The sequence below is a fragment of the Pseudoalteromonas luteoviolacea genome, assembly GCF_001696455.1.
GTDB classification, from domain to species: domain Bacteria; phylum Pseudomonadota; class Gammaproteobacteria; order Enterobacterales; family Alteromonadaceae; genus Pseudoalteromonas; species Pseudoalteromonas luteoviolacea_C.
This window is the reverse complement of sequence record NZ_MAUJ01000009.1, coordinates 1-197,979: the sequence shown is the minus strand read 5'-3', so window position 1 is coordinate 197,979 and position 197,979 is coordinate 1. Positions and strand designations below refer to the sequence as shown.

Genomic DNA, 197,979 nt, shown 5'->3' with positions numbered 1-197,979 from the left:
TTTTTGGTACCAAGTACCTGACTCAATGAATACTGATTGATAATTTCTTATAAAAGAAATAAATCGAATTGACTGTTATAGTCACTCAGTAAAATTGAGATTCTAATTCTTTTGCTCCTGAATCAAGAGCTGTTAGAACTCAATCTGTACGAGTGCCCACACAGATGATTGCTTCATATTTTTAAAGAACAATGTAACTAACCCTTGGTTAGTTACCGCAGCGTTGCTGCGAAGTGGAGCGCCATATTAACCGCTTCACTTTTAAAGTCAACTAGAAAATTTAATTTTTTAATTAATCTTTCAATTTAACTTTAACCTTCACTTTGCTTTGCGCTTTTCGTTGCATCCCGCCGTGTCAGTGGGTGCGCATTATAGGGGGTTCCTGAATTAGTGCAAGCACTTTTTTAAGTAAAGTTAGAAAAACACGTAGTTCGCGCAATTATCAACCTAAACGCACTAAAATAGAATATTTAACGTACAAAAGTCGTGTTTAGACCCTATAGCGATTTATATGATTAGACTCTAAACTAGGCGAATCTTCTCTTAAGAGTTTTAAAACATGTTAAGAACATATAAAGGTATTGCCCCTAAATTATCCGAAGGGGTTTATATTGATGAAAGCGCTGTATTGGTCGGTGACATTAGTATTGGCAAGGATAGTAGTGTTTGGCCTTTGGTCGCAGCTAGAGGTGATGTCAATTACATCAAAATTGGTGAAAGAACTAACGTACAAGACGGCAGCGTCCTACATTTAACACGCAAAAGTGAAACAAACCCAGAAGGTTACCCGCTCATAATTGGGGATGACGTGACGGTTGGGCATAAAGTCATGCTACACGGCTGTCAGTTGGGCAATCGTATATTGGTTGGTATGGGTGCAATTGTTATGGACAATGTCACCGTGGAGGACGATGTCATTATAGGTGGTGGCGCTTTAGTCCCACCTAATAAAACATTAGAGTCTGGCTATTTGTATGTTGGTAGCCCAGTAAAACAAGCACGCCCATTAACCGATAAAGAGCGTACTTTCTTAAAAGTGTCTGCACAAAACTATGTAGAGCTAAAAGAAGAATATCTACAAGAAAGTTAACTCAACTTCACCCGATGCCGAGTAATCCTCATCTTCTATTCGTTGCTCGGCTTGCATTTCGTAATCAAATTGGTGGTTTCTAAAGTGAGTAATAGGCTCATGTTCAGTTTCAGGCACAGTCACCACACAAGGTACTATCATCCCAGACACCATAGCCGTAAACACCAACCGACGGCGTGACCCATCAAAGTGTATATCGTCATTGAACAAAATAGATTGATTCATTTTATTTCGCCTTTTCTAGCAAGGGGTCAACGTTCGGATATTTTCCTCGCCATACCAAATATGCCTCCGCGGCTTGACCGATAAGCATCCCCATCCCATCCATTAAATAGCATGCATTATTATTATTGGCTAGCCACGTTAGAAAACTCGTACGCTCATTGCTATAAAACATGTCGTAGCCCCATACCACTTTAGTAATGAGCTGACTGGATATCTTTGGCGTGTCGCCGGTCACACTTGATGAAGTTGAATTTATCACACCAGTAAATGGTAATTCTGGTATATCGTCAAGCGGTGCAGCCTCCACATCTCCGTATGGCGTAAATAACTCCGCCAGTGCTTGCGCTTTTGTGACCGTACGATTTGCAATCACAATTTTCCTTACACCTGCTTTAAGTAGAGGATAGATACACCCTCTTGCGGCACCACCAGCACCTAATAATAAAACCACAGCATCTTGCAATTGCGCTTGATGCCTTTGTAGATCTGCGACTAAACCTGCGCCGTCGGTATTGTCACCAAGGACCAACCCATTCTCTTGTAACTTTAACGTGTTCACCGCACCGGCCAATTTTGCGCGCTCAGTAAGTGTGTCTGCATAATCAAACGCCACTTCTTTAAAAGGTAGCGTAACGTTTGCCCCTTTACCTCCACCAGCAAAGAAGTCTTTGATACTACTTATAAAGCCATCCTCTGGTGCGAGTATCGCGGTATATTCGATATGCTCATTGAGTTGAGATGCAAATTGCGAATGAATCTCTGGCGATTTAGAATGCTTTATCGGGTTACCAAAAACCGCATATTTGTCCATTTTTAGCCTAACAATAGTGATAGTGAATGAAGCAGTTAATTAAACGCATCTTTCGCAAAGATGCAAGTGAAGATCAGACTACACAACAAAATCATCAAGCACCAACACCGGAGCGCACCCCCTATGAAATACTAGGCGGCGAGCAAGGCACGCTGGCACTGGCCAATCGCTTTTACGATATTATGGAAAGCGACCCGTACGCGAAGCCGCTTTACGATATGCACCCACTGCCGCTTGACAGGATCCGTCATGTATTTTTTGAATTTCTTTCAGGGTGGTTGGGCGGCCCAGATTTATTTGCAGAGAAGTACGGCCACCCTCGCCTGCGTATGAGACATATGCCATTCCCCATCAATCAAGATCTGCGCGACCAATGGATGCATTGCATGGATAAAGCATTAGAAACGGAAGTTGATAACCCACTACTGCGAGAGGGACTAAGAAAATCCTTTGCTCAGCTCGCGACACATATGATTAACCAAGACTAAAGTGCTATTTAAATAAATGCACTAGACAAGCTACATTTGCGCTGAGTCAAATCTCAATCTAGAGTTCGCACGCATAATAGACACTTAATTCAAATTAGGTGCGATGCGTGTGAAGTCTATTCAACATAAAATATATGCCCTACTCGCCATTACCGGTGTGCTGGTATTGATCGCCAGTATTCTGAGTAACAGCAATCAACAAAAATCCCTTGCCGAGAAAACCGTCGAAACCAATATTAGACTGCTTGCAGATAATTATTTCGATTCTATCAACACTATGATGCTCACAGGGACAATGGCAAACCGCCAAATCTTGGGTGATAAGTTACGCAACCACGATAATATAGAAGATGCACATATTATCCGTGGTGAAAAAGTAAATGCCTTATATGGTCAAGGTAATCCGAATGAATCACCACAATCCGACTCCGAACGAGCAGCTCTCAATGGTAAAGAATTGCTGGTGATTGAGCAAAAGGGTGATAAGCGGGTTATGACCTATTTAAAACCTATGGTTGCCAGTGCTGATTATAAAGGTACAAATTGCCTCGGCTGTCACCAAGCGCAAGAAGGTGATGTACTAGGCGCTGTGAAAATTAGTTACTCGCTTGAAGAGATTGACGACACCGTCCATGAAAACACCCTACTAAGCACCGCTATTCTGACAACCATATTTGCCACAGCGTTTTTAATCCTTGGTATTTTGTTCCGTAAGCTGTTTATTGTCAGACTGAAAAACCTCGGTAGAACCATGCGACTGGCGACGACAAACCAAGACCTTAGCTTACGCATAGATGATGAGATAGATGATGAACTAGGTCGATTGGCCACAAACTTCAATAAAATGATGGCGGCGTTTAAAGACAGTATTGCAGAGGTATCACGCTCCTCAAAAGTACTCATCCACTCTGCCGAGCACATTTATACCGCCGCAGAGACGACAGAGACTGCTATACAGTCTCAAAAACAAGGCACTGACTCTGTTGCGGCTGCCATTAATGAACTAGAAAGTTCATCCAGTGAAGTTAAAAACACCACGCACTTTGCCTCAGAAAAGTCAGATAGCAGTAATCATCTTGCCGAGCAAAGTATGTCGATTGCACATACGACTGAACAAAGCATCAATCAGTTAGCACAAGATATTAGAGACGCGTCAAACCAAGTGAGCCAACTGCAAACCCAAACCTTGGCCGTAGGTAAAGTGTTAGAAGTTATTAGTAGTATTGCAGAGCAAACCAACTTATTAGCACTTAATGCCGCAATTGAAGCCGCCCGTGCAGGTGAAGCTGGTAGAGGGTTTGCCGTCGTTGCAGATGAAGTCAGAACACTGGCAACCCGAACACATGACTCTACAGATGAAATCCGCAGAACAATAGATAAATTGCAGCAAGAGGCTGAGCAAACAGTCAATGCGATGAATGCGTCTTGTGCCGAAGCGGACGATCGTGCGCAGCAAGTACAACAAGTTGCGCAGGCGCTAAAAGACATTTCATCGCAAATGCACGAGATCAATGCGCTTAATGTGCAAATTGCCGATGCCACCGAGCAGCAGAACCTAGCGGCTGAGGAAATAAACCAAAGTGTGATTGCGATAAGAGACAACGCTGAGCAATCATTGGTTGATGCTCATGGCAGTAAACAAGTGAGTGAAGAACTACTAGAATTGGCCCGCTCGCTTGACGAGCAAGTGAGAGGTTTTAAGCTAGATTAGGTTGAACGACTAGTCCAACTAAAAAAGGAACCTTTCGGTTCCTTTTTATTTTGTCATTTATGACAAGCTACGCACCAATCACAGATTACTGATATTCAACCAATCTTGTGGCTTTAAAAAGTGCTCATATAAACGTGCTTCGTTAGAGTCAGATTCGGGTTTGAAATCATACTCCCAACGCGCCAATGGTGGCATCGACATTAAAATAGATTCCGTGCGGCCGCCACTTTGCAGACCAAACAAGGTGCCTCTGTCCCAGACAAGATTAAATTCGACGTAGCGACCACGACGGTATAACTGGAACTCACGTTCTTGTTCGGTAAAAGGTTGTGATTTTCTACGTTCAATAATAGGCATGTAAGCGGGTAAGAAACCTTCCCCTACAGCCTGCATAAACGCAAAACTCTTATCGAATCCCCATTCATTCAAATCATCAAAGAATAAACCGCCGACACCGCGCGTCTCATCACGATGTTTGAGGTAGAAGTAATCATCACACCACTTTTTGTAATTTGGGTAAACGGCTTCACCAAAGGGATCGCATAGCTCTTTGGCAACTTTATGCCAATGCTTAACATCTTCCAATTGAGGATAAAATGGTGTTAAGTCAAACCCACCGCCAAACCACCAAATGGGTGCTTCACCTTCTTTTTCAGCAATAAAGAAGCGCACATTGGCATGACTTGTTGGAATGTGTGGGTTTTTAGGGTGGATCACCAATGACACACCACAGGCATGAAAACTACGACCCGCCAATTCAGGACGATGTGCCGTTGCAGACGCAGGCATTGACGCACCATATACATGAGAGTAGTTAACCCCCCCCTGCTCGATAACATCACCGCCTCTTAGTACACGCGTTCGGCCACCACCACCTTCTGCACGCGCCCACTTATCTTCAACAAACTTGCCACTGCCATCAGCTAGCTCTAAGCCTTGGCAAATGTCGTCTTGTAATTTAAGCAAGAATGCTTTGACTGTCTCTAGATTGACCTTACTCACCTGCTTAGCTCCTAAATACTTTACCAGTCATTGCATCGCGAATTTGGCTTGGAGAAGTTCGCCCGCCTAATTCGCCATCTTGATAAAAACCAACGCGTCCATTAAACATCGCTTTGGCTTCGCCAATGGTCATCGCAGGTTCTTCGCCGCTGAAGTTGGCACTGGTAGATACCAAAGGTTTGCCAAACTCCTGACAAAGCTGTTTAACAACAGGGTGATCGGTCACACGAACCGCGATGCTAGTATGCTCACCAGTTAACCACTTTGGGGTTGTCGGTTTAGCAGGCAACACCCAAGTAACAGGGCCAGGCCAAGCAGAGAAAATTTCAGCTCGTTTATCCATGGGAATTTTCGCATCATCAACATAATTCAAACACTGAGCAAAATTATCCGCAATTAAGATTAACCCCTTTTCTATTGGGCGCTCTTTCAAAGCCAATAACTTGTGTACCGCACTCTCACTATCAGGGTCGCAGCCAAGACCAAAAATTGCCTCTGTGGGATAGCAGATCAACTCGCCTTGTTGCAACGCTTCAATCGCCGATTGCGGCTGTTCATTAGGTGTTTCATTGTGACTCATTAGGATCCTCAATCATATGCTGACAAGCTTTTTGCGGACATTGTAGCATAGCTTTTCCGGCGCGCTGTTTTTGCACCATGACTGGCCAATTACACTGTTCACACGGATGCGCAACCGGGTGCTGATTCAAACTGTACTTACATTTTGGATAGGCATCGCAGGCATAAAAAAACTTGCCGTATTTATTTTTACGCTTTTGTAGCTGGCCTTTTTGGCATTTAGGACACGCAGGTAAAGATTCAGTCTCTTCTTCCTCTTCGTGCACTATAAAATGACATTCGGGGTAGCCCGTGCACCCAATAAACATGCCGTAACGACCATTTCTAATCACAAGATGTTTACCACACTTAGGGCAATCAGCATCATCCAGAATTTTTATGTCATGACTGTCATGATGTGCAAATGAGCGCATATAGTCGCAGGTTGGATAGCTGGCGCAGCCAAGAAATGCCCCATTTTTAGAATGCTTGACCACCAGCTCAGACCCGCACTTGGGACAGACTTCATATTCTTTTTCTAATGCATGCTGATTGGCATTAAAAAGTGAGTGGTCAATTTTGCTCATTGAAATAACCTTGGGTTGTGCACGCTTTGCACTATTTTACTCTGTGTATGAGTTTAGTTAAATAGGTACAGTCTCAATTCAGATTATAGAAGCGAGGAATATTTTGACATCACCCTTCACTTTCATAAAATAACCCTAATTTAGGTAAATTTTGCATTTGATAAGGAGATATTAATGCACCGAATCATCACCCTTCTAGGGAGTTTGTTTCTTTCAATACCGATACTAGCGAAACCATACCTTCATCCAGAAAATGTATATTTTTTCGAAAGTGATTCTGGCCAAGAAGTTGCTGTTGTGATTAACCATAACCCAATGACTGAAAAGAAAGATTTTACATTTTTTGCCACACCAAGAGAACAACATGAATCTTTGTACTTGGCATTTGTTGAAGCCATCTTCACGCAAAACCTCTATCGATATACCAGTAACGAACATACAACTAAACGCAAAGAGTTTACTTCTGAATTTGTAAAAAATCTCACTAAAGAGCAAAAAGGCGAAGCCCAATCTCAGATGCAACACATTGCTCATTTACTGCTAAAAAGCAACTCTGATGGTTATCAATATAAAATTATCACCACTCAATCTGGATACGGCTCACTATTGATAGACGCTTGCTCACTGCAAAAAGATAGTTGCAAACAATTAGACTTTGTTATCGAGCAAACGGACGCAATCACTGAAATGAGGTACAAATATGATATATCAGGTGCAGGCTTGTTAAAACCTCATGCGCTTGCCAAAGCAACTCTGTTAGGTGCATATATTGAATCACGCAATTATCAATGTGAATTAGCCCTATCTGGTCAAACCCAAAAGTATGTCGCCAAACTAACTTGCACCTAAACGATTTGGGTTAGGGTTATTGCCTAATGCAATAACCCAGTAGGTTGTTCAAAGATTAAGTCTTCCATTTGTGCGTAGGCATGCTCTTTACCCGGTACATTAAATAACACCATTAAGATCACCCATTTTAGATCATCTAAACAAATGGACGACTTCTCCAGTGCCAACATGCGGTCCACCACCATCTCTCTGGTCGTACTGTCAATCACCCCTATATGCTCAACAAACATTAAAAAGCCACGGCATTCCACATCTAAAACTCGGCTTTCTTCTTCTGTATAAATGCGAATAGCCGAGTCAGGTTTTGCGTTAAGGTATGGGAATTCATCACTGTGTTGTAAATCTGCTAGCTGCTCCAACCAATCAAGCGCTTTATAAATTTCGTCTTGATTAAAACCAGCCCCTACTAGTTCATCGGTCAATTGATTTTGCTCTACGAAGATATCCGCTTCGCTGTGAATATAGTTCTCAAATAAATACATTAGGATATCAAACATGTTTAACCCCTCGCTAATTTGATGTAGCCGTTTAATACACGTTCTACTTTGTCTTCAAGCTCTAAGTCCAATAGTCTGGCAAGTACCTGCTCTACTGGCCACTGGGTCCTCTGCACTAAGGTATCTACGTCTGTCACCTCATAGTCGAGATTGTGCAAAATGGGGCAACTCTCCTTTGGTTCTTCACTTTCTATAATATATAGACTGTTTTCGGGTAAAAAGCTCACCTCTTCGAGAATATCGCTGACATGATCCGTGAGCTTGGCTCCCTGTTTGAGCAAAAAATGGCACCCTTGGGACAAGCTATGACGAATTGACCCAGGAATGGCGAACACTTCTTTGTTTTGCTCAAGTGCATATCGCGCGGTAATCAGCGACCCACTTTTAATTTCCGCTTCTACTAGCAAAACCCCCAGTGACAAACCAGATATAACTCGATTGCGCCTAGGAAAGTGACTGGCATGCGCACGGGTACCCGGTAAAAACTCGCTAATAAGTAACCCTTGCTCCGCAATACGCCAATACAAGTCGCGATGACGCTGCGGATAAATCACATCAACCCCAGTGCCTAATACCGCGATGGTTTCCTTGTTACAGTCCAACGCTCCTGTATGAGCAGCTCCATCAATTCCGCGCGCCATACCGGATGTTACGAGTAAATTTGATTGGCTCAACTGTTTGGCAAAATCGTAGGCGATTTCTAGCCCTGTTCGCGATGCGGCCCGACTGCCGACAACAGCAATTTGAGGGCGATTTAACAGTGCAATATTACCCCTACAGAATAATAGCCAAGGTGGATTGCAAATATGCGTCAGTGCAACTGGGTAGTGCTTATCGAAATAGTGAATAATATGTAGGTTTTGGGCCTCACACACCCTAATGGCTTGGTCGACTCGCTGCCAGTCTACGCCATGCAATTGTTTGGCAATATTCTCTGAGAGGCCAAGTTGAAGTAAGTCTGAAAGGCCCAGTGTAAATAATGAAGGTAAGGAAATTTTTTGTTGAAGGGCCAATAAGGTTGAAACGCCGAGTCCTCGGCATAACTGTAAAGCAAGTGCTTGTCGTATTGATAATGTATCCATGCTCCCTCCTTGAGCATTAAATATAATTAATTCGTGACACTATCTCCCACTCTAATGGGATGAGATGTCTTAGTCACCATGGCATAACTAATATTGTCATACACCTTGAATAGCATGAGTTCACCCACTTTTTCACTGGGCATATGCCACACTGTACTGTCCTCGCTATTGTCCTCACCAAACAATGAACCAATGTCTCCAATGAGCTTATCTAGACTGCTGGAGTCTTCTAAATAGCGAGGGCCGTCTTCATTTTCGATTACAGTAGGTGATTGGCGCAGTATATTTAATACACTCCCTTCTACCAGTTTTTGACTACTGCCTAAATTTAAAACCACAACCGACATCGCGCCAAACTCGGTATGGCGATTGCCGCTGGCGATAATTTTGCCATCGACCGCTTGGCTTGGCTTACTCATTTGAAAAGCGGCTTTGTGATCTTGCCCTTGTGCAATTGGCATCACAAAGTCGCCCGCTTTGATCTCTTGTTTAACGTCATCCACTCTTAACGTGCTAGGCAACCCATCCTGAATATCACCCGCTTTGACAACACGGCCTGTACCCATCAATTTCGTTTCATACGCAAGTGTTGAAAAGCCATCTTGATATGGTTTGCCCTTGCGATAAATACCGTAAGTGCCCCCTTGTAATAAGTCCCCTTTCACATACAACAAGTGACCAGCGATACTCAGCTTAAAGTTTTTATTTGAGCCCAGTACAATCGGGACATCATCTAAATCATCTTTGCTGAGCGCTTGATCAAATATGAGATATGGCTCCAACACAGACAGAGGCAAAGTGGGTATAGCCTCTCCTTTTGCAGTGATAATACGAACTTGTGGGGATAATTTTCTTACCCCTTTATCAATTCTTAGTACTGGGTTGCCATTTTCATCGTAACCTAGCGCTAAAATATCACCTGGGAAAATCAAATGCGGGTTATCTATTTGAGGGTTGTTTTGCCATAACTCAGGCCACTTCCAAGGACTGCGAAGATACAGGCTCGATATGTCCCAGAGCGTATCCCCTTTCTTAACGACATAGCGCTTGGGTGCATCTGCTTTAACCGTGAGTGTGTCAGCAATGACAGGGAATGCGGCAACAGCAGCGATGAATAAGGCGGCAATTTGAGATTTCATGCATGCTTCCTTGAGTTATTTTTAGATATTATCCACCAAAACCTGTTAAAGGGGAACGTGAATGGCTAAAATAAGAGCATACATTACCCCATTTAGAAAGACTGTAAAAGGTATCTATGGCAAAGTTAGAAGTGCTTAAGTTTCCTGACGAGCGATTGCGCACCGTTGCAAAGCCCGTTAAAGAAGTAAATGATGAAATCCGTCAAATTGTCAAAGACATGTTAGAAACCATGTACGACGAAAATGGCGTTGGCCTCGCGGCCACTCAGGTTGATATTCATCAGCGTATTGTCGTTATTGACGTATCAGAAGAACGTAACGAGCCTTACGTCTTAATCAATCCAGAGATCATAGCCTCAGAAGGCGAGATGGTATGTGAAGAAGGTTGCCTATCAGTACCTTATTCATATGCAAAAGTAGACCGAGCTGAAAAAGTAACGGTGAAAGCACTGAATGAAAACGGTGAAGAATATCAATTTGATGCACAAGAGCTGCTGTCTAACTGTGTTCAACACGAACTAGACCACTTAGTTGGTAAGTTATTCATTGATTACTTGTCGCCACTGAAGCGCCAACGCATCAAAAAGAAAATTGAGAAAGAAGCCCGTCTCGCGGCCAAAGCTTAATCAGACATTATTTAATTGGACAGTTTACTAGTGAACAACCCTCTGCGTATTGTATTTGCGGGCACACCAGACTTTGCCGCGCGACACCTCCAAGCATTAATCGACTCTCATCATGAAGTCGTTGCTGTATATAGCACTCCAGACAAACCCGCTGGCCGTGGTAAAAAACTAAAAGCCAGTGAAGTCAAGACTCTGGCGTTGGAACATGATCTACCGGTCGTGCAGCCGGCTTCATTAAAGAATGATGACGCGGTTGATCAATTAGCTGCATTTGATGCTGATGTGATGGTGGTTGTCGCCTATGGGGTGCTATTACCAAAAGCAATTCTAGACACACCAAAGCTTGGCTGTTTAAACGTACATGGGTCCATATTGCCTCGTTGGCGTGGTGCAGCGCCTATCCAACGCTCTATCTGGGCTGGCGACAGTGAAACTGGCGTCACCATCATGCAAATGGACGAAGGGTTAGATACCGGTGATATGCTACACATTGCTACTTGTCCAATTGATAATAAAGAAACCAGTGCAAGCCTCTACGCTAAGTTAGCGGAACTGGGGCCAAGTGCGTTGGTCGACACGCTAGATAAATTAGCTGCGGGTGAAATCTCCCCACAAAAGCAAGACGATGCACTGTCAAATTATGCGAAAAAGCTATCTAAACAAGAAGCCGAGATTGACTGGCAAATGAGTGCAGAACAAATCGAGCGTAATATCCGTGCATTTAACCCTTGGCCAATGTGCTTCACGCAAATGCAATCGCAAACAGTGAAAATTTGGCAAGCAGACGTGTTGGCCCAAGCTGGTGAGCCGGGCACCGTACTGGAAGCGTCCAAACAAGGTATCGTCATCGCCTGTGGCGAAGGTGCGCTACAAATCAAAGAATTACAACCACAGGGCAAAAAACCAATGACTGCGCAAGACTTTTTAAATGGTCGTGCAGACTGGGTAACACCTGGTAATAAGGTGGGCGAATAATGGCAAATGTACGTGCGCTGGCGGCGCAAACATTATTTCAGGTTGTCGATAAAGGAAATTCGCTGACAACCCAGCTTCCTTATGCCAGCCAGCAGTTGCCACATAAAGACCGCGCTTTACTACAGCAGATGTGTTACGGCGTTTTGCGTTATTTACCGAGCCTTGAACACTACTGTCAAAATTTATTGGATCAACCACTTCGCGGCAAGCGTCGAGTATTTCAATTCTTGTTATACGTGGGGATCTATCAATTACAGCATATGCGTGTCCCAGCACACGCTGCAGTCGCGGAAACCGTGAATGCACTGAACCCTTTACGTGCGCCAGGTATGAAAAGCCTCGTCAACGCCGTATTGCGTAACTTTCAGCGCCAGCAAGCCGAGTTAGAAGCAAGTGCCAATGCCATTGTAGTTTGCCAATACAATCACCCGAGCTGGTTTATTAAAAAGCTGCAAGCTGCTTACCCACAAGATTGGCAAGCTATCTTAGAGTCAAATCAGCAGCAGGCCCCTATGTGGCTACGCGTGAATCAGCAGCAAGGCTCCACAGCAGCTTACTCTGCAAAACTGGACAAAGCCGACATCGCACACAGCGTAAATGATGACTTTGAAGATGGCATATTGTTAACTCGCCCAGTCGATGTGAAAGAGTTGCCAGAGTTCGCAACTGGTGCAAGCTCGGTGCAAGATGCCGCTGCACAAATGGCGGCAAGGTTACTCGCCCCACAGGATGGTGACATTATTTTGGATGCATGCGCAGCGCCTGGCGGCAAAACCTGCCATATCCTAGAACTTGCAGATGCTAAAGTGACCGCACTTGATGCCGATGCCAAGCGATTAGAGCGCGTAAACGACAACCTTAATCGCCTCTCTTTAACTGCTGATTGCGTGCATGGGTTGGCGGATCACCCTAATGACTGGTGGCAAGGTGAACAGTTTGATCGTATTTTATTGGATGTACCCTGCTCTGCAACAGGCGTAATTCGTCGCCACCCAGATATTAAGTGGTTGAGAAGAGCCGCTGATATCGATGAGCTGGCAGCATTACAGGCAAAAATTTTAGACAATATCTGGCCCTTGTTAAAATCTGGCGGGACGTTAGTGTACGCCACTTGCTCAGTCCTTCCAGATGAAAACCATGAGCAAATTAAAGCCTTTTTAGCGCGTACCGACAATGCACAGCACATTGCCCTGCACGAGCAAGATAACGCTGAGCAGCCCGGTTTGCAATTATTGCCAGGTACCACGGATGGCTTCTATTACGCCAAGTTGCAAAAACAATAAAAACTGTAAGTTTGAGCTATGAAAATCATTATTTTAGGTGCCGGACAAGTTGGTGGCACACTCGCTGAAAACCTCGTCGGTGAACAAAACGAAATCACCGTCGTTGATATCGATGGAGAGCGCCTTCGCGAATTGCAAGACAAGTACGACTTACAAGGCGTGAATGGGCACAGTGCTCACCCTGAGGTATTAAGGCAAGCCGGTGCTGAAGATGCCGATATGATCATTGCAGTTACCAGCTCAGATGAAGTGAATATGATCGCATGTCAGGTTGCCTATAGTATTTTCAATACGCCGACTAAAATTGCTCGGATCCGCTCCGAGCAATACCTAGATTATCGAGAAAAGCTATTTCATAACGATGATTTACCAGTAGATCACTACATCGCACCAGAGCAGTTGGTCACCAAGTATATTCGCCGCCTAATCGACTACCCCGGCGCCCTGCAAGTATTACAGTTTGCCGATGGCATGCTCTCTTTAGTGGCGGTCAAGGCTTATTATGGTGGCCTACTCGTGGGCTATGCGCTTTCCGCATTGAAAGAGCATATTCCTAATGTCGACACGCGTGTAGCTGCGATTTATCGTCAAGGAAAAGCCATCAAACCGCTTGGTACAACGGTGATAGAAGCCGATGACGAAGTCTTCTTTATCGCCGCAACAAAACACATTCGTGCGGTGATGAACGAGCTACAAAAGCTTGAGCAATCGTATAAAAAGATCATGATTGCTGGGGGCGGTAATATCGGTGCGGGATTGGCCCGTTCGCTTGAGAAGAATCACAGTGTAAAATTGATTGAGCGCAACCACAGCCGCGCATCTCAGTTATCTGAAATGCTAGACAACACCGTGGTATTTTGTGGTGACGCGTCAGATCAAGAGCTACTTTCCGAAGAGCATATTGAACAGGTTGACGTCTTTATTGCAGTCACCAACGATGATGAAGCCAACATTATGGCTGCCATGCTTGCAAAGCGCATGGGCGCACAAAAAACCATGGTGCTCATTCAGCGCAGTGCCTATGTTGACCTAGTGCAAGGTGGGGAAATTGACATTGCCATTTCTCCACAGCAAGCCACGATTTCTGCGTTGCTGACACATGTCAGACGAGGCGATATCGTCAATGTTTACTCTTTGCGAAAAGGTGCAGCTGAAGCGATTGAGGCCGTTGCCCATGGCGACGAGAATACCTCAAAAGTTGTAGGTAGAGCTATCCGAGATATTAAGCTGCCACACGGTACCACCATCGGAGCCATCGTTCGCGATGCAGAGGTACTCATTGCACACGACCACACGGTGATTGAATCCGGTGACCATGTCATTATGTTTTTGATTGATAAGAAACAAATTGGTGTGGTGGAGAAGCTATTCCAAGTAAGCGCCCTCTTCGTTTAATCGCTACCTAAAGAGGCATGTCTGTCTGCCAACATGCCTTATACATCTTCACCTAAGTTTTAATCGTGATTGAGTGCTGAAATGTCAATTAAATAGTCTTTTAAAATCGCTTGGACCTCTTTGTCTTGGCTTTCCAAATGGATCCCCAATGATATGATGTCCTCATGGCTCTCTTTGACACGACACACAGTCCCAGTAAGTACGGCCTTTTGAGACTCTTTTCCTTCGATCAATATTTCACAGGTTAACTCTTTCAGCTCTTCAGGTAGATGCGTTCTTTGTACATCAAACATCAAACCCGCCAGTGAGATATCTTTAATGACCCCCACTTCACTTTTGCCTTCGACACTCAGCACCGCTGGTATCAAAGTTGGGATACGTGTTTGCGCCCGCAATTTATAAGTTTGCACTTCATTCGGATAATAGAGGTAAATTAAGCGTGCAGGATGTGTGGTCACCGCTTTAATGGTCTCTTTAAATGCAATAATTTGCCCATCAGCTTCTTCTGGCAATGCGCGAACGATTACTTCAGTGCCTTCTTTGACATAATCTAATGCTGCACCTAAACGCTTATGGCTAGGTTGATTTAGGATGATAAACTGATTTTCAAGTGCACCGACAAATTCAGTCTTAATGCGTTTACGATTCGCTGGCAACACGATTTCCATATCTACAATACTACCCGCTTGCATTTGTAACACCTGCAGTCGGTTTTCTGCCAACTCACTTTTAGTCATGGTTAAAGCCCTTCACTTACCCTTTCTTAATTTTAGCAGCATGGCAAAATTTTATGACGCCATAATTTAACTACTGTATTTATATCGTAAAGATGGATAAAAACTTTAATATTTTCAGACAAATAAGAAATAGTAATGATATGTAACGTCAATACCATGCTTTGTTATGAGAGAGGGTTGTTAGCCCTGTCCATAGGGCTAAATCGATACTATGCGCTTGATAATTGGCAGGTTAACCGCGCCAGAAGGTAGGAGTAAATAAAACCAATAAAGTGAATATTTCCAATCGACCAAAAACCATCGCCAGCGTGAGAATCCACTTTGCGGTATCACTGATATCACCATAATGGGCAGCTACATCCCCTAAACCTGGGCCTAAGTTGTTTAAACAGGCTGCTGTGGCCGAGAATGCCGTGATGTTATCCAACCCAGTGCCAAGTAAGGCAATCATGATGATCACAAAAACCAAGGCATAGGCAGAAAAGAACCCCCACACCGCTTCTACCACTTTATCTGGCAGGGCCTTTCGACCAAGCTTAATGGAGTATATAGCTCTTGGGTGTACCAAACGGTTTAGCTCTCTGATCCCCTGTAAATACAGTAGGAATACACGCACCACCTTCATGCCCCCCCCCGTGGACCCGGCACAGCCTCCAATGAAACTTGAAAAGATTAAGAGTATTGGTAAAAACAGTGGCCACGCCGAGAAACTATCCGTTGCAAAGCCTGCGGTTGTACTGATTGAAACAGCCTGAAATAGCGCATGATCCAGTGTTTCATCACCGTCACTATATACTTGGTTTGAAGAGAGCACCGCAAAACAGATCACCACCAGCGCCAACTGAATAAACAAAAAGACCTTAAATTCTGGGTCTCTTAAATAAGCCCGCACACTACGACTCGCCACTGCGGCATAGTGAAGTGAAAAGTTAATGGCCGCAATCAATAAAAATACCACACAAATAAAGTTGATCATGGGGCTATCGAAATGACCAATTGAGGCATCATAGGTGGAGAAGCCACCGATGGCGATGGTCGCAAAGGCATGGCAAATCGCATCAAACCACCCCATACCTGCCACTTTATATGCTGCTGTACAAGCTGCTGTGAGCGCAACATAGATGTACCAAAGGTGCTTTGCGGTATCCGCAATGCGCGGTGTCATTTTCGAGTCTTTCACAGGGCCCGGCGTTTCTGCTCGATACAGCTGCATACCACCGACACCAAGCATGGGGAGTACCGCTACGGCTAATACGATGATCCCCATACCACCCAACCATTGCAATTGTTGGCGATAGAATAAGACCGATTTAGGCATGTACTCAATGCCCGTTAACACGGTAGCACCTGTCGTAGTGAGACCTGAGAATGCTTCAAATACAGCATCGGCAAAGGATAAATTTGGTTCATCTAAGAATATAAGGGGCACGGATGCAAACGAGCCCAGTACCAGCCAGAAAAGAACCACAATTAAGAAGCCCTCTCTGGCTTTGAGTTCCCCCCGCTCCTTGCGGTTGGGGTAATAGGCCATAAGACCAATGAGCACACTGAAAATGAAAGCAAGTACAAATGGTACACCCCCACCGTCTTTGTATATCAAAGACACAATTGCCGGTGGCACCATAGTAATGCTGAACAGCGCAACAAGTTGGCCGAGAATTTTTATAATGGTACGAAATTGCATAACGCAGATCGCTTGTTGTTATGATTAGCTTTGATTGTCTAATACCCTCAGGCGTTAGTAAACCACGTTACTCGGTAAATCAATCACTTTTGTATTTTAAATGACACACTACCATGGGTTAAATCGTAAATAGACTGAATAGCCGCATTTGCCTCTCGCGCATCTATTTCTATTTGCCAGCCAATTTTCGCAGCAAAGTTATGTTTTATTTCAAGAACTTGATACTGGCTGGCCAAATGCTGCTCTATCACTCCCTGTAACCCATAGTCAGATTCACCCTGTATGACAGCTGAAGGGACTTTTACCGCCGTGGTGAGCTCCCGCAATGCATTATTCAGTGTGCCACCGTATGCCCGGACCAATCCTCCAGTGCCCAGCTTGATGCCGCCGAAGTAACGCGTCGTGACTGCGGTAATTTCTCCAATCCCTGAGCCCATTAAAACGTTGAGCATAGGCTTGCCCGCAGTGCCATTGGGTTCGCCATCATCAGAAAAGCCTAGGACATGGCTGCCACCCGGTGCGCCGGCGACGTGTGCCCAACAATTATGTCTGGCATCAGGAAACTCTTCGTTGATATTGCGAATAAAGGCTTTCGCCTCCTCTAGGGTTGGCGTATGAGCAATATGCACAATGAAGGTACTTTTCTTAATTTCTTCGTGATAACGGATAGTCTCACATGGGATTTTATATTCTGACATACACTACAATAGTTGTGAAAAAAGGAGCCCCTAGAGACTCCTTTTATAAATTTAGAGGTAATGACATTAATCGCGCAAAGCGAATTAGTCGAGATTAAAATCTCGCGTCATATTTTCAAGGCGGTCTTCGTGAACAATGATGTTATCTTCAATTCGAATCCCCCCATACGGTTTAAACTGTGCTACTTTGTCCCAGTTTACATGCTTGCCGTGATCTGTTTTTGCCAAATCTGCCAGTAATGAATCAATGAAATACAGCCCTGGTTCAATGGTAAATACCTGACCCGCTTCAATCTTTCTCGTACAACGTAAGAATGGATGGCCTTCAGGCGGCGCTTGGTGTGTCCCCTGCTCATCAGCCATAAACCCTCCCATATCATGTACTTGCAATCCGATATGATGGCCAAGACCATGCGGGAAGAAAGTGGCAGAAATACCTTTTTCAACAATTTCATCAGCGCTGAGGTTCACGACCTTAAAGTCCGCTAATATCTGTGCCATTCGATGGTGACAATCAATGTGTAACTCACCATATAACTTACCCGGCTCAAGCGCTTTGCCTAAGGCAATTTGGTGTGTATTCAAAGCGTCGACCATGTCAGCAAATTCACCCTGCTTGGCAAAGTCATACGTACGGGTAATATCTGAGGCGTAGCCATTGAAGTTCGCACCTGCATCAATCAAAAATGATAAATGCTGACTTGGCGCTTGGCGTTCAAAATGTGTGTAATGCAAAATCGCACAGTGCTGGTTCAGCGCAACGATATTGCCATAAGGCGTATCGTTTTCCATGTGTGCAGTTGCATTGAGATAAGCCTGCTGAATAGAAAACTCTGAGCCACCCGCATAGAATTCATCTCTTGCTGCTTTGTGACCCAATACAGCAATGCGGTTAGCCTCGCGCATACAGGTCATTTCATACGCAGTTTTATAAGCGCGATGATAATGCAAAAAGTTCAATACCGGTTCTGGATTCATCTGGCCAAAGCCTAATGCCTGCGCCACTTCGAGATACTCGCCAATATAGGCAAATTTCTCTTTGTCATAGGGCAGTAATTTCTCTACTTGCTCAGGCTGAACCAATAAGGTGATGTCAAAATAGTCAGCCCAAAAATCACTTGGTTCATCAGGCACTTTATGCCAAAAGTCCACAGGACGATAAAATATTAATTTAGGTTTATCTACCCCGTTAACCACTAACCAACAGTGCGGGTTATCAATCACCGGTAACCAAGCTTTAAACTGAGGGTTAACTTTAAACGGATAATACATATCATCCAAAAACTGGCGTTTAGCCTGGCCAGAGTGGATGACTAATCCGTCTAAACCTTCTCGTTCAACGATGGTTTTAGTACGCGCTTGAAGCGTCGTGATATGCTCTGCATACAAGTTGGCTAATTTATCCACGATGTACCCATATTAATTGAATTTTTATTGTTACTGAGTCTAACATAGCACCGTACTAAAAACGATGCCACGCGCCAGACTCCCCACGCTACCACCAAGCCTAGTTTAACGTTTTTGTTTGCCACCAATATTCATATCCAAGATCCCTGCCAACACATTACCTTCGCGGCCAAGTTTAGTATGATAAACCTGACGATAAGCCATGACATTTTTTACATAGTCGCGCGTTTCTCTATATGGAATGAGTTCAATCCATAGTTCAGCAGGCATCGCCTCTGTTGGCACCCAGCGCTTTACTCGATGGTATCCAGCATTATAAGAGGCCGTCGCCAAGATTTCATTGCCGCTTGTTTTGCGCTTAAGGTACTCTAGATAGTCGGTACCCAAACGGATATTCGTTGCCGGTTTCATCAATTGTTGCTTGGAAACCCGCTTTTTTGCCACATACTTTGCAGTACTTGGCAGTAGCTGCATTAACCCATATGCATCAGCCGTCGACCTCGCATCCGGCGCAAAGCTGCTCTCACGTCTTGCAACCGCATAGCTCCATGCTAGATCCACCCGATTGCGCTCACTATAACGTTCAAACAGTGAATCAAATGCCATGGGGAACCTTAAATCAACGTAATTCCATGCCTTGATCTGTGCGAGTGTATAAATGGTACTGTCATACCAATCCAACTCTGCTGCCAATAGCGATGCCGCAAGTTTTTCCTCGGTGCTGGAAGTATTTGTTAAGTAGTTCCACTCTCTTCTTGCTTGTGTATAGCGCTGCAATTCATATAGTGCCTTGGCACGTTTGAAACCCGGAGCCTGTGAAACAGAGTCCAATGTTTCCTGTGCCACATCCAACTCTTTGGCATTCATTGCCGGAGGCAAGTCCAAACGCGCTGCCGCTAAAAAGCCGTAATAGTCTCGTTTCTTAGCGAGTGATTGCCAGAGCTCAGTGGCTTTCGCATTATCACCGCGCTTGAAGTAGCTATAACCCAACCAGTATGTCTGACCGTTACTGAGATTTTGCATACCGGTAAACAGCGCCGCAATGCCCGCCCAGTCTTGCTCTTTGAGCATGTTACTCATGAGCCATTGACGCAGTTTCACATCCTGTTTTTCAACAGGCACTTTGTTCAACCAGAATCTAGCTTGGTCATGTCCTTTGGACGCTAATGCCAAGGCGAATCGATACGCGACACTGTCTTTTTGCGCTTGAGTAAAGGTGAACATTCCCTGCAGCTTATCCCAAGCACGCAACGCTAACTTAGGATCTCGCCAAATTAATCTGCGCACACCATACACTGCAATTTCGCTTTCTTTCAACGTGCGCTTTTTATAGCGATATAACCCAGCTGATGCACTCGGATCTCGGCGCACAGCCACATATAAGTCGGCTAAATACGCTTCATTCCTAGGCAGCAACGTTTTGAGATATTTGACTAGGGAAGTCTGTCCTTCTTGTGCGGCTTTAGTAATGCGCTGCCATATTAACGTTTGTGACCGATAACCCGCTTTTTGCCATGTTGAAAATAACTTGTCACAGGCTTTAGGCTGTGACTTACCCACCACCCACAATGGTTCCACTTGATCTAAAATGGCTTTTTGAGGCGCACCTAGATCCAATTGAAACTGTAGGTAGGTGCACTTCAGCTCTGCATTGTTTGTTGCCTGATAATGCTCGATAAACAGTGCTTTTTTACCGCGACGTTTGAGGTAATTTAGCCAGCTTTTACGCACAGGCCAATCAAGCGGCGTGTGATCGTAAATCGATAAAAATCGAGCAATGTCTGCTTGATATTTTAATTTTGGATGACGCTTGTAAAATGTCATCTCCACATAGGGTTTGAGCGGATGGTCTAACGTGACCAGAGACTGCTTAAACTTGGCATGATTACCAGACCAAGCAACACGCTCAGCTTTGAGAAAATCTTGATGTGCCTTTTGCGCATATGAGTTGGCACTCACGATGGAAAAACAGGCGCAAATACTACTGGCAACAAGACCAGAGAACCATAATTTCATAACGACCTATACTTTACATAAATGCGTTGTATATCAATGCACTGAGTGATAATAAAATAAACACACTAAAATACGAACTCAGGCACTTTCCTTAACTTTTACGCGCGGTGCGCGATGGGTATATGAGTTTCATATACCACTTCATAAAAGTTATGCATGATTAAAGGTTTAAATAAACTGAATGCGCTAACCATAAGACACCTTAGTCCAATCCATGCACTTAGCCACCTTATCATCCCGATTCTTGGTTTTCAGTAAATCTGCGGTAAATTTTTCATTGCAATTTTCATTTAAAGACGCCACACTGGATGAAATGACAACTCATCGTACCAGTGTCACGGAGAACCAGTATGTTAATCAAACGCGAGTCCTTTGTTGTTGAATTTTGCAAAGGCAATATCGCTGAGTTTAAGTTTTGTACGCCAGGCTCGGTCAACAAGCTATCTCAGCAAACTCTACAAGACTGTGCTCAAGCACTAACTGAATTAAGCGCACGTGATGATGTAAAAGGCCTTATTTTCACCAGTGATAAAGACCACTTTATTGTTGGTGCAGATATCTTTGAATTTTTACCTACCTTCAATAGACCAGAACAAGAACTGGTAGGTTGGATCAAAGATGCAACTGACGTCTTTGATGCAATTGAAGACCTACCATTTCCAACACTTTCTGCAATTAATGGCCTCGCGCTTGGCGGTGGGTGTGAGTGGGTACTCGCTACCGATTACCGTATTGCTACGCCTAACGCAAAAATTGGCTTGCCTGAAGTAAAGCTTGGGATCATGCCCGGCTTTGGTGGAACCGTACGACTGCCGCGCATCATTGGGGCTGATAACGCCATGACGTGGATCACCACAGGTAAAGAACACCGTGCACCTGACGCTTTTAAAGTCGGTGCGGTAGATGGGGTTGTAGCAGCTGATAAACTGCGCGACGCAGCAATCAAAACCCTAGAGCAAGCAATTGACGGTAAACTAGATTGGCAAGCGAAAAGACAAATTAAGCTTAGCCCATTAAAAATGAACCGCGTTGAGCAAGGCATGAGCTTTGCGATGGCTGAAGGCATGGTCATGGCCAAAACCAAAGGTCATTATCCAGCACCCGTGATGGCCGTTAAAACCATCAAAGCAGCAGCTAACCATACCCGCGCGGAAGCGATGGCAATTGAAAATGCTAATTTCGCTAAATTAGCAAAAACCGCAGAAGCCGCAGCACAAACTGGGATTTTCTTAGCTGATCAATACATCAAAGGCGTTGCCAAAAAACAGGCCAAACTTAACCAAACAGAGATTAAGCAAGCCGCTGTGCTCGGCGCAGGCATTATGGGTGGTGGTATCGCTTACCAGTCTGCCTACAAGGGCACACCAATTATCATGAAAGATATCAATCAAGCGGCCCTTGATTTAGGTATGAATGAAGCGGCAACTATCTTAGGAAAGAAAGTTAAGCGCGGACATATGGCCACCGACAAAATGGTTGCGACACTGGGTAAAATCAAACCGACTCTTAATGACCGCGATTTAGAAAACTCAGACATAATTGTGGAAGCTGTCGTTGAGAATCCACAGGTGAAAAAGTCAGTGTTAGCTGAGCTAGAAAAACAAATGCCCACAGGCACTGTATTAACATCAAATACGTCTACCATCCGTATCGACGAACTCGCTTCTGCATTGGACAACCCAGCGCATTTCTGTGGCATGCACTTTTTCAACCCTGTGCCGAAAATGCCATTGGTTGAAATTATTCGCGGCGAAAAAACTTCTGATGAGACCGTGGCCGCTGTAGTCGACTATGCGCTGAAATTAGGCAAGTCACCCATTGTTGTAAATGACTGCCCAGGTTTCTTTGTGAACCGTATCCTTTTCCCTTATTTTGCTGGGTTTAGCAAACTCGTGGTTGAAGGGGCTGACTTTACACAAATAGATAAAGTTATGGAAAACGTGTTTGGTTGGCCAATGGGACCTGCGTACCTACTCGATGTTGTTGGTATTGATACTGCAAATCACTGTACTGGCGTGATGGCAGATGGCTTCCCTACTCGTATGGCTCGCCAAGAAAAAGACCCCGTTGCACTGCTTGCAAATGCACAGCGTTTTGGCCAGAAAAATCAAAAAGGTTTCTATCAGTACGCTCCTGATCGTAAGGGCCGCTTGAAAAAGTCAAAAGATGCCGAAGCAGTTGCGCTACTCAGCCAAATCTGTGATGACAATAAGCAGTTCGACAAGCAAACGATTATCGAACGCTGCATGGTGCCAATGATCAACGAAGTATTGCTTTGTCTACAAGAAGGCATTGTTGCCTCTCCACAAGAAGCGGATATGGCGCTTATCTATGGTATTGGATTCCCACCATTTAGAGGCGGTGCATTCCGTTACCTAGATCAAATCGGTTTAAGTGAATTTGTCGCAATGGCAGATAAGTATGCCGACTTAGGTGAAATCTATCAGGTGTCTGAGCAAACACGTGCATGGGCAGCTGAAGGTAAAGTGTTCTATCAAGTGGAGGGCCAGTAACATGGAACAAGCGGTTATTGTAGATTGTATTCGTACTCCGATGGGTCGCTCTAAAGGAGGTGTATTTAAGCATCGTCGTGCAGAGGACTTAAGTGCCCACCTTATGAAAGGGATACTAGAGCGTAACCCTCAAATTGCACCGGAGTCCATTGATGATATTTATTGGGGCTGTGTGCAACAAACATTAGAGCAAGGTTTTAATGTTGCACGTAATGCAGCGCTATTAGCAGGCATTCCTCACTCTGTGCCAGCAGTGACTGTAAACCGTTTGTGTGGTTCATCGATGCAAGCACTGCACGATGCAGCACGCGCAATTATGACCGGCGCTGGTGACACTTACTTAATTGGTGGGGTTGAACATATGGGTCATGTACCAATGACACATGGCGTTGATTTTCACCCAGGGCTGTCTACCTCCGTAGCCCAAGCCGCTGGTGTGATGGGTCTAACGGCAGAGTACCTCGCAAGCTTGCATGGCATAGGTCGTGAACAACAAGATGCGTTTGCAGTTCGCTCCCACCAGCGAGCGCATGCCGCAAGTGTGGAAGGTCGTTTTGCAAAAGAAATACTTCCGACTGAAGGTCATGATGAACACGGTATTCCAGTGCTTGTCGAACAAGATGAAGTAATAAGACCTGAGACGAGCCTTGAAGGTTTAAGTCAGCTACGCCCTGTTTTTAATCCGGCAAGCGGTACGGTTACGGCGGGTACATCATCGGCTCTTTCAGATGGTGCATCAGCAATGTTAGTCATGAGTGAAAGCAAAGCGAAAGAACTCGGCTTGCCAATCCGTGCACGTATTAAATCAATGGCCGTTGCAGGCTGCGATCCGTCAATCATGGGTTATGGGCCTGTTCCTGCCACTCAAAAAGCATTGAAACACGCTGGTATCAGTGTAGAAGACTTGGACGTTGTAGAGCTGAATGAAGCCTTTGCCGCCCAGTCTTTACCTGTCATGAAAGATCTCGGTCTTTTAGACGTTGCCGATGAAAAAGTAAATTTAAATGGTGGTGCCATTGCGCTTGGCCACCCATTAGGGTGCTCGGGCTCACGTATTAGTACGTCTCTTATCCATATAATGGAAGAGAAAAATGCGAAATATGGCCTTGCAACTATGTGTATCGGCTTAGGTCAAGGTATTGCAACCGTATTCGAGCGTGTTGAATAACCCCCATTTGTTGTCATAGCCAAATTCAACTTGGTGACCAAGGCAAAGTTACTTTTTGAGTACTTTGCCTTTTTCGTTTTACGCCCTGTCAAATATATCAGAGCCCCTTTTAATCAATACACTTAGCACGCTAGAATAGCATCTTTACACTTTCTCAAGAGTTGCTTTATGAGCTTTGATAATACTGACCATACTTTGGATGCAATGGGCCTGCGCTGCCCAGAACCTGTTATGATGATCCGCGGCATGGTAAGAAAAATGAACCATGGGGAAACATTGTTAATATTGGCAGATGACCCATCCACAACCAGAGATATTCCGAGCTTTTGCGAGTTTATGGATCACACCTTAGTGGCAAAAGAGATAGACGCCGTACCTTATCGCTATCTACTAAAAAAAGGAAAATAAAAGGGCGTCGCTAATTGGCAGTAACTGGACAGTAATTTGTCAGAACTGTGCTTCGGCCCCTTTCGTATCATTTTATGTGGTTAGTCTCGCTGGACTAGAACGGTTGGATTTGAACTGTCACGATAATCGAGTGTAATGGAATACCAACCTTTTTTATCTGGTGCAAAGCTCAGGTAGTTATAAACCGTATTACAGTCAACAGGGAGCGGCTGACCAAGCTTAAGCTTACCTTGAAAACGATACCCACAGTTATAGCCTTCACTCCATTTTTCATCCGCTATCTTAAATTCATACACCTTTCCTGGATTCATAAAACGAGCACGGACATGATAGCGCCCATCACCTTGAGGCTGAAGCTGATAAATACTTTCTGCATCCCACAAACTAAAATCGCCACGTAAATACATAGGCCTATCGATCTTTTTAGCAAGATACGGGATAGATGTGGGTTGGTGCGGAGTAACTTGAGGAGAGGAACATCCAGTAAGCCCCAACGCCAGCACGATTAATAAAGCTGCACTCTTTTTCATTTCTCTAACCGATCATAAAAATAAAAAAGCCAGCAATATTTGCTGGCTCAAATTAACGCTTACTGATTAGTTTTGTAATACTGAGATATCTGCAGTATTCAAGAATAAGCGACTTAACTGACTTAACAGCGCAAGACGGTTTTGTTTAACCGCTTCATCATCAGCCATAACCATCACATTATCAAAGAAAGTATCTACAACTTCGCGAAGGCTTGCTAGGCGAGTCAAGGCTTGCTGATAGTCACCTTGTTCATATACAGGTGCAAGCTCCTCTGTCAGTGCAGCTACCTGCTCAGCTAGCTGTTTTTCAGCCGCTTCGATAAGTAACTCCGACGATACTGCTGCATCACTTGTGACATTATTTTTAGCCAAAATATTGTTCACTCGTTTATTCGCAGCGGCCAACGCCTCGGCTTCTTCCAACGTGCGGAAATGACTAACTGCTTTAACGCGACGGTCAAAATCTACAGGCTGTGTCGGGCGACGTGCCAATACCGCTTGAATCACATCAACACTTATACCCTCATCTTGATACCAAGCTCGGAAACGACCCAGCATAAATTCGAATACGTCTTGCGCTACATTATCATTCGTTAGCTTGTCACCAAATAATGATTGTGCTTTAGCAACAATGTCTAGGATGTCTAAAGGTAACGCTTTTTCAACCATGATACGCAATGCACCGATCGCAGCACGACGCAGTGCAAACGGGTCTTTATCACCTTTAGGTATTTGGCCAATACCGAAAATACCCACCAGAGTGTCAAACTTGTCAGCAAGTGCAACAGCAAAACTAATTGGATTTGACGGTAAGTCATCGCCGGCAAAACGCGGCATATACTGTTCATTTTGTGCCAGTGCAACCTCTTCGGCTTCACCATCGATACGCGCATAGTGCATACCCATCACGCCCTGAACATCTGTAAATTCCATGACCATTTCAGTCATTAAATCTGTTTTGCTCAATAGGCCTGCACGTTCAGCGAGGGCTTTATCCGCACCTAATTGCTCTGCAATATAGCCAGCAAGTGCAGCGATGCGCTCGGATTTATCTTTTAACGTACCCAATTGCTTTTGGAATAGTACAGAGCCTAAAGACTCTAGGCGACTCTCAAGCGTTTTCTTCTTATCTGTTTCAAAGAAAAACTGTGCATCAGCAAGACGAGGGCGAACGACTTTTTCGTTACCTGAGATTACGACAGTTGGGTCTTTACTCTCAATATTTGATACGAACAAGAATTTATTGATCAGTTCGCCATCATTATTCAACAGCGGGAAATACTTCTGATCATCTTTCATGGTGTAGATAAGTGCTTCCGCTGGTACAGATAAAAATGCTTCATCAAAAGAAGCCGTCAACGTCACTGGCCACTCGACAAGAGACGTTACTTCTTCAAGTAAGTCTTCATCCATTGCCACTTGTGCGCCAAGCTTCGTAGCTTCCGCTTCGATTTGAGCACGGATCTGAGCTTTACGCGCATCATAATCAGCAATGACATAGACGTTCTTTAACGTATCAAAAATTTCATCAGCGTGTGCAAGCGTTGTACGAGCAGGATGGTGGAAACGATGACCTTGCAACTCATTGCTGATTCGTTTACCCAGTACTTCGCCGTTAATGATTTCGCTACCAAGTAGTGCCGCAACTGTGTGAACAGGACGAATAAACTGGGTCTTGTTCGCGCCCCAACGCATTGGCTTAGGGATCGGTAACTTAGCAAGCGCCTTGGCAATAACATCCGCGAGTAATGTACTTGCTTGCTGCCCTTCGACGGTTGCCTTGTGTAGCAACCAAGCGCCCTTTTCTGTTTCAAGTTTATCAGCTTCACTCACATCGATACCGCAACCACGTGCCCAACCTTGAGCGGCTTTCGTCGGATTACCTTCTGCATCAAATGCGGCTTTAATTGCGGGACCACGCTTTTCAACCACTTTATCTTGTTGCTGTGTCTCAAGTGCTGCAACTTGCACACCTAGGCGGCGTGGAGAAGCGTACCATTTAATACCTTGATGCCCGAGTTCTAATGCTTCAAGTTCTGCCGTCATGTTATCAGCAAATGCTTGTGCAAGTTTACGCAACGCTTTTGGTGGTAACTCTTCTGTACCAATTTCTACTAGTAAATTTTCTGTGGTCATGATCAGTCCTTACAAAGCGGGAAACCAAGTGCTTCACGTGCTTCAAAATATGCTTGAGCACATGCTTTAGACAGCGCGCGTACACGAAGAATATAACGCTGACGCTCTGTAACAGAGATTGCATGACGCGCATCCAATAAATTGAATGCATGAGATGCTTTCATAACTTGCTCGTAAGCCGGTAGCGGTAAACCCGCTTCAATTAATTTTTGGCTTTCTTTTTCACATTGGTCAAATTGCGCAAATAGTGCATCGACATCCGCGTGCTCAAAGTTGTAAGTCGACTGCTCAATTTCATTTTGCATGAAGACGTCGCCATAAGTCACACGCCCCATTGGACCATCAGTCCAAACTAGGTCATAGATGCTATCTACACCTTGTATATACATGGCAAGACGCTCTAAACCATAGGTGATTTCACCCGTTACAGGTGAACACTCGATACCACCAACTTGTTGGAAGTAAGTAAATTGCGTAACTTCCATACCGTTTAGCCAGACTTCCCAACCAAGGCCCCAAGCACCTAACGTTGGCGACTCCCAGTTGTCTTCAACAAAGCGAACTTCGTGCGTTAATGTATCAATACCTAATGCTTCTAAAGACCCAAGATAGAGTTCTTGAATGTTGTCTGGAGACGGCTTTAACACCACTTGAAACTGGTAGTAGTGTTGCAGGCGATTTGGGTTTTCACCATAGCGGCCATCCGTAGGACGACGGCAAGGTTGAACATACGCGCTCGACATTGGCTCAGGGCCAATTGACTTCAAGAAGGTCATTGGGTGGAACGTGCCCGCACCAACTTCCATATCCAGTGGTTGCGCAATTACACAGCCTTGCTGTGCCCAATAGTCCTGTAAAGCCAGGATCAACCCTTGGAAGGTTTTGATATCATATTTTTGCATAGTTGGCTTTTATATTTATTTGGTACATGGGACTCAAATCAGAATTTACATCTCGCTGACTTGAGCTTTTATGATTGAAAATTATGCTCAGTATACCGTGTGCAGTACTTAGAATTAAGCACTTCTAAGAAAAAAAGGAGGGTTTCCCCTCCTTTTTTATCATGCGTTACATCTGCTGTAGTTACACGTCGAGATTAACTACTCTCAGTGCATTTTGCTCGATAAAGTCTCTACGAGGCTCAACTTGGTCACCCATTAGAGTCGCAAAAAGCTGGTCAGCTGCAATTGCGTCTTCAATCGTTACACGAAGCATGCGACGTGCATCTGGGTCCATTGTTGTTTCCCATAATTGATCTGGGTTCATCTCACCAAGACCCTTATAACGTTGTGTATACAAGCCACGCTTAGACTCATTAATCAGCCAATCAAGGCCTTCAACAAAACTATTAATCGGTTGCGTCTTTTCACCACGTTGAATGTAGCCACCTTCTTCTACAATGTGTGCAATTTGCTTTCCTGTGTTAGCAATGCGCGCATAGTCTTTAGAAGTGATAAAGTCATAATTCAAGGTATGTGCTTTATCTACACCGTGCTGACGAATATTCACAACAGGATAGAACATGTGGCGCTCATCATCGTAGCTAACAGATGCAGAGAATATTGTCGCATCATCGTCATGCTTCACTAAATCTTCGACAAGTGCATCACACCATGCAGTGACTTTAGATTCATCACTCAAATCAGCTTCAGCTAATTCAGGTTGGTAAACCAATCGATTCATGATTGCAGCTGGGTATTTACGTTGTAGTCGGCCAATAACATCGACTGTTTTTTGGTAATCATGTACTAGATTTTCAAGACGATTACCTTCAATGGCCGCTGCACCTTCGCTTGAATATAAAGATGCACCGTCAAGCGCAAGCGTTGTTAGGTACTCTGTAAGTGCATGGTCATCTTTAATATAACGCTCTTGCTTACCTTTTTTCACTTTATAGAGTGGTGGTTGTGCAATATAAACGTATCCGCGCTCAATGATTTCAGGCATTTGACGGTAGAAGAACGTCAATAACAGTGTTCGGATGTGTGAACCATCCACGTCCGCATCGGTCATGATGATAATGCTGTGATAACGTAATTTTTCTGGGTCGTACTCATCGCGCCCAATACCACAGCCTAACGCCGTAATTAACGTTGCAACCTCTTGTGAAGAAAGCATCTTGTCAAAGCGAGCTTTCTCAACATTCAGGATTTTACCTTTCAGTGGGAGGATTGCTTGGTTCTTACGGTTACGACCCTGTTTAGCAGAACCACCCGCCGAGTCACCCTCCACGATGTATAGTTCAGACAGTGCAGGATCTTTTTCCTGACAATCCGCCAACTTGCCAGGTAAACCAGCTAAGTCCATAACCCCTTTACGGCGAGTCATTTCTCTAGCTTTACGCGCGGCTTCACGTGCGCGAGCAGCATCAACAATTTTGTTTACTACGGTCTTTGCATCTTGTGGGTTTTCTAGCAGGAACTCATTGAGTTTTTCAGCCATCGCTTGCTCAACCGCACCTTTCACTTCACTAGAAACGAGTTTGTCCTTTGTTTGTGAAGAGAACTTTGGATCAGGTACTTTTACACTGACAACGGCTGTTAAGCCTTCACGCGCATCATCACCCGTTGCGCTTGTCTTGTTCTTTTTATTGAACCCTTCTTTTTCCATGTAAGTGTTCAATGTTCTCGTTAATGCAGCACGGAAACCGGCAAGGTGCGTACCACCATCACGCTGAGGAATATTGTTCGTAAAGCAGTATATGTTTTCTTGGAAGCCATCATTCCACTGCATTGAAACTTCAACACTGATACCATCTTCACGCTCAGTGGTGAAGTGGAAAACACTTTGATGCACAGGTGTTTTCTTACGGTTTAAGTACTCAACAAACGCTTGAATACCACCTTCATATTTGAAGTGATCTTGCTTGTTCTCCTCTCGCTCGTCAGTCAGGATAATACTGACGCCAGAGTTTAAGAATGAAAGCTCGCGTAGACGCTTTGCTAAAATGTCATAGTGGAAGTTAATATCAGAGAATGTTTCAGGGCTTGGCCAGAAGCGCAATTCTGTTCCAGTAGTCTCAGCTTCGCCAATCACAGCAAGTGGAGCGTCAGGCACACCCATTGTGTACTTTTGTTGATGCACTTGGCCATCACGGCGGATAGTTAATTGTAGTTTTTCAGAAAGCGCATTAACAACAGACACACCTACACCGTGTAGGCCACCCGAAACTTTATATGAATTATCATCGAATTTACCACCAGCATGCAGTACAGTCATAATTACTTCTGCTGCTGATACCCCTTCTTCAGGGTGGATTGAAGTAGGTATACCTCGACCGTTATCTCTTACTGAAACGGAACCGTCAGTATGAATCGTAACGAAAATATCGTCACAGTATCCAGCTAAGGCTTCATCGATCGAATTATCAACAACTTCGAAGACCATGTGATGTAATCCAGTTCCATCATCAGTGTCGCCGATATACATTCCTGGACGCTTTCTTACTGCGTCCAATCCCTTCAGTACTTTAATACTGGATGAATCATAATTATCAGACATGGTTAATTCCAATTAATTTGTTATTAAACGACCATGTTCCACGTGGAACATCTCAATATTTTTTTCAAGAAGTTCCACAACAGGCGTTAAACTTTCTGAACTGATTGCCGAAACGAACAATTGAGAGTTACAGTTCGCAAGTAGCTTAGCAACACATCCCAAAGTTTCAGAGCTCAGTTCAGATGGTAAATCATCAATTAGCAATATTGATCGTTTATCTGTTTCTTGTTCAATCAAATTATTCTGCGTAATTTTCAGCGCATATAAAAGCAACTTTAATTGTCCTCTGGACATAATCCCTTCGACACTATGACCATGGACTTTAAAGTTAAAATCCGCTTTATGAGGACCTCGACTTGTATAACCAAGTTTTAAGTCTCGCTCTAATTGTGATTGAAGCACTTCACTTAGTTCCCCTTTCCAGCCCGCATCGTAGCGAGTTTCAAGGCCATCAAATACAGAGCTAATCCCCCCTATCTTATCAAAAAAATAGCCTTCAAACCTACTTATATAAGCTTTTCGATAGATATTTATTTGTTCAGCGAGGTCAATGAATTGTTTGTCCCAAAACTTTATCTGCGTCACACAATTAGCTGGCTTAGTTCTAAGTAAAGCATTTCTTTGTTTTAAGACTTTATTAAAGTTTTTCCAAACCTCATAAAATAAATGTTCCACGTGGAACACACCAAGATCTAAGAATTTTCTTCTTTCTTTTGGCCCACCAAAAAAGAGTTCATAGCTTTCAGGCGTAATGACCTGCACGGGGAGTATTTGTGCGAGTTCTGCAATTTTTCGACTGGCTTGCCCCTGAATTCTTAGCTGTGTCTCACCACTTTGACTTTTGCTAATTCCAACTGGTATAGACAAGTTGTGCAGTTGTTTTTTACCATGCACAACACACTTCTCCTGCTCGTTACGAATCATCAACTTGTACTTGTTGGTTCGAAATGAACGGCCATTAGATAAGAAGTAAATAGCCTCCAGCAGGCTTGTCTTGCCACTGCCATTTTGGCCGAGAATGATATTGAGGTCTTTGGAGGGAGAAAAAGAAAGTGCCTCAATGTTTCGAAAATCATTGAGGCTAATATGTGTCAAACTCATATAGAGCGCTACTTAACTTTTTTATAAACGCATTGGCATTACTACATACATTGCATCTTCTTCGCCTGCACCTTCAATAAGCGCACTGCTGTTAGAATCCGCCAATGTAAACTGAACATCTTCAGTTTTTAATGTATTGAGTACGTCCAACAAGTACGAAACATTGAATCCAACTTCCAAGTCTTCTCCTTGGTAATTCACTTCAACTGTTTCTTCTGCTTGCTCTTGCTCTGGGTTGTTCGCACTAATCTTCAGTACGCCGCTGCTCAAGTTTAGACGGACGCCTCTAAACTTTTCATTAGATAAAATTGATACGCGTTGAAAAGCACTTCTTAACCACTCTCGGTTTGCCGTTACAATCTTGTCACCACCACGAGGAAGTACACGTCGATAATCAGGAAAACGTCCATCGACTAGTTTACTGGTAAAAATGACTTCCTGATCAATAATACGGAAATGGTTTGCACCAAATTGTATAGTCAACTCTTCATCATCAGCGGGGAGCAATCTCATAATCTCCAATACCCCTTTTCTTGGGATAATCAGTTGACGCTGAGCACCTAAAGATTGTTCGATTTGCTTTTGCGCAATCGCCAGCCTGTGTCCATCTGTCGCAACCGTTTTGATTTCGTTTCCATCAACTTCAAACGACATGCCATTCAAGTAGTATCGTACATCTTGATTAGCCATAGAAAAATGAGTCGCTTCAAGTAATTTACGAAGCTCCAAGCGCGTCAGTTTGAACTCAACTTCGCCTTGCCACTCTTCCAAATTCGGAAAGTCTTCCGCAGCAAGTGTCGTTAGAGAAAAACGGCTCTTACCACTTGTGAGCAGTACTTGATGCTCTTGTGTAGACAAGTTAATCTCGGAACTATCCGGCAGGCTTTTACAGATATCTAGTAGCTTTTTAGCTGGTAAAGTCAACTTTGCATCGGCAGTATCATTTTGCAAAATGACAGACGCAACTAACTCAATTTCTAAGTCAGTTCCCGTCATCGCTAATACGCCATTTTTTACTTCTAGCAGCACATTAGACAAAATAGGTAGTGTGTGTTTACGCTCAATCGCACCTGACACTTGCATTAACGGCTTTAAAAACTGTTCTCTTACTATCGTTATTTGCATCACTTAACCCTTAAGATGACAATGTTCTGATCAAGTTTTGATAATCTTCTTTTACCTCGTGACTCTCTTCACGAAGTTCTTTTACTTTGCGGCATGCATGCAAGACCGTTGTGTGGTCTCGACCACCAAACGCATCACCAATTTCAGGTAAACTGTGATTCGTTAATTCCTTCGACAAGGCCATAGCAACTTGCCTTGGGCGTGCCACTGAACGGCTACGACGCTTCGACAATAAATCAGACACACGAATACGATAATATTCTGCAACTGTACGCTGGATATTATCGATAGTGACTAACTTGTCTTGCAATGCTAACAAGTCACGTAAAGCTTCTTTAACAAACTCTATCGAAATTGGACGACCGGTAAAATTCGCATTAGCAATAACACGGTTTAACGCCCCTTCAAGCTCACGTACATTAGAACGTAATTTCTTCGCTATAAAGAACGCCACTTCATGGGGTAAATTGATGTTACTTTGCTGCGCCTTTTTCATCAAAATGGCGACTCGCGTTTCCAATTCAGGCGGTTCAATCGCAATCGTGAGGCCCCAGCCAAATCGAGATTTAAGTCTATCTTCAACACCTTCAATTTCTTTCGGGTATCGGTCCGACGTTAAAATGATTTGCTGATTACCTTCAAGTAACGCATTAAACGTGTGGAAAAACTCTTCTTGAGATCGCTCTTTATTCGCAAAGAACTGAATGTCATCGATCATCAAAGCATCTACGCTACGGTAATAACGCTTAAAATCTTCGATAGCATTATTTTGAAGTGCTTTAACCATATCTTGAACAAAGCGCTCAGAATGCATATACACAATTTTTGCATCTGGCTTTTTATCAATGATGCCATTACCCACAGCGTGCAATAAATGCGTCTTACCTAGACCCGTTCCACCATAAATAAACACTGGATTAAAAGCAGAGCCTGGGTTATCAGCGACTTGCGTCGCAGCAGCTTTGGCCAATTGGTTTGATTTACCTTCGACAAAATTATCAAAGGTATAATTTTCTTTGATATTAGACTTCACACTCGATTTCGGAGCCGGTTCAACTTTGGCTTCGCTGACCGGTGATTGTGCTGCACTTCTCGCAGCAACTTGAGGTGATTGCGCAGGCGCTTCTCCTGCATGTGTCTCAGCCGAAACTTGCGGTTGCGCTTGTGCCATAGGCTTACTGCCTACGTCAAAACGTAATTCAGGTGCTTCATCACCACAGATTTCGATCAGTAATTCGTTAATTCGATTTAAGTACTTCTCTCGAACCCAATCTAACACAAAGCGATTTGGTGCATAGATGGTTAAAGTATCTTCGGTACTTTCTGCTTGTAGTGGTCTAACCCACATATTGAACTGCTGCGATGGCAGCTCATCTTGCAAAACATATAAACAACTTTGCCAAACCGACAGATACACATTGCACTCCGAAATAGTTATTATTCCCGTACATCAATAACATTGGCTATCAAATTTTATTTACAAAATAACCAACAGAGTTATTCACAGCTAACTCAAAGATCAACGGAAAAGTTTGTATATTATCAATTATTCACAGGTGGAAGCCGGGTATTATGAAGCGATCTTATCCACAACATCAATATTGACTTTTATAAAAAATAAGATCTCAACAACAAAAAAACGCAAACCTTTGTTTTGGAAGAGTTTTTAATTTCACTTATTTAGTAAGATCTTATCAAAAAAAGTCTAAGATCTCACCTAAAAATTGAGATCAATTTTAGTTTTCCAGAGGATGTCGCCAATTTTCACCCAAGCGTTGTGGAAAACCCTACCAAGATCAACACAGTTGATCCACAGCCTTAGATCTCGATCTCAACCACCTGATCACTCCCCACGATCTTTGTAAATTAGCCTACTCTTTATATAGCTATTCTAAAGTAGTAAAAACACGATTAAGCGCCCTCTTCTATATATAAGCATCGTTTTTTACCCATTTAGACTATTAATTGAGCTTATCGATACAAATATGATTGACTTTCACGCGCGTCGGCTTTAATATCTCGCGCTCGCAATGGCACCTGTGCCAGGATCGCGACCTGCATAGGATGTTTTAACTTTAACCGATCGGATGGATTAGTTATGAAAAGAACTTTTCAACCAAGCGTACTTAAGCGCAAGCGTACTCACGGTTTCCGTGCTCGCATGGCTACTAAAAATGGCCGTAAAGTACTAGCACGTCGTCGTGCTAAAGGCCGTAAAGAACTATCTGCTTAATATAAGTGGAAGGTTTTGGCTTCAGCAGGGAGTTACGTCTGTTAACTCCCTCGCATTACTCCCGAATATTTCAAGAGCCTGCTCGAGCAGCAACCCCTGTATTTACTCTTCTAGCTAAACCAAATGATGTAGGTCATCCTCGTCTTGGTCTTACAGTTGCTAAAAAGCGATGTAAACTTGCTTGCCAACGAAATCGTATCAAACGACTAGCAAGAGAAAGCTTTCGTCTCAATCGTCATAAGTTGGACAACATTGATATTGTCTTAATGGTTAAAACAGGCGTAGACGAACAGAGTAATGAAGAACTGACAAAACAACTCAATAAGCTTTGGCGTAAAGTTAACGAACGTTGTAAACCAGGCGCGCCTAAACCTAAGCCTCATAAAAAACGCCCTACACGTAGCAATAAAGCCAAAAAATAACCCGACATTTGCGTGTCAATGACCGACCAGTCATGGCTATTTTATGCTAATTCATGTAAGGTTAGCTCACCTTTTAATCACTCTATTATCGAGTCTATCTCGCAACTATGAAACACGCCTTGAAGACAAAGAGTGAGAGTAAACGACGAGTGGATTATCCGCTTTTGGCAATACGTAATTTATTGATAGCCCTCATTCGTGGATATCAAAAATTCATCAGTCCCTTGCTTGGACCCCATTGCCGATTCAATCCAACGTGCTCAAGTTATGCAATTCAGGCAATTAATTTACACGGAATTGCAAAAGGGAGTTGGTTAGCGGTTAAACGCATATTAAAATGTCACCCTTTAAGCGCAGGTGGGGATGACCCCGTCCCTGAAAAATCGAATCAAGTTAAACAACACGAGAAATAAGAGCTGTTATGGAATCGCAACGCACGTTTTTATTGATCGGATTGCTGGTTGTTTCACTATTACTATTCAGAGAATGGCAAATAGATGAAACAGAAAGCAAAGCCGAGACCAGTGCAGTCACACAAGTGGCCACTTCACCTTCAAATACCGATCAAGCGGATATTCCAGCTTCTAGTGAAGCGGATGTACCTGTTGCGCAAACTCAAGCAGTCCGTTCTGTCATTACAGTAACGACTGATGTTTTTGCCGTTAAAATAGATACTAAAGGTGGTGATATTGTTGAAGCCAAACTACTTCAACACGCTGAAACGCATGGTAGCGATATACCTTATCTACTACTTGGTGAATTTGATGGGAAGCAATACTTAGCACAAAGTGGTCTGATTGGCTTAAATGGCCCAGACGCGTCAAGTGCAGGCCGCCCTGTCTATCAAACAGAACAAAGCGCCTACACTTTATCAGGTGATGAACTGCGCGTACCACTGACTTTTATCGATAACAAAGGTATTCAATTTACCAAGACATTTGTATTTAAAGCAGGTCAATACGACGTATCTGTAGAATACGATGTGGTAAACGCGACTGATACCCCTGTGCAAGTTCAGCTGTATACGCAGATCAAGCGTACAGCACAAGATAAAGACAGTATGGTTGACCAAACTTACTTAGGTACAGCATACGGTACTCAGGACGAGCCATACGAGAAATATTCTTTTGATGAGATGCGTGAAGCAAACCTTAATAAGAATACACTTGGTGGTTATGTGTCATTTATCCAGCACTACTTTGTAAGTGCGTGGGTACCTAAGCAAGATATCAACAATACTATCTACACGTCGCTTAGAAATAACCAAGGCATCATCGGTGCAAAAGGTGAACCTGTAAACATTCAGGCAAATTCAGAAGCAAAGCTGTCTGCGATTTATTACATGGGTCCAAAAGACACGAATGCGCTAGAAGCACTACATGAAGACCTAGATTTAACCGTAGACTACGGCTGGTTATGGTTTATTTCTCAACCTTTACTTGTATTGCTTAAAATGCTGTACGGTGTATTAGGTAACTGGGGTCTGGCTATCATCGGTATTACGGTTCTTGTTAAGACACTGCTGTACCCACTCACTAAAGCGCAGTACACATCAATGGCAAAAATGCGTGCATTACAGCCAAAGATGCAGCAACTGAAAGAGCGTTATGGAGATGACCGTCAGAAGTTTGGTCAGGCAATGATGGAAATGTACCGCAAAGAGAAAGTAAACCCAATGGGTGGTTGCTTCCCTCTGCTACTTCAGATGCCAATTTTCCTAGCTCTGTTCTATGTATTCTTAGAATCTACAGAATTGCGACACGCTGAGTTCGGCCTGTGGTTAACAGACTTATCTGCGATGGACCCGTACTACGTATTACCAATTTTATTTGGTGCGAGTATGTTCTTGACACAAAAACTACAGCCGATGACTATCACTGATCCAATGCAGCAGAAGATGATGACTTACATGCCAGTGGTGTTCTCTATCTTCTTCATCTGGTTCCCATCTGGTTTGGTTCTTTACTGGTTGGTTTCTAACCTTATCTCTATTGCGCAGATGCTTATTATCTACCGCGGTATGGAGAAAAAAGGCATTAAAGTACGAGACTAAGGTCTTGATACTATATAAAACGCCCGCTTTATTTGCGGGCGTTTTTGTTTTTACAGTAGTTGTACATACAAGTTAAATTCCCGCCTCTAGATACTCATAACTTCGAACCTCTTCAAAGTGAACCCCCGTTTACATCTTGATACGATCGATCGCTCGGTTAAACCAACAAATGTCACTTCTTCAATCCAAGCTCGGCCCTCTTAGCTAGCCATGATTAAAAGAGCCTCAGGAAAAACTTTCTTTTTATAACATGCACTTGATAAATTTTGATGGCGTTTTGATGGAACTTTGATAGGTCTATTTCGCAGTTTAAAGGATGCTCTTAACCACATTCATAACCAAGCAATGAGCTCTGTAATGGAATCCCTTTTGTTAGATACATTCAACACCACCGATATAGGCTGGTGGCAAATACCCACGGTCCTGCTTCTGGGTATTTTAACCAGCTTTACACCTTGCGTTTACCCGATTCTACCTATCACCATTGCGACCTTTTCACAGCAAAAACATACGCGCATAGCCCCCTTGTTATATTGCATAGGGTTTTCACTCGTCTATGCAGCTCTTGGCTTTATCGCCGCGTATAGTGGCAACCTTTTTGGTCAAGTTGCCACTAACCCTTGGGTATTGCTGCTATTTGCCAATGGCCTTTTTTACTTTGCTGCACTAAACAAAGGAATTGTCCCGATGCCATTAATGCCAGTCCGCCAGTTTAAAAAGCCAAGTTCAGTTCCAATGGTAATGGGCATGGCCAGTGCGCTGGTCGCAGCTCCCTGCACGTCACCCGTACTTGGCGGCTTATTGATGTTTGTAGCCACCCATCAGCAACCAATGGTGGGAGCACTGTTGTTATTTAGCTTTGCCTTGGGCATGAGCACATTGCTATTACTTGCAGGTACTAGTGCTCGTTTCCTTACCAAACTCCCAAAATCCGGAAAATGGCTGTCGTACACCAATACCATGACCAGCCTCATACTCATTGCAATGGCGCAATATTTTCTTATTCAGGCTGGTAAAAGCTGGCTTTAATACACTAACTAAGGATATTAAAATGAAAATACCTCTACTTCTTTTGTGCTTACTCAGCATCTCTGCCCATGCCAAGCAATATGCGCCACTACAGGCACAAACACTCGATACACAGCGCATTTCTACACAAGGCAAAGTCACCTATTTAAAGTTTTGGGCAACTTGGTGTGCATACTGTGTAGAGGAAATGCCAGTATTACAACAGAGCCATGAAGATGCCCAAGGCGCGTATCAAGTCGTGTCCGTCAATATTGGCTTTAACCAGTCTCTTGAAGGTGTAAAGCACTACTTAGGCAAGCATCATTACAACTTCCCGACTGTTTTCGACAGTGATGGCACGATTACACGGCAATACAGGGTACTTGGCACACCACAACACATTTTAATTGATGCACAAGGTAGAGAGATCTACCGAAGTGGGTTGTTTACGGATCAACTGGCACAAAAATTAGCACAGTTAAGAGGGCTTAAATAATGTATATACAACTATTAAAAACAGTCGCTTTTATGCTATTCATTGCCGGGAATAAAATCCATGCACAAGTCCAAGAGTATGTTTTTATAAACATTTGGGACGAATATAGCCAAACCACGCACTTGCCAAAAGCACAAGGAGAACGTATTTATGTGCAGCCGGATATCAATATCGATCAGGCTAGCTTAGCGCAATTCAAGCGTGCATACCCAGCGTTTGAAAACCTGATCATCGATATCGACAACCAGCTTATGTTTCAGTATCAGATCAGACAAACACCGAGTCGTGTAATCGTTAAAGATGGTCATGTCTTACTCAAAGAGACGCTATTGAGTACACCTCACGTCACCACCAATGCAGTGACAACTGAGAAAATGACCACCCTTTCAGGTAAGCCTTTGAGTCAAGGCCAAATTCAACAAGACTATCGAGTATTATTTTTTAGTGACAGCTTATGCCCTTTTCAACATATCCCAGACTGCCAACATCGCATTAGACAAAACAACGAGTTAGCAAATCATAAACCTGAGCGCATACTCACCATCATCAAACCCTTTTATGTAGATGAACAAAGTGCCCACAATTATAAAAAGCGCTTTGATATCAATCACCATGTTGTTTTCGATGCACACAATCAGCTATTTACTCAGTTCGAAATAACCGACTTACCTTATTGGGTCGTACAAGATGGAAATGGCAGGGTCATTTACCGCGGAGCTCAAGTGCCGCAAAAGCACTATTTATCACTCTAAGATCCACTTACTCTGGCAATAAACACTATAAGGCGCGTCAAGTAACTCAGCGATGAGCTTGGCGTCCCCTTGTGGCTGTTGTTTAAATTGTTCAAGTTGATCAAGCAGTGATTGGCTATTGTTTAGTTTTCCCAGCATCCCCTGCGCTTTTGCAAATAACAGTTCATCACTGACCATATGCGCGGCAACAGACGCATAAAATAACATTAAGTGCGCTTCTTTATCTTGCTCTAAATCCATTAACTTCAGCGCGTTGTCAGGCTCATTACGCAACAAATAAATATACATTTGCGTATACTTTGCGTAGATCATCGCATCACTCAACCCACCGACTTCATATGCTTCTAATGCCGCATTAGTGAGCATTTGAGATTTATCTGTTTCTCCTTGCTTGAGTGCTATCCACCCTAACAACAAGGTCACATTGGCGCGAGCCATGTCAGACGTCGTCTCTATAGATAGCAAAGACTCAAATAGCTGTTGTGCTGTTTTTAGCGCAGAGTGTCGATCAGTCGTCAAACCTATGTCCATATGCGCCATCGCTTTTAGCAGACCAAGCTGTTCTAGCGCAGGTTTAAATGCCTGTTCAAGCGACACTTGATCCAAGTAATAAAGGGCTTTTTCACCTTGATGAAGCTGAATATAATAAAACCCTAAGTAAGTAAGCACTTGCATTTTAAAGTACTGTTCACCACTTTCATTGGCAATTTCCAATGCCTCCAGTAGGCTCGATTCGCTTTCAGACACCGGCACGAGATAATTTTGCCCATAAGCAAATAAACTTCTGGCGAGCTCAATGCGTTGCTCTGATTGTCGGTAATACTGAATGGCACCTTCTAGCACTTTTTTGCTTTGCGATAAGTTCACAAGGTTTTTTTGTTGTGGTCCAGCAGCTGGTGGATTGGCCAAATAAAACGATCGTTGTGCTTCACTATAAGCGAAAGAGCGACTGCCAATGAGCGCATGTGCTGCGCTCATTGCATGAGTATAATCTTGCCACTGCAAAGTACTCCAAGCAACATCAGCCATTAACTGATAAGTACTCGCCATCAGCTCTATATGCTGACTTTGTTCAGCCATCACCAGTGCATTTTTCGCACTCAATCGTGCTCGTTGAAATTCACCGAGTGCTTTTTGGAACGTCCCCAAATAAAGATGATATCGAGCTTGCAGCGTGTAAGGGGCCGTTTTGAGATCTATGCCATCGAAGTAATGATTGGCAAGTTGTATATTTCCTTGCCCCCAAGCAATACGGGCTAATTCAAGCCGGGATGGTAAGTGCTCAGGCGTTTGGGTTAACGCCGCTTCAAAATAAGATTTTGCCAATCTTGGCCCACGTTCATTTAACGCTTGAATCCCTCGGAAATAATCACTTAATCCATTGATCTCGTTTAATTTAGTAGCCGACAATGCGGTGTTTGTAGTCAGCGTGCCCAACAATTTATCCGCAATCTCAATAAAGTTATTATCAAGCTGCTCAACGAGCACCTGAGTATGCCGCCCAGCCATGCTTGCTTGTAATAAATAGCGCTGCTGCATGGGCTTTATCGATAGAAATAATTGTTGTGGTTGGGCTTTTTCTGGTTTATTCAAATAGTCAGGCGTCTGACTCTTGGGGATCAATTTAAAACTTGTCTTGAGACGCTCACGCAAAGTGCCCTCAAGGGCATATCCCCACCAAGCATTGGCTTGTACGCCTGTATGGTTTTGCATTGGATGAATGAGCAATGGTACTTGCCCTTGTATTTGGGCAGGTGGTATAGATGCTGATTTATAGCTATATACGCCCCCCAATAAGGATATTACAACCAATCCAATGGCGGCTTTGACACCCAACCTTCTTTTGTTACTAGAGTCAGATTTTACTGCACAGATCCACATATAGCCCTGATGCGGCAGCGTTTTGATGTAAATAGGACTTTTTGCATTATCTTGCAGGACTTGGCGCAGTTCAGTGATACTTTGATTTAGTGCGGCCTCACGAAACTCTCCATGTTGCCAAAGCGACTTAAGCAAGTGCTCTCTTTTGATCAATTGATTGGGATGAGTAAGAAAGTACTCCAACAACTGCGACACTTTGGGTCGCATACTGATAGATGTCTGTCCATGATAAAGCGCTAAACGCTCTGGATCGAAGCGAAATTGACCGAATAACAACACGACTTAGACTGTCCTTATCTCTACATCTCGAGTAATTATCTCTATTCATATAGCTCCACTATACCTGAGAAAAGCCAATTGCTGTACAATTAAGCTCATAACACTGTCATTCAGCATGAGACAATATGATTGCACAAGATACCATAGCAGCTCAGGCCACCGCACCAGGTCGTGGTGGCGTGGGGATCATCCGTATTTCGGGTGCCAAAGCGCAACTCGTTGCCGATAAAATTCTCGGTAAGTGTCCCAAAACACGATATGCCGAATATTTACCATTCAACACGCTTGCTGGTGAACAATTAGATCAAGGCATCGCCCTATTCTTCCAAGGTCCAAATTCATTCACTGGTGAAGATGTACTTGAGTTGCAAGGCCATGGTGGCCCAGTTGTGATAGATATGCTGCTCAAAGAAATCAGTCAAATTGATGGCGTCAGACTAGCCAAACCTGGCGAGTTTTCTGAGCGTGCATTTATGAATGACAAGCTCGACCTCACACAAGCTGAAGCCATCGCCGATCTGATTAACGCAACCAGTGAACAAGCGGCTAAAAGCGCCCTCCACTCTTTACAAGGTGATTTCTCTAAACATATTAATGTGCTGGTGGAGCAAGTGATTCACTTACGAATGTATGTGGAAGCTGCCATCGACTTCCCAGATGAAGAAATCGACTTTCTTTCTGACGGTAAGGTGGCTGGTGATTTACAGGCCATCATTAATCAATTAGCAGAAGTCAGACAGCAAGCCAAACAAGGCAGTATCATGCGTGAAGGAATGCGTGTTGTGATCGCAGGGCGACCCAATGCAGGTAAATCTTCATTATTAAATGCCCTTGCTGGTCGTGAAGCAGCTATTGTGACTGACATTGCAGGTACTACACGAGATGTCTTGCGAGAACATATTCATATTGATGGCATGCCACTGCATATTATTGATACAGCAGGTTTGCGAGAAAGTCCGGACAAAGTTGAACAAATCGGTATTGAGCGTGCTTGGGAAGAAATTAGCGGTGCAGATCACGTCTTATTTATGGTCGACGGTACCCAAACGCTCGAGACGGATCCACTAAAAATATGGCCGGAGTTTATGGAAAAACTACCAACAGGCATGGACATTACTGTTATCCGCAATAAAATTGATCTGTGTGATGAGCAACAGGGTTTATGCCAGCAAGGTGATTACCCCGTGCTGAGGCTCAGTGCACAAACCAATACCGGCGTTGAAACATTGCGTGAACATTTGAAGGCTTGTATTGGCTTTACGGGTGCTAACGAAGGTGGTTTCATGGCTCGCCGCAGGCATTTAGATGCCTTAGAGCGCGCTGCTGAGCATTTAGAAATCGGTCAGACTCAGCTCGAAATGCACGTAGCAGGTGAAATTTTGGCCGAAGAGTTACGCTTAACTCAACAATATCTCAATGAAATAACCGGGGAATTTACCTCTGATGATCTGTTAGGCAAAATCTTCAGTTCATTCTGTATTGGAAAATAACCCCCCGTGCCCGATGCAGCTCATCGGGCATAGCCCTTCGTCAATAAACAGTGCATCACTCAATTTATATAACTTGTTTTTATCTCTCCCGTCCACACAGACGCAAGCAAGGCCTTGTCAACGCCACTATCCAATGTAATTAGACACTTTTTAAAACGCCTCACGTCTGTCATTACTCCACTTAGCGCCGACGATGATCATTCGAATCAACATAGTCGACACCTAATGGAAATCGAAGCCGAGAACCGTCAATGCCGCTTGGTTCTAAATATTAAGTACATGTATATATTAAAGTTTTAAATCATACATTAGGTTTAACGATCGAGAGGTTAAACGCTTTCCATCTTGTATATACATGATTTTTGTGCTGATCTGCCTGCACGGATCTTGTCAGCTCTTCTAGTTCAGTAAAATTAAAAGATCGCGCACAAGCCAGAATTAAGTACACAGAAGGCACCCAGTTCAACATATTCGTTATTAAAATCATCCACGATAAAAAGCATCAAACTTATTAAAAAGTGTATATATTTCAAACACAAATATTACTAGTATCGGACTTTAAGCGCAATTTCATACGTAACCTATCGTGATATTTATAAAAAATAGACTGATCCACACCTCATTTAGCCCTTTGCTTAGGTGATCTCTCGCCAAAATTGAGCATAGATTAACTTTTTTTAGAATATTTTTTTATATACACCCGACTTTATAGATCCAAAAAATAATCCCCGTCGCCATTGGATCGATCAAGTTCAGAATAAAACTATCCACATCACACATTGTTTAGGTCACAGCGATCAAAATGAAGTGTTCGACTCGATAATTACAGCCTACTTATCTCAATCTTGTCACCTGCTTATCCACAGTAATTAATTAAAAATCACGGTTGGAATAATTTATTTAAACATTTAAAAACAATAGGATATGAAAAACCATTCACAATATACCAATTATTCACCAATGAAATTTTATCCCAGTGAAAAACTATCTCTTTACTTCTGCCCATGGCGCATTATTATGAGCGGCACAAATCGTGCCTTTTCGAGAAAAAATGAGTAACTTAGAGATCATAATTGGCAGTCAAATGGGATCTGCTGAATACGTTGCAGAGCAACTAGCTGAAGATCTTGAAACAAGATCCGTCACATGCAATCTGCATGAACAGCCAGATCTGTCAGAGTGTAAGGGGGATACTTGGTTAATAGTCACATCGACTTATGGCGCAGGAGATTACCCTGAAAACTTATTGCCCTTTATCTCACAGCTCCAAGAACAGGCAGATATGAGCCATATCAAGTTCGCAGTAGTTGGTATTGGTGATTCAAGTTACGATACTTATAACTATGCTGCAATCAATGGTGCCAAGCTCTTATCAGACAAAGGTGCTCAGGCTTTACTGCCAATACTAAAAATAGATGTACTAGATGAGGCATTGCCAGAAGATACAGCTTTAGCATGGTTACCCGAGCTTAGTGAGATCGTAAGCGCAATTTACTAAAGATCAGTTTCACATAAGTTATCCACAATTTTACTTATTTTTAGTTCCTTATGTGGATAACCTTTGATCTAACTGCTGATCTATACTTACTTATCCATTGGATAAATTTAGCTTCTTTGATGGCTGTGTATAAATAGCTGTTTTGATCAAAGCTTATACGCCGTTAGATCCGATCTAATTCACACTATTTGATCTGACCTAAGTCTCTGGATCAAATTAAGAATATTACCTTATGCACAGATCTAGGCGTTACTAAATATAAGATCAATAAAGATCTTTAAAAAGATCCTTATATATATTTAGTGATCCATTTTACCTATGGGTTAAAATTTAATCGTTTCACTTCTGCGTTTTTCTAGGTAGAATACGCACCCTTTCGAAATTTGCTGGTTGTATTTAAGTAGGATCCCGTAAATGATTTATCATGAACATTTTGACGTAATCGTTGTTGGTGGCGGTCATGCTGGTACTGAAGCTGCACTTGCGGCTGCACGTATGGGTATGAATACCTTATTGTTAACTCACAATATGGACACACTGGGACAAATGTCTTGTAACCCAGCGATCGGCGGGATCGGTAAAGGCCACTTGGTAAAAGAAATTGATGCACTAGGTGGCGCAATGGCACAGGCCATTGATAAAGGCGGGATCCAGTTTAGAACGCTAAACTCTTCAAAAGGTCCAGCTGTCAGAGCAACGAGAGCACAAGCAGATCGTGCGCTGTATAAAGCGGCGATCCAAGACACGTTGCAAAACCAAGAAAACTTGAAGATTTTCCAACAAAGTTGTGATGATCTGATTGTTGAACAAGATCAAGTGAAGGGTGTAGTCACTCAAATGGGCTTGCGCTTTAGCGCCGAGTCTGTGGTACTGACTGTCGGTACTTTCCTTGGTGGTCAGATTCATATTGGCCTAGAAAATTACAAAGGCGGCAGAGCAGGGGATCCACCTTCTATCGCCCTTGCGGCTCGTTTACGTGAATTACCATTTCGCGTTGATAGGCTAAAAACGGGCACACCGCCGCGCATTGATGCACGCACTGTAGATTTTTCTGTGATGCAAGTACAACCAGGTGATACGCCAACACCTGTGTTTTCTTTTATGGGTAAGCAGTCGGATCATCCTCAACAGATCCCTTGTTATATTACCTATACTAACGAGAAAACCCATGATGTGATCCGTGATAACTTGCACCGCTCACCAATGTATGCGGGTGTCATTGAAGGCATCGGTCCAAGATATTGTCCTTCAATTGAAGATAAGATAGTTCGCTTTGCTGATAAAGAAAAACATCAGATCTTTGTTGAGCCAGAAGGGCTGACCTCATATGAATTGTATCCAAATGGTATTTCCACCAGCTTACCATTTGATATTCAGCTTGAAATTGTTCGTTCAATCAAAGGATTTGAAAATGCGCATATTTGTCGTCCGGGTTATGCCATTGAATATGATTTCTTTGACCCACGAGATCTCAAGCAGTCATTGGAGACGAAATTTATTAATGGCTTATTTTTTGCTGGCCAAATTAATGGTACTACCGGTTATGAAGAGGCGGGGGCGCAAGGTTTGATTGCGGGTATGAACGCTGCGCTACAAGTCAAAGGTGAAGCGCCATGGACACCACGCAGAGATGAAGCCTACACGGGCGTACTCATTGATGACCTTGCGACACTGGGCACAAAAGAACCGTATCGTATGTTTACTAGCCGCGCTGAATATAGATTATTATTACGCGAAGACAACGCCGATCTGCGATTGACAGAAAAAGGCCGTGAACTTGGTTTGGTGAATGACGAGCGTTGGGCGGCATTTAATAATAAGCTAGAAGTCATGGAGTTGGAATCTCAGCGCATTCGCTCAACTTGGATCCACAAGGATCACCCAGCACTTGAGCAAGTAAATAGCTTGCTCAAATCACCACTGACTCGAGAAGCGAGTTTAGAAGATTTGATCCGCCGTCCGGAAGTGAGCTACAAAGATCTTACTGCAATTGAAGGATTGGCCAGTGATCAAGATAATTGGCAGGCACTTGAGCAAGTAGAAATACAAACCAAGTATGCCGGTTATATTGCAAGGCAACAGGATGAGATCAATAAACAACTTCGTCATGAAGAAACGGTACTGCCTGCTGAGTTTGACTACAGCCAAGTAAGTGGCTTGTCTAACGAGGTTGTGGCTAAGCTCACAGACGCGCGTCCGCAAACGATAGGACAAGCTTCGCGTATTTCTGGTATCACCCCAGCAGCTATTTCGCTATTATTAGTGTATCTGAAAAAGCAAGGGCTGTTACGCAAGTCGGCGTAACAGCGATGGAAAACTGTGTTATTAGAACAACTCAACGCTCTGTTGGCTGAAACAGACATTACGCTGACCGAAAATCAAAAACAGCAGCTGGTCGATTACGTCGGGCTGCTCGACAAGTGGAATAAAGCTTACAACTTGACTTCTGTGCGTGATCCAAAAGAAATGATGATTAAGCATATTTTGGATTCACTGGTTGTTGCACCACACTTAACCGGTAAACACTACATTGATGTTGGCACAGGCCCCGGTCTGCCTGGCATCGTATTAGCGATTGCACTCCCTGATACTGAATTTGTGTTACTCGATAGCCTTGGAAAAAGAGTACGATTTTTAACCCAAGTAAAACATGCGCTTGGATTAAAAAACGTGACGCCTGTGCAGTCTCGTGTTGAAGAATATCAACCAAGTGTTAAATTAGACGGTGTGTTAAGCCGTGCGTTTGCATCCTTGCAGGATATGGTGCAGTGGTGTACACATTTGATAGATACATCAGGGCGATTTTTAGCACTCAAGGGAATGTACCCACAAGAAGAGCTTGATAATCTGCCTGATGGCATTTCTTTAGAACAGAATATCACCTTGCAAGTTCCTAAACTGGAAGGTGAACGTCATTTAATTATTCTTACAAAAGACTAAGAGTCGAGGACACTGTGGCTAGAGTCATTGCAATTGCAAACCAAAAAGGTGGCGTTGGTAAAACAACCACTGCGGTTAACCTTGCTGCCTCGATGGCAGCAACCAAAAGAAAAGTATTGCTGATCGATCTTGATCCCCAAGGTAATGCCACTATGGGCAGTGGTGTTGATAAGTATTCCGAGGTCGCCACGATTTATGATCTATTGATAGAAGAAACACCTATCAATGAAGTTATCTGCACTGAAACCTCTGGTGAATATCATTTAATTGCCGCCAATGGCGATGTCACTGCAGCTGAAGTTAAGCTAATGGAGTTATTTGCGCGTGAAGTGCGTTTGCGCAATGCGATTGAATCTGTTCAGGATGATTACGAATTTATTTTTATTGATTGCCCCCCTTCACTCAACATGTTGACCGTTAATGCCATGGCCGCCGCAGATTCGGTAATGGTGCCAATGCAATGTGAGTATTACGCACTTGAGGGATTAACGGCACTCATGGACACAATCACACAACTTTCTAAACTGGTAAATCCTTCATTGCAAATTGAGGGGATTCTGCGCACTATGTATGATCCACGTAACCGTTTAGCGAATGATGTATCGGAACAACTGAAACAGCACTTTGGTGAAAAAGTATATCGTACTGTCATTCCTAGAAATGTGCGTTTAGCCGAAGCGCCTAGTTTTGGTGCGCCTGCAATGTATTACGATCGTGCTTCAAGCGGTGCAAAAGCCTATCTTGCATTAGCTGGGGAAATGTTGCGTCGTCAAGAAAAGCAAGCTGCAGCAGTAGCATAAGAGGATAATAAAAACATGTCGGTAAAAAAAAGAGGATTGGGACGAGGGTTGGATGCATTACTCAGCTCTGCCAAGCCACCAGCTGCCGCACCAAAGGAAACTGTAGAAGCGCAATCTAATGAGTCACAGCCTCCTGAGTCTGCGACTGAGCAAGTTGCTGCCTCTGAAAACGAATTGCAGCATTTACCTATTGAATTTTTACAACGCGGAAAATATCAACCGCGCAAAGATATGTCTGAACAGGCATTAGAAGAACTGGCCAATTCAATCAGAGCACAAGGTGTTTTACAACCCATTGTTGTGCGCAAAGTAAATCAAAAGCAATATGAAATCATCGCGGGTGAACGCCGTTGGCGAGCTTCACAGTTGGCTGGTCTTGATGTCGTACCGTGCATTCTTAAAGACGTTGAGGATGATGCTGCTGTTGCCATCGCACTGATTGAGAATATACAGCGTGAAGATTTAAACGCGATGGAAGAGGCCGTCGCGCTGGATAGATTACTCAATGAATTTGAGCTAACGCACCAGCAAGTGGCTGATGCTGTAGGTAAATCGCGTACAACCGTTACTAACTTGTTACGTTTAATCAACCTCAATGATGATGTAAAAATCTTGTTAGAACATGGTGATATAGAAATGGGCCATGCACGGTGCTTATTATCACTACAAGGGGAAGCACAATCCGAAGCTGCACGCACTGCGGTCGCGAAAGGCTTAACGGTACGTGAAACCGAGAAACTTGTCCGTGCAATGCAAGAACCAGCGGTTAAAAAAGAAGCAAAAGAAAAGGACCCAGATGTCAAACTGTTAGAACAACAGCTGGCAGAAAACTTGGGTGCCAAAGTAGAGATCAACTACAATCAAAAAGGCAAAGGAAAGCTGGTTATTTCTTACGCTGATCTTGATGAATTAGACGGCATTCTTGGGCGGATCCATCCAGATTTACAACAACCCTCCTAAAGGTCAAATTTGCGACGAATTGTGTGCCTATTTTATGCGTCAATTCGTCGCGTCAAGTTGCAAATTGAGCAGAAATCAGTATAATTTCGCCAGTTTTTATACCCTGATAAATTTTAGCGTCATTAAGGTTAATATAAAGTGACTCATTCGTTAGCTGGCCCGTATAGACGTGCCGCATTAAAAGGTGTCTTGCTTCAGGGTATCGTAGCGCTGTTTGCTGCAGTAATAGTTTTAGTAGTTTGGGGAGCACAAGCCGGTCTGTCTGCGTTGATGGGCGGTGTTGCAATTGTGCTGCCGAACTTCGTATTTGCTTTGTATGCCTTCAGATATGTAGGCGCAAGTAAAGCAGAGCAAGTATATGACTCGTTAAAACGAGGCAAAGGATTAAAATTTTTGCTAACCATTTGCATATTTGCACTGGTATTTAAACATTTAAGTGTCATGGCGTTGCCATTTTTCTGCTGTTACATACTCGTGATGTTTTCGCAGTGGCTAGCACCGATTTTTTTTAATCATTAACTTTTGGGATAAAACATGGCTGCAGAAGAAGTTACTCTATCAAGCCATATTCAGCACCACTTGACCAATGCCAAGATGTGTTCGACCGATGCCGGTCTTGCCTTCAATAAAGCATGTGCGGATAGTGGATTCTGGACATGGCACGTAGATACCCTCGCATGGTCAATCGGTTTAGGTCTTGTATTTTTATGGATCTTCCGTAGCGCCGCTAAAAAATCCACTACAGGTGTTCCTGGTAAATTTCAGTGCTTCATCGAGATGATTGTTGAGTTCGTTGGTGACAACGTTCGCGATACTTATCACGGTAAAAGCGCTCTAATCGCACCATTAGCCCTAACAATCTTTGTTTGGGTGTTCTTAATGAACTTAATGGACTTAATTCCGGTTGATTTCCTACCTGCTTTCGCTGGTTTCGTTGGTGAAACAGCATTTGGTATGGACTCACACGATGTATACATGAAAATTGTACCGACAACAGACATTAATATGACTGCTGCGCTAGCACTGGGCGTATTCTTTTTGATGATCGGTTACTCAATTAAAATGAAAGGCATCGGCGGTTTTATTGCTGAACTTACGCTTCACCCATTCAGCACTAAGAACAAAATCGGCATGATTTTCTTAATCCCTTGTAACTTGTTACTAGAAACAATCGCATTAGTTGCTAAGCCTTTCTCGCTTGCACTACGTTTGTTCGGTAACCTTTACGCGGGTGAGCTGATCTTCATCTTGATCGGCGCAGTTGGTTTGATGCAGTTACCTCTGCACTTCATTTGGGCTGCTTTCCACATCTTAGTTATCGTTCTTCAAGCATTCGTATTCATGATGCTGACGATCGTATACCTAAGCATGGCTAGCTCAGATAACCACTAAGAATATAATTTTTAAAAAGATTTTTTAACTTTAACTTTAATTTACAAATGAAACTTTGGAGAAAAAAATGGAACTAGTATTAGGTCTTAAGTACATCGCTGTTGCTCTACTTATCGGTTTCGGTGCTATCGGTACTGCTATCGGCTTCGGTAACATGGGTGGTAAATTCCTAGAAGCGTGTGCTCGTCAGCCTGAACTTGCACCTTCACTACAAGTTAAAATGTTCATCCTAGCTGGTCTAATCGATGCGGTAGCAATGATCGGTGTAGGTATCGCGATGGTATTGTTGTTCGTACTTTAATAGCCTTATTTTTTGAACAGCTTACTATTTTAAGGAGGAGCGGTTGTGAACTTAAACGCCACTCTACTAGGTGAATTAATCGCATTTGTGGTCTTCGTATTATTCTGTATGAAGTACGTATGGCCACCACTAAATGGTGCGATTGAAGCTCGCCAGAAAAAAATTGAAGATGGTTTAGCTGCCTCTGATGAAGCTGAAAAAGAGCTTGAGCGCGTTCGTAAAGAAGCCGCGGTAGAGCTAAATGAAGCGAAATCTCAAGCTGCTGAAATCATTGAGCAAGCTAAAAAGCGTGCTGCGCTTATCGTTGACGAAGAGACAACTCGTGGTCAACAAGAGCGTGAGAAGATTATTGCTCAAGGACACTCTGAAATTGATTCAGAGCGTAACCGTGTTAAAGAAGAACTACGTTCTCAAGTAGCTACTTTAGCAGTGGTTGGCGCTGAAAAGATTTTAGAGCGTGAAATTAATCAAGACGCACACAGCGATATCGTTGATAAGCTAGTTGCTGAGCTTTAATTAGGAGGGTATGAGCATGTCTGAATTGACTACTATCGCTCGCCCATACGCTAAAGCGGCTTTTGAACTTGCCGTTGAGAAAGGTGCTGTTGAAGCTTGGAATGAAATGCTGTTCTTCGCTGGTCAAGTGACTAGCGATGAGCAGGTTCAGGCGCTACTGGGTAGCATTGCTACTCAGGCTGAGCAGTCTGAAGTCATCATCAAGCTATGTGCTGAACAACTCAACGAACAAGGTCAAAATCTTATCAAGCTGATGGCCGAAAATGAGCGTTTATCTGCAGTCCCTGCAGTTGCTGAACAATTCGCTGAACTAAAAGCGGATTATGATAAAGAAATCGACGTTGACGTGGTTTCTGCAACTGAACTTGCGCAAGAGCAGCAAGATAAATTGGGCGCTGCGTTAGAAAAACGTTTCGCACGCAAAGTTAAGCTGAATTGTAGCATTGACGAAACCGTAGTAAGTGGTTTGGTTATCAAAGCTGGCGATACCGTAATTGACGGTAGCGTACGCGGTAAATTAGACCGCCTAGCAGTGTCGCTACAATCGTAATTGGGAAAAAGAGCATGCAACTTAATTCCACAGAAATTTCTGCACTGATCAAGCAGCGTATTGAGCAGTTTGAAGTTGTAAGTGAAGCACGTAACGAAGGTACTATCGTATCTGTTACTGACGGTATCATCCGCATCCACGGTCTAGCTGACTGTATGCAAGGTGAGATGATCGAGCTTCCTGGCAACCGTTATGCTATTGCATTGAACCTTGAGCGTGACTCAGTAGGTGCAGTAGTTATGGGTCCTTACGCAGACCTTAAAGAAGGCGTAAAAGTACAATCTACAGGTCGTATCCTTGAAGTTCCAGTAGGCCGTGGTCTACTAGGTCGTGTTGTAAACACACTAGGTGCACCAATCGATGGTAAAGGTGCACTAGACAACGATGGTTTCGAACCAGTTGAAAAAATTGCACCAGGTGTAATCGAGCGTCAATCAGTAGATGAGCCAGTACAAACTGGTTATAAGTCTATCGATGCGATGATCCCAGTTGGTCGTGGTCAGCGTGAGCTAGTGATCGGTGACCGTCAGACTGGTAAAACTGCACTTGCAATCGATGCAATCATCAACCAAAAAGACACAGGCGTTAAGTGTGTGTACGTAGCGGTTGGTCAAAAAGCATCTACTATCGCAAACGTAGTACGTAAATTAGAAGAGCACGGTGCACTTGAAAACACAATCGTTGTTGTTGCATCAGCTTCTGAATCAGCAGCGCTTCAATACCTAGCGCCATTTGCTGGTTGTACTATGGGTGAATACTTCCGTGACCGCGGTGAAGACGCGCTTATCGTATATGATGATCTTTCTAAGCAAGCTGTTGCTTACCGTCAGATCTCACTACTACTTAAGCGTCCACCAGGTCGTGAAGCATACCCAGGTGACGTATTCTACCTTCACTCACGTCTTCTAGAGCGTGCATCACGTGTTAACGCTGATTACGTTGAGAAGTTCACTAACGGTGAAGTGAAAGGTAAAACAGGTTCATTGACGGCATTGCCAATCATTGAAACTCAAGGTGGTGACGTTTCTGCATTCGTACCTACTAACGTTATCTCAATCACCGATGGTCAGATCTTCCTAGAAACTGACTTATTCAACGCAGGTATCCGTCCAGCGGTTAACGCTGGTATCTCGGTATCTCGTGTAGGTGGTGCAGCGCAAACTAAAATCGTTAAGAAACTAGGTGGTGGTATCCGTCTAGCGCTAGCTCAGTACCGTGAACTAGCAGCGTTCTCACAGTTCGCTTCTGACCTTGACGATGCAACGCGTGCACAGCTTGAGCACGGTGAGCGTGTAACAGAGCTAATGAAGCAGAAGCAATACGCACCTATGTCTGTTGCTGAAATGTCTCTGTCTCTATTTGCTGCTGAGAAAGGCTTCCTACAAGACATCGAAATCAACAAAATTGGCGATTTCGAAGAAGGCCTAATCGGTTTCGCAAACAGCACTTACGCAGAGCTGATGACTCAAATCAACGAAACGGGTAACTACAACGCTGAGATTGAAGCGCAACTTAAAGAACTTCTAGAGAAGTTCAAGTCGACGCAAACTTGGTAATTTAGTTATTCATGGTGACTTCGGTCACCACTGATTCGGAGAGAGAGTCATGGCCAGCGGAAAAGAGATAAAAAGCAAGATCGGGAGTATTAAGAATACTCAAAAGATCACCAGCGCGATGGAGATGGTTGCCGCTTCTAAAATGAAGAAGGCGCAAGACCGCGTGGCGTCAAGCCGTCCATACGCTGAGAACTTACGCAAAGTGATCGGTCGTGTTGCTCAAGCAAATCTTGACTTCCATCACCCGTTCTTAGAAGAGCGTGATGTGAAGCGAGTTGGTTATATTGTTATCTCAACTGACCGTGGTCTGTGTGGTGGCTTAAACTCAAACGAGTTTAAGAAAATCACACAAGACGTTAAGGCGTGGAAAGAAAAAGGCGTTGACGCTGAATATGCTACTTTAGGTAGCAAGGCGGCCGGTTTCTTCCATCGTTTTGGCGGTGAATTACTCGCTAAAAAAGCGGGTCTTGGAGATGCACCTTCAATTCAGGACGTCATTGGTCCTGTAAAAGTAATGCTAGATGCATTTGCTGAAGGCAAAATTGACCGCTTGTTCGTTGTGTACAACAAATTCGTAAACACAATGAAGCAAGAGCCAACGATCGAACAGTTATTACCTTTGCCAAAAGCTGAAGAAGAAGTATCAGCCCACGCTTGGGACTACTTATATGAGCCAAACCCAGAAGCGATCTTAGAGACGCTATTGGTTCGTTTCATTGAGTCACAGGTGTACCAAGGTGTAGTAGAAAATGCTGCATCTGAACAGGCTGCCCGTATGGTTGCGATGAAAGCCGCAACTGATAACGCAGGCGACCTAATGGATGAGCTGCAACTTGTTTACAACAAAGCACGTCAGGCTGCAATCACACAAGAAATCAGTGAGATTGTTGGCGGTTCGGCTGCTGTTTAACGCTTCGGCAAAGTTTAACGAGAGGAATAGACATGAGTTTAGGTAAGGTCGTCCAAATTATCGGCGCCGTTGTGGACATCGAGTTTCCACAAGACAACGTGCCAGCCGTATATGACGCACTAAAAGTTACAGAAGGCGACCTAGCTGGTTTGACACTAGAAGTGCAACAGCAGTTAGGTGGCGGTGTGGTACGTGGTATCGCACTTGGTACTACTGACGGTCTACGTCGTGGTATCTCAGTAGAAGGCACAGGTGAGCCAATCAAGGTTCCAGTTGGTACTAAGACCCTAGGTCGTATCATGGACGTACTTGGTCAGCCTATCGATGAAGCAGGTCCAATTGGTGAAGAAGAGCGTATGTCTATTCACCGTGCTGCGCCTTCATACGAAGATCAATCAAGTTCAGTTGAGCTACTAGAAACGGGTATCAAGGTAATCGACCTTGTATGTCCTTTCGCTAAAGGTGGTAAAGTTGGTCTATTCGGTGGTGCCGGTGTAGGTAAAACCGTAAACATGATGGAACTTATCCGTAACATCGCAATCGAGCACAGCGGTTACTCTGTATTCGCAGGTGTTGGTGAGCGTACGCGTGAGGGTAATGACTTCTACCATGAGATGAACGACTCAAACGTACTAGACAAAGTATCTCTAGTATATGGTCAGATGAACGAGCCACCGGGTAACCGTCTACGTGTTGCACTGACTGGTCTTACAATGGCTGAGAAGTTCCGTGACGAAGGTCGTGACGTACTATTCTTCGTAGATAACATCTACCGTTATACACTAGCAGGTACTGAGGTATCAGCACTTCTAGGTCGTATGCCTTCAGCGGTAGGTTACCAGCCAACGCTTGCAGAAGAGATGGGTGTTCTACAGGAGCGTATCGCTTCAACTAAGACAGGTTCAATCACTTCAATCCAAGCGGTATACGTACCTGCGGATGACTTGACTGACCCATCACCAGCTACAACGTTCGCGCACCTTGACGCAACTGTAGTACTTTCACGTGACATCGCGTCTCTAGGTATCTACCCTGCGGTTGATCCACTAGATTCAACTTCACGTCAGCTAGACCCTCAAGTAATCGGTAACGAGCACTATGAGACTGCACGTGGCGTTCAGACTGTACTTCAGCGTTATAAAGAGCTGAAAGACATCATCGCGATCCTAGGTATGGACGAGCTTTCTGACGAAGATAAGCAAGTTGTATCTCGTGCACGTAAGATCCAGCGTTTCCTATCTCAGCCGTTCTTCGTTGCTGAGGTATTCACTGGTGCACCTGGTAAATACGTATCTCTTAAAGACACAATCTCTGGCTTTAAGGGCATCCTAAACGGTGATTACGATGATATGCCTGAGCAGGCATTCTACATGGTTGGCTCAATCGACGAAGCAGTTGATAAAGCTAAAAACATGTAATTAGGAGGTTGTTATGGCAATGACAGTACAACTTGACGTAGTAAGCGCAGAAAAGAGTGTATTCTCTGGCGCTGTTGCCACTATTCAAGTAACAGGTAGTGAAGGTGAATTAGGTATTCACCCTGGCCACGCGCCACTCCTGACTGGCCTAAAACCTGGTATGGTACGTTTGGTTAAAGAAGATGGTACTGAAGAGATCATCTATGTTGCAGGCGGTACGCTTGAAGTTCAACCTAAATCAGTAACTGTTCTTGCGGACGTTGCTATTCGCGGTGAGGAACTTGACGAGCAGGCTGCTGAAGAAGCCAGACGTGAAGCTCAAGCGCAAATCTCTTCTGGCTCTGCGGCTGACCTTGATTACGATCGAGCGGCTGTACAGCTTGAAGAAGCGCTTGCACAGCTACGCGTTATTCGCCAGTTGCGCAAATAACCAACCGCCTATTTGGTTTAAAGCCCACGCTAGGGAAGCTTAGCGTGGGCTTTTTATTTGGTTGAATAAATTGACCTCTGCAATCGTGCAGCAATAAAGCTATGTATCAATATTGTCTTGTTATGGATAACTCGTCACAATTGATAGGCAGGCGAAGAGTCGTGACGTAATGATATACAGCAAGGGTGAATATAAATTTAATTGTATTTAGTTCTTATTGATTAGTTGATTTAATTACATTGGTTAAAAAGTATTGGTGCTAGTTAACGCTTGCGGCTAACACCTAAACCTATTGCTAACTATTCATCGAATCTGATTGAAGAATTGTTCACATTTATGGATATTTAAAATAGTATAGCTAAAGGTCCTATATTTGGGCGTCAGCCATGACGTACTTAACTTAAGTGCATTGTATTAAAGAGTCAGCCCTTCTGAATGTAGGTGAACATATAAGGGCTTTTTGAATTTACATTGCTTTTATTCCTATATCCTCAAATAAGAATATGAATATTGTTGCGTTTTGTAAAAATATAGAAAAAATAAAACTGGAATCATGGACGATATATCCAGACAAGCAATTACTTACAGACAACGATAAGATTGAAAGAGAGCTGGAGCCTCTATTATTTAGAATGCTGTTATATTTCATTGATAACAGCCATCGCATCGTCACGCGTCAAGAGCTGTCAGACGAGGTATGGCAGCAGCCATATGTTGATGATAATGCAATAAATCGTGCCATATCAGAGTTACGAAAAGCGCTAAAATCAGATAAGCAACGCGGCCAGACTTTGAAGACGCATTATCGCACTGGTTACAGCTTCGTATTAGATGTGGAGATCATATATAAAGGGGCACACTCTAAACAAAATACGGATAACGAGCCTGAAAGGTCGGTTCAAGATCGTACGAGTGCACCAATATCAAACTCAACGCATACGCAGCCTCGTTCTAATTCAAAACTCATGTGGGGTGCCATAGGGTTATCTGTGTGCATTTTACTTGGAGTGGCAATCAATTCTTATTTATCTACTCAAGTTGAAAGCGTCCAAGTTAAGCCGGCCAAAGAGAGCCATAATGAGTATGTAACCCAACTCGATAAAGAGATCCTTACATGGAGTAAAGGGTCTGTTGCGTTTCAAGATATGTCTCCACATAGTGCTTTATTAGCATATTCATTTTTAGCTGAAGGCGAGCGTGTTTCTGCATTGTATGTGAAGGACATGAAGTCTCTACAAAACATCAAATTAGTAGAAAAAGAGGGCGCAAACGTCATGCCTACGGGGTGGGCAGAAGACCATTTACGGCTTTATTACCAAGTGAGCAGCATCGGAGAAAATAAAGTGTGTGAACTGTGGTCTGCGACCTTTAAACAAGAAAACTTACTGGAAGCAGAGCATGAAAAGGTATGGGATTGCAGTGCTGAACGCAGAATGAGTGTCACGAGTATGGATGACACACTGTTGTATACCAAGTATGACTATCGTGATAGGCCTTATATTTCGGCAATTTTCAGTAAAAATTTGAATACGGGTACTGAGTTTCAGGTGACGTCGCCGAATATTCGTTTTAGTGGTGACTACTATGTCAAATTATCACATAGCAAAACTGATATTTTATTTTTGCGATCCATTAAAAATGGCACGGCCATTTTCAAAGCCAATGCAGATGGGAGCGACCAAGCGCTTTTAGTGCGCCTTAACTACCGTTTACGTTCCGTAGAGTGGTCGCAGGATGATAATAAGGTGATGTGGTTTGATCAAAACGAAAACAAGCTCATGACCTATGAATTGGCAACGCAAATAATATCGAGCACCTACTACCCACTCGAAAAAGAAATGCATGGCTATATGGTTGTATCACCTGAGCAATTGATTTTTTCGACCAAATTGCTAGACGGCAACATTTATCGGGTTGATGAGAGCAATGAAGCGCCTGTATTAATCCCATTTTCAGTCTCTGATGCGACAGAATCGTTGGTGGCCCCATTTAATCATACCGATGGCGGTATATACCTTGTCCGAGGTGTTAGGAATCAATCTCTATGGAAGATTATTGATGGTGTGCGTACCAAACTGCTAGACCTTCCAACAACTGAAATTGTCGATATCGCTTTATCTCCTGACGACAGTAAAATATTAGTGGCGTACCAGAATAACCTTGAAATCATTACAATGAGTGATTTAACGGTTGCTGAGAATGTTGCGGTTAGTGATACCGTAGCGGATGCTAACTGGGGTCAAAATAATAATATTATTATGACTCTGGTGAAGAAAACGAGTGATGCATGGAGCTATAACCTGACAGAGAAAAAGTTTGCTCGTTTGACGAAAAAGGGCATCCATTCTGCGCGAATGATCGATGATACTTACTTATATTATTTTGATAAGAGTTATCGATTATTCAAGCGAGAGCTATCAACAGGAAAAGAGCAGGAGTTATTGGATTTATCTGACACGACACATTTGAGTTGGTCGATTGCAGGGGACTTTGTCTACTTTAGCTCAGGTAACAGTATAAGTAAGATGGATCTTAATAGCTTAGTGGTAACACGCCTTTTAAATGTGGAGCGCAAAACAGACTCATTCTTTGGTATTTTTACTGGTGCTCAAGAAGGGCAAGTTTACGTATATGCTAAGCGATTGCAAAATAATCACTTATTAAACGTATCCGTTGCTGAATAAATATGTTTTTATTCATTTAGCTAGCGAGTTGTGTGCTGCTTAACGCCTCGAGTGTTGAATCGATGTGTCTCGTTGCTGAGGCAAACATAAGGAATTTGAGAGGGTGCTAGGTCAGCATAGCACTCTTTAAGACACTTAAAACCTTTTCAATAGACATGTCGTCATAGCGGCCATCGCGTGAAACACAACCGCTCTCCTGATCCAGTTATCTCAAAATCAGTGCGATAAAAAACACGGCTTTATTGCACCTCCCCCATACCATTTGACCAATACTCACCGTGAGTGTGCAACCGCGGAACTGCTTTTTGCGACTTCTGTTAAAAGTGACAGTTACTGAGTTTGTCCAGTTTGATTAATATATACCTACTCACTAAGCATTACTCCTGAGGGCGACCTTTAGTGTATTAACAGTGTTATTAACCACATGATTATACGAGCTTAAAAGGTCTTTTACTGTAGATGGGGATAGCATAGTTGCAGTCAATTAAGTATTAAAAGGAATGCTTAAAGGAAACTGAAGACCGCGAATTAATAATAATAATAACGATGGAAATTCAGTCGTGACAAGGAGGTCACATCAGGGAGTGAAGGTACACAGTTGTATAGAGAGTGACAGTACTGAGTTTTGCTAGGAAGAGCAGTTATAGGAAAGGCTAGGCAGGAGCGCATTGAAGGCCTTTCGTTATCTGGCAGGGAAGCGACTCTCAACTGTGGCCATCAAGAAGTATAGAGCGGCACATTGATGTGCAGTATTAGCAAGGACGTGACGCTTGGAAGTTGACACAAGGAAGGTAGAGAGGAGAAAGCCGTGTCGTTTTGGCAAGGATGTAACCTCTTAGTTGTTGGCATAAGGAAATGCAGAGAGCAGCACAAGGCCGTGCAGTTTTAGCAAGGATGTAACCTCTCAGTTGTTGGCATAAGGAAGTGCACAGAGGCGCAGCACAAGGCTGTGCAGTTTTAGCAAGGATGTAACCTCTTAGTTGTTGGCATAAGGAAGTGCACAGAGGCGCAGCACATCGATGTGCAGTTTTCGCAAGGAGGCAACCCTAGGACATTGGCACAAGGAAGTGCAAAGAGGAGTCGCACACTAATGTGCAGTATTAAGGTAACCGTGGTAATTGGATTCGCCATACCGTATTAGGCAAGGATGCCAACCCTTCTTCCCAAGCTTAAGGCGGATCGCTTGAATGCAAAAGTTTAATTTACCCCATCAGAGATGCGCTTCTATTCACCAGTTTCAGCCTCAAACTTGCTTGTAGCCTACGTGACTTATTAACGATATGACCGATTGGTTGTTTATGCTCACCCAATATCAAATCTATCCGTTAAATGCGGCAAAAACCAAATAGTTGAGCATCGGTGAAGTGCCATCATTATCCATCGAACATACTGAGTTTATAAGTGGTATGAAAGTCTAGCTATTAAAGTTGGATTTTTGCGCCACACCACATAAGCACCCGTTCACGGCATATGCTGATTAAGCGCTAAGGTCATTCTTGGTGATTGGTGGAGTAATTACTGAACTGTAAATTTAATAAGGTTGCAGCGATGGTCTGTCGTGTCACTTTCGTTGGTAGGTCACAATGGTCGTTCGGTGGGTTTCACAGCCTCATTAGAGGCTGTGATTGAATAGGTATTTAACAATAGCTTGTTGTCTGTTTGCACTATTGGTTTTTTCAATACAGTTACTTAAGTGAAAGTTGACTGTGCGTTCTGATATCCCCAGTATTTGACTGATCTCCCATGACGTTTTTCCTTCTGAAGCCCATAGGATACAGTCTCGTTCACGCTTGGTGATTTTGATTCTCTCTTTGGATAAGCACTTCTTTAAAGCCAGTAGTAAATGAGGCCCTAAAATGCTCCAGTGCCACTCTTGTTGTTGCGATGAAATATAATCGCTACTGGTTATTAAAATGCTACCCAAAATGCCACTCACGCCACGAATGGGGATGGCCAATGCATGGGGGCAGTCTTTCAAGCTTACAGTGTGAGCCGTATAGTGCTCTCTGCAATGCTCATAAATCGCATCTAATGATGTTTCTTCTTCAATATCTCGACTTTTAGGTCCAATGATATGGTGTTGATACGATGTCGGAGATAAAGGTTTAAAGCCGAGCATATGTATAGAGTTACATTGAGTGATGGTTGCCACTTCATTCAGCCATGCTTCTATTTGAGCTGGTGAATCAATAGTTCCCACTTTATTAATGAGTGGTTTAAAACTCAGTATATCTGAAAATGTACTTGCTAAATTATTATTGGTCATCCTAGTTCCCGAATTTTATGAGCATTGGAGATGTGTATAGTGGCGTTAAAAATGCGTCCTTGCAAATTTTCAAATTCTAAAATATATCGATAAAAAACAATAGTTTAACTTTGTTTATTATGAAATAAATGGTTGGGTAATAGAATCTTTATACCTATGTTAGCGCGTGCTATGGTTTATTAACTATTCCGAACCATTACATTTCGATTATTAGGTTTTGCTGTACGAGCTGACTGAGGGTAAAGAGGGTTAACAGTTGTGTGATAAGTGTACAGGGGGTTGGGTTTTGAAAGGGGAGCGCTATCTTTATTCAATCTGGTACAAATCGTGTGTAAATAGCCACCAGGTTATTGCGGTAGAATAGATGATTTGCACATTGCACTTTGTAAGAAAAGATTAAAGTACTCCCTAACAGAAATAGAGCCCGCAAGTTGTTCGGTAAAGTAATTGAGTGCCAACCTTTCGCAGCTAGGCATCAATCACGTTGTAGCATACTTAAATTTCAGGGAAAGCCGTGTAGATTAGCAGCGATGAATTGGTGGAAACAATGAGCGACTCACTGATTATACCTATTGTGCACATGTATCGTTATGCCGTTATATTCAGAAAGTCTTCATTACTGCTCAGAGATAGCGAGTATCTGGTGGCTAAGCTAGTAACTTAAATAGGCATACTGCCTAAATCGATCCGCGGACCCGAAGGCTGGTGGCAAAAATATTGGTGAAATTGACAGACTGAAGTTGATAGCAGCTCAATGAATTGGCAGGACGTCCAATCCTTGCACTACGGGTAGAATAGTTCATATTAAGGAAAAGTCGTCATAATACGACCATCGAACAAGTTCCTAAGACGTCGCAAAGTCGTTAGGCAACAAGCATGGAGTGGCTTTATGAACCAGGATGATTGCTTTTCCTACAGAGTTAAAAAGTAAGAAAGTAAGCAACCTCCTTTGCACGGTGTGTAATTTTGAAAAAGAAAAAGCGCCCTAATGTACAACCAGCGGACACGAGTGCTAGTTGCTAGAGCGCTTACGAAGTCGATAGACAACAAGTTGTTAGAAGATTAACGACATGGCTCGATTCCCAACCCTTAATACGTAATCATGACAATTCGGGCAGCCAGTGAAACTCTGTGCACGATGCGGAACGATTAAAGGAAAAAAGCGCCCTAATATACAACCAGCGGACACGAGTGCTAGTTGCTAGAGCGCTTGCGAAGTCGATAGACAACAAGTTATTAGAAGATTAACGACATGGCTCGATTCCCAATCCTTAATACGTAATCATGACAATTCGGGTAGCCAGTGAAACTCTGTGCACGATGCGGAACGATTAAAGGAAAAAGCGTCCTAATACAACCAGCGGACACGGGTGCTAGTTGCTAGGACGCTTGCGAAGTCGATAGACAACAAACTTATAGCAACTCAGTGAATTTGAATGATTCGCCAATTCTCAATACACGAACTTTAAAGTCTGGCTTATAAATTTTTGCTGCGTATGCAAGTCTGCGTAATGGTTCATTGACATGCTCAAATCCTAACTGCCAAGTTCCATACCCCCAAGGAACAAACACTTTGCACTGCAAATCTTGTGCTGCTTTCAAAGCGTCCTCAGGTGCTAAATTTAGGCTTCTGTAATGTTTGCCGTAAGCGCCAATTGGCATCATACAAACATCAAAGTCACCGTATTTTTTTTGTATGTCTTTGAATATCTGGCTGTAGCCAGTATCGCCAGAAAAATAGATTGTATGTTCACCGGTATTTATCACCCAACCGCCCCAGAGGCTCTCATTTTTATCAAAAACTCCACGCTGGGAGTTGTGATGTGCTGGGACAAAGTGAATATTGCTCTGTTTGTATTCTACTTCGGTAAACCAATCTAATGCGTATACTTTGTTGAAGTGGCTTGCCAATTCATTTTGCATACCAAGCGGTAAAAATATGTCTGCGTCATCACCCAATTTAGATAACGTTTCATTAGAAAAGTGGTCATAGTGATTATGGGATATTAAAACGCTGTCGACAAAGGTCAGCTCTTTAGGGTCAACAGGCGCAGGCCCTAAACGCTTTAACTCATCAAAAATCACTGTGCCAATCGTGCCAACGATACCATCGAACTCACCAAATACGGGGTCAGTTAGATAACTATTGCCCTGATTATCTTGTATTAGAAAACTCGCGTGCCCTAACCAAGTGATCACATTACGCGAATGGCTGCTTATCGAAGCTGGGTAAAAGTTTTCTTCAAAGTTATAACCATAGCTTTTATCGTACCCCGAGTAAGACAAACTAAATAAGCTATCTTCAATCGGCTTTCTTTCATCGGGCGTTAAAAAATCAATCGTGTCAATTTCATGGTATGGCCCGGATCCATTGAAAGGCGAATCATAGAGGTTCTCGTATGGTTCTACAGAGTCTGCGTGTTTTTTAATAACGGGTGGCGACGTTTGGTTGGAATTACACGCCACCACCAGTATTGCTGAACACAGTCCAATGTATTTTACCGCTCGCATTTTTGTTCCTTAATGTTCTAAATGATATTGGATACGACACACTTTGCGATTGCTTGAAGCCTATTCGCGCTGTTTGTTTTTTCGATGCAATTGGCAAGGTGGAAGTTTACAGTACGCTCTGAAACTCCTAGGATCTGACTAATTTCCCACGAGGTTTTGCCTTCGCAGGCCCACAATAAACAATCGCGCTCTCGCTTCGTGATTGCGACTTGGCGCTGCTTCGATATTTTGATGTGGGCCCTTACTAAATGCGTGGTAATCGGTGACCAATACCAAGATAAATGTTCAACTTCGTCTTGGTTTTCGATATGTAACAGTAATGCCCCGCGCTCATTACGTCCTGCGTGAACAGGCAATAAATATAAACTTCGTGGGTAGAGGCTGCCAAACTGATGCAAAGATAATGGCGAGGAGCTGTTCGTACAGTGCTCCAAAACTTCCTTTCTTGACATTAACTCTTCGATTTCATTTGATAGCTCTCCAAAGATTTTGCTCTCAAGTGATGTCGGAGTGATATGATCAAAGGCTATAAATGCAACAAAACTGGGTTCAGAGCATGCTTGTAGCTCTAATACTAGGTTGCGAAAATCAGTTTCTGTTTTTACTTTATCTATTTTATTAACGATATTACTGAAAGCCATTTGGGTATAATTATCTGTCGTAATTGCATAGTTCATAGCTGCAGCTCCACTTATGGAATTAGTCCTGTTAAATGTCAGATGGGCTTGTCACAGAAGTATCTGAGCTATCGCCTGATACCGGTGAAGTCGTTGTTTTTTTCAATTCAAAGTAAGATGTAGCGCCACCGTGAATTGCTTTCGTCATTGCTGCGGGTAGGCGTTTATTGTCTTGGCTTAAGTTTTTAATGTTCTTTTTAGTAATAGATAGCTTCATTGTCGTGTCCTTGGGTCTTTTTATTATTGTTGTTATTCGTTTTTAATTATTCGTGCTTATTAATTCTGTTCTGATGGATTTGTCACAGACGTATCTGAACTGCCCGCCTGCGTACCTAAAGAAGTTCCACCGTTAATGAGCTTTGTCATATTTGCTGGTAGGCGTTTAGTGTCTTGGCTTAAGTTTTTAATGTTCTTTTTAGTAATTGTTAGTTTCATGGTCGTGTCCTTGGGTCTTTTTATTATTGTTGTTATTCGTTTTTAATTATTCGTGCTTATTAATTCTGTTCTGATGGATTTGTCACAGACGTATCCGAACTACCTGCCTGTGTACCTAAAGAAGTTCCGCCGTTAATGAGCTTTGTCATATTTACTGGTAGGCGATTAGCGTCTTGGCTTAGGTTTTTAATGTTCTTTTTAGTAATTGTTAGTTTCATGGTCGTGTCCTCAGTGCTGTTTGTTGTTATTTGCTATTAATGCGTATGCTTAATGATTATTGCCTGATGGAACTGTCACAGACGTGTCCGAGCTACCCGCTGTGTACCTTGTATAGAACCGCCATTGATAAGCTTTGTCATATTTGCAGGTAGGCGGTTATTGTCTTGACTAAGGTTTTTAATATTCTTTTTAGTAATTGTTAGTTTCATGGTCGTGTCCTTTTTACTTAATGGTTTTTATATAGAGCTTGTAAATTAATTTGTTATTTATCTTTAGCTGCCTGAACTTGTTTTTGTTGTGCTCTGCAACTGAATCCTAAAGTAACAAGAATTCCGCGGAAGTTAATTACTAGAAGGTTATGATTTGTACATAAGAATTGGTTTTAAGTTATTGTTTTATAAGCTTTGTTATATTTTTAAAGATCTAAATTAGAACTTTTTATAGCTTTTTCTCACTTTCTAGAGCGCTAAATACAGGTTTCTGTCCAAGTGAAAAAACTAAGTGAAACGGGTTAAGTTTTGGGGGAGCCTAAATGTGGGTATCACTACTGAGGGGAAAATCGCACCGGTTAAGTCAGAAAAATGCTTTCACGTTAAGTTGGGCACCTTAAATAGAACGAACATTAAAATTAAATTTGTTTGATTATTGACCGAATATTCTATCGTCAGACTAGGGACTCGTCAGATGAGCATTAATAGCGGTATTTTGACTATCAATTGAGATAAATATAGTTAAAATATCAGCAATCATTGCCGGACCATTTTACAAACTGCAAATTATGTTTGGCTGTACACATGGAGTGGCAGTCTTAAAGTGGATGAAGTGGAAAGGGGATAGTAAGTTAAAAAAGGACTCATCACTGATGACACTCAATACAGTTATTTTAGCTGCGGGCAAAGGTACTCGCATGCGATCGAACTTACCTAAAGTTCTTCACCCTATTGCTGGTAAACCTATGGTTCAGCACGTTATCGATAATGCAGTTGCTTTGGGAGCAAAAGCAACTAACTTAGTGTTTGGTCATGGCGGAGAGCTATTAAAAGAACACCTTGCACACAATGAGGTTAACTGGGTACTACAAGCAGAACAGCTTGGAACTGGGCATGCAGTTGCTGTGGCCAAAGAAAATATTGCTGATGACGATACTGTATTGGTGTTGTATGGAGATGTGCCACTTACTAAGCAATCAACATTAGAAAGGCTGCTTGCTTCGACACCTGAGAAAGGCTTATCTGTACTCACTGTGACATTAGATAACCCAATGGGTTACGGTCGTATGCTGCGAGAAAATGGCAAATTGATTGGCATTATTGAGCAAAAAGATGCATCTCCAGAGCAGTTAGAAATTAAAGAAATAAACACGGGCATTATGGCTGCAAACGGTGGCTTACTGAAAAAGTGGCTAGGGCAACTATCTAATAATAATGCGCAGGGTGAATATTACCTTACAGATATTGTGGCGATGGCGCATGCTGAAGGCGTAGAGATTAACTCTGCTCAACCAGATGAAGCGATGGAAGTTGAAGGGGCTAATAACCGCGTTCAGCTTGCAGCGCTAGAGCGCGCGTATCAGGCTCGTCAAGCAAATGAATTGATGCTCAATGGTGCCAGCCTTGCTGATCCGGCGCGTATCGACGTTCGAGGTGAAGTGATAACGGGCCAAGATGTTGAAATAGATGTTAATGTTATCTTTGAAGGTAAAGTTGAGATCGGTGACAATGTGCGCATTGGGCCTAATTGCGTATTGAAAGATTGTCAAATCGGCGATGGCGCGGTGATTAAAGCCAATTCAGTCATTGAAGAAGCGCAAGTTAAAGCACTTTGTACCGTCGGGCCGTTTGCACGATTACGCCCAGGTGCTGTGCTGGAAGAGAATGCCCATGTTGGCAACTTTGTTGAGATGAAGAAGTCTCGTTTAGGATCTGGTTCAAAAGCCAATCACTTTACCTATTTAGGCGATACGTTAGTTGGTGAAAAAGTAAATATCGGAGCTGGTACAATTACGTGTAATTATGATGGCGTGAATAAATCACAAACCGTAATTGGCGATGGCGCTTTTATTGGCTCAAATTCGTCACTTGTTGCGCCTGTTAATGTCGGAGCGCAAGCAACTGTGGCGGCTGGTTCGGTAATTACCAGTGAGGTCGAAGAGAAACAGTTGGCAGTGGCTAGAGGCAAACAGCGAAATGTCTCCGGTTGGAAACGACCGACTAAAAAAGCGTAATTGATTTTATAAAAAGGGAATTTAATTCCCTTTTTTTGTATCTCATTTCTTTCTGGATTCCAAAGTGATACATTATGGAGGGGTTAATTAAAATTTAACAATAAAAACAATTAATTCAGGTGTACAAGTTATTATGGAAAATCTCTTTCGCAAAGAAGTACTAGAGAATAAGCGACACCGATTAGAAGGAGCTGTGAGTTTAGTTCAACCACCGGTGTTTAAAACACTGACCTTTCTGATCTTATTCGTGGTGATCATTAGCATTATTTTTCTTGCAATAGGAAGTTATGCGAGGAAAGAGCGCGTGTCTGGGGTGTTAGAACCAAATACGGGTATCCTCAATATGGTCGCTTCGCAAGAAGGTGTCATTGCACAAGTGCTGGTAGAAGAAGGGCAATTTGTAGAAGCAGAGCAACCCATACTCCGAATTGCGTCAGCCAAGCACAGTACGCAAGCGCTTGAATTGAATCAGGCGTTGGTAAACCAATATACTTTTCAACTTCAGAATATTGAACGTCTGATAGTGCAACAAGAGCAACAATACCAGCTCGACTTAAACGAAGTTACGCAGCAAAAAATCAGTTCAGAAAAGCGCCTCGATGAATTAAGTAGCCAGCAATCTACGTTTACTCAACGCCTCGAATTAAATAAGCAAATGGTTAACCAAATCAGTACATTAAAAGGTACTGGTTATATCTCAGAACTTGAGCTTCAAAGGCAAAAAGATACATTGTTATCGCTACAGCAACAATCATCCAATATGCGCGCAGAAAAGCTCAGCCTAGAGTCCCAAATTGAGCAATTTGAGACACAGCTCGAAAAATTACCACTGGCCCATGATGAGCGGATCAATCAGCTTAAATCTGAGCGTGCACAACTCAAAATACAACTAACTTCAATTGAACAACAAAGGCTGGGTGAACTAAGAGCACCGAGAGCTGGGGTTGTGACGGGTCTACTCGCGAAAGTGGGAAAAAATGTCTCTTCAGGTCAAAAATTATTAAGTGTGATCCCCGAAAATAGCCAGATGCAGGCCGTTATCTATGTGCCGACCTCCGCGTTTGGGTTTATAGAACAAGGGCAGCAGGCAAAATTACGCTATCACGCTTTTCCATACGAGAAGTTTGGTATATATGGTGGTGAGATTAAACAAATCAGTACCAGCCTGATTTTGCCCGAGGAAGCGATTATTCCCGGTATTATTAGTGAACCAGCTTATCGCGTCATTGTGTCATTGTCTGAACAGGAGATTCAGGCGTACGGCAAATCAACACCTCTGAGAGCGGGCATGATGTTAGATGCAGACATTATCATCGAAGAGCGCTCGCTATTAAGATGGTTGTTTGATCCGGTATTTAGTATTAAAGGACAGCTGTAAGCTGCAATAACGATAATTAAAGGCTTAATATGCACGAGGAAGACAGCTCACCGGTACAAAAGTTACAGTTTTGGTCAAGGAACTCACTGCCTATTATATTGCAGTCAGAGGCGGCTGAGTGTGGGCTAGCAAGCTTAGCGATGGTCGCAGCGTACCACGGCTATCACAGTGACTTGACGACATTGAGACAAAAGTTCAGCATCTCTATTGAAGGTGCAACGCTACTTGATATTATGCATTTTGCAGAGCAATTGGAGCTCAGCTCTCGACCCTTAAGAATTGAACTTGAAGATTTAGATGCACTGCAAACGCCTTGTATCCTGCATTGGGATATGAACCATTTCGTGGTGCTCAAAAAGGCCAATGAAAAGCGTATTGTCATTCATGACCCCGCTTCTGGCGAAAAAACGTTTACGTTAGAAGAGGCATCAAAACACTTTACTGGTGTGGCATTAGAGCTCACGCCCACAAAGAGTTTTGAGAAAAAAGAGAAAAAACCGAGCTTGAAGTTCGCTGATTTTTGGAGTCGCATTACCGGCTTAAAGCGCTCTTTGCTCTTGATTTTCTTACTTTCTATTTTACTGCAAGTATTTACGCTTGCGGCACCTTACTATATTCAACTCGTCATTGATGATGTCGTCCTCACCGGGGACACAAACCTATTGACTGTATTGGCTACAGGCTTCTTTTTGGTATTAGTGTTTGAGATTGCGACTAATGCACTGCGAGGATTCACGTTGCTGCATTTTGGTAATCAGATGAATATTCAATTGGGGGCGAATTTATTCCACCACCTAGTGCGTTTACCTATTTCCTATTTTGAGAAACGCCATATGGGCGACGTCGTGTCAAGATTTGGCTCATTACAACAGGTAAAACAAATCTTAACTACGGGGGTAATAGAAGCCATCATCGATGGTTTAATGGCAATTATTACGCTCGCGATGATTTTCTTTTATAGCCCAACATTGTCGCTGGTGGTACTGACTGCTGTTATTGCCTATGCCTTGGTGCGGGTAGCGATGTACAAGCCGTTTAGAAGCATCAGTGAACAAGAGATCATGGCGCGTGCTGAAGAGAATTCCAACTTCATGGAAACGGTGCGTGGTATTCAAACTATCAAGCTGTTTGGCTCTGAAGTGAAACGCGAAGGGCAATGGCAAAATCGATATGCAAATGCGATTAACCAAAGTATCCGGCTGGGCAATTTTCAAATTGGGTATGACGCCATTAACCGAGCGTTATTCGGCATCGAAAACATTCTCGTTGTTTACTTGGCCGCCCATTTAGTACTTGAAGGTGGCTTTAGTACCGGCATGTTATTCGCGTTTATGTCTTATAAGCGCCAATTTATGGACAAAACAGCAAACTTAATTGAAAAACTCATTGAGTTTAAAATGGTCGGTTTGCACTTTGATCGTATTGCGGATATTGCGCTCACGGACAAAGAGATCCTCCAGCCTGAAAAGCTTAAAAAGCATACCGTAGAAGGTAAAATTGAGCTGAAAAACATTTGCTTCGCATACTCTGATGCGACACCGAATGTACTACATAACTTAAGTCTTGAAATCAATGAAGGAGAGTCGGTTGCGATTACTGGCCCTTCAGGCTGTGGTAAGTCGACATTATTAAAAATCATGTTGGGACTGAATGAAGCCAAAAGTGGTGAAGTGCTCATTGATGGTGTCCCTATTGAACAAATCGGCGCAAGGCAGTATCGACAGCAAATTTCGGCGGTGATGCAAGACGATGAATTGTTGTCAGGATCTGTTGCAGACAACATTGCTTTTTTTGATACTCCAATTGATATGGAAAGAGTCGTTTATTGTGCGCAAATGGCTGCGATACATGACGATATTAGTCAAATGCCGATGGGGTATGACAGTTTAATTGGCGATATGGGGTCATCTCTGTCTGGTGGTCAAAAGCAGCGCATTATTTTGGCAAGGGCGCTTTATAAGCAGCCTAAAATCTTATTTATGGATGAGGCCACAAGTCATTTGGATACAAGCTTAGAGTCAGATATCAACGAGGCGGTAAGTCGGCTTGAAATGACTCGAGTAATTATTGCGCACCGTAAAGAGACGATTGCCTCAGCGGATCGCGAAATTCGCCTGCAAAAAGTGAGGTTAGAAGAGCTCGAGCCGGAGAATGAATAATTAAACGTCCCCCCTTTGTGGGGACACCACTTTGTATTGCCTTATCCTTGATTGCCCGCAGCGTATTGGCGAAATGAAAATAAGGCGCTAGTTAACCTAACTTGGTAAACACCTGAGTCAATATTAACGGTTGAGCTACATATTTATTTAAGTTAGTTTCTATTGATAAAACAAAAAGAATAAAGCTTTATATCTAAGGAAGATCATGGCAGAGCTACTATCTATCACAGAAAAACAACGTCAGGAAGTAACGGAAATCATCGCGCTGTTAGCCAGTCGCGTGAGTGATAATCTTAAACTAGGGCAAGTACAACAAAATGGTCTGCTAAGTGGTGTTGCGGGCCAACTACTTTTCTTATTCAACACTTATCAATTCGATCAAAACTTGGTGGATGAAGCCGTTTTCAGCGACCTACTTGAATTGTTACAAGATCAGTTAACCGATCAGAGCTTTGAATTGAGTAATGGCCTAGCAGGTCAAGCATGGGTACTTGAGTATTTCAATCAAGCCGATGAAGAAGATTACGATCCGCAGTTACTCGATGATGTCGATGAATTGTTTACTCAGGCATTGGATCATGACCCATGGCCGGGTGAAATTGAAATGGTACTTGGGTTGTGTGGCTACGCGCCATATGCCGCTCGACGTGCCAAGTTTTCTAAGCAACACAAATTGTATAATACGATTGTGACCGGTCTTGAAAGTACCGCGACCTATTTTGAGAATGGCCATATCGCTTGGTCGCAGCCTGCGCAATCTGTGTATCGGTTTGATACTGATGACAGAGAAAAGCCAGAGTTTAACCTAGGTTTGGCACATGGCGTTCCAGGCATGATTGCTGCGTTGCTGCCCGCCCACACGATTCCTTCACTCAATACGCGTGTTACTAAACTATTGTCTGGGGCATGCGACTGGTTGATAGCACACCAAAACGCCAGTGGTAAGGAAAACACGCGTCGCTCTTGCTATGGCTCGTGCGCGGGTTCCGATGAGCACTCGAGATTGGGCTGGTGCTATGGTGACTTGACGATTGCCATGATATTGGCACGAGCAGGCAAGGCGTTAGATCGCCCAAGTTATGTTGATCATGCGTTAGAAGTGGCACTTCATGCTTGCAAACGAGATGCTGAGGATGGCTTTATAAACGATGCCGGTGTATGTCATGGATTCGTCGGTTTGGCACTTATTTTTAAACTACTCGACGACTTGATGCCGCATCCAGAGCTCAAAGCAAGAAGCGTTTATTGGGTTGAGTACAGTCTTGACAAGTTCCGTCAAGAAGGGATCCAAGCTCTCTATTCTTACAATGGTATTGATAAAAAACATGTAGAGGACTTTGGTTTCTTGATGGGATATTCCGGTATTGGTTGCGCATTGATTAGCTTATTGAATAACGATTCAAGCTGGACCGAATGCCTACTGATGTCTTAAGGAGAAGTAGATGTCTACAAAACAACTAAAAAATGACAACTTTTTTGTAATTCGTACGCCTAGGCTCGCGCTTGAACAGTTAGCGGAATTCGGAGAAGAAGGCGCGGATACCAACTTATTATTAAGTGCATGGCTTGCGACGCCAGGTGTAGAAGAAGCTATCTACTTAGCGAGTCCGTCACTGTTGGAGCGCATTGAACAGTGGCGCACTAAACCTGAGTCTAAACAGGGTAAAAAAGTGGCCCATGCACTGATTAAGTATATGGTGCGTATGTGCTCGAGACCGACCCCTTTTGGGTTATTTTCAGGTATCCACAAGGGGACGATTGAATCAAATACAGTGTTATCCCCAGCCGATCATTGCAACGATAGCCGAAAAACGCGCTTGGATATGTTTTATTTATCGGCTTTAAAAGAGCATTTTATAAAGCATGCTTCGCGCTCCGATAACTTAACTTATAAGCCTAACTCGTCACACTATTTTGTTGCACAGCAGTGTCGCTATATCGAAACTTACCTCTCTGATGACACGATGCAATACCGATTGAGCGCGGTGGAAAGCGATGAATACTTTAGATTCGCTTTGGCGTTGGCTAAGCCCGGACTAAGCTTTAATGAACTCGTGTCGCACTTTATGGCGAAATACCCAGAGGCCGAGCAAGAAGAAGTTGAGAACTATATTCAAGACCTTATCGACGAAGGGGTATTGTTAGCAGACATTCCACTGCCTCTTACGGGGGATTCTCCCGACCATGCATTGCTTAAGTCGATTGAAGCAATTAAAGAGTTTGATGCTGCTGATAAATTAGCGACAGCACTTGCGCAAATCGATAGGTTAGATGAAACCTCCAGCGGTGAAATCGCGCCTTACAAACAATTGCTATCTCACTTAGAAAGTTTGCCAGTGAAAGCGCAGGAAAATAAACTTTTCCAAAGTGATATCTATCGTGCATTTGCGCAATGCAGTATTTCTGAAATGGAAATTAAACGCGTAAAAAAGCAGCTGGAGTTAATTGCGGGCCTAACGGTGACTGAGCCTTCAAGTGGGTTAAGCCAGTTTATGAACCAGTTTAACAGTCGCTTTGAAGGGCAGTTTGTACCTCTTGATGTGATTTTGGATGATGAATCAGGCATTGGGATCTCAACCGAAACTGGGTATGAAGCGCCACTCGTTGCTGGTCTCAATTTGGCGCGTGGTGGGGCTAACAAGGCGACTGTTCCTGAAGTCAGCATGATTGAGAGCTTAGTTGAACGCGCACTAAGCTTACCTGAAAACCGTGGTAAAGAATGTGTGGTGCTCAAGAGCAAAGAGCTGAAATCTAAAGTAAACAATCAAGATGCAGTGAAGAATTTCCCATACTCTTTTGGCACCATGCTAAGCCTGTTTGAAGATGATAGAGGTCATCCTGTTTACAAGTTTAATGGTTGTTATGGCCCTTCTTCTGCTAATTTATTAGGTCGTTTTTGTCACCTCGATGTGGGCCTTAAAGAGGCTGTGATGCAGCATTTGGCACAAGAGCAAGCACATAGTGACAACGTGATCTTTGCCGAAGTGGTTCATATGCCGGAAGGGCGACCGGGTAATGTCATTGCACGCCCGCATTTACGACAGTATGAAATTGTCTTTATGGCAGATAGCTCGTTAGATGAAGATTACCAGATCCCGCTCAGCGATCTGCACGTTTGGGTCGAAGGGCAAAAAGTGAAGCTCTGGAGCAAACGTCTTAATAAACAAGTTATCCCGCGTTTATCGAGCGCACATAATTATTCAGCTCGAAGCTTAAGTGCCTATAAATTCTTATGTATGCTACAACATCAAGAAGGTCGTGCCCCTCACTTTAGAATGCCATCTAGCACTGACCGCGCAGCCTTTGTCCCACGCGTGATGCTAGATAACCTCATTCTAAGTGAGAAGGTTTGGCGTATTGAACGCACAGAGCTTGAGGCCATCAGTAAAAAAGGCCAGTTCAATCGTGAGAAATTAGATGCACTTATGGCCAAATATGCCTTGGATGCACAAATCAGTTTTGCCATATCAGATAATGTATTACAACTTGATTTAAGAAACCCTGATATGTTCGCCATCTTGCTGGCAGAGACGAAAGGACATACGAACGTTGAGCTCAAAGAAGTGCTCTCTAATAGCTATCGTTCGCGGGTTGTTGACAATCAGGGGATGCATTATAGCAACGAAGTCATCGTGCCATTCATCAATGAGCATGCCAATGTACATGCACATTTCTCTGATGATCCATACGCGAATATAACCGCGGCGCCGATTAAACGTCGCTTTAGTGCTGGCTCAGAGTGGTTGAGCCTTAAAATATACTCTGGCAACTCGCTCGTAGAACAGCTGCTGACAGAAGAGCTGCTGCCACTTATTGAGCAGCACTCACAGTTGTATGACAAATGGTTCTTCATTCGTTATAGCGATCCGGATTGGCATATTCGACTGCGTTTTCATGGCGATCCAAGTTTGCTGTGTGGTCAGCTTCTACCGCGATTAAATGCATTGCTAGACCCTAAAATAGAATCGGGTGAACTACATAAAGTAGAACTGATGACCTATGAACGGGAAGTGGAACGCTATGGTGGTCCAGAGTCCATGGGCTTGGTGGAATCCTTGTTCATGTATGACAGTCGCCTAATTGCCCAAGCGTGTGGACTCATTGATGAGTTTGGTGAAGATATACGCTGGCGTGTTGCGTTGGCCTGTACACATAGGTTATTGAATTTATTTGAATACTCTGAAGCGGCGCGCTTTACTTTGATTAGCCAACTTCGAGACGGGTTTGGTCGAGAGTTTAACGAAACCAGTACGTTACGTAAGCAATTGGGTAATCGCTATCGTGATTATCAAGCGCAGATGGACGATGACTTTATTAAGTTGGTGCCTGAACAAGCCGCGCAGTGCGATGAAACTCAAAGTGCGATTTTAGCTGTTTTAGAGCAGTGGCAGACGAGCGTTGCCCCGGTAATTGAGCAGCTCAATCAAAAAATCGCCGCAGGGCAGCTCAATTGTACTCGAAACTCATTATTGGGCTCGTTATTGCACATGCACAACAACCGCATGTTTAAAGCGTATGGGCGAGAGCAAGAGTTGGTGATCCATGACTTGTTGCGCCGTAAGTATTTCTCTGCGGACAAGAAGGCATAGATTTACAAGATATTGTGAAAAGCGCTGTTTTGGCGCTTTTTTTATGCCTACTACAGGCCAAAGCGACCAGCTGTGGCTATATATATTAAACAGGATCACATCATAAGGTAAAAGTATGGGACGTTTAGCAGGGTTGATCGGCGGCTTTTTGCTGTGTTTGCAAAGTGCTTGGGCGGCGAATATAGCCGATGAGTTAAAGGTGTTTGAGCCATATCTGGGTACTTGGCAGGCCAGTTTCTCTATGGGAGAAGGGCAAGTCAATGACGTGAGCCGTTGGGAGCGCGCCTTAAATGGCACGGCAATCAGAACGCTACATTCGATCAATGATGGCGCATATGGCGGTGAGTCTCTGTTATTTTGGGATAACAAAAAGCAGAGCATTGTGTTTTATTATTTTACCACTGCGGGGTTTTATACTTCGGGCAGAATAGAGGTAAAAAGTAAGCATGAATTTGTCGCTTACGAGTCGGTGGAAGGGAATCAGGACGGGATTACAGAGGTGAAGTCGACCAGTCGCTTCAAAAATGGTGCGTTTACGGTTTCAACGCAGTACTTGAAAAATGGCCAATGGACTAAACCTGAGCAGCGAATTTACCGCCCCAGCACCAAATCGGTGAAGTTTAAGTAATGGCAACGAGGCGGTTATTTTTCGGTATTGGCTTAGATGAACAGGCCACCAGCACAATCCAGCAGTGGTTGAGTCGGTCGGTAGCGCATCATCAACCACCGACTTTGGCCCGTAATTGGCACATCACATTGGCATTTTTAGCGCAGGTGGACACACCCACAACGGATGCATTGATTGAGTTCGCTGAGCAGTTAAAAGGTGCACCGTTTGAGCTTCAATTTTCACAATCAGGGTACTGGGCACACAATGGTATTTTCTATCTGCCACCCGCACCCAGTGACGCTCTGGGGAGCTTAGCGGCCCCGCTACGCGCGCTGTCTGAGCAATGGCAGCTCTATACGAATCCGTACCCGTACTCACCGCATATCACGTTGTTTCGCAACCATAAGCCGACCCCTCAAGTGCGAGCGCCAATGACGCCGTTTACGCTGACCGTAACAAAGTTTCATTTGTACCATTCGCATTCGTCACAAGATGGCTTGCACTATACACCGATAGCTTCATTTGGCCTTAGCGCTTGACGCGTTGGCTAAGCTGAGAAAGTAAAAAGTGAGCAAGCCGGCGTATGATACCGACAGAACCACTTTGGTGAAATAATTTGGCCGTGGCTTTGTTGCGCGCTTCACTCACATGCTTGCGATGGCACTCCTGCGCGGCGGCAGACCAATTTTCTGCTCGTATCGCACTGAGTAACTTTGGCCATGCTTGACTCAGGTTGGTGGTTCCCAAGTTATAGGCCATATCAAGCAGTGCAAGTTGCACCTTGCTGGGCATTTTTTTAAAGGGGATATAGCCATTTTGCGCACAAAATAAGGTGTTCAACTCATGCTCAAATTCACTCAGTTTTTTCTCTAGTAGCTTTATGCATTCTTCGTGAGGCAAATACAGCTGACAATGTGGTTCATACCAACTTGCCCGCCGTCCTTCAGGGAGCTTTGAAATGGTAGCAAATTCTTTGGCTTTGAGTTCTCTACTTGCTGTTCTTTTCGTTGACTTCTCTCTTAAAGTCATTTTCGCCAGTGTTTGCGGATCGGTAATGAGAAAGCCGGCACCAAGCGTCACATTACCGCGTGTATCTAAGTAGAGATGTGCGATTACGCCTTCGTATAAGCAGATATGTTTAGCTGCTAAGTGTCGGTCTAGCTTTTTAGATTGGAACAATTTGCGACCTTTTTGACGTCTGATGCTTTATTAACTGTGTAGCATTGCTTGAGTAACGAGCAATAGCAAGTATTTACTTCGATATCAGGCACCATCTCACTGATTTTCTCCCACAGGTTGCTATTAAAATTGCTGCGCGTCATCGAAAATAGCACTAAATCGCTGCCATCAGCGAGCAGTGCATTGTTGGGGTTACTGGTCACATACCAACCAAATTGCTTCATATAGTTAATGTCGTCGTTATCGGCCTGCACTTCTGCCAACGCCGTTTTGTATGCATCTAGGCTACAGCAGTCATTTAACAGTGCTTTCAGGTTGTCGTAAGCTGTGCCTTGATATTCAAATTGCATGGCCTTTATCAGCGCTGGCCCGGTGCCTGAGTTGGTTACTTTTACCGTCATGCGCGCGCGATCTGCTTCAAGGTCATAATCACTGTAGCTAACCTGCAACCATGGCCATGTTTCAGCGTAAAGTTGTCGTTCGGCCGCGGTGACTTGCTCTTGTGCCGCTTTTGCCTGCATGTAAGTGGCATAAAAGGAGGCTGCTGAAATTAAAATGGCACACAGGGCTAAAATACTGTTCATTTTTGAGCGAGAGAGTCGCAACTTGATTTGACTCGATTTGGTGCTTTTACCTTGCTCGGTTGGCTGTTCCTTCGACATGTTGGACTCCTTTTAGGGCGCTGCTAAGAAGATGGTCAGACGCTTGCCTATTTGTAAGGTGGCATTAGACAACTGATTCCACTGTTTGAGTTTATTGACCGAGACATTAAACTGCCGCGCAATGCGCCATAGACTATCGCCCGATTTTACGGTGTAGGTGTATTGCTGATCCGCAAGAATTGGCAGGATCAATGTGTCTCCAATGCGAATTCTGTCTGTGCGCAATTGGTTAAATGACTTTAATTGCGACACACTGAGTCCATAGTTTTCAGCGATCACACTTAAGCTATCTCCGCGTCGTACGGTATAGGATTGCCACTGATTATCAGGCATCGTTGGTAGGGTTTGAGCGTATTGCTGCCAATCTCCAGCTTTGCTTGTTGGGATAATAAGTCGATTTGGGCCGCCTAACAGTGCGGGAAAGCGCGCATAACCGGTATTGAGTTGTGCCAGCATTGACCACTCAGGGCTGTTGTCTAGGATTGTGGCGTTAGGCAGCGTGATGATGGATAGGGCTGGTGCATTTGTAATCGCAGGAAAGTTCATCAGCTGCTGTTTTAGCAGCTGGGTGGCAGCGAGCAACTTAGGGACGTAGTGTCTGGTTTGTCGCGGCAGTTGCAGTGCAAAAAAATCGGTTGATTTACCGGCCTTGCGGTTTTTGTCTATGGCTCTTAAAACACGGCCCTCACCAGTATTATACGCGGCGATTGCATGGTACCAATTACCATCAAATCGGCGATGTAAATAAGTGAGAAAGTCGAGTGCGGCATGAGTTGAGTCGATGAGATCTTGGCGGCCATCGTACCAAGGGTTTATTTTGAGGCCATAGTGTTTGGCAATAAGTGGTGTGAGTTGCCAAAGCCCCGAGGCATGCTTATGCGAATACGCTTGCATATCGAAATCAGTTTCAATGAGTGGCATAAGCGCTAACTCAATGGGGAGGTTTCGCTTCTCTATCTCAGTCACGATATAGTAAAGCAGTGGTTCGGCCCGCTCACTGATGGTGTGCATATAATTTGGATGCTGCAAATACCACTCTATGCGCTTTTTCACTCTCGGGTGTTCTGATGGCGCAAAGCGAATTTGCTGGCGGATACGCTGCCATACATCTTCCGCGTCTTCAGGTGAGGTTGGCGCAATGTGTTGGCTTTGTGCATTCTGTGGTGATGCGATGTCTTGGCTGCTCTGAGTCGTTTCATACACGGAGATTTCCGAGGGGATATCATGAACGTCTTCTAATGTAGAAGTTGACTGGCAGGCCGTGAGCGTCAGAACTGTGGAGATGAGCATTAAACGTTTGAGCATAATTCAGCACTCTTTTTATTGTTTTTGTACCGCTATTCTATAAGTTTATGAAATAAATAGACAAGTTAAAAAAACTGGTACAAAGGAAGGGAATTTCATAGTGGTTGTTTGTTTTTTGAACTAAAATTGGGTTTGTTGCGTTTAAGTAAAGTAGTTCCATTCAGTAAGGGGTATTTTTATGGACCGCACAGAATTGAGAGAGCAATTTGAGCACAGCTACATGGATCCCGTCATTTTGAGCTACGCAGACTCTAACCACTATCTTGCTGGTGGTTTAGATGTGCTGGGTAATTATCATTTAATCACCGATAAACAGGGTAAAATTGTCACGTACAACTCACTGCGTGAAGCAGAAGTTGAATTGGTCGAGCTTGGAGCCAAAGAAGCCACTTTTGATATGGAAACCGCCTACGATGAAATGGTGGGCAGTGTCAGTGATGGACATTGCCGATTTAAGTTACCACTGGTTCATTAGTCAACCGACTCAATAGCGTTGCAAGTGTGGGGCGTTAACGCCCCGTACTACAAGCTGCCAGTGAACGATAGCGTGAAAACTGGCTCAACGCGTTCATCAAACCGTGTTTCACCATCATACTTTTCTCCGCGCATAGCATCAAAATACGTTTGGCTATAGGTATATCTGGCTGTATTTAGCGCACTAACGGAGAGTTTAATACGCAATGAGTTAGACACTGCATATTCGCCGAAAGCGTTGATTTCAGTATGGTCATGTTCGATAAACACTTCATCTTGATAGTAGTAAGTGGCTGACTCGGGTAGGTTGATGTCTATACCCCAGCTATAATCAGGCATATCGCGCCTAAATTCTAAATTGGCACTGTGTGGCGTTAACCCCGTGGTCGCTCGGGTGCCAGTCAGTGGGTCTAGATAGCGTGCAGTGGCATAATCATAGTCGAGTGAGAGTTGACTTCCAGATAGCCATTGTTCGGTGTTTAAAGTCGCAGACAGTTTGGCACCTAATAATGTTGCGCTGCCCGCATTACCTAGGCCCGCTTTGCCATTGGGGAGCGTAATTATTTCGTGAATGTCTTTTTGCCACTGATGGAATAGTTTTAGGTTAATGAATAGCGCATCCGTAGGGCGCGCGTTAAATTGTGCAGCCAGTTCACTGAATTGATTTGGCTGTAATTGACTATTTCCAGATTGACTGCGGTCAAACCCAGCGTCTTGGCTGGCTACAAAATGATTAAACTCGAGCTGATCAACTTGATGTTGTGCCGTCAATGCAAAGTCCCAATCTTGTTTGCTTTCATAACTAAGACGGATAAGCGGCTTTAAAAAGTTAAGGTCACTACGATGGGTATATGTCGTTGTGCTTTTTAGTTTCGTGTGCTCGGTATTAAGACGGGTATACAGTTGCCATTGTGGGTTCAATATGTAGGTAAATGCAGCAAATGGCTGGTATCTCGTTTCAGACACATGACTGACTATTTGATTATCGCTGTTATGCGTCATGGCATCCAGTTGATTATGGCTGATTTCAATGCCTACTTCGGGTTTCCAAGTGCTATGTGGTGCGTTAAAGCTAAACTGCAGCACCTGTTCTTGGTGCGCCTTATATTGTTTAAATGCATCATTCGGCTCGCCAGAATCTCGGGCGAGCGCGTGGTTATTAGTCGTTTTCTTGTTATGCAGTGCAACCAGTTGCAATTGCTTGCCTTTAGCAAACTGTTTTAACCAGTCGGTGCTCAGCTCATACTCTTGGGTATCAATTGATTCGTTATACAGCCAAGTTTGATTAAGTGCGTGATCCGCAATGCCATACTGTCTGTAAAAATCCGTTTGCCAATCTTCTTGCAATGTCTTGGCGGCAACCGTGAAGCGGCTATGTGTGTGTTGACGCGTACTACGCCAAGACAGTAAACGGCTGTTCAGCTTTTCGAAAAAGTCTTCGTGACCCACCTCTGTGGTGATGTGCTGTGCAGATTGCGACGCAATGACGGACTTTGATTGATGCCTATCATCCTGATAATGTGCATTGATCTGATGTTGCCACGTCTCCATCGGTACAGTCATCTGCACGGCCAGTTCACTGGGTCGATATGGCTGATAGGCAGAGGTCAATTTACTGCGTGCTTGCCAATGGGTTGTGATGGCACTGGCATGGGTAAGCACATTGACCACCTGATTGTACTGACTGGCCCCACTAAAGGGGTGTCCGGCACTATAAAAGTGCAGCGCGGTAATTTGTGCTTCAGGTAGTTGACTCAGAATTTGGCTTAACGACTCAGATTTAGATGCCGGTACGGCCCCATTGATTAATACATTACCTCCCGCAGCGGTTAAGCCACGACTAGCCGTGTTTTGCGATAAGGCAAACCCTGGGATCTGTTCAATTTTATCTAGAGCATTTTGGCCATATAGTTGATCTAGTGCTTGGCCATCATAATGAGTGACTGCAAATTGTGGTGCACCCGTTGCATCTTGAGCCTTGGCACAAGTTGGGACTGCCCAAATGAAAAGCAGCGCGCCCAATATTGATAAGCGATTATTTAGAGACTTTTCCATGGTCGTTTAAATCTTCCTATTACATAAATTTCCGTGCTTATTTGATAAAAACAAACCACTTAAATCAAAGTATTAGGGGTTATTGGTCGCTCTTTGGGACGAGTGGACGGGTAGGGTGTACTCGCCCCTATATACTGAGGGACGAGTGGATGGTTACCTAAGCGGCATTTTTAAGGCGCGCTTTAACCTTCGGCTTAAATGCTTTACTCAATGCGACAGATTGACCGTTTTTCAAAAGCACTAGGCCACTGCCAGAGGGTTTGATTTGGATGCGTTCAATAAAGTCCAAATTAACCAAGTGTGAGCGATGAGTGCGAATAAATTGAGAGTCCGGCAATTGTTGCTCAACTTGTTTGAGTGTGGTGCGTTTTAAAAATTGCTGCTTTTGGGTATGAAACTCGACATAGTTACTGGCAGAGTTTACATGGGTGATATCGCTATAGCAAAGTTGTGACTTTTTAGCCCCCTGTTCGACCTCGATGCTGCTATCGGTGGTATGTTCAGCACGTAAATATGTGTGCCAAATAAAGCTGATCACAAACAATACCAAAGGGTGTGAAGGGGCAAAGTACAATAAGGTGTATGCGATACTGTCGTTAAAGACAAATAAATCAAAAATGCTTTGGTAGGTCATAGAAATGCACAGCATGAGCGCCAAAATACCGATAAATCTTTTTTGTGTTAGCTGCTGTTTGGCGTGATAGTGATCTAATAGGCGAAAAATAACTGGCGTGATCAGATACCAGATCCCCCATTCTTGCAGTGCCCATGCTGGATGATTATTGATTTGCTGAGCGGGCGGCATTGCAAAATCATAGAGTATATAGGTGCCGGTCAAAAATAAAATCAGTGCACTCCATCCCCCAACGGAAATGAGCCATGCCTTCTTTACTTGCTCTGTCATCGTATAACCCCAAATCAGAAACACACATATAGTTTACCCAATTACAGATACTTTCCCAGACTATTGCGACGATATTGTGTACTTTTATTGCTAACCAAAGATACAGCGAAAACATGCGCCTTGTGCTTTATGCAAATACAGGAGCTCACCGCCATGTTGCAGCATAATTTGTCTCGATAGACTGAGGCCGATGCCAGAACCTTGTTGTTTGGTAGTATAAAAAGGCACGAACATCATGTCTTGGGCATGTTGGGTGATCCCTGGGCCATTATCTATAATATCCACACAGAGTTTGTCATGATCATTTTTGACGATTCTCAAGATGATCTTGGGGGTGGGTTGGTCGCTTATTTTCAGTGCCTCTACGGCATTTTGACAGAGGTTTATTAAAACTTGCTCTATCTGGTTAGTGTCAAGCACACACAGTGCATTATCGGGCGCTTCAATCACAAAGGCCACATCGGTATGCTGCATACAAAAGAGCTGTTTAATGTTTTCTAGTAGTTCGCCAAGGTCAACCATGGCAAGTTTCGGTACTGGTAAACCACTCAACTTTCTAAACTCTTGAATAAACTCACTTAGGTGAGCACTTCTTGATGCCAAAGTGGACAGGGCTAAATTGAGATCTTGCTTGTCCTCCTCATCGTCGAAACTCAATGAGTCAGGCAGCAATGCAATGCAGGTTTGTGCCATTGAAGAGAGTGGCGTGATTGAGTTAGCCACTTCATGAGTGAGTACTTTTGTGAGCTGCTTGTAAGCATGCTGCTCTTTGGCATTAAGCTCCTCTTTAATAGATTGCAGGGTAATAACTTTATACAATTTTGTTTGGATCCACAGTGTACTTACCTGTATATACAAGGTGTCGTGAAGTTCATTGTTTTGCCAAGAGAAGGTTTGGCGATTGTTTTTACGTGTCTCCATAATAAAGTTAACAATGTGAGGGTGGCTACTCGCGAGGGCATCAATATGCTCGATTTTCAGGCCTAGCTGCTTTGTGACCGCTGTACTTTGCTCGATGATTTGGCCATGCTCGTCACAGATAAGCATAGCGAGATCCATATGGCTGAATACCGCATTGATAAACTGTACTTGTTGTTCGGCGGCTAACTGTGCTGTTTGCATTTGGGCTTGTGCGCTGCGAAAACCTTGGCGCAACGGATGATCAACTGGCAAGCCTAAAGTGTGATCGCCATTCGCAAGGGCACGAAACAACTCCACAGGTACACGTTTTTCCTTGCGAAACATATGATGCACCCAAACGATTAGCAACACGGTTGATATGACAGTGACCATTGTTGTGGCACTGAGTCCGAAGGTGGTCAGAGTCAGGTGTAGTAACATACCCATAGCAACCAAACCACAGGCTGCGATAAGCACTTTGAATTGACTTTTCATCATCACAATCCGTACTTTTCTAAACGGCGATACATAGCGCCTCGAGTTAAGCCCAGTGCTTTAGCTGCTTGACTGACATTGCCCTGATGGTGTTTTAACGCAGCGCGAATTGCCCTTTGTTCAAGCTCGTCTAAATCAAACGTATCGTATTCTTGCAAACTCGTCGGTTGGGTAGATGCTGAAACATGAGGGGCAACAAGCACATGGTGGATCGCTAACTCACTGCCTTCAGACAAGATAACCGCGCGTTCAATGGTGTGAGCAAGCTCACGCACATTTCCAGGCCATGCATACTCACATAATGTGCTTAACGCACTGCGCGGGAGTGTCAGTTCGCGACGATACTTTTGTTGGTAAATATGCATATAGTGATCGACCAACAAAGGAATGTCCTCTTTTCGTTCTCTCAGAGGGGGGAGGCTTATTTCTATGGTATTAATTCGATACAGTAAATCCTGACGAAATTGACCGTCCATGACCGATTGCGGTAAAGCTTCGTTGGTTGCACAAACTAAACGAATGTCGACGTCGATGGGGTGATTGCCCCCAACCGGCGTGATTTGCCGATTTTGTATTGCAGCCAATAATTTAACTTGTTGATCAAGCGGCATGTTACCCACTTCATCCAAAAATAAGGTGCCGCCATGGGCCAACTCAAAACGACCAACCCTATCCGCTTTTGCATCGGTAAACGCGCCTTTTTTATGGCCAAATAGCTCACTTTCAAACAAATTACCCGATACGGCGCCCATATCTAAGCTGATAAATGGCATATGTGCTCGGGTACTTTGTTGGTGTACTGCGTGAGCCGTTAACTCTTTGCCCGTACCACTTTCTCCTGTGATGAGAATGTTAGCGTCGGTTTTCGCTGCTTTATTCAAGGTATCAAACACGCGTAACATGGCGTCACTTTGCCCTAAAAACGCACTTTGGGGTTGGCTAAGCGCCTGACTCAGCCCTTGAGTCTGTCGCGAAAGTTGATTGATCGCTTGTTTGTCTTGCGCGTGGGCGAGCGCTGTCGCAATGACGGTTAACAGTTGCTCGTTTTGCCACGGCTTGGCTACAAAGTCCGTTGCGCCATTTTTGATGGCTTCAACAGCCAACTGCACATCACTGTATGCGGTCATCAAAACCACGGCAATACTGGGTACTTGCTCATGGAATTTTTTGAGCCAGTAAAAACCTTCCTGCCCGCTAATCGCATCTCGATTAAAGTTCATATCGAGTAAAATGACATCGACTTTATGCGTGTTAAGTAACCCTTCTACATCAAATGGGTTGTCAGTGGTGAGGATTTTTTTGTGATATTGCTTTAGTAGCAGTTTGGCGGCGAGCAACACATCGGTATTGTCATCCACGATCAGTATGGTTCCCTGCTTTTCCATGCCGGCGGCTCATTGTAGTTATTTTTGACCTCAGCAGCTTACCGCAAAATCACAGAGAGTGTCCAATTATGGACAGGTGAGTGTACTGTAAACGGACACTTATTGATTCTATGTTTCTACTGTCTAATTTAAGCTTATGTATTTTATAACTTTTTTATTTGGCATCAAAATTGATAGATCATTAGATATCTAGGCTAAAGGAGCTGATGTTATGGATAAAAAAATTGCTAATAAACATTACCGCCGTTACACCAAGCCGGCACTTTTTAGCTGTTTCGCTTTGTTGGTTGGTTTTGGCGCGTATAGTCTAAGCCAGTCGGCAGAGCAGGGACAAATGCAAACCGTTAATAAGGCGGGGGTGACTGTCAGCTCTGTGATCAGTGGTGAGTTTAAAAACGCGTTGAATATTCGCGGACAAGTCGTGCCAAAAACAACCATATTGCTAGACACAGTGTCTGGCGGCCGTGTAGAGGGGAAATTAGTGGAGCAAGGCGTTTACGTTGAGCAAGGGCAGCCTTTGGTGCGACTCTCAAACACAAATTTGCAGCTGGATGTAATGAGTCGTGAAGCTCAAGTGACTGAGCAACTTAACTTTTTACGTAACACGCAAATGACCATGACCACCAACACGCTAAACCTTAAGCGCGATTTGCTAGACATCGAATTACAGATAAGTCATTTAGAACGCCGGCTCAGACAATCTGAGGCGTTGCTTCAAAAGGGCTTAACGAGCCAAGATGAAGTGGACGAAATCCGTCAAGATCTGCAGTACAACCGCGACATTCATAAACTCACGCGAGAGCGTCAAAAGCAAGAGACCAGCATTCGTGAAGTGCAACTGGCTCAACTTGAAGACAGTGCCAAGATGCTGCAGAACAATCTGCAATTTGCCCGTAAAAATCTTGAGAGTTTACAAGTGACAGCACCTGTATCTGGCTATCTCAGTGAACTAGATGTGCAAGTGGGTGAGTCAAAACAAGCGGGTGCGCGTTTAGGACAAATAGATATTCCGGGAGAGTACAAACTGGCAGTGAGCTTAGACGAGTTCTATTTAACACAAGTATCGTTAGGTATGTCAGTAGAAATATCTCATGGCAGCAACATGTTGCAAGCACAAGTCAGCAAGATTGATAGCCGAGTGACCAATGCGCAGTTTCAAATTGAAGCCGAGTTGCCGTCTGGTATTCAAGACATCAAACGTGGACAAGGTTTAGATGCCCAATTGATGTTTAGCGATGAGCAAGCACAGGCGACACTGCTGCCGCGCGGAGCATTCTTTACCACCAGTGGCGGCCATTGGGTCTTTGTAGTCAACCGTGACGGCAGTCAGGCTGTGCGTCGAGACGTGCGCTTGGGTAAGAAAAATCAACATTACTATGAGGTGATTTCTGGTCTTGCACCTGGGGAGCAAGTGATCACCTCAAACTACGGCAATTTTGATAAAGCCCAAGTATTAAATTTAACAAACTAAAAACGATAAGCACCTATAAAACATTAAGGAACAATCATGATTAAGCTTTCTAATTTAAATCGCGTGTTTAGAACACATGATATCGAAACAACTGCATTGAATGGCATTGATCTTACGGTTGAGCAAGGGGAGTTTGTAGCCATAATGGGACCTTCTGGCTGTGGTAAGTCCACATTACTTTCTATTTTAGGGTTGTTGGATGCGCCCTCTAGCGGCAGTTACAATTTTGATGGGACTGAAGTTGCGGCGTTCTCTGAGCAACAGATGGCAAATTTACGCAAAGCGTCGATTGGTTTTGTCTTTCAAAGCTTTAACTTAATTGATGAATTAACCGTATTTGAAAATGTCGCGCTGCCATTGCAGTATCAAAATGTCTCAAAATCTGAGCGCACTCAGCGTGTCGAAGAAATTTTAAAACGTGTGGCAATCGACCATCGCGCCAGCCATTTGCCGCAGCAACTTTCGGGCGGTCAACAGCAGCGGGTCGCGGTAGCACGTGCACTGGTGATCAACCCGAAACTGATCTTAGCGGATGAGCCAACGGGTAACCTTGACTCTAAAAACTCTCAAGAAGTGATGGCCATGCTACGGGAGCTCAATCGCGAAGGCACCACGGTGATTATGGTGACGCATTCTGAATCCGAAGGAGCATATGCTGACCGAGTAATACGTCTGCTGGATGGCACAATCATTGTAGATAAAGCGAGCCAGGTAAATCATGCAGCGAGTGTTGCTTAACACGAGAGGCTAGCAAGGAGCCTTAGGAGTTATTATGTTTTCAAATTATCTTACAACGTCTTTACGTGCTTTCTCCAATCATAAACAGCATTTTGCGCTAAATATTTTGGGCCTGAGCATTGGCTTGGCGGCCGCCATTATGGTGACTTTGTTTGCGGTATATGAGCTGTCATTTGATCGCACTCAGCCACATGCGCAGCAGGTCTATCGTGTACATACCGACTACCGCAGTTGGGGTTTACAACTCGTTGGGACCGCTGGCAGTGATGCCCCCGAAATGATGAAAGAACATTCACAAGTAGAGGACGTTTTACTCCTTGCGAATGCCGACGGCTTAGAGTTTTACAATGCGGCATTGGCACTGACGGTGAAGGTTGCTGATAGGCAGGTGCAGTTACCAAGTTTTTATGCTGTCAGTGGTAATTTGCTCGACTTTGTCAATCTCAATGTGTTGTCTGGGTCGCTACAGGATGCCATTTCATTACCTGATCAACTGGCGCTCAGTCAAAGCACGGCGATCAGCTTATTTGGCCATACCAATGTCGTTGGGGAGCAACTAAACCATGACTCGGGCAGTTACACTGTTGCTGCGGTATTTGAAGACTTACCTGACAATACGCACTTTTATTTTCATACTTTAACAGCGGTTCCTAAGCATGCGGACCCAGATGTGCATGGTTACATTTATATGCGTTTAGCGTCCAATGCAAATTCAACGGCGGTTGAAGCGGAGCTCAACCGCACGTTTAATGAGAGACAGCAAGGGCGCAGAAAAACCCTAACTTTGCATATGGTGCCGCTACTGGATGTGTATTTTAATAGCAATGGCCCATTTGAAATGAAGCAAGGTGGCTCTGAGCAAGTGATGTGGGTAAGCGTCGCATTAGCTGTCATCTTACTACTCGTGGCAAGCACTAACTTTATTAACTTGAATATAGCAGCCGCAGCCAGACGTGCAAAAGAGGTCGGAGTGAGAAAAGCACTGGGTGCCAGTCGGTTGCAGCTAATACAGCAATTTTTAACTGAAGCCCTACTGGTGGTCAGTATTTCAGGTCTAATCGCACTGGCTTTAGTCGAAATAACATTGCCTTGGGTGAATCAAATGCTGGGCAGAAACCTAAGTTTAGACTTTTCGGCTTGGTTTTTAGTCTCTGTGGTTGGGGTGATAATGTTAGTGGGCGTACTGTCTGGGTTATACCCCGCGCTGTTTATTTCTTCATTTAGCGCAAAACGTGTTCTTAGTGGAGATTTGCAACGAGGTCAAACCGCTATTTGGGTGCGAAAGCTCACCTTGTATTTGCAAAGTGTCTTATCGATTGCTCTGATCATCGCAGCGGTGACTATCTACAAACAAATGGCACTGGTGAATGATTTAGAGGTTGGGTATGGCAAAACAGACAGGCTACTGGTGAAGTCACTGCCATCCGAATTACTTTTCAAAGCGGATAATAACCGACTATTTGACAGTATGCGTGCACTCCCAGGTGTATCGCAGGTGACGATCAGCAATACGAACTTAACGGTCGATATGAATGGGGAATTATTCTTAACGTGGCCCAATGGTGAGCAAATTGAAGGCACGCAGCCTACGGTATCAACGGGGTACCATGCGGTGGATACATTGGGACTGACCCTGCTGGCAGGGCGTGATTTTGTGCCTCAGTATGGTTCTGACTGGGCACACACGGATGACCAAGATGTCAGGCGTTATGCCATTTTAATCACCGAGAGCTTGATGAAATTGGCCGGCTATGATGATCCAAACGACATCATTGGCAAACAAGCCTCCGCGCACCGAGGACGAACTCAAGTGACCATTGTCGGGGTGGTTGCAGATGTAAAATTGGGGTCAGCGAAACAGCAAAAACTGCCACTTTCCTTTCGCTTGGGCGTAAATAGCTTGCCATCAGCGGATATTGTTGTGAAATTGGATAAGAGTGCATCGACTGAGCTGGTATCGAGACAAATTCAGGCGATGGTCGTTGAGCAATTGAAATTACATGAAGTGTCTATTACCCGTATTGAGGATGAATACCAGCGAGCGCATATTAGTGAGCACCGTGTTCAACAATTGGTTTTGTTTTTCAGCTCATTGGCGGTGTTTTTAACTTGCCTAGGGGTGTTAGGTTTGGCTTCATTCTCTGCGCTGCGCAGGCAAAAGGAAGTCGCGGTTCGTAAAGTGCTGGGCGCTTCTCGATATAGCATAGTGAATCTGTTAGCAAGGGAATATTTGGTGTTAATCGCAGCTGCGGTATTGTTGGCATTCCCGGCGAGTTACTGGTTTCTAGATGGTTGGTTGAGCAACTTTAACGAGCGTATTTCACAAGCGCTTTGGGTTTATTTATTCAGTGCCGTGTTTGTCGCGTTGAGCACGTGGTTAACTGTGGCAGTACTGGCATTTCGTGCAGCCAGTGTGCGCCCATCGCTTATCTTACGCTATGAATAAAACCAAAAAGGGTCAGCTTGTGCTGGCCCTTCAACATTGTGATTAATTGCCCTGCAAAAAATGAAGTGGGCATTTTGATGGCGAAAACTACCTGAGGTGACAGTTTTCGTTTTGCTAACACCCCAATCGTTGGGACCAAATAATACCCTCGTTAATCCTCCTGAATATCCATTTTTACTCGCACATACGCTATTCGGGTAACCCAATATGTTGGGTTTAAGGGGAGAATCGTGGTCAGAGTCAGCTTTTTAAACAATGCGCTTGAATAAACAGCAAAGTTTCGACTACAATGCACATAAATTTCGAAACGAAACTTATGTGAACCTTAGATGACAAAACGAAACACGCAACAGCGCCGACATACCATAGTCTCACGGGTAAATAGTGAAGGTGAGGTCAGTGTCGAGGCATTAGCTGCCGAGTTCGAAACATCAGAAGTTACGATTCGAAAGGATTTAACCGCGCTTGAAAAAAGCGGCTTGTTACTGCGCCGATATGGTGGCGCGGTGGCACTACCAAAAGAAATTGTTGCGACCAACGGCGATAAGCAAGATCCCCTGAGGAAAGTGTCTATAGCCAAAGCGGCTGCCGCACTGATCCGTGATCATAATCGCATTATTATCGACAGCGGCAGAACAACAGCTGCCATGATCCCTGAACTGGCAGATAAACGTGGTCTGGTCGTTATGACCAATGCCATCAACATCGCCAACCGACTACTGTCGTTGGAAAACGAACCCACCTTATTGATGACCGGTGGCACTTGGGACCCCCATTCTGAGTCGTTCCAAGGCCAAGTTGCCGAACAGGTGCTACGCTCTTATGACTTCGATCAGCTATTTATTGGCGCCGATGGCATTGACGTGGCACGCGGCACAACGACGTTTAACGAATTAATTGGTTTGAGTAAGGTGATGTCAGAGTCAGCCAGAGAGGTCATCGTGCTGGTGGAGTCTGAAAAAATTGGTCGCAAAATACCGAATTTAGAGCTGCCTTGGCAGCAAGTCACGACCTTGATCACCGACAACACCTTGGCGTCAGACATGCGTCAAGCGATCGAGGCCCATGGCGTAAACGTGATCTGTGCAGAGATCACACAAGATTAAACACACAAACGTGCAAAAAATGGAGAGATTATGTGTGGAATCGTAGGAGCTGTGGCAGAGCGCCCAGTTAACCGAATTTTAATTGAAGGTTTAAAACGTTTAGAGTACCGCGGCTATGATTCAGCGGGTGTGGCGTTGAGTGATGCGGGCACGTTGAATACAGTTAAAGCGGTGGGTAAAGTGGTTAACCTTGAAAGCGCACTGGATAGCGCGAATGTGAAAGGCACAACCGGTATTGCGCACACACGATGGGCAACACATGGTGGTGTAACCGAAGCGAACGCTCACCCACATTTATCAAATGAGCAAATCGCACTTGTGCACAATGGCATCATTGAAAACCATGAAGCATTGCGTGTTGCACTTCGTGACGATGGCTACACTTTCTTATCGGATACAGATACAGAAGTAATGGTGCACCTAATTCACCAGCTACGCCAGCAGCACAAAACATTGCTAGAAGCTGTTCAAGCTGCGACTAAACAGTTAGAAGGTGCATACGGTACTGTTGTTTTCGATAAAGACAACGACAACGAAATCATCGTGGCACGTTCAGGTAGCCCACTGGTTATCGGCTTAGGCCTTGGTGAAAACTTTATCGCTTCTGATCAGCTGGCATTGTTGCCTGTGACACGCAGCTTTATCTTCCTAGAAGAGGGCGATGTTGCGCGTATTACACGTGATACGGTTGAAATCTTTGACGTTGAAGGTAACCCAGTTGAGCGTGAAGTCGTTGAATCAAACATCACGCAAGATGCTTCTGGTAAAGGTGAATACCGCCATTACATGCTAAAAGAAATTTACGAACAACCTCTGGCTGTACGTAATACCCTTGAAGGTCGTCTTGAAAATGACAAAGTAGCGATTGACGCGTTTGGTGACAGCGCCAATCAAATCTTTAAAGATGTGAAGCATGTACAAATCATCGCATGTGGTACGTCATACCATTCGGGTATGGTTGCACGTTATTGGCTTGAGCAATTTGCAGGCGTGAGTTGTAACGTCGAAATTGCGTCAGAATTCCGCTATCGTGAGTCGTTTGTTCACGAAAATAGCCTATTGGTCACGATTTCACAGTCAGGTGAGACCGCTGATACGTTGGCAGCGCTACGCTTGGCAAAAGAACAAGGCTATATGGCTTCAATGACCATCTGTAACGTACCTGGCTCGTCGTTAGTACGTGAATCAGACTTGGCATTTATGACCAAAGCTGGTGCAGAAATCGGTGTTGCTTCAACAAAGGCATTTACTACGCAACTGGTTGGTTTATTGATGCTAACGGCTTCTATCGCACAAGAAAAAGGCCGCGATCAGAGCGTTATTGTTAATGCAATTAAGACGCTTCCAAACAAGCTAGAAGAAGCACTGAGCATGGCTGACGGCATTGAAGCACTGGCTGAAGAGTTTGCTGATAAGCACCATTCACTATTCCTAGGTCGTGGTTCTCAATACCCGATCGCGATGGAAGGTGCATTGAAGCTTAAAGAGATCTCGTATATTCACGCAGAAGCGTATGCGGCGGGTGAGTTAAAGCACGGCCCACTGGCACTGATCGACGCTGATATGCCTATTATTGTTGTTGCACCAAACAACGAACTACTTGAAAAGCTTAAGTCGAACGTTGAAGAAGTGCGTGCACGAGGCGGTATCATCTATGTATTCGCGGATAAAGACTCTGCATTCTCATCAGATGACACAATGCGTGTAATGAACGTAAACCACGTAGAAGACATCATTGCGCCTGTTGTATATACAATCCCACTACAGCTGTTGTCATACTACGTTGCCGTAATTAAAGGCACCGACGTTGACCAACCTCGTAACCTAGCTAAGTCGGTAACGGTTGAGTAATTGGGTTGATTTGAAAAAGGCGCGCAAGCGCCTTTTTTGTTGGTGACATCAGATAATGGCATTTAATAGTCTAAAACAGGGCCTTTATGACTGACTGGTCGTGATAGCCTAATAGGCTCAGCTTGCTGTGAGAAAGTGGTGTAGCGGGTATTGCTTGAATATACAGTCGCGGTCGTACCTGAGCTGGCTGAATTACTTCGCCTTTTCAACATTCGAATAGGCTATTTTAGAAATGACTTCAGGAGTCACTTCGTCTAAATCCCCCAGTTTATCTAGAATTTCACAGACTTCGCGTGAAGATTGATTCAGCGCGTCAATGACCTCCTCTCCTAAATCATTTTTCAGGTTTGGTGAATGATTGATAATTAAGAAATTGCTTTGTAAATTCCTCACCAAATGATTAACGCCAGAAATGGTTTCGCGATATACCGAGATTTTCTCTAGCTCTTTTTCTAACGCAGCATGTTTGATGAGCTCGTTAAAGTACTTAATGGTGAGTAAAGCGCAGGACCAAATGGCGAGGAGTGCAATGCCACGGTTAAACAGCACCTTCCAGAGTTCTCCACCACTGGGGGAGCTGAAAAAAGCGATCACAGTGAATAATGAACAGAGCAGGGCCAAAATTAACGTGAATCTTATGTTTTTGGCCCACAAAGAGATCAGAATTGGAATGATATGAGGTACCCCGCCCGCAACACCCAACGGAATATGTGAGTCGACAGCAAAAACAATGCACATGGCCAAAACAGAGAGCAGCATCACGAGGTTGCTATTAGCATGTTGAGTAGTCATTTTTGACATCTTTCCTTATAGGTTTTTTGCCATAGACGGTGCGTCAGCACACCCCGTAATGAAAAATTTGAACGACCATGGCGACTCGAGTGGTGTTATTAGACATGTTAGCTTAATTCTAGAAGAGTGGCGGATAATTGGCGTAACAGGAAAGGGGTAACGATGCAGTGTATTAATACCAAAAATATAACGGGCAGTGATATGAGCCAGTATGCACTGGCTCATCAATTGGTGAGCAATTAGACGAAGACACCACGCTTAGATGCGCGACTCGACGACGTTAAAATATGCTAGCTACCAAAGAAAAGGCCCATTGATAGTCTTAACTATGTGAACAATTAATATGCAATATTTCATATTTTAGAAGTTAAAAAATGACTATAAAGCATTAAGTAAGCTGTCTATTTTTCACCTTTAAGATCAGCATAGTTAGCAACAGACCACATGTTAAGGCAATTATTGCATAGCCATATATCTCGTAGGTGTCGTAGATAAACGTCAGTGAGTGCCAGCCCAATGCATTTCTTAGCGAATTTTCAATTAAAGCCAATATATTCACAACCCCTGCGGCTATAAATAGCCAATGAAACAAGCCATCAAAGTCTGTGAGTATGATTTTACTAGAGCTTGAGAACAAACGAGATATCTGAATTCGAAAAACAAAAAGTAACACCGCAAAAATGTTTATTAAGAGCTGTAGACCAAAGACGATCGTACCAATAATTAGGTAGTTATCGTCATGTTGCCCTAAATCTATTACCCCAGTTGCAAACAGGCTATATTCAGCCACTGCTATAAAAGCGAGCATAAGCGATATATGGCATATGTTTGGCTCTTTGTTTATTGCGCCAAATAAAAAACAGAAAGTTAAGACTGACAGGTAAAATTGAAATATATAAACAGGGTTATCTATTTGAATGTAGAAGGCGACAAGTGCAATTACTGTAATAAGTATCGAATGTACTATTTTCATATAGTTAATGACTTATGTTGCAAGCTTTAGTCAGTATGTAATTTCAAGCTTGGTTTTCAGGTGATGAAAAGGTTTCGCTTGAAGCAATACCATCTAAAGTTTACGGGTTTTGTTTTGGTAGCGTTGTGTTTTCAGGCATGCAGATTTTAGCTGAGTGCGGTCTATTTGGTTTCCACATCGAACCGCCAGTTATCCATTTAAGTTGTACCTTATCCAGAGATCTCATCATTATTCCTTATCTTTAATATCTTCTTGGTTAGTCAATTTGTTCGATATATTGCTAATCTGTATCATCAGAGGGTTAATGTCAATTTTACAATAAGCCAGCCATTTGAAAAAATGACTGATCCTTGGCTCGCCTACCCCAAGCTCATAATTACTCACAGTTTCTCTGGTGATATTTAGCTTATCGGCCATTTGTTTTTGAGTTAAACCTGCTTTTTTCCTCATGGCTTTGAGGTCGTCACCGCTTATCACATTTGATTTCCTTATTGTGCAAATATCAAAGTTTTTACCTACTAACACCTAAGTTGATCTAAATGACCTCTATCCAGTGCTGTATTGAGAGGTTAATCAAGCTTTGATTAGTTTGCTAAAAATGCTGATGGCAAGAAAATTTCTGATAAATAATCCTTTTTATAAAATTCGAAGATTTTTCCGCATTAAGCGCCTTATATTATTAACAATGTATTTTCATAAGTAAATATGGAAATGAGTAAACGCAGTTGATAGAGCGCATTGGCGAGGGAAGCGATGAAAAACAATGTAGTGAGAAGAAAGATAAAAGTGAATAGCCTGATGACGGAAGTGCAGCATAACTTACGTCGACTAAGAAAAAGAAACAAGCTGACACAAAGCCAGTTGGGTGCAAAACTCAATGTAGATCAGGCCACTATCAGTAATTTCGAAACTGGTAAAACGGTGATGACCGTGGCCCAACTCTATGAGATGTATTTAATTTTTGGCGATGATTTTGACTGCCCATTTATTCATTATACCGGTCAGGAAAATAATATGAATACGCGAGTATAATATTTTTGGATAATCGAATATGTCACCATGGCATAAATAACCCATTGCGTTGTGGGGGCGTTCTTCAGTCTTAAATAGCAGCCGAGCTTATACTTTAAATCGTTGGTATAACTTGGCAAGCGCAAGGCGCTGGGGTCGACATTACGGCGCAATTAATGCGTCACTCCCCACATAAGCGCGACGACGATTGTCATTAAAATTAATATCATATTCACTTGTTTTTCGCGTGAGCGATTTGCAGGCTCGCCTTCTTTACTGGGTTTGGCAAATAAGTAATTGCAGATAAATGCGAACAAAATGAGCAGAGCGACCTGTAGCCAGCCAAATGACAGTGTCATACCAGAAATAACTAAGCTTACCGCCATGCTGATGGCTGCAAAGTACTTGGCTTTTTTGGGTACTATGCGCCGTGTTTGCCAGTTGCTAAGGGTTTTACCAAACTTTGGGTGCGTGAGTAGCCAGTTTTCAAGTTTGTCGGATGATTGAGAAAAGCACCACAGTGCGATAATCAAAAAGACCGTGGTTGGCATCACCGGCAAGATGGCCCCAATAAAGGCCAAACCAAGCGAAAAAAAGCCACCCAGTAGGTAGCTATATTTTACAGCAGTACGCTTTAAATTATGCGGCATGGGGGCTCGGAGCTTGCGTGTAGCTCAGCTCAACTAGCTGATTGGCAAATTTAAAGGCCGCTTGTGCGCCCGCTAACATGGCTTGCTCTTGTTGTTCGTTGAGCGGCGCGTCTTCAATGCCTTGCATAAACTGACGCCAGTGATAACCTCTGCCGATATCTGACCCCGCTAAAAAGCGTGCGCCAAATTCGCCATTTAGCCCCAGTGTTTCAGCTTCTTTGGCGAGCACGGCCGCACCAAGCTTAGAGCCTTCGATAACGTATAACCAGCCTAGACTTTCGTATTGAGATGCGGTGATGGCTTCGAGACTTTGAATCGGCTCAGGGTGCGATAGTTCAAGGTCTTGAAAGTCTAAAGTGAGTTGTTGAGTACGCTCTCTGGCTGCTAAGTCCGGGATCAGTTCAGCTAACTTCACATCTTGATACAGAGACTCGACATGTTTCATAAGGTGGTATTGGTAACGCAAAAACTGACCATAGTTTGCTTTACTCTCAAATGGCGATTGCGCCATGATTTTTTTATCAAGTTGATCGTGCACACTGGATGTTGAGGTTCTCAGTTTGCTCATTCTTGGGTAGTTGGCGGCTCTTAAATTACTCATCTGTTTTGAAACTCGTTGGCTTTTATAAATAAGAACGAACGAGTTTTAAAAACCCTCAAAGTATTCTTGAAATAAATCTCTAATATGGCCAATGACAAGGTATTTATTTCTTAATAAAGAAGGCAATAGGAACCGCCATCGTAATGGGGTTACCCGCTATGCTGTCTGGTGGGGGAGGCAATGGTTGAGCACGTTTAACCAAAGCGACCGCTTCTTTATCGAGTGCCGTGATACCGCTGGCCTTGTATAAGCTCACACTGAGCACTTCGCCTTGGCGATTAATACTAAATTTAACCCAAGGTGCGCCTTGTTGTGCACGTATTTTGGCGCTGCGCGGATAACGTTTTTTGCGCTCTAAATGAGCTTGAACTCGCCCTTTCCACACCATTTGAGCTTGAATATGGCTGTTACTATGGGCCCCCTTGTGCGCCGTTGAGGTATTCTGTGTCGCTTTTTGCGGGGCACTGTCTGGTTGACTTGCTTGGCTGCTTGTTTGACTCTCTGACAGGCGTTTTTTTGTGGTCACTTTGGTCGGTTTGACTTCCTCGGGCTGACTTTTAACTTCTGCAGGTTTGGGAGTCTCTTTTTTAGATTCTTTTGGTTTGGGCTTCTCGCTAGGTTTGGCAACCTTCACTTTGGATTGGGTGTTCTTTATTGGTTTAATCGCCGTTTTAGGCTGTGCCTCTGGTGGTGTTTTTGGCGCAACTTGCTGCGACTGGGCAGCCGTTGATGCCTGCTGTTCAGGACCGACAGGTTGCTTGCTTGGTTCATATTTTGAGGCGGCAACAATACTGACTTCAAATGCGTTAGGGCTGGAAGCTGGCGGTGGCGTCAGAGATTGCGGTGCTTGCCACATCAGCACCGCTGCAATTGCGATATGCAGCGCGAATGCGGCGAGGACCGCAAGCACCCATTTTCTACGAGCGTGCTTGCGTGTGGTGTGGTTTGGACCTGCGAGAAGGCTCATTGGGCGGTGTCTACCTGCTCAGTGCCGACGAGGGCTACTTTGCTATATCCTGCGGTTGCCAACTGATTCATCAGCTCGATAAAGTCGCCATAAGGCACTGCTTTGTCGGCTCGGATCATGATGGTTTTGCTTTTTTCAATACCTTGGTTTTGCAAGGTATTTATCAGCTGTGATTGCGCCACCTCGATATCATCCCCCAGTGTTAAAGAGCGATCTTTTTGCAAAGTGAGGTATATCGGTTTGTCTTCTTGCGGTTTTGCCTCCTCAGCAATCGCGGGCAGATTGACAGGCACATTGACCGTTGCAAGCGGTGCGGCAACCATAAAAATAATCAACAATACCAGCATGACATCGATAAAGGGGGTGACATTGATTTCATGTTGCTCACTGGGAACCGACGGGTTTTTATTTGTGCTTGAAAAGGCCATTAGCTTGCTGCCTTTAAGTTTGTTTTGTCTTTTGTTGATCCTAGCGTCAGTTTGCTAGAGAGCGCTCTTGCATGGGGGTGATCGCGGTCCAAATCACGGCTAATAAGCACCATAAGCGCAGTCACAATATCGGCGGTTTGAGCTGTGTAGCTGGCAATCGAGCGTGAAAAGTGGTTGTAGATCACCACCGCTGGAATAGCCGCAACTAACCCTATGGCGGTGGCGAGCAGTGCTTCGGCAATACCGGGCGCAACAACGGCCAAGTTGGTTGTTTGCGTTTTGGCGATGCCAATAAAGCTATTCATGATCCCCCACACGGTGCCGAATAGGCCAACAAAGGGGGCGACCGAACCAATGGTTGCGAGTACGCCAGTGCCGTGGTTCATATTTGCACTCAGGGTGGCTTGAACACGCTCTAATCGAGCAACAATACGCTCTTTGAGACCCTCGTCTGAAACCGCACCGGCAGCTGACAGTTCTAGCTCGTGTTTGGTCGCGTGTACCAGCAGCATGACCTCGTGTTCTGTGCCAGCAGTGGCCTGATCTGCATCACTGAAACTTTGGCTATTTACAAGGTGAGTAAGCAGTTGATGGGCGCTTTTTTTGGCCTTGGAAATTTGAATGGTTTTGTATAGCCAAATCCCCCATGTGGCAACGGATGCCAACAACAATCCTATCATTACGCTTTTAACAATAATATCCGCTGCTAGATACATCCCCCAAGGAGACAGATCATGGCCAGAAAAAGCGCTTTCAGTCTCACCTGCAAGTGCTGGAGTCGCTGCGAGTAGACTCACTAATAAAAAACACAGAGAGGGACGAAGAGGCATGGGTAACTCCTAAAGAAAGGTGGTATTGATTTTTAAATAGTAAAATCAATATTTTAAATTTTTTGTGCTGGTTTTACTGACGCTGGGCAGTAGATAATTTTACAGCTTCTACCCTTATAGACGGGTGAGATCCATAAACCCGTAAAAGAAAATGAAAATATTTTTAAAGGAATAAATTATTGGAATTTACGCTTTAAATGAGATTGAATATCATTTACACTTTTGCGATTTCCAGCATACAGTACGGGTAGAACACTTTTGTCTAGTAACACCTCAAACAGTTTAAATAGCTTATACCAAGCGCACTACGAGTGGTTGGTAAAGTGGATCGCGCGCCGTACTCAAAACTGGGGAGACGCACAAGATTTAGCGCAAGATACCTTCGTCAAACTATTGGGCCGACCTGATAAGACCGAAGGGATTAAAAGTACCAAAGCATGGCTTGCCAAAATTGCTGACAACCTCGTCATTGACCAAGCGCGTCGTCAAATCTTAGAAAGAAACTATTTAGCCATGTTGGCGAATATGCCAGAAGCGATGGCCCCGTCAGCTGAACAAAAGTGGGAAACACTGGAACTGCTGGATCAAATCGATAAACTGTTAAATGGTCTAAAACCAAAAGAAAAGCTCGCTTTTTTAATGGTTCGACTAGAGGGCTTAGCATACAAAGAAGTGGCGAAGCAGCTTGGCGTCAGTTTGTCTTCTGCCGAAAAATATGTCGCCAAGGCGATGATGACTTGTTACATGAACACCTATGGTTTGGATGAGTAAGTCGCGATGAGTTCAAGTCAACGTACCTCCGTCGCGATACCCGAAGAGGTGGTACGCCAAGCAATCGCGTGGCGTATCAAGCTGGAATCTCGCGGCCAAGATGGCGCAACTTTACAAGCTTGTGAGCGCTGGCGTTTGGCTCAGCCAGAGAATGAGCTGGCTTGGCAAAGACTCTGTAATTTAGACTCGACGTTTAACAAGGTTGCCCAAGCCGCCCCAACACTTGCCAAACAAACCATCATGGAAACCGACACTGAGTTAGAGAGTCTGTCTCGCCGACAAGCTTTAAAAAATATGGGTGGATCCCTGTGTGGCATACTGGCAGTAAGCTGGTTATCGTACGAGCAAGGTTGGCTCGACCCTGTCTATGCCGATCATGTTACGGATGGTAGTAAAGCGTTGGTCAAGCTTGCTGATAGCAGTCAGCTGTGGCTCAATCAGCACTCTAGTGTGCAAGTTGAATTTACCGATACCAAGCGTGCAATCAAGGCTGCGAGGGGCGAAATACACCTGACAGCGGCGTCTGACCATCGACCTTTTGAAGTGACCGTGAGTCAAGGTGTACTTAAAACCCAGCAAGCGACGTTCAATCTCAGAGAAGAAGATGATTACTCACTGTTGCAAGTGGATGACGGTGAAGTATGGATGTATGCTAATAGCGGCTATTCACGTCAAATCAGCGCCGGTGAGGTGGTAAAGCTTGCTGATTTGGCAGCAAACAGTATGAATGCTGAGCGGTTTGATTACAGTGCTTGGGTCGATGGCGTGTTTTCAGTCAGAGATATTCCACTTAAAACCTTGTTATTAGAGTTATCTCGTTACCGGACGGGGTTACTTCGCAGCGAACCTACGCTTGAAAATCATTTGATCTCCGGTGTATTTCAACTCAATGACCACGACCTTATTTTAAAAACACTCGCACGTACCGTGGGCGCTGAACTTCAATATCGCACGCGTTATTGGGTGCAACTTAAAGCAAAATCAATCGCTTAATTCCAAATCTCCGGTATTTCTAAATCCTCAAAATACTTAAATGATAATAAATTTCATTTTTCTTTACGGGTTTTGAGGGTTGGTTCGGCTTTATAAGTGAGAAACAAAAAACTGGAACCAAAACTCAATGCATAATCGCACTAATTTACCTTTTGTCCCAACTGTATTAGCGGTGGCTTTAAATTGTATTTGTTTACCTGCCTACGCCAGCGACGCTGTGATGGCACCAAACGCAATCGAGTTTCAGCTGCCAGCGGGTAAGTTAGGCGATGTGCTCAATGTGTACTCTCGTCAGGCGCGTGTGACGCTATCTTTTGAAGAGCACCTTGTAGAAGGGGTGACGGTACCAGCGATATCAGGCGTATTTGACAGCCAAACGATGTTGCTGACGCTATTGAGCAACACCAATTTGCAGGCGATCCCTGTGGGTGCAGGCGCGTGGATCATTCAAGCCAGTTCCAGTAAAGGTGTGATGACACTCGATACCATTCAGGTGCAAACACACAGCGACAGTGCGAAAGCCAAAACCTATCAAAGTTCATCGTCAGTGAATGTGGTAACGCGCGAAAATATCGAGCGATTTAGAGGTACCAGTGTCGGTGATATTTTTCAGGGTGTGGCAGGTGTGCTAGTGAGTGAAAATCGAAACTCCGGCGGGCTGGACATCAATATTCGCGGCATGCAGGGGCAGGGGCGAGTGCCTGTTGTGGTTGATGGCAGCCGTCAGGAGACCACGGTTTATCGTGGTTACGCCGGCGTGTCTAGTCGCAGCTATATCGACCCAGATCTGATTGGCTCTATGCAAATAAATAAAGGGCCAACCATGTCGGCAGCGGGCACCGGCGCGACAGGCGGTCTAGTGACGGTAAAAACGTTGCGTGCGGATGACATTGTCAAAGAGGGTGAACTCAGTGGTTTTAGAGCGCGCGTAAGTGGTATTGGCAATAGCAGTGCACAGCCACAGCCCGGCACTTATGCTGGCTACTATTTACCGCATAAAGTGTATATTTCAGACTGCCGATTTGAAAACAGTGTTAACTGTCCAGAAAACCGCAAAATGCCAGAGCGCTTCGCGCCTGTTGAAGGCATGGACAGACCCAGTCTGTTTGATTTTTCGAGCTATGCGGGCAGCTTTGCTGGCGCACAGCGCTTCGATTGGGGCGATTTGGTGATAGCCTATGCGAAGCGTAAACAGGGCAACTATTATGCGGGCACAAATGGCCCAGCGCCGACGCTGACATACAGCGAACCTAAACAGGCTGCTTGGTATAAGGAGACAACGGTCGAAAGAGATGGGGTGTCGCGATTTCGCGCAGGAGAGCGCATTCCCAATACCAATTTTGAGAGCACCTCATGGTTGGTGAGTTCAACCGTATTGATGCCCGCAGATCAGAGTTTAGAGCTGAGCTATATTCGCTACAACAGCGAGTATGGTGAGATGATGCCATCACAAGTGAAATCGTTTGGCCAATCGAGACAGTGGCTAAACAGTGAGGTGCTCAATCAAACCTTTACCATGGCTTATGGGTGGCAACCTGTAGAGCTCGACAATATAGATTTGGAAGCCAACCTGTGGCATACCGACTCAGTGACAGATCTGAATACGCCGGGCGTCGGTTCAGTTGACCTAGAAAGCAATACGGCGAGAACCGATGATTATCAGCGCTTGGGTGCTGATGTCTCTAACACTATGCTGTTTTATCCAATGGGTGAATTGAAATGGCAATACGGTATTGCCGCCCAGTGGGAAGAGGTGGACACCAATACGCCGGCTTCAGAGGGGTTTTACGCAGGCTCAAGAAGCGGCAATAAAGATGAGTTCAGTGCGTTTTCCAACCTGACTTGGCAACCATGGCAGGATTGGACCTTTGAAGCGGGGTTGCGTTACATCCGTTTTTCTTCAAAAGATAACAACCCTTTACCACTGGCAAAAGACAATGCGGCATGTATCTCAGATGGTGCTGACGGCTGCTTACCGGTTTACTACCGTAATAAGCACTCCGGTGGTGCGCCCATGGTGTCTGCGACGTGGGCCTTTGCCAAACATACTCAAGTGTACTTGCGTTATGCTGAGGCGCTCAGAATGCCTAGCTTGTTTGAAAATACCTCTGGGTTTTCTGTCAGCCCAGCGCTTGATATTCCGCTTAAGGCTGAGCGCGCTTTAAATAGAGAAATCGGGATTAATTACTTTAATGAAAACACACTCGATGCGGGTCATGTTTTTGGCGCAAAATTGGCGCTATTTAGCAACCATGTGGATGACTACTTAACGCGAACACAGCGCAATGCCTTTGAAGACAAGCGCAGTGCGTTAGATGAATTTCGTCTGAGGAATATCGACAGCGTTGACTTAAATGGCGTGGAAATCAATCTGAGCTATGAAACGCCAGATTGGCTATTTGAATTCAGTGGTACCCATTACGGCAAAATAGAGGTGTGTAACAAGGGGAGCTTTGTACGATACCACTGCACCGACTGGGGCATACCAAACAGTTACTTCAACAATATGGTGCCCCCTAAGTGGCACGCGAGTGTGCACTTTGGCTACAAGCTGCTAGAGCAAAAACTTGAGCTTGGTCTGCGCGGTACGTTAATGGGTAAACGAAACCCTATTCCAAAATACAACGATGACTTTGGCTTTCTTGAGCCTGTGGAATGGCACAGTTACCGCCTAATTGATTTTTACACTCGATACAAATTTAACGACATGGTGTCAGTGGACTTAACCATAGACAACATCACAGATCGTTACTACTTAGATGCCCTGAGTTTAGGTTTAGTGCCTGCTCCTGGCAGAACCGCAAAACTCAGCTTAACGCTCGCGTTTTAGACCAATCCAACCCTGAACAACGGAGAATCGCATGAATCGTGCTCTCAGTATTTTGGCTGCATTAGGGGTGTCAGTCACACTAACTGCCTGTGGTGGCAGTTCTGATAACAATACAACAACCCCAACGACTACGCCTACAGCACCAACGACGCCTTCAACAGGCACGGGCACAACGACCGAAAAGCCAGTGGCAGCAATTAACGTTACCTCGAGCGAAGGCAGTTCATTCTCTGTTGAGCAAGGGGATGTCACCGTCACACTCAGTGGCGCAGAAAGTAAAGGCAGCGCCGACAGTACATTAACGTACGACTGGGAAATCACGACGTTACCGCCATTTAGTAAAGCGGTTTTAAATAGCGAGGACGGTGTGGATACGCAATTTACCGCGGACCTGCCTGGCGACTATGTAGTTCGCCTGACAGTTAAAGACGGTGAAAAAGAGAGTGAAGCCTCAACCATACAGTTTACCGCAACGAGTACTAAACCTGTTGCAGTGACAAAAACCAGCTATGAAGAACCTCTTGGCACTACGACGGTCGATTTAGATGCCAGTAACAGTATCTTGCCGACCGGTGCTGAAGGCGAATTAACCTACAGCTGGACCCTTGTAGAAAAGCCACAAGACAGTGCTGCAAAGCTCAATGATAGCGATCAAGAACTCGCGAAGCTGGACGTTGATGTTGTTGGTGAATACAAGATGCAGCTAGTTGTGAGCTTAGGTGACAATGCCGCTGATCCAGTAGATGTGGTTGTAAAAATATATACCGCAAATGTTGCTCCTGTGGCTAAAGTTGAAGACTTAACCATCACGCTAGGTCAACAAGCTGTGTTAGATGCTGGCGAAAGCTTCGACCCTGAAGGTGAAGCACTGCAATATCGTTGGCAGTGGGCGTACAGCCCAGTTGAACCTGATAATGTGCCATTGCCAACGTTGGAAGGTAACAAAACAAGTACACTGAAATTCACACCTGTGGCGGCGGGCGAATATGCCTTGACCATGTTTGTTTTTGATGGCGACAAAAAAAGCGACACGGCTGAAATTAAAGTAACCGTTGAGAAAGATCCTGAAGCGACGAGCAATGCAGCACCCATTGGTAAATTGCACGCAACGGGTTACTACCCATCGTACAGTATTGGCGAGCAAGAAGTAGGTTTAAGAGCTGAGTTTAACTTTATCGGTTATGACCCAGAAGCCGATGACATTTCAATTGTGGATGCCGAGCTTATCCAAAAACCAGAAGGCAGTACGGTTGAGCTGGTTGATATTGGCTCATGGAAACCGCTTGGTAAAAAGATCCAAAAGTTGGATGTAGAAGGGACTTATGTTGTCCGCATGACGGTGACTGACGGCGTCAATCAAGTCACCAAAGAAGCGTCAATGGAAGCTAAAATTGGTAACGTAAATGGTCAGCCTTCAACCCGTGGGGTCGATGCCCAATCGAAATCAGTGATTGTCGGTAACGACCTAGTATTTGATGCATCGAGTAAAGATCCAAACAATGACCCAATGACATTCCATTGGGAGTTAGTAGATAAGCCAGATGGCAGTAATGCGGTGATTGAGGCGGTAATTGAGCCAGAAAGCCAAGAATACCGCCGCGCTAGAGTCAAAACGGATGTGCCGGGGTCTTACACCGCGCGTTTGATTGTTGAAGACGATCGTGGCCTGATGGCGAAGTCATATTCTCAAGACACAGGGTTTGCGAAAGTGTCGAACACCGTGCCTGAGATCCGCTCTGTAGTGTGGGCAAGAAGTTGGGGCAGATTGAGCCAAGGCGAAAACTATTATCAAATCTTGCCTTGTATGTCGTTGCTACATCGCCCAGTGATTGTGGATGCTGATGGCGACGAAGTACATTGGCACCAAGAGCTAGTGAGCACACCGGCAAGTGGTGGTACGTTTACCAGCTACCCAGACAAAGCGGATTGCCCAGATAGCCGAGGCCAAGTATTTAGCAAGCCGGGCACTTACGTATTCCGTTACTACGCGACTGACTTGATCAATGACGCTGAGAACTACGATTTTGTGGTTAATGTCGACTCTATGGAAGATGCCAAAGGGGTGAGATTGCGCAGTTTAAATGCGGATGGCGAGAGCCTATGGCACCCATTACCGTACGAGAACAAACCGCCTTTCGCCAGCGACTTTTACTCTAGCTCTAAACCTTACTTAGAAGAAGGCGCTACACAGTGGTCCATGACGGCAGTAGACGGTGATTACACCATCGAGAATGTCAAAGTAAGCCACATTAATGGTGGGTTAGACGATTTAACACCGCGCTTTGAAGGGTTGAGTGAAGGCTTAGTGATTGCCAAAGGTGATGCATTAAACTTCCAGACCATCTACCCGAAAGTACCGTGTATCCGTACGGATGACAAAGCGGAAGGTTTCCATTTCTCGTTTAACATTAAAGAGATCCCAGAAGTGACCTTCGTACTGGAAAACTGGCGTGCTGCGAATGATGGCATTCTGAGTGAATGGCGTGAATGTGAGGCAGGCGAGCTAAAATAAGTTTAATTCCTGATACATAAAAATTTGTATTTGCAAAGCCCTACAAGCTCTTTAGCTTGCAGGGCTTTTTTAATGTTTGGCGGTACTGCCGTCACTTAATACCGCTTGTATAGCCGCTAGCATAGGTGGTGCTATTTGCTCGCTATAACCTGCTTGTGCATAGGTGATTTTGCCTTGTTTATCGATCACCATGGTATAGGGGAGGCCGGGCTTGTTGAGTGTGTTGTATAAGGCATGTTTTTTATCAAACACAAACTCCAGTTGCAGGCCTTTTTTCTCAAATTGTTTCACAAGTTTTTTGTATGTGCGTCTTGTTTGTCTGAGCGTGCCCTCTTCTCGGGTATTAACGACGATAATACGGATCTTATCTGTGCCCAGCTTACGTTGTAGTCCCTCTAGTAACGGCAATATTTTTTTGCAATACGGGCACCAAGAAGCCCAAAAAGTAACGACCGTTGGGGTATCAAGGCTACGAACAACCGGCGTCCCTTGTTTGTTTAGGCCAATGATTTGTTCGCTGCCAAAGTGTGTTATTGCGGCTTGTGTGGAGGCAGTGAAACACAGTGCCCACAGTAGCAAAAGGAATTTATTTAACATGTACTTTTATCCTGTTTATGCGCCGTGACAAAGAAGGGTGCGCCCTATTAATGAATAAACGTAATTTATTTGAAGAGATAACAGCCGTGACAGCTTCTAGCTCTAAAGGTTAAGCGCATACGCCTAAATTAAGTTGTATATACAAGAGCGCTGAAAGAGGGTTTTGACCTTCAGCCATGGAGGTTGCTCGTCATTTTTGAACATTGTATCTCCCCGAATCCTTAAACATATCACGCTAATTTTAATACTTTGCGATCAAAACCACGCTCAGCGCTAAGCATTTTGTGCGCAACCGTGTATATCCTTATTGGGAACTAAAAAGTAAACAACATGTAAAGGAAACAAAATGAAATCGATTTATCTAAGCGCCATCTCTTTGGCTGTTGGGCTAGGATGTAGTCAGGCATACGGGCAAAGTTGTGATGGAGTAAATGCCTACCCAAATTGGCCACAACTGGATTGGCAGGGTAAACCCAGTCATGCCAATACGGGTGACAAAATGCAGCATGATAATAAGCTCTATCAGGCGAATTGGTGGACCAAATCTGAGCCTGGCAGCAATGCTGCATGGCAATACCTAGGGCGGTGCAGTGATGGCACGCAAGTATCCCCGATTGAAAAATATGGCCGTTTAAAGGTGTGTGGTACAGGGCTGTGTAGTGAACACAACGCGCGTATTCAGCTGCGAGGCATGAGCAGCCATGGATTGCAGTGGTATGGGCTTGGTAAGTGTATGACGGATGTGAGCTTAGATGTTTTAGCGTATGACTGGCAGGCTGATATTGTGCGCTTGAGCTTGTATGTACAAGAAGGCGGTTACGAAAATGATCCAGCAGGATTTACTGCGCAAATGAATACCTTAATTGATAAAGCCAGTCAGCGTGGGCTTTATGTTCTGGTGGATTGGCATCAACTCAATCCGGGCGATCCGAATTTTAATTTGGACTTAGCAAAACAGTTTTTCACCGACATTGTCACCAGCAATAAACATCGCAAAAATGTGATTTATGATATTGCCAACGAGCCAAATAAAGTCGAGTGGTCTCAGATCCGCCACTATGCAGAGCAGGTGATTCCGGTCATCAGAAATATTCAGCCCGATGCATTGATTTTATTGGGGACACACGGTTGGTCTACATTTGGTGCGTCTTCGGGGGGCAGTGTTCAAGATGTACTCAATGACCCTGTGAAATTCGATAATATCATGTATACCTTCCATTTTTACGCGGCATCACACAAAGACTACTATCGTACCGTGCTCGACCAAGCGTCAGATGTTTTACCTGTGTTTGTCAGTGAGTGGGGCACGCAAAACTATGATGGCGATGGCCCCAATGATTTTGTCAGTGCGCAGCAATACATTGATTTGATGGCACGAAAGAAAATCAGTTGGACAAACTGGAATTACTCGGATGATTTTCGCAGTGGTGCCGTATTCAAGCGGGGTGCTTGTACAAATCAAAACTTTACTGACAGCCAGCTTAAAGAAGCGGGGGCTTGGGTAAAAGCACGGATCGGCGAAGGTCGATAAATAAAGTGGCTATAATTGGGCATATTTGCAAGGTGATGAAGACATCATAAATATGCCTTGTATCGTATCGCTGTAATGAAAGTCATTTTACACGAGCACTGCACAAAATATTGTCTACATTTTTAGAGTAAAAACCCAAATTAAGGCGATATTTTCCCTTAATTAGGTATAGGAAAAAAGTTTTAGTTATTTATTTTAGTGTTTTCATTTATTTAACTAGAAAATAATAATTTTTTCTGTAAGAGTGTGAGCTGTAAATTATTTACAGTCGTATAAGTTGTGTTGAATAAAATATAGTGGTGCAGTGATGTTACAAGCAATTGCTCGATACGTATCTAGTCATATGACTACCGTTGTGTTACTACCGTGCTTACTGCTAGGAGCGGTGATTTTTTATGATGTATCTGTGTCGGCGAAGCGGATGAATGACGCTTATGATGCAGAATATAATGCGTTTTTAAGTCATGCCGTGCTGAGCGTGATCCATGAAACGCAAAAGGAGCGCGGGGCATCCGCGGGCTTTATAGGTTCAAAGGGAGCAAAGTTTAGAGACAACTTGCGCCAACAGCGCAATCAAACAGATAGGCTTTTAGCGTCTTTAAAAGAAAAACAAAAACACTGGGATTTGATGTCCGAAATGGCCAAAGAACTCGATGAGTTTGAGCGTAAGTTCAGCCGCCTAGCCACGGTGCGTGGGCAAGTTGACAACCTGTCTATCCCCCTTTCTGAAGCGCTAAAGTACTACACCGATATTAACCTCAAAGCGCTGCATATCGTGATCACCGCATCGCGATTAAGTAACGACCACACCACCGCCTCAGAGTTGGTGGCCATTTATAACTTTTCTAGTGCAAAAGAATCTGCGGGCATAGAGCGGGCGGTCTTGTCGAACGTACTTAGCCGAGACAGCTTCACACCTGCGCTTAAAGAAAAATACGTGGCCTTGATAACCAAGCAAGAGGTCTATCTTGATGAGGCACTGGAGGCATCGCCGTTGGTCATGAAACGGATGTTCGAACAGGCATTAGATAACCCATCAATGCGTGAAGTTGAGCGATTTCGCCGAGGTGTAGCCGATAAAAACGCTGAGTTTGGACTCGATGCGGAGGCGTGGTTCAGGGCGGCAACGGATCGCATCAACATACTAAAAGAAGCAGAAGAAAAAGCGCTCAACTTGGTGGATGAAACAGCGATTAAAATTCAGCAGCAGGCGGTACTTGTATTGGTCATTGAGCTGATAATATTGGTGATCGGGCTGGTGGTGACCGCTGCATTATTCTTTGCGATTCGACTGCGTCGTCGTCAATCGAGCATGATTGCTGAGGGCATTGATATCGCGCGCTTACATAAAAACTTGGGCCATGAGATAGATGTGATCTCCAAAGATGATTTAGGTAGTTCAGCCCTGAACATTAATAATTTAACGAAGCAATTTGAAGATGACTTGGTGGAGTTTGCCAGGGTATCAGCGCAGATTGCAGGCTCATCTCAAGAAACGGCAGCGGCTATCCAACAGAGCCAAGAAAACTTGATAAGTCAGCAGACGGGCATACAGACGATAGCTTCGGCATCTGAGCAAATGAGCGCCAATATTCAGGTGATTGCAAACTCCATGAATGAAAATGCCGCAGCGGCTAAAACCGTCACGCAGGAGTCTTTGCAAGGGCAGCAAGTGGTTGCGGATGCGGTGCAGGTTATTCAGCAGGCGTCCGATGACATGGCGCGCTCTGCAACCACTGTCGATGCGCTGAACGAGCGCGTGGGCAGCATTTCGTCTATGGTGGAGATGATCAAGAGTATCGCAGAGCAAACTAACTTATTGGCATTGAATGCCGCGATTGAGGCTGCTCGAGCGGGTGAGCAGGGCAGAGGTTTTGCGGTGGTTGCTGATGAGGTGCGCAGTTTGGCCAGCCGGACCCAAAAATCTACAGAAGAAATTTCCGCATTGGTTTCAGAGCTGCAAACGAGTTCATCTGAAGCATCGAGTGTGATCACCCAAGGCAAAGAGAATGCGTTGGAAGCGGCACAGCGGGCTGAGGCCATTAAGCAAGCACTCGAGCAAATCGTAGAGCAGGCGCAGCAAGTAGAACTCGTGACAGAATCCGTTTCAAGCAATACTCAGCAGCAAAGCAATGCCATTGACGAAGTGAGCCAGAATATCACCGCGATTTTCCAAAAGGCGACAGAAAATGTCACCGGTGCGGAACAGATCAGCGTGGCAGCGACTGACATTGCAAGTGCGGCCAAAGTCATGGACAAACTGATTGCGCAGTATTCGGTGAGTCAATCGGCGCGTTAACAAAAGATAGGGGGGAAATCCCCTATCCCAACACGAAAGTGATGATCGCATCGTGGGTTTTGCACGTAACAGGTTAAAAAAGTAAGTAGACATTCGTATGCAGCATGCCATCACGCCTAAAAAATTACTGAATAGCAAATGGACATCGGTCACCCCTATACACAAAGAAAAGCACTTTATTGTCACCAGTGTGGAGTTTGATGAGGAGGGGCGTGTCACCGAGTGCATTATCGAGGCTGTGATGACTCACCGCGAGCAAGATATAAATTGGCGCGACCTTAAAGACCCCACAGCGTGGAAAATGGGCTGGAAGTAATCAGCCGACTACGATGCTTTGTGTGCGACAAATTCACCTTTTCCCACTGGTATTAGGGCCGTGGTGTAGTGTGGGCTTTGGCTAAGGTAGTGCATAAAGTCCTTAAGCTCTTGAGGGTGAGATGTTGCATTGTCACAAACAATGATGCCTCCAGGCACAAGTAATTGTTCAATATTGGCGATTATATCCATATAAATGGCGCGATCTGCATCGAAAAATACTAAGTCATAGCGGGTCTCTAATTGTTTTAATGTCGTTGATATATCGCCAAGCACACTGTGGATTTGTACATCGAGGTTCGCTTTTTCGAAGTTACTACGGGCTTGTTGGTGCTTGTGCTCATGCCCTTCGATGGTGGTAATGTGGCCATTAAAGGGTAGTGCGCTGGCCATCCACAGTGTAGAGTAACCATTCGATGTGCCCAGCTCTAGAATACGCCGCGTATTACTGGCTTTGATTAAAAAAGCCAAAAACTCGCCGGTATCATGGGTGATATTGAGGTATTTAGACTGTTTATTTGACGCTTTGGCATCATTTTCTTCTCCAAGTTTAGCAAGCTCTGATAATAACTGTGTTAAGTGGTTATTTAGCATAGTGTCACTCCTTGTGAGTTAAACAATTAGGGCGCTGTTTTTAACGATCACATACGCGCCGAGCAACGTCAGCGCTGAGTAAAAAATTCGTTGAAACAAGGCCACGGAAATGCGCTTTCGCAACTTTGCCCCCAGATACATAAATATTGTTGCTGGTAATAGCGCGACAACCGATAAGGCGCTGGTGGTCGGCGTCAAAATCCCTTGCCAGATCAAGCCAATACTGAGTCCGAGCGATGAACATGTGAATAAAATTCCCATAGCTTGAATGAGTTTTTCTTTGGGTAGCCCAATGGCCTGTAAATAAAATACACCGGGCACGGCTGAAGACCCTGTTAAACCGGTGAACACACCATTGCACACACCGAGTAGCATCCCAGCACGCGGTTGCCAAGATACACGAATATGTGGCTTAAACTTTAGAATGCCTAGGCTGCCATAGCAGATCAACAAAACGCCCAAAAGGAGTGACATATATGCCTGCTCAATGAATTGCGTCAGCAGGCAGCCCAGTGCGACTGAAACGGTCGCAAAAAAGAAGAAGAGCCGCTGTGTTTGCCACAAAGTACGCCAGTACTGGCCACTGATTGCTTGCACGATATTGGTGATAAAGGCGGGTAGCGCGACCAGCGCCATTGCCGGATGGATCCCAATGATGGCTGTCAGCAGGCCCAGTACAATGGGGGGAAGGCCGAGCCCCACCACCCCTTTTACCAACCCAGCAAACCCAAACACCCCGACAATAATGGCGATGGTTAAGTTGGTATACTCCATTAAGCGCTCTCTAGTGTATTTTCAGGAAAGCGTGCCTCGACGCCCTGTGTTGCAAACAGCTTTAAGGCAGTAAGTACATCATTAAGCTCTTCTTCATCGAGAACCTCGGGTTTATTTGCCGCGAACTGCTCGACCAAGGCGAGAATATCTTGCTTGCGGTTCTCGATATAAACATCGGTTTGTTGATAATCAAAATGGGTTGCACCTTCTAGTAGCGCATCCATTTTTTTGTTGTTTTTGACAAACTCGATATCGAATTCGCCCAGTTGCATGAGGACGTAGCGACTCGGCATGCCCGGCTCCATCGCGTTGGCGAAGCGATGTTTTAGCTTGGAGGGGATCTGAAACACTTCGCCAAGTGGTACATGGTATATTTGATGTTTATCTGGCAGTTCAATGTTTATGGCACCTTTAGCGCAATAAATCATGTCGGATACAGATTGGTGAAAATGGTAGGGAACAGCTCTATGATCTAAATTAAATAAGCTGACGCGAATGCCATTTTCATAGTAAAACTCTTTCATTTCCATTGTTTGCTCCTTGTCGTGCGGTTAGGCATGGACCTTATCTTGATCTGTGCGCGAATGTTGTGACGTCGTATGTTGGTAAATATGATTGACCCAGTCATGGGCGACACTTTGCGCGGCCTCTACAAAAGCAGCTGCAAAGTTACGCTCGTTTTGCCAATAGCGAGTAAGTACACCAAAGGACGATAAGTAGGGCGATACCTCCACTTGCTGAGTATTTGGATTAATCCGCATAGCACAGTAGGACTCATGCCCCTGTAACTGAATTCCACCTGTTTGGTAATTTTGTTCAGTGTGCGGGCGCAACTCTCCTCGTGCAATGAGTGATTTGACTAAGTTGTCTGGGTGGTGCGCGAGTTTAAAGCTCTGTCCGGCTGCCAATATAAGGCCATCTGCACGACGTTGCTTTTGGGGCTGCCCATACGTAACCACTATGTCTGTTTTAGTCACTTTTATCGCATCCTTGAGCTCATAACCAAGCTGACAGCTAGACAATATGCCAGCTTCAAACAGCGCGATCAATTTTTGGGCATTGAGCAGCGGGATGGGCACCGCTGTGCGGATAAAGTGGGTGTCGAGTTCGCTGTCATATCGCTGCTTTTCATCTGCGTTTAAATAGCGATAAAACTTCATGCGCCTTACTCGTAACAACACGGTGTGGATCAGTGCGTTATCTCTAGGTAAAGAGGCATCGTACTTGAGCTTTTCCAGTGCTGAGTCAAAAGGAGGGTGAGCGACGTCATGCCAACCAATCGCCCCATTTGAAGCACCTTTGAGCTCTTTATCAATGAGTAGCAAGATGTCATCTAACGTGAGGCGCTTTCCCTGTTTTTGCTCTAGATCGAAGAATGTCTCCTCTGTCAGGTATTTAAACTGGTGTTCAATGCGTTTATCACGTACCGCAGGGAAAAAGCCGCAGCGACTTAGTGCGCAGAGTTTTAGCTTAGCTGTGTATTCATCGGCGACAAATGCGGTGACATCACCCTGCGCATTATGACTAAATTGCCCTGACTCCACTAACGATAAAATGGCGTCAATTCCGCTTGGTCCCATACCTTTAATGCAAATGTGTTGTGCTGTTTTTTCGTCTCGCTGCTGCTGTTTCGTTAGCCAAGCATTTAGTCTTGAATACGGATAGGGTGAGGTAAGTACACGGTCATCATATTGGCTCTGTTTTATACTATTCCAATGGCCCGTTGCCAGTAAGACCTTGTCGAACACGAGCGAGGTCGTATTCAAGCTGGCGGCTGGGCGAAATTGGAGTGCAAATCCCGCCGCTGTTGATTGGCCATCGAGCACTTGGCAGTCATTGAAGTGACGCAGTCTTATGCCATTTTCTTGAGCGACACGACAGTACTGCGTGAAACGGGCATTGAGGTATCGTCCAAACAGCGCACGTGGGTAAAAGGCATCTTGGTCGGGTTGCCAAAGTGTAAGGTCTTCTAGGTCTGGGTGAGTCACTTGAATGAGATCAGGTACTTGCTTGGCCAACTCCATCCGTTGCTCACATAGCCAGTCATAAAAGTCATTATCAAATAGCGCCATCATGTAAGTTTGATTATTACACAAATGCGTGGGGAGTAGCTCTTCATTGCAATAGGGGTGGCCGGGTCCATTGCTTTTACGTTGCTCAATAGTGACCAGTTCAATATGACGACAATCTAGTTTAGACGCGATGAGCTGTTTCACTAGGTGTACTAACGCCGCAGTCCCCGAAAAGCCAGTCCCCACGATGCAAAACTTAATTATGTTTTTACTTAGCATGGTTTTATTTCCTTATCTGGCCCAGCAAAGCCGGGCCATACAGACTATAAGCTCTCGAGCGCCTGCCTGATACGGCTGGCTGCTTCTTCAAGAGTTGCCTTAGTTCGGCCGCAGTTCATACGAATAAAATGTCGTAGTTGCTCACACCCCTCAGCGAAGTGCATACCCCCGATAGAGGCCACTTTGGCTTTTTCTAAGATAAAGGCTTGTGCGGTGTCAAACCCCGCTGCTGTCATTTTGTCTCCATAGCTTGATAAGTCGACAAAAATGAAAAAGCCCCCTTGTGGTACTGGCGCAACGACACCCTCAATGGCATTGAGCAGATCCGTATAGTTTTGCAAGTTTGCTCTAGAATCGATGGCACGTTGGTGAGCGACTTCATCCATGTAAGCTTGCATTGCTTCATTCGTTGCCACCTGTGCATAGGTGGCGGCAAATGAATTAAGATTCACCTGTACGCGGGCCATCATAGACACCAAATGAGCGGGTGCGCAGATATAGCCGGCTCTATCGCCGTGCATGCCATATGTTTTGCCTGGGCCTGTGACAATCGTCGTACAGTCTCTTAGTGCATATTGGGTGTGATCTTTGTCGGTAAATGTGTAGGCAGAAATGGTATCTGGACCGTCTAAGATATGTGACTCATAAGGACAATCAAACAATACTTGAATTGCAGGCAGGTCGCGCTTGGCACGCTCAATATTATGTTTGGCGATCACATCGGCCAATTTACACTGTTCTTTGTATGAGTAAATTTTGCCAGAGGGATTAACGCAATCGCCTAGGATTATCATTTTAGTTTGATCGGTAATGGCAGCTTCTAATTGTGCAGGTTGTAGACCTTGCTGATAAAAATCATCGACCAATACAGGGACCATCGTTGCGTCATGCAGCGCGAGCATATCCGCATAGTGCGGCCAGTTCGGCAAAGGAACAATGACTTCATCTTGTGGGTTGAGTAGGGTATGAAACGCAACCGTAATGGCACCTTTAATACCGCCCGGTGTGACCATGACTTCATCAGTAGGTGAATATCGCAAGCCGCGCAAGCGAAATACTCGCTCACTGATGGACTCGCGCAAAAATGCAAACCCGGTTACTGGCGCAAATTCGTGAATTGCACGGGCATCATTTTTTATGAAGTTGATGACCGCATCGTCAATGCGTTTATCAGCCATATCGTCTAGCGTGCCAATGCTAAGGTCGATCACTTGCTGCTCGGAGTTGGCGTTAATACTGGCTATTTTGGCTTTCGTCCCATGGGTGATTGAATCTCTAAGCGCAAGCGAAGTTTGAGAAAATACTGAGTTATGCATACACCTCTCCTTGCTCTTGGGCTTCTAATTGCAACGTTTTTTCATACATCGCTTCCCACATCTCTTCTTGCACTTTGAGCATTTCATTGGCACCAAACATAATTTCGTTAAGGTCGCTCTGTGATTGACAATTGTTGATCACACATTGACGGGCATCTTCGGCATGGCGCTCTTCTACGCCATTGTCTACATGTGCATTAAAATAGATTTCAACCTTGTTTAAGTATTGCTCTTTGTCGAGGTGTTCACGGGTTAAACGAAATCCTTCTCTAAAGGCTGTAAGCATGTGATCTGCATGGGTTTCAAGGGCCATGGCAACGCCTAGCATTCGCTGGTAACTATTTGAAATAAGGGATGTTACACGCTCTCGATAAGCCAGTGTTTCAGGTAAAATATAGCGACTGTTTTTAGCATCTATGACTTTTAAGGGATGTAAATCAAACTCCATACCACCAAATAAATTTAAAGCATTTTCCATAAATACTTCGTGGCAGTGGGCTTTATTACCCATGCCTGTTTCTTCGCCAAGAATATAAGAGAATAAGATTAATGTATCCATGTCATTCACTTCAGCGGCTCTTGCACAAACATGCGCAATTCCTTTTACCGTTAACTCAGTGCGATAAAAGAAGTTTGCCCGAAATAATGCATAACTTTCAGGGCTCCATTTATTTTCTGCTAAGTGTAAAAAGTATTTGTTTTTAAATATTTTATGATTTTCTAATGCAGTTAAAAACACATCAAGTTCAGCTTTTTGACTTATGTTATTTGCAGACATACGTAATTCCTTTTTGGTTATTCAAGTTTTTAAAATGGACAGCTGTTAATGCAAAAGGATTGCTGTTTTATGAGTATTTGATCGATAATTAAGATCAAAGTATTAGACCTATGTCTATGTCAAAACAAAATTCCAGATGTGGGTACGGTTATGTTATTGAGGTTGATTGTGATTCTTATTTGGTTTGTGAGGTAAATTAAATGACAGTTTTTTATTTATTTATACTAAATATTATATCTAGTTGTTTAATATAATTTTGATGTGGTCTTGTGGTAATTATTAATGACGGATTATTGACCTATTTTTAAAGGTAACTAACTGTTACTAATGTAGAGGAGGAATAAGCTGTGATTTTTTATAATAAAAAGAAATATAAGTTACAAAAAGGTGAAATGGCTTTGTCTCTTTTTAGTTGCAAGTGGTCTAGCCATCATGTAGTAAATTAGAATTTTTATTTTTTCAATTTAGCCTGATGGCAAATACAGAGTGTCTATTAACAGTGAAAGCAAGTCCATTGAGCGTAAAGCCAATATGCTGCATGACTGAATTATGATGCTTGTGCTTTAGTCTGATGCTGCCTTGTATTGGCTAGGGGTGAGATCTGTGTGCTTTTTAAAGGCTGTATAGAATGCAGATTTGGAGTTAAAGCCCACGGTCATCGCGACATCAAGAATGGTTTTATCAGTGGTTTGTAAATATTCCTTTGCCTTAGTCACGCGATGCTTGTTGACGTAGTCAAAAAAACGCACGCCGAGTGTTTCGTTTAATGTTTGCGATATATAGTTGGGTGACGTGTGAATATGTGCCGCCAGCTTTGGTAATGACAGAGCGGCATCAAGGTAGAGGTGTTCCTCCTTCATGGCCTGTTCTATCTTTGCTGCGATCTTGGCCGCTTGTGTTGTGCTCAGTGCACTGCGTTGGTATTTCTGTTCACCTACATTGGGTATGTCGATGACGGATGTGAGCTCAAGCGGGTTTGGTTCGACACTGGGCGTTGAGTCATAAAGTTCTGCGAACCCCGGCTTTTGTCTGAGCCCCCAAAGAGCAAGACTATAGATCACGATAAACACCATCACTGCATAAAGTCGTGCATCATAATGTATGGGACTAAAAAGGTTGTCGAGCACCACATTCAATGCGGTAAACATCCATACCCCGCCTACGATAAACAATAACCAGTTTAACCAACGCAGCTCCTTTTGTTCGGTTGAGGCAAACACATCTTGGAGCTGCGCGCGATACACTTTCAGTCTGACAATGATTTTGTAGGCATACCAAGCTGATTGAAGCACCCAGCCTAAAACACTCAAGAATGTAAATATCAGTAAGCCATAGATGAGATTGCGGACATGGCTCGGTGCTTGCTCAACAATGCTGAATTCTTCTGTGAGCAATATGGCATGTAAATATGGTGAGGGTAAACACAGCGTAATTAAAGCGATTAGCCCCCCAAAAGCGGCGGGTAAAAAATGCTTGGTGTCTCTTCGTGTCAGTTGCCAAAGGGTGTGACTGGTTAGCCCTTTGGTGTAGAGCCATAAACAAGGCGCAATTAACGGCAGAGCGGGTAATGAAACAACTAGATTGAACACTTGAAACTGGGGCAGGAGCTGTTGAACAGAAGGCATGGCAATGACGACGCCTATTGCCGCTAAACACAACGCCAGTGGCCAATAAACTTGTCTGCGCTGCGCGCGTAAAATCAGTTGATGGGTGCTAAAGAAGATGATGCACAGCGTCGCGATGTTGAGAGAAAAGAGAATTGGCTGCTCACTCATCTCGGGTTCCTTAGTTTGGGTGATATTAATAAAATAAGCATATTTTACAGTGCTTTATTATTTTTAAAGCCTTTTTGAAAAGTGCTGTTTCGTGAGAAATAAGTCCTCGCCAATAAGGCTGGACGAGTGTTTTCCCTCGTTGCGACATAGTGTTTGCAGGTTTTGGCAAACTTAAATAGAGAGCAACCAATGACAACACAAATTCAGCATACTAAACAGGTTATTAAATTCAACTGGCCCGTGGTGAGTGGGTTATTACTGATGACCGCAATTCCCGGCATTCCAGCTATTTTTATCTTTGTTTTGGTCTTATTGGGCAGTGATGCGGTGACTGGTGTATCGGATATGATCAATGGACAGTATTTTGCGACTCCCGCTGCGATATTGACACATGCCTTGGCTGGCGCATTATTTTTCTTAACGATGCCGTGGCAGTTTTCACCCCGTATAAGAGTACGTCGACCTAGGTTACATAAAGTGGGCGGTCGGTTGGCCGTTACATCGGGCTGTGTCATGGCTATTTCAGGCGTGTGGATGCACTTAATGCTTACACCAGATGAATTGGGAGGGCGGTTTTTTTCATTGCTAATAATGAGTGTCGCCATTTGTAGCGCTTTTTGTGTTGCCATTGTACATGTGACAAAAGGGCGTATTGCGCAACATAAAAAGTGGATGATGCGGGCTGTGGCATTTGCTTTAGCAGCAATCACGCCTCTGTTTACGGGCGCATTGTTGCAGCTTATGTTTGGTGCATGGGAGGGGGTTTATGACACCTTACTGGCTTTTCATCATAATTATGATCGACTCATCGCCATGGCGATAAACCTCGCAGTTGTGGAAGTCATCATTTGGCAACAGAGCCCGTCATACCCAAAATCCTTAGCGATGTCTAAATAGTTTTTTGAAAGTTGTGCAAAATTGGTGTCTATTATCAAAATTAAATTGAAACTGATTTGCTTGAACCAGCCCTTATCATAAAAAGCGTTGCTGATTATCTTAATAAGTACTACGCCTAATAACGATGGTAAATGCAAAGGGGCAAACATGAAAAAGACAATTTTAATCACAGGTTCTACCGATGGGATAGGATTGGCGACAGCAAAGACAATGCTATCAAGGGGGCATTGTGTACTGCTTCATGGTCGCAGCCAAAACAAACTCGAGTCGGTATACGGTGAATTGTCCGCGCAGTTTGGTCAAGATATGGTGTATCGCTATCGTGCAGATCTGTCCATTGCGCAGGAGTTGAGATCGCTGGTTGCTGCGGTGCGCCGAGATCACGATAGTTTGGATGTCCTGATCAATAACGCGGGTGTTTTTAACATCGCACAAACGGTGTCCGCAGATAATTTAGATGTTCGCTTTATGGTCAATACGATTGCGCCGTTTATTCTAACGGAGCAATTGCTTGAATTACTTAACCAGCAAAGCCGGATTGTTAACCTTTCTTCTGCAGCGCAGGCACCGTTCAGTGCTGAGGAAATAACAAAACCCAGTGCCTTATCCAATGGTGCCGTGTACGCAAAAAGCAAATTGGCGCTGACGATGTGGTCAGCTGTGCTTGGAGAAAAATACAAAGCCAGTGGCCCGATGATCGTGGCGGTCAATCCAAAGTCATTTTTGGGAAGCAAAATGGTGCAGGAAGCTTATGGTATGCAGGGAAGTAGCGTGCAGCAAGGTGCAGATATTTTAGTCGAGGCTGCCCTTGCCGACTCTTTTGCACAAGCGGGAGGTTTATATTTCGATAATGACATTGGCCAATTTAGTGCGCCACATAATGCCGCGTCGGACCCTGTATTAGCGAATGAACTCATGACGACATTGGCATCGTTATCGGCACAATTAAACTAATACGGCTACTCCCAATAAGGCACATCACCAATGTAAGCTTTGAGGTAATCAATAAAAACCCGCACTTTGGGTGCCAATAACCGTGAATTGGGATAAACGGCCCAGAGTGCAGTATCGTTGACCAAAGGAGTGTCTTTGAGTACCTGAACAAGCTTGCCCTCTTGCAGTGCTTGGTAGGCACACCACATGGAACAAAGGGTTATGCCCATCCCCCGAATACAGGCATCTCTTATTGCTTCGCCATTATCGATGTGTAACCCACTGTGAGGTTTAAATTTTATGTTACCCTGAGGGTTCGCAAATACCCAGTGATCAATCCCCGTTAGATTGATAGTGGGGTGTGAGTGTAGTGCTTGTGGTGAGCTTGGCATGCCATGTTCGGCGACATATTCAGGTGAAGCACAGAGAATGCGAGTGTCACCTGCGAGTTTGCTGGCGACCAACGTCGAATCGCTGAGCGCAGCATTACGTATGGCGATATCGAACCCGCCCTCGACCATGTCTACGATGGTATCGCTCAGACGTAAATCAATCTTCAATTCGGGGTAGAGCTGCGTAAATTCAGCCAATGCAGGCACAATATGCATTCTTCCAAAAGAGGCTGGCGCTGTGATCCGCAAGGTTCCTTGTGGAGTGTGGCTACCAGCACCAATGGCTGCTTTGGCACTTTCAATACTCTCTAGTACAGACTCAGCATGCGGTAAAAATGCGAGCCCCTCTTCAGTCAAAGAGACTTTGCGGGTTGTACGATACAATAGTTTAGTGCCCAATGTTTCTTCAAGCTTATTGATATGTGCGCTGGCGACAGCTGCAGATAGCCCAAGCTCTTTTCCTGCAAGACTAATGTTGTGCATAGCGGCAATTCGGGTAAATAGCTTTAAGTGTGCGACGTTCATTATCAATAAAATATTAAAACTGATTGTAATTATCTCGATATTATCAAAATTATAGTTAATAAATATACTAAATCCATTCATTCAATGAGGATTTAATCATGAAAGCAATGACAATCAATTCATTCGGTAGTAGCGACGTTTTTGTCGAGACTGAAGTCGCAAAGCCTGAGGTAAGCGCAGGCCATGTGCTGATAAAGATAATGGCGAGTAGTGTCAACACCGTCGACACGATGATCCGCGAAATGGGCCCCGCTTTGCCGCTCGCGCCAGCATTACCTGCGATTTTGGGAATGGATTTTGCCGGTGTTGTTGAATCTGTAGGTGAAGGGGTTGAGGGCTTTCAAGTCGGAGATGAAGTCTATGGTTGTGCAGGCGGTCTGGCCGACCTTCAAGGCACACTTGCACAGTACATGGTTGCAGATGCTAACTTAATTGCCCACAAACCCAAACGATTAAGTATGGCGCAAGCCGCTGCACTGCCCCTAGTTGGGATCACCGCCTACGAGGGTCTACAGCGTGCAGGTATTGCACGTGGTCAAAAGGTGTTAGTGCATGGAGGCGCAGGGGGCGTGGGGCATGTAGCCTTGCAATTAGCGAAACATTTTGGCGGTGAGGTGTATGCTACGGGGAGCAAAGACGCACAGCTTACGTTGATCGAGCAGCTGGGTGCTACGCCTATTAATTATCAAACTGAATCGGTTGCTGACTATGTTGCGACGCATACCGAAGGTGCCGGCTTCGATTTGGTGTATGACTCGGTGGGCGGAGGCAACTTACTCAACTCCTTCGAAGCCGCAGCATTAAACGGTCAGGTGGCAACGACCGTATCATTGGCGGAGATTGATCTGTCTGTCGCGCATTTTAAAGGTTTATCCTTGCACGTGGTATTTATGCTTATCCCTATGTTGCATAACGTCAAACGGGCCGAGCATCAGCACATTCTTGCCGCCATGGCTGACATTGTCGATGCTGGAAATTTAACCCCGGTTTTGGACAGCAGCACGTTCTCATTTGCTGAAATAGGGCTGGCGCATGACAGACTGGCCAGTGGCCAAGCGATGGGTAAAGTCGTTGTCAGTAATCAGTGGTAAACAGCATAAGTCAATTAGAGAAGCACCGACAATATTGCAAAGATTAAAATAGGTGCGCTTTTTGGGCACTGCCGCTATTATAAATTTATGATTCTAAGTTTATGAGTTGTCAGTGTCTTTTTACTTGCTATCGCTATTACTGATTTTTGCGTTATTTGGGGTCGCTTCCACTTATTTGCTGCGCTTTATGTATTGCTATTGGATCAAAAAAAGATTGGTCTTAAAATATTTGGGTCTGGCGGGAGTGTGCGTGGTATGTGTTGTGCCACTGGTTGCACTAAACTATTTTCTCGCTGGATAAAGATAGACAGTAGCAAGCTACTGTCTCATGATCTATTTTAACACGATGGATTGGCAGGTACTGCTAATGCATAAGGCTTGTATCGGTAAGACGGGCTCACACATATCACTGGCAATCGCGCCTCTATTTTTCGCTTTTTCAGCGGCTGTCACGGCCTGTGCTGCACGTTCTACCTGCGTTTCATCTACATTACGGGACGAGTACACCAAATATTTGCTCGGCGCCGCATGTTAGCCGCTCGCCGACGGCGATAACCTTACACTGAAAGCTGGCATCACAGCCTTTGTCTGCAATAAGTTGGTCGAGTGACCCATCATCAGGCTCAACCTGTTGCTGCGTTTCTGTGTAAGTGGCCTCACACCCAGCTAAAAGCATAAGTGATATGCCAACAATGGTACCGGCCTTTCGCTTCATCGATAGTCCCTAGTTGGTGATTTATTTGTGCCTTCTAGTTTAACACAAGTATTTTCAATACATTGCGTTGCCGGTTGACGTAAATGTTCGCAAATACTGATCATGCCTGTTTTGGCGTTATATTGTGACTCTGCGTGGGTTAACTGTTTGGCCAGTTCATAAACCTTTTTGTGGTCGGCGGTTTTGGTTGAAAACACTAAGTAACTAGACGGTCCACCACATGCTCGACTGCCGACCGGAATGGCCTGACATTGGCTGTTGCTATCGCAGCTTTTGTCTTTGGTAATGAACTTTAAATAGGCGAACTGATTTTTAAGGGACGCTTCATCAATGGCATCTTGGTCATATTTAGCGATAGGCTCGGCTTTGGTAGCCATTGAGGCTGGAAGGGGTTTGCTGAGCCCTGCATCATGTCGCGTGGCTGACTTAGTCTGCAAAGTGGCAGGTGCCATGGGTTTTTTAACGTCTTTGGTTTGCTGTTGTGATTTTTCCGGTTGCGTTTGCTCTGAGCCAGCTTCCGTACTTGAACATCCTGATATTATTACTAGGCTCGCTAGTGTTAGCTTAAGTGCGTTCATAATCTATCCTGTTTTTTTATTCACAGTGTGCCGCGCTTTTTGTTTAGATACAAGTACAAGCGCGTGAGGGTAAGTGAACTGACCCTGGGTAAAATCTACACAATTAATACTGAATTGTTAAGTTGGCCACTGCTCACCTTTATTGCAGCTGAATAGCCTCAAGTGAGCAGTTTAATTGTGTCGTTGCAGTTCACACCCTCTATAAGATTAGAGCGCTTTTAACTTACAGGCCACCCTCGGTGAGCTTTTGCGGGTCAAGCAGTGTTTTTAGTTCGTCCTCGCTTAAATCGGTGTGCTCTGCTGCAACTTCAATAATAGGACGTCCTTCTTTGTATGCTAATTTGGCAATGGCGGCCGCTTTTTCATAGCCGATCACCGGATTTAAGGCCGTAACCAAAATGGGATTACGCGACAATGCCTGCTGAATGCTCTGCTCATTCACTTTGAATGTTGCGATTGCTTTGTCGGCCACTAAACGAGACATGTTTGCCAGTAATTCGATGCTTTGCAAAATATTGAAAGCAATAACGGGCAGCATCACGTTTAGTTCGAAGTTACCTGACTGTCCGCCAACAGTAATGGTTGCGTCATTACCAATGACTTGTGCACTTACCATCGCTGCGGCTTCAGGGATCACTGGATTGACTTTACCCGGCATGATAGATGAACCAGGCTGTAGCGCTTGTAGTTCAATTTCAGATAACCCCGCTAATGGGCCCGAATTCATCCAACGCAAGTCATTGGCGATTTTCATATTCGCGACTGCCAATGTCTTTAATTGGCCAGATAGCGCGACAATGGCATCCTGTGAGCCAATGTTATAGAAAAAGTTCTGGCTCGGGCTGAAGCGAATGCCGACATTACTGCTGAGGTATGTGTTGAACGTTGCCGCAAATTGTTTATCGGCATTGACGCCAGTGCCGACAGCCGTACCGCCTTGACCTAACTGATACACTTTATCAAGCGCCGCTAAAATACCTTCATAGGCAGAATCGATCTGCTGCTGCCAGCTGCTCAGTGTTTGAGCGAATGTGACTGGCATGGCATCCATTAAGTGAGTACGACCAGTTTTAACATGATGTCCGACTTCTTTACTCTTTCTCTCGATTGTTTGCGACAAGTGCTTCAATGCTGGTAGAAGCTCATAAACGGCTGACGTAGCACTACTTACGTGAATGGCAGTAGGAATTACGTCATTAGAGCTTTGGCCCATATTAACGTCATCATTCGGGTGGATAGTTAGGCCGCTTTGCTGACTTGCAAGCGTGGCGATCACTTCATTGGCATTCATATTCGAGCTGGTGCCAGACCCTGTTTGGAAAACGTCCACTGGGAATTGATCAAGATGTGCCCCATCAATCAGTGCCTGACACGCCGTGGTGATGGCCTTCGCCTTTTCTCTGTCCAAGTGACCAAGTTCTGCGTTGGCTTCTGCGGCGGCTTGCTTGATATAGGCAAGCGCGCGAATGAAACTCACTGGCATGGTGAGTCCACTGACTGGAAAGTTATTCACGGCGCGTTGCGTCTGTGCTTGGTATAGTGCGGTTTCAGGTACTTCTAAAGTGCCCATGCTATCAGATGCGGTACGGTAAGTGGTCATACTGACTCCTAATTAAAAGGATTAAATTCGTGACTTATGATCCGGGCTTCTCGCTCTAGGCGGTAAAAGGGTGCCATGGAACGATGTTGCTTTTTATAAAATCGTTTCAATGCGAGAAGGGGTTTGTGAAGTTGTTCAAAGCATTGCTGTCTATAGCTTTGGTTGACCAAAGGATCGGCAATGTGGTTGAGCAATTCGAAAAAGACACGTCGTAAATAGAGTTCTTGTAGTAATACGCAGGGTTTTCGCTCGTACCATTTGGCTAAGTTAAAACCATCCTCAATAAATTGTGCCACATGAATAGGGGCATCAAGATGAGGTCTTTGGCACTGTGTATCTAAGCGAGGCTGAAACTGACAAAGGACTTGAGGTGTAACCATAGCGCATTATATTTTAGTGTAACGATAATTATTATCATTACACTAAAATAGGAGATTAGCAACCCTTGCGCTTGGGATTGTATTGGCGCTGTGGCTACCTAGTTGTAGCCGAGAATAAACTGTTCGGTGGTTTGCTCTTTCTCTTGTTCTTTACTACTTAGCAAGTCAGCGACTTCTTGCTGGTATTTTGGTTCTGATTCTGGGGTGTTAGGCTCAGGGATGTGGCCTAAACTTAAGTTGGGCATATGTGTGACTTTAGAATACTTCATTTTGGTATCTCCAATTAGGGTATTTGAACGGGCTATGCTTAAGTACTTATAGCCAATACACACTTTTTTGCATACCATATACCAAAAATTTTTTCTCTTTATTAATCAGCGCGGTAATCAAAATTTACTGATTAAAGTTTGCAATATTCAAAGAAAGTTGCATCAATTAGGCGCGTAATTGATCAATTTAGGTGCAAAATGACAAAACCTTTCTCTCAAGCATGTGAAAACAATAAAGATCCTATATTGCAAAAGTTAGCGCCATTTCTTGCTGATGTGGCGCAAGTGTTGGAAATTGGTTCTGGTACGGGACAACATGCGGTGCACTTTGCCAACGCAATGCCAAACTTAAAATGGCAGACGTCGGATTTGCGCCATAATCATGATGGGATCATAAGTTGGTGTGAAGAAGCCAATCTTACGAACCTGACATTGCCTGTAGAACTAGATCTGAATGTAGATAGCTGGCCCGTCACTGATATCCCCGCGATCTATACTGCCAACACATTACATATCGTATCTATGACGCTAGTGGAGCAATTTTTTAAAGGGGTTACGGCGCATCTGGCAGCCGCGGGTAAATTAGCGATTTACGGACCTTTTAATTATCAAGGAAACTTTACATCGCCAAGTAATGCTGAGTTTGATGCTTTTCTAAAAATGCGCGATCCGCAAAGTGGTATAAGAGATTTTGAATGGATCTGTGAGTTGGCTGAACAAGCAGGGTTGGCATTGGTACAGGATCACGCAATGCCAGCCAATAATCGTTTATTGCTCTTTAAACGGTAACAGTGACTGGCACTGTTGATAATAGTGTGAAAGCTGATTGCGCTCCGTGGTGATAAATTCAGCGATTGCTTGCTCAAACAGTGGGTGCGTTAAGGTATGAAATGAGTGGGTGTAAACAGGCTCGAAACCACGGAGCAATTTGTGTTCACCCTGCGCACCGGCATCAAATCGTTGTAATCTTTGCGTAATGGCCCGCTCTATTCCTTGGTAGTAGCACAGCTCAAAGTGTAAGTGTTCACTCTCTTCTAACGCGCCCCAATAGCGCCCGTACAACGTACTGTTATCTTGCAAATATAAACTGGCTGCAATAAATGCACTGTTTTCTTCACCGTTGTCGCCTCGGTATGCGCAGCATAGCGTGGTATTTTCTGGCAAATAAGCAAAGAGTAGAGTGAAAAATTGCTGGGTTAGGTAACCGTTATGCCCCGAGCGTTTGCGGTAGGTACGGCAATAGCAAAGGTAAAATTGATAAATTACGTCAGGCGTTATTTGTTCTTTGTTAAGCCACCGGACTTGAATATCCGACTTGCGGATCTGTGCACGCTCTTTTTTTATCATTTTGCGCTTTCGCGCTTTCATGGTATTTAAAAATGCGTCGAAGCTGTCGTAATCCTGATTGTGCCAATGAAACTGAACGCCGAGGCGTTCTATCAGGCGGCTATTGGGCCAGCTTTGCTCAAGCAGTTCAAAGTTGATATGGATGCCAGACCAGCTATTCGCCTGTGCAGCTTCTTGGAGTACATCTAGAATATACTGATGCAGCGCGTTTGAGTGAGATTGGCTGAGTAACCTAGCGCCCACAACAGGGGTAAAGGGGACCGCACATATCCATTTCGGGTAATAGTCGAGGTTGTGGCGTTCGTAAGCTTCTGCCCAAGCCCAGTCAAATACATATTCACCATAGGAGTGGCTTTTGATATAGCCCGGCAAGATGGCGATAGGCTGCTGTTGATGTTTGTAGTAAACCACTAAATGGTGAGGCTGCCAACCTGTGTGACCCCCTACGGAATGACTGTGTTCTAAAGCACTGAGCCACTCATAACTCGTAAACAGTGTGTCGCCCGCTAATTGTTGCCATTCGGGTTTTGGCACTTTAGATACGGCATCAACAAACCGATGTTCAAATGCTTGATTATTTAACATGGGTATCCAAAAAAGCGAACAATTGGGCCATCATACCAGTGTAATCAGGGTTAAAAGTGACACGCGCGAGTGGTTTATAAGTCGCTTTGTTCTGTGCGTGATGCTCACCAAAGGTGATGTTTTTAGCGGCTTTACATGCGCTGTAGGCATCGTCATCTTCAAAGTAGCTGCCGCAGTGGCGATAATGTCCTTGTTTGCCGTAATAAGGGTGTTCGGGTGGTAACAGTAAGCCCACATGGGACATATCTACGACCTCCGCTAATTGGCTGACTTGCGTCACAGCGATGCTGTCACTCACCGCTACCTGATTGTTAGCGTAGAGTCTGAGCGCTATCTCGGCGCGGTGTTTTTCAGCCCAACGACCGAGTAACTTCAGCGTGGCTTGACTATCGATGGTGGCGTCGACATCACTCAAAATGGTCAGTATAGGTAAATCCGAGGGAACCTCAGTATTCATCATTTTGATCATAACATTATGCACTAGCGCAGCCGCAGCCAACGGAAAAGATTCATATTTGGCAAAATCTAAGTCTGCGTCTTTATCTAGCCAGTCCATAAACGGCACCCAATCGACCCACTGTGCGAGCCAACTTTTTTTATTATGAGACTCGGTTGCAGGGGCAACCAATACGATAGCACCGAGGTTTTCAGGCCGTGACTTCGCAACTTCGATGGTGGTGAGTGCCGCGCCTGTTGAAAAGCCCATGATGGCAAATTGCTTAAAGTCAGCTGCTGTGCGTCTGATGGCATACTCGACATGTTGCTGCCAATCTCGATTGCTGACGTGGCGCAGATCGTCAGCCGCTGTTCCATGTCCAGGCAAGAGCAATGTTCTTACGCTGAAGCCTTGTCTATACAAGTCATTTGCCACAGCACTGAATATGTAGGGTGAGTCGGTGAGGCCGTGAATGAGCAATATGGCTTTGTCGTTATTGGCCTGTTTGAGTTGATAAGGTGCAATGTGATCGACCACTTTAGCTGATTGGGTAAGTGCTAGATGCGGCAGTGGGCAAGGTAATTGCGCGCGTTTATTGCGGGCCTCAATCAAGGATCTGGTTTGTACAATATACTGCTCAAAGGTCAAGCTATCGTTCACCGTGATGGCTGCACTTCCAGCGTCCTTGGCGACACGAAACTCACCTGATTGCTTGCCGTCGATAAACCGTTGGTGATTAGTTGGCAATGTCGTGCAATCCTGCGCAACGACATTTGTGGCAGCAAATAGAGAGATTAATCCGATGAATTTTTTGAGCATAATTTTGCGTAGTGATCTAAACATGTACCTAGCTTATCGCGATCAAGGGGTTTTGCAAGGTGACTATTAAAGCCGATTGCAATCGCATAGGCTTTATCCTCTGGCATCACATCGGCGGTCAGCGCCACGATAGGTAAGGTGCTTTGGTCATAAGTTTGGCGTAATGTTGAAGTCGCTTGATAACCGTCAAGCACTGGCATTTGGCAATCCATTAAGACCAGATCAAAGGCTCCCTTTTGTAGTTGAGCGATAGCTTGTTGGCCGTTCGTCACCAATTGATAGGTGACACCAAATGATTCCAGCATAGATTTGATCACAATTTGATTCACCGGATTATCTTCAGCGACTAAAATGTTGAGCTTGCTGATCAGCGCCAAATCATATTGCTGTGTTTGCTCATTTGAGGCATCACCAAATGGACAGCGCAGACTAAAGCAAAACTGACTGCCGACATTGGGTGTACTTTCAACGGTGAGATTACCCGACATTAAATCGCTTAGCTCTTTGCATATTGCCAGCCCCAGCCCAGTTCCGCCATAGCGTCGAGAGGTTGAGCTGTCCGCTTGGGAGAAGGGGGCAAAAATATCTTGTAACTGAGTCGCTGCAATGCCTATTCCGGTATCTGCCACTGTAAACTGGACACGGTAATCTGCCGCACTTTCGGATATTTCACAGTGCAAAGAGACCTGCCCTGATTCCGTGAATTTAACGGCGTTACTGCATAGGTTGATAAGAATTTGCTCAACTCTTAATTCGTCTCCTTTTAACCACAGTGCATGTTCTACATTGGTATGCAGTTTCCAGCTTAGGCCTTTTTCAGATGCACTGGCGGCAAAAAGACTGTCCAATCTCTTGAGTAACGCTTGCAGATTAAAGCTGTGATGCTCAATTTGCAGCTTATTTGACTCAATCTTGGTGATGTCGAGAATATCATTGACCAGCCCGAGCAGTGTTTTGGCTGCCATATTGATGTTGCTGACATAGCCTTGAAGTACACTCAGAGACTCCGTGGTGCGAGTCAGTGATGCAAACCCGATGACAGCATTGAGTGGTGTGCGGATCTCATGACTCATATTTGCAAGAAAGCGGCTTTTTGCTTGGTTTGCTTGTTGTGCATCTTGTAAAGCAAGGTTTAGTGACTCCGTGCGCTGCGCAACCAAGTGATTGAGCGCATTATTCTGATAATTGTAAAGCAAAACGATAAAGGTGATCAGCGCACAAATACTGAGCTGTAGGGTCAATAGCCAGACAGTTTGCTGATGGTTTAGTTCACTGATATAGCTGTCTTTTATTGCTAAAGTGAGTCGCCAAGTTTGCCCTGCAAAGTGAATTTGGGTGGAGTAGTGTGTATTGGCATTATAAGGCCGCTCTGTGGCGTCGTGATTGCTGTAAAAAGGGGTATCACGATTACCGTCATAAAACGCCAAGTCGTAGTGATTGGCGTGTGTTGTTTTTAATACCGAATTTAACAGCACGTCAGTTTGTACTACACCAATTGCATACCCTGTAATATCAGCATGGCTACCTTGTTGCTGGATACTTTGCTCAAAAACAGGTGAGAACAACACATATGCAGATTTTGCGGGTGTGGTTTGAATGAGTTTTACAATATTGGTGGCACGGGGTTGTAAAATAATCTCCGGGTCTTCAAGAGCTAACTTGCGGTTAGCGCGTGAATAAATATTAAACCCCAAAGAAGTGAAGTTTTCAGCCTGAGGTGACACATATTTCACGACGACCAAAGGGTCGTTGGGAGATAGCGGTGTTCCTTGAATCTTGACCTCATTACGGTACAACTGATTGAGTTCGGCTTGCAGTTGCGGTGCGTGTGATTGGGGTGATCTTTGCCCCCAAGAAAGCGCAAATAAGAATGAGTAGCGCTGTCTTTGTTGCTCTGCGATTTGATTAAATTGAGTAAGGTCAAACTCGGGCAAAGACTGTAGTTTGGCTGCCATCCCCTGCACGGCCAGCATGCTGAGGTTAACATGGCGCAGCACCAAATTTTCGATGATATTGATTTCGCGCTGAGCTTCACGCTGAGCGGCATTTAAATTGCCGAGGTTGTATAAGTATGTTGTCGCCGTTACAGACATAAATAAAATAGCACATGTCGCAAGCATAATTCTTTTATGCTGATATGGCCGTTTGGCAAAGACACTGATGTTAAGCAGCATCAGTAAAAGCGGTGTAAAGATTAGAATGCCGAGGCTATCTCCCAGCCACCACGCGATAACATTTTGCCAGTGTTGTGAAAAAGCATACTGTGGGTTAAAGAGGCTGAGTGACAGCATGCCAATATTGGCCGAAACAAGATTGACGCCTATACCAATCAGCAACACGTAATAGGCAATGTATTTTCTAGAGCGCATGAGGAGTGGATCACCGAGCCATAAGCGCATTAAATACCCGCCAATTAAGCCCTGTAACACCGCACCGATTGCCACAATCACAACTTGTAAAATGTCACTGTAGTGATGCAGCGGTGACTGAAAACCAAAATAAGTGGTCCAATTGAATAGTACAGATGCACAGAATATCGCTGGCGCAAATCGCCACCCCCATAAAAAGCATCCGACTAAAGCGATGCCTGCGGGCAGCCAGATCGGCAATACTTGATTTTGAAAAGCAAACAGCGTGAAGAGCTTACCAAATCCAAAGTAGCCCAGGGTGAGGAGTACGTATGCGGCTATATTATAGATTGGTGAGCGAAACTGAACTTGCATGAATTAATTGCCCTTGTGGGTCATAGCGGCACTCCACGTTTATTGAAGGTCTGCTTTAAAACGATGGTTGATTCTACCGCGGCAATATACTCTAAATTAGCAAGGCTATGCTTTACAAAGTGTTCGTAACTTGGCAAATCAGCCGCAATGATTTCAAGTAAATAATCATGGCTACCAGAGACAACGGAGCAACTTCGCACTTCTTTTAATGCATCCACATGCTGTTCAAAGCTTTCGGCTGCCTGCACTGAATTTTTGGTTAGGCGAATAAACGCATACACTAAAACTGAATAGCCAACCGCCTGCGGTGAGATATCTGCATGATACCCCAAAATAACCCCATCTTGTTGGAGTTTTTTGACACGCCTTAAGCAGGGAGTATCTGACAGGCTGGCTTGTTCTGCCAGTGCAGCGTTGCTCAATCGCGCATTATTTTGTAATGCGTTTAGTAAAATACGATCTTTGTTATCGATATCAGGCATATTAGTTAGATCTGCTAAATTTTGTATTAAAAAATAAGTTATTCACTCATTTAGTTTAACGATTACCAGATAATTGGCAAATATCCCTCCGCTATTTTTGTTAGCCTGTCAATGATGTAATTTTTAGGATTTTGACAATGACGCAACTAACAAAAGATTTTGATATCTGGATAAGAAATGATTTTGTCGAACTCAATGATAAGCTTGAAGCGGTTTACCGTGCTCAATCTGATCGCGCTAATGTAGAAGGCGTGGGTGAAGAACTTAAAAAGCAACTTTTAAAGCAAGGCGAACAGCATATAGAAGCACTCCTAGCTGAAGGGAACACCGACGAAGGCTTTGACAACGCATTTGATTTACTGGGGAATGTGGGCTTGTATATGGCCGCCTGTCGTCGTCACGAAATAACGGAACCGAGTCGAGAGCGCTACTCTCCACTGAAGGCCGCATCGGCGTTAGCCATGCATATTGGGTCTTCCATTGGGGTTACTCCGAGGTTTGCAACCGCTCATTTGACTACACACAACACCGCAATCAATGGGGTTTATAAGCGTTTTACCAGTGATCCTGCTGAACAACTATTTGTCGACTACAATACGCGAGGCATTTTAGCCTATAAACGTGCAGCGGAAGCATTACTTAAAATTCAACCGCTAGGTATTTCTCATCCAATGACCCCCGTGCTGTTTGAAGAAGTGAAGCGTGCATTACTTGATGTTATCGCGTCAAATCAAACCCTGTTCAAGGAGCTGGATACGGAGTCTTTCTTTTATGTTGTGCGGCCTTATTACAAGCCGTACCGAGTTGGCAAGGAAGTTTATCGCGGGGCGAATGCGGGCGATTTTGCAGGCATTAATGTCATCGATCTGATGCTCGGTTTATGTCGTGCCAATGACGTAGATTATGCCCAGATCTTGGTCGAAAAATTGTTGTATATGATGCCTGAAGATCAGGCGACATTGCGTGAATGTATGCGTTTACCGAATTTAATGGATGCATTTTTAGAAGCGCAAACGTGTCGTGATCAAGCATGGTATCAGCAGGCATTAAAAGCATTTTTGCAAGCGTGTAAACTTCATGGTGACACCGCAATTCAACATCATAACCAGTTGGTGGAAAAATATATTTGTCACCCCGCAAAATACATGGAGCGTAGTCATTTAGACAAAGTGACAGCGAGTGGGCCGCCGTTGGAAGTGTTACTAAAGCAATTGGAAACGTTAAGAGATAAGCGTGCGGCAGCGAAACGGAGTGACTTGGAGACGCGTTTTTCAGATATTCAGCAGCTCAGAAGTACACTCAAAGAAGGAAGTCTCAATGCAAGCTAATGACTTTTACTTGCCTTCGCAAGATTATTTACTAAGCCACTCTGTGGGGCGCATGCTAAAAAGTGCACAAGATGATTTTAACAATCAGTTTATGGCGCCATGGCAGCAGCTTAATCAAGAACCCTGGCAGCAGTGGCTTGAGGGCATTGAGCGATTCAGGCTAGCGCTTGCGAAGTTACTCGGTGGCAGAGCCGGTGAGTTTTGCCCACAAACTAATTTGTCGAGTGGGTTAACCAAGTGGTTAATGAGCGTACCAGACTTTCAACAAAGAAAAGTAAAGGTGCTGTTGAGCGAGCATGACTTTCCAAGTATGGGGTTTGTACTACAGCAGGCACTACAAGATGCTGAACTGACTTTCATACCCGACTCAGAAGACATGAGCTGTTTAGATACTTGGCAGCAGCACTTGAGCGCTGAATATGATTTAGTGTTTGTCAGTCATGTGTACTCTAATACTGGTCAGCAAGCGCCTGTAAGCGAAGTCATCTCCTGTGCTAAGCAGCACAGTGCCCGTGTCGTGGTCGATATTGCGCAATCTGCGGGTATCTTGCCGATTGATTTACATGCGTGGCAGGCAGATTGCGTGGTGGGCTCCAGTGTTAAATGGTTGTGTGGTGGCCCAGGCGCTGGCTATTTGTGGGTTAACCCACAGAGAGTGTCTGAGTGTAAGCCAAAAGATGTGGGGTGGTTCTCTCATCAAAACCCATTTGAATTTGATATCCATCACTTCGCGCCACATGATACGGTGTTGCGCTTTTGGGGCGGCACACCATCGGTTGCCCCTTATATTTTGGCAGGACATAGTATCGACGCATTTGCCCAAATGGGAAGTGAAAAAGTACGGGCGCATAACTTAGGCTTGCTAGAGAACATTTGGCAGGCATTATCGCCTTGGTGCATGTCGCCACAAGAGTCATCAAGATGTTCAGGGACTGCCATTATCCATCCGGGCAAGCAGCTAGAAGCCTGTGCTCAAGCTTTGAAAGCGCAAGGGGTGGCCATTGATGTCAGAAAATACGGCATACGTGTGTCGCCACACATTTACAATAATCATGAGCAAGTGACGCGTTTTGTTGACACTGTGCAGCGTTTCGTCGATTAGCGGACTATTTAGCCAAACCCAATGCGCGCTTCGTTTTGGCCTTGACGGAACGCCAATGTGTGACGGGAATGCTAGGGGCTTGATTTTCCAGCTTCTCAAAATCTATATCTTGAAAGTCTATTTCACCTTGATGGGCTAAAATAATGGTATTGGGCTTAAGGTTTTTCACTAATGCTAATGAGCTTCGATATCGATTAGGGTAGAAAACGGGATAAGGGGGAATGAAAACCCCCCGTACTTTAACGAATAAATCGGCGACATAAATACAACTACGTGCTTGATGGTAAAGGGACAAATCTCGGTCAGTGTGGCCTGGGGTATGTCTTGCTTGCCAGTCCTCGAAGCCAGGTAGCAGCTCAGCATCCTCAAGGTAGTGATCTGCGCTTAACTTTCTCGAATACCAAATATTCTTCTTCGTTTTGTTTTTTCTGCCAGCAACCCACAGCGCTAAAATCATATCTGACCAATGCATCAATATGCCATCTAAGCCACTGTACCAATGTCCTGCAACTTTGGCTGCGGCGATTTTTGCGCCTGTTTTCGAGCGCAGAAGGTGAGCGCCGCCAGCATGATCCGGGTGCATATGGGTGACAACGACTAACTTCAAGTCAGTAATTGGTCTTGAAAGCGTATGCGTAATGTAATCGCACACCATATCCACATCCGCTCGACAGCATCCATCCAGAAGTAGAAGTTTGTCGGCGTATTCGACTAAATAAATTTGTTGGATGTAACCTTCAATAAAATGGATCTGCATACTTACACAAGCCAAAGTGATTTCATCTTATTATTGTTAACACATCTGACCAGTTGATTGAAAGAGAAAAGTACAGTAAAAAAAGATTGGTGTATGAAAGGGAATAAATAGGATGACAAAATTTAGGCATAAAAAAACCGTCCAATGGACGGTTTCTTCACAAAGAACTGGCGGAGGGGGAGGGATTCGAACCCTCGATAGGGCTACAAACCCTATACTCCCTTAGCAGGGGAGCGCCTTCAGCCACTCGGCCACCTCTCCGACGCAAAACTTTTAAAAATGGCGGAGAGATAGGGATTTGAACCCTAGATACGCTATTAACGTATGCCGGTTTTCAAGACCGGTGCTTTCAACCACTCAGCCATCTCTCCATGGGCAAAGATAATACTTATCGAATTGGGTGCTGTAAATAGTTTTTTAATCGTTTGCTGAAAAAACACACAAAAAACCGAAGTTATTGAATTTTTTGCCCGAAATTTGTACTTTGAAGGAGTATTTACGGGAAATTTTTAGGGTGAGCAGCGCTTTGACGCGAAAAATGTGGCATCAATAGATAATGCCACATAGAGGAATTAACAGATTTACTTATGCATGACCACATAATTTAGCTGCAAAGATCGGCCAATTTTACTCAACCACTGCATCCACTGAACGCGTGGCGCTTGGATAGTGTTTAAAGTTGGGTTTGTTGTGGTTTGCGTGTTGCTGCACGCAGCAGCTGTATTAAGCATATCTGTGTCTCCTACGATGACTATTGATTGGTTACATGGTTATTTTGCATTCACTTTGGACAAATTTAAAACGATAAAAATTGCGGTTGTCGCATTAGAAAAACTAATGAATATTTCTTTTTTTTTATGATGTAATTTTAAGGTTTGAATAACTATTCATTTAATTTTTTCAGTTTATTGAGGTTTTATAGGGTTTTAATATTATATGTGAATAGTTATTCAGATAATTTTATTTTGGGAGTTATGTTGTTTGTTAGTGATTTATAGGCCGCAGCAGGGGAAGACGTTTTCAGCACACTCAAACTGGTTAAAGGCACAGGCAAAAGTCCATGCAATACAGCTGTATTGGTATGAGACATGTGGTCATTTTGAAACGGATCTTGAACGGATAAAAGGCCTTATTCCTAATTACACTCAGATAATCGTACTGGGAGGAGATGGCACCCTTAATTTGGCTGCAAATGCCATTGGGGGAACTCAAGTTGTATTATCTTTGTTGCCTTGTGGCACTGGCAATGATTTTAGTCGCCAGTTTGGCTATTCCATGCAGCAGTGGCGAAATACGATATTTGCAGGCAAAGTGCGCAGTGTTGACGTTGGTCTGATTGGAAACCGTTACTTTATTAACATGGCAGGTGTCGGTTTCAATGCGGAAGTCGTATCAGCTATGGGTGGCAAGAAGCCTTTTGGCAAGCTGAGCTATACTATCGCAGGCATTATGAAGCTGGCTTCATACCGAGGCACACCAATCGAATTCGAATATGGGCAGCGAGCCACCATGATGTGTCTGTTTAGCAATGGACGTCATTTTGCCGCGGGCTTAACACCAGCCCCAGATGCGCAACTCGACGATGGGGTGTTACAAGTGATCACTATCCCAGCTGTTGTTTGGTATAAACGACTATGGTGTTTTGCGCTGATGTTGTTTGGGCAGCATACTCGATTGCCTTGGGTGAGTGTCAGGCGGTGCCAACAACTTGAAATTAAAACGTCTGGTTTAGCAATTGAAGCGGATGGAGATTTGATTGCAACAACACCTGCTCTGATCAAATGCAAAGCGGCGCTGTTGCAATTTAAAGTGCTTAATTAATATTGGCTGCGTGTGGTACTGGGCGTCGCATGAATTTGGCAATGACTTTTTTTGGCATCAATACCAATAAGTTGCCAAAGCAAATCAACCCAAAGCCAACAAATGTATTTAGCTGCCAAGTAAAGCCTTCAAACCAGGTACTCAGTAATACAGCAACGACAGGGAACAGAACAATAATGTAACTTGCGCGTTCGGGGCCAATATTTTTGAGTAATGAAAAGTAACAAGCAAAGGCGATCACGGTGCCAAAAATTGCAAGGTAAAATAAAGACACCCAATAACTCGTATCTGCTTGAATTAAAAAGGACTGTGGGCTGAATAGGACGTACAGACCAAGTAATATGCTGCTGTATAGCATGCCCCACGCGTTGCCTTCTAACACACCGATTGCACGGTTGGAGTTACGAATACTAACCATGTTACCCAAAGAGGCGATGAAGGTGCCTGACAACGCCAATACGAGTCCAACAAAGGTCGCAGAAGAAAAACTGGCAGCGCTGAGGTCTTGCCAAAATAAAGCGATAATGCCTGTGACACCTAATAGCGCGCCAAAATAGGTTTTCAGTGCGATAGGCTTTGCAAAAAATAGCCGAGTATTCAGTATGTTTAAAACCAGCATAAATGAAAATGCAATGGAGGCCATAGCCGAAGTGAGACTGCCCTGTGCCCAATATAACAGTAAGTAGTTAAGACCAAAGTTACCCATGGCTAACAAGATAAAAAAGCCATGATCTACCAGTGTAAATTGCAGCATTGGCAGCTTACGCCACAGTACAAAACCCCACATACAAAGTGCTGAAATCGCAAAACGGTAAAAGAGTGAGACAACCTCATTAACTTGGCCAAGTTGAAATTCGATTGCCAGCCATGTAGAGCCCCAGATCAGAACTGTAATGATATATAACAGCCAATTTTTCATTGTCGTTCCCTTTGATATAACTTGATTATTGCATCGAGTTGCAGTTTACTCCGTTACTCTGTGTATAATAGATACAGAAAAAAGGTTTTTTGACCTATACAGATGGCGAGCGGGAGAAATCGATGCATCATGGCCAATTCCTTTACCAACAGGTAATTGATGTGATCAATGAGATGATTACGAATGAGTTACTGAGTCCAGGTACTAAGTTGCCGTCATTGCGTAAGTTGGCGCAACAATTGTCGGTGAGCATTCCGACGGTAAAGCAGGCCTATTATCAGCTGGAAGCGCAAGGGCGCATATACTCGAAGGAAAAATCAGGATATTTTCTGAGCGATTGTGAGAAAAGTGCGCTGCCCAAGCGCTGCAAATTGCCTGTCAAACCAACAGAGGTTAATAAGCAATCTTTGATTGAACAGGTTTATGAGGGAATACATTCGCCTCACAGTGCACCTTTTGGTATCGCTAACCCTGTCTCTGTTATGAGCAATGAACACGTGCTGGCAAAAATGATGCGACAGGCATTAAAGCAAGCGGGTAGCCAAATTTTAGAATATGGTGCGATGGATGGCTTAGAGCGGTTAAAGCGTCAAATTGCACAACGATATTTACAGATGGGCCTTGCCATTTCCATGGATGATATTGTGATCACCAACGGTGCACAAGAGGCGTTGGCCATAGCATTGCAGTGCGTTACCAAACCTGGTGAAGTCGTTGCGATTGAATCACCTTGCTATTTCGGCATCATCGAACTTATCGAAAATTTAGGTCTGCGTGCCCTCGAGATCCCGGTTTGTCCAGACGATGGTCTGTGGTTAGAAGATCTAGAAAAGGCCCTCAACGAGCATGATGTAAGTGCTTGTATATGCTCAACAAGTATCAATAATCCACTTGGGAGTGTTATGCCTGAGAGCAGGCGAAAAGCACTGTTAGAGATACTGGTGTCTAAAAACGTGACACTGATTGAAGATGACGTTTATGGCGACCTGCACTTTTCTAAATATCGCGGAAAACCGGCGCAATATTATGCTGCTGCTGGGCAGGTGATCACGTGTGACTCCTTTTCGAAAACGGCTGCACCCAGCTACCGTGTCGGGTGGATGGTCGCGCCGGGCTTTGTGGCGCGCGCTCGACGTATCAAGCGCGCTTTGAGTTGCTCTTCTTCTTTGATTAATCAGTGGGTGTTGGCCGACTATTTGGCATCAGGAGATTATGAGCGCCACTTACGAAAATTAAGACTGCGCTTGATGGACAATAAACAGAAAATGCTCAGCTGTATTCGTCAATTTTTCCCATCGGATGTACGTGTTAGCGATCCGGGTGGCGGTTGTGTGGTTTGGCTTGAATTGGGCACTGGTTTTGACGGTGGAAAATTATTCTCTCTTGCTATGGCGCAGGGGGTGAGTGTAACGCCAGGGCAGTTATTTAGTGCCTCTGAGCGCTTTCAAAATTGCATTCGAATGAGTTATGGATTGCCTTGGGATGAACACGTGGAAGCGCATTTGAAAAAGCTCGGTCAGCTCATTGCGCAAATGAAAAGTGGTGAGTAATAACGACGAGCTCACCACTGATTTGGTTGGAAATCTTGCTATTGTGCTGTAACGCGCATGAGGCTATAGCTGGATAACGCCGGGATAGCATGAGATAAAGCAGTTTCTTGTTCAGCAATGTGTGCAAAGTTATCGCACATTGATTCTGCTTGCTGTTCTAAATGCTCAGCTTGGGCTGAGACTTTTTCTTCTATTTGCTTACCCATGTTTTCCATACGCTGTTCAAAAGCTTGCATGTTGCCATTCGAGTTGTTCATTTCAGAACCAATCGTGACAAGCAAAGAGCCAATGGACTCAAACATCGCGCTTTTTACGGCTTTTTCAATACGTTCCTCAAACTGATTTTCAAAGTTTTCACTGAAGTCATTAAACGCTTGCTCCCCCATCACAAAACTGCCTTGTTGATAAAATGTAGCGTGGACTTCTTGATTGATTTCTTCAAGCATTGAAGAGAGTTTCTCTAATCCATTTAAATCAAATGCAATTGCCACTTCATTGAGCGCTACCTCGGCTAAGTCGACGGCATCCGTTGCCATCTCAGCGACTTTTGGCAATTCGACTCGCAGCGTATCCGCATAATGCGTGAGTGCGCGCTGCTGCTGTTCAGAAACATCGACTTGTTGGCCATTGATAAAGGTTTGACCGTCAGCATCAATGGTAAGCCTTTGTGAATTGGCTGTGGTAATCGCCACTTCCGTAGGTGTAATCGCGACATTATTTTGAAATTCAATCTGACAATTGTCGCTAGAGAATGAAATATGATTGTCGTTATGTGCCAGTACAGGGGCAGAGGATAAAATGGCAGTCAATAGTAGTGCTTGTTTCATTGTGGAGTCCTTATGCATTGATGATAGATAAGGAAATTCAATTTCGATGCCAATCTTATTATTTTATTAAAATCAGTGGCTTAATGTTTTTTAATGCATTTTGTATGGATATGTAGTTTATAAATTGCCCACTAGTTGGTGGAGTTGGCTAATAATTAGCTTAATTAGTTTTTTAAATCGTTACGATAAAAATCATTCACTGTAAAAGTGGCCTATTTAAGACTAAATAACCTTATGTGTGATAGTGCGCCGATGAGATGGAATTTGCACTGAGTGTGCCATTGTGTGCATAGAGTCAATTGAGTTATCAGCTTTGAATAAGCTGGCATAGGTTAGTTGAATAGGAGTCAATCATGGGTAAAACATATTCCTATGATCCTTTGGACGAAGAATACCAAGATGAGTTTGGTGGCTTAAACGATAAAGATACCAACAGGCAGCGGCAGGAGGTGCGTAAAAAACTGGATGATTATCTAGAGCAAAAACGCTTGAGGCGGAACTTGGGTGAAGATGACTTTGACTACTTTGATGAGTAATGGTTGTTAAAACATGACAAAGAGAGAAAAAGGAATAGACTTTTTACTCTCTTGTTTACGTATACACGCATCTGCTGATGCGGCATCTTTGTGTTTTCACTAGTCTTTGAATGACTTGTGGCAGTCTTTGCAGCCTTTAGCCCAATTTCTGAATGCTTTGGCTATTACTTTCTTGTCGCCTGACTTAGATGCTTGTGCTAATGCATCTGCGTATTTGGCAAAGTCGGCTGCTTTTTTATCAAATGTTGTTTTATCACTCCAAACGGCAGGTAATGCGCTGGTATCACCTTGGTTTGAGCCCGGGATAAATGCCTCCCAAGGCATTTTTGAAAGCTGAGCTGCGTTATGAGCGCGCTCTTCAAACCGTTTTGCATCAAAAGGGATTTTGCCTTTCAACATGTCACCCATATCACCAATTTGGTAACGAATTAATTGAAAGCTGGCTTTGCGGTACTCAATTGCATCTTCGCTGTTTTCAAACATTGAACTGGCAGCTTGGCTATTGAAGCTGAGCCCTACTAATAGACCCAATAATGTTAATGAACTTTTCATATGTGCCCCTAAATAAATAATTCCACATCTTTTTAAGGGTTTCTCTCTCAATTAGCAAGGAGAATGAGGTTAATAGATGGTAAGCAATTGCTGTATAAAATTTGATTTGTTGCTAAAACACTTCCTGATGGTGAGGTTTGTTTACAGGAAATTTATTTCGCATTCATTTACTTTCTTTTACATTGCATTTTATTCATAAAAAACAGGTGTTTATATATTTATGAAAAGTTAAATTGCAATATTTGTAACTTAATTGTATTTCTATTATTGCAATTAACCATGTAGTCACATTATATTGATGATTGATTCTACTCTCTAAATATAAATAAACACCAAATTAAACAACAAGTCCTAGGGGAAACTATGGCCAAGTATTCATTTAAAGCGACAGCGGTAGCTATGGCTGTCTCAGGTGCTCTTACAGCAGCGTCAGTAAGTGCTGCATCACTAGAGACCAATACAACTCGTTTAGCTAATACAGTAGTAGCAGAAGTAGACCAAGCTGCTCTTAAAGAAAACCGTGCAGAAGCATTTCTAGTTGTTCTTAAGCAAGACACTGCTGCAGACCTAATGGTACGCGGTAACTACTCATCTAGCGACGCGCGCGCAACATATGCTTCTATCGAAGCTGCACAACAAGACGTAACTGAGCAACTAGTTGAACAAATTGCAGATGTTAAGGTTGTTGGTTCAACTAAAATCTTAGCGTCAACACTAATCGTTGAAGCATCTGAAGAAGCACTAGCGCAAATCAAGAAAAACAAAAATGTAGAGCGTGTTCTTCCTCTTCGTGATTATGAGTTGCACGTAGCTGATGCAAACGAGTACATCAAAGCAGCGCCAGTTAACTTGGCAGGTTACACTGGTAAAGGTCAAAAAGTAGCGGTACTTGATACTGGTATTGATTACACACACAAAGTGTTCGGCGGTGCAGGCACTAAAGAGGCGTACGAAGAAGCGCAGTCTGATCCAAGAGCGGTAACTTGGCCACAGGGTCAAGTAGTTGGTGGTTACGACCACATGCGTGATGATCCAGATCCAATTGAAAGCGATCCTAACTTCCCTGATCCAACTAGCCCAGATGACGGTGCTTCTTCGCACGGTACTTCTGTATCTCACTCTGTAACCGGTATTGCTCCAGATGTTGAACTATATGTTTACTCTGTGTGTGGCGGTGGTTGTCCGTTTGCAGCACAGCTAGGTGCACTTGAAGATGCAATGGATCCAAATGGAGACGGCGATATCAGCGATCGTGTTGACGTAATCAACATGTCACTAGGTGGTGAATTCGGTTCTACTGAAACGTCTGCTATCGATGGTACTCAATACCTTATTCATAAACTAGTTAAGCTAGGTACAAACGTTGTTATCTCTGCAGGTAACGATGGTAACCACCCATTCCGTATCGGTGGTCCAAGTACGACACCTAACGCATTATCTGTAGGCGCAATGGGTCACCCAACTATCAATGACTTATTCGCTGTTGGTACAGTAGATGGTAACCGTGTTGAAGTGGGTACAGCTGGCTTTGGTCCACAAGACCCGTTCTCATTCTCTAACGAAGACACAGAGCTTGTATACCCAGATGCAAACCAAGATGGGTGTGCTGCATTTGGTGACGACGTTGACTTTACTGGTAAAGCAGTGCTAATCGACCGTGGTGCATGTGCATTCGTAACTAAAGCATTAAACGCGCAAGCGAAAGGTGCTAAGTACGTTATCATCGCAAACAACGTTGCTGGTGGTGCACCAGGTCTTGGTGGTACAAGTGATGAAGTAACTATCCCAACTATTTCTGTAACTCAGGATACAGGTACAGCAATTAAAGCAGTATTAGCTACATCGCAACAGCCTACATTTAACTTTGGTGTAGAATCACACTTAGCAATCGATACTGTTGCTGACTTCTCTTCACGTGGTCCTTCAATGGACGGCCTACTTAAGCCAGAAATCACAGCTCCTGGTGTAAATATTCAGGTTGCTGCGACGGGTACTCAAGACCAATTAGCAGGCGCTACAGGTACTTCATTCTCTGGTCCGATTACAGCAGGTGCGGTAGCACTAGTACGTGAAGCACGTCCTGAGCTATCTGCTGAAGAAGTTAAAGCTGTACTAATGAATACAGCAAACCTAAATGTCATCATGGAGCCTGCAACGCTAAATGCTAACGCAGAGCTAGCACCTATCAGTTTAATTGGTGCTGGTCTTGTTGACGTTGAAAAAGCAGTTGCTTCAGAAGCGGTTGCATGGGTTGAGCAAGAAAGATTTGACACAAATCAAGGTGCATTGTCATTTGGCTTTGATGTAGTTGAAGAAACAACGTCATACACTAAAACTGTAACCTTGAAAAACTTCTCATCAGAAGCGAAGACTTACGCGCTATCTAAAGTTGCACGTTTCGCAAACGATGACGCTACTGGTGCACTTAGCTGGGACTTCCCTGCTGAAGTTTCGGTACCAGCAGGTCAAGCGGTTGAGTTTGATGTAACAATTACTATCGACCCAAGCAAGCTACCTGAGTGGGATCTTCCTAACCCACAATCTGCAAATGACCTAGCAGCACGTGCAAGTGCACTAACTGTTTCTGAGTTTGATGGTGCGCTAGTATTCAATGATGCGTCAACGGACAGCGACCACGATTTACACTTAGTTTACCACGTGCTACCTAAAGCAAGCGAAGCGGTAACATTGAGCTACGACGATGCTGACCGTCTAATGGTAACTAACACTGGTTTCACTGAGATCAATGTCACTACGGACCAACTAGTTGCTTCTAATGACTCTGACTCAGGTGACAAGCCATTTGCGATTCAGGGCGTTACTTTCAACGTATTTGCAAATGATAACTGTAGCTCAGGCGCATTCTTTACAGGCTCAATCGTACTTGATGATGAGCTACTAATGCACCGTCAAGCTGGTTACCAGATGAACCTAGACATCAACAACGATGGTGTTTATGACTATGCTCTAGCGAACTACAACGATGTAGGCCGCAGTGCAGCAGTTATCGGCCGTGCACGTACAGTAAGTGGTCAGATTGTAGATGGTGCTCCTCAATGGGCATTCTTAACAGGTATGCTTCACGAAGGTGGTAGTAACACAATCACATTCACTGGTTGTTCAAACTTAATCGGTCTAGATACAACCAACCTAGGTCAAGAGATGCGTATTGAAGCATCTGTAGGTTACGATAACTATCAACTAGGTATCTCTACAGTGACTGATACATTAGCGGGTACGACTACATTTGCAACGTCTAACGCGCAGCTAGAAGACAAAGATGGCAACGCTATTACTACTCTAGCACCAGGTGCGGTTGCATATGTAAACTCTGCGTCTGCATTTGCTCTAGCAAGTAACGATGGTGTTGTAGAAGCTATCACAGCACAAGATCTAGCTGGCCCAACAGAGCCTGCGACAGTTGCTCCTAAAATTGTAGAAGCGATGTTTGACGTTGCTGAAAACACAGCTACAGGTACTGTATTTGGACAAATCGAGTTGGTTGAACAAGACCACACTGTTGCGGTTTCTGAATTCTTCGTACGTTCAAGCACACATGCTGGTATTTCAGTTTCTAAGTCTGGTGAGCTAGTAGTTGCTGATGGCGCATTACTAGATTACGAAGAAGCGTACATGGCAACACTATCAGTTGTTGCGATTGACGTGAAAGGTAACATCTCAAGCGAAGCTGAAATTTCAGTTAACATCACAAACGAAGTTGATACTGATGATGAGAAGCGTCCAGCAGTTGCTGAAGGCCAAGAGTTTGACGTAAAAGAAAACGTTGCAGCTGGTACAGAAGTTGGCATGCTTGAGTTCATGGACCAAGACAACAACGTTGCTTCATTCAAAGTTGATGGTTCTAGCGCATTTGCAATCGATGCTGAAGGTAAAATCACTGTTGCTGGTGAAGTTGACTTTGACCTAGGCGCGAAGCAAGAAGTAATGGTAACTGCGGTTGATGCGGATGGCCTTGAGTCAGAAGCGGTAACAGTTGTATTCAACGTTGAAGAAGATCAGCTTGAAGGCAAGCCAATGATTGATGAAGGTCAAAGCTTCAACATCGAAGAAAATAGCCCAGTAGGCACTGTAATTGGCACTATCGCATTCTCAGACTTCGATAACGACGTAACTGAGTTTGTAATCACTGGTACAACACTTGTGTCTGTCAATGCAGAAGGTCAACTTGCTGTTGCAGGTAACCTAGACTTCGAATTCGATCGTCAGTTCAGCTTCGACATCATGGCGAAAGACGCAAAAGGCAAGTACTCAGATAAAGTACGTGTTGAAATGCGCGTAATTGATGTTGCAGAAGACGATGGTGATGACGATTCAGGTTCACTAGCTTGGTTGACTCTACTAGCTGCACCATTTGCTGCACTACGTCGTCGCAAGCAAAAGTAATCTGCTAACCATTAGCAATCATAAATAGAAAACACCGGCATTAGCCGGTGTTTTTTTATGTTTAAATTTTGACGACGAGTAAATAGGTTTCAATTGAGCGTAAGACTCCCGCTGCTGGATGGGCGGTTTCGAACGGCGTCAAGCTTCAAGTTGTGCTTACTCTTACTGGTGGATGATAAAAGTTAGCCAATATCTTTAAAGATCATTCCGCGTCTCATACTCCTTGTGGCGAGCATGACTTCAGCAAGCAAAGAGATAAAAGCACCGATCAGTAATAACATTGCGGCAATAAAACAACTCGATACAGTGATACCCAACGGCCAGGTATAGAGGTGAGAGACGAATAACAAAACGACGACTGCACAGACCATGAGTGCACTTAATACACTCATGCTGAACGCGATATGGATACAGCGAGAGCGCTTCAACAGTGCACGCATTTCTTGAGTTAGCGTAAAGTGTAATGTTTCATCGGGGTTGGCGTTGAGCTTTCGGTCTAAGAGTCTTGCCCTGTCAGTGATCCGAGCTAATCGGTTAGAGAGCACCCCTAAAAAAGCCGCGATACCGGTAAGCAAAAAAACGGGGGCGACGGCCGTTTGAATGACCTTCGCCATCGTAAGTATATTGACGACATCTGAAGTTAGTTCCACGTTACTTGCTCGATAATATTTTCACTTTCTCCAATTAAAGTTTTAACCACACGGTTGTTTTCATCAAGTAGGATCAGTCGTGGGATGCCTTTATTGGCATATTGATTGTATATTTGCCTATCTTCATCTGCGATGAGCGGTACCGTAACACGATAGTTTTTTGCAAACTCGATAAGCGCATCGGGTTTTTCTTCTCTTCCGATAGCCAGTATGGTGAGGGTATCGTCATGGATTAACTCGGACGCATTTAATTCATTGAAGGTTCGCTTGGAGTCTGAACACCATGTTGCAAAAAGTATGATGAGTTTGTTGCCTGGTTTTTGAGATAAGTCAATTGAGCGACCAGAGACATCTTGAAAGTGAGTATGTTTAAAGGTCTCTCCATGACTGATATAGGTTTCATAGGTAGGGTTAGGCGTAGTGGATTCCGTCGTACCACATGCTGCAATAGATAGACAAAACGCCCCAATTGTTGCTGTGTTTATACATCTTTTTATCATTGTTACTGTCCTTATGTTAGGCTGGCCCTATTTAGGCGTATTTTCTGGCACAAGGCAAGCCTTGTCATGTGTTGTGGCTAGCGGACTTATCTTTATTTATGGTCTATTTGAGTATCTTTTTTAGTGCATTCATCTCTGCAACGTTATTACCAGCCTCATCTGAACTCTTGTTGTCAGGAATGGTGGCAAAGCAAATGGGCGCAATAGCCCCATTATGGCTCTTTGCAACACTGGGTAATGTACTCGGTAGCTGTGTGAATTATTATTTAGGCACACGCGTCGAAGTATTAAGTCATTATCGTTGGTTTCCGGTGTCGGAAAGGAGTTTGGCAAAGGCGCAAGTGCATTACCAAAAATATGGTCCATTGAGTTTACTATTCGCGTGGCTGCCCATCATAGGTGATCCGCTTACCTTGGTTGCGGGTGTCTTTAAAGTCCGTTTCAGTCTGTTTTTGCTGTTGGTTTCAGTGGGTAAAGGGTTGCGATATGCGCTCGTTATCGCTTTGGCAGTGGGCGTGTTTTAAGGCACGGCGTCTCATATTGCTAACGCCGTGCGGGGTAATTACTGGTTAAGTGCCTTTGTCCACTCTAATGTAAGAGACACAGAGTCCGCGAAACGCAGCGCATGGGGTTTATCTACACGGACCCGAGCAAAGGTGACGTCAGGGTGCTGGTGACACTGCTCTAAAATATCCGCGACCAATTTTTCTAGTAGTAAGAAGTGCCCATCCTCAACGAGTTTAATCACAGCTTTGGTAATTGTTTTGTAATTGAGTGCATGCTCCACTTCATCCTGTTGCAAGCATTCGGTATCAGCCGGGTAGTGGATCTCAATGTTGATAACCACATCTTGTTTTTTTTCACGTTCCTCTTCGTTAAAACCAATAAATGTTCTTAACCTGAGATTCGTAATGTTAATAATCGCGTTATGCATCATGGCATATCCTTGCAATTTAGCTGTGTTTTACAAGTTGTAAAAACTCATTTCTTGTCTTCGCATCTTCTCTGAAGTTGCCGAGCATCACTGAAGTGCGCATTTGCGAATTTTGCTTTTCAACACCTCGCATCATCATGCACATATGTTTTGCCTCGACAATGACACCGACACCTCTAGCGCCAGTGACTTCTTCGACCGCTTTCGCTATTTGGTGTGTCAACTGCTCTTGGATTTGGAATCGACGAGCATACATATCTACAATACGCGCAAACTTTGACAAGCCTAACACCTTACCATTTGGAATGTAAGCGATATGGCAGCGGCCAACAAAAGGCAGTAGGTGATGTTCGCACATTGAATACAGTTCAATATCTTGGATCAATACCATGTCATCTGCATCAGATGTAAACACGGCATTATTGGTAATTTCCGATAGAGTTTGCCTGTATCCTTGAGTGAGATATTCCATGGCTTTGGCAGCGCGTTTAGGTGTATCTAATAAACCTTCTCTATCGCAGTCTTCACCAACCGCGTTAATGATCTGTTTGTAACTGTTTTTTAATTCATCATGCATAATATGACTCGCAATTCTTTGATAGAGCAATTCGCAGCGGCGTGAGGCGCTGATATGCTCCAATATTTACTTTAAGTGTCTGCCGCCGTCGACGGCAAGTGTTCTACCTGTTATATAGCTGCTGTTTAACAAAAGCTCTATAGCTGAAATCACTTCCTGACATCCAGGCTCTATCCCCATCAATGATTTTTTGAGGGTTTTTTCTCTGTATGCAGCGTCATCGTGGTCGTTAAATATGATTAACGACGGCGCAATTGAGTTGACCTTGATCTGAGGGGCATATTTGGCAGCAAAAGAGCGGCTTAAATTATCGAGCGCGGCTTTACTGGCTGCATAGGCAATATGCTTTGGACTACCTTTTTCAGCGACATAGTCCGTGATATGAACAATGTCTGCACACTCATTGGATGCCTTTAACAAGGGAGCGAGTGCCATGTTCAGTAGGTAAGGTGTCTTAGCATGGATCTGCATCATGTTGTCAAATAGAGCGTGATGGTCAGGATTCAGTTTTTCGCAGTCCCAGCTAGAGGCGTTATGGATAATAGCTCTCAGCTGCGGGGAGTGCGCTTTTATTTGTGATACGAGATTGTCGATGGCTTGAGGGTTGTCAAAATCGACTTGAATACACTTCACACCTTGCGCTTCTAAGTTTGAAACTACGTCGTGCTTGGTCCGATACGTTATGATGACTGGGATGTCTTGGTCGATAAAATATTTTGTAATAGCAAGGCCGATGCGCTGTGCACCACCCGTGATTAAAATCGGGGCTTTCATGGTGTTTCCTTTGTGTAGTGGCACTGTTATTGTGGCCCTCACCCGCTTAGTGGTAAATCCAGCAGACGTGCTTTTCCAATCTCTCGTCTTCAATTGGCAGTTAAATACGAGTTAGAAAGACTTTGTGATCACTAAACTAGCATGAGTTTTCTGTGGCTGTACACAATTAGTGTTATTAAAGTGTTAATAACGATGTTAAGGTGAGCGCCCTTTGAACAATGCGTCGCAAAGTTCAAAGGCGATGGAGACGTTACTCTGCGTCATAAATGGTTGGGATAGGCTGACGCTTGTGCTGTGTGCGCTGATAAATTTCAATTAACTTACTTTCTACAGCCTCAGACACCGGCTTGCCCTCTAAAAAGTCGTCGATGTTGTCATAACTTAATCCCAGAGCATCTTCATCAGTTAACCCTGGTCTATCGCACTCTAGGTCGGCTGTCGGCACTTTATTAACCAGCTGTCCCGGTGCACCTAAATATGCAGCCACAGCTCTTACTTGGCGCTTAGACAAGCCAAATAAAGGCGCTAGATCGCAAGCGCCATCACCAAACTTGGTATAAAACCCTGTGATATTTTCAGCGCTATGGTCAGTACCCACAACCAGACCTTGGTTTAGTCCTGCAATTTCATATTGGGCAACCATACGTTGGCGAGCTTTCACATTCCCTTTGATAAAATCAACCTGAGCTTGCTGTGGTAATGGCAGCTTAGCATCTTTCATGGCCAGTAAGGCTTGCTCATGTAAAGCATCCGCCGCTGGCTTAATATTTACCGTAAGTCTTTGGCTTGGTTTAATAAAGTCCATTGCAAGTTGGGCTTCATCTTCATCTGCTTGCACGCCGTAAGGCAAACGCATCGCAATAAATTGATAGGTTTTCTCACTTTGTTGTTGATTTAATTCATCAACAGCAAGTTGGCAAAGGCGTCCACATGTCGATGAATCAACGCCACCACTAATACCGAGTACCAAACTGGTACAATGGGATAACAGTAAACGCTGTTTAATAAACTGCACGCGTCGTGTCACTTGTTCGGCAACATCAATCGTGGGTTGAACTTTCATTTCGGCAATAATTGCTTCGCGCATTGGAAATCCTCTGGCCTAATTTTATTTTATGTATTGCAGTTTAAATGATCCTAAAGTCTCGGAGCAATGGCGTTTTTCTAGATATATCGGTCAAAGCCCAAGATGTTGCTTAATTATGTTTAACTCAGCTTTTAACTGGTTAATTTCATCTAGCAAGGCAGTGAGTTCTTTTGGCTCATCTAATGGTTCTTGAGCATTTTGTTGCACTTCAGCATCACCAAACAAATGCTGATAACGGCTCTCACGTTTGCCGGGCTCTCTGGGTAATTTGACGACCAGCTCTTGTGCTTGTAACTCAGAAAGGGCTTGTTCGACTTCGGCAACATTACTAAACTCAGCGAGGCGACCACTACGCGTTCTCAATTCTCCGGGCGTTTGTGGACCACGCAAGAGCATTAAACAGACAATTGCGCGCTGCTGTTCATTCAATTGTAAGCTACTGAATTCGGTATTACAGAAGCGATGTGTATACTTTGACACTCGGCCTGAAAGGGCTTCGTCACACATCACTAGCCGACGACTTTTTAGTTGCTCAAGCCCATCAAGCACGTCAGCTTCGCTCAAGGACAAAACAGGTTCACGATTTGACTTTTGATTGCAGGCGTTGGTCAATGCATTAACCGATAAAGGGTATTGATCTGGGGTGGTTGTTTCTTTTTCTAGTAGGCACCCAATTAGCCTTTGTTCAATATGACTGAGTTTCATAGATTTCCTTTTTAATGCTTTATACAACTTGAAACACATATTTAGTGCGCAATGACTGAGCCAAAGAATGCCCTGAAAAGCGCAAAATGCATCCCCAAAATTAAACTTACTCTATGCTATTTATAGACATTTTCCTAGCGGTACTCGTCCATTCTCGCAGTGCTTTGGTCAATAGTTCAAAATTAATTGGCTTACTTAAATAGGCATCCATTCCGGCTTCGAGGCATTTTTCTTCATCTCCTTCCATGGCGTTCGCTGTTAGAGCAATGATCACTGAGTCTTGATGCAGTTCACCGCATACCCCTTTGCGAATTTCTCGTGTCGCGGTGTAACCGTCCATTTCGGGCATTTGGCAATCCATTAAAATCACATCATACACCGTCTCTGATGCTTCTAAACATGCCAATGCAAGTCGACCATTTGCAGCGCAGTCAACGTTTGCACCGAGTTTATTTAAGAAGCTTAACGCAACGGTTTGATTAATTTTATTGTCCTCAACCAATAGCACTCTACAGCCCAGTTTGACGTCTGCTTGGGCATGCAATTGAGTTGAGTCATTTTGTAGTAAAGCCAAGGCATTTGCAGGGGTGAGCGGTGCCAAAAGGGTATTGCTACTATTGAATTGCGGGTGGGCAGACAGTTCATCCAATGTATGGCATAAAATGGCATATTTAAGATTGTTTTTCTTGATCAAGTTCAGTAGCGCTTGCGAGTCCAGTTCTGAACTTTGTGTCAATATCGAAGCGGTAATGATAAAAGCTGGCTGAATATTATGTTGCGACTCGATAAAGTCGAGGGCCTCGGGCACTTGCACAAAGTGTTCTGTTGGGATCCGCCATGCATTCAGCATATGGCGTGCACTCAACTCGGTTTGCGGGTGCTGATCTATGATTATGAGGCAATTGCTGGCACTGTCGATGGCTTCAATGGGTTTGGCATTTTGCAGTTCGATGTAAAAAGTAAAGGTACTACCGACATCCAGTTTACTGTAAGCATGCAGCGCACCTCCCAGTAATTCACAAAGTTGCTTGGCGATGGTCAGGCCCAACCCGGTTCCACCAAACTTACGCGTGGTTGATAGGTCGGCTTGCGTAAATGACTCAAAGATTTTATCGAGTTGTGCTTTACTGATACCGATGCCAGTGTCTTCAACACTGCACCACAAACGTGTGCTTGAGTTGGTTTGTTCGGTATAACAAGTCAGCGTGATCTTACCGTTTTCAGTAAATTTAATGGCGTTACTGATTAAGTTATTCAGTACTTGTTTTAGGCGATGGGGATCCGTTTTTGCAAACTGACACTGCATGTTACGACTATCTAAAAACAGCTCGGTGTGCTGCTCAATCGCTTTGGGTGCAAATGCCGCGAAACAATCACTGATAATTTGTACGAGGTCAACTTCGACCAAGTCGACGGTCATTTTTCCTGCTTCAATTTTCGAAAAGTCTAAAATATCGTTGATGATGGTGAGCAATGACTCCGCGGAGCTTTGCGCAAGTCCAAGGTGGCGCTTTTGGCCATCATTTAAGTTTGAACTGGCTAGCACATCGAGCATGCCTAAAATTCCATTCATAGGTGTGCGAATTTCATGGCTCATGCTGGCAAGAAATGTGGCTTTTACTTTTGCAGATTGTTCAGCAAGCTCTTTATCCATGATCGCCTTATTTTGCGCCTGCTGCTGTTGTTGACTGCTATACAGGCTCGCGATCATGGCCGCAATGGCTTTGAGAAATCGTCGATCACTTTGTGTCCATTGAGGATAAGAGGCATTAAACTCCGCACTCAATACGCCAAAAATATTGTCCTTGAATAGAATGGGCATAAACACAATGGCATCAATTTCAAATGGCGATAGGTATTGCTCTGCAATTGATCGGGTGACTGCGTGGCTGGTTGCGGCCCATGCCTCAACGGGACTTTTCTCTAATAGGGCATTAAATAAAGCCGATTGCGAGGCTTTTCGCCAAGGTGGAAAGTGTTGTAGCCGATCCTTTTTGGTGTTACTAAAACACACTGGGTACAAATGTGTTTGTTCATGATTAAACAGCCATATGCTGGCTCTGTTGGCATTTACCCCTTGGCAGACAATATCTATACAGAGTTCTTGAGCGCGATCTAAGTGGTTGTTTAGGATTGCTTCATGTGTACTCAGTTGTGCCAGTAATTCATTGTTCTTGGCAACTTTTTCATGTTCAACTTCCATGGTTTTACGGTCATGAATGTTTTGGATTGAACCAAAAACTTCCAACGTTTTAGCGCCCACTCTTTTGGTTTGAGCTTTTATTAATACCCAGCAAGGAGGTTTACCTTTAGGGACTATTAAAAACTCTCCTTCAAACGGCATGCCTTTTTTGATTGTTTTGCCCATTTCGTCTTGAAACTTTTTCCGTTGTGCGCCTTCTTTAAAAAACTCAGTGCTTCCCATCCAAGAGGGTTGATAGTGTTGGGGCACATTGAAAATTTGCTGAGTGACGGTAGACCAGCTAATTTTGTGATTGTCTAAATCGACAGACCAAGCCCCGACCTGTGCAAGTGATCCCATACTGGTGAGTGAGTTGGCCTGATCTTCAAGTTGCCGTAAGAGACGTGTAAAAAACACAAACGCGATGACAAAAAATATCACGATGATGACCAAAGCTAAACGAAATGGCCAAAGAGCAGAGTCTTCGCCTGACCAGCCAAAGCGTGGTGCAGCGTACAGTATCCATGAGCCTGAAGGAACGTTGATATTAAAGGCCAGAGGGTTTAGGCGGTGGATATCACTTGACCCATAAAAGTAGGCACCTTGCTCGCCGAGAGCGTGTTGCCCCTGAATGGCGATTTCATAATTGTCTTCAAGTTCATCGATACGGGCGCTGGCATACAGCTTACCCATGTCAATGACCACAGATAATAATCCCCAAAATGTTTTTTCTGGCGTAAATACTGGCACTCGTGCAATCAGGGCTTCACCACCTTGCATGAGCTCTAAAGGCCCTGCCAAGACAATCTTGCCGCTTTCTTTGGCTTGCAGGGCTTCTTTACGTTGTGTTGGGTGGGTGAGGTAATTAAGCCCGAGTGCGCGCTCATTGCCTTTGAGCGGGTATACAAATTGGATGATCATATCTGGCGCTGCACCTAAGTTGCGCAGGACGTCTTCGGAGTCAAACAACGGCGCCGCGATACGCTCAAACTCTTGTTGTGTCAGTGAGTTGTTATTACCCAAGGCAATCGCTAAGCCTCTGACTAACTGTATGTTGGCTGCTAGCTTTCCCTCTATCCGTGTTCTATACACATTCACATGCTCATAAGTACTATTTTTTTGTACTTCAATCATATGCTTGTGATTAACACGATCGATATACCATCCTGTGGCCACAATGATAGCGAGCAATAGGATTACGCTGAGTTTTGAGAGAAATGCTTTCCTTTGCGGTACAACCGTCTCTGTTTGCATGTCTTTTCAATAGATTCCATGAATATATTAACTATAGTTGCCTGAGCTTGAAGTCGCCAAATCCACAGAAACTTTAAGTTGCATTCAATTTGGTGCAACCTAGATGCTTTATGATGTCAGCGCAATGTGATTGCGTTATCTTTTTGCTTGCTTTCAGACAACTTGCTATACATACGAGGGCAAAGTTTTTAGCGTCGGTATGAGGCATGTTGATTTGCGTCTCTAAATGTAAGGAAAGTCTATGTTGAAATGGTTTAAAATTTTGTTCTCTATTGGCATTCTCGCAGGGTTGGCAATGACTGCAGCGGTGTATGGCGTATTGTCACTGAGCTTACCCGCCTTAGATGGCCGAGGGTATAGCGGGACATTGGATGCGCCATCGCAATTGAGTCGTGATCAATTGGGGCATGCGATCATCCGCGCGCAGAGTCGTACTGATGCAGCGTATGTTATGGGGTATGCACATGGTCAAGACCGCTACTTTCAAATGGATTTATTACGTCGAAATGCCGCAGGCGAGCTGAGCGAATTGTTTGGTGAAGCTGCATTGTCACTAGATAAAGCAATGCGATTTCACCAGTTTCGTCAGCGCAGTGAGAAAATCATTGCGGCGATGAATGAACAGGAGCGTCAGTTATTAGAAAGTTATGCCGATGGCGTCAATGAAGGGCGCGCGCAATCTGGTATGCCAAGTTTCGAATACCTTTTACTTGGGGCCGATGCTAGGCCATGGCAACCCGCGGACTCCTTACTTGTAATTTTCAGCATGTATTTGGATTTGCAAGCAGCGACATACAAAAGAGATAAGACGCTCATTCACATTGCAGAGCTCTTTGGTCAAGACATGGTTGATTTTATTCTACAACCGAGTACTTATCAGGCTGCCTTGGATGGCAGTAAAATAACCGCTGCTGAGGTTAATATTCCTGACTTAGCATTTGACAGAAAAGAGGTTGCGTACCGACAAATTGCACCTTCTTTGCTTTATGGGAGCAACAATTGGGCAGTTATGGGGAGCCTGACCTCGACTGGGGCTGCAATGGTGTCTGATGATATGCATTTGGGGCTAGATGTCCCGTCCATTTGGTATCGTGTGCAGCTCAATTATGACACCAAGTCGGGTGAAGATGTGCAAGTGACTGGTGTGAGTTTACCGGGTGTGCCAGCGGTCGTGGTGGGCAGCAATGATCATATTGCATGGGGTTTTACAAATGGGTACTTGGATACAGCGGATTGGGTTGAGCTGACACACAGTGACCCAATCAGCAAAGTGCCTCAAACTATCCTTTTGCCAAATGCGCAGTCACATAACTATGAATTGATGATGAGCCAATTCGGGCCAGTTAAGTCATTAAATGGCAAGCAATATGCGCTTCAGTGGGTAGCACATCAGCCTTATGCGGTGAATCTGAACTTATTACAATTTGAGACCGCAAAATCAGTTGATCAGGCACTAAGCATCGCGAGCAATGTTGGTATTCCTGTACAAAATTTAATGGTTGTTGATGGTCAAGGTAATGCAGCTTGGCAACCTACAGGAGCATTGCCCTCAAGGGTGTTTCCTAATGACCTTGCTGTAGCTCCTGCGCGCGCTGAAGCTGAACTTTGGCGCGTAAATGAACAAAACCGTCCGCGGGTTGTTAACCCTGAAAATGGCAAATTATGGACTGCCAATTCTCGAGTAATGTCGGCGATGGATCATCGCCGTTTTGGCGATGGCGGTTATGCATTGGGTGCACGAGCACAGCAGATCAGAGATCGCTTATTTGCGCAGCAGCAATTTGCAGAGGCCGACTTTAATGCACTGCAATTAGACAATGAAGCCCGGTTCCTCATGCCTTGGCACGCACTATTGACTGCGACACTGGAGCGTGCGCAAGCACAAGACCATGCACAAGCTCTGAGCCATTTAAAGGCCTGGCAAGGGTGTGCGTGCAGTGATTCGATAGGGTATACGCTAGTTAAGTATTTTCGCGCCTCTGTCATTGATCTTGTTTTTGCTCAGCTTGAGCATCGCCTTCAAAAGGAAAAAGAAACGCTTAGCCACTTAACCCGATATTTAGAACCGGCTTTGTGGCAATTAATCGAAAAGCAACCTGAGAGTTGGCGCAGTGGCTATGACTCTTGGCAGGCACTGTTAGAAGACGCCCATAATCAAAGCAAGCAAAACCTGACACAAAAACATGGCAGCAATATGATTGATTGGCAGTGGGGTAAAGTAAATGCGTTGACGGTTCAACATCCCTTTAGCAAGCAAATGCCAGTACTGAGTCGCTTTTTAGATATGCCAACAGCACCAGGATTTGGTGATTCTTATATGCCAGCGGTACAAAAGCGCAGTTTTGGTGCGTCGCAGCGATTTATTGCTCAGCCAGGTCACTTGCATAAAGCGGTCATGACAGTGGCTGGTGGACAAAGTGGTCACCCTCTTTCACCATACTATAGAAGCGGGTTTACGGCTTACGCACAAGGGCAATTAACGCCGTTATTACCTGGTGGGGTTGTTCACACAATTGAGCTTTTACCGGCCAGCCATGGGCAGCCGTAATGAAACAGTGATGCACTAGTCTAAGCTGGATGTGTGGCTGGGAGTTGTCGCCGTTGTGCAGTTACGACCCCTGGCCTTACTTGCATAGAGTGCGTCGTCAGCAAGTTGCACTGCGACGCTAAAAGGGAGTGCGGGATGCCACTGCGCGACGCCAAAGCTCATGGTGACTTTGAGGGTATCCCCGTAAAATTCATGCATCGCAATATCGCGGCGAATGTTCTCCGCCCGAGCTTGGGCTTGTTCAAGATCGCAGTTAACCAACACAAGCAAAAATTCTTCGCCACCCCAGCGCACTGCGATGTCTGAATTGAGCACATATTTAGACAGTCTCAATGCAACGTCTATCAATACTTCATCTCCGGCATCATGACCAAACTTATCATTCACTGCTTTGAAATGGTCAATATCCGCCATGATCACACACATTTGTCTGGAAGTTGCTAAGCAATCTTCTTGCGCGTTATTGATCAGCTCCTTGGCGTATCGACGATTGAACAAATTTGTAAGGGGGTCTTTTGCAGCCAGAGTAGCTAATTGATAGCGGTGAGAGAAAGTGATTTCACGAATATGGCCAATAGTGTAAATAGAAGGCAGTCCACATATTAAAACATTGATAAAGTGAATATACGGTGCCCATTGGCTGAATATAAATGTATTCGGTACGTTGTCGAACAATTCAAATAAAGTGGCAAAAGTAATAACCAGGCCCAATGCCAACATAGAAGCGAACTTTAATTTGAGGCGATAATCGAGAAGAATAAGGCTTGCAATCGTCCAAAGGTAATATTGGAATCCGTATGCCATACCTAAGGTGGCGCAAACTAAGACTGAGTGTAAAGTGACTTCAAGGCAGAATAGGCGCAGTGCTATATGGCTTCTTTGCTGATGCAAGAAATAGATACCGAGCGCCCAAAGCGACACACTGCCGATGTTTACGAGTGCTAAAAAGGACACGTCGCAATACCAAAAAAAGAAAACTAAGAAGCTATGTAGCGCACAGCAGTAATAGGCGAGCTGCTTAAAGAGTCTATTTTTAACCTGCTCAACCGCATCGGGTTTACTGAAGTAATGCTGACTGGTTGGCACACAGATCCTAACGATATTGACGAGTTACTGTTCAGTATAGGTGAAGGATCCGACAGTGAAAAATATCACTCAGAAAATGGAGGCATATTTTCGTCGTCAACTCATCATGACCAAGGTGGCTGCGATAGCAATGAGAATGAGACCCAGTGTATCGCGTTTCTTTGGTGGTGCTTTTAGCCACAGTGCGGCGATCAAAATCGTAAAGAAGACTTCTATTTGGCCCAGCGTTTTGACATAAGCTACATGTTGCAAACTCATTGCACTGAACCAGCCAATGGAGCCAATACAACTTGTCACACTCACCAGTACCGTTAATGACAGCTTCTGTTTAAGTACTTGCCAAGAGTGTGCTTCTTTAAACGTAATGTAAAGGCTCAGCAGCAGAGTTTGACAACTTAATACCCAAAGGAGTACCCAGCCCGCACTATGGGGAAATGGCAATGCACTTGCTAAGCTGGCTTCTCTTACCCACAATGATGTCAGCGCGAAGCAAGTGCCGCAGGCAAGCCCCAATACAGCGGTCCTGATATTGAAGTTTTGAAGGCTAAAGCCACTCAGAATGAGCACTGCCGCAGCACCAATCAAGACACCTACCCAACCTAAAAAAGTCAAAGTAGAGCCAAAGAAAATCATCCCTAATATAGCCGCGACGATGGCCTCGCTTTTGGCTAAGCCAGCGCCGATGGCAAAACTTTTTTGCTTAAATAAGACGACCATCAAGGCTGTTGCGACGATTTGCATCACACTTGCGGCAACAACATAGCCAATAAAATGGTTATTTATTTCAAGCTGTGGGGCTGGTTGAATTAGGTAAAGTAAGAATAGGTAGAGCCCTGCCAAAGGAAGTGCAAAGATAAATCGCGCTAATGTGACGGCGGCGACACTAGCATGCTTACTTAGTTTACTTTGCAATGCGTTGCGCCATGCCTGACTAAACGCGGCGAGGCAAGTAAAGAATATCCATCCCATGGTTGGCTCTAAATTTGGAAATTTTTTACTAAACTACTATTGTTGTTGATAGTTTTCGAATGAAAAATTGTGATGTTGAGAATTTTTCTTGGCTATATTGAGTTGTGCGACAATCTGTCGCAGTGTGGTTTTATCGTTATGTGCTTATACTTGAGATGATGTTACTCGTAAAGCCACAGGGTGTTTTAAAGTGGCTTTACTTATTTCTCCCCCCTCAGACTCATAATTTTCCGTTTTAAAACACGCCCTAAAAGTGATAAACGCCGTTACATCTAAAATAAGGAAATCGCTATGGATTTGATAATTAGCTGTGCTTTAGTAAGTATGCTGTTGCCGTACTTAGCAAAAATCCCCGTGATCGTTGAAATGAACAAGCTAGGGGGGTACAACAATAAGCAACCAAGAGCTCAGCGTCGGCTATCTGGAAAGGGCGCGCGTGCAGTGGCTGCACACTACAACTGCTTTGAGTCTTTGGCCGTTTTCGCTGTGGCACTAGCTGTCGTGTTTGGTACTAATTCAATCACAAGTACCATTCAGTGGTTGGCGCTGACACACATTATTGCACGTGTTTTGTACTGCGTTTTTTATTGGTTTGACCTTGACATATTACGCTCCACAACTTGGTTGTTAGGCGTCGCGTGTCCGGTAGCGATGGTTGTGCTCAGTTTTTGAGGGAGCTAAAGTTAATTGTTCTAATTTGATTTGGCGAACGTCGCCTTCAGCAAGCACGTGAGGGTCAAGTGTGAGGTTAGCGATACGAATGCGGTTGAGATCGATAACACGTCGACCACAGTATTTTGCCATTTTTCTTATTTGGCGATTGAGCCCTTGTTTTAAAATTATGGAAAAGGTGGCCGAATCAAGTTGTCGTACTGCGCAAGGCAACGTGATTTGGCCATCAATGGGTACGCCTTGTGCCATTTGATGACAAAATTGCGCGTCTATGTCTCTATCAACCGTAACGATATATTCTTTTTCTTGGTGGTGATCGGGGTGTATCAGCTTATTGCATAGCTCACCGTCATTGGTGAGTAAGAGTAATCCACGGCTGTCTTTATCAAGCCGCCCGATTGGATACACTCTAGGCCCATTTGGCAGATGGTGGATTAAACTATGCGGGTCTTGCGCATTGAGTTTGCAATCTATCCCCACCGGCTTATGGTAAAGATACAGTTGCTTTTCTGCCAGTCCAGAAACGCGTTTACCTGATACGAAGACTGCGTCTTGATCGTTGACATGGTCTATATGATTGGCTGGTCGGCCATTGACTTGCACTTGCCCTTGTTCAATAAGCCTTGACGCCTGACGTCTAGAGCATACACCACAATGGCTTAAATACTTTGCTAGGCGCATAGGTGGTGTATGGTGTGGTTCAGACATAAACGACTCACTTCGGTAAAACAAACGGTGAGTATATCAAATTCAGAAGGTGATTTATGGGTTTCTATGGATAGAGGTTAATCCGCCTATGGTTCATAACCGTATATCCATAATTTGGAGCATGACAATGAAGATCACACTGGCAGCGCTGCATGACATGCAACCGGTCACCAAATTCGTAGCAAACTCATTAGATGTTGCTTTGTATCAGTTGATAGCGTGTGTGGGAGAAGCTGAATATATTGTTGTTGACAAAGAAGGGGATGCCATTCGCGCGCGCAACCCGTTAGCACTGCAAAAATTAGTGCGCCATATTGCCTACCATCAAATGACCATTCGCCATCAAAGTGCCTACGATGAAATGATTGGTCAGCCTATGCGTAAAGGCAGTAACCAACTCGAAGTCCCGTTTGGGGATAATAAATTGTATTAAGTTATGCGCACTCACTTTAAACTTTTTACCATTGATTGAACTTATCAAGTTAGTGGCCGTCAATGAGACATACTTTATTACGGCTAGAATTGTTGTAACCTCAATTGATAGTCATGTGCAATGTGTAGGGAAAAAGAGTGAACAAAGTCATTTTTACACTGGCAATAGGGGGCAATCCTATGTATCAAGCTGCTATTCACAGTTTTCGTCACTATGCTGAAAAAGTAGGGGCTGATTTGGTTGTGGCTGATGCATTAACTTTTAAAGTTGATATTCAATCCCCCAAATTTGGCGCAAACCCAGCATGGGCTGAAAAACTGCGTATCGGACAGCTGCTAGATGAATATGACCGTGTTTTATATCTAGATGCCGATATTTTGGTGCATCCGGATACTGAGGATATTTTTCAAAAATATGATGACCTAGATACCGTTTACATGCTCAATGAGGGAGAAGTTTGCGCGCGTCATCATGAGAAATCGTTAATAGAAAATGTGCTGGGTGAAATTGATTGGCCAACTTTTAACAATAAACCGGTTTATTACAATGTTGGTGTGATTTTAGCCTCTAGAGGATGTCGCTTATTTGATTTTGCGACCCTATCTCGACTACAAGCAGTATGCAATGAAATCCGTTTTTATGAGCAAACCTTGTTCAATTATGAACTATTTCGCAATCATCTACGGCATCAGTCAATCAGCTCTGACTTCAATCGCATGGACATGTTCGGTAAAGACGATTATTGCCACAAAGGCTTTATTCACTACGCAGGAAAAGGGTATGCAAAGAACAATAGACGAAGAGATATACAATTTTTAAAAGACTTTGCTCATTTGTATCAAGACATAATCAACGAGCAAGAGATTAGTCGGTTGAAGCAGATTGCTTGGCAGCAGTTTTTAAATAAAGTGTATCAAAAGTACCCTTTACCCAATGCGCTGATCCGATTCTTGAGTACGCTCTTTGTACCAAGATAGCAGAGCCTGTAAAAAAATTACGAAACTTTTTGACTTAAATTTACACTTTATTAAAACAATCATAGATATTAAAGTTACACTTAAACTAACTTAGGTTAATTTGGTGTTACTTGTTGTGGAGATCAATAAATTACAGCTGGATTTAAATCAGTGTACTGATCTCGTGCGAGTAGGTGAGCAGCATGAGCGTGGTCACCTGATCCCCGCACGTGCTATCGCAAAAACAAAAACGTTACTGTCTTTGGGAGCGGATGAAAATTGGGCTTTTGACAAAGCGTTCCAACAGCTTAATCCCGACTGCAAAGTGGTTGGCGTAGACTATCAGTTGAGCTTGTCTTCAATTGTGAGTAGTGCACTGAGTAGTGGGGCTAAGTCCCTGCAAAGCGCCTTGTTTGGGCGATTAAAACAAAGTAAGTCTCATGTAAAAGAACTACTTAACCGCGTTTTACTGTATACCTTTTACAGTAGTGGCAACCGACTATTGCGTCGCCGAGTGAGTGATCATACTAATGAAGTGGATATTAGTTTAGAAACACTTATTGCTGTGTACGGGACTATTGAAGACAACGCCACTATGCTGAATATCAGCATGTCGTGTGATGAATATCACATGGTTGAGGACATTATTAAGTTAGAGAGCATGTTGAGTGTTGTAACCATTGAATTGTCACCAATACCAGACTGCATGTCTAAGGTTACTCAATTTATAGAGCGTATGTCTGAGCATTTTGAAGTTGTGCATATCTCCGGCGGCGAGATAGATGAAGTGAGTCATTCACCTCTTGAGTTGACTTTTATGAATAAAAGACTCTCAACCTAGTAGTCGCCACCTCAAGCACTGACCAAATTTATTGTCTAGGTTTGAGAATTAACTGTGCATTTTGCTGGTCAATTTCAAACTTAAAATGGCGCAAAAAATTCATGCCAAGTAACCCAGGCCCTTGCGTAGATGAGGTCATAACACCGAATTCGAAAGGTGTTTGCTGTTTAGATCCAATTTGGATCCCAGTACTTTGATAAAATGGAATTTCAACGACTCCATTTGCCGTGCTGACCCTTCGCGCGGTTAGAAAATTAACATCATAGGCAAGCAAGTCAAACTGCGTCGAAGTTAAGGCGGTAATACTGGCGCCTGTGTCTATCATTAAATCAATCTGCTGTCCGGCAATTCTAGCTTGTAGGATATAGTGCTCGCCGTGTCGAACGAGGGGGATTGTTTCAACTTGTTGATGTTTGCTGTTGAGCTCTGCAAGCAGGGGCGCTATCAGCTGATGTTGCTGCTGTTGTTTACTCAACTGGGTCAGTAATAACTCAGCTTCTAAATTATTCTCTAAAGCCAAGAAAGCCTTGGCAATGTGCGCAATTAACACCAAGTTGTCAGGCTGTTCACTTAACCAAATTTGGCCCTTTTCAATTAACTCATGCCAATTACTTTGCTCGAGTAGCTCGTTTAATTCCAAACTAATGAGTTCTGTGATGACCTCTTTGAGGTATGCATGCTCTGGATACTGTTGAAAAAGGCGGATATAGCGATAAATGGCCTCAACTCGCTCTCCTTGGGCGACAAAAATTTCTGCCTCAAATTGCAAGGCGACAAAATCGTTAGGTACGATGGAGAGGTAGTTTTGCACAAACAAAAGGTATTCAGCGAGTGCCGTGGAAGTTGCACTGTTTAGCGCGTTTTTTAGCTTATTGATCCAGTTATGCACCGTACTGGTTGATTGAGTGTGGGAAGTTGATGTCCGCCATTGACTCAGCGCGCCCAACAGGTCGCCATTTGCAAAACGCTGCTCTGCAGGATGATTTTTAGCTGGTGCAAAGGAGGCTTGATAGGGTGGTTTTTCACTTGTTTTAGCTGTGTCATTGGTCTTGGTATGTGTGACCAACACTGTTTCGAACTCATCATTAAACACACTCTTTAAAAACGAGTTAGGTCGTTGCCAATCTAAGTATATATTTAATGATAGGGAGCAAAGTAGGATTAAACTGAATATGGTTTTCATCGTTACAGGCTCCCTGATTATATATTTTATTGTGCAAGGTGAGGCGTTAATACTTGCTTGATGGCGTCAGCAAAATCGCGGGTAAATTGAATATTAAGTGCAGCTAACCGAGTATCTTTTAGGGCACAATTATAGGGCCTCATAGCGCTCTGTGTTGGTTCTGGGATAGAAACGAGGTCCTCAGGATCCCGGCCGACAGCATGTGCAATATGTTTGGCCATGTCATACTTGGTCATGGATTGATTGTCTGAGATATGGAAAATCCCGCTAATACTTGACTCTGGCTGTTGTAATAGTGCGTGCAAAGTGAGCGCGATATCTTCCACATGGGTTGGAAATCGAATTGCCCAATCATCGTGTTTACTGTTTGATTGCGCTAGGATCTGTTGCGCAATAACTGTGACCGCAGACTCTGCGAGATACTCTACTTCACCATACAGCACGGGCACGCGGATAATGGTGTGTCGTGCGCTATTGCTGAGAATCGCTTGCTCTGCTTGGGCTTTACTTTGTCCATAAAAATTGACAGGTGAGTGGCTTGAATTTTCAAGGTAAGGTGCCGATTTACCATCAAAAACATAGTCAGTACTGATAAATACAAAGTGAATTTTACGCGCTTTACATTGATTGGCGAGAAACTCTGCTGCTTTCACATTTAACGCAATCGTTGCCTGATGGTCGTTTTCACAGATATCTGGTTTTCTCTCTGCTGCGGCATGGATCAACACGTCGGGTTGGTGTTTGTCTAAAAAATTGACAATGGCCGTTTCTTGGTTCAAATCAAGTTGTTCAATAGGCGCTTTTGCTCTGCTGAAACCTGTGCCAATGACCGTATGTGATTGTGCGAGCACTTGCATGAGTGTGCGGCCTAACAAACCTGTCGCACCAGTGACAATTATCTTTTTCATAAACAGAGCTTAACCTCATCGTCTTTTGTTTCATCTTAACCTTGGAAGGCTGGGCATAAAAAGTAATATCGACAGTTTACTTAGTGAATTTTACACACCTTCGTTATTCAGATTGTAGAGTGTGCAAGTAAAAGGAACAAATAATATTAACGTTTCAAGACAGGTATGCGGTGGATGTTCGATGAGCAGTTCAGCCATAAATTAATCGTAAAAAAACAACGATGATGTTGGTTATTTTAAGCGGGCATAGCCCGCGAGTGATATGGCGCAATGAGTGGCTGCTAACTTACATTACTTTAAACAGGCGAGTTGGTGAATATCTTGGATCTCAATGTCTGCTAACCCTTTGTATGCATAGGTCGTTTGCTGATTGTCGAGCCATACGCTGTGGCAACCGGCTAAATTCGCACCTCGCACATCCGTGTCTAAACTATCTCCTATATGTAATATCTCTGATGGACTGACTTTGAGGTCTTGGCATGCACGCTCAAACAAGGCCGCGTCAGGTTTGGCTGCGCCATCAGGCCCCGCGAGGTAAACCCGCTCAAACACGCCTGCAAGATTGAACTTATCAACTTCTACATTGCCATTGGTTATTGCAATAAGCGTATACTTTTTTTTCAGTGCCAGTAGTAAAGATAGGACTGACTGCGCCACAGTAATGTTGCTGCGTGCATCGGCAAACGCTTGATAGGCATTCACTGAATGTCTTGCAATTTCTTTATTTTCAAGCCCTAACTGCGACATCCCATATTCAAGTGCTACTTTCCTCCAATTTGTGACATCATCTTTTAAATGTGGCTGAGTTTCACCAATATGCCGTCTGCACTTAAGCCAGTAGTCGCCTTGTTGATCAGCCCACTCGGGAACTGACTGCAAGTAACTTTGCATCGCTTGTATGGCATTTAGAATAATAGGGTGGTTATTGTAAAGTGTATCATCTAAATCAAAGCTTAAAACCTTGACAGGAGAAATGGCTTTATTAAATCGCATAGTACTCGTTGTGCTCTGTGCTGTGTCATTCTATTGTACGCGAAAACTAGGGTTACGGAGCAAAATGAAGTTGCCTATTGGGTATTATTTCTTTTGTCTCGCACGTGGGTGGGCTTGGTCGTAGACCTTAGCCAAATGTTGAAAGTCTACGTGAGTATACACTTGTGTCGCTGATAAACTGCTGTGGCCGAGCATTTCTTGAATAGCCCGTAAATCGCCACTGGACTCTAGCAAATGACTGGCAAATGAATGACGCAATTTGTGTGGATGCACGTTCGCTGAGATACCTTGCTTAATGCCCCATTCTTTCATACGTGCGCGAACATGTCGCACAGAAATACGCGTTTTACGTTTACTCACGAACAAAGCAAGCTCTTCCTCATGGGCAAAAAGTGGGCGTAGTTTAAGCCATGCATCAATGGCTTCGAGGGCTTTTTTACCAACGGGAATAACGCGTTCTTTACTGCCTTTACCGAGTACGCGTATTTCGCCTTCTCTAATGTCATGTATGTTGGTGTTGACCAGCTCACTGATGCGCAGCCCACTGGAATACATGAGTTCCATCATCGCTTTGTCTCGTACAGCAAGTGCATCGTCCGCCTCTATTTCAAGTAGTTGCAGCATCTGATCAACATCGAGGTTTTTAGGCAAGGGCTTTTGAAATTTGGGCCCTTTTTGACCTGCTGCTGGATTATGTACCTGTGGGTTATCGGCATGCTTGGTCTTTAAAAATTTGTACAGGCTGCGAATACAACTGAGCTTCAGATTTATACTTCTGGGGTTGTATTGTTTGCTACGTAAGTGCATTGAAAAACGACGTATTTGCTCACTACTTACGGAGAACCAGTCGTCACACTGTTCAGCAAAAAAGCAGGCGGCAATTTGGAGTTGGGTTTGGTATTGGCGGACCGTATGCGGAGAGTATTGCCTTTCAAATTGCAAATAAGCCATGAACTCAGTTATGGGTTGCTGCCACTGTTTTTCCAAAGTGTTGACAGCCTCCTCGTTCATGCGAGCTCTTTTAAGCGCAGTTGCAATGATGACACTAATTCGTTGACAAATAAGTTGCCATTGTCAGGCGAGAAGTGATCTGCACAATCGCTCGCAAAAGCCAAAATAGCAGTTGGGTTGTCACTGGGGCCGAGTAGGTAAAGCGCAACAGAGCGACAATCGAAGCCACTAAATAACAGTTTTTGTTCTTGCTTATCTAGCCGACCAAGGTAGCGGGGCAGTTTAGTTAGACGTCTATTTACTAGGCCTTCTAAAGTTGTGTCATATTGTATGAGCTGACATACATTTATTTTTGGAGACTGGGTCAGAGTATCTGCCAAAATGTCAGCGAGTTCTTGAAAGCTCTGGCAGTACCATAGTGCACGTTGGCAGTCATTAAAGAGTTTAAATATGAGTTCGTTCTCTCTGGCTGCGTCCATCATGCGTTCAATTTGCGCCTGTAACTTGGTATTTTCTTCACGCAGTCGTCGTTGCTGCATAAGTGCTAAGTTTGGTGCGCCATGCTGTTGTATGTGCAAATTGAGGTCGAGTAGTAAGTATGGATGTTCGAGTAGAAAGTCAGGATTTTTTTGCAAAAAAGCCATGACTTCTGTCTCAGTGATCAATGTATCTGTCTTACTCATATTGCGACTTGTCCATCAAAAACATGCTCGGCAGGGCCGGTCATTTTTACTGGTTTATTACCCCCACTCCAGCGGACTTGTAAAGTCCCACCTGGCAGGTCAACACGCACGGTATCGGCCAATTTCCCTTGTTTAATACCCACGGCAACGGCACCGCATGCACCACTGCCACAGGCTAAGGTCTCGTTAACCCCGCGCTCCCATACTCTGAGCTTGATATGTTCACGGTTGATGATCTGCATAAAACCGACATTTGCCCGTTTTGGGAAACGCTCATGAGTTTCTAATAACGGCCCTAGCGTGTCGACGTCGGCATGCTCAATATCTTCAACTTCAATCACGCAATGTGGGTTACCCATTGAAACTGCGCCACAAAAAACTGTGTGCTCACCGGCTCTCAAAATATAGGTCAATTCACTTTGTTGCGCTTTAAATGGAATGTCTTGTGGTGCAAATTGTGGTATCCCCATATTGACGGTGACTTGACCGTCTTTTTCCGTGTAAAGTGTTATGTCCCCACCTTTGGTAGAGACACTGACTTTGTGCTTGTTGGTGAGGCCTTTCATACGTACGAAACGGGCAAAACAGCGAGCGCCATTACCACATTGCTCAACTTCAGTGCCATCGCTATTAAAAATACGGTAATGAAAATCCAAGTCAGGAGAATAAGGGGGTTCAACCAGCAATAACTGATCAAACCCAATACCAAAGTGTCGGTCGGCCAGTTTTCGGATTTGGTCACGAGATAGAAAAACGTTTTGAGTGACATTATCAATCACGACAAAGTCGTTTCCTAAGCCATGCATCTTTGAAAAATTTACAAACATATTACCTTACTATTGAGTCACTGAGTGCGAAAAAATACGCAATTATTATTCTGAAAGTAACGCTTCACCTTGCCATAGAGACTCTAGAGATTCTCGTGCTCTTACTAAGTGCGCGGTATCTCCGTCAACCATTATCTCTGCGACTCTCGGTCTTGAATTATAGTTTGAACTCATGGTAAAGCCATATGCACCAGCACTCCGTTGTGCGAGTAAATCACCAGGTTGAATCGCAAGCACTCTGTCTTTACCAATAAAATCACCTGTTTCACAAACAGGCCCTACTACGTCATAAGTGTGCTGCGGCGTGTCATCTGTTCTAGGGCTGACAGCGATGATTTCTTGCCATGCCTGATACAAAGAAGGGCGCAGCATATCATTCATACCGGCATCCACAATGGCGAAATGTTTACCCGTGGTTGGCTTTAGATACTCTACTTTGGTGACTAGCAGACCTGCATTGGCGGCAATGGCACGGCCAGGTTCAAAAATTAATTCAAGCTCTGAATAGGCTCCGAGGCGTTCAATGACTTGGGCTGCATAGGCACTGGGGTGAGGTGGTTTTTCACTATCATAAGGAACACCTAAACCGCCTCCAATATCAAGGTGCTGCAATTCGATGCCGGCACTTTTTAGGGTGTCAACTAGGGTTAATACTTTATCCAATGCAGCCAAAAAAGGCTCTACTTCGGTTAGCTGTGAACCAATATGGAAATCTACCCCCACCACTTTAATACCCGGTAAAGCACAGGCGAGCTGATAGACGTCAAACGCTTGCTTGATGTCGATACCAAATTTGTTCTCTTTAAGCCCAGTAGAAATATAAGGGTGAGTTTTGGCATCAATATCAGGGTTGACGCGAATAGACACAGGGGCCAGAGTCTGCGTTTGTGAGGCGATGTCGGAGATGCGCTGCAACTCTGCTTTAGACTCGACATTAAAACATTTGATTTGTTTTTCTAATGCAAAAGCGATTTCTTCACTGGTTTTTGCAACACCCGAAAACACCACTTTGCTCGGGTCTCCGCCAGCTTTTAATACTCTGGCAAGTTCACCTTGTGAAACAATATCAAAGCCCGCCCCCAATTTGGCCAGTACATTCAATACGGCCAGATTACTATTGGCTTTGACGGCATAACACACTAAGTGAGGGTGTGTGGCTGCAGCATCAGTAAAAGCACGATAGTGGCGCTCAAGCGTTTTACGTGAATAAACATAGCAAGGTGTACCGTATTCGGCAGCAATGTCTTTAACAGCGACGTGCTCGGCAAAAAGTTCATTGTCTTGATACTGAAAAAAGTCCATTTATCACTCCTTTTCGTCAGTTTTTGCTTTATCCTGTACCTCGGGCTGAGGTTGAGAAGTGCGATTTTTATCTGCATCTTCAGGTAAATACAGTGGACCACGTTGCCCGCAAGCTGATAACGTTAAGCTGCTAGTTAGTACTAGAGCCAGTAAGCTAATTTGAGTGTATGTCGCTTTCATTAGATTAATGATGTCAGTGCCTTTATAATCGCAGAGTAACAGAATTCGCGAAAAAAGCAGCTTTTGCGGTCGAAATTTATTCCCTAATTGAGGGAAGGTTAGATCATACATTGCCGTAATTAAGGAGTTAGCCATGACAGATCAAGAATATCATCAATTAGCTGAAGCGCTGATGCTGACTATTGAGGAGCAAATTGATGATTGTGACGCAGATTTAGATTATGAATCGGCCTCTGGTATTCTCGAGATAATCTTTGCTGATAAGTCAAAGATCATCATCAACAAGCAAGCGCCTTTGCATCAAGTTTGGGTAGCAACAAAATTTAATGGGCATCACTTTGAGCTACGTGATGATAAATGGATAGATAACCGCTCGGGTGCTGAGTTTTGGCAGTTCATGTCTGATGCTGCGACTCGTCAAGCGGGCCAAACAATAGAGTGGCAACACGACTGATGTTAGAATTTGTAGAATATGCTGCAAAGCAGCAACATAAGGCAACGGTAATTTGGTTACATGGACTCGGTGACTCGGGCAATGGCTTTTTGCCAATCGCCCCTGAACTTGCACTACCAGATGAATTAGGTGTTCGATTTGTTTTTCCTCATGCCCCAATTCAACCTGTTACCGTTAACGGTGGCATGGAAATGCGTGCATGGTACGACATAAAGAGTATGGACCTAGAAAATCGTGCAGATGAAAGTGGCGTCAGAGAGTCTGCAGATTTAGTGTCAAACTTGATTGAAAAAGAAATTGCAGCAGGTATTCCAGCAGATAAAATTATTCTTGCAGGCTTTTCTCAAGGTGGCGTAATTAGCCTACATCTGGCGCCTCGTTTACCCTTTCAAGTTGCAGGCGTAATGGCTTTATCGACCTACATGTGTGCGCCACAAAAGTTGGCTGATGAAGCGCAGCAAAGTGCGCTTAATATATTTATGGCACATGGTAGTCACGACCCTGTTGTACCAATTCAGGCAGGTAAAACGGCACATGAGGCACTTGTTAATCAAGGGTATGATGTAAGTTGGCAAGATTATCCTATGGAGCACCAAGTATGCTTGGAAGAGCTCAAGGCGATTAGAGCGTGGTTAATCTCGCGCTTGTCATAGTGAAATTAGGACGGACGAATGACTCAACGTATAGTGATCAAAACTAAAGTGACTGATGCTCAGTCGCAGCCAAAACAGGCCCAATCAGTGAGCTATCAATATCATTGGCGGCGAATTTTTACTGTTTTAGTCATGATGAGCTTTGGCGTTATGGCGTTGTCTTATGGTGTTTTTAAATCCGTATATGCAGACGATTTGAGTGCGGTAGTACCCAGTGAATCCGCGACGGCATCGCGACAAGCGATTGAGACTGTCACTGAGCACACACAGATACCTGAGTCACCAAAACCTGAATCAAACGAGTCAGCCATTCAACCGACAGAAGTGGTGAGTGCAGATCCGCAATTAGCTGCGCTCAATGCGCAGACTGCCGAGTCAGAAGCCATTGAACAGACCACTCAGCTCACTGCGCCCGTTATAAGTGAGCAAATGGATGCGCACGCTGTCGAGTTAGCAGACACCGAGCAGTCACAAGTTGTACAACCTCAGATAAAAGAAGACACTGCGATTACGCGATTTGCGGAAGACGCGCAAATTGCGAGTGTGGCACTAAATGCCAAAGTGGATACCAGTCATATCAGCCGCGCAGTATTAACTTCGGGCATTGAAAATCGCGAACCCGTTAATGTGCTAAAGCACCTTGTAGAGCGAAATCGGTTTGAAGAAAAACTCTATTTCTTTACCGAGATCAAAGGGCTTCAGGGTGAAGTGGTGCAACATTTATGGTTTCACCAAGAGCAACTAATGGCAGAGATCACATTGGCCATTAGTGCTCCAAGGTTTCGTACTTACTCGAGTAAAAATATTATGCCAAGCCAAACTGGTCAGTGGCGAGTTGAAGTGATCACTCAGAATGGTCAGTTATTGGCACAAAAATCATTTCGAATTTTAGCAAAGGCTCCATAAGGAGCTGACAAGGCAAAACATGACAGATACAAACAATATTGTTCGCATCGCTACGCGTAAAAGTGCGCTGGCGCTTTGGCAGGCTGAATATGTAAAAGCGCAATTAGAGCATTATCATTCAGGCCTTGTTGTAGAATTAGTGCCCATGTCGACCAAAGGCGACAAGATTTTAGACACACCTTTGGCAAAAATCGGTGGCAAGGGGCTGTTTGTCAAAGAGCTTGAACAGGCCATGCTTGAAGGTCGAGCTGACATCGCTGTGCATTCAATGAAAGACGTGCCAGTGGACTTTCCTGAAGGTCTGACATTGCACACAATATGTGAGCGAGAAGATCCACGCGATGCGTTTGTTTCTAATCAATATCAGCATATTGATGAGTTGCCAGAGGGCGCTGTTGTCGGTACTTCAAGCTTACGCAGACAGTGTCAAATTCGCGAGATGAGGCCAGACCTAAAAATTAAAGACTTACGCGGTAATGTAAATACTCGACTGGCCAAGCTAGATGCTGGAGAGTTTGACGCCATCATATTGGCAGCGGCAGGTCTAATTCGATTGGAAATGGCCGAGCGTATTGCGAGCTTTGTTTCTGTTGAGCAGTCTTTACCCGCAAACGGACAAGGTGCGGTGGGCATCGAGTGTCGCAGTGATGATGCACGGATACAAAGCTTACTTGCGCCACTGGAGCATGCGCCCACACGTGCAAGAGTATTGGCAGAGCGAGCAATGAATCGTCGCCTTGAAGGGGGCTGTCAGGTGCCAATTGGCGCGTACGCCGAGCTACAAGATGATAAAATCTACCTTAGAGGGTTAGTCGGTGCGGTAGATGGCACCACGATTTTACGCGCTGAAAAAACTGGCGCGTTACAACAAGCTGAGGCGTTAGGCGTTGAATTGGCTGAATCTCTGCTCGCACAAGGTGCCGATAAGATTTTAGCCGAGGTGTATAGAGACGCTTAATGTGAAATTCGCCATAACTCGGCCGCAAGGAAAAGGGGAAACACTTGCCACTGAGCTGGCAGAAAAGGGCATTCTAGCACTGTGTACGCCCGTGCTAACGCTCAAGCGTGTTGACGTTTCACAGGCCCAACTGATAGAGATCTGTGAAGCGGAAATACTCATTTTTATCTCACAAGATGCAGTGCTGAACTTCGCTGCGCAGCTAGAACAGTTCGCAATGTCGCTGCCTGCCAGTAATCAATTACTCGCAGTTGGGCAACAAACTGCGGATGCCATCCAACATCACTTCGCTCGCTGTGCCACTGTGCCCAAACAACAAGACTCAGAAGGTCTCGTCGCTTTACCCGAGTTACAGCATGTGGACCAGACAAGGGTGGCACTGATTAAAGGGCGAGGCGGCAGAGCTCACATTGCGAAAACACTTAAATCCAGACAAGCATTACTAAGTAGTTGTAGCGTGTATGAACGACTTCCTGTTAAGGAGGTGTCAGATGACTGGTTAGACCACTGGATGGAAGCGCAAATTGACGGTATAGTGGTAACCAGTAATGCCGCCGTTGATGCGATATTTAATTGCCATCAGCCAGCGCTTTTACGTTGGTTAGAGACACGATATTTTGTCGTGGTGAGTGAGCGCACTGCGCAACATTTAAAAATACAGTTTAAAATAACCGATAAGCAGATCGCCTTAAGTGCGGGGGCTGATAACCAGTCTCTCTTAATGGCCATCTGTAAATTAACTTCCCAACAGGGCAGCGCAATGACGGAAAAAAACCAAGAAGCAACAACGTCTGTATCAAATCAGAATATGGAAGTAGCACCAGACAATGTATCGCACAGTCCTAAAACAAAGCTGAGTAAGACTGCGGTTGTTGCACTGTTGGTCGCGCTATCCGGCATAGGCGCTACAGCCGGGTTATTTCTCTATGACAAACAACAAGAGGCGCAGCAATTTTCAGCGCTGGCAGAGCTTCAGCAACAAAACCAGCAGCTGCAAGTTAAACTTAATACTGCGCTGAGCGCGCTTAATCAGCTTCAATCTAAGTGGCCAGAGCAAGAGCAGGCTCTTGCCCATCAGTTTGCTGAGCAACAATCACAAGTGACTGCTCGTTTGCAACAAGCACTCTTAAAAGCGCGTCAACAAGTGGGTGGGGCGCTCAGCTCTGAGCTACGCTCACTCGCCCGCTATGCAGAATTCAAGGCCGTGAGTGAACGAGATTATTTAGGCTCAGTTTTGGTCCTTAAACGCTTGCAACAAGCGTTATCACAAGAAAGCGGCACAGATGCATTATTGCTCGCAATTAGTTCTGATATTGCCAAGTTGCAAGCCCAACCACAGCCAAATACTGAGGCAGTATATATGGAGTTGGCTGGCTTACTGGCACAAATTGATAGTCTGCCATTGAAAACAATTGAAAAGCCAAAAGAAGCGGTGCAACAAAGCGCGGAGCTCAGTACTGACGTGAATGATTGGCGTGCTAACTTATCTCGCAGCTGGCAAAAAATTCGTGCTGATTTTTTGACTATTAGGCAGCATGACAAGCCGGTAATCGACCCTCTATTAGATGCACAAGAACAACAGCTCATTCGCAGCCAATTACGCAGCTACCTACAGCAAGCACAAAGTGCCTTTTTGGATGGCCAGAGTAGTGTTTACTACGCCGCAATTGAAGGTGCTGAAGACACACTCGACCGTTATTTCAAATTACAAAGTGCAGCGAGTGCCAGTTTGGCAGAGTCGCTGAACCAATTAAAACGCAGTGAACTCGGAACACATCGCGATGTGCAATTAGCAACCCCTGCAGCATTGAAGGAGTGGTTGCAATGATCCGATTAATAGGTGTGCTCTTACTGTTTTTTGCGGTGCTTGCAAGCTCTCATTTATTGATTGATGAAAAGGGCTATGTGCTGGTTTCATTTAATCAATATACCGTTGAAAGTACCTTGGTCTCTTTGTTATTTATGTTGATGGTCGGCATGTTCGCCCTGTGGCTAATTGCAAAAATTACTAAAGCGTTATGGCGGGCACTTGGGGGCTTATCAAAGCGCCGCCTAAGAAAACGTCAGCAACGAGAAGAAGATGCGTTTGAGCAAAGTGTTTGGGCGCTTATAAATAATCAACCTGACAGTCTTGGTTACACATTGCAATTATCTGAGTTTCCTGAAAAGTGGCGCGACCAGCAATTAGCCATACAAGCTAAGGCGGCACTGCACGCTGGTAAGAAAGTCGTTGCGCGTGAATACTTGCAACAGCTCTCTGAAACAGCTCAAAGTAAGGTCAGTGAACTTTGGCTTGCCGCTGAACAAGACAATCGGGCACTGAGCACCCTAGCGCCCCAAGCGCAAATGAAAAAAGCAACACCGACAGAGTTAAATGCATACATCAGTGCACTGCTACAAGCAAAAGACTGGGATACATTACACTCGACGATTGAACAGCGATATAAGCAGTTACATTGGTCTGATGTGCAGTGGTCGCAGTTTTTCTCATCTTATTTTGAGGCGATTTTGCAGCACAGTGACAAAGATATTCACGCATTGTACAGCGCATTGCCAAGAGCATTACGAGCGCAGAGTCAAACAGCTTATATACGCACTTGTGTGCGCTTTGGTCAACTTGACGTGGTCCGAAAAGAGCTCCTCAAAATGCTTAAAAAATCTCAGTTTTTGGCACTTGCAGAGACCTTGCAGTTTGCAGGGGGGGGCGATATTGAATTGCGAAAAGCCATTCAGGCGCAGCTGAAAAAACATCCCGAGCAAACCGAGTTGTTATTTTGTTTGGCGTGTATGGCCAACGGTGAAGGCGAACATGGTTTGGCGGCGCAGATATTCGATTCACTCTCAAACTCACCTTGGCAATCGCTTTGGCAACATCAAGCTGAGGTTGCATTTGCCAAAACCGGTCAGTTTGAAAAGGCATATCTGCTGCTCAGCAGTACTGATCAATAGAACTAAGTGACCAGTGCTTATGCGCTGGTCCATTACTTCCTCCCACTTTTTCAATTTGGCTCGCTTCATCCTTTTTCTCGCACCTTAACCACTTGCATTTTACTCAATAGTGGTCTGTTTAGTTGAACTTTGCGGATAATTGTCCTTGTATCTAAACTTAAGCTGCGTATGATCTGAAAAATTTTATCTGCAAACCGAGTGCCTTATGATCAATACCAAACTACCTTTACTTGATTTACACCGTCACTTAGACGGGAACGTGCGTGCTGAGACGATATTAGAACTCGGTCAGAAATTTAACATGCCACTACCTGCAAACGATGTGGAAGGTCTAATCCCGCATGTGCAGGTGATTGACAATGCGCCGAACTTAATGGCGTTTTTAGCAAAGTTGGACTGGGGTGTTAAGGTGCTAGGTGACTATGATGCTTGTCATCGCATTGCAGTAGAAAATGTCGAAGATGCCATTGCACAAAAAATGGATTATACCGAGCTGCGTTTTAGTCCTTACTACATGGCGAAAACACACAACCTTCATCCACAAGGCGTGGTAGAAGCCGTGGTAGACGGTGTAAAAAACGCAACGCAAGGGCGTGATATTAAGGTCAACTTGATTGGTATTATGTCGCGTACTTTTGGTGTAGAAAAGTGCCAACATGAACTGGATGCGCTATTGGCGTTCAAAGAAAGTTTAGTAGCAATTGATCTTGCTGGTGATGAGCTGGGCTTTCCCGGTGAGCTATTTATTGAGCACTTTAAGCAGGTGAGAGATGCGTATTTAGGCGCGACTATTCACGCAGGAGAAGCTGAAGGGGCGAGCAGTATCTGGCAAGCGATCAAAGAGCTTGGCGCTACCCGTATTGGTCATGGGGTGAAAGCCATTGAAGATCCTGCTTTGATGGACTTTTTAAGAGATAATCGTATCGGGATTGAGTCTTGTTTAACCAGTAATTTGCAAACGAGTACAGTTGCAAGTATTGAATCTCACCCACTCAAACAGTTCTTAGATCACGGCATTTTAGCGACCATCAATACGGACGATCCCGCGGTGCAGGGCGTTGAGTTAGACAACGAGTTTGCCAAAGCGGCGCCGCTTGCTGGCTTAAGTGAGGCTGATATTCAAAAAGCACAAAAAAATGCAGTTGAAATTGCGTTCTTAAGTGATGTCGACAAGCAAGCTCTACTACAAAAATACACGTGATGCTCGTTGAGCTGCTCAGTGTTTTGAGCAGCTTAAATAATTATCTCTCAATGCATTGATCACATGACTACGTGTGACAATGCCAATCACTTTATCAGCATGAATAACTGGGTATATTTTAGGTTTGTCCTGTTGCATTTGAGTGGCTAGGTCAATCACGGTTGTATGCTTTCTTACCGACAGTGGCTCAGCGGTCATCAGTTCAGATACTTGAGTGGCACCATCACAAAAGTAGCTGCTTTGCAGTAACGGAGCGAGCAACTGCTGTTCAGAAATAAAACCTACCAAAGCTCCGTGTTTGTCTTGTACGGGGGCACCAAACAAATCGTATTTTTGCAGCTGCTCTATGGCTTCTGTAATTTCAGTTTCTGGCGTGATAACTGGGAACTGGAAAGACATGATGTCTTCAATAAATTGGTTTGTCATGGTGTGTCTCCTATCTTGTGTTAGGAGTAGTATGGGCAAAACCGGTATATTTTTAAAATTGATTATTTATATTATTTCGATTGATTTTTTAGATTGAGCGCGCAATTTAAATATTACGCGCTCTGTGTGCATTACTTGATGAATGCAAAGGCATCTGCGTACATGAAGTCGCGATTGGCACCATGATTGATAAAATCATCGCGGACGATGCCAATCATGTTAAAGCGGCCAGCCATATAAACGCTGTATGGTTCTAAAGAAATGATGTCTTTCATTACAGCCTGATGCACAAAGCCTGTGTGACCTTGCCAAGTGTCAGTTGCGTTTTCGACAACTGGGATAAACTGGAAGTTCTTTTTGCTTGCTGCCCATGCTTCCATCTCTGCTTTGGCATACAGCGCAGACTCTTCTTTTACGCCCCAGTAAAACAATACTGGTTGATCGTAATTAATTTCTGCAAGATGGTCAGCCATAGATTTTACGTATGAAAACCCAGTACCACCGGCTAACAACACGATGGGTCTCGCTTGCTCGGGGCGCACTTGTGACACACCCAGTCCGACTTCTAAGTCTACGTCAGCGCCATCTATGTGGGCTGTTTTCAGGTGTTCTAATGCTTGCATAGCGTAAGAATCAGCACCTGATGCACCAATATGTAGCTCAAGCTCTTGTTTATTCGATGGGCTGCTCGCAATCGAAAATGCACGCTTGTCTTTTTCACCAAGTACCAGCTGTAAATAGTGGCCAGCGGAAAATTCTGCGTCTTGCTGTGGCTTCAACAGCACCTTGTAAACAAATTCTGTGAGAGGAGAAATAGCCTCTACACGCGCTTTTAATATCTGCATTTCAAACCTTTTTATTAAGCACCTTGGCGAAAGTATGCGCACTGTAACATATTTAATCGCGATATTGTTATATCGCGTTGCTTGGAAATTACCTGAAAGTAAAACAAACTTTGCTAAAAGTGCACAATACTAAAATGTTATTGCTTATCCATAATGCCTAAGCTGTCCCACATATCATCGACTTTGCGTTTCACATCTTCGTCCATCACGATGGGTACGCCCCATTCTCTGTCCGTTTCGCCAGGCCACTTGTTGGTCGCGTCCATGCCCATTTTAGAGCCAAGCCCAGAGACTGGTGACGCAAAATCAAGATAATCAATTGGCGTGCTTTCTATCATAGTGGTGTCTCTTGCCGGATCCATTCGGGTCGTAATGGCCCAGATTACGTCATTCCAGTCACGCGCATTTACATCATCATCACAGACGATGACGAATTTAGTGTACATAAACTGGCGTAGGAAAGACCAAACGCCCATCATTACGCGTTTAGCATGGCCAGGATATTGTTTTTTCATCGTGACGACTGCCATACGATAGGAGCACCCCTCAGGAGGAAGGTAAAAATCGACGATTTCAGGGAACTGCTTTTGTAAAATTGGCACAAAGACTTCGTTAAGTGCCACACCCAGAATCGCTGGCTCATCTGGCGGGCGGCCAGTGTAGGTACTGTGATAAATCGGGTTTTCACGATGTGTGATATGCGTCACTGTCATGACCGGAAAATCATCGACTTCGTTGTAGTAGCCGGTGTGATCTCCATAAGGTCCCTCTGGTGCTGTCTCCCCTTGTTCGATATATCCCTCAAGCACAATTTCTGCACTGGCGGGTACTTGTAGGTCGTTTGAAATGGACTTGACCACTTCGGTTTTGCTACCGCGCAACAGCCCCGCAAAAGCATACTCGCTGAGGGTGTCTGGCACCGGTGTTACTGCGCCTAAAATCGTGGCTGGATCGGCACCTAATGCCACCGATACTGGATAGGGTTTACCCGGGTGTTCTTTACACCACTCTTGATAGTCCAATGCACCGCCGCGATGAGATAACCAGCGCATGATGATTTTATTTTTGCCCAGTAACTGTTGACGGTAAATACCTAAGTTCTGACGTTTTTTATGTGGCCCTTTGGTGACCGTGAGACCCCATGTGATGAGCGGTGCAGCATCACCAGGCCAACAGTGCTGAATAGGCAACTTAGTCAAATCTACATCGTCACCACTTAATACAACTTGCTGACAAGGCGCTTTTTTTAGCTCCTTGGCGGGCATGTTGAGTACTTGCTTAAAAACCGGAATTTGGCCTATGGCTTCTTTAATTCCTTTTGGCGGCTCTGGCTCTTTAAGAAACGCCAATAGCTTGCCAACTTCACGAAGCTCGCTGACATCAGTCTGGCCCATGCCCATTGCGACGCGTTTTGGCGTGCCAAATAAATTTGCAAGGACGGGAATATCAAACCCTTCTGGGTTTTCAAATAAAATGGCAGGGCCACCGGCACGTAAGGTGCGGTCTGCAATTTCAGTCATTTCTAATTTGGTTGAAATGGGTTGACTGACACGGACAAGTTCACCTTGCTTTTCAAGCAACTCGATGAACTCTCTTAAGTCTTTATATTTCATTTTAGCCTATTACGCAGTGAGTAAGCCTATCTGTGGCAGCAAGTATATCAACTCCCTACCCGCTGAACATACTCTAAGCGAGGAATATTGGAATTAATCGATTTAGTTGGTTGCGACAGAGCAGCCTGTGATTAACAAAGTGTTGGTGTCTTTATACGCTGGTGTCGCACTTCTAGATTTGTTACCGATTGGCTTTTTGCCTTTGATTGTGAGTCTTATGTTTCCTTGATTTGGCCTTTGGGCTATAGTCAGAGTGAGTCGACGGGTATCTATTGGAGGCGACTTGAAGACAATAACAACAATAGTTTACCTAGCATTATGCTTATTAGTGGCGACTTTTACTCCGAAATCTTTGGCGCAAAGTTTGCCTACCGAGGTATTTGATAACCACAGTGCAGTTATGTTGCTGATTGAACCAGACAGCGGCAGGATTGTGCGTGCCAACCAGTCTGCGGCGGACTTTTATGGGTATAGTAAAGGGCAGTTAGAAAACCTGTACATTCAAGAGATTAATCAATTTACACCGCAGCAAGTTGAGAAGGAGCGGCTGTCAGCCTTAAATGAAGGGCGCAATTACTTCATTTTCCAACACCGATTGGCAAACGGCGAAAATCGCACCGTGTCAGTTTACTCTTCGCCTTTTATGGATGAAAGTGGCGAGGCCTTACTTTTCTCAGTGATCCAAGATGTCAGTGCACGGCGCAAGTTAGAGCATGCGCTGTGGCACTATCAAAGTAACTTAGAGCAACAAGTCGCGTTACAAACGAAAGAAATAAAACACGCCAGTACAGTGCAAGTCTTTTTACTCAGCAGTGTGATCGCCATTCTTATTGGCACGACGGTGATCCTCGGTTGGGGGTTTTTGCGTTTGCGCAAAACCAAACGCCGCTTGGAGTATCAAAGAGCGCGTTTAAATGCGATTTTTGATGCCATTGGCGAGTACCTCATTTTTACAGATCCAGACGAAAAAGTGATGTCTGCTAACCGTGCAGCATATCAAGATCTGGGAGAGTTAGATGGCAAGTTGATCTTTGACGCATTGGACGATTGCACATGCGTAGAAGCAACACAATTTGAGCCAAAAGAATGTAAGTTGGATACGAATTTCGGCACCTTAGATGTGGAAATAAGTAAAACGGATGTGTTGGACAATAATGGTGATTTATATGGCCATATTTACCTTCTACAAAATATTACTCAGCGTTTGATAGATGAGCAAGAGCAACGGCTCGCCAGTACAGTATTCTCGACAACGAGCGAAGGTGTTTTAGTGTCTGACAAGCACAATCGTATTCAGATGGTCAATAAGGCTTTTACTGAAATAACGGGGTTTAGTGGGCCCGAGGTGATGGGGAAAACGCCCGCCATATTTAATTCGGGCCGTCACGACACGGCATATTTTACCCAGCTTTATGACGCTTTAAGTTCACGTGGCCATTGGGAAGGTGAAATTTGGAACAAGCGAAAGAATGGCGAAGTTTACCCAAGCTGGCTGCAAGTTTCTGCGGTGTTTGATCAGCATGGCGAGATTGATATGTATGTGGCACTGTTCAATGATATTACCTCGCGAAAACGCAATGAACAACTGATGTGGCAACAGGCGAACTTTGATAACTTGACCGGCTTGGCCAATCGTCATCATTATCACGCTAAATTTGATATTGCTTTGACGCAGGCAGAGCGCAAACAATCTCGTGTAGCAGTGTGCTTTATCGATTTAGACCGCTTCAAAGCGGTGAATGATACGCTAGGACATCATATTGGTGATTTGTTGCTCATTGAAGCTGCCAATCGGATCAGAGAGTGCACCCGAAATTCAGATACCGTGGCGCGCTTGGGTGGGGACGAATTTGCCTTGCTATTACCTGAAATGGAAATGATTGGTGATATGGAAAAAGTTGCTGAAAAGATCCTCAGAGCGCTGAGTGAACCTTTTCACTTAGAAGGTCACGAAGCATACGTTTCAGGCAGTATGGGCATCACATTTTATCCAGATGATGGTGAAGATAGAAAGGTGTTACTGCGAAATGCCGACAGTGCCATGTACAAAGCCAAAGAGAACGGTCGCAATTGCTTTCAATTCTTCACGGCAGCTATGCATGAGCATGCCAAGGCCCGTAGCCAGTTGGAAGGGGCACTGCATCGTGCGCTAGCTAACCAAGAACTCCGTGTGGTATATCAGCCAATTGTAGGGCGAGGCAATAAACTGGGATGTGAGGCACTTCTGCGTTGGCACAACGAAGCGCTTGGTGAAGTATCTCCGGCTGACTTTATCCCTATTAGTGAAGAATTAGGGCTCATTTTAGCGATGGGAGAGTGGGTGCTTTATCAGGCATGTGCGCAAGCTCGATCGTGGCTTACTAAAACGGATAGACCCTTCTTTGTGTCTGTCAACGTATCTAGCACACAATTTAAACGCCAAGATATCGTAAGTCTGGTAGATAAGGTCCTAAAAGATACAGGCCTACCAGCGACTTGCTTAACGCTCGAAATTACTGAGACGGTGCTGGCTGATAATTCAGATGGGATAGAGTTGCAGTTGGAGCAATTGCGACAAATGGGAGTAGGGCTTGCTATTGATGACTTTGGTACGGGCTATTCGTCGCTGGGTTATCTAAAGCGGTTTCCTTTGTCTAAGCTCAAGATTGACAGAGCGTTTATTAAAGACTTGCCTGATGATGAAGAAGATAAGACGCTTATCAGCGCCATCGTGTCTATGGCCAGTAAATTAAAGCTCACAGTGATCGCAGAGGGCGTAGAAACCCCAGCTCAGTTAGAGCTATTAAAGCAGCTAGGGTGTGATTACACCCAAGGTTATTTGCATGCTAAGCCAAGTGATGCAGATGACTTTGAGCGGTTCCTCGTGCAACATGCTCAGTCACATGCTCATTCGCAAACTTGATGCATATGGCAAAGGGACACCAGCGCGTCGTTTGCTTTTAGATTGCCCTGTGCTTTTGCTTTGATAAGTAATTCAAATGCACGGGGTAAGTCTTGCTCTCCACCTTCTGCTGCGATCAACATGGTGGCAAGGTTGTACATTCCCCATTGGTCTTGGTTGCTTACCGCTGCTTCAAAAGACTCGCGTGCAGCTGCTAGATCTCCTTGCTGATATAAACTAATTCCTTGGCTATTTTGCGCAGAAAATTGTGCTCTTTGATGCTTAGGAAAATGAGGTAAAGCCCGCTGCTTAACGATACCACCTAACACATAGATGTCATTGGGTCGGTATGCTGCGTAGATCCCGCCGCTTTGATACAAGTCTAAAATTTCGTCACGTGTTAAACGCCATGGCTCTGTTTTGAAGTAATTGTCTAGCATCAAGTTGTCGAGTTGAATAGCGCGTTTGGCATCGCGTTTTCTCGCGTAGGTATAACGACCCTGCTTTAAAGTAACTTGGTCTTCGTCTACGGCGATCACTTGTACCACTCTAAACTGTGGTTGATACACGCGATCACTTTGGAGCCTGCCAAAATCAACCATGATGACATCGTCAACTTTAGGCGCATTTAACCACATTGACTGCTGTGACTGTGTTTGCTGATGTTGCACAATCCAATAAGCACAGAAGCCAACAAGCAAAAAGGCAATGATGATAGCCTTGTAGCGACTGACGGATGTGGTGATCACGTCATGGGTGCGGAATAGGGTGCTTTTTATCATTGCCATCTCCGTGGTGAGTTACACCTTCATAATGCGTGTCAAAACAAAGATAACATGGCTTTGCTTTGACACAAATAGACCTATTTGCCTGCCATGGCAGTCTTTGCATTGGCAGCCATTAGGGCAAATACCGCATAGGCGGCTGTATTTTGTTTTAGTTTATCTGGATCAACTTTATCCAGCGTATCATCGGCGGTGTGATGATAGTCAAAGTAGTCGGTGCCAACTTGATGCAAATCGAAAATTGGTGCCGAAGTCATTTGCTTGAATGGGATCAGATCAGGTCCGCCACGCGCCGCATTTTTTCGAATATATTTAATGCCCAGTGGTTTTAACTGTTTCGCGATGTCGCGTACGACAGGGAGAGAGGCGGCGTTCACATTGGACTCGAAAGCATAGACAACATCCGCGCCAAAGTCTGACTCAGCGGCAGCGACAATATTGCTCAAGCGATCTTGATAGTGCTTAAAGTATGCTTTTGCGCCCCATAGTCCCAACTCTTCAGCCGCAAACAGTACAACACGAATGCTGCGTTCAGGTCGAGTATGATCTGCGATATGCTTGGCGGCGGCCATGGTCAGTGCGACGCCTGCACCATCGTCTAGGGCACCAGTGCCTAAATCCCAAGAATCAAGGTGACTACCAAGAAGTACATACTGCTCTGGATATTTGGAGCCTGTAATTTCGCCGATGACATTATAACTTGTCCCTTCGCCTAAATCTTCCGTTTGAATGTTTAGTTCAACTTTGACAGGTTTGCCAAGTGCGATAAGGCGTGCCAGTTGATCAGCATCAGGGTTTGCAACAGCCGTTGTTGGAATCTTACTGACGCCTTCGGTGTAATGACTGCCCCCAGTATGGGCGAATCTATGATGACTGGTACTGACTGAGCGCATCATGTAGGCAATCGCGCCTTTTTTAGCGGCCTCTACAGCGCCTTTATTTCGGGCTTTTACTGCCGGACCATAGCCATTGCCGTCAATATCTCTATTCATTCGATAATTGATAAATGCAATTTTTCCTTTCAAGCTCCCAGCTGGTGCAGCAACTAGCTCATCAAACGTTTCGAATAAGACGACTTCACCCGATAACCCTTGCTTAGGTGTGCTGATGCTATTGCCCAAAGCCGTTAGATGTAGAGGCTGTTTGCTCGGTGTTAAGATGAATCCAGACTCATGATAACGTCGCCACTCTGGGAATTTGGAAGGTTCCAACCAAACTTTATCAAAACCGAGCTGCTGAAACTTTTGTTTAGCCCAAGCGACGGCCATTTTGTCGTTTTCTGTGCCAGGTAAACGAGGGCCTACTTCAGTGGTCAGTGACTCAACAAGTTGCCAACTTAAGTCACTGCTACGCGCGTGATCGCGTACTTTAGCAACCGTTTCTAATTCAGCCTGAGTAAATTCTTGAGCTACTGTGGTATAGCTCGTACAGAGTGCAAATAGCGGTAATATGCTGGTTTTGATCAAAGTACGAAATGCAAGTTTCATAATTTTCCTTAGTCGGTAGTAATGTGGCTATTTTGACACCGAAATTCTTACATTAAAACGTTAATAGGATGAAATGCATACAAGCGCGCCGTTATGAGTTGTTATAAAAAGATGAAGTTGAATGAGTATATGACTTAAAGTGAGTACTTTTGACGCGATTGCATGGTATACCAAGGGTAACCTTCTTTGATAAAATCAATGTAATTTGATTTGTCAGGAATACCATGTGAACCCGCTTTTTACTCAATTATCATTGCGCGCAGAGTTACTATCCGCTCTTAAGAAAGCTGGATTCAGCCAAATGACGCCGATTCAAGCAGAAAGTTTACCAGAGCTACTTACGGGCAAGGATGTGGTTGCACAGGCAAAAACAGGATCTGGTAAAACACTGGCATTTAGCTTAGCAATGCTACAGCAGCTCGATGCCTCTAATCAGCAGATCCAAGGCCTTATCTTGGCGCCGACTCGAGAGTTAGCCAATCAGGTTGCTGAAGAGGTCAGGAAGCTGGCAAAAGAACTCGGCAATATAAAAGTATTGACTATTTGCGGGGGTGAACCGATTGGTCCGCAAATCAGCTCGCTGGAACATGGCGCGCACATTGTGGTTGGGACGCCTGGTCGAGTTGAAGAGCATTTGTTCAAGGGGACCTTAGACTTAACGCAAGTAAGCCACTTTATACTGGATGAAGCGGATCAAATGCTGGATATGGGCTTCATTGACGCAATTGAAAGCATCGCAGTGTATCTTCCAGAAGCGCGTCAAACTATGATGTTTAGCGCGACTTACCCCAAAGACATTGAACAAGTGTCGCAGCGTTTTATGCAGACACCGACACTGGTTAAAGGTGAAACCGAAACGCTGAATCGACAAATCAAGCAACAGTTTTTCCCATTGAAAAACAATAAACTCAGATTTAATACGTTAAGGCTACTGTTGCTGCAACACAAGCCAGAAAGTTGCATTGTATTTTGCAACACCAAAGTCGAAACTAAAAAGCTTTTCACTGAGCTACAACAAACAGGCTTACAAGTGGTTGTGCTGCATGGTGATTTAGCACAAGTCGAGCGCCAGAGAATGTTACTCCGATTTGCAAATAAGAGTGCTTCTGTATTGGTGGCAACGGATGTTGCGGCCCGAGGTTTGGATATTGAAGACATCGATATGGTGGTCAATTACCATATGGCGCTTGATCCGCAAACGCATGTCCATAGAGTCGGACGTACAGGCCGTGGCGGGAAAAAAGGTTTTGCCTGCTCGCTGTATGGTGAAAACGAAACCTTTAAAGTGAAGCAACTGAGTGAGCTTTATGAGCGAGAGTTTAATCCATCGCCTACGCCACCGCTGAGTCTACTTGATAAGCCTGTGTATAAGCCTCGTATGGTGACTGTCATGATCGATGCGGGCAAAAAGCAAAAAGTGCGAGCGGGTGATATTGTCGGATGCTTAACAGGTGAAAACGGTATCGGTTCAGCACATATCGGCACCATCACCGTACAAGACAATCAAGCGTATATCGCCATCTATAGAGATGCAGTGAAACCTGCAATCCGTAAGTTACATGCCGATAAAGTCAAAGGTAAACGCATTAAAGCTAAGCGATTGGTATAGATAAATCTTTTTGACTAAAGTGCCATTTTTAGCTGTTCGTACTCGAGTTTAATTTGGTTAAACTCGAGGTTATTCCCGCCTCTATCTGGGTGACAAGACAAAGCGAGTCTTCGCCACTTTTTTTGCAAGGTAGGTAAGTCATACGCACTGGGCAGTTGCCATTTCTTTATGAGCGCTTCTCGAGATTGCATACAACCAGCCCCTTTGTCACAGCTTAAATAGCGTTGCCAAAATCCATTTAACAGCGCTTCAATCTCTTCTTTACTGGTATCATAGTTGTTCCAATCTAAATAATAGCTTTTGAGCGGATCTGTGTGTGAGGGGAGGTTTTGGTTGTCCGCATTGATGGTGTCTTGGTCTGGTTGCATACGTTCAATATAAATGTCTAACGCTGAGATATGAACCAAATGATGCGAGTCGAATAGCTCATTTTGTAATTGATATAGTCCATTCATTATTAAAAAATTTATTTTAAACAGATCTTTATGACTATCTTTATCTAGTTCAGGAAGCGCTTTTTGGACTTTCAGTTGCTCTGCCAGTTCATGTACTTTCAAATGCGGACTCGCCGAGATGATGTCAAAAATAATATTGAGAATCGGGTTGATCATTGTTCGGCCTGTAAACATAGTGTATCTTCATGACCTTAAAGATTGTCGATTAATTATTACGCTATTGCAAATCGGGATGGCATGGATGGCTTTAATACATAAGTGCTTAATAGTGATTTTTACTTTGGGACTGAGCTATTTCGGCTCTGCGTCTGAACAGGAAAGTGAAGTAAAATCGCTCGAGCAACAAATACAAAATATTGCGCAACTGGAGAGCTGGCAAGAGCAACAGATGGCAGGTGAGCAATTATTAAACCATCCTCAGCTCACATTGGCACAAAGAATCACGCTTTTTGAGGCCTTGGGAAAATTGGCTTTTCAGCGCGGAGAACTGCGTCAAGGGGTCCACTTTTTTAAGCGCATGGAAGTGATATTAAATGAACAGCAAGACCCAATACGACAGTTCACCGCAGTAAAAATGCAGGGCATCGGTTGGTATCATCTGGGAGAGTTTGCCGCTTCTGAAAAAGATTATGCGCGCGCGCTCGAGCTCGCAAAAGCCCATCAGCCTCTAATTCAAGTGGCTCATATTCAAAATAATTTAGGTTTGGCATTTGTTAAAATGCATGACTTGATGAGTGCCTTATCTCATTACTTAGATGCCTATGAAATTTACAAGCAACATGGAAGTGAGCAAGATCAAGCGGATATTATTCTCAATATCGCTGGTGTGTATATTCGTCTATTAAGATATCAAAAAGCTGAAGAACTGTTGCAAAAAGCCATCACACTTTTTGAAAAGCTGGGTGACAGCTATGGTATCGCCTTATCACAGGCAAATTTAGGGGTATTGTATACGCAAACTTCACGTTTTGAGCTGGCCCGCACGTATTTACAGAAAGCCATTGATTATTATGAAGCGGTCAATGATGTTAAGCACCTATCTTACGAGTACAGTAATTTAGCTAAAGTAAGTATTGCTATAGGCAATATGCCACTTGCTGAAACACAGGTTAACTTTGCTATTTATTATGCCGAAAAGGCGGAAAATGACTCTAATATGTCCGAAGCTTTGTATGTACAGGCCCAAGTTTTTTTGGTTAAAGGGCAGATAGCTGAAGCGAAAGAAGCGGCGCAACGAAGCTTAGAAATGAATCAAGTGTTAGGCGCTGAATTACGTGAGAAAAGAGCGCTCTCGATCATTGCTCTGGCTGAGTCCGCCCAGGGAGACACGGCTCAAGCGTTACAAACACTCACTGATTACGATCACGCCATTTTTCAATTGTTGAACCAAGCATTGCTAGAGAAAGCCGAAAAGTATCAAAAGCGCTTTGAGGAAAGCGAGTTAAGCCAAGAGCTGGCTCAACTCAAGCAAGCACAACAATTACAAGAGCTAAAAACGAAGCAACAACAGCAATTAATGTGGATGAGTGGCTTGGTGGTTGGCTTTGCCTTATTGGCATTAGTGGCTTGGTATCGTCGTACGATTGAACGTAAAGCGAAATTAGATTTGAGTCACGAAGTGGCACAGCGTACTGCTGAATTACAAAAAACGGCCGATCAGTTACGCAGTGCGAATCAAGTAAAAAGCCAGTTTCTTGCCAATATAAGCCATGAAATACGCACTCCATTAACGGCTATTTTGGGCTACAGCGAAAATATGCTCCTTGAGCACAAAGATAATGAACAGCTCAAAGCCTCCCTCACCGTATTGATGCGACAAGGGAGACATTTAAAAGAGCTGATCAGTGATGTATTGGATCTGAGTAAAATCGAGGCTGAACAACTTGAATTAGAGCTCACTGAGTTTAAAGTTGAGTCGCTATTGTCTGATATCACCGATATGTTTCATCATCCCTGTTTGGAAAAGTCCTTAGAACTCATCGTGGATCATCGATTGGATACGCCCTACCGAGTCTGTTTGGACTACGTCAGAGTCAAGCAAGTTTTAATTAACTTGTTAAGCAATGCCATTAAATTTACTCACCATGGACATGTTGAGCTATTAGCTGAATCTCAAGAAGGTGGGATACTGTTCAGTGTAAGTGATACGGGAATAGGGATGTCGGCAGGGCAACTTGAAAAGATTTTTGAGCACTTTCAACAAGGTGATAACAGCATAACACGCCGATTTGGCGGCTCTGGGTTGGGACTGAGCTTATCACAGCAGCTTGCTGCAATGATGGGAGGCACAATAAAGGTAACCAGCGAATTGCATGTTGGCAGTCGCTTTGCTTTTTGGGTGCCATGCTCGCGGCTTAACAAACAAGCTGAACAGGAGAGCTGTCAGCAAGTAGAGGCGCTTAGAGTGCATCAGTTTTCGGGGCTGGTGTTACTTGCAGAAGATCATGACGACAATCGAGTTTTATTTGAACGTGTTCTATCCAATCTCGGTGTACGGGTGGAGTCAGCACCCGATGGCAAACAGGCCGTAGAAAAATGTCTAAGCAGTTACCCAGACTTGGTATTGATGGATATTCAAATGCCGGAAATGGATGGCCTCGAAGCCTTACGCCTATTGCGACAAGCTGGTTATGAAGGGCCAATATTCGCGTTAACCGCGAATGTGATGGAGCACGAAATCAAGTATTATTTGGATAGTGGCTTTGACGGGCATCTAAGTAAACCTCTGGAACAAGATAAATTAGTCTCAGTATTGAATACGACTTTGAACAACGCAAACAGTGAACAGTTAGAGGCTGAAATCAGTCTAGATATGACGGATTTGAAACAGAGCTTTGCATCAACGCTTGAGCAAGAGCGTTATAAGCTTATCGACTTATGGCAAGAGGAAGATTATGCTGGATTACAGTATCACTGTCATAAGCTGGCTGGTGCAGCAGCTGTGTTCGGTTTTTCGCCAATTGCAGACATTGCAAAGCAATTTGAGGCAGCCTTAAAGCAACAAAACACCTCCCAGTACCAAGACCTGTTTTTGATCTTGTGCGATGAACTTAAAGTGCAAGCTTACTCAGAACAACTCGATATCTCCTGAATCACTCGGATCATCGAGCGGCAGGTGCTCAGTTTGTTTACCAATTGGTTCTTCGGTATGCGTGCGGCTTTTGTCAACGCGAGGGTCTAAATCTGGTTCTGGTGTTTCTGTTTTGAAAATACTCAATTTCTCATGAATGCTGTTAGAGAGGTTTATCAGATCGGTACTGGATACAGCTTGGATCTTGGAACTTGAAAGTGCATCTGAATTCAACTCAACCATTGATTCAATGCTCGATTGAGCTTCATCAGAGACCACTTTTTGTTGCTTTACTTGACTATGAATGCTGTGTGACATGGCGTTGATGTCGAGCATGGCATGTTCGATTTGATCGACCTCTTTGGTGGACTCTTCGGACAGCTGAACTGTTCTGTCGGTTTCCTCTAAAGCAAGCAGCATTAACGAGTGAGCGCTGTCAGTACCCGCTTGGATTTTACTGACCATGGCACGTACTTCTTGAGTTGACTTGCTAGTGCGTGCGGCGAGGCTACGTACTTCATCGGCAACGACAGCGAATCCGCGCCCTTGCTCTCCTGCCCGTGCGGCTTCAATGGCCGCATTTAAGGCGAGTAAGTTAGTCTGTTCTGCTATTGAGTTAATCACATCTATCACGGCACTAATTGCATCGCTATCGGCTTTCAATGCCTCAATTTGTTTACTCGTTTGCCGAATATGTTCAGCAAGGCTAATTAAGCTTTCTTGACTTTTATCGGTATCAACGCGTGTTTTTTTAACTGCTTCGGTGGCCTCTTCAACAGAGCAATAAATTTTATCTAAGTTGTCATCTAATTCCCTTGAAACAACGAGCATACGATTGATGGAGCTAGCAAGGTCTTCACCATGCGCATGTTGAATGGTGGCCTTTTGAGTCATAGATGCATAGGTATCCCTAAGGTCATCTGCCATTGGTGCGAGTCGAGCTGAGCAGGTATACACTTCGCAAATAATGTGTTCTATGGTCGCTATCCCAGCATTGAGCGCAAGGCAGGCTTTAGGAAGTTGTTTGTCTTGTTCATTAAATCGATAGGTGAGATCAATATTGGTATCGGCGAGCAAAGCGCTGACTAGGCTATCTAAATAATTGCCTTTGTTGCTGTATTTTGAGATCACTGTGTAAACTAAGAAGGCACTCAAAACAATCAAGCCGCATAACGTGAGTGTTGCGGGTAATGAAAACTTAAAATATAAAGCGCAAAGTACTGTAATGGTTAGATTAGCGCACGTGGTACTGATCACTCCGACGTTTAAACGCATATACCTGAGTCTCCCTTCTATGGTCTTAAAAACTGGAAACTTTTTTCCAATTAGACTAATAGGTATAGACTAGTTCAAAGTGAATTCCAAGCTTTTACAGGGCAAAAAAAAACCTGCATCAGCAGGTTTTTTTTGATTATTTACGCTTCATTGAGTCGAAGAATTCATCGTTTGTTTTACTCATAGAGAGTTTATCGATTAAGAATTCCATCGCGTCTATTTCACTCATTTCATGTACAATCTTGCGTAAGATCCACATTTTTTGTAGCTCGTCCGACTTAGTTAGTAACTCTTCGCGACGAGTACCTGAGCGGTTGAAGTCAATTGCTGGGAATACACGCTTTTCCGCAATCTTGCGGTTTAAGTGTAATTCCATGTTACCTGTACCTTTGAACTCTTCGTAGATAACTTCATCCATCTTAGAGCCAGTATCGATAAGCGCAGTAGCAATAATTGTTAAGCTACCACCTTCTTCAACGTTACGAGCGGCACCAAAGAATCGCTTAGGTTTATGTAGTGCATTGGCATCGACACCACCTGTGAGTACTTTACCCGATGAAGGAATAACAGTGTTGTAAGCACGCGCTAGACGAGTGATTGAGTCCAACAAGATGACGACATCTTTTTTGTGCTCAACTAAGCGCTTAGCTTTTTCAATCACCATCTCAGCAACTTGAACGTGACGGCTTGCTGGTTCATCGAATGTTGATGCTACAACTTCACCTTGCACTAGGCGTTGCATCTCTGTTACTTCTTCAGGACGTTCGTCAATCAGCAGTACCATCAGCGTAGCGTCAGGGTTATTGTAAGAAATCGATTGTGCAATATTCTGAAGCAACATCGTTTTACCCGCTTTTGGCGGCGCAACGATAAGTGCACGTTGACCTTTACCAATTGGTGAAGCAAGGTCTAAAACTCGCGCTGTAATATCTTCAGTACTGCCGTTACCACGCTGCATTACTAAACGTTCGTTAGCATGGATAGGCGTTAAGTTTTCGAACAAGATTTTAGTTCGAGAGTTTTCTGGCTTATCAAAGTTAACTTCGTTAACTTTTAATAGAGCAAAATAGCGTTCGCCATCTTTTGGTGGACGGATAAGACCGCTAATTGAATCACCAGTACGCAAGCTAAAGCGTCTGATTTGACTCGGCGATACATAGATGTCATCCGGCCCTGCTAAGTATGAAGCTTCGGAAGAGCGTAAAAAGCCAAAGCCGTCTTGGAGAATTTCTAAAACACCGCCGCCATAGATGTTTTCGCCGCTTTTTGCATGGGCTTTCAAGATAGCGAAAATGATATCTTGTTTTCTAAGACGGGCTACGTTTTCGAGTCCCATTGACTCGGCAAGTTTTACAAGCTCATTTATTGACTTGTCTTTAAGTTCGCGTAAATGCATATTGGTGGGTTCTTTAATTAACGTTGTTTTCTCGTCGCACGAGGGATTGAGTTGAAATTCGATAAAAAGGTTTGTGGCTCTATAAGTTAGCAGCTAGCCATCGAGTCGTCCAGTCTTTATACAAAAAATTAATCCATTAATCTTTAAATTTCGCAGGCAAGCAAAAGTGAAAGCCCAAATTACAGAGTATTTTGGGCTTTTTGTTTTTAAACGTTGTCGTTTAGAAACTCAACAAGCTGAGTTTTAGAAAGTGCGCCCACTTTAGTTGCAGCAACCGCACCGTCTTTGAATAGAAGTAGTGTTGGAATACCGCGGATACCAAATTTGCCAGGAGTACCTGAGTTTTGGTCGATATTTAGTTTGGCGATAGTTACTTTACCTTCAAACTCACCAGCTACCTCATCAAGAATTGGCGCGATCATTTTACAAGGACCACACCACTCAGCCCAAAAGTCAACAAGAACAGGTTTGTCTGAGTTAAGTACGTCAGCTTCAAAGCTGTCGTCAGTTAATTGGATAATTTTGTCGCTCATTACGTTCTCCGTTAGAAATTAGGCGAATTATTTAGTGCGTATTTAAACACTCTTGTTTCTTATTGCAAGTTTAAACGTTATGCTTTATTGCTATGACTAAGACACATTTGACCAATACCAAATTTTCAGACTTTGCTTTAGCACCGGAAGTGGTCGCCGGTTTGACAGCGAATGGCTTCGAGTATTGTACGCCAATTCAAGCAAAGTGTATGCCTTACGTATGTGAAGGCAGGGACATTGCGGGTCAGGCGCAAACAGGAACCGGTAAAACACTGGCATTCCTTACCGCGACTTGTCATCGTTTAATGCAAAATCAACCTGAACAGCAAGCATCTGTACAACCCAGAGCCATTATCATGGCGCCGACTAGAGAGTTGGCAATACAGATCCACAAAGATGCAAAAGTTATCGCACCACACTGTAATTTAAAGTTAGGTTTAGTATATGGTGGCGAAGAATATGAAAAACAACGGGCACAACTAGAAAAAGGCGTCGATATTTTAATTGGTACCACAGGTAGACTGATCGACTTCTACAAACAAGGCGCGTTTAACCTCAATAGTATTGAAGTTGTGGTACTAGATGAAGCTGATCGTATGTTTGATTTAGGCTTTATCAAAGATATTCGTTATCTGTTTAATCGCATGCCTGGAACGCAAGAACGATTAAATTTACTATTTTCTGCGACATTATCTTACCGGGTGCAGGAGCTGGCCTTTGAGCATATGCACAATCCGATTCATGTTCAGATTGAGCCTGATGTTAAAACTGGTAAGCGTATTCAAGAAGAACTATTTCACCCCTCTCAAGAGGACAAATTACCTTTACTTTTAACTCTAATCGAGGAAGATTGGCCAGATAAGGCAATTGTCTTTGCAAACACAAAGCACAGTTGTGAAAATGTTTACGAGTGGTTGAAAGCTGACGGTCATCGTGTTGGTTTACTTACAGGTGATGTAAACCAGAAAAAACGCCTGTCTATTTTGACTAAGTTTACTAAAGGGGAATTAGATCTACTTGTCGCGACTGATGTGGCCGCGCGAGGATTACATATCCCGGAAGTAAGCCACGTATTTAACTTTGACTTACCTGATGATAGAGAAGATTACGTGCATCGTATCGGCCGAACAGGTCGAGCTGGTGCTTCGGGGCATGCGATTAGTTTTGCATGTGAGCAATATGCGTATAATTTGCATGAGATCGAGGAATATATAGATCATTCCATTCCTGTATCTCACTATGACAAAAGCGCATTATTAGATGACCTCAAGCCGCCAGTAAAACAACATCGCAGAAATTATCAATCTGGTCAGAGAAAGCGTGGCAATACTCGCAGACAAGGCAGTTATCAAAAATCAACGCCTAAACATAATTAGGTGTAGTAAGGGTAAGTAGAGGTTACGAGCGTGGGATATAACTCACCACAGAATAATGTATATGCCGTAATAGACTTGGGGTCAAACAGCTTCCATATGCTTATTGCAAAGCATATGGCGGGCGGCGTCCATACGATTGGCAGAGTAAAACGTAAAGTTAGGTTGGCCGCCGGACTTGATGAGCAAAATGTGCTTTCTCAAGAAGCAATGGAAAGAGGTTGGGAGTGCTTGTCACTTTTTGCGGAGCGGCTGCAGGATATTCCACCACAAAATATAAAGATTGTTGCGACAGCGACATTACGTCTAGCTAAAAATGCGGAACAATTTAAGTTACGAGCTGAGAAAATTCTCAATCACAAAATTGAGATCATTAGTGGTGAGTTGGAAGCGTGCACCATTTATAAAGGGGTTGCTCATACGTCGTCATGCCATGGTAAGCAGTTGGTTGTCGATATTGGGGGGGCGAGTACCGAAGTTGTAATCGGTCGAGGCTTTGACGCTCATATATATTATAGCCTTAATATGGGCTGCGTTACTTACCTTGAAAGGTATTTCAAAGACGGCCTGTTGAGTGATGAAAACTTCACCCATGCGATAGCGGCAGCAAAAGCCGTGATTGCACCCCATGTCGCTGAGTTCCAGCAAGTAGGGTGGGAGTTAGCGATAGGAGCGTCAGGCACTGTTCAAGCAATACAAGAAATCTTTGCGGCTCTTGGGCTTGATGAATATCTGGTTTTACCAAAGTTAACAGCAATTAAATCAATGGCGATTGACTGCGAGACAATATCTAAACTTGATCTGCCCGGATTAAGTGAAGAGCGTCGACTCGTTTTCGTGTCTGGCCTAGCAATTCTGATAGCTTTGTTCGAGTCGTTGGAAATAGAACGGATGGGCTTAGCAGGTGGCGCACTACGCGAAGGGGTGCTCTATGGCATGATAGACGATTTGAGCGTTTCTGATATTCGCAAGCGTACGCTGAATTGTTTTATGGCTCGATACCATGTTGATGGTCTTCAAGCCCAGCGCGTCTTTGAGATTAGCAATAGCTTTCTAAATCAACTCAAAGGGTACTGGTCAATTGATACTCAGTTTGGTTCTGATGCGTTGCGCGCGGCAACGGTCGTCCATGAACTCGGCTTATTAATTGATTATAAGGAATACCATAAACATAGCGCTTATATTCTTAACAATAGTGTTATGCCCGGTTATACCAGAGCTCAAAAACAGCTGATTGCGGCAATGGTTAGTAATCACCGATTAGATATCGATGTTGAGAGTTTTTCTCAACTTGGCTCTAATCAAAGATTGGCAGAGGTATTAATTAGGCTATTACGCATTGGCGTTATTTTATCAATGCGCCGACAAGATGATGTATTGCCTGAACTCTTTCTTACGGCCAGTGAACCAGAGACATTAACTTTGACAGTGCCCAAAACTTGGTTGGAGACACACCCATTAATGCAAACTGAGCTTGAACAAGAAGCAAAGTATCAAGAAAAGTGTGGCTGGTTATTGGAAATCGAGTGTGATTAAGGGCTAAATAGCTTGTTTATTAGGCGAAAATCAGTGTTTTGTCTGTAATTTGAGCGTTTGTGAGCGTTTTTTTATTTTTAATGAAAAAAACGCTTGCGCCAATCTCAAATCTCCCTATAATGCGCACCCACTGACACGGCGGGATGCAACGAAAAGCGCAGAGCAAAGTGAAGGTTAAAGTTAAATTGAAAGATTAATTAAAAAATTAAATTTTCTAGTTGACTTTAAAAGTGAAGCGGTTAATATGGCGCTCCACTTCGCAGCAACGCTGCGGTAACTAACCAAGGGTTAGTTACATTGTTCTTTAAAAATATGAAGCAATCATCTGTGTGGGCACTCGTACAGATTGAGTTCTAACAGCTCTTGATTCAGGAGCAAAAGAATTAGAGTCTCAATTTCTTATGAGTGACTATATAGTCAATTTATACAGAATTCATTGAGCACGAAACTTCGGTTTCAAAAACTTTTAATTGAAGAGTTTGATCATGGCTCAGATTGAACGCTGGCGGCAGGCCTAACACATGC

177 protein-coding genes and 2 tRNA genes are annotated in these 197,979 nt (G+C 44.2%); 83 read left to right on the top strand and 96 right to left on the bottom strand.

Annotation, left to right across the window (positions count from 1 at the left end; genetic code table 11):
* The first annotated feature begins 559 nt into the window (after positions 1–559).
* Positions 560–1,090: a gamma carbonic anhydrase family protein gene (locus A7985_RS21365; protein ID WP_065792474.1), complete on the top strand. Its 531-nt coding sequence runs from the start codon at positions 560–562 to the stop codon at positions 1,088–1,090.
* Here the strand turns inward: A7985_RS21365 and A7985_RS21360 are convergent.
* Together A7985_RS21360 and aroE are read right to left on the bottom strand one after the other, a co-directional pair.
* Positions 1,076–1,315, bottom strand: a complete 240-nt coding sequence (locus A7985_RS21360) for a DUF1488 domain-containing protein (protein ID WP_065792473.1) — start codon at positions 1,313–1,315, stop codon at positions 1,076–1,078. The two genes, A7985_RS21365 and A7985_RS21360, sit on opposite strands and share 15 nt — an antisense overlap.
* A gap of 1 nt (position 1,316) precedes the next feature.
* Complete coding sequence (gene aroE / locus A7985_RS21355) at positions 1,317–2,126, bottom strand: shikimate dehydrogenase (RefSeq protein ID WP_065792472.1); 810 nt, start codon at positions 2,124–2,126, stop codon at positions 1,317–1,319.
* A gap of 26 nt (positions 2,127–2,152) precedes the next feature.
* Between aroE and A7985_RS21350 the strand changes: the two genes are divergently transcribed.
* Both A7985_RS21350 and A7985_RS21345 read left to right on the top strand, forming a co-directional pair.
* Positions 2,153–2,614 (top strand): group II truncated hemoglobin, encoded by a 462-nt coding sequence (locus tag A7985_RS21350; RefSeq protein ID WP_063383046.1) that lies wholly within the window; start codon positions 2,153–2,155, stop codon positions 2,612–2,614.
* Between the two features lie 103 nt (positions 2,615–2,717).
* Positions 2,718–4,325 (top strand): methyl-accepting chemotaxis protein, encoded by a 1,608-nt coding sequence (locus tag A7985_RS21345; RefSeq protein ID WP_065792471.1) that lies wholly within the window; start codon positions 2,718–2,720, stop codon positions 4,323–4,325.
* 78 nt (positions 4,326–4,403) lie between these two features.
* On the opposite strand, the gene hemF is transcribed toward A7985_RS21345, so the two are convergent.
* The 3 genes from hemF to A7985_RS21330 are packed head-to-tail and all read right to left on the bottom strand — an operon-like array spanning position 4,404 to position 6,472.
* Positions 4,404–5,327: an oxygen-dependent coproporphyrinogen oxidase gene (hemF, locus tag A7985_RS21340; protein WP_065792470.1), complete on the bottom strand. Its 924-nt coding sequence runs from the start codon at positions 5,325–5,327 to the stop codon at positions 4,404–4,406.
* A 4-nt stretch (positions 5,328–5,331) separates the two neighbouring features.
* Positions 5,332–5,907: an L-threonylcarbamoyladenylate synthase gene (locus A7985_RS21335; RefSeq protein WP_065792469.1), complete on the bottom strand. Its 576-nt coding sequence runs from the start codon at positions 5,905–5,907 to the stop codon at positions 5,332–5,334.
* Positions 5,894–6,472, bottom strand: coding sequence for a DNA topoisomerase family protein (locus A7985_RS21330; RefSeq protein ID WP_065792468.1), 579 nt, complete (start codon positions 6,470–6,472; stop codon positions 5,894–5,896). Before A7985_RS21330 ends, A7985_RS21335 begins: the two co-directional genes overlap by 14 nt.
* A gap of 174 nt (positions 6,473–6,646) precedes the next feature.
* Here A7985_RS21330 and A7985_RS21325 point away from each other — a divergent pair, with 174 nt between their 5' ends.
* Positions 6,647–7,321: a hypothetical protein gene (locus tag A7985_RS21325; RefSeq protein WP_065792467.1), complete on the top strand. Its 675-nt coding sequence runs from the start codon at positions 6,647–6,649 to the stop codon at positions 7,319–7,321.
* A gap of 23 nt (positions 7,322–7,344) precedes the next feature.
* Here A7985_RS21325 and A7985_RS21320 read toward each other — a convergent pair whose 3' ends face one another.
* The 3 genes from A7985_RS21320 to A7985_RS21310 are packed head-to-tail and all read right to left on the bottom strand — an operon-like array spanning position 7,345 to position 10,039.
* Positions 7,345–7,818 carry a DUF494 family protein gene (locus A7985_RS21320; protein WP_065792466.1) on the bottom strand — a complete coding sequence of 158 codons (474 nt, stop codon included), beginning with the start codon at positions 7,816–7,818 and terminating at the stop codon, positions 7,345–7,347.
* 2 nt (positions 7,819–7,820) lie between these two features.
* Positions 7,821–8,900, bottom strand: coding sequence for a DNA-processing protein DprA (gene dprA, locus A7985_RS21315; RefSeq protein WP_065792465.1), 1,080 nt, complete (start codon positions 8,898–8,900; stop codon positions 7,821–7,823).
* 26 nt (positions 8,901–8,926) lie between these two features.
* Complete coding sequence (locus tag A7985_RS21310) at positions 8,927–10,039, bottom strand: LysM peptidoglycan-binding domain-containing protein (RefSeq protein WP_065792464.1); 1,113 nt, start codon at positions 10,037–10,039, stop codon at positions 8,927–8,929.
* A gap of 116 nt (positions 10,040–10,155) precedes the next feature.
* Here A7985_RS21310 and def point away from each other — a divergent pair, with 116 nt between their 5' ends.
* From def to trkA, 4 genes are read left to right on the top strand one after another with little or no spacing between them, the layout of a single operon-like run.
* Positions 10,156–10,665, top strand: a complete 510-nt coding sequence (def, locus tag A7985_RS21305) for a peptide deformylase (RefSeq protein WP_065792463.1) — start codon at positions 10,156–10,158, stop codon at positions 10,663–10,665.
* A 30-nt stretch (positions 10,666–10,695) separates the two neighbouring features.
* Positions 10,696–11,640 carry a methionyl-tRNA formyltransferase gene (fmt, locus tag A7985_RS21300; RefSeq protein WP_065792462.1) on the top strand — a complete coding sequence of 315 codons (945 nt, stop codon included), beginning with the start codon at positions 10,696–10,698 and terminating at the stop codon, positions 11,638–11,640.
* The gene (gene rsmB / locus A7985_RS21295; protein ID WP_065792461.1) at positions 11,640–12,923 is read left to right on the top strand and encodes a 16S rRNA (cytosine(967)-C(5))-methyltransferase RsmB; all 1,284 of its coding nucleotides are present in this window, start codon (positions 11,640–11,642) and stop codon (positions 12,921–12,923) included. The genes fmt and rsmB overlap by 1 nt, the downstream gene beginning before the upstream one ends.
* 18 nt (positions 12,924–12,941) lie before the next feature.
* The gene (gene trkA / locus A7985_RS21290) at positions 12,942–14,318 is read left to right on the top strand and encodes a Trk system potassium transporter TrkA (RefSeq protein ID WP_063371999.1); all 1,377 of its coding nucleotides are present in this window, start codon (positions 12,942–12,944) and stop codon (positions 14,316–14,318) included.
* A 59-nt stretch (positions 14,319–14,377) separates the two neighbouring features.
* On the opposite strand, the gene A7985_RS21285 is transcribed toward trkA, so the two are convergent.
* The 5 genes from A7985_RS21285 to A7985_RS21265 form a co-directional block, all read right to left on the bottom strand.
* Positions 14,378–15,055, bottom strand: a complete 678-nt coding sequence (locus tag A7985_RS21285; RefSeq protein WP_063372000.1) for a flagellar brake domain-containing protein — start codon at positions 15,053–15,055, stop codon at positions 14,378–14,380.
* 232 nt (positions 15,056–15,287) lie between these two features.
* Positions 15,288–16,739, bottom strand: a complete 1,452-nt coding sequence (locus tag A7985_RS21280; RefSeq protein WP_065792460.1) for a TrkH family potassium uptake protein — start codon at positions 16,737–16,739, stop codon at positions 15,288–15,290.
* A gap of 83 nt (positions 16,740–16,822) precedes the next feature.
* Positions 16,823–17,437, bottom strand: coding sequence for a YigZ family protein (locus A7985_RS21275; protein WP_065792459.1), 615 nt, complete (start codon positions 17,435–17,437; stop codon positions 16,823–16,825).
* An 84-nt stretch (positions 17,438–17,521) separates the two neighbouring features.
* Entirely contained in the window at positions 17,522–18,844 is a 1,323-nt protein-coding gene (gene pepQ, locus A7985_RS21270) for a Xaa-Pro dipeptidase (RefSeq protein WP_065792458.1), read from the bottom strand.
* A 105-nt stretch (positions 18,845–18,949) separates the two neighbouring features.
* On the bottom strand, positions 18,950–20,860 hold the full coding sequence (locus A7985_RS21265; RefSeq protein ID WP_065792457.1) for a transglycosylase SLT domain-containing protein: 1,911 nt from the start codon (positions 20,858–20,860) through the stop codon (positions 18,950–18,952).
* A 350-nt stretch (positions 20,861–21,210) separates the two neighbouring features.
* Between A7985_RS21265 and fadB the strand changes: the two genes are divergently transcribed.
* The 3 genes from fadB (at position 21,211) to tusA (ending at position 24,949) form a co-directional block, all read left to right on the top strand.
* Complete coding sequence (fadB, locus tag A7985_RS21260; RefSeq protein ID WP_065792456.1) at positions 21,211–23,373, top strand: fatty acid oxidation complex subunit alpha FadB; 2,163 nt, start codon at positions 21,211–21,213, stop codon at positions 23,371–23,373.
* 1 nt (position 23,374) lies between these two features.
* A complete protein-coding gene (fadA, locus tag A7985_RS21255; RefSeq protein WP_065792455.1) occupies positions 23,375–24,541 on the top strand; it encodes an acetyl-CoA C-acyltransferase FadA in 1,167 nt (388 codons plus the stop codon).
* 168 nt (positions 24,542–24,709) lie between these two features.
* Positions 24,710–24,949: a sulfurtransferase TusA gene (gene tusA / locus A7985_RS21250; RefSeq protein WP_065792454.1), complete on the top strand. Its 240-nt coding sequence runs from the start codon at positions 24,710–24,712 to the stop codon at positions 24,947–24,949.
* Between the two features lie 80 nt (positions 24,950–25,029).
* Here tusA and A7985_RS21245 read toward each other — a convergent pair whose 3' ends face one another.
* The 7 genes from A7985_RS21245 to dnaA all read right to left on the bottom strand — a co-directional run bounded on the left by A7985_RS21245 (position 25,030) and on the right by dnaA (position 34,759).
* The gene (locus A7985_RS21245) at positions 25,030–25,479 is read right to left on the bottom strand and encodes a hypothetical protein (RefSeq protein WP_065792453.1); all 450 of its coding nucleotides are present in this window, start codon (positions 25,477–25,479) and stop codon (positions 25,030–25,032) included.
* Between the two features lie 66 nt (positions 25,480–25,545).
* Entirely contained in the window at positions 25,546–27,615 is a 2,070-nt protein-coding gene (glyS, locus tag A7985_RS21240; RefSeq protein WP_065792452.1) for a glycine--tRNA ligase subunit beta, read from the bottom strand.
* Positions 27,616–27,617: 2 nt separating this feature from the next.
* The gene (glyQ, locus tag A7985_RS21235; RefSeq protein ID WP_063372010.1) at positions 27,618–28,517 is read right to left on the bottom strand and encodes a glycine--tRNA ligase subunit alpha; all 900 of its coding nucleotides are present in this window, start codon (positions 28,515–28,517) and stop codon (positions 27,618–27,620) included.
* 181 nt (positions 28,518–28,698) lie between these two features.
* Positions 28,699–31,116 (bottom strand): DNA topoisomerase (ATP-hydrolyzing) subunit B, encoded by a 2,418-nt coding sequence (gyrB, locus tag A7985_RS21230; RefSeq protein ID WP_065792451.1) that lies wholly within the window; start codon positions 31,114–31,116, stop codon positions 28,699–28,701.
* 12 nt (positions 31,117–31,128) lie between these two features.
* Complete coding sequence (gene recF, locus A7985_RS21225) at positions 31,129–32,217, bottom strand: DNA replication/repair protein RecF (protein ID WP_065792450.1); 1,089 nt, start codon at positions 32,215–32,217, stop codon at positions 31,129–31,131.
* A gap of 21 nt (positions 32,218–32,238) precedes the next feature.
* On the bottom strand, positions 32,239–33,342 hold the full coding sequence (dnaN, locus tag A7985_RS21220; protein ID WP_065792449.1) for a DNA polymerase III subunit beta: 1,104 nt from the start codon (positions 33,340–33,342) through the stop codon (positions 32,239–32,241).
* A gap of 10 nt (positions 33,343–33,352) precedes the next feature.
* Positions 33,353–34,759, bottom strand: coding sequence for a chromosomal replication initiator protein DnaA (gene dnaA, locus A7985_RS21215; RefSeq protein WP_065792448.1), 1,407 nt, complete (start codon positions 34,757–34,759; stop codon positions 33,353–33,355).
* A gap of 681 nt (positions 34,760–35,440) precedes the next feature.
* Between dnaA and rpmH the strand changes: the two genes are divergently transcribed.
* The 7 genes from rpmH (at position 35,441) to A7985_RS21185 (ending at position 40,306) form a co-directional block, all read left to right on the top strand.
* Positions 35,441–35,575: a 50S ribosomal protein L34 gene (rpmH, locus tag A7985_RS21210; RefSeq protein ID WP_005492430.1), complete on the top strand. Its 135-nt coding sequence runs from the start codon at positions 35,441–35,443 to the stop codon at positions 35,573–35,575.
* A 5-nt stretch (positions 35,576–35,580) separates the two neighbouring features.
* Positions 35,581–35,997 carry a ribonuclease P protein component gene (rnpA, locus tag A7985_RS21205; RefSeq protein ID WP_063378504.1) on the top strand — a complete coding sequence of 139 codons (417 nt, stop codon included), beginning with the start codon at positions 35,581–35,583 and terminating at the stop codon, positions 35,995–35,997.
* Between the two features lie 107 nt (positions 35,998–36,104).
* Positions 36,105–36,410: a membrane protein insertion efficiency factor YidD gene (gene yidD, locus A7985_RS25870; RefSeq protein WP_081310666.1), complete on the top strand. Its 306-nt coding sequence runs from the start codon at positions 36,105–36,107 to the stop codon at positions 36,408–36,410.
* A gap of 8 nt (positions 36,411–36,418) precedes the next feature.
* On the top strand, positions 36,419–38,050 hold the full coding sequence (gene yidC, locus A7985_RS21200; RefSeq protein WP_065792447.1) for a membrane protein insertase YidC: 1,632 nt from the start codon (positions 36,419–36,421) through the stop codon (positions 38,048–38,050).
* A 357-nt stretch (positions 38,051–38,407) separates the two neighbouring features.
* On the top strand, positions 38,408–39,079 hold the full coding sequence (locus A7985_RS21195) for a cytochrome c biogenesis protein CcdA (RefSeq protein WP_256096822.1): 672 nt from the start codon (positions 38,408–38,410) through the stop codon (positions 39,077–39,079).
* A 22-nt stretch (positions 39,080–39,101) separates the two neighbouring features.
* Complete coding sequence (locus A7985_RS21190) at positions 39,102–39,554, top strand: TlpA family protein disulfide reductase (RefSeq protein ID WP_065792445.1); 453 nt, start codon at positions 39,102–39,104, stop codon at positions 39,552–39,554.
* Positions 39,554–40,306 carry a TlpA family protein disulfide reductase gene (locus A7985_RS21185; protein WP_256096821.1) on the top strand — a complete coding sequence of 251 codons (753 nt, stop codon included), beginning with the start codon at positions 39,554–39,556 and terminating at the stop codon, positions 40,304–40,306. The genes A7985_RS21190 and A7985_RS21185 overlap by 1 nt, the downstream gene beginning before the upstream one ends.
* Here the strand turns inward: A7985_RS21185 and A7985_RS21180 are convergent.
* On the bottom strand, positions 40,298–42,466 hold the full coding sequence (locus tag A7985_RS21180) for a winged helix-turn-helix domain-containing protein (protein WP_065792444.1): 2,169 nt from the start codon (positions 42,464–42,466) through the stop codon (positions 40,298–40,300). The two genes, A7985_RS21185 and A7985_RS21180, sit on opposite strands and share 9 nt — an antisense overlap.
* Positions 42,467–42,591: 125 nt before the next feature.
* Here A7985_RS21180 and mnmE point away from each other — a divergent pair, with 125 nt between their 5' ends.
* The 16 genes from mnmE to A7985_RS21100 all read left to right on the top strand — a co-directional run bounded on the left by mnmE (position 42,592) and on the right by A7985_RS21100 (position 59,911).
* Positions 42,592–43,956: a tRNA uridine-5-carboxymethylaminomethyl(34) synthesis GTPase MnmE gene (gene mnmE, locus A7985_RS21175; RefSeq protein ID WP_065792443.1), complete on the top strand. Its 1,365-nt coding sequence runs from the start codon at positions 42,592–42,594 to the stop codon at positions 43,954–43,956.
* A 1,051-nt stretch (positions 43,957–45,007) separates the two neighbouring features.
* Entirely contained in the window at positions 45,008–45,454 is a 447-nt protein-coding gene (locus tag A7985_RS21170) for a flavodoxin domain-containing protein (protein ID WP_065792442.1), read from the top strand.
* Positions 45,455–45,868: 414 nt separating this feature from the next.
* A complete protein-coding gene (gene mnmG, locus A7985_RS21165; RefSeq protein WP_065792441.1) occupies positions 45,869–47,758 on the top strand; it encodes a tRNA uridine-5-carboxymethylaminomethyl(34) synthesis enzyme MnmG in 1,890 nt (629 codons plus the stop codon).
* A 15-nt stretch (positions 47,759–47,773) separates the two neighbouring features.
* On the top strand, positions 47,774–48,394 hold the full coding sequence (rsmG, locus tag A7985_RS21160) for a 16S rRNA (guanine(527)-N(7))-methyltransferase RsmG (protein WP_065792440.1): 621 nt from the start codon (positions 47,774–47,776) through the stop codon (positions 48,392–48,394).
* A gap of 14 nt (positions 48,395–48,408) precedes the next feature.
* Positions 48,409–49,194, top strand: a complete 786-nt coding sequence (locus A7985_RS21155; RefSeq protein WP_065792439.1) for a ParA family protein — start codon at positions 48,409–48,411, stop codon at positions 49,192–49,194.
* A gap of 15 nt (positions 49,195–49,209) precedes the next feature.
* Complete coding sequence (locus A7985_RS21150; protein WP_065792438.1) at positions 49,210–50,154, top strand: ParB/RepB/Spo0J family partition protein; 945 nt, start codon at positions 49,210–49,212, stop codon at positions 50,152–50,154.
* 138 nt (positions 50,155–50,292) lie between these two features.
* A complete protein-coding gene (locus A7985_RS21145) occupies positions 50,293–50,673 on the top strand; it encodes an ATP synthase subunit I (protein WP_065792437.1) in 381 nt (126 codons plus the stop codon).
* A gap of 15 nt (positions 50,674–50,688) precedes the next feature.
* Positions 50,689–51,546, top strand: coding sequence for a F0F1 ATP synthase subunit A (gene atpB / locus A7985_RS21140; protein ID WP_063356018.1), 858 nt, complete (start codon positions 50,689–50,691; stop codon positions 51,544–51,546).
* Between the two features lie 67 nt (positions 51,547–51,613).
* On the top strand, positions 51,614–51,847 hold the full coding sequence (atpE, locus tag A7985_RS21135; RefSeq protein WP_004335261.1) for a F0F1 ATP synthase subunit C: 234 nt from the start codon (positions 51,614–51,616) through the stop codon (positions 51,845–51,847).
* Positions 51,848–51,892: 45 nt separating this feature from the next.
* On the top strand, positions 51,893–52,363 hold the full coding sequence (gene atpF, locus A7985_RS21130; RefSeq protein ID WP_063356017.1) for a F0F1 ATP synthase subunit B: 471 nt from the start codon (positions 51,893–51,895) through the stop codon (positions 52,361–52,363).
* 16 nt (positions 52,364–52,379) lie between these two features.
* Positions 52,380–52,913, top strand: a complete 534-nt coding sequence (atpH, locus tag A7985_RS21125) for a F0F1 ATP synthase subunit delta (protein ID WP_063356016.1) — start codon at positions 52,380–52,382, stop codon at positions 52,911–52,913.
* Positions 52,914–52,927: 14 nt separating this feature from the next.
* Positions 52,928–54,469 carry a F0F1 ATP synthase subunit alpha gene (atpA, locus tag A7985_RS21120; protein WP_063369164.1) on the top strand — a complete coding sequence of 514 codons (1,542 nt, stop codon included), beginning with the start codon at positions 52,928–52,930 and terminating at the stop codon, positions 54,467–54,469.
* A gap of 49 nt (positions 54,470–54,518) precedes the next feature.
* Positions 54,519–55,379 carry a F0F1 ATP synthase subunit gamma gene (atpG, locus tag A7985_RS21115; protein ID WP_063356014.1) on the top strand — a complete coding sequence of 287 codons (861 nt, stop codon included), beginning with the start codon at positions 54,519–54,521 and terminating at the stop codon, positions 55,377–55,379.
* A 32-nt stretch (positions 55,380–55,411) separates the two neighbouring features.
* Entirely contained in the window at positions 55,412–56,797 is a 1,386-nt protein-coding gene (atpD, locus tag A7985_RS21110; protein WP_023400934.1) for a F0F1 ATP synthase subunit beta, read from the top strand.
* Between the two features lie 13 nt (positions 56,798–56,810).
* Complete coding sequence (locus tag A7985_RS21105; protein WP_065792436.1) at positions 56,811–57,227, top strand: F0F1 ATP synthase subunit epsilon; 417 nt, start codon at positions 56,811–56,813, stop codon at positions 57,225–57,227.
* Positions 57,228–57,730: 503 nt separating this feature from the next.
* Positions 57,731–59,911, top strand: coding sequence for a winged helix-turn-helix domain-containing protein (locus tag A7985_RS21100; protein ID WP_065792435.1), 2,181 nt, complete (start codon positions 57,731–57,733; stop codon positions 59,909–59,911).
* A gap of 1,612 nt (positions 59,912–61,523) precedes the next feature.
* Here A7985_RS21100 and A7985_RS27090 read toward each other — a convergent pair.
* From A7985_RS27090 to A7985_RS26990, 7 genes are all read right to left on the bottom strand, one after another.
* Positions 61,524–62,177 (bottom strand): helix-turn-helix transcriptional regulator, encoded by a 654-nt coding sequence (locus A7985_RS27090; RefSeq protein WP_065792434.1) that lies wholly within the window; start codon positions 62,175–62,177, stop codon positions 61,524–61,526.
* A 1,413-nt stretch (positions 62,178–63,590) separates the two neighbouring features.
* On the bottom strand, positions 63,591–64,688 hold the full coding sequence (locus tag A7985_RS21090) for an MBL fold metallo-hydrolase (protein ID WP_065792433.1): 1,098 nt from the start codon (positions 64,686–64,688) through the stop codon (positions 63,591–63,593).
* A gap of 17 nt (positions 64,689–64,705) precedes the next feature.
* On the bottom strand, positions 64,706–65,365 hold the full coding sequence (locus tag A7985_RS27085) for a helix-turn-helix transcriptional regulator (protein WP_065792432.1): 660 nt from the start codon (positions 65,363–65,365) through the stop codon (positions 64,706–64,708).
* Between the two features lie 31 nt (positions 65,366–65,396).
* Complete coding sequence (locus A7985_RS21080) at positions 65,397–65,582, bottom strand: hypothetical protein (RefSeq protein ID WP_065792431.1); 186 nt, start codon at positions 65,580–65,582, stop codon at positions 65,397–65,399.
* Positions 65,583–65,641: 59 nt separating this feature from the next.
* Positions 65,642–65,800, bottom strand: a complete 159-nt coding sequence (locus tag A7985_RS26610) for a hypothetical protein (protein ID WP_176716787.1) — start codon at positions 65,798–65,800, stop codon at positions 65,642–65,644.
* A 59-nt stretch (positions 65,801–65,859) separates the two neighbouring features.
* Positions 65,860–66,018, bottom strand: a complete 159-nt coding sequence (locus tag A7985_RS26605) for a hypothetical protein (RefSeq protein ID WP_176716786.1) — start codon at positions 66,016–66,018, stop codon at positions 65,860–65,862.
* Positions 66,019–66,093: 75 nt separating this feature from the next.
* Positions 66,094–66,228 carry a hypothetical protein gene (locus tag A7985_RS26990; RefSeq protein WP_256096820.1) on the bottom strand — a complete coding sequence of 45 codons (135 nt, stop codon included), beginning with the start codon at positions 66,226–66,228 and terminating at the stop codon, positions 66,094–66,096.
* Between the two features lie 653 nt (positions 66,229–66,881).
* Between A7985_RS26990 and glmU the strand changes: the two genes are divergently transcribed.
* From glmU to thpR, 7 genes are all read left to right on the top strand, one after another.
* The gene (glmU, locus tag A7985_RS21075; protein ID WP_065792485.1) at positions 66,882–68,243 is read left to right on the top strand and encodes a bifunctional UDP-N-acetylglucosamine diphosphorylase/glucosamine-1-phosphate N-acetyltransferase GlmU; all 1,362 of its coding nucleotides are present in this window, start codon (positions 66,882–66,884) and stop codon (positions 68,241–68,243) included.
* Positions 68,244–68,376: 133 nt separating this feature from the next.
* The gene (locus A7985_RS21070) at positions 68,377–69,621 is read left to right on the top strand and encodes an HlyD family secretion protein (RefSeq protein ID WP_065792430.1); all 1,245 of its coding nucleotides are present in this window, start codon (positions 68,377–68,379) and stop codon (positions 69,619–69,621) included.
* A gap of 29 nt (positions 69,622–69,650) precedes the next feature.
* A complete protein-coding gene (locus A7985_RS21065) occupies positions 69,651–71,780 on the top strand; it encodes a peptidase domain-containing ABC transporter (RefSeq protein ID WP_065792429.1) in 2,130 nt (709 codons plus the stop codon).
* 205 nt (positions 71,781–71,985) lie between these two features.
* Positions 71,986–73,212, top strand: a complete 1,227-nt coding sequence (locus A7985_RS21060) for a lanthionine synthetase C family protein (protein ID WP_065792428.1) — start codon at positions 71,986–71,988, stop codon at positions 73,210–73,212.
* Between the two features lie 10 nt (positions 73,213–73,222).
* A complete protein-coding gene (locus A7985_RS21055) occupies positions 73,223–76,369 on the top strand; it encodes a lantibiotic dehydratase (RefSeq protein WP_065792427.1) in 3,147 nt (1,048 codons plus the stop codon).
* Positions 76,370–76,484: 115 nt separating this feature from the next.
* Positions 76,485–76,997, top strand: a complete 513-nt coding sequence (locus A7985_RS21050; RefSeq protein WP_065792426.1) for a hypothetical protein — start codon at positions 76,485–76,487, stop codon at positions 76,995–76,997.
* Positions 76,997–77,518, top strand: a complete 522-nt coding sequence (thpR, locus tag A7985_RS21045; RefSeq protein WP_065792425.1) for an RNA 2',3'-cyclic phosphodiesterase — start codon at positions 76,997–76,999, stop codon at positions 77,516–77,518. The genes A7985_RS21050 and thpR overlap by 1 nt, the downstream gene beginning before the upstream one ends.
* Here the strand turns inward: thpR and A7985_RS21040 are convergent.
* From A7985_RS21040 to A7985_RS21030, 3 genes are read right to left on the bottom strand one after another with little or no spacing between them, the layout of a single operon-like run.
* Positions 77,508–78,158 (bottom strand): glycoside hydrolase family protein, encoded by a 651-nt coding sequence (locus A7985_RS21040; RefSeq protein ID WP_065792424.1) that lies wholly within the window; start codon positions 78,156–78,158, stop codon positions 77,508–77,510. The genes thpR and A7985_RS21040 overlap by 11 nt on opposite strands.
* Entirely contained in the window at positions 78,137–78,820 is a 684-nt protein-coding gene (locus A7985_RS21035) for a hypothetical protein (RefSeq protein WP_065792423.1), read from the bottom strand. Before A7985_RS21035 ends, A7985_RS21040 begins: the two co-directional genes overlap by 22 nt.
* Before the next feature lie 12 nt (positions 78,821–78,832).
* Entirely contained in the window at positions 78,833–80,125 is a 1,293-nt protein-coding gene (locus A7985_RS21030) for a LysM peptidoglycan-binding domain-containing protein (protein ID WP_065792422.1), read from the bottom strand.
* 178 nt (positions 80,126–80,303) lie between these two features.
* Between A7985_RS21030 and A7985_RS21025 the strand changes: the two genes are divergently transcribed.
* Entirely contained in the window at positions 80,304–80,600 is a 297-nt protein-coding gene (locus A7985_RS21025; RefSeq protein WP_065792421.1) for a DUF6482 family protein, read from the top strand.
* A 47-nt stretch (positions 80,601–80,647) separates the two neighbouring features.
* Here the strand turns inward: A7985_RS21025 and A7985_RS21020 are convergent, their stop codons facing one another.
* From A7985_RS21020 to A7985_RS21005, 4 genes are all read right to left on the bottom strand, one after another.
* Positions 80,648–82,654 carry a hypothetical protein gene (locus A7985_RS21020; protein ID WP_065792420.1) on the bottom strand — a complete coding sequence of 669 codons (2,007 nt, stop codon included), beginning with the start codon at positions 82,652–82,654 and terminating at the stop codon, positions 80,648–80,650.
* A gap of 157 nt (positions 82,655–82,811) precedes the next feature.
* Complete coding sequence (locus tag A7985_RS21015; RefSeq protein ID WP_065792419.1) at positions 82,812–83,558, bottom strand: LytR/AlgR family response regulator transcription factor; 747 nt, start codon at positions 83,556–83,558, stop codon at positions 82,812–82,814.
* Between the two features lie 90 nt (positions 83,559–83,648).
* Positions 83,649–84,956, bottom strand: coding sequence for a sensor histidine kinase (locus A7985_RS21010; protein ID WP_141685409.1), 1,308 nt, complete (start codon positions 84,954–84,956; stop codon positions 83,649–83,651).
* Positions 84,956–86,338, bottom strand: a complete 1,383-nt coding sequence (locus A7985_RS21005) for a sigma-54-dependent transcriptional regulator (RefSeq protein ID WP_065792417.1) — start codon at positions 86,336–86,338, stop codon at positions 84,956–84,958. Before A7985_RS21005 ends, A7985_RS21010 begins: the two co-directional genes overlap by 1 nt.
* Positions 86,339–86,549: 211 nt before the next feature.
* On the opposite strand from A7985_RS21005, the gene A7985_RS21000 reads away from it, so the two are divergent.
* The 5 genes from A7985_RS21000 (at position 86,550) to glmS (ending at position 93,950) form a co-directional block, all read left to right on the top strand.
* Positions 86,550–87,809, top strand: a complete 1,260-nt coding sequence (locus A7985_RS21000) for an efflux RND transporter periplasmic adaptor subunit (RefSeq protein WP_065792416.1) — start codon at positions 86,550–86,552, stop codon at positions 87,807–87,809.
* A 36-nt stretch (positions 87,810–87,845) separates the two neighbouring features.
* Positions 87,846–88,547, top strand: a complete 702-nt coding sequence (locus A7985_RS20995) for an ABC transporter ATP-binding protein (protein WP_065792415.1) — start codon at positions 87,846–87,848, stop codon at positions 88,545–88,547.
* 34 nt (positions 88,548–88,581) lie between these two features.
* Positions 88,582–90,993 carry an ABC transporter permease gene (locus A7985_RS20990; protein ID WP_065792414.1) on the top strand — a complete coding sequence of 804 codons (2,412 nt, stop codon included), beginning with the start codon at positions 88,582–88,584 and terminating at the stop codon, positions 90,991–90,993.
* A gap of 329 nt (positions 90,994–91,322) precedes the next feature.
* On the top strand, positions 91,323–92,099 hold the full coding sequence (locus A7985_RS20985; RefSeq protein WP_065792413.1) for a DeoR/GlpR family DNA-binding transcription regulator: 777 nt from the start codon (positions 91,323–91,325) through the stop codon (positions 92,097–92,099).
* 30 nt (positions 92,100–92,129) lie between these two features.
* Positions 92,130–93,950 (top strand): glutamine--fructose-6-phosphate transaminase (isomerizing), encoded by a 1,821-nt coding sequence (gene glmS / locus A7985_RS20980; protein WP_065792412.1) that lies wholly within the window; start codon positions 92,130–92,132, stop codon positions 93,948–93,950.
* A gap of 192 nt (positions 93,951–94,142) precedes the next feature.
* Here the strand turns inward: glmS and A7985_RS20975 are convergent, their stop codons facing one another.
* The 3 genes from A7985_RS20975 to A7985_RS20965 form a co-directional block, all read right to left on the bottom strand.
* A complete protein-coding gene (locus tag A7985_RS20975; protein ID WP_065792411.1) occupies positions 94,143–94,742 on the bottom strand; it encodes a hypothetical protein in 600 nt (199 codons plus the stop codon).
* 388 nt (positions 94,743–95,130) lie between these two features.
* A complete protein-coding gene (locus tag A7985_RS20970) occupies positions 95,131–95,715 on the bottom strand; it encodes a hypothetical protein (protein ID WP_141685408.1) in 585 nt (194 codons plus the stop codon).
* A 228-nt stretch (positions 95,716–95,943) separates the two neighbouring features.
* Positions 95,944–96,192, bottom strand: coding sequence for a helix-turn-helix domain-containing protein (locus A7985_RS20965; protein WP_063355901.1), 249 nt, complete (start codon positions 96,190–96,192; stop codon positions 95,944–95,946).
* Positions 96,193–96,468: 276 nt separating this feature from the next.
* Here A7985_RS20965 and A7985_RS20960 point away from each other — a divergent pair, with 276 nt between their 5' ends.
* Complete coding sequence (locus A7985_RS20960; protein ID WP_065792409.1) at positions 96,469–96,747, top strand: helix-turn-helix domain-containing protein; 279 nt, start codon at positions 96,469–96,471, stop codon at positions 96,745–96,747.
* A gap of 152 nt (positions 96,748–96,899) precedes the next feature.
* Here the strand turns inward: A7985_RS20960 and A7985_RS20955 are convergent, their stop codons facing one another.
* The 5 genes from A7985_RS20955 to exbB all read right to left on the bottom strand — a co-directional run bounded on the left by A7985_RS20955 (position 96,900) and on the right by exbB (position 100,202).
* Positions 96,900–97,376 carry a YbaN family protein gene (locus tag A7985_RS20955; RefSeq protein WP_065792408.1) on the bottom strand — a complete coding sequence of 159 codons (477 nt, stop codon included), beginning with the start codon at positions 97,374–97,376 and terminating at the stop codon, positions 96,900–96,902.
* On the bottom strand, positions 97,366–97,977 hold the full coding sequence (locus A7985_RS20950; protein WP_065792407.1) for a biliverdin-producing heme oxygenase: 612 nt from the start codon (positions 97,975–97,977) through the stop codon (positions 97,366–97,368). The genes A7985_RS20955 and A7985_RS20950 overlap by 11 nt, the downstream gene beginning before the upstream one ends.
* Positions 97,978–98,080: 103 nt before the next feature.
* The gene (locus A7985_RS20945) at positions 98,081–98,944 is read right to left on the bottom strand and encodes an energy transducer TonB (protein ID WP_065792406.1); all 864 of its coding nucleotides are present in this window, start codon (positions 98,942–98,944) and stop codon (positions 98,081–98,083) included.
* Positions 98,941–99,372 carry a TonB system transport protein ExbD gene (gene exbD / locus A7985_RS20940; protein ID WP_065792405.1) on the bottom strand — a complete coding sequence of 144 codons (432 nt, stop codon included), beginning with the start codon at positions 99,370–99,372 and terminating at the stop codon, positions 98,941–98,943. The genes A7985_RS20945 and exbD overlap by 4 nt, the downstream gene beginning before the upstream one ends.
* Entirely contained in the window at positions 99,372–100,202 is an 831-nt protein-coding gene (gene exbB / locus A7985_RS20935) for a tonB-system energizer ExbB (RefSeq protein WP_065792404.1), read from the bottom strand. Before exbB ends, exbD begins: the two co-directional genes overlap by 1 nt.
* A gap of 258 nt (positions 100,203–100,460) precedes the next feature.
* Here exbB and A7985_RS20930 point away from each other — a divergent pair, with 258 nt between their 5' ends.
* The 4 genes from A7985_RS20930 to A7985_RS20915 all read left to right on the top strand — a co-directional run bounded on the left by A7985_RS20930 (position 100,461) and on the right by A7985_RS20915 (position 107,308).
* A complete protein-coding gene (locus tag A7985_RS20930; RefSeq protein WP_063372068.1) occupies positions 100,461–100,973 on the top strand; it encodes a sigma-70 family RNA polymerase sigma factor in 513 nt (170 codons plus the stop codon).
* 6 nt (positions 100,974–100,979) lie between these two features.
* Entirely contained in the window at positions 100,980–101,966 is a 987-nt protein-coding gene (locus tag A7985_RS20925) for a FecR domain-containing protein (protein WP_065792403.1), read from the top strand.
* Positions 101,967–102,093: 127 nt separating this feature from the next.
* Positions 102,094–104,796, top strand: a complete 2,703-nt coding sequence (locus A7985_RS20920; protein ID WP_081310665.1) for a TonB-dependent receptor domain-containing protein — start codon at positions 102,094–102,096, stop codon at positions 104,794–104,796.
* Positions 104,797–104,827: 31 nt separating this feature from the next.
* Positions 104,828–107,308, top strand: coding sequence for a PKD domain-containing protein (locus tag A7985_RS20915; protein WP_065792402.1), 2,481 nt, complete (start codon positions 104,828–104,830; stop codon positions 107,306–107,308).
* 69 nt (positions 107,309–107,377) lie between these two features.
* Here the strand turns inward: A7985_RS20915 and A7985_RS20910 are convergent, their stop codons facing one another.
* On the bottom strand, positions 107,378–107,905 hold the full coding sequence (locus A7985_RS20910) for a TlpA disulfide reductase family protein (protein ID WP_065792401.1): 528 nt from the start codon (positions 107,903–107,905) through the stop codon (positions 107,378–107,380).
* A 346-nt stretch (positions 107,906–108,251) separates the two neighbouring features.
* Here A7985_RS20910 and A7985_RS20905 point away from each other — a divergent pair, with 346 nt between their 5' ends.
* From A7985_RS20905 to A7985_RS20895, 3 genes are all read left to right on the top strand, one after another.
* Complete coding sequence (locus tag A7985_RS20905) at positions 108,252–109,436, top strand: cellulase family glycosylhydrolase (RefSeq protein ID WP_065792400.1); 1,185 nt, start codon at positions 108,252–108,254, stop codon at positions 109,434–109,436.
* 307 nt (positions 109,437–109,743) lie between these two features.
* Complete coding sequence (locus A7985_RS20900) at positions 109,744–111,735, top strand: methyl-accepting chemotaxis protein (RefSeq protein WP_065792399.1); 1,992 nt, start codon at positions 109,744–109,746, stop codon at positions 111,733–111,735.
* A 97-nt stretch (positions 111,736–111,832) separates the two neighbouring features.
* Complete coding sequence (locus tag A7985_RS20895; protein WP_063372074.1) at positions 111,833–112,051, top strand: TIGR02450 family Trp-rich protein; 219 nt, start codon at positions 111,833–111,835, stop codon at positions 112,049–112,051.
* Between the two features lie 8 nt (positions 112,052–112,059).
* On the opposite strand, the gene A7985_RS20890 is transcribed toward A7985_RS20895, so the two are convergent.
* From A7985_RS20890 to A7985_RS20860, 7 genes are all read right to left on the bottom strand, one after another.
* Entirely contained in the window at positions 112,060–112,644 is a 585-nt protein-coding gene (locus A7985_RS20890; protein ID WP_063382968.1) for an O-methyltransferase, read from the bottom strand.
* 18 nt (positions 112,645–112,662) lie between these two features.
* Positions 112,663–113,418 carry a sulfite exporter TauE/SafE family protein gene (locus tag A7985_RS20885; RefSeq protein WP_065792398.1) on the bottom strand — a complete coding sequence of 252 codons (756 nt, stop codon included), beginning with the start codon at positions 113,416–113,418 and terminating at the stop codon, positions 112,663–112,665.
* Entirely contained in the window at positions 113,418–113,948 is a 531-nt protein-coding gene (locus tag A7985_RS20880) for a cupin domain-containing protein (protein ID WP_065792397.1), read from the bottom strand. The genes A7985_RS20885 and A7985_RS20880 overlap by 1 nt, the downstream gene beginning before the upstream one ends.
* 21 nt (positions 113,949–113,969) lie before the next feature.
* Positions 113,970–115,709: an FAD/NAD(P)-binding protein gene (locus A7985_RS20875; protein ID WP_065792396.1), complete on the bottom strand. Its 1,740-nt coding sequence runs from the start codon at positions 115,707–115,709 to the stop codon at positions 113,970–113,972.
* Positions 115,710–115,753: 44 nt separating this feature from the next.
* Entirely contained in the window at positions 115,754–117,025 is a 1,272-nt protein-coding gene (locus A7985_RS20870) for a pyridoxal phosphate-dependent aminotransferase (RefSeq protein WP_065792395.1), read from the bottom strand.
* Complete coding sequence (locus A7985_RS20865) at positions 117,018–117,803, bottom strand: iron-containing redox enzyme family protein (protein ID WP_065792394.1); 786 nt, start codon at positions 117,801–117,803, stop codon at positions 117,018–117,020. The genes A7985_RS20870 and A7985_RS20865 overlap by 8 nt, the downstream gene beginning before the upstream one ends.
* 563 nt (positions 117,804–118,366) lie before the next feature.
* The gene (locus A7985_RS20860) at positions 118,367–119,578 is read right to left on the bottom strand and encodes a helix-turn-helix transcriptional regulator (RefSeq protein ID WP_065792393.1); all 1,212 of its coding nucleotides are present in this window, start codon (positions 119,576–119,578) and stop codon (positions 118,367–118,369) included.
* A 189-nt stretch (positions 119,579–119,767) separates the two neighbouring features.
* Between A7985_RS20860 and A7985_RS20855 the strand changes: the two genes are divergently transcribed.
* Both A7985_RS20855 and A7985_RS20850 read left to right on the top strand, forming a co-directional pair.
* Entirely contained in the window at positions 119,768–120,475 is a 708-nt protein-coding gene (locus A7985_RS20855) for a DUF2306 domain-containing protein (RefSeq protein WP_065792392.1), read from the top strand.
* Between the two features lie 147 nt (positions 120,476–120,622).
* Positions 120,623–121,429, top strand: a complete 807-nt coding sequence (locus tag A7985_RS20850; protein WP_065792391.1) for an SDR family NAD(P)-dependent oxidoreductase — start codon at positions 120,623–120,625, stop codon at positions 121,427–121,429.
* 5 nt (positions 121,430–121,434) lie between these two features.
* Here A7985_RS20850 and A7985_RS20845 read toward each other — a convergent pair whose 3' ends face one another.
* On the bottom strand, positions 121,435–122,325 hold the full coding sequence (locus A7985_RS20845; protein WP_065792483.1) for a LysR family transcriptional regulator: 891 nt from the start codon (positions 122,323–122,325) through the stop codon (positions 121,435–121,437).
* Between the two features lie 98 nt (positions 122,326–122,423).
* On the opposite strand from A7985_RS20845, the gene A7985_RS20840 reads away from it, so the two are divergent.
* Positions 122,424–123,416, top strand: coding sequence for a zinc-dependent alcohol dehydrogenase family protein (locus A7985_RS20840; RefSeq protein WP_065792390.1), 993 nt, complete (start codon positions 122,424–122,426; stop codon positions 123,414–123,416).
* A 333-nt stretch (positions 123,417–123,749) separates the two neighbouring features.
* Here A7985_RS20840 and A7985_RS26600 read toward each other — a convergent pair whose 3' ends face one another.
* The 5 genes from A7985_RS26600 to A7985_RS26595 all read right to left on the bottom strand — a co-directional run bounded on the left by A7985_RS26600 (position 123,750) and on the right by A7985_RS26595 (position 126,958).
* Positions 123,750–123,923, bottom strand: coding sequence for a hypothetical protein (locus A7985_RS26600; protein ID WP_176716785.1), 174 nt, complete (start codon positions 123,921–123,923; stop codon positions 123,750–123,752).
* Complete coding sequence (locus A7985_RS26280) at positions 123,907–124,131, bottom strand: hypothetical protein (RefSeq protein WP_141685407.1); 225 nt, start codon at positions 124,129–124,131, stop codon at positions 123,907–123,909. The genes A7985_RS26600 and A7985_RS26280 overlap by 17 nt, the downstream gene beginning before the upstream one ends.
* A complete protein-coding gene (locus A7985_RS20830; protein ID WP_081310663.1) occupies positions 124,128–124,709 on the bottom strand; it encodes a hypothetical protein in 582 nt (193 codons plus the stop codon). The genes A7985_RS26280 and A7985_RS20830 overlap by 4 nt, the downstream gene beginning before the upstream one ends.
* Before the next feature lie 223 nt (positions 124,710–124,932).
* Complete coding sequence (locus tag A7985_RS20825; protein ID WP_065792389.1) at positions 124,933–126,309, bottom strand: class II fumarate hydratase; 1,377 nt, start codon at positions 126,307–126,309, stop codon at positions 124,933–124,935.
* 478 nt (positions 126,310–126,787) lie between these two features.
* A complete protein-coding gene (locus A7985_RS26595) occupies positions 126,788–126,958 on the bottom strand; it encodes a hypothetical protein (protein WP_176716784.1) in 171 nt (56 codons plus the stop codon).
* Positions 126,959–127,156: 198 nt separating this feature from the next.
* Here A7985_RS26595 and A7985_RS20810 point away from each other — a divergent pair, with 198 nt between their 5' ends.
* Positions 127,157–127,747 carry a DUF938 domain-containing protein gene (locus A7985_RS20810; protein ID WP_065792387.1) on the top strand — a complete coding sequence of 197 codons (591 nt, stop codon included), beginning with the start codon at positions 127,157–127,159 and terminating at the stop codon, positions 127,745–127,747.
* Here A7985_RS20810 and A7985_RS20805 read toward each other — a convergent pair.
* The 4 genes from A7985_RS20805 to A7985_RS20790 are packed head-to-tail and all read right to left on the bottom strand — an operon-like array spanning position 127,727 to position 133,350.
* Entirely contained in the window at positions 127,727–128,890 is a 1,164-nt protein-coding gene (locus A7985_RS20805; protein ID WP_065792386.1) for a GNAT family N-acetyltransferase, read from the bottom strand. The two genes, A7985_RS20810 and A7985_RS20805, sit on opposite strands and share 21 nt — an antisense overlap.
* Positions 128,880–130,145 carry an alpha/beta hydrolase gene (locus A7985_RS20800; RefSeq protein ID WP_065792385.1) on the bottom strand — a complete coding sequence of 422 codons (1,266 nt, stop codon included), beginning with the start codon at positions 130,143–130,145 and terminating at the stop codon, positions 128,880–128,882. Before A7985_RS20800 ends, A7985_RS20805 begins: the two co-directional genes overlap by 11 nt.
* On the bottom strand, positions 130,121–132,868 hold the full coding sequence (locus A7985_RS20795; RefSeq protein ID WP_065792384.1) for an ATP-binding protein: 2,748 nt from the start codon (positions 132,866–132,868) through the stop codon (positions 130,121–130,123). Before A7985_RS20795 ends, A7985_RS20800 begins: the two co-directional genes overlap by 25 nt.
* 20 nt (positions 132,869–132,888) lie before the next feature.
* Positions 132,889–133,350: an Lrp/AsnC family transcriptional regulator gene (locus A7985_RS20790; RefSeq protein WP_065792383.1), complete on the bottom strand. Its 462-nt coding sequence runs from the start codon at positions 133,348–133,350 to the stop codon at positions 132,889–132,891.
* 137 nt (positions 133,351–133,487) lie between these two features.
* On the opposite strand from A7985_RS20790, the gene A7985_RS20785 reads away from it, so the two are divergent.
* The gene (locus A7985_RS20785; protein WP_065792382.1) at positions 133,488–134,678 is read left to right on the top strand and encodes a PrnB family protein; all 1,191 of its coding nucleotides are present in this window, start codon (positions 133,488–133,490) and stop codon (positions 134,676–134,678) included.
* Positions 134,668–135,780: an aminotransferase class V-fold PLP-dependent enzyme gene (locus A7985_RS20780; RefSeq protein ID WP_065792381.1), complete on the top strand. Its 1,113-nt coding sequence runs from the start codon at positions 134,668–134,670 to the stop codon at positions 135,778–135,780. The genes A7985_RS20785 and A7985_RS20780 overlap by 11 nt, the downstream gene beginning before the upstream one ends.
* Positions 135,781–135,784: 4 nt before the next feature.
* On the opposite strand, the gene A7985_RS20775 is transcribed toward A7985_RS20780, so the two are convergent.
* The 4 genes from A7985_RS20775 to A7985_RS26590 all read right to left on the bottom strand — a co-directional run bounded on the left by A7985_RS20775 (position 135,785) and on the right by A7985_RS26590 (position 137,268).
* Positions 135,785–136,537 carry an MBL fold metallo-hydrolase gene (locus A7985_RS20775; protein ID WP_065792380.1) on the bottom strand — a complete coding sequence of 251 codons (753 nt, stop codon included), beginning with the start codon at positions 136,535–136,537 and terminating at the stop codon, positions 135,785–135,787.
* Positions 136,538–136,705: 168 nt separating this feature from the next.
* A tRNA-Ser gene (locus A7985_RS20770) sits at positions 136,706–136,798 on the bottom strand.
* 19 nt (positions 136,799–136,817) lie between these two features.
* Positions 136,818–136,908: transfer RNA gene (locus A7985_RS20765), tRNA-Ser, on the bottom strand.
* A 210-nt stretch (positions 136,909–137,118) separates the two neighbouring features.
* Complete coding sequence (locus tag A7985_RS26590; protein ID WP_176716783.1) at positions 137,119–137,268, bottom strand: hypothetical protein; 150 nt, start codon at positions 137,266–137,268, stop codon at positions 137,119–137,121.
* A gap of 256 nt (positions 137,269–137,524) precedes the next feature.
* Between A7985_RS26590 and A7985_RS20760 the strand changes: the two genes are divergently transcribed.
* Entirely contained in the window at positions 137,525–138,358 is an 834-nt protein-coding gene (locus A7985_RS20760) for a diacylglycerol/lipid kinase family protein (protein WP_256096824.1), read from the top strand.
* Here A7985_RS20760 and A7985_RS20755 read toward each other — a convergent pair.
* A complete protein-coding gene (locus A7985_RS20755; protein WP_065792378.1) occupies positions 138,351–139,277 on the bottom strand; it encodes a DMT family transporter in 927 nt (308 codons plus the stop codon). The two genes, A7985_RS20760 and A7985_RS20755, sit on opposite strands and share 8 nt — an antisense overlap.
* Before the next feature lie 122 nt (positions 139,278–139,399).
* On the opposite strand from A7985_RS20755, the gene A7985_RS20750 reads away from it, so the two are divergent.
* Positions 139,400–140,827 carry an aminotransferase-like domain-containing protein gene (locus A7985_RS20750; protein ID WP_065792377.1) on the top strand — a complete coding sequence of 476 codons (1,428 nt, stop codon included), beginning with the start codon at positions 139,400–139,402 and terminating at the stop codon, positions 140,825–140,827.
* A gap of 38 nt (positions 140,828–140,865) precedes the next feature.
* On the opposite strand, the gene A7985_RS20745 is transcribed toward A7985_RS20750, so the two are convergent.
* Positions 140,866–141,654 carry a DUF2884 family protein gene (locus A7985_RS20745; RefSeq protein ID WP_065792376.1) on the bottom strand — a complete coding sequence of 263 codons (789 nt, stop codon included), beginning with the start codon at positions 141,652–141,654 and terminating at the stop codon, positions 140,866–140,868.
* A 353-nt stretch (positions 141,655–142,007) separates the two neighbouring features.
* Between A7985_RS20745 and A7985_RS20740 the strand changes: the two genes are divergently transcribed.
* Positions 142,008–142,190 carry a PA3496 family putative envelope integrity protein gene (locus A7985_RS20740; protein WP_065792375.1) on the top strand — a complete coding sequence of 61 codons (183 nt, stop codon included), beginning with the start codon at positions 142,008–142,010 and terminating at the stop codon, positions 142,188–142,190.
* A gap of 99 nt (positions 142,191–142,289) precedes the next feature.
* On the opposite strand, the gene A7985_RS20735 is transcribed toward A7985_RS20740, so the two are convergent.
* Positions 142,290–142,742 (bottom strand): c-type cytochrome, encoded by a 453-nt coding sequence (locus A7985_RS20735; protein WP_065792374.1) that lies wholly within the window; start codon positions 142,740–142,742, stop codon positions 142,290–142,292.
* Between the two features lie 363 nt (positions 142,743–143,105).
* Between A7985_RS20735 and A7985_RS20730 the strand changes: the two genes are divergently transcribed.
* Positions 143,106–147,146, top strand: coding sequence for a S8 family serine peptidase (locus A7985_RS20730; RefSeq protein WP_065792373.1), 4,041 nt, complete (start codon positions 143,106–143,108; stop codon positions 147,144–147,146).
* A gap of 182 nt (positions 147,147–147,328) precedes the next feature.
* Here A7985_RS20730 and A7985_RS20725 read toward each other — a convergent pair whose 3' ends face one another.
* Positions 147,329–147,760, bottom strand: coding sequence for a DUF2721 domain-containing protein (locus tag A7985_RS20725; protein WP_065792480.1), 432 nt, complete (start codon positions 147,758–147,760; stop codon positions 147,329–147,331).
* Between the two features lie 26 nt (positions 147,761–147,786).
* On the bottom strand, positions 147,787–148,296 hold the full coding sequence (locus A7985_RS20720; protein WP_065792372.1) for a TlpA family protein disulfide reductase: 510 nt from the start codon (positions 148,294–148,296) through the stop codon (positions 147,787–147,789).
* Positions 148,297–148,394: 98 nt separating this feature from the next.
* On the opposite strand from A7985_RS20720, the gene A7985_RS20715 reads away from it, so the two are divergent.
* Positions 148,395–148,820, top strand: a complete 426-nt coding sequence (locus tag A7985_RS20715) for a YqaA family protein (RefSeq protein ID WP_065792479.1) — start codon at positions 148,395–148,397, stop codon at positions 148,818–148,820.
* 38 nt (positions 148,821–148,858) lie between these two features.
* Here the strand turns inward: A7985_RS20715 and folX are convergent, their stop codons facing one another.
* From folX to A7985_RS20685, 6 genes are all read right to left on the bottom strand, one after another.
* Positions 148,859–149,230 carry a dihydroneopterin triphosphate 2'-epimerase gene (folX, locus tag A7985_RS20710; RefSeq protein ID WP_065792478.1) on the bottom strand — a complete coding sequence of 124 codons (372 nt, stop codon included), beginning with the start codon at positions 149,228–149,230 and terminating at the stop codon, positions 148,859–148,861.
* Positions 149,231–149,249: 19 nt separating this feature from the next.
* Entirely contained in the window at positions 149,250–149,807 is a 558-nt protein-coding gene (gene folE / locus A7985_RS20705) for a GTP cyclohydrolase I FolE (RefSeq protein WP_065792371.1), read from the bottom strand.
* Between the two features lie 66 nt (positions 149,808–149,873).
* Positions 149,874–150,581, bottom strand: coding sequence for a dihydromonapterin reductase (folM, locus tag A7985_RS20700; RefSeq protein ID WP_065792370.1), 708 nt, complete (start codon positions 150,579–150,581; stop codon positions 149,874–149,876).
* 250 nt (positions 150,582–150,831) lie between these two features.
* A complete protein-coding gene (gene nadE / locus A7985_RS20695; RefSeq protein WP_065792369.1) occupies positions 150,832–151,668 on the bottom strand; it encodes an ammonia-dependent NAD(+) synthetase in 837 nt (278 codons plus the stop codon).
* Between the two features lie 90 nt (positions 151,669–151,758).
* Complete coding sequence (locus tag A7985_RS20690; protein ID WP_065792368.1) at positions 151,759–152,373, bottom strand: YceH family protein; 615 nt, start codon at positions 152,371–152,373, stop codon at positions 151,759–151,761.
* Between the two features lie 106 nt (positions 152,374–152,479).
* Positions 152,480–155,809 carry an ATP-binding protein gene (locus A7985_RS20685; RefSeq protein ID WP_065792367.1) on the bottom strand — a complete coding sequence of 1,110 codons (3,330 nt, stop codon included), beginning with the start codon at positions 155,807–155,809 and terminating at the stop codon, positions 152,480–152,482.
* Positions 155,810–156,050: 241 nt separating this feature from the next.
* Here A7985_RS20685 and A7985_RS20680 point away from each other — a divergent pair, with 241 nt between their 5' ends.
* A complete protein-coding gene (locus A7985_RS20680) occupies positions 156,051–158,357 on the top strand; it encodes a penicillin acylase family protein (RefSeq protein WP_065792366.1) in 2,307 nt (768 codons plus the stop codon).
* A gap of 15 nt (positions 158,358–158,372) precedes the next feature.
* Here the strand turns inward: A7985_RS20680 and A7985_RS20675 are convergent, their stop codons facing one another.
* Together A7985_RS20675 and A7985_RS20670 are read right to left on the bottom strand one after the other, a co-directional pair.
* Positions 158,373–159,443: a GGDEF domain-containing protein gene (locus A7985_RS20675; protein ID WP_065792365.1), complete on the bottom strand. Its 1,071-nt coding sequence runs from the start codon at positions 159,441–159,443 to the stop codon at positions 158,373–158,375.
* A gap of 96 nt (positions 159,444–159,539) precedes the next feature.
* Positions 159,540–160,412 (bottom strand): DMT family transporter, encoded by an 873-nt coding sequence (locus A7985_RS20670; RefSeq protein ID WP_065792364.1) that lies wholly within the window; start codon positions 160,410–160,412, stop codon positions 159,540–159,542.
* A gap of 291 nt (positions 160,413–160,703) precedes the next feature.
* On the opposite strand from A7985_RS20670, the gene A7985_RS20665 reads away from it, so the two are divergent.
* A complete protein-coding gene (locus tag A7985_RS20665; RefSeq protein ID WP_065792363.1) occupies positions 160,704–161,084 on the top strand; it encodes an MAPEG family protein in 381 nt (126 codons plus the stop codon).
* Here A7985_RS20665 and A7985_RS20660 read toward each other — a convergent pair.
* Positions 161,040–161,792 (bottom strand): pseudouridine synthase, encoded by a 753-nt coding sequence (locus A7985_RS20660; protein WP_256096817.1) that lies wholly within the window; start codon positions 161,790–161,792, stop codon positions 161,040–161,042. The genes A7985_RS20665 and A7985_RS20660 overlap by 45 nt on opposite strands.
* A 127-nt stretch (positions 161,793–161,919) precedes the next feature.
* Between A7985_RS20660 and A7985_RS20655 the strand changes: the two genes are divergently transcribed.
* The 3 genes from A7985_RS20655 to A7985_RS20645 all read left to right on the top strand — a co-directional run bounded on the left by A7985_RS20655 (position 161,920) and on the right by A7985_RS20645 (position 164,022).
* Entirely contained in the window at positions 161,920–162,225 is a 306-nt protein-coding gene (locus A7985_RS20655) for a DUF6482 family protein (protein ID WP_065792362.1), read from the top strand.
* 137 nt (positions 162,226–162,362) lie between these two features.
* Positions 162,363–163,202: a glycosyltransferase gene (locus A7985_RS20650; RefSeq protein ID WP_065792361.1), complete on the top strand. Its 840-nt coding sequence runs from the start codon at positions 162,363–162,365 to the stop codon at positions 163,200–163,202.
* A gap of 103 nt (positions 163,203–163,305) precedes the next feature.
* On the top strand, positions 163,306–164,022 hold the full coding sequence (locus A7985_RS20645) for a hypothetical protein (protein WP_065792360.1): 717 nt from the start codon (positions 163,306–163,308) through the stop codon (positions 164,020–164,022).
* A gap of 28 nt (positions 164,023–164,050) precedes the next feature.
* On the opposite strand, the gene A7985_RS20640 is transcribed toward A7985_RS20645, so the two are convergent.
* The 8 genes from A7985_RS20640 to lptM all read right to left on the bottom strand — a co-directional run bounded on the left by A7985_RS20640 (position 164,051) and on the right by lptM (position 171,184).
* Complete coding sequence (locus A7985_RS20640; protein ID WP_065792359.1) at positions 164,051–165,205, bottom strand: retropepsin-like aspartic protease; 1,155 nt, start codon at positions 165,203–165,205, stop codon at positions 164,051–164,053.
* Between the two features lie 26 nt (positions 165,206–165,231).
* A complete protein-coding gene (locus tag A7985_RS20635; protein WP_065792358.1) occupies positions 165,232–166,113 on the bottom strand; it encodes a dTDP-4-dehydrorhamnose reductase family protein in 882 nt (293 codons plus the stop codon).
* Between the two features lie 291 nt (positions 166,114–166,404).
* Entirely contained in the window at positions 166,405–167,106 is a 702-nt protein-coding gene (locus A7985_RS20630; RefSeq protein WP_065792357.1) for an HAD-IA family hydrolase, read from the bottom strand.
* Between the two features lie 84 nt (positions 167,107–167,190).
* On the bottom strand, positions 167,191–168,117 hold the full coding sequence (gene xerC, locus A7985_RS20625; RefSeq protein WP_065792356.1) for a tyrosine recombinase XerC: 927 nt from the start codon (positions 168,115–168,117) through the stop codon (positions 167,191–167,193).
* A complete protein-coding gene (locus tag A7985_RS20620; RefSeq protein WP_065792355.1) occupies positions 168,114–168,740 on the bottom strand; it encodes a DUF484 family protein in 627 nt (208 codons plus the stop codon). Before A7985_RS20620 ends, xerC begins: the two co-directional genes overlap by 4 nt.
* Positions 168,737–169,567, bottom strand: coding sequence for a diaminopimelate epimerase (gene dapF, locus A7985_RS20615; RefSeq protein WP_065792354.1), 831 nt, complete (start codon positions 169,565–169,567; stop codon positions 168,737–168,739). The genes A7985_RS20620 and dapF overlap by 4 nt, the downstream gene beginning before the upstream one ends.
* Positions 169,568–169,612: 45 nt before the next feature.
* Complete coding sequence (lysA, locus tag A7985_RS20610) at positions 169,613–170,869, bottom strand: diaminopimelate decarboxylase (protein WP_065792353.1); 1,257 nt, start codon at positions 170,867–170,869, stop codon at positions 169,613–169,615.
* A 3-nt stretch (positions 170,870–170,872) separates the two neighbouring features.
* Positions 170,873–171,184 (bottom strand): LPS translocon maturation chaperone LptM, encoded by a 312-nt coding sequence (gene lptM, locus A7985_RS26985; RefSeq protein ID WP_065792352.1) that lies wholly within the window; start codon positions 171,182–171,184, stop codon positions 170,873–170,875.
* Between lptM and cyaY the strand changes: the two genes are divergently transcribed.
* The 7 genes from cyaY (at position 171,183) to add (ending at position 178,170) form a co-directional block, all read left to right on the top strand.
* Complete coding sequence (gene cyaY / locus A7985_RS20600) at positions 171,183–171,503, top strand: iron donor protein CyaY (protein ID WP_065792351.1); 321 nt, start codon at positions 171,183–171,185, stop codon at positions 171,501–171,503. The genes lptM and cyaY overlap by 2 nt on opposite strands.
* A complete protein-coding gene (locus A7985_RS20595; protein ID WP_065792350.1) occupies positions 171,503–172,156 on the top strand; it encodes an alpha/beta hydrolase in 654 nt (217 codons plus the stop codon). Before cyaY ends, A7985_RS20595 begins: the two co-directional genes overlap by 1 nt.
* 18 nt (positions 172,157–172,174) lie before the next feature.
* The gene (locus A7985_RS20590) at positions 172,175–173,062 is read left to right on the top strand and encodes a DUF2914 domain-containing protein (protein WP_065792349.1); all 888 of its coding nucleotides are present in this window, start codon (positions 172,175–172,177) and stop codon (positions 173,060–173,062) included.
* A gap of 19 nt (positions 173,063–173,081) precedes the next feature.
* Positions 173,082–174,020: a hydroxymethylbilane synthase gene (hemC, locus tag A7985_RS20585; RefSeq protein ID WP_065792348.1), complete on the top strand. Its 939-nt coding sequence runs from the start codon at positions 173,082–173,084 to the stop codon at positions 174,018–174,020.
* A gap of 1 nt (position 174,021) precedes the next feature.
* Positions 174,022–175,848, top strand: a complete 1,827-nt coding sequence (locus tag A7985_RS20580; RefSeq protein ID WP_065792347.1) for a uroporphyrinogen-III C-methyltransferase — start codon at positions 174,022–174,024, stop codon at positions 175,846–175,848.
* On the top strand, positions 175,845–176,969 hold the full coding sequence (locus A7985_RS20575; RefSeq protein ID WP_065792346.1) for a heme biosynthesis protein HemY: 1,125 nt from the start codon (positions 175,845–175,847) through the stop codon (positions 176,967–176,969). The genes A7985_RS20580 and A7985_RS20575 overlap by 4 nt, the downstream gene beginning before the upstream one ends.
* A 205-nt stretch (positions 176,970–177,174) precedes the next feature.
* Entirely contained in the window at positions 177,175–178,170 is a 996-nt protein-coding gene (gene add / locus A7985_RS20570; RefSeq protein ID WP_065792345.1) for an adenosine deaminase, read from the top strand.
* Positions 178,171–178,185: 15 nt separating this feature from the next.
* Here the strand turns inward: add and A7985_RS20565 are convergent, their stop codons facing one another.
* From A7985_RS20565 to ubiD, 3 genes are all read right to left on the bottom strand, one after another.
* Positions 178,186–178,596, bottom strand: coding sequence for a CBS domain-containing protein (locus A7985_RS20565; RefSeq protein ID WP_065792344.1), 411 nt, complete (start codon positions 178,594–178,596; stop codon positions 178,186–178,188).
* Between the two features lie 131 nt (positions 178,597–178,727).
* Positions 178,728–179,441 carry an NAD(P)H-flavin reductase gene (gene fre / locus A7985_RS20560; RefSeq protein WP_065792343.1) on the bottom strand — a complete coding sequence of 238 codons (714 nt, stop codon included), beginning with the start codon at positions 179,439–179,441 and terminating at the stop codon, positions 178,728–178,730.
* Between the two features lie 137 nt (positions 179,442–179,578).
* The gene (gene ubiD, locus A7985_RS20555; RefSeq protein ID WP_065792342.1) at positions 179,579–181,054 is read right to left on the bottom strand and encodes a 4-hydroxy-3-polyprenylbenzoate decarboxylase; all 1,476 of its coding nucleotides are present in this window, start codon (positions 181,052–181,054) and stop codon (positions 179,579–179,581) included.
* Positions 181,055–181,337: 283 nt separating this feature from the next.
* Here ubiD and A7985_RS20550 point away from each other — a divergent pair, with 283 nt between their 5' ends.
* Positions 181,338–183,956, top strand: a complete 2,619-nt coding sequence (locus tag A7985_RS20550; RefSeq protein ID WP_081310659.1) for a GGDEF and EAL domain-containing protein — start codon at positions 181,338–181,340, stop codon at positions 183,954–183,956.
* Here the strand turns inward: A7985_RS20550 and A7985_RS20545 are convergent.
* Positions 183,941–184,717 (bottom strand): sel1 repeat family protein, encoded by a 777-nt coding sequence (locus A7985_RS20545; RefSeq protein WP_065792341.1) that lies wholly within the window; start codon positions 184,715–184,717, stop codon positions 183,941–183,943. The two genes, A7985_RS20550 and A7985_RS20545, sit on opposite strands and share 16 nt — an antisense overlap.
* Positions 184,718–184,797: 80 nt before the next feature.
* On the bottom strand, positions 184,798–186,207 hold the full coding sequence (locus tag A7985_RS20540; RefSeq protein WP_065792340.1) for a M20/M25/M40 family metallo-hydrolase: 1,410 nt from the start codon (positions 186,205–186,207) through the stop codon (positions 184,798–184,800).
* Positions 186,208–186,433: 226 nt separating this feature from the next.
* On the opposite strand from A7985_RS20540, the gene dbpA reads away from it, so the two are divergent.
* Entirely contained in the window at positions 186,434–187,816 is a 1,383-nt protein-coding gene (gene dbpA / locus A7985_RS20535; RefSeq protein ID WP_065792339.1) for an ATP-dependent RNA helicase DbpA, read from the top strand.
* Between the two features lie 14 nt (positions 187,817–187,830).
* On the opposite strand, the gene A7985_RS20530 is transcribed toward dbpA, so the two are convergent.
* A complete protein-coding gene (locus A7985_RS20530; RefSeq protein WP_081310658.1) occupies positions 187,831–188,445 on the bottom strand; it encodes a DNA-J related domain-containing protein in 615 nt (204 codons plus the stop codon).
* Between the two features lie 67 nt (positions 188,446–188,512).
* On the opposite strand from A7985_RS20530, the gene A7985_RS20525 reads away from it, so the two are divergent.
* Positions 188,513–191,362: a tetratricopeptide repeat-containing hybrid sensor histidine kinase/response regulator gene (locus A7985_RS20525; protein WP_065792338.1), complete on the top strand. Its 2,850-nt coding sequence runs from the start codon at positions 188,513–188,515 to the stop codon at positions 191,360–191,362.
* On the opposite strand, the gene A7985_RS20520 is transcribed toward A7985_RS20525, so the two are convergent.
* The 3 genes from A7985_RS20520 to trxA form a co-directional block, all read right to left on the bottom strand.
* Positions 191,339–192,616: a methyl-accepting chemotaxis protein gene (locus A7985_RS20520; protein ID WP_065792337.1), complete on the bottom strand. Its 1,278-nt coding sequence runs from the start codon at positions 192,614–192,616 to the stop codon at positions 191,339–191,341. The two genes, A7985_RS20525 and A7985_RS20520, sit on opposite strands and share 24 nt — an antisense overlap.
* Positions 192,617–192,752: 136 nt before the next feature.
* Entirely contained in the window at positions 192,753–194,012 is a 1,260-nt protein-coding gene (rho, locus tag A7985_RS20515) for a transcription termination factor Rho (protein ID WP_065792336.1), read from the bottom strand.
* 206 nt (positions 194,013–194,218) lie between these two features.
* Entirely contained in the window at positions 194,219–194,545 is a 327-nt protein-coding gene (gene trxA / locus A7985_RS20510; RefSeq protein WP_063372138.1) for a thioredoxin TrxA, read from the bottom strand.
* A 92-nt stretch (positions 194,546–194,637) separates the two neighbouring features.
* Here trxA and rhlB point away from each other — a divergent pair, with 92 nt between their 5' ends.
* Positions 194,638–195,921, top strand: coding sequence for an ATP-dependent RNA helicase RhlB (gene rhlB, locus A7985_RS20505; RefSeq protein WP_065792335.1), 1,284 nt, complete (start codon positions 194,638–194,640; stop codon positions 195,919–195,921).
* 30 nt (positions 195,922–195,951) lie between these two features.
* On the top strand, positions 195,952–197,454 hold the full coding sequence (gppA, locus tag A7985_RS20500) for a guanosine-5'-triphosphate,3'-diphosphate diphosphatase (protein ID WP_065792334.1): 1,503 nt from the start codon (positions 195,952–195,954) through the stop codon (positions 197,452–197,454).
* Positions 197,455–197,979 lie beyond the last annotated feature (525 nt).

Coding starts and splice junctions, on each gene's coding strand:
- A7985_RS20640 (WP_065792359.1), bottom strand. CDS start 165,205: ATGAAAACCATATTCAGTTTAATCCTACTTTGCTCCCTATCATTAAAT.
- A7985_RS20840 (WP_065792390.1), top strand. CDS start 122,424: ATGAAAGCAATGACAATCAATTCATTCGGTAGTAGCGACGTTTTTGTC.
- A7985_RS21065 (WP_065792429.1), top strand. CDS start 69,651: ATGCACGAGGAAGACAGCTCACCGGTACAAAAGTTACAGTTTTGGTCA.
- A7985_RS26610 (WP_176716787.1), bottom strand. CDS start 65,800: ATGAAACTAACAATTACTAAAAAGAACATTAAAAACTTAAGCCAAGAC.
- A7985_RS26990 (WP_256096820.1), bottom strand. CDS start 66,228: ATGAAACTAACAATTACTAAAAAGAATATTAAAAACCTTAGTCAAGAC.
- A7985_RS20715 (WP_065792479.1), top strand. CDS start 148,395: ATGGTCTATTTGAGTATCTTTTTTAGTGCATTCATCTCTGCAACGTTA.
- A7985_RS20590 (WP_065792349.1), top strand. CDS start 172,175: ATGACTCAACGTATAGTGATCAAAACTAAAGTGACTGATGCTCAGTCG.
- A7985_RS21245 (WP_065792453.1), bottom strand. CDS start 25,479: ATGAAAAAGAGTGCAGCTTTATTAATCGTGCTGGCGTTGGGGCTTACT.
- A7985_RS20520 (WP_065792337.1), bottom strand. CDS start 192,616: ATGCGTTTAAACGTCGGAGTGATCAGTACCACGTGCGCTAATCTAACC.
- A7985_RS20890 (WP_063382968.1), bottom strand. CDS start 112,644: ATGCTAAATAACCACTTAACACAGTTATTATCAGAGCTTGCTAAACTT.
- A7985_RS21100 (WP_065792435.1), top strand. CDS start 57,731: ATGAATATTGTTGCGTTTTGTAAAAATATAGAAAAAATAAAACTGGAA.
- A7985_RS21020 (WP_065792420.1), bottom strand. CDS start 82,654: ATGGAAAAGTCTCTAAATAATCGCTTATCAATATTGGGCGCGCTGCTT.
- A7985_RS21030 (WP_065792422.1), bottom strand. CDS start 80,125: ATGCTCAAACGTTTAATGCTCATCTCCACAGTTCTGACGCTCACGGCC.
- A7985_RS20950 (WP_065792407.1), bottom strand. CDS start 97,977: ATGAGTAATTTAAGAGCCGCCAACTACCCAAGAATGAGCAAACTGAGA.
- A7985_RS20720 (WP_065792372.1), bottom strand. CDS start 148,296: ATGATAAAAAGATGTATAAACACAGCAACAATTGGGGCGTTTTGTCTA.
- lysA (WP_065792353.1), bottom strand. CDS start 170,869: ATGGACTTTTTTCAGTATCAAGACAATGAACTTTTTGCCGAGCACGTC.
- trxA (WP_063372138.1), bottom strand. CDS start 194,545: ATGAGCGACAAAATTATCCAATTAACTGACGACAGCTTTGAAGCTGAC.
- recF (WP_065792450.1), bottom strand. CDS start 32,217: ATGAGTTTGACACATATTAGCCTCAATGATTTTCGAAACATTGAGGCA.
- xerC (WP_065792356.1), bottom strand. CDS start 168,117: ATGAACGAGGAGGCTGTCAACACTTTGGAAAAACAGTGGCAGCAACCC.
- A7985_RS21335 (WP_065792469.1), bottom strand. CDS start 5,907: ATGAGTCACAATGAAACACCTAATGAACAGCCGCAATCGGCGATTGAA.
- folE (WP_065792371.1), bottom strand. CDS start 149,807: ATGCATGATGAATTAAAAAACAGTTACAAACAGATCATTAACGCGGTT.
- A7985_RS20925 (WP_065792403.1), top strand. CDS start 100,980: ATGAGTTCAAGTCAACGTACCTCCGTCGCGATACCCGAAGAGGTGGTA.
- hemC (WP_065792348.1), top strand. CDS start 173,082: ATGACAGATACAAACAATATTGTTCGCATCGCTACGCGTAAAAGTGCG.
- A7985_RS26595 (WP_176716784.1), bottom strand. CDS start 126,958: ATGAAGTATTCTAAAGTCACACATATGCCCAACTTAAGTTTAGGCCAC.
- A7985_RS20755 (WP_065792378.1), bottom strand. CDS start 139,277: ATGAAAAATTGGCTGTTATATATCATTACAGTTCTGATCTGGGGCTCT.
- cyaY (WP_065792351.1), top strand. CDS start 171,183: ATGACAGATCAAGAATATCATCAATTAGCTGAAGCGCTGATGCTGACT.
- A7985_RS20855 (WP_065792392.1), top strand. CDS start 119,768: ATGACAACACAAATTCAGCATACTAAACAGGTTATTAAATTCAACTGG.
- A7985_RS20915 (WP_065792402.1), top strand. CDS start 104,828: ATGAATCGTGCTCTCAGTATTTTGGCTGCATTAGGGGTGTCAGTCACA.
- glmU (WP_065792485.1), top strand. CDS start 66,882: ATGACACTCAATACAGTTATTTTAGCTGCGGGCAAAGGTACTCGCATG.
- atpD (WP_023400934.1), top strand. CDS start 55,412: ATGAGTTTAGGTAAGGTCGTCCAAATTATCGGCGCCGTTGTGGACATC.
- A7985_RS21310 (WP_065792464.1), bottom strand. CDS start 10,039: ATGAAATCTCAAATTGCCGCCTTATTCATCGCTGCTGTTGCCGCATTC.
- A7985_RS20960 (WP_065792409.1), top strand. CDS start 96,469: ATGAAAAACAATGTAGTGAGAAGAAAGATAAAAGTGAATAGCCTGATG.
- A7985_RS21105 (WP_065792436.1), top strand. CDS start 56,811: ATGGCAATGACAGTACAACTTGACGTAGTAAGCGCAGAAAAGAGTGTA.
- A7985_RS26280 (WP_141685407.1), bottom strand. CDS start 124,131: ATGAAGCGAAAGGCCGGTACCATTGTTGGCATATCACTTATGCTTTTA.
- A7985_RS21330 (WP_065792468.1), bottom strand. CDS start 6,472: ATGAGCAAAATTGACCACTCACTTTTTAATGCCAATCAGCATGCATTA.
- A7985_RS21350 (WP_063383046.1), top strand. CDS start 2,153: ATGAAGCAGTTAATTAAACGCATCTTTCGCAAAGATGCAAGTGAAGAT.
- folM (WP_065792370.1), bottom strand. CDS start 150,581: ATGAAAGCCCCGATTTTAATCACGGGTGGTGCACAGCGCATCGGCCTT.
- A7985_RS20810 (WP_065792387.1), top strand. CDS start 127,157: ATGACAAAACCTTTCTCTCAAGCATGTGAAAACAATAAAGATCCTATA.
- A7985_RS20970 (WP_141685408.1), bottom strand. CDS start 95,715: ATGAAAATAGTACATTCGATACTTATTACAGTAATTGCACTTGTCGCC.
- A7985_RS20595 (WP_065792350.1), top strand. CDS start 171,503: ATGTTAGAATTTGTAGAATATGCTGCAAAGCAGCAACATAAGGCAACG.
- A7985_RS20630 (WP_065792357.1), bottom strand. CDS start 167,106: ATGCGATTTAATAAAGCCATTTCTCCTGTCAAGGTTTTAAGCTTTGAT.
- A7985_RS21060 (WP_065792428.1), top strand. CDS start 71,986: ATGGCAGAGCTACTATCTATCACAGAAAAACAACGTCAGGAAGTAACG.
- aroE (WP_065792472.1), bottom strand. CDS start 2,126: ATGGACAAATATGCGGTTTTTGGTAACCCGATAAAGCATTCTAAATCG.
- A7985_RS20895 (WP_063372074.1), top strand. CDS start 111,833: ATGCAGCATGCCATCACGCCTAAAAAATTACTGAATAGCAAATGGACA.
- dprA (WP_065792465.1), bottom strand. CDS start 8,900: ATGGATACATTATCAATACGACAAGCACTTGCTTTACAGTTATGCCGA.
- atpH (WP_063356016.1), top strand. CDS start 52,380: ATGTCTGAATTGACTACTATCGCTCGCCCATACGCTAAAGCGGCTTTT.
- atpA (WP_063369164.1), top strand. CDS start 52,928: ATGCAACTTAATTCCACAGAAATTTCTGCACTGATCAAGCAGCGTATT.
- A7985_RS20805 (WP_065792386.1), bottom strand. CDS start 128,890: ATGTTAAATAATCAAGCATTTGAACATCGGTTTGTTGATGCCGTATCT.
- A7985_RS20955 (WP_065792408.1), bottom strand. CDS start 97,376: ATGCCGCATAATTTAAAGCGTACTGCTGTAAAATATAGCTACCTACTG.
- A7985_RS21325 (WP_065792467.1), top strand. CDS start 6,647: ATGCACCGAATCATCACCCTTCTAGGGAGTTTGTTTCTTTCAATACCG.
- yidD (WP_081310666.1), top strand. CDS start 36,105: ATGAAACACGCCTTGAAGACAAAGAGTGAGAGTAAACGACGAGTGGAT.
- A7985_RS20850 (WP_065792391.1), top strand. CDS start 120,623: ATGAAAAAGACAATTTTAATCACAGGTTCTACCGATGGGATAGGATTG.
- A7985_RS21050 (WP_065792426.1), top strand. CDS start 76,485: ATGGGACGTTTAGCAGGGTTGATCGGCGGCTTTTTGCTGTGTTTGCAA.
- A7985_RS21000 (WP_065792416.1), top strand. CDS start 86,550: ATGGATAAAAAAATTGCTAATAAACATTACCGCCGTTACACCAAGCCG.
- add (WP_065792345.1), top strand. CDS start 177,175: ATGATCAATACCAAACTACCTTTACTTGATTTACACCGTCACTTAGAC.
- A7985_RS20975 (WP_065792411.1), bottom strand. CDS start 94,742: ATGACTACTCAACATGCTAATAGCAACCTCGTGATGCTGCTCTCTGTT.
- A7985_RS20920 (WP_081310665.1), top strand. CDS start 102,094: ATGCATAATCGCACTAATTTACCTTTTGTCCCAACTGTATTAGCGGTG.
- def (WP_065792463.1), top strand. CDS start 10,156: ATGGCAAAGTTAGAAGTGCTTAAGTTTCCTGACGAGCGATTGCGCACC.
- tusA (WP_065792454.1), top strand. CDS start 24,710: ATGAGCTTTGATAATACTGACCATACTTTGGATGCAATGGGCCTGCGC.
- rpmH (WP_005492430.1), top strand. CDS start 35,441: ATGAAAAGAACTTTTCAACCAAGCGTACTTAAGCGCAAGCGTACTCAC.
- A7985_RS20995 (WP_065792415.1), top strand. CDS start 87,846: ATGATTAAGCTTTCTAATTTAAATCGCGTGTTTAGAACACATGATATC.
- A7985_RS21285 (WP_063372000.1), bottom strand. CDS start 15,055: ATGACTAAAAGTGAGTTGGCAGAAAACCGACTGCAGGTGTTACAAATG.
- atpB (WP_063356018.1), top strand. CDS start 50,689: ATGGCTGCAGAAGAAGTTACTCTATCAAGCCATATTCAGCACCACTTG.
- A7985_RS21010 (WP_141685409.1), bottom strand. CDS start 84,956: ATGATGAAAAGTCAATTCAAAGTGCTTATCGCAGCCTGTGGTTTGGTT.
- A7985_RS21365 (WP_065792474.1), top strand. CDS start 560: ATGTTAAGAACATATAAAGGTATTGCCCCTAAATTATCCGAAGGGGTT.
- folX (WP_065792478.1), bottom strand. CDS start 149,230: ATGCATAACGCGATTATTAACATTACGAATCTCAGGTTAAGAACATTT.
- thpR (WP_065792425.1), top strand. CDS start 76,997: ATGGCAACGAGGCGGTTATTTTTCGGTATTGGCTTAGATGAACAGGCC.
- A7985_RS20655 (WP_065792362.1), top strand. CDS start 161,920: ATGAAGATCACACTGGCAGCGCTGCATGACATGCAACCGGTCACCAAA.
- atpE (WP_004335261.1), top strand. CDS start 51,614: ATGGAACTAGTATTAGGTCTTAAGTACATCGCTGTTGCTCTACTTATC.
- A7985_RS20885 (WP_065792398.1), bottom strand. CDS start 113,418: ATGGAGTATACCAACTTAACCATCGCCATTATTGTCGGGGTGTTTGGG.
- A7985_RS20860 (WP_065792393.1), bottom strand. CDS start 119,578: ATGAGTGAGCAGCCAATTCTCTTTTCTCTCAACATCGCGACGCTGTGC.
- A7985_RS20665 (WP_065792363.1), top strand. CDS start 160,704: ATGGATTTGATAATTAGCTGTGCTTTAGTAAGTATGCTGTTGCCGTAC.
- A7985_RS20985 (WP_065792413.1), top strand. CDS start 91,323: ATGACAAAACGAAACACGCAACAGCGCCGACATACCATAGTCTCACGG.
- A7985_RS21015 (WP_065792419.1), bottom strand. CDS start 83,558: ATGACAGAGCAAGTAAAGAAGGCATGGCTCATTTCCGTTGGGGGATGG.
- A7985_RS20790 (WP_065792383.1), bottom strand. CDS start 133,350: ATGCCTGATATCGATAACAAAGATCGTATTTTACTAAACGCATTACAA.
- A7985_RS20660 (WP_256096817.1), bottom strand. CDS start 161,792: ATGTCTGAACCACACCATACACCACCTATGCGCCTAGCAAAGTATTTA.
- A7985_RS20910 (WP_065792401.1), bottom strand. CDS start 107,905: ATGTTAAATAAATTCCTTTTGCTACTGTGGGCACTGTGTTTCACTGCC.
- ubiD (WP_065792342.1), bottom strand. CDS start 181,054: ATGAAATATAAAGACTTAAGAGAGTTCATCGAGTTGCTTGAAAAGCAA.
- A7985_RS20525 (WP_065792338.1), top strand. CDS start 188,513: ATGGCTTTAATACATAAGTGCTTAATAGTGATTTTTACTTTGGGACTG.
- A7985_RS20880 (WP_065792397.1), bottom strand. CDS start 113,948: ATGGAAATGAAAGAGTTTTACTATGAAAATGGCATTCGCGTCAGCTTA.
- A7985_RS20945 (WP_065792406.1), bottom strand. CDS start 98,944: ATGAGCCTTCTCGCAGGTCCAAACCACACCACACGCAAGCACGCTCGT.
- yidC (WP_065792447.1), top strand. CDS start 36,419: ATGGAATCGCAACGCACGTTTTTATTGATCGGATTGCTGGTTGTTTCA.
- exbD (WP_065792405.1), bottom strand. CDS start 99,372: ATGGCCTTTTCAAGCACAAATAAAAACCCGTCGGTTCCCAGTGAGCAA.
- dapF (WP_065792354.1), bottom strand. CDS start 169,567: ATGTTTGTAAATTTTTCAAAGATGCATGGCTTAGGAAACGACTTTGTC.
- A7985_RS20735 (WP_065792374.1), bottom strand. CDS start 142,742: ATGAAAAGTTCATTAACATTATTGGGTCTATTAGTAGGGCTCAGCTTC.
- exbB (WP_065792404.1), bottom strand. CDS start 100,202: ATGCCTCTTCGTCCCTCTCTGTGTTTTTTATTAGTGAGTCTACTCGCA.
- fadA (WP_065792455.1), top strand. CDS start 23,375: ATGGAACAAGCGGTTATTGTAGATTGTATTCGTACTCCGATGGGTCGC.
- A7985_RS20800 (WP_065792385.1), bottom strand. CDS start 130,145: ATGCTCAAAAAATTCATCGGATTAATCTCTCTATTTGCTGCCACAAAT.
- atpG (WP_063356014.1), top strand. CDS start 54,519: ATGGCCAGCGGAAAAGAGATAAAAAGCAAGATCGGGAGTATTAAGAAT.
- A7985_RS20875 (WP_065792396.1), bottom strand. CDS start 115,709: ATGCTAAGTAAAAACATAATTAAGTTTTGCATCGTGGGGACTGGCTTT.
- A7985_RS21185 (WP_256096821.1), top strand. CDS start 39,554: ATGTATATACAACTATTAAAAACAGTCGCTTTTATGCTATTCATTGCC.
- A7985_RS21280 (WP_065792460.1), bottom strand. CDS start 16,739: ATGCAATTTCGTACCATTATAAAAATTCTCGGCCAACTTGTTGCGCTG.
- A7985_RS20670 (WP_065792364.1), bottom strand. CDS start 160,412: ATGGGATGGATATTCTTTACTTGCCTCGCCGCGTTTAGTCAGGCATGG.
- A7985_RS20825 (WP_065792389.1), bottom strand. CDS start 126,309: ATGACCACTTACCGTACCGCATCTGATAGCATGGGCACTTTAGAAGTA.
- A7985_RS20795 (WP_065792384.1), bottom strand. CDS start 132,868: ATGCAAGTTCAGTTTCGCTCACCAATCTATAATATAGCCGCATACGTA.
- A7985_RS26590 (WP_176716783.1), bottom strand. CDS start 137,268: ATGCTTAATACAGCTGCTGCGTGCAGCAACACGCAAACCACAACAAAC.
- trkA (WP_063371999.1), top strand. CDS start 12,942: ATGAAAATCATTATTTTAGGTGCCGGACAAGTTGGTGGCACACTCGCT.
- A7985_RS20545 (WP_065792341.1), bottom strand. CDS start 184,717: ATGATAAAAAGCACCCTATTCCGCACCCATGACGTGATCACCACATCC.
- A7985_RS20750 (WP_065792377.1), top strand. CDS start 139,400: ATGCATCATGGCCAATTCCTTTACCAACAGGTAATTGATGTGATCAAT.
- A7985_RS20565 (WP_065792344.1), bottom strand. CDS start 178,596: ATGACAAACCAATTTATTGAAGACATCATGTCTTTCCAGTTCCCAGTT.
- mnmG (WP_065792441.1), top strand. CDS start 45,869: ATGATTTATCATGAACATTTTGACGTAATCGTTGTTGGTGGCGGTCAT.
- glyQ (WP_063372010.1), bottom strand. CDS start 28,517: ATGCAAAAATATGATATCAAAACCTTCCAAGGGTTGATCCTGGCTTTA.
- A7985_RS21080 (WP_065792431.1), bottom strand. CDS start 65,582: ATGAAGCTATCTATTACTAAAAAGAACATTAAAAACTTAAGCCAAGAC.
- A7985_RS20865 (WP_065792394.1), bottom strand. CDS start 117,803: ATGTCTGCAAATAACATAAGTCAAAAAGCTGAACTTGATGTGTTTTTA.
- A7985_RS27090 (WP_065792434.1), bottom strand. CDS start 62,177: ATGACCAATAATAATTTAGCAAGTACATTTTCAGATATACTGAGTTTT.
- glyS (WP_065792452.1), bottom strand. CDS start 27,615: ATGACCACAGAAAATTTACTAGTAGAAATTGGTACAGAAGAGTTACCA.
- A7985_RS20775 (WP_065792380.1), bottom strand. CDS start 136,537: ATGCAGATCCATTTTATTGAAGGTTACATCCAACAAATTTATTTAGTC.
- A7985_RS21275 (WP_065792459.1), bottom strand. CDS start 17,437: ATGTCAGAATATAAAATCCCATGTGAGACTATCCGTTATCACGAAGAA.
- A7985_RS20575 (WP_065792346.1), top strand. CDS start 175,845: ATGATCCGATTAATAGGTGTGCTCTTACTGTTTTTTGCGGTGCTTGCA.
- A7985_RS20905 (WP_065792400.1), top strand. CDS start 108,252: ATGAAATCGATTTATCTAAGCGCCATCTCTTTGGCTGTTGGGCTAGGA.
- A7985_RS20845 (WP_065792483.1), bottom strand. CDS start 122,325: ATGAACGTCGCACACTTAAAGCTATTTACCCGAATTGCCGCTATGCAC.
- A7985_RS21090 (WP_065792433.1), bottom strand. CDS start 64,688: ATGCGAGCGGTAAAATACATTGGACTGTGTTCAGCAATACTGGTGGTG.
- A7985_RS21190 (WP_065792445.1), top strand. CDS start 39,102: ATGAAAATACCTCTACTTCTTTTGTGCTTACTCAGCATCTCTGCCCAT.
- rsmB (WP_065792461.1), top strand. CDS start 11,640: ATGGCAAATGTACGTGCGCTGGCGGCGCAAACATTATTTCAGGTTGTC.
- A7985_RS21035 (WP_065792423.1), bottom strand. CDS start 78,820: ATGTCGAAGGAACAGCCAACCGAGCAAGGTAAAAGCACCAAATCGAGT.
- A7985_RS21320 (WP_065792466.1), bottom strand. CDS start 7,818: ATGTTTGATATCCTAATGTATTTATTTGAGAACTATATTCACAGCGAA.
- A7985_RS20680 (WP_065792366.1), top strand. CDS start 156,051: ATGTTGAAATGGTTTAAAATTTTGTTCTCTATTGGCATTCTCGCAGGG.
- A7985_RS21265 (WP_065792457.1), bottom strand. CDS start 20,860: ATGAAATTATGGTTCTCTGGTCTTGTTGCCAGTAGTATTTGCGCCTGT.
- A7985_RS21055 (WP_065792427.1), top strand. CDS start 73,223: ATGTCTACAAAACAACTAAAAAATGACAACTTTTTTGTAATTCGTACG.
- rho (WP_065792336.1), bottom strand. CDS start 194,012: ATGCATTTACGCGAACTTAAAGACAAGTCAATAAATGAGCTTGTAAAA.
- A7985_RS20690 (WP_065792368.1), bottom strand. CDS start 152,373: ATGAAACTCAGTCATATTGAACAAAGGCTAATTGGGTGCCTACTAGAA.
- A7985_RS21195 (WP_256096822.1), top strand. CDS start 38,408: ATGGAATCCCTTTTGTTAGATACATTCAACACCACCGATATAGGCTGG.
- A7985_RS20740 (WP_065792375.1), top strand. CDS start 142,008: ATGGGTAAAACATATTCCTATGATCCTTTGGACGAAGAATACCAAGAT.
- A7985_RS21345 (WP_065792471.1), top strand. CDS start 2,718: ATGCGTGTGAAGTCTATTCAACATAAAATATATGCCCTACTCGCCATT.
- A7985_RS21150 (WP_065792438.1), top strand. CDS start 49,210: ATGTCGGTAAAAAAAAGAGGATTGGGACGAGGGTTGGATGCATTACTC.
- lptM (WP_065792352.1), bottom strand. CDS start 171,184: ATGGCTAACTCCTTAATTACGGCAATGTATGATCTAACCTTCCCTCAA.
- mnmE (WP_065792443.1), top strand. CDS start 42,592: ATGATTGCACAAGATACCATAGCAGCTCAGGCCACCGCACCAGGTCGT.
- A7985_RS21170 (WP_065792442.1), top strand. CDS start 45,008: ATGAGTAACTTAGAGATCATAATTGGCAGTCAAATGGGATCTGCTGAA.
- A7985_RS20730 (WP_065792373.1), top strand. CDS start 143,106: ATGGCCAAGTATTCATTTAAAGCGACAGCGGTAGCTATGGCTGTCTCA.
- A7985_RS20620 (WP_065792355.1), bottom strand. CDS start 168,740: ATGAGTAAGACAGATACATTGATCACTGAGACAGAAGTCATGGCTTTT.
- A7985_RS21070 (WP_065792430.1), top strand. CDS start 68,377: ATGGAAAATCTCTTTCGCAAAGAAGTACTAGAGAATAAGCGACACCGA.
- A7985_RS20900 (WP_065792399.1), top strand. CDS start 109,744: ATGTTACAAGCAATTGCTCGATACGTATCTAGTCATATGACTACCGTT.
- fre (WP_065792343.1), bottom strand. CDS start 179,441: ATGCAGATATTAAAAGCGCGTGTAGAGGCTATTTCTCCTCTCACAGAA.
- fadB (WP_065792456.1), top strand. CDS start 21,211: ATGTTAATCAAACGCGAGTCCTTTGTTGTTGAATTTTGCAAAGGCAAT.
- A7985_RS21025 (WP_065792421.1), top strand. CDS start 80,304: ATGGACCGCACAGAATTGAGAGAGCAATTTGAGCACAGCTACATGGAT.
- A7985_RS20990 (WP_065792414.1), top strand. CDS start 88,582: ATGTTTTCAAATTATCTTACAACGTCTTTACGTGCTTTCTCCAATCAT.
- A7985_RS20745 (WP_065792376.1), bottom strand. CDS start 141,654: ATGAAACAAGCACTACTATTGACTGCCATTTTATCCTCTGCCCCTGTA.
- A7985_RS21360 (WP_065792473.1), bottom strand. CDS start 1,315: ATGAATCAATCTATTTTGTTCAATGACGATATACACTTTGATGGGTCA.
- A7985_RS20785 (WP_065792382.1), top strand. CDS start 133,488: ATGACGCAACTAACAAAAGATTTTGATATCTGGATAAGAAATGATTTT.
- A7985_RS27085 (WP_065792432.1), bottom strand. CDS start 65,365: ATGAACTATGCAATTACGACAGATAATTATACCCAAATGGCTTTCAGT.
- A7985_RS20685 (WP_065792367.1), bottom strand. CDS start 155,809: ATGCAAACAGAGACGGTTGTACCGCAAAGGAAAGCATTTCTCTCAAAA.
- A7985_RS26605 (WP_176716786.1), bottom strand. CDS start 66,018: ATGAAACTAACAATTACTAAAAAGAACATTAAAAACCTAAGCCAAGAC.
- glmS (WP_065792412.1), top strand. CDS start 92,130: ATGTGTGGAATCGTAGGAGCTGTGGCAGAGCGCCCAGTTAACCGAATT.
- A7985_RS20870 (WP_065792395.1), bottom strand. CDS start 117,025: ATGCATAACTCAGTATTTTCTCAAACTTCGCTTGCGCTTAGAGATTCA.
- A7985_RS20830 (WP_081310663.1), bottom strand. CDS start 124,709: ATGAACGCACTTAAGCTAACACTAGCGAGCCTAGTAATAATATCAGGA.
- A7985_RS20540 (WP_065792340.1), bottom strand. CDS start 186,207: ATGAAACTTGCATTTCGTACTTTGATCAAAACCAGCATATTACCGCTA.
- A7985_RS20530 (WP_081310658.1), bottom strand. CDS start 188,445: ATGTTTACAGGCCGAACAATGATCAACCCGATTCTCAATATTATTTTT.
- A7985_RS21005 (WP_065792417.1), bottom strand. CDS start 86,338: ATGGAAAAGCAGGGAACCATACTGATCGTGGATGACAATACCGATGTG.
- A7985_RS20780 (WP_065792381.1), top strand. CDS start 134,668: ATGCAAGCTAATGACTTTTACTTGCCTTCGCAAGATTATTTACTAAGC.
- A7985_RS20635 (WP_065792358.1), bottom strand. CDS start 166,113: ATGAAAAAGATAATTGTCACTGGTGCGACAGGTTTGTTAGGCCGCACA.
- nadE (WP_065792369.1), bottom strand. CDS start 151,668: ATGCGCGAAGCAATTATTGCCGAAATGAAAGTTCAACCCACGATTGAT.
- rhlB (WP_065792335.1), top strand. CDS start 194,638: ATGACTAAGACACATTTGACCAATACCAAATTTTCAGACTTTGCTTTA.
- gyrB (WP_065792451.1), bottom strand. CDS start 31,116: ATGTCTGATAATTATGATTCATCCAGTATTAAAGTACTGAAGGGATTG.
- A7985_RS20725 (WP_065792480.1), bottom strand. CDS start 147,760: ATGGCGAAGGTCATTCAAACGGCCGTCGCCCCCGTTTTTTTGCTTACC.
- dnaN (WP_065792449.1), bottom strand. CDS start 33,342: ATGCAAATAACGATAGTAAGAGAACAGTTTTTAAAGCCGTTAATGCAA.